General features: G+C 50.1%; 223 protein-coding genes, 1 tRNA gene, 1 other RNA gene and 1 pseudogene (2 of these 226 running past the window's edge). 167 read left to right on the top strand and 59 right to left on the bottom strand.

From position 1 onward, the window contains the following. Nucleotides 1–655 carry the start of an alpha-L-fucosidase gene (locus tag ACOZB4_RS06370; protein WP_379406295.1) on the bottom strand. 695 nt of this gene lie to the left of the window's left edge, so 655 of the gene's 1,350 nt are visible here — the first part of the coding sequence; it begins with the start codon at nt 653–655; its stop codon lies off the left edge, out of view. A gap of 119 nt (nt 656–774) precedes the next feature. Here ACOZB4_RS06370 and ACOZB4_RS06365 point away from each other — a divergent pair, with 119 nt between their 5' ends. After that, nucleotides 775–1,602, top strand: coding sequence for an AraC family transcriptional regulator (locus ACOZB4_RS06365; protein ID WP_379406296.1), 828 nt, complete (start codon nt 775–777; stop codon nt 1,600–1,602). Nucleotides 1,603–1,667: 65 nt separating this feature from the next. Here ACOZB4_RS06365 and ACOZB4_RS06360 read toward each other — a convergent pair whose 3' ends face one another. The 3 genes from ACOZB4_RS06360 to ACOZB4_RS06350 all read right to left on the bottom strand — a co-directional run bounded on the left by ACOZB4_RS06360 (nt 1,668) and on the right by ACOZB4_RS06350 (nt 3,530). Next, the gene (locus ACOZB4_RS06360) at nt 1,668–1,970 is read right to left on the bottom strand and encodes a putative quinol monooxygenase (RefSeq protein WP_379406297.1); all 303 of its coding nucleotides are present in this window, start codon (nt 1,968–1,970) and stop codon (nt 1,668–1,670) included. A gap of 5 nt (nt 1,971–1,975) precedes the next feature. Further along, on the bottom strand, nt 1,976–2,968 hold the full coding sequence (locus tag ACOZB4_RS06355) for a helix-turn-helix transcriptional regulator (RefSeq protein WP_379406298.1): 993 nt from the start codon (nt 2,966–2,968) through the stop codon (nt 1,976–1,978). A 64-nt stretch (nt 2,969–3,032) separates the two neighbouring features. Continuing rightward, complete coding sequence (locus tag ACOZB4_RS06350; protein WP_379406299.1) at nt 3,033–3,530, bottom strand: DinB family protein; 498 nt, start codon at nt 3,528–3,530, stop codon at nt 3,033–3,035. Nucleotides 3,531–3,743: 213 nt separating this feature from the next. Between ACOZB4_RS06350 and ACOZB4_RS06345 the strand changes: the two genes are divergently transcribed. Beyond that, nucleotides 3,744–4,664 (top strand): aminoglycoside phosphotransferase family protein, encoded by a 921-nt coding sequence (locus ACOZB4_RS06345; protein WP_379406300.1) that lies wholly within the window; start codon nt 3,744–3,746, stop codon nt 4,662–4,664. Nucleotides 4,665–4,754: 90 nt separating this feature from the next. Beyond that, nucleotides 4,755–5,126, top strand: a complete 372-nt coding sequence (locus ACOZB4_RS06340; protein WP_339266998.1) for a hypothetical protein — start codon at nt 4,755–4,757, stop codon at nt 5,124–5,126. A 240-nt stretch (nt 5,127–5,366) separates the two neighbouring features. Here the strand turns inward: ACOZB4_RS06340 and ACOZB4_RS06335 are convergent, their stop codons facing one another. From ACOZB4_RS06335 to ACOZB4_RS06325, 3 genes are all read right to left on the bottom strand, one after another. Next, nucleotides 5,367–6,506, bottom strand: coding sequence for a zinc-dependent alcohol dehydrogenase (locus ACOZB4_RS06335; protein WP_379406301.1), 1,140 nt, complete (start codon nt 6,504–6,506; stop codon nt 5,367–5,369). A 789-nt stretch (nt 6,507–7,295) separates the two neighbouring features. Next, entirely contained in the window at nt 7,296–8,657 is a 1,362-nt protein-coding gene (locus ACOZB4_RS06330) for a dipeptidase (protein WP_379406302.1), read from the bottom strand. Nucleotides 8,658–8,754: 97 nt separating this feature from the next. Next, on the bottom strand, nt 8,755–9,684 hold the full coding sequence (locus tag ACOZB4_RS06325; RefSeq protein ID WP_379406303.1) for a LysR family transcriptional regulator: 930 nt from the start codon (nt 9,682–9,684) through the stop codon (nt 8,755–8,757). 162 nt (nt 9,685–9,846) lie between these two features. On the opposite strand from ACOZB4_RS06325, the gene ACOZB4_RS06320 reads away from it, so the two are divergent. Genes ACOZB4_RS06320 through ACOZB4_RS06305 form a run of 4 tightly spaced genes read left to right on the top strand, consistent with a single transcriptional unit; the run spans nt 9,847 to nt 14,477 of the window. After that, nucleotides 9,847–10,971: an extracellular solute-binding protein gene (locus tag ACOZB4_RS06320; RefSeq protein ID WP_379406304.1), complete on the top strand. Its 1,125-nt coding sequence runs from the start codon at nt 9,847–9,849 to the stop codon at nt 10,969–10,971. Nucleotides 10,972–10,980: 9 nt separating this feature from the next. Further along, nucleotides 10,981–12,693, top strand: a complete 1,713-nt coding sequence (locus tag ACOZB4_RS06315) for an ABC transporter permease (protein ID WP_379406305.1) — start codon at nt 10,981–10,983, stop codon at nt 12,691–12,693. Between the two features lie 54 nt (nt 12,694–12,747). Then, nucleotides 12,748–13,827 (top strand): ABC transporter ATP-binding protein, encoded by a 1,080-nt coding sequence (locus ACOZB4_RS06310; protein WP_379406306.1) that lies wholly within the window; start codon nt 12,748–12,750, stop codon nt 13,825–13,827. Then, nucleotides 13,824–14,477, top strand: a complete 654-nt coding sequence (locus ACOZB4_RS06305) for a metallophosphoesterase (RefSeq protein ID WP_379406307.1) — start codon at nt 13,824–13,826, stop codon at nt 14,475–14,477. Before ACOZB4_RS06310 ends, ACOZB4_RS06305 begins: the two co-directional genes overlap by 4 nt. Before the next feature lie 92 nt (nt 14,478–14,569). On the opposite strand, the gene ACOZB4_RS06300 is transcribed toward ACOZB4_RS06305, so the two are convergent. Both ACOZB4_RS06300 and ACOZB4_RS06295 read right to left on the bottom strand, forming a co-directional pair. Further along, nucleotides 14,570–15,478, bottom strand: a complete 909-nt coding sequence (locus ACOZB4_RS06300; RefSeq protein WP_379406308.1) for a cupin domain-containing protein — start codon at nt 15,476–15,478, stop codon at nt 14,570–14,572. Nucleotides 15,479–15,637: 159 nt separating this feature from the next. Next, the gene (locus ACOZB4_RS06295) at nt 15,638–16,807 is read right to left on the bottom strand and encodes an MFS transporter (RefSeq protein ID WP_379406309.1); all 1,170 of its coding nucleotides are present in this window, start codon (nt 16,805–16,807) and stop codon (nt 15,638–15,640) included. 200 nt (nt 16,808–17,007) lie between these two features. Here ACOZB4_RS06295 and ACOZB4_RS06290 point away from each other — a divergent pair, with 200 nt between their 5' ends. From ACOZB4_RS06290 to ACOZB4_RS06260, 7 genes are all read left to right on the top strand, one after another. Beyond that, nucleotides 17,008–17,352 carry a winged helix-turn-helix transcriptional regulator gene (locus ACOZB4_RS06290; RefSeq protein WP_379406310.1) on the top strand — a complete coding sequence of 115 codons (345 nt, stop codon included), beginning with the start codon at nt 17,008–17,010 and terminating at the stop codon, nt 17,350–17,352. A 153-nt stretch (nt 17,353–17,505) separates the two neighbouring features. After that, the gene (locus ACOZB4_RS06285) at nt 17,506–19,779 is read left to right on the top strand and encodes a helix-turn-helix domain-containing protein (RefSeq protein WP_379406311.1); all 2,274 of its coding nucleotides are present in this window, start codon (nt 17,506–17,508) and stop codon (nt 19,777–19,779) included. Between the two features lie 330 nt (nt 19,780–20,109). Beyond that, the gene (locus tag ACOZB4_RS06280) at nt 20,110–21,726 is read left to right on the top strand and encodes an ABC transporter substrate-binding protein (protein WP_379406312.1); all 1,617 of its coding nucleotides are present in this window, start codon (nt 20,110–20,112) and stop codon (nt 21,724–21,726) included. Between the two features lie 10 nt (nt 21,727–21,736). After that, nucleotides 21,737–22,648: an ABC transporter permease gene (locus tag ACOZB4_RS06275; RefSeq protein ID WP_076324132.1), complete on the top strand. Its 912-nt coding sequence runs from the start codon at nt 21,737–21,739 to the stop codon at nt 22,646–22,648. Beyond that, nucleotides 22,648–23,577 (top strand): carbohydrate ABC transporter permease, encoded by a 930-nt coding sequence (locus ACOZB4_RS06270; RefSeq protein WP_076324131.1) that lies wholly within the window; start codon nt 22,648–22,650, stop codon nt 23,575–23,577. The genes ACOZB4_RS06275 and ACOZB4_RS06270 overlap by 1 nt, the downstream gene beginning before the upstream one ends. A 103-nt stretch (nt 23,578–23,680) precedes the next feature. Then, a complete protein-coding gene (locus ACOZB4_RS06265) occupies nt 23,681–23,824 on the top strand; it encodes a hypothetical protein (protein WP_379406313.1) in 144 nt (47 codons plus the stop codon). 66 nt (nt 23,825–23,890) lie between these two features. After that, entirely contained in the window at nt 23,891–25,144 is a 1,254-nt protein-coding gene (locus ACOZB4_RS06260) for a right-handed parallel beta-helix repeat-containing protein (protein ID WP_379406398.1), read from the top strand. On the opposite strand, the gene ACOZB4_RS06255 is transcribed toward ACOZB4_RS06260, so the two are convergent. After that, a complete protein-coding gene (locus tag ACOZB4_RS06255; protein WP_379406314.1) occupies nt 25,138–26,022 on the bottom strand; it encodes a LysR family transcriptional regulator in 885 nt (294 codons plus the stop codon). The two genes, ACOZB4_RS06260 and ACOZB4_RS06255, sit on opposite strands and share 7 nt — an antisense overlap. 130 nt (nt 26,023–26,152) lie before the next feature. Between ACOZB4_RS06255 and ACOZB4_RS06250 the strand changes: the two genes are divergently transcribed. After that, nucleotides 26,153–26,833, top strand: coding sequence for an O-methyltransferase (locus tag ACOZB4_RS06250; RefSeq protein WP_379406315.1), 681 nt, complete (start codon nt 26,153–26,155; stop codon nt 26,831–26,833). Between the two features lie 176 nt (nt 26,834–27,009). Here the strand turns inward: ACOZB4_RS06250 and ACOZB4_RS06245 are convergent, their stop codons facing one another. From ACOZB4_RS06245 to ACOZB4_RS06220, 6 genes are all read right to left on the bottom strand, one after another. Continuing rightward, nucleotides 27,010–30,081 (bottom strand): hybrid sensor histidine kinase/response regulator, encoded by a 3,072-nt coding sequence (locus tag ACOZB4_RS06245; protein WP_379406316.1) that lies wholly within the window; start codon nt 30,079–30,081, stop codon nt 27,010–27,012. Nucleotides 30,082–30,408: 327 nt separating this feature from the next. After that, on the bottom strand, nt 30,409–33,579 hold the full coding sequence (locus ACOZB4_RS06240) for an MMPL family transporter (RefSeq protein WP_379406317.1): 3,171 nt from the start codon (nt 33,577–33,579) through the stop codon (nt 30,409–30,411). Further along, entirely contained in the window at nt 33,576–34,028 is a 453-nt protein-coding gene (locus tag ACOZB4_RS06235; protein ID WP_213643791.1) for a MarR family winged helix-turn-helix transcriptional regulator, read from the bottom strand. Before ACOZB4_RS06235 ends, ACOZB4_RS06240 begins: the two co-directional genes overlap by 4 nt. A gap of 191 nt (nt 34,029–34,219) precedes the next feature. Continuing rightward, nucleotides 34,220–35,413: an oxalate decarboxylase family bicupin gene (locus tag ACOZB4_RS06230; RefSeq protein WP_379406318.1), complete on the bottom strand. Its 1,194-nt coding sequence runs from the start codon at nt 35,411–35,413 to the stop codon at nt 34,220–34,222. Nucleotides 35,414–35,555: 142 nt separating this feature from the next. Beyond that, complete coding sequence (locus tag ACOZB4_RS06225; protein WP_422759505.1) at nt 35,556–36,110, bottom strand: HXXEE domain-containing protein; 555 nt, start codon at nt 36,108–36,110, stop codon at nt 35,556–35,558. Nucleotides 36,111–36,269: 159 nt separating this feature from the next. Next, the gene (locus ACOZB4_RS06220) at nt 36,270–36,872 is read right to left on the bottom strand and encodes a TetR/AcrR family transcriptional regulator (protein ID WP_379406320.1); all 603 of its coding nucleotides are present in this window, start codon (nt 36,870–36,872) and stop codon (nt 36,270–36,272) included. A 318-nt stretch (nt 36,873–37,190) separates the two neighbouring features. Here ACOZB4_RS06220 and ACOZB4_RS06215 point away from each other — a divergent pair, with 318 nt between their 5' ends. The 7 genes from ACOZB4_RS06215 to ACOZB4_RS06185 all read left to right on the top strand — a co-directional run bounded on the left by ACOZB4_RS06215 (nt 37,191) and on the right by ACOZB4_RS06185 (nt 44,900). After that, entirely contained in the window at nt 37,191–38,123 is a 933-nt protein-coding gene (locus ACOZB4_RS06215; RefSeq protein WP_379406321.1) for a carbohydrate ABC transporter permease, read from the top strand. After that, complete coding sequence (locus tag ACOZB4_RS06210; protein ID WP_339266962.1) at nt 38,120–38,944, top strand: carbohydrate ABC transporter permease; 825 nt, start codon at nt 38,120–38,122, stop codon at nt 38,942–38,944. Before ACOZB4_RS06215 ends, ACOZB4_RS06210 begins: the two co-directional genes overlap by 4 nt. A 71-nt stretch (nt 38,945–39,015) precedes the next feature. Beyond that, nucleotides 39,016–40,377 carry an ABC transporter substrate-binding protein gene (locus ACOZB4_RS06205; protein ID WP_379406322.1) on the top strand — a complete coding sequence of 454 codons (1,362 nt, stop codon included), beginning with the start codon at nt 39,016–39,018 and terminating at the stop codon, nt 40,375–40,377. A 454-nt stretch (nt 40,378–40,831) separates the two neighbouring features. Then, complete coding sequence (locus ACOZB4_RS06200; protein ID WP_379406323.1) at nt 40,832–42,016, top strand: sugar diacid recognition domain-containing protein; 1,185 nt, start codon at nt 40,832–40,834, stop codon at nt 42,014–42,016. A gap of 131 nt (nt 42,017–42,147) precedes the next feature. Then, nucleotides 42,148–43,416, top strand: coding sequence for a GntP family permease (locus ACOZB4_RS06195; RefSeq protein ID WP_339291378.1), 1,269 nt, complete (start codon nt 42,148–42,150; stop codon nt 43,414–43,416). Between the two features lie 60 nt (nt 43,417–43,476). Beyond that, on the top strand, nt 43,477–44,619 hold the full coding sequence (locus tag ACOZB4_RS06190) for a glycerate kinase (RefSeq protein ID WP_379406324.1): 1,143 nt from the start codon (nt 43,477–43,479) through the stop codon (nt 44,617–44,619). A gap of 119 nt (nt 44,620–44,738) precedes the next feature. Then, on the top strand, nt 44,739–44,900 hold the full coding sequence (locus ACOZB4_RS06185; protein ID WP_379406325.1) for a hypothetical protein: 162 nt from the start codon (nt 44,739–44,741) through the stop codon (nt 44,898–44,900). A 217-nt stretch (nt 44,901–45,117) separates the two neighbouring features. Here ACOZB4_RS06185 and ACOZB4_RS06180 read toward each other — a convergent pair whose 3' ends face one another. Next, nucleotides 45,118–45,993 carry a LysR family transcriptional regulator gene (locus ACOZB4_RS06180; protein WP_379406326.1) on the bottom strand — a complete coding sequence of 292 codons (876 nt, stop codon included), beginning with the start codon at nt 45,991–45,993 and terminating at the stop codon, nt 45,118–45,120. Nucleotides 45,994–46,127: 134 nt separating this feature from the next. Here ACOZB4_RS06180 and ACOZB4_RS06175 point away from each other — a divergent pair, with 134 nt between their 5' ends. Both ACOZB4_RS06175 and ACOZB4_RS06170 read left to right on the top strand, forming a co-directional pair. Continuing rightward, entirely contained in the window at nt 46,128–47,051 is a 924-nt protein-coding gene (locus ACOZB4_RS06175; RefSeq protein WP_379406399.1) for an NADP-dependent oxidoreductase, read from the top strand. A gap of 145 nt (nt 47,052–47,196) precedes the next feature. Further along, entirely contained in the window at nt 47,197–48,090 is an 894-nt protein-coding gene (locus ACOZB4_RS06170) for a DUF4097 family beta strand repeat-containing protein (protein ID WP_379406327.1), read from the top strand. 185 nt (nt 48,091–48,275) lie between these two features. Here the strand turns inward: ACOZB4_RS06170 and ACOZB4_RS06165 are convergent, their stop codons facing one another. Together ACOZB4_RS06165 and ACOZB4_RS06160 are read right to left on the bottom strand one after the other, a co-directional pair. Further along, nucleotides 48,276–48,977, bottom strand: coding sequence for a MerR family transcriptional regulator (locus ACOZB4_RS06165; protein WP_379406328.1), 702 nt, complete (start codon nt 48,975–48,977; stop codon nt 48,276–48,278). A 203-nt stretch (nt 48,978–49,180) separates the two neighbouring features. Then, nucleotides 49,181–49,807 carry a CGNR zinc finger domain-containing protein gene (locus ACOZB4_RS06160; RefSeq protein WP_379406329.1) on the bottom strand — a complete coding sequence of 209 codons (627 nt, stop codon included), beginning with the start codon at nt 49,805–49,807 and terminating at the stop codon, nt 49,181–49,183. A gap of 317 nt (nt 49,808–50,124) precedes the next feature. Here ACOZB4_RS06160 and uvrA point away from each other — a divergent pair, with 317 nt between their 5' ends. The 4 genes from uvrA to ACOZB4_RS06140 all read left to right on the top strand — a co-directional run bounded on the left by uvrA (nt 50,125) and on the right by ACOZB4_RS06140 (nt 56,248). Beyond that, on the top strand, nt 50,125–52,626 hold the full coding sequence (gene uvrA, locus ACOZB4_RS06155; RefSeq protein ID WP_379406330.1) for an excinuclease ABC subunit UvrA: 2,502 nt from the start codon (nt 50,125–50,127) through the stop codon (nt 52,624–52,626). Between the two features lie 30 nt (nt 52,627–52,656). Next, the gene (locus tag ACOZB4_RS06150; RefSeq protein WP_379406331.1) at nt 52,657–54,420 is read left to right on the top strand and encodes an ABC transporter ATP-binding protein; all 1,764 of its coding nucleotides are present in this window, start codon (nt 52,657–52,659) and stop codon (nt 54,418–54,420) included. Between the two features lie 95 nt (nt 54,421–54,515). Further along, on the top strand, nt 54,516–54,905 hold the full coding sequence (locus tag ACOZB4_RS06145) for a tautomerase family protein (protein WP_379406332.1): 390 nt from the start codon (nt 54,516–54,518) through the stop codon (nt 54,903–54,905). A gap of 440 nt (nt 54,906–55,345) precedes the next feature. Continuing rightward, on the top strand, nt 55,346–56,248 hold the full coding sequence (locus ACOZB4_RS06140) for a LysR family transcriptional regulator (protein ID WP_076324109.1): 903 nt from the start codon (nt 55,346–55,348) through the stop codon (nt 56,246–56,248). A gap of 137 nt (nt 56,249–56,385) precedes the next feature. Here ACOZB4_RS06140 and ACOZB4_RS06135 read toward each other — a convergent pair whose 3' ends face one another. Then, nucleotides 56,386–57,219: an AraC family transcriptional regulator gene (locus tag ACOZB4_RS06135; RefSeq protein WP_379406333.1), complete on the bottom strand. Its 834-nt coding sequence runs from the start codon at nt 57,217–57,219 to the stop codon at nt 56,386–56,388. Between the two features lie 197 nt (nt 57,220–57,416). Here ACOZB4_RS06135 and ACOZB4_RS06130 point away from each other — a divergent pair, with 197 nt between their 5' ends. The 14 genes from ACOZB4_RS06130 to ACOZB4_RS06065 all read left to right on the top strand — a co-directional run bounded on the left by ACOZB4_RS06130 (nt 57,417) and on the right by ACOZB4_RS06065 (nt 78,995). Further along, nucleotides 57,417–59,918, top strand: coding sequence for a M60 family metallopeptidase (locus tag ACOZB4_RS06130; protein WP_379406334.1), 2,502 nt, complete (start codon nt 57,417–57,419; stop codon nt 59,916–59,918). Between the two features lie 165 nt (nt 59,919–60,083). Next, nucleotides 60,084–61,274 carry a glycine C-acetyltransferase gene (locus tag ACOZB4_RS06125; protein WP_379406335.1) on the top strand — a complete coding sequence of 397 codons (1,191 nt, stop codon included), beginning with the start codon at nt 60,084–60,086 and terminating at the stop codon, nt 61,272–61,274. A gap of 16 nt (nt 61,275–61,290) precedes the next feature. Beyond that, a complete protein-coding gene (locus tag ACOZB4_RS06120; protein WP_379406336.1) occupies nt 61,291–62,259 on the top strand; it encodes an NAD-dependent epimerase/dehydratase family protein in 969 nt (322 codons plus the stop codon). A 33-nt stretch (nt 62,260–62,292) separates the two neighbouring features. Further along, nucleotides 62,293–62,862 (top strand): helix-turn-helix domain-containing protein, encoded by a 570-nt coding sequence (locus ACOZB4_RS06115; RefSeq protein WP_036660138.1) that lies wholly within the window; start codon nt 62,293–62,295, stop codon nt 62,860–62,862. Nucleotides 62,863–63,093: 231 nt separating this feature from the next. Then, on the top strand, nt 63,094–66,330 hold the full coding sequence (locus ACOZB4_RS06110) for a M60 family metallopeptidase (RefSeq protein WP_379406400.1): 3,237 nt from the start codon (nt 63,094–63,096) through the stop codon (nt 66,328–66,330). A 231-nt stretch (nt 66,331–66,561) separates the two neighbouring features. After that, the gene (locus tag ACOZB4_RS06105) at nt 66,562–68,166 is read left to right on the top strand and encodes an ABC transporter substrate-binding protein (RefSeq protein WP_379406337.1); all 1,605 of its coding nucleotides are present in this window, start codon (nt 66,562–66,564) and stop codon (nt 68,164–68,166) included. 88 nt (nt 68,167–68,254) lie between these two features. Continuing rightward, entirely contained in the window at nt 68,255–69,202 is a 948-nt protein-coding gene (locus ACOZB4_RS06100; protein ID WP_379406338.1) for an ABC transporter permease, read from the top strand. A gap of 14 nt (nt 69,203–69,216) precedes the next feature. Continuing rightward, on the top strand, nt 69,217–70,095 hold the full coding sequence (locus ACOZB4_RS06095; protein WP_076324101.1) for a carbohydrate ABC transporter permease: 879 nt from the start codon (nt 69,217–69,219) through the stop codon (nt 70,093–70,095). 10 nt (nt 70,096–70,105) lie between these two features. After that, nucleotides 70,106–71,809 (top strand): alpha-L-fucosidase, encoded by a 1,704-nt coding sequence (locus ACOZB4_RS06090; protein ID WP_379406339.1) that lies wholly within the window; start codon nt 70,106–70,108, stop codon nt 71,807–71,809. A gap of 147 nt (nt 71,810–71,956) precedes the next feature. Beyond that, entirely contained in the window at nt 71,957–74,326 is a 2,370-nt protein-coding gene (locus tag ACOZB4_RS06085; protein ID WP_379406340.1) for a helix-turn-helix domain-containing protein, read from the top strand. 32 nt (nt 74,327–74,358) lie between these two features. Next, nucleotides 74,359–75,531, top strand: coding sequence for a glycoside hydrolase family 88 protein (locus tag ACOZB4_RS06080; RefSeq protein ID WP_379406341.1), 1,173 nt, complete (start codon nt 74,359–74,361; stop codon nt 75,529–75,531). A gap of 173 nt (nt 75,532–75,704) precedes the next feature. Further along, a complete protein-coding gene (locus tag ACOZB4_RS06075) occupies nt 75,705–76,346 on the top strand; it encodes a TetR/AcrR family transcriptional regulator (RefSeq protein WP_379406342.1) in 642 nt (213 codons plus the stop codon). Between the two features lie 6 nt (nt 76,347–76,352). Further along, the gene (locus ACOZB4_RS06070) at nt 76,353–76,862 is read left to right on the top strand and encodes a DUF4188 domain-containing protein (RefSeq protein WP_379406343.1); all 510 of its coding nucleotides are present in this window, start codon (nt 76,353–76,355) and stop codon (nt 76,860–76,862) included. Nucleotides 76,863–77,330: 468 nt separating this feature from the next. Then, nucleotides 77,331–78,995 (top strand): DUF4091 domain-containing protein, encoded by a 1,665-nt coding sequence (locus tag ACOZB4_RS06065; RefSeq protein ID WP_379406344.1) that lies wholly within the window; start codon nt 77,331–77,333, stop codon nt 78,993–78,995. 92 nt (nt 78,996–79,087) lie between these two features. Here the strand turns inward: ACOZB4_RS06065 and ACOZB4_RS06060 are convergent, their stop codons facing one another. Then, entirely contained in the window at nt 79,088–79,408 is a 321-nt protein-coding gene (locus ACOZB4_RS06060) for an acyl-CoA thioester hydrolase/BAAT C-terminal domain-containing protein (protein WP_422759504.1), read from the bottom strand. Between the two features lie 207 nt (nt 79,409–79,615). Here ACOZB4_RS06060 and ACOZB4_RS06055 point away from each other — a divergent pair, with 207 nt between their 5' ends. From ACOZB4_RS06055 to ACOZB4_RS06045, 3 genes are all read left to right on the top strand, one after another. Continuing rightward, a complete protein-coding gene (locus tag ACOZB4_RS06055; protein WP_379406346.1) occupies nt 79,616–81,070 on the top strand; it encodes a PLP-dependent aminotransferase family protein in 1,455 nt (484 codons plus the stop codon). A gap of 603 nt (nt 81,071–81,673) precedes the next feature. Next, nucleotides 81,674–82,591, top strand: coding sequence for a D-alanine--D-alanine ligase (locus ACOZB4_RS06050; RefSeq protein WP_379406347.1), 918 nt, complete (start codon nt 81,674–81,676; stop codon nt 82,589–82,591). A gap of 6 nt (nt 82,592–82,597) precedes the next feature. Continuing rightward, nucleotides 82,598–83,803, top strand: coding sequence for an aminotransferase class I/II-fold pyridoxal phosphate-dependent enzyme (locus tag ACOZB4_RS06045; protein ID WP_379406348.1), 1,206 nt, complete (start codon nt 82,598–82,600; stop codon nt 83,801–83,803). Here the strand turns inward: ACOZB4_RS06045 and ACOZB4_RS06040 are convergent. Further along, nucleotides 83,789–84,694: an AraC family transcriptional regulator gene (locus ACOZB4_RS06040; protein ID WP_422759503.1), complete on the bottom strand. Its 906-nt coding sequence runs from the start codon at nt 84,692–84,694 to the stop codon at nt 83,789–83,791. The two genes, ACOZB4_RS06045 and ACOZB4_RS06040, sit on opposite strands and share 15 nt — an antisense overlap. 219 nt (nt 84,695–84,913) lie before the next feature. On the opposite strand from ACOZB4_RS06040, the gene ACOZB4_RS06035 reads away from it, so the two are divergent. Beyond that, nucleotides 84,914–85,801: a sugar phosphate isomerase/epimerase family protein gene (locus tag ACOZB4_RS06035; protein ID WP_076325661.1), complete on the top strand. Its 888-nt coding sequence runs from the start codon at nt 84,914–84,916 to the stop codon at nt 85,799–85,801. A 23-nt stretch (nt 85,802–85,824) separates the two neighbouring features. After that, nucleotides 85,825–86,856: a Gfo/Idh/MocA family protein gene (locus ACOZB4_RS06030; RefSeq protein ID WP_379406350.1), complete on the top strand. Its 1,032-nt coding sequence runs from the start codon at nt 85,825–85,827 to the stop codon at nt 86,854–86,856. A 156-nt stretch (nt 86,857–87,012) separates the two neighbouring features. Here ACOZB4_RS06030 and ACOZB4_RS06025 read toward each other — a convergent pair whose 3' ends face one another. The 3 genes from ACOZB4_RS06025 to ACOZB4_RS06015 are packed head-to-tail and all read right to left on the bottom strand — an operon-like array spanning nt 87,013 to nt 89,866. After that, nucleotides 87,013–87,909, bottom strand: a complete 897-nt coding sequence (locus tag ACOZB4_RS06025) for a sugar phosphate isomerase/epimerase family protein (RefSeq protein WP_076325663.1) — start codon at nt 87,907–87,909, stop codon at nt 87,013–87,015. 44 nt (nt 87,910–87,953) lie between these two features. Then, a complete protein-coding gene (locus tag ACOZB4_RS06020) occupies nt 87,954–88,811 on the bottom strand; it encodes a sugar phosphate isomerase/epimerase family protein (protein WP_379406351.1) in 858 nt (285 codons plus the stop codon). Then, nucleotides 88,808–89,866 carry a Gfo/Idh/MocA family protein gene (locus tag ACOZB4_RS06015; RefSeq protein WP_076325665.1) on the bottom strand — a complete coding sequence of 353 codons (1,059 nt, stop codon included), beginning with the start codon at nt 89,864–89,866 and terminating at the stop codon, nt 88,808–88,810. The genes ACOZB4_RS06020 and ACOZB4_RS06015 overlap by 4 nt, the downstream gene beginning before the upstream one ends. A gap of 126 nt (nt 89,867–89,992) precedes the next feature. Here ACOZB4_RS06015 and ACOZB4_RS06010 point away from each other — a divergent pair, with 126 nt between their 5' ends. From ACOZB4_RS06010 to ACOZB4_RS05990, 5 genes are all read left to right on the top strand, one after another. Then, entirely contained in the window at nt 89,993–90,850 is an 858-nt protein-coding gene (locus ACOZB4_RS06010; protein WP_213643828.1) for an AraC family transcriptional regulator, read from the top strand. A gap of 328 nt (nt 90,851–91,178) precedes the next feature. Next, nucleotides 91,179–92,942: a glycerol-3-phosphate dehydrogenase/oxidase gene (locus ACOZB4_RS06005; protein WP_379406352.1), complete on the top strand. Its 1,764-nt coding sequence runs from the start codon at nt 91,179–91,181 to the stop codon at nt 92,940–92,942. A 335-nt stretch (nt 92,943–93,277) separates the two neighbouring features. Beyond that, on the top strand, nt 93,278–94,090 hold the full coding sequence (locus ACOZB4_RS06000; RefSeq protein ID WP_379406353.1) for an HAD-IIA family hydrolase: 813 nt from the start codon (nt 93,278–93,280) through the stop codon (nt 94,088–94,090). Between the two features lie 67 nt (nt 94,091–94,157). Beyond that, nucleotides 94,158–94,763 (top strand): glycerol-3-phosphate responsive antiterminator, encoded by a 606-nt coding sequence (locus ACOZB4_RS05995; RefSeq protein ID WP_076325856.1) that lies wholly within the window; start codon nt 94,158–94,160, stop codon nt 94,761–94,763. A gap of 43 nt (nt 94,764–94,806) precedes the next feature. Continuing rightward, on the top strand, nt 94,807–95,520 hold the full coding sequence (locus ACOZB4_RS05990; RefSeq protein WP_098748124.1) for an MgtC/SapB family protein: 714 nt from the start codon (nt 94,807–94,809) through the stop codon (nt 95,518–95,520). Nucleotides 95,521–95,635: 115 nt separating this feature from the next. Here ACOZB4_RS05990 and ACOZB4_RS05985 read toward each other — a convergent pair whose 3' ends face one another. Then, nucleotides 95,636–96,319, bottom strand: a complete 684-nt coding sequence (locus tag ACOZB4_RS05985) for a lysoplasmalogenase (protein WP_379406354.1) — start codon at nt 96,317–96,319, stop codon at nt 95,636–95,638. A gap of 296 nt (nt 96,320–96,615) precedes the next feature. Here ACOZB4_RS05985 and ACOZB4_RS05980 point away from each other — a divergent pair, with 296 nt between their 5' ends. Both ACOZB4_RS05980 and ACOZB4_RS05975 read left to right on the top strand, forming a co-directional pair. Continuing rightward, nucleotides 96,616–96,822 carry a hypothetical protein gene (locus tag ACOZB4_RS05980; protein WP_379406355.1) on the top strand — a complete coding sequence of 69 codons (207 nt, stop codon included), beginning with the start codon at nt 96,616–96,618 and terminating at the stop codon, nt 96,820–96,822. 135 nt (nt 96,823–96,957) lie between these two features. After that, nucleotides 96,958–97,044, top strand: a tRNA-Leu gene (locus ACOZB4_RS05975). 88 nt (nt 97,045–97,132) lie between these two features. Here the strand turns inward: ACOZB4_RS05975 and ACOZB4_RS05970 are convergent. Further along, nucleotides 97,133–97,276, bottom strand: coding sequence for a hypothetical protein (locus ACOZB4_RS05970; protein ID WP_379406356.1), 144 nt, complete (start codon nt 97,274–97,276; stop codon nt 97,133–97,135). 508 nt (nt 97,277–97,784) lie between these two features. Further along, entirely contained in the window at nt 97,785–98,024 is a 240-nt protein-coding gene (locus tag ACOZB4_RS05965) for a hypothetical protein (protein WP_379406401.1), read from the bottom strand. Nucleotides 98,025–98,313: 289 nt separating this feature from the next. On the opposite strand from ACOZB4_RS05965, the gene ACOZB4_RS05960 reads away from it, so the two are divergent. The 27 genes from ACOZB4_RS05960 (at nt 98,314) to ACOZB4_RS05830 (ending at nt 120,445) form a co-directional block, all read left to right on the top strand. Further along, on the top strand, nt 98,314–99,246 hold the full coding sequence (locus ACOZB4_RS05960; protein WP_379406357.1) for an ABC transporter ATP-binding protein: 933 nt from the start codon (nt 98,314–98,316) through the stop codon (nt 99,244–99,246). Between the two features lie 23 nt (nt 99,247–99,269). Further along, complete coding sequence (locus tag ACOZB4_RS05955; RefSeq protein WP_379406358.1) at nt 99,270–100,382, top strand: ABC transporter permease; 1,113 nt, start codon at nt 99,270–99,272, stop codon at nt 100,380–100,382. Further along, nucleotides 100,379–101,470: an ABC transporter permease gene (locus tag ACOZB4_RS05950; RefSeq protein WP_379406359.1), complete on the top strand. Its 1,092-nt coding sequence runs from the start codon at nt 100,379–100,381 to the stop codon at nt 101,468–101,470. Before ACOZB4_RS05955 ends, ACOZB4_RS05950 begins: the two co-directional genes overlap by 4 nt. Before the next feature lie 33 nt (nt 101,471–101,503). Continuing rightward, entirely contained in the window at nt 101,504–102,619 is a 1,116-nt protein-coding gene (locus tag ACOZB4_RS05945) for a sensor histidine kinase (RefSeq protein ID WP_379406360.1), read from the top strand. Next, complete coding sequence (locus ACOZB4_RS05940) at nt 102,594–103,217, top strand: response regulator (RefSeq protein WP_379406361.1); 624 nt, start codon at nt 102,594–102,596, stop codon at nt 103,215–103,217. Before ACOZB4_RS05945 ends, ACOZB4_RS05940 begins: the two co-directional genes overlap by 26 nt. A 31-nt stretch (nt 103,218–103,248) precedes the next feature. Next, nucleotides 103,249–103,461 carry an MFS transporter gene (locus ACOZB4_RS05935; RefSeq protein ID WP_379406362.1) on the top strand — a complete coding sequence of 71 codons (213 nt, stop codon included), beginning with the start codon at nt 103,249–103,251 and terminating at the stop codon, nt 103,459–103,461. Between the two features lie 406 nt (nt 103,462–103,867). Continuing rightward, nucleotides 103,868–104,266 carry a VOC family protein gene (locus ACOZB4_RS05930; protein WP_379406363.1) on the top strand — a complete coding sequence of 133 codons (399 nt, stop codon included), beginning with the start codon at nt 103,868–103,870 and terminating at the stop codon, nt 104,264–104,266. 52 nt (nt 104,267–104,318) lie between these two features. Continuing rightward, the gene (locus ACOZB4_RS05925) at nt 104,319–104,651 is read left to right on the top strand and encodes an MFS transporter (protein WP_379406364.1); all 333 of its coding nucleotides are present in this window, start codon (nt 104,319–104,321) and stop codon (nt 104,649–104,651) included. 86 nt (nt 104,652–104,737) lie between these two features. After that, nucleotides 104,738–105,055 carry a hypothetical protein gene (locus ACOZB4_RS05920; RefSeq protein WP_422759502.1) on the top strand — a complete coding sequence of 106 codons (318 nt, stop codon included), beginning with the start codon at nt 104,738–104,740 and terminating at the stop codon, nt 105,053–105,055. A 36-nt stretch (nt 105,056–105,091) separates the two neighbouring features. After that, nucleotides 105,092–106,012, top strand: a complete 921-nt coding sequence (locus tag ACOZB4_RS05915; RefSeq protein WP_379406366.1) for a DMT family transporter — start codon at nt 105,092–105,094, stop codon at nt 106,010–106,012. Between the two features lie 118 nt (nt 106,013–106,130). After that, nucleotides 106,131–106,829 (top strand): SDR family NAD(P)-dependent oxidoreductase, encoded by a 699-nt coding sequence (locus ACOZB4_RS05910; RefSeq protein ID WP_379406367.1) that lies wholly within the window; start codon nt 106,131–106,133, stop codon nt 106,827–106,829. Between the two features lie 247 nt (nt 106,830–107,076). Further along, nucleotides 107,077–107,907 (top strand): SDR family NAD(P)-dependent oxidoreductase, encoded by an 831-nt coding sequence (locus tag ACOZB4_RS05905; RefSeq protein ID WP_379406368.1) that lies wholly within the window; start codon nt 107,077–107,079, stop codon nt 107,905–107,907. A 27-nt stretch (nt 107,908–107,934) separates the two neighbouring features. After that, entirely contained in the window at nt 107,935–108,513 is a 579-nt protein-coding gene (locus ACOZB4_RS05900; RefSeq protein ID WP_379406369.1) for a TetR/AcrR family transcriptional regulator, read from the top strand. A gap of 71 nt (nt 108,514–108,584) precedes the next feature. After that, on the top strand, nt 108,585–109,748 hold the full coding sequence (locus ACOZB4_RS05895; protein WP_379406370.1) for an MFS transporter: 1,164 nt from the start codon (nt 108,585–108,587) through the stop codon (nt 109,746–109,748). Nucleotides 109,749–109,969: 221 nt separating this feature from the next. After that, entirely contained in the window at nt 109,970–110,581 is a 612-nt protein-coding gene (locus tag ACOZB4_RS05890) for a dihydrofolate reductase family protein (protein WP_379406371.1), read from the top strand. Nucleotides 110,582–110,884: 303 nt separating this feature from the next. Further along, a complete protein-coding gene (locus ACOZB4_RS05885; protein ID WP_379406373.1) occupies nt 110,885–111,697 on the top strand; it encodes an alpha/beta fold hydrolase in 813 nt (270 codons plus the stop codon). Nucleotides 111,698–111,789: 92 nt separating this feature from the next. Next, nucleotides 111,790–112,443, top strand: a complete 654-nt coding sequence (locus ACOZB4_RS05880; RefSeq protein ID WP_379406374.1) for a DUF998 domain-containing protein — start codon at nt 111,790–111,792, stop codon at nt 112,441–112,443. A gap of 123 nt (nt 112,444–112,566) precedes the next feature. Continuing rightward, nucleotides 112,567–113,001: a YciI family protein gene (locus ACOZB4_RS05875; RefSeq protein WP_379406375.1), complete on the top strand. Its 435-nt coding sequence runs from the start codon at nt 112,567–112,569 to the stop codon at nt 112,999–113,001. After that, nucleotides 112,998–114,263 carry an RNA polymerase sigma factor gene (locus tag ACOZB4_RS05870; RefSeq protein WP_379406376.1) on the top strand — a complete coding sequence of 422 codons (1,266 nt, stop codon included), beginning with the start codon at nt 112,998–113,000 and terminating at the stop codon, nt 114,261–114,263. The genes ACOZB4_RS05875 and ACOZB4_RS05870 overlap by 4 nt, the downstream gene beginning before the upstream one ends. Nucleotides 114,264–114,384: 121 nt before the next feature. Then, nucleotides 114,385–114,807: a YciI family protein gene (locus ACOZB4_RS05865; RefSeq protein ID WP_379406402.1), complete on the top strand. Its 423-nt coding sequence runs from the start codon at nt 114,385–114,387 to the stop codon at nt 114,805–114,807. Between the two features lie 37 nt (nt 114,808–114,844). Next, entirely contained in the window at nt 114,845–115,186 is a 342-nt protein-coding gene (locus ACOZB4_RS05860) for a DUF1801 domain-containing protein (RefSeq protein WP_379406377.1), read from the top strand. Between the two features lie 172 nt (nt 115,187–115,358). Next, complete coding sequence (locus ACOZB4_RS05855; RefSeq protein WP_379406378.1) at nt 115,359–115,757, top strand: VOC family protein; 399 nt, start codon at nt 115,359–115,361, stop codon at nt 115,755–115,757. 602 nt (nt 115,758–116,359) lie between these two features. After that, on the top strand, nt 116,360–117,187 hold the full coding sequence (locus ACOZB4_RS05850; protein ID WP_379406379.1) for an HAD-IIA family hydrolase: 828 nt from the start codon (nt 116,360–116,362) through the stop codon (nt 117,185–117,187). A 4-nt stretch (nt 117,188–117,191) separates the two neighbouring features. Beyond that, nucleotides 117,192–118,067, top strand: a complete 876-nt coding sequence (locus ACOZB4_RS05845) for a metallophosphoesterase family protein (RefSeq protein ID WP_379406380.1) — start codon at nt 117,192–117,194, stop codon at nt 118,065–118,067. 20 nt (nt 118,068–118,087) lie between these two features. Next, complete coding sequence (locus tag ACOZB4_RS05840; RefSeq protein WP_379406381.1) at nt 118,088–118,636, top strand: glycerol-3-phosphate responsive antiterminator; 549 nt, start codon at nt 118,088–118,090, stop codon at nt 118,634–118,636. 389 nt (nt 118,637–119,025) lie between these two features. Then, a complete protein-coding gene (locus ACOZB4_RS05835; protein WP_422759501.1) occupies nt 119,026–119,202 on the top strand; it encodes a hypothetical protein in 177 nt (58 codons plus the stop codon). Next, complete coding sequence (locus tag ACOZB4_RS05830) at nt 119,162–120,445, top strand: MFS transporter (protein WP_379406383.1); 1,284 nt, start codon at nt 119,162–119,164, stop codon at nt 120,443–120,445. Before ACOZB4_RS05835 ends, ACOZB4_RS05830 begins: the two co-directional genes overlap by 41 nt. Nucleotides 120,446–120,816: 371 nt before the next feature. On the opposite strand, the gene ACOZB4_RS05825 is transcribed toward ACOZB4_RS05830, so the two are convergent. Next, nucleotides 120,817–121,029, bottom strand: coding sequence for a hypothetical protein (locus ACOZB4_RS05825; RefSeq protein ID WP_379406384.1), 213 nt, complete (start codon nt 121,027–121,029; stop codon nt 120,817–120,819). Continuing rightward, nucleotides 121,026–121,265 (bottom strand): hypothetical protein, encoded by a 240-nt coding sequence (locus ACOZB4_RS05820; RefSeq protein ID WP_422759522.1) that lies wholly within the window; start codon nt 121,263–121,265, stop codon nt 121,026–121,028. The genes ACOZB4_RS05825 and ACOZB4_RS05820 overlap by 4 nt, the downstream gene beginning before the upstream one ends. A 111-nt stretch (nt 121,266–121,376) precedes the next feature. On the opposite strand from ACOZB4_RS05820, the gene ACOZB4_RS05815 reads away from it, so the two are divergent. The 3 genes from ACOZB4_RS05815 (at nt 121,377) to ACOZB4_RS05805 (ending at nt 122,949) form a co-directional block, all read left to right on the top strand. Next, complete coding sequence (locus tag ACOZB4_RS05815; RefSeq protein ID WP_379414162.1) at nt 121,377–121,946, top strand: GNAT family N-acetyltransferase; 570 nt, start codon at nt 121,377–121,379, stop codon at nt 121,944–121,946. 245 nt (nt 121,947–122,191) lie between these two features. Further along, a complete protein-coding gene (locus ACOZB4_RS05810; RefSeq protein WP_379414166.1) occupies nt 122,192–122,749 on the top strand; it encodes a GNAT family N-acetyltransferase in 558 nt (185 codons plus the stop codon). After that, entirely contained in the window at nt 122,710–122,949 is a 240-nt protein-coding gene (locus ACOZB4_RS05805) for a hypothetical protein (RefSeq protein ID WP_422759524.1), read from the top strand. Before ACOZB4_RS05810 ends, ACOZB4_RS05805 begins: the two co-directional genes overlap by 40 nt. Before the next feature lie 173 nt (nt 122,950–123,122). Here ACOZB4_RS05805 and ACOZB4_RS05800 read toward each other — a convergent pair whose 3' ends face one another. Then, complete coding sequence (locus ACOZB4_RS05800) at nt 123,123–123,494, bottom strand: GNAT family N-acetyltransferase (RefSeq protein ID WP_379414169.1); 372 nt, start codon at nt 123,492–123,494, stop codon at nt 123,123–123,125. 323 nt (nt 123,495–123,817) lie between these two features. Here ACOZB4_RS05800 and ACOZB4_RS05795 point away from each other — a divergent pair, with 323 nt between their 5' ends. From ACOZB4_RS05795 to ACOZB4_RS05735, 13 genes are all read left to right on the top strand, one after another. Then, on the top strand, nt 123,818–124,174 hold the full coding sequence (locus ACOZB4_RS05795) for a site-specific integrase (RefSeq protein ID WP_379414172.1): 357 nt from the start codon (nt 123,818–123,820) through the stop codon (nt 124,172–124,174). Nucleotides 124,175–124,201: 27 nt separating this feature from the next. Beyond that, on the top strand, nt 124,202–124,345 hold the full coding sequence (locus tag ACOZB4_RS05790; RefSeq protein ID WP_422759500.1) for a tyrosine-type recombinase/integrase: 144 nt from the start codon (nt 124,202–124,204) through the stop codon (nt 124,343–124,345). Nucleotides 124,346–124,546: 201 nt separating this feature from the next. After that, a complete protein-coding gene (locus ACOZB4_RS05785) occupies nt 124,547–124,654 on the top strand; it encodes a hypothetical protein (RefSeq protein WP_379414179.1) in 108 nt (35 codons plus the stop codon). A gap of 144 nt (nt 124,655–124,798) precedes the next feature. Beyond that, nucleotides 124,799–125,086 (top strand): SDR family oxidoreductase, encoded by a 288-nt coding sequence (locus ACOZB4_RS05780; protein WP_379414326.1) that lies wholly within the window; start codon nt 124,799–124,801, stop codon nt 125,084–125,086. Nucleotides 125,087–125,564: 478 nt separating this feature from the next. Continuing rightward, nucleotides 125,565–126,149, top strand: a complete 585-nt coding sequence (locus tag ACOZB4_RS05775; protein ID WP_379414182.1) for a TetR/AcrR family transcriptional regulator — start codon at nt 125,565–125,567, stop codon at nt 126,147–126,149. Between the two features lie 7 nt (nt 126,150–126,156). Then, entirely contained in the window at nt 126,157–126,783 is a 627-nt protein-coding gene (locus ACOZB4_RS05770) for a type I methionyl aminopeptidase (RefSeq protein ID WP_379414186.1), read from the top strand. 1,109 nt (nt 126,784–127,892) lie between these two features. Continuing rightward, a complete protein-coding gene (locus ACOZB4_RS05765) occupies nt 127,893–128,210 on the top strand; it encodes a hypothetical protein (RefSeq protein WP_379414191.1) in 318 nt (105 codons plus the stop codon). Between the two features lie 318 nt (nt 128,211–128,528). Next, complete coding sequence (locus ACOZB4_RS05760; protein WP_379414197.1) at nt 128,529–128,669, top strand: hypothetical protein; 141 nt, start codon at nt 128,529–128,531, stop codon at nt 128,667–128,669. A 126-nt stretch (nt 128,670–128,795) separates the two neighbouring features. Continuing rightward, complete coding sequence (locus ACOZB4_RS05755; RefSeq protein WP_422759521.1) at nt 128,796–129,635, top strand: MerR family transcriptional regulator; 840 nt, start codon at nt 128,796–128,798, stop codon at nt 129,633–129,635. A 6-nt stretch (nt 129,636–129,641) separates the two neighbouring features. Next, complete coding sequence (locus ACOZB4_RS05750; protein WP_379414199.1) at nt 129,642–130,004, top strand: DMT family transporter; 363 nt, start codon at nt 129,642–129,644, stop codon at nt 130,002–130,004. Further along, entirely contained in the window at nt 130,004–130,318 is a 315-nt protein-coding gene (locus ACOZB4_RS05745) for a DMT family transporter (RefSeq protein ID WP_379414202.1), read from the top strand. Before ACOZB4_RS05750 ends, ACOZB4_RS05745 begins: the two co-directional genes overlap by 1 nt. 46 nt (nt 130,319–130,364) lie before the next feature. Then, entirely contained in the window at nt 130,365–130,907 is a 543-nt protein-coding gene (locus tag ACOZB4_RS05740; RefSeq protein WP_379414207.1) for a phosphotransferase-like protein, read from the top strand. Nucleotides 130,908–131,093: 186 nt separating this feature from the next. Then, nucleotides 131,094–132,521: a VWA domain-containing protein gene (locus tag ACOZB4_RS05735; protein ID WP_379414214.1), complete on the top strand. Its 1,428-nt coding sequence runs from the start codon at nt 131,094–131,096 to the stop codon at nt 132,519–132,521. A gap of 277 nt (nt 132,522–132,798) precedes the next feature. On the opposite strand, the gene ACOZB4_RS05730 is transcribed toward ACOZB4_RS05735, so the two are convergent. The 3 genes from ACOZB4_RS05730 to ACOZB4_RS05720 all read right to left on the bottom strand — a co-directional run bounded on the left by ACOZB4_RS05730 (nt 132,799) and on the right by ACOZB4_RS05720 (nt 134,183). Then, nucleotides 132,799–133,026: a ParA family protein gene (locus ACOZB4_RS05730; RefSeq protein ID WP_379414228.1), complete on the bottom strand. Its 228-nt coding sequence runs from the start codon at nt 133,024–133,026 to the stop codon at nt 132,799–132,801. Between the two features lie 698 nt (nt 133,027–133,724). Beyond that, a complete protein-coding gene (locus tag ACOZB4_RS05725; protein WP_144023516.1) occupies nt 133,725–133,934 on the bottom strand; it encodes a hypothetical protein in 210 nt (69 codons plus the stop codon). 117 nt (nt 133,935–134,051) lie between these two features. Next, complete coding sequence (locus ACOZB4_RS05720; RefSeq protein ID WP_379414231.1) at nt 134,052–134,183, bottom strand: hypothetical protein; 132 nt, start codon at nt 134,181–134,183, stop codon at nt 134,052–134,054. Between the two features lie 357 nt (nt 134,184–134,540). On the opposite strand from ACOZB4_RS05720, the gene ACOZB4_RS05715 reads away from it, so the two are divergent. From ACOZB4_RS05715 to ACOZB4_RS05635, 17 genes are all read left to right on the top strand, one after another. After that, complete coding sequence (locus ACOZB4_RS05715; RefSeq protein WP_379414234.1) at nt 134,541–136,349, top strand: cache domain-containing sensor histidine kinase; 1,809 nt, start codon at nt 134,541–134,543, stop codon at nt 136,347–136,349. A gap of 3 nt (nt 136,350–136,352) precedes the next feature. Next, nucleotides 136,353–137,984 (top strand): response regulator, encoded by a 1,632-nt coding sequence (locus ACOZB4_RS05710; RefSeq protein ID WP_379414239.1) that lies wholly within the window; start codon nt 136,353–136,355, stop codon nt 137,982–137,984. Nucleotides 137,985–138,156: 172 nt separating this feature from the next. Continuing rightward, entirely contained in the window at nt 138,157–139,545 is a 1,389-nt protein-coding gene (locus tag ACOZB4_RS05705; RefSeq protein WP_076325679.1) for an ABC transporter substrate-binding protein, read from the top strand. A 106-nt stretch (nt 139,546–139,651) separates the two neighbouring features. Then, the gene (locus ACOZB4_RS05700) at nt 139,652–140,554 is read left to right on the top strand and encodes a carbohydrate ABC transporter permease (RefSeq protein ID WP_018751892.1); all 903 of its coding nucleotides are present in this window, start codon (nt 139,652–139,654) and stop codon (nt 140,552–140,554) included. Nucleotides 140,555–140,568: 14 nt separating this feature from the next. Next, nucleotides 140,569–141,405 carry a carbohydrate ABC transporter permease gene (locus tag ACOZB4_RS05695; RefSeq protein ID WP_018751893.1) on the top strand — a complete coding sequence of 279 codons (837 nt, stop codon included), beginning with the start codon at nt 140,569–140,571 and terminating at the stop codon, nt 141,403–141,405. 56 nt (nt 141,406–141,461) lie between these two features. Next, nucleotides 141,462–142,472: a glycoside hydrolase family 130 protein gene (locus ACOZB4_RS05690; protein WP_144023517.1), complete on the top strand. Its 1,011-nt coding sequence runs from the start codon at nt 141,462–141,464 to the stop codon at nt 142,470–142,472. A 383-nt stretch (nt 142,473–142,855) separates the two neighbouring features. Then, entirely contained in the window at nt 142,856–144,814 is a 1,959-nt protein-coding gene (locus ACOZB4_RS05685; protein ID WP_379414264.1) for a carbohydrate-binding protein, read from the top strand. A gap of 802 nt (nt 144,815–145,616) precedes the next feature. Continuing rightward, complete coding sequence (locus ACOZB4_RS05680; RefSeq protein WP_379414267.1) at nt 145,617–146,633, top strand: LacI family DNA-binding transcriptional regulator; 1,017 nt, start codon at nt 145,617–145,619, stop codon at nt 146,631–146,633. Nucleotides 146,634–146,649: 16 nt separating this feature from the next. Then, on the top strand, nt 146,650–147,558 hold the full coding sequence (locus ACOZB4_RS05675; protein ID WP_098748096.1) for a ribokinase: 909 nt from the start codon (nt 146,650–146,652) through the stop codon (nt 147,556–147,558). A 157-nt stretch (nt 147,559–147,715) separates the two neighbouring features. Next, complete coding sequence (locus ACOZB4_RS05670; RefSeq protein WP_076325686.1) at nt 147,716–149,227, top strand: sugar ABC transporter ATP-binding protein; 1,512 nt, start codon at nt 147,716–147,718, stop codon at nt 149,225–149,227. Next, nucleotides 149,224–150,186: an ABC transporter permease gene (locus ACOZB4_RS05665; RefSeq protein ID WP_098748090.1), complete on the top strand. Its 963-nt coding sequence runs from the start codon at nt 149,224–149,226 to the stop codon at nt 150,184–150,186. Before ACOZB4_RS05670 ends, ACOZB4_RS05665 begins: the two co-directional genes overlap by 4 nt. Continuing rightward, a complete protein-coding gene (locus tag ACOZB4_RS05660; RefSeq protein WP_076325688.1) occupies nt 150,183–151,127 on the top strand; it encodes an ABC transporter permease in 945 nt (314 codons plus the stop codon). The genes ACOZB4_RS05665 and ACOZB4_RS05660 overlap by 4 nt, the downstream gene beginning before the upstream one ends. A gap of 5 nt (nt 151,128–151,132) precedes the next feature. Beyond that, nucleotides 151,133–152,164, top strand: coding sequence for an autoinducer 2 ABC transporter substrate-binding protein (locus ACOZB4_RS05655; RefSeq protein WP_379414275.1), 1,032 nt, complete (start codon nt 151,133–151,135; stop codon nt 152,162–152,164). A gap of 24 nt (nt 152,165–152,188) precedes the next feature. Then, the gene (locus ACOZB4_RS05650; RefSeq protein ID WP_076325690.1) at nt 152,189–152,698 is read left to right on the top strand and encodes an ureidoglycolate lyase; all 510 of its coding nucleotides are present in this window, start codon (nt 152,189–152,191) and stop codon (nt 152,696–152,698) included. Between the two features lie 86 nt (nt 152,699–152,784). Further along, nucleotides 152,785–154,095 carry an ArgE/DapE family deacylase gene (locus ACOZB4_RS05645; RefSeq protein WP_379414280.1) on the top strand — a complete coding sequence of 437 codons (1,311 nt, stop codon included), beginning with the start codon at nt 152,785–152,787 and terminating at the stop codon, nt 154,093–154,095. 36 nt (nt 154,096–154,131) lie between these two features. Next, nucleotides 154,132–154,893, top strand: a complete 762-nt coding sequence (locus tag ACOZB4_RS05640) for a glutamine amidotransferase (RefSeq protein ID WP_379414281.1) — start codon at nt 154,132–154,134, stop codon at nt 154,891–154,893. A 243-nt stretch (nt 154,894–155,136) separates the two neighbouring features. Next, nucleotides 155,137–155,865 carry a WD40/YVTN/BNR-like repeat-containing protein gene (locus tag ACOZB4_RS05635; RefSeq protein ID WP_379414282.1) on the top strand — a complete coding sequence of 243 codons (729 nt, stop codon included), beginning with the start codon at nt 155,137–155,139 and terminating at the stop codon, nt 155,863–155,865. A 99-nt stretch (nt 155,866–155,964) separates the two neighbouring features. Here ACOZB4_RS05635 and ACOZB4_RS05630 read toward each other — a convergent pair whose 3' ends face one another. Next, nucleotides 155,965–156,156, bottom strand: a complete 192-nt coding sequence (locus ACOZB4_RS05630; protein WP_339291320.1) for a hypothetical protein — start codon at nt 156,154–156,156, stop codon at nt 155,965–155,967. Nucleotides 156,157–156,323: 167 nt separating this feature from the next. After that, nucleotides 156,324–156,920 carry a helix-turn-helix domain-containing protein gene (locus ACOZB4_RS05625; protein ID WP_339266869.1) on the bottom strand — a complete coding sequence of 199 codons (597 nt, stop codon included), beginning with the start codon at nt 156,918–156,920 and terminating at the stop codon, nt 156,324–156,326. 428 nt (nt 156,921–157,348) lie between these two features. On the opposite strand from ACOZB4_RS05625, the pseudogene ACOZB4_RS05620 reads away from it, so the two are divergent. From ACOZB4_RS05620 to ACOZB4_RS05590, 7 genes and pseudogenes are all read left to right on the top strand, one after another. Then, nucleotides 157,349–157,570 (top strand): annotated as a pseudogene (locus ACOZB4_RS05620) (NAD(P)-binding protein); the annotation flags it as partial. A 166-nt stretch (nt 157,571–157,736) separates the two neighbouring features. Further along, the gene (gene tnpA / locus ACOZB4_RS05615; protein ID WP_379414283.1) at nt 157,737–158,135 is read left to right on the top strand and encodes an IS200/IS605 family transposase; all 399 of its coding nucleotides are present in this window, start codon (nt 157,737–157,739) and stop codon (nt 158,133–158,135) included. Between the two features lie 4 nt (nt 158,136–158,139). Further along, nucleotides 158,140–159,195, top strand: coding sequence for an RNA-guided endonuclease InsQ/TnpB family protein (locus ACOZB4_RS05610; RefSeq protein WP_379414284.1), 1,056 nt, complete (start codon nt 158,140–158,142; stop codon nt 159,193–159,195). Nucleotides 159,196–159,615: 420 nt separating this feature from the next. Next, nucleotides 159,616–159,903 carry a Dabb family protein gene (locus ACOZB4_RS05605; protein ID WP_076325696.1) on the top strand — a complete coding sequence of 96 codons (288 nt, stop codon included), beginning with the start codon at nt 159,616–159,618 and terminating at the stop codon, nt 159,901–159,903. Between the two features lie 44 nt (nt 159,904–159,947). Then, on the top strand, nt 159,948–160,370 hold the full coding sequence (locus ACOZB4_RS05600) for a DUF86 domain-containing protein (protein WP_339291315.1): 423 nt from the start codon (nt 159,948–159,950) through the stop codon (nt 160,368–160,370). A gap of 277 nt (nt 160,371–160,647) precedes the next feature. Next, nucleotides 160,648–161,100 carry a DUF948 domain-containing protein gene (locus ACOZB4_RS05595; RefSeq protein ID WP_379414285.1) on the top strand — a complete coding sequence of 151 codons (453 nt, stop codon included), beginning with the start codon at nt 160,648–160,650 and terminating at the stop codon, nt 161,098–161,100. A 15-nt stretch (nt 161,101–161,115) separates the two neighbouring features. Beyond that, nucleotides 161,116–161,478 carry a YtxH domain-containing protein gene (locus ACOZB4_RS05590; protein WP_379414286.1) on the top strand — a complete coding sequence of 121 codons (363 nt, stop codon included), beginning with the start codon at nt 161,116–161,118 and terminating at the stop codon, nt 161,476–161,478. 126 nt (nt 161,479–161,604) lie between these two features. On the opposite strand, the gene ACOZB4_RS05585 is transcribed toward ACOZB4_RS05590, so the two are convergent. Then, complete coding sequence (locus tag ACOZB4_RS05585; protein WP_379414328.1) at nt 161,605–162,672, bottom strand: nitric oxide synthase oxygenase; 1,068 nt, start codon at nt 162,670–162,672, stop codon at nt 161,605–161,607. Nucleotides 162,673–162,933: 261 nt separating this feature from the next. Between ACOZB4_RS05585 and racE the strand changes: the two genes are divergently transcribed. The 7 genes from racE (at nt 162,934) to ACOZB4_RS05550 (ending at nt 167,148) form a co-directional block, all read left to right on the top strand. Further along, complete coding sequence (gene racE, locus ACOZB4_RS05580) at nt 162,934–163,740, top strand: glutamate racemase (protein WP_339291311.1); 807 nt, start codon at nt 162,934–162,936, stop codon at nt 163,738–163,740. 231 nt (nt 163,741–163,971) lie between these two features. Further along, a complete protein-coding gene (locus ACOZB4_RS05575) occupies nt 163,972–165,174 on the top strand; it encodes a M14 family metallopeptidase (protein ID WP_379414287.1) in 1,203 nt (400 codons plus the stop codon). Between the two features lie 197 nt (nt 165,175–165,371). Next, a complete protein-coding gene (locus ACOZB4_RS05570; RefSeq protein WP_215158683.1) occupies nt 165,372–165,647 on the top strand; it encodes a hypothetical protein in 276 nt (91 codons plus the stop codon). A 102-nt stretch (nt 165,648–165,749) separates the two neighbouring features. Continuing rightward, nucleotides 165,750–166,052 carry a heme biosynthesis protein HemY gene (locus ACOZB4_RS05565; RefSeq protein ID WP_076325703.1) on the top strand — a complete coding sequence of 101 codons (303 nt, stop codon included), beginning with the start codon at nt 165,750–165,752 and terminating at the stop codon, nt 166,050–166,052. 30 nt (nt 166,053–166,082) lie between these two features. Then, nucleotides 166,083–166,304, top strand: a complete 222-nt coding sequence (locus ACOZB4_RS05560; protein WP_076325704.1) for a DUF1450 domain-containing protein — start codon at nt 166,083–166,085, stop codon at nt 166,302–166,304. Nucleotides 166,305–166,437: 133 nt separating this feature from the next. Beyond that, complete coding sequence (locus ACOZB4_RS05555) at nt 166,438–166,704, top strand: hypothetical protein (protein WP_379414288.1); 267 nt, start codon at nt 166,438–166,440, stop codon at nt 166,702–166,704. Nucleotides 166,705–166,938: 234 nt separating this feature from the next. Further along, the gene (locus ACOZB4_RS05550) at nt 166,939–167,148 is read left to right on the top strand and encodes a hypothetical protein (RefSeq protein ID WP_379414289.1); all 210 of its coding nucleotides are present in this window, start codon (nt 166,939–166,941) and stop codon (nt 167,146–167,148) included. A gap of 192 nt (nt 167,149–167,340) precedes the next feature. On the opposite strand, the gene ACOZB4_RS05545 is transcribed toward ACOZB4_RS05550, so the two are convergent. Together ACOZB4_RS05545 and ACOZB4_RS05540 are read right to left on the bottom strand one after the other, a co-directional pair. After that, complete coding sequence (locus ACOZB4_RS05545; protein ID WP_379414290.1) at nt 167,341–169,326, bottom strand: LTA synthase family protein; 1,986 nt, start codon at nt 169,324–169,326, stop codon at nt 167,341–167,343. 105 nt (nt 169,327–169,431) lie between these two features. Further along, entirely contained in the window at nt 169,432–170,580 is a 1,149-nt protein-coding gene (locus ACOZB4_RS05540; RefSeq protein ID WP_379414291.1) for a THUMP domain-containing class I SAM-dependent RNA methyltransferase, read from the bottom strand. A gap of 162 nt (nt 170,581–170,742) precedes the next feature. Between ACOZB4_RS05540 and ACOZB4_RS05535 the strand changes: the two genes are divergently transcribed. Continuing rightward, complete coding sequence (locus tag ACOZB4_RS05535) at nt 170,743–171,378, top strand: O-methyltransferase (RefSeq protein WP_379414292.1); 636 nt, start codon at nt 170,743–170,745, stop codon at nt 171,376–171,378. Between the two features lie 234 nt (nt 171,379–171,612). On the opposite strand, the gene ACOZB4_RS05530 is transcribed toward ACOZB4_RS05535, so the two are convergent. Further along, nucleotides 171,613–172,824, bottom strand: a complete 1,212-nt coding sequence (locus tag ACOZB4_RS05530) for an MFS transporter (protein WP_076325712.1) — start codon at nt 172,822–172,824, stop codon at nt 171,613–171,615. A 237-nt stretch (nt 172,825–173,061) separates the two neighbouring features. Here ACOZB4_RS05530 and hemE point away from each other — a divergent pair, with 237 nt between their 5' ends. The 7 genes from hemE (at nt 173,062) to taeA (ending at nt 180,839) form a co-directional block, all read left to right on the top strand. Further along, nucleotides 173,062–174,120: a uroporphyrinogen decarboxylase gene (hemE, locus tag ACOZB4_RS05525; protein WP_379414293.1), complete on the top strand. Its 1,059-nt coding sequence runs from the start codon at nt 173,062–173,064 to the stop codon at nt 174,118–174,120. A gap of 35 nt (nt 174,121–174,155) precedes the next feature. Beyond that, nucleotides 174,156–175,097: a ferrochelatase gene (gene hemH, locus ACOZB4_RS05520; protein WP_379414294.1), complete on the top strand. Its 942-nt coding sequence runs from the start codon at nt 174,156–174,158 to the stop codon at nt 175,095–175,097. 141 nt (nt 175,098–175,238) lie between these two features. Beyond that, nucleotides 175,239–176,555 (top strand): CapA family protein, encoded by a 1,317-nt coding sequence (locus ACOZB4_RS05515; RefSeq protein WP_379414295.1) that lies wholly within the window; start codon nt 175,239–175,241, stop codon nt 176,553–176,555. A gap of 32 nt (nt 176,556–176,587) precedes the next feature. Then, on the top strand, nt 176,588–177,361 hold the full coding sequence (locus tag ACOZB4_RS05510) for a glycerophosphodiester phosphodiesterase (RefSeq protein WP_076325716.1): 774 nt from the start codon (nt 176,588–176,590) through the stop codon (nt 177,359–177,361). 3 nt (nt 177,362–177,364) lie between these two features. Further along, the gene (locus tag ACOZB4_RS05505; RefSeq protein WP_339266842.1) at nt 177,365–177,988 is read left to right on the top strand and encodes a fumarylacetoacetate hydrolase family protein; all 624 of its coding nucleotides are present in this window, start codon (nt 177,365–177,367) and stop codon (nt 177,986–177,988) included. A gap of 32 nt (nt 177,989–178,020) precedes the next feature. Continuing rightward, nucleotides 178,021–178,827: a DUF92 domain-containing protein gene (locus tag ACOZB4_RS05500; RefSeq protein ID WP_339266840.1), complete on the top strand. Its 807-nt coding sequence runs from the start codon at nt 178,021–178,023 to the stop codon at nt 178,825–178,827. A 65-nt stretch (nt 178,828–178,892) separates the two neighbouring features. Beyond that, nucleotides 178,893–180,839: an ABC-F type ribosomal protection protein TaeA gene (gene taeA, locus ACOZB4_RS05495; protein ID WP_379414296.1), complete on the top strand. Its 1,947-nt coding sequence runs from the start codon at nt 178,893–178,895 to the stop codon at nt 180,837–180,839. A 185-nt stretch (nt 180,840–181,024) separates the two neighbouring features. Here the strand turns inward: taeA and ACOZB4_RS05490 are convergent, their stop codons facing one another. From ACOZB4_RS05490 to ACOZB4_RS05470, 5 genes are all read right to left on the bottom strand, one after another. Then, nucleotides 181,025–182,059: a M42 family metallopeptidase gene (locus tag ACOZB4_RS05490; RefSeq protein WP_076325720.1), complete on the bottom strand. Its 1,035-nt coding sequence runs from the start codon at nt 182,057–182,059 to the stop codon at nt 181,025–181,027. Nucleotides 182,060–182,098: 39 nt separating this feature from the next. Beyond that, nucleotides 182,099–182,428, bottom strand: a complete 330-nt coding sequence (locus ACOZB4_RS05485; protein ID WP_076325721.1) for a LapA family protein — start codon at nt 182,426–182,428, stop codon at nt 182,099–182,101. A gap of 109 nt (nt 182,429–182,537) precedes the next feature. After that, complete coding sequence (pepF, locus tag ACOZB4_RS05480) at nt 182,538–184,328, bottom strand: oligoendopeptidase F (RefSeq protein ID WP_379414297.1); 1,791 nt, start codon at nt 184,326–184,328, stop codon at nt 182,538–182,540. 200 nt (nt 184,329–184,528) lie between these two features. After that, complete coding sequence (locus ACOZB4_RS05475) at nt 184,529–184,711, bottom strand: hypothetical protein (protein WP_076325723.1); 183 nt, start codon at nt 184,709–184,711, stop codon at nt 184,529–184,531. Between the two features lie 3 nt (nt 184,712–184,714). Beyond that, nucleotides 184,715–184,948: a hypothetical protein gene (locus tag ACOZB4_RS05470; protein WP_076325724.1), complete on the bottom strand. Its 234-nt coding sequence runs from the start codon at nt 184,946–184,948 to the stop codon at nt 184,715–184,717. 195 nt (nt 184,949–185,143) lie between these two features. On the opposite strand from ACOZB4_RS05470, the gene ACOZB4_RS05465 reads away from it, so the two are divergent. Next, complete coding sequence (locus ACOZB4_RS05465; RefSeq protein WP_006211711.1) at nt 185,144–185,341, top strand: cold shock domain-containing protein; 198 nt, start codon at nt 185,144–185,146, stop codon at nt 185,339–185,341. A gap of 194 nt (nt 185,342–185,535) precedes the next feature. Here ACOZB4_RS05465 and ACOZB4_RS05460 read toward each other — a convergent pair whose 3' ends face one another. Then, nucleotides 185,536–186,726 carry an MFS transporter gene (locus ACOZB4_RS05460; protein ID WP_379414298.1) on the bottom strand — a complete coding sequence of 397 codons (1,191 nt, stop codon included), beginning with the start codon at nt 186,724–186,726 and terminating at the stop codon, nt 185,536–185,538. 243 nt (nt 186,727–186,969) lie between these two features. Between ACOZB4_RS05460 and ACOZB4_RS05455 the strand changes: the two genes are divergently transcribed. After that, a complete protein-coding gene (locus ACOZB4_RS05455; RefSeq protein ID WP_076325726.1) occupies nt 186,970–188,049 on the top strand; it encodes a tetraprenyl-beta-curcumene synthase family protein in 1,080 nt (359 codons plus the stop codon). 25 nt (nt 188,050–188,074) lie between these two features. Next, a complete protein-coding gene (gene pfkA, locus ACOZB4_RS05450; RefSeq protein ID WP_076325727.1) occupies nt 188,075–189,046 on the top strand; it encodes a 6-phosphofructokinase in 972 nt (323 codons plus the stop codon). Between the two features lie 107 nt (nt 189,047–189,153). Here the strand turns inward: pfkA and ACOZB4_RS05445 are convergent, their stop codons facing one another. The 4 genes from ACOZB4_RS05445 to ACOZB4_RS05430 all read right to left on the bottom strand — a co-directional run bounded on the left by ACOZB4_RS05445 (nt 189,154) and on the right by ACOZB4_RS05430 (nt 193,554). Continuing rightward, nucleotides 189,154–190,530, bottom strand: a complete 1,377-nt coding sequence (locus tag ACOZB4_RS05445; protein WP_379414299.1) for an MATE family efflux transporter — start codon at nt 190,528–190,530, stop codon at nt 189,154–189,156. Nucleotides 190,531–190,799: 269 nt separating this feature from the next. Next, nucleotides 190,800–191,987: a putative glycoside hydrolase gene (locus tag ACOZB4_RS05440; protein ID WP_379414300.1), complete on the bottom strand. Its 1,188-nt coding sequence runs from the start codon at nt 191,985–191,987 to the stop codon at nt 190,800–190,802. A gap of 386 nt (nt 191,988–192,373) precedes the next feature. Next, nucleotides 192,374–192,568: a hypothetical protein gene (locus ACOZB4_RS05435; RefSeq protein ID WP_076325730.1), complete on the bottom strand. Its 195-nt coding sequence runs from the start codon at nt 192,566–192,568 to the stop codon at nt 192,374–192,376. 164 nt (nt 192,569–192,732) lie between these two features. Continuing rightward, on the bottom strand, nt 192,733–193,554 hold the full coding sequence (locus tag ACOZB4_RS05430) for a YitT family protein (protein WP_213643867.1): 822 nt from the start codon (nt 193,552–193,554) through the stop codon (nt 192,733–192,735). 286 nt (nt 193,555–193,840) lie between these two features. Between ACOZB4_RS05430 and ACOZB4_RS05425 the strand changes: the two genes are divergently transcribed. After that, nucleotides 193,841–195,448, top strand: a complete 1,608-nt coding sequence (locus ACOZB4_RS05425) for a DEAD/DEAH box helicase (RefSeq protein WP_076325732.1) — start codon at nt 193,841–193,843, stop codon at nt 195,446–195,448. A gap of 189 nt (nt 195,449–195,637) precedes the next feature. Here the strand turns inward: ACOZB4_RS05425 and ACOZB4_RS05420 are convergent, their stop codons facing one another. After that, complete coding sequence (locus tag ACOZB4_RS05420; RefSeq protein ID WP_213643868.1) at nt 195,638–195,739, bottom strand: YjcZ family sporulation protein; 102 nt, start codon at nt 195,737–195,739, stop codon at nt 195,638–195,640. 188 nt (nt 195,740–195,927) lie between these two features. Here ACOZB4_RS05420 and ACOZB4_RS05415 point away from each other — a divergent pair, with 188 nt between their 5' ends. From ACOZB4_RS05415 to ACOZB4_RS05405, 3 genes are all read left to right on the top strand, one after another. Further along, nucleotides 195,928–196,731 (top strand): YesL family protein, encoded by an 804-nt coding sequence (locus tag ACOZB4_RS05415; RefSeq protein ID WP_076325733.1) that lies wholly within the window; start codon nt 195,928–195,930, stop codon nt 196,729–196,731. Between the two features lie 43 nt (nt 196,732–196,774). Further along, a non-coding RNA gene (gene ssrS, locus ACOZB4_RS05410) (6S RNA) lies at nt 196,775–196,966 on the top strand. A gap of 143 nt (nt 196,967–197,109) precedes the next feature. Continuing rightward, nucleotides 197,110–197,502, top strand: coding sequence for a DUF1499 domain-containing protein (locus tag ACOZB4_RS05405; RefSeq protein WP_006211699.1), 393 nt, complete (start codon nt 197,110–197,112; stop codon nt 197,500–197,502). A 72-nt stretch (nt 197,503–197,574) separates the two neighbouring features. Here ACOZB4_RS05405 and tpx read toward each other — a convergent pair whose 3' ends face one another. Beyond that, nucleotides 197,575–198,093: a thiol peroxidase gene (gene tpx / locus ACOZB4_RS05400; protein WP_379414301.1), complete on the bottom strand. Its 519-nt coding sequence runs from the start codon at nt 198,091–198,093 to the stop codon at nt 197,575–197,577. A 122-nt stretch (nt 198,094–198,215) separates the two neighbouring features. On the opposite strand from tpx, the gene ACOZB4_RS05395 reads away from it, so the two are divergent. Next, a complete protein-coding gene (locus ACOZB4_RS05395; protein WP_379414302.1) occupies nt 198,216–198,830 on the top strand; it encodes a rhomboid family intramembrane serine protease in 615 nt (204 codons plus the stop codon). Nucleotides 198,831–198,921: 91 nt separating this feature from the next. Further along, complete coding sequence (locus ACOZB4_RS05390) at nt 198,922–199,857, top strand: LysR family transcriptional regulator (RefSeq protein WP_076325736.1); 936 nt, start codon at nt 198,922–198,924, stop codon at nt 199,855–199,857. Nucleotides 199,858–199,960: 103 nt separating this feature from the next. Here the strand turns inward: ACOZB4_RS05390 and ACOZB4_RS05385 are convergent, their stop codons facing one another. Together ACOZB4_RS05385 and ACOZB4_RS05380 are read right to left on the bottom strand one after the other, a co-directional pair. After that, a complete protein-coding gene (locus ACOZB4_RS05385) occupies nt 199,961–200,641 on the bottom strand; it encodes a zinc metallopeptidase (RefSeq protein ID WP_076325737.1) in 681 nt (226 codons plus the stop codon). 42 nt (nt 200,642–200,683) lie between these two features. Further along, entirely contained in the window at nt 200,684–201,133 is a 450-nt protein-coding gene (locus tag ACOZB4_RS05380; RefSeq protein ID WP_076325738.1) for a MerR family transcriptional regulator, read from the bottom strand. Between the two features lie 319 nt (nt 201,134–201,452). Here ACOZB4_RS05380 and ACOZB4_RS05375 point away from each other — a divergent pair, with 319 nt between their 5' ends. From ACOZB4_RS05375 to ACOZB4_RS05365, 3 genes are read left to right on the top strand one after another with little or no spacing between them, the layout of a single operon-like run. Beyond that, entirely contained in the window at nt 201,453–202,892 is a 1,440-nt protein-coding gene (locus tag ACOZB4_RS05375; RefSeq protein WP_379414303.1) for an ammonium transporter, read from the top strand. Between the two features lie 48 nt (nt 202,893–202,940). Further along, on the top strand, nt 202,941–204,020 hold the full coding sequence (locus tag ACOZB4_RS05370) for a DUF294 nucleotidyltransferase-like domain-containing protein (protein WP_379414304.1): 1,080 nt from the start codon (nt 202,941–202,943) through the stop codon (nt 204,018–204,020). Continuing rightward, on the top strand, nt 204,017–204,757 hold the full coding sequence (locus ACOZB4_RS05365) for a 3'-5' exonuclease (RefSeq protein ID WP_379414305.1): 741 nt from the start codon (nt 204,017–204,019) through the stop codon (nt 204,755–204,757). Before ACOZB4_RS05370 ends, ACOZB4_RS05365 begins: the two co-directional genes overlap by 4 nt. 36 nt (nt 204,758–204,793) lie before the next feature. On the opposite strand, the gene ACOZB4_RS05360 is transcribed toward ACOZB4_RS05365, so the two are convergent. Continuing rightward, nucleotides 204,794–205,321 carry a M67 family metallopeptidase gene (locus ACOZB4_RS05360; RefSeq protein WP_379414306.1) on the bottom strand — a complete coding sequence of 176 codons (528 nt, stop codon included), beginning with the start codon at nt 205,319–205,321 and terminating at the stop codon, nt 204,794–204,796. A 440-nt stretch (nt 205,322–205,761) separates the two neighbouring features. Between ACOZB4_RS05360 and ACOZB4_RS05355 the strand changes: the two genes are divergently transcribed. After that, nucleotides 205,762–206,313 (top strand): TlpA family protein disulfide reductase, encoded by a 552-nt coding sequence (locus ACOZB4_RS05355; protein WP_379414307.1) that lies wholly within the window; start codon nt 205,762–205,764, stop codon nt 206,311–206,313. A 92-nt stretch (nt 206,314–206,405) separates the two neighbouring features. Here ACOZB4_RS05355 and cimA read toward each other — a convergent pair whose 3' ends face one another. Next, nucleotides 206,406–208,022 carry a citramalate synthase gene (gene cimA, locus ACOZB4_RS05350; protein ID WP_098747981.1) on the bottom strand — a complete coding sequence of 539 codons (1,617 nt, stop codon included), beginning with the start codon at nt 208,020–208,022 and terminating at the stop codon, nt 206,406–206,408. A 240-nt stretch (nt 208,023–208,262) separates the two neighbouring features. Between cimA and ACOZB4_RS05345 the strand changes: the two genes are divergently transcribed. The 4 genes from ACOZB4_RS05345 (at nt 208,263) to ACOZB4_RS05330 (ending at nt 212,468) form a co-directional block, all read left to right on the top strand. Beyond that, nucleotides 208,263–209,099, top strand: a complete 837-nt coding sequence (locus tag ACOZB4_RS05345; protein ID WP_379414308.1) for an MBL fold metallo-hydrolase — start codon at nt 208,263–208,265, stop codon at nt 209,097–209,099. Nucleotides 209,100–209,132: 33 nt separating this feature from the next. Next, nucleotides 209,133–210,464, top strand: coding sequence for a DNA polymerase IV (locus ACOZB4_RS05340; protein WP_339291265.1), 1,332 nt, complete (start codon nt 209,133–209,135; stop codon nt 210,462–210,464). 186 nt (nt 210,465–210,650) lie between these two features. After that, nucleotides 210,651–210,890 carry a ferredoxin gene (locus tag ACOZB4_RS05335; RefSeq protein WP_009594795.1) on the top strand — a complete coding sequence of 80 codons (240 nt, stop codon included), beginning with the start codon at nt 210,651–210,653 and terminating at the stop codon, nt 210,888–210,890. Between the two features lie 168 nt (nt 210,891–211,058). After that, a complete protein-coding gene (locus ACOZB4_RS05330; protein WP_379414309.1) occupies nt 211,059–212,468 on the top strand; it encodes a L,D-transpeptidase in 1,410 nt (469 codons plus the stop codon). On the opposite strand, the gene ACOZB4_RS05325 is transcribed toward ACOZB4_RS05330, so the two are convergent. Beyond that, nucleotides 212,465–212,602 carry a hypothetical protein gene (locus ACOZB4_RS05325; protein ID WP_015736685.1) on the bottom strand — a complete coding sequence of 46 codons (138 nt, stop codon included), beginning with the start codon at nt 212,600–212,602 and terminating at the stop codon, nt 212,465–212,467. The genes ACOZB4_RS05330 and ACOZB4_RS05325 overlap by 4 nt on opposite strands. A 197-nt stretch (nt 212,603–212,799) precedes the next feature. Between ACOZB4_RS05325 and ACOZB4_RS05320 the strand changes: the two genes are divergently transcribed. Genes ACOZB4_RS05320 through ACOZB4_RS05310 form a run of 3 tightly spaced genes read left to right on the top strand, consistent with a single transcriptional unit; the run spans nt 212,800 to nt 215,164 of the window. Next, nucleotides 212,800–213,894: a quinone-dependent dihydroorotate dehydrogenase gene (locus ACOZB4_RS05320; protein WP_201259441.1), complete on the top strand. Its 1,095-nt coding sequence runs from the start codon at nt 212,800–212,802 to the stop codon at nt 213,892–213,894. 24 nt (nt 213,895–213,918) lie between these two features. Further along, nucleotides 213,919–214,731, top strand: a complete 813-nt coding sequence (locus tag ACOZB4_RS05315) for a GTP pyrophosphokinase (RefSeq protein ID WP_076325749.1) — start codon at nt 213,919–213,921, stop codon at nt 214,729–214,731. Further along, on the top strand, nt 214,721–215,164 hold the full coding sequence (locus ACOZB4_RS05310; protein WP_379414310.1) for a DUF309 domain-containing protein: 444 nt from the start codon (nt 214,721–214,723) through the stop codon (nt 215,162–215,164). The genes ACOZB4_RS05315 and ACOZB4_RS05310 overlap by 11 nt, the downstream gene beginning before the upstream one ends. Before the next feature lie 83 nt (nt 215,165–215,247). On the opposite strand, the gene ACOZB4_RS05305 is transcribed toward ACOZB4_RS05310, so the two are convergent. Together ACOZB4_RS05305 and ACOZB4_RS05300 are read right to left on the bottom strand one after the other, a co-directional pair. Then, nucleotides 215,248–215,703: a PCYCGC motif-containing (lipo)protein gene (locus tag ACOZB4_RS05305; RefSeq protein ID WP_379414311.1), complete on the bottom strand. Its 456-nt coding sequence runs from the start codon at nt 215,701–215,703 to the stop codon at nt 215,248–215,250. After that, a complete protein-coding gene (locus ACOZB4_RS05300) occupies nt 215,700–216,227 on the bottom strand; it encodes a thioredoxin family protein (protein WP_379414312.1) in 528 nt (175 codons plus the stop codon). The genes ACOZB4_RS05305 and ACOZB4_RS05300 overlap by 4 nt, the downstream gene beginning before the upstream one ends. Nucleotides 216,228–216,387: 160 nt before the next feature. On the opposite strand from ACOZB4_RS05300, the gene ACOZB4_RS05295 reads away from it, so the two are divergent. The 11 genes from ACOZB4_RS05295 to ACOZB4_RS05245 all read left to right on the top strand — a co-directional run. Further along, nucleotides 216,388–217,986, top strand: coding sequence for an RsmB/NOP family class I SAM-dependent RNA methyltransferase (locus ACOZB4_RS05295; RefSeq protein ID WP_379414313.1), 1,599 nt, complete (start codon nt 216,388–216,390; stop codon nt 217,984–217,986). Continuing rightward, complete coding sequence (locus ACOZB4_RS05290; protein WP_379414314.1) at nt 217,983–218,735, top strand: pseudouridine synthase; 753 nt, start codon at nt 217,983–217,985, stop codon at nt 218,733–218,735. The genes ACOZB4_RS05295 and ACOZB4_RS05290 overlap by 4 nt, the downstream gene beginning before the upstream one ends. A gap of 38 nt (nt 218,736–218,773) precedes the next feature. Then, nucleotides 218,774–219,574 carry a Cof-type HAD-IIB family hydrolase gene (locus tag ACOZB4_RS05285; RefSeq protein ID WP_098747957.1) on the top strand — a complete coding sequence of 267 codons (801 nt, stop codon included), beginning with the start codon at nt 218,774–218,776 and terminating at the stop codon, nt 219,572–219,574. Nucleotides 219,575–219,833: 259 nt separating this feature from the next. Further along, entirely contained in the window at nt 219,834–221,048 is a 1,215-nt protein-coding gene (locus ACOZB4_RS05280; protein WP_379414315.1) for a helix-turn-helix domain-containing protein, read from the top strand. Nucleotides 221,049–221,096: 48 nt separating this feature from the next. Then, a complete protein-coding gene (locus ACOZB4_RS05275) occupies nt 221,097–222,167 on the top strand; it encodes an ABC transporter substrate-binding protein (protein ID WP_379414316.1) in 1,071 nt (356 codons plus the stop codon). An 11-nt stretch (nt 222,168–222,178) separates the two neighbouring features. Then, nucleotides 222,179–223,021 (top strand): alpha/beta hydrolase, encoded by an 843-nt coding sequence (locus ACOZB4_RS05270; RefSeq protein WP_379414317.1) that lies wholly within the window; start codon nt 222,179–222,181, stop codon nt 223,019–223,021. Between the two features lie 13 nt (nt 223,022–223,034). After that, nucleotides 223,035–223,820, top strand: a complete 786-nt coding sequence (locus ACOZB4_RS05265) for a 2,3-dihydro-2,3-dihydroxybenzoate dehydrogenase (RefSeq protein ID WP_379414318.1) — start codon at nt 223,035–223,037, stop codon at nt 223,818–223,820. Nucleotides 223,821–223,889: 69 nt separating this feature from the next. Further along, complete coding sequence (gene dhbC / locus ACOZB4_RS05260) at nt 223,890–225,134, top strand: isochorismate synthase DhbC (RefSeq protein ID WP_379414319.1); 1,245 nt, start codon at nt 223,890–223,892, stop codon at nt 225,132–225,134. After that, complete coding sequence (locus tag ACOZB4_RS05255) at nt 225,131–226,771, top strand: (2,3-dihydroxybenzoyl)adenylate synthase (protein ID WP_379414320.1); 1,641 nt, start codon at nt 225,131–225,133, stop codon at nt 226,769–226,771. The genes dhbC and ACOZB4_RS05255 overlap by 4 nt, the downstream gene beginning before the upstream one ends. A 45-nt stretch (nt 226,772–226,816) precedes the next feature. Continuing rightward, on the top strand, nt 226,817–227,791 hold the full coding sequence (locus ACOZB4_RS05250; protein ID WP_379414329.1) for an isochorismatase family protein: 975 nt from the start codon (nt 226,817–226,819) through the stop codon (nt 227,789–227,791). Between the two features lie 12 nt (nt 227,792–227,803). Next, nucleotides 227,804–230,686, top strand: partial view of an amino acid adenylation domain-containing protein gene (locus ACOZB4_RS05245; protein WP_379414321.1) — the beginning only. Its footprint extends 4,359 nt past the window's final position; only the first 2,883 of its 7,242 coding nucleotides appear in the window; it begins with the start codon at nt 227,804–227,806; its stop codon lies off the right edge, out of view.

Here is a 230,686-nt window from a genome sequence, read left to right as displayed (position 1 = left end):
GCAGCTCGCGGATCATCTTCATCAGCTCGGTGGCGCGCCACACTTCGCCGCGCATGTTACCATAGGAGAAGTCAAACCACATAATATCGAGCTTGCCGTAGCCTGTCAGCAGCTCTCGAACCTGCCCGTGCATGTAATCCAGGTATCGGTCGAAGTTTTTCGGATCGCGCTTGAAGGCTTCGTTGGCGCGCATCGGGTGAATGCGGTCCCCATAGGCCGGATAGTCCTCATGGTACCAATCGATCAGCGAGAAGTAGAGGCCGACTTTAAGGCCTTCTTCACGGAAAGCTTCCAGAAACTCCTGCACGAGGTCCCGCCCGGCTTTGGTATTCGTTGATTTATATTCCGTCAGCTTGCTGTCGAACAAACAGAATCCGTCATGGTGCTTGGCCGTCAGCACCGCATATTTCATGCCTGCTTTTTTGGCCGCTTTGGCCCACTCCCGCGGATTATAGTCAACGGGATCAAATTCATCGAAATAGGTCTGATAGTCTTCGATGCTCATCTGTTCCGAGCTTCGGAGCCATTCGCCTCTGGCTGGGATCGAGTAGAGCCCCCAGTGGATGAACATGCCGAAACGGTCGTTCTGGAACCATTGCACACGCTGGTTTCGTTCCTGGATGACTTGATTGGTTGGAGTGGTAGTTGTTGTCATGGATTCAAACCTCCGATTCTTGGAATTGTCGAGTTTGATTTTAACAAGAATGTGTTAGTATGAATAGATAATTACTTAACTCTGACGGGTATTATAATAACTTTAGAGGATAATCGAAGATGAAGAATGAACGAAATGAACATGAAGCCATTCAGCAGATGCTCCTGAACATGCAGGTTCAGATCTGGGAGGCCGAAAGAACGCAGTGCTGGCCGGAGTGGAAGGAATTCGACTACACCGTGTCTTACAACAAGCTCTATTTTATCCTGGATGGGGAAGGATGGGTGAAAATCGGCGATGAGGAGCTGTATCCCGTTCCGGGTCAATTGGTTCTGATGCCGGCACGGACCAGGCAATCCTACTCTGTCATCAGCGGCCGCCCCTATCTTAAATATTGGTCGCACTTCTCGGCGACCGTAGGCGATTCCGATGTATTTTCCTGGCTGAATGTTCCCTATTGCTATGATTTATCGGAGAACGCAGAGATGCCGGCATTATTCCAGCAGCTGGTCGATGCGCATCGCTCCGGTACCATCGCCGCGCGGTTAAAGGAAAAGTCGGTGATGCTGGACATCCTGTCCCGAGTGTTCGAGCACCAGCACCCGCAGATTCATACGGACAAAATGGAAGATATGGGCAGGCTCCACAAAGTGCAGCAGTACATTAAGAATCACCTGCATGAGGAAATTACGCTGGAGCAGATGGCGGGGACGCTGCATTTGCATCCGAATTATTTTATTAAGTACTTTAAACGCCATTTTGGGATCACGCCGCAGAAATATTTAAGCCTCAAACGAATGGAGCAGGCCAAACTCATGCTGAGAACGACCCCTCTGAGCATCAAAGAAATTGCGGACGCAACTGGCTTTGAATCGGCGAACTATTTCTCGAAGACGTTTCGTAAAGAGGTTGGTTACAGCCCCTCGGAATACCGGAACAATATATAGCAAAAAAAGAGGCTGTCCCTGAATTTCGATTCGGGGACAGCCTCTATTCTTCTGATCAGGTTTACCTATAAACCTTTTCCTCCAAGCGGTTTAAGCTTGAGCGGCTCCGCGCCGGCGATCAGCGGCCGTCCGCGCTGGAGCAGCTCGGACGTATCGGCTCCCTGCAATGAAGCGGCATGCGCGTCTTGGCTGCTCCACAATTCCGTGACCCAGACGGCATTCGGATCGCTGTCTGAAACGTTGACGATATAGAGTTCACAATCTTTGTTATCGCTAAGCATCGCTGCTGCTTCGAGCAGGATCTCTGCAAGTTCATCCCGTTTGCCGGGATGGGCAATCAGCTTTCCGTACACCGCGAATTTCTCCATCGGGTTCACCCTTCCTTTTTGGTCATGTCGCTTAACATGCGTTCGTAATGGAGCGCCATGCTTGTCGTGATTTCTGACAGTTTCAGAACAAGAGAAGCGGGCTCCAGAATGGTTAAAGATTTGCCATATGGGAGAAGAAAATAGGGAACATAAGACGTCAGCGAAGACGTATCCAGTCGGAAATGAGCTTCTCCATCACAGCGTTTCACAAGCGTATGTCCAAATAACCAATGCTGACTTAATTCATTCAGAACATGCTCGTGGCCTTGGATGACGACATTGACCAGCGGTTCATGGCTGCCTTGATCGGGCAGCAGACTGCCAAGCAGTACATCCTTGGCCGAAAAATCAGCGGGCCGTTCAAATCCATGCTCTGTCAGCTCCAACTCGATGATCCGATCCACGCGGAAATTGCGAATCTCTTGACGCAGATGGCAGAAGCCGGCGGCATACCATTGACCCTTCCAGTGGATGATGCCGTAGGGATCGAAGTCTCGGGTAACGCTGGCGCCTTCCCTGCCCTTCGAATACATCATCTTCAGGGTTTGTCCTTGCGCCGCGGCACGTTCAAGTGTCTGAAGCAGCGGTCGCAGTCCCTTATGAGTAGGAGGCTGCAAAACCGAGATGCCGCTGCTGTGCCGTTCGATCTGATGAAGCTGCTCCTCGTTTGTATAAAGCTTCAGCTTGTCGATCGCCCGCTGCAGTGCGTCCGTGAACGGATAGCCGCTTTCTTTGGCAAAGATCGAGGCATGCACCAATGCCTTCTGCTCTTCTGCATCAAACATCAGCGGGGATTCGGCAAACTGTCCGAGGATCCGAAAGCCGCCGTTCGGCCCGGAATCGGCGATGATGGGCGCGCCGCTGGCACATAACGAATCGATGCAGCGGTACACCGTTCGAACATGGATTTCCAGCTCATCGGCGATTTGCTGCGCGGTCATCTTCTTGCCCGAGCGGAGCATCCACAGGATCGACAGCATATTATCCGCTTTGGACATCTAGATTCGCTCCTTCCAGATGGGATGATCCCGAATGTTTGCTTTTAAGTAGATTGTATCTTTTCTACACGAGCGGGTCCATTCCCTTGTCGATCCAGGAATCGTAAGTCGGACCGTAGAGCTCGGGAATCCGCAGTCCGGCTTGTCTCATCAGCACCGTCATCTGTCCGCGGTGATGGGCTTGATGAACCAGGGTAAAATGCAGGAATGCCGCATTTGCCCAAGGCTCTCCGTCGAAATCACGGGTAGCGCGAAGATCCTCCTCGCTCCACTGCGACTGCACCGCATCCAGAAAGGCATGCCGGATCCGGCGGTAGCTGCTCTGAATCTCGGCGGCGGAACCCGGGATTTCCTGCTCGCGAGATGGGGCCTCAAATTGCAAACCGAGCATGGTCATGTACTGAATCGACATCACCAAATGCCATGCCAGCTGACCGAGCGTGCGATGCTGATCCGTCATGGCGGTTTTGAGCGAATCGTCGGTTAATGCGTCCATGACTTGTTCCGTAATCCGTGCCTCTTTTAACCATTCTGTCGTAAAATCCTCTAAACTCATGTTCATGTGTAAACCCTCGCTTTATATTAGGATGGATGCTGTAAAACGAGTATATAACAACATTCCTGACAGTTACGGTCAGTGATTATGGGGCGCAACGAATTTATTTATTCCAGTGCTTAGCCGGAGATTGATCTGCATGGTCTAATGAACCCTCTTCCTTTATAATGTATGAGATATAAAGATCATGCAGGTTATCGAATATAGGGGGTGTGCAGCATGCAGGACGCGATTCGCGAAATCCCGGGGGCAGATAAATGGATGACCGTTCAAACGGTTGACAAGGGCTGGTCGGCAGATCGTAAATACTATGTTCAGGATACGGAAGGCCAGGAGTGGCTTCTCCGATTATCCGACATCTCTCAATATGAGCGAAAGCGGTGGGAGTTTGAAGCGGTAAAAAAACTTGATTCTATCGAAATGCGTACGTCTCGCCCGATTGATTTTGGCGTATGCCATGATGGCAGGCAAGTATTTTCCCTGTTTACATGGGTTCCGGGAGAAGATGCAAGGGATGCGATTCCATTGCTGGATTCTCAGGAGCAGTACCGGCTTGGCGTTCAGGCAGGCCATTATTTGAGCGAAATGCATCGCATTCCGGCTGAAAGCAGCTTTGATACATGGGCAGATTATTATAATTCCAAAATGGATAGGTACATCAAAAATTATAAGAACTGTGGCATCCAGCTCGCAGGTGCTGAGAACATCATTCGTTTTATGGAGGAGCATCGCTATTTACTTGATGAGCGGCCCCGTGCTTTTCAGCATGGGGATTATCATGTCGGCAATATGGTGGTTACTCCTGAAGGTGAGCTGGGCATCATCGATTTCAACCGGGCGGATTATGGTGACCCTTGGGAGGAGTTTAATCGGATTACGTGGGATGCCGCGATTAGCCCGTGGTTCGCTTCCGGTCGTATTCACGGATATTTTCAAGGACGTGAGGTACCGGATTCATTTTTCAGATTAATGGCACTTTATATCGCGAGCAATCAGATTTCCTCAATTCATTGGGCGATTCCATTCGGAGAGCAGGAAGTGGAGGTTATGGTGAATCAGGCTCAAGAGGTGCTGAACTGGTATGAGGGGTTCCAGACGCATATGCCTAACTGGTATAAACCAATGCCGAGGTCGTCTTAAACCAACGCTGCTAGGATAGCAATCCAGAAGAATTTTTCGGGGATGCTGCATGATACAATGACATCAAATCCCAAAAGGAGGTTTGTACTCATGTCATCAGCGGATATTCAGTTTGTCGGCGGAAACAATATTGCCCTTAAAATTCCGAAGTACAAATATGAGGAAACCGTGCATTTTTACAAAGAGGTTTTGCGGCTGCCTTATTTAGGCTTCAAGGATGGTTCACACCTCTTTCAGCACGGCCCGAACAATTTATGGCTGGATTGCATGACTCACTATGCTCAGCAGGATGTCTGGTTAGAGGTCACTACGGATCATCCCGAGACCGCCGCTTCATATTTGAGAGAACATCAGGTGGATCGCAGGGATGAGGTGGAGGTTTACGAGAACTCGCGAGGCTACTGGATATCCGATCCGTGCGGAACGATCATCCGGGTGAATCCCAGAAAAGCGAATGAATAGACAGCCTACCCGGCGAATATGTTAGCCGTTGACGACACGCATCCCTTGAGACTTGAGGTCATATCGAAGCGTCCAACACTCATCCGGGAAGATTTTAACCTCACTCACTAAGTTTCATGAACCGGGACACAAAATCACTAATTTCCATGAAACGGGACACAAAAAACCAAGCACTTCCTATCCAATCCAAAGGTTGCGACAGGGGAATGCTTGGTTAATTCTTTTCGCTGCGAAATTACGCTACGGCTTCAGAACCACTTTGGTGCAGTCTTCTTCATGATCGCTAAATATCCGATAGGCATCGCTTGCATGTTCCAGTGGAAGCCGGTGGGATACAATTTCGGTTGGATCGAATTCCCCGGCGGTGATCTTCCTGAACAGCTCCGGCATATAATGGATGACAGGGGCTTGTCCCATGGTAAGGGTAATGTTTCGTTCAAAAATATGGCCCAGCGGGAACATGTTGTACAATGAACCGTACACGCCGGTCAGCTGAACGGTGCCGAATTTGCGAACGGCATCGAAGGCAATATCCATTGCGCTTAACGTTCCGCCTTGGAGCTTCAGCTTTTGACCAATGGCTTCCATGGTTGACTTCTTCCCGTCCATGCCAACGCAGTCGATCACAATATCCGTGCCGCCCTTAGTGATCTCGCGGATGTACGCGCCCATATCATCATAGTCTTCAAAATTGTAGATCTCAACATTGTTCATCCGCTTTGCTTTTTGCAGCCGGTAGGGAAGGCGGTCCACGGCGATTACCCGTTTAGCCCCCTTCATCCAGGCGAATTTTTGGGTCATCAGACCGACCGGTCCACAGCCGAGCACCGTCACGGTATCGCCCGGCTTAACGCCGGCATTTTCCACGCTCCAATAGGCAGTAGGCAGAACGTCAGACAAGAAGAGAAGCGCCTCATCCTCCAGTTCGCAAGATTCGGGGATGACAAACGGCATAAAGTTCCCGTACGGCACGCGCAGATATTCAGCCTGCCCTCCAGGATAGTTACCATAGCGTTCGGTGTAACCCAGGTATCCACCGGTATGGACATCCGGGTTGCCATTGGAATTGTCGCATTGACTTTCCATATCATGATTGCAATAGTAGCAGTGGCCGCAAGAAACATTGAACGGAAGAACGACGCGGTCGCCTTTTTTTACGCGGGTTACGTTAGCACCGATCTCTTCTACGATCCCCATGGGCTCATGGCCGATCACGAAATCTTTAGACGTGGGCATAGTCCCGAGGTATATATGAAGATCGGAACCGCAAATGGCTGTAGAGGTGATGCGGACGATAATATCATCCTGTGTCTGAAGGGATGGATCCTGCACGTCTTTGACCTGAATGTCTTTTGCGCCTTGAAATGTGACCGCTTTCATTTGTTCCCTCCTCATGCGATGTACATATGTTCTCTTTTCAATACCCGATATGCACTTTTATTAACATCCCCATCGCTATTTATGCATATGCGCTGCTACGCGCAAAAACATAGTTTGTTTGAAGAACGGTCAATGCAAAACAGAGTAAATTCACGGTGTTAACCGAGCCCGATGGCAAGCGTGTTAAATGTATACTTTCGGGCTTACCGGACATAGGACGGTGATAACTGCTGGTTCGATAAGTGGATACTTTCGGATTCTAACGGACACAGGATCCGTTATTTGATCCGATAAGAGCTAAACTGGGATTCTAGCGGACATGAGGTACGTTATTTGCATAAAAAGTCCGTTTTCCCGCGGCGAAAGGGATGAATAACGGACTTGGTGTCCGTTAGGATAAGAAAATCGTCTGAATCGTGCAAATAGCGGATCTGTGGTCCGTAAGATGCGGCTTATTGTGATAGTGTGGCTTGTTGGTGATAGCAGCGGCTTGTTGGTGATGAAATTACCTGTTTGGGGATAGCAGCCAGTAATAAGTTTTTGTAGGACACACCCCATGGCCGATTTTCTTCGGTAAACCGAAGCCGCAGTCCGATGGTCGGTATGTGGATAGCATAAGGGACTTTTCTTGAAAAACAAAGAACGCGTATTGGCAGGGATTCGGTTATCCCGCCATACGCGTTCTTTTTTAGGATCTTTACGATTACTCTTTGGGCTTTTCTTCCCGCGTGAAGGTCGCGGTGTCCAGGTGATGTTGGCATCTACGCTTTGGCCGTTGGCGGCAAAAGTTTACACGAGCTTCAAATACTCAACGATCGTCAGCAAACCTTTATCGAAATTCTCCAAATTCAAATGCTCGTTCGGAGCATGCAGATTCTCGTCCGGCAAGCCAAAGCCCATCATGACGGCAGGTGCATCGAGCGTGCTGGACAGCTTCTCCACGATCGGGATGGATCCGCCATCCTTTGTAAAGAGGGCACGCGTGCCGTAGACATGTTCGAAGGCGTCCGCGGCTTTTTGCAGCATTGGATGGGACGGATCGATGTTGAAGGCGAATGCCTTTTCCTTCGGTTTAAACGTAATCTTCGAACCGACTGGAGTGTGGGCATGCAAGTGGGCTTCAATCGCGTCGAGGACAGCTTGCGGATCCTGGTCTGCTACCAGACGGCACGTAATTTTGGCATGGGCTTCCTTCGGAATAACCGTCTTGCTGCCCTCACCCTGGAATCCGCCGTATACGCCGTTCAGCTCAAGGGTCGGACGCGCTCCCACGCGTTCAACGAAGGAGAACCCTTCCTCACCGTACAGGGAATCGAGGCCGAGATCCTGCTTCAGCTTATCCTCGTCAAATTCCTGCTTGGCAAATTCCTCGCGCATTTCAGGCGACAGCTCGAGCACGCCGTCATAGAAGCCTTTTACGGCGACACGGCCTTGCTCGTCATGAAGCGAAATGAGCAGGGAGACGAGGGCATGCAAGGCGTTAGGTACGCCGCCGCCATATGTACCGGAATGAAGGTCGGTATTGGCTGTTTCCAGAGACAACTCTAGGGAGCACAATCCGCGAAGGCCTGTGGAAATGGCCGGTTTGCCAGGTGCGAGCAGGGATGTATCCGAGATCACGATGGCGTCTGCGGCCAGCTTGTCCTTGTTGTTGTCAAGATAGAGCGGGAGGTTCGGGCTGGACACCTCTTCTTCGCCTTCAATGCAGAATTTGATGTTGACCGGAAGCTCTTTCTCTTGCTTCAAAATGGCTTCAACGGCTTTAACATGCAGGAAAAGCTGGCCTTTATCGTCCGTTGCTCCGCGTGCATACAATTTTCCGTTACGGATAGCCGGCTCGAAGGGCGGCGTTTCCCACAGATGAAGCGGGTCTACAGGCTGTACGTCATAGTGACCGTATACGAGCACGGTTGGTTTGCCTTCGGCATGCAGATAGTCTGCCGTAATAATAGGATGTCCTGCCGTTTGATGAACTTCCACATGCTCAAGGCCTGCTTCCGTCAGCTTGCCTGCGAGCCACTCGGCAGCCTTTGCCACATCGCCTTTGTGCTCGGACAGGGCCGAAATGCTCGGAATGGACAACCATTCCTTCAACTCATTCAGATGGGTTTCGCGGTGTTCAGCGAAATACGCTTTATAATCAACGCTCATGTTATAGGGATCCTCCTTCAAAATTCTCATTGGCATTCGATGGATGCCGTACCTTACTATTCTAACCGTTTTTCGAGGAATACGAAATATAGCGGGATTAATCTTGAATCGTGTCATGACTCTCTTCTGGCTGTTGTGATGCAAAATTGTCCAAAAGGTTTCTCCAGAACATCCGCAGCGCGGGACTGATCAGCTTATTACGGTGGCGAACGGCATAAATCCGGCGCTCGGGCAGCCAGGACGGAATAGGTCGTGATTGGAGTTTCCCCTCTGCCAGTTCTTCTTGTATGGCAGCTTCTGCGATCATGCCATACCCCAGACGGTGCCGAACGGCTGCTTTCAGTGCTTCGGTTCCCGAGATTTCCAATGATATTTGAAGGTGGATATGATGTTTGTCAGCCCAGCGGTCAATAAGCTGTCTGCTGATGGAGCCTGGTTCATGCGAAACAAAGGGATGTTCGACCAGATCGCTCGGAATTAAATCTCTTATGCTGGCAAAGGGATGATCCGGGGCGAATATAAGCACCAGATCATCATGGATCAGCGGCTGTACGATGAATTCAGGCTCATCTACTTGCGTGTTCGATATGATGCCTACATCGAGCTCGTATTTTTTGACTTTCTCGATAATATAGGCAGCCGGTCGGACATCCAACTGGATGGACAATCCCGGATAATTAAGTTTCAACTGTTGCAGAAACGGCGGTAACAGGTAGGTAGCGGGAGTATGGGTGCTGCCAATGGCGAGTACTCCTGCAGCGGTTCCGCGGAAGACATCCATAGTTGATGAAGCTTCCTCAGACAGGGAATGGATCTGCGATGCGTAATGATAAAAGGCTTGACCGGCTTCCGTAAGCTTGATGACATGGTAGGACTTGGTGTGAAACAGGGCAAGGCCAAGCTCTTCCTGCAGCTTATTTAAATGGAAGGTGACGGTTGGCTGGGTAATGCTCAGCTTCTGAGCCACAAGGTACAACTTCCTCAGCTCCACGGTAAGCACAAATACTTTTAATTGCTGTAAGTTCATGTTGCTATCCTCTCTTTCTATTTCATCATTGATAATATTAATCTTATCTAACATTTGATAGATATTATTTAACTCTTTGTTAACGCAGCGATAATTTTTAATTGAATTTGGCGCGTTATGCTGAAATGGAACCAAGAAGGAAATCAGAAACAGGAGGGTGACATGAACAAAAAAAGAGGCTTTAAACATGGGATATTCATTGCATTAACTGCGCTGATGTTGTTGTTGTCGGCTTGCGCGCAATCGGATGGACAGCAAACGGTTCGATCTAAGGAAACGACCGGACCCATTACCAGCGGAAGCGGAAGTACCGCCGGACAGTCGGACGTATCCTTGACCAGCGACAACGCAGAGGATACCGGGGAAACGATCTACTTATACGGAAATGATTTTGTAGATTTCATTGCTCCGAAGTTTATGGAAGAGACAGGCTTCAAGATAGAAGCCGTGCATTACGGCGGGGGAGAAGCATTGGCCAAAATAGAAGCCGAGCAGGGTAACCCGCAGTGGGACGTCCTGATGATGGATGGGCACGGTTCGGTGCGCAATTTGGCAGATCGCGATTTCCTGCTGACAGACTGGGGGCCTGAGAATCTGGGAAATCTGTCCGAAAACGGAAGGAGTTATGTTCCCGAAGATTTCGCCTACTTTCCTATAGGCATTCATGCGGCCGGGGTCATCGCTTATAACACAACGCTGGTAACGCCAGAGAAGGCACCGACGACCTGGGAGCAATTTTTTGCCTATGACGGTCCTGTGGGTCATGCCGATCCGGCCGTAGCAGCGCCTGCCTATCCGCTCGTATCTGCTTTTTATGAGCAATGGGGTGTCGAAGCGGCAGAGCAGAAATATGAGCAGCGTTTTAAGAAGGGGCTGCATGTCTACCCCAAGAATGGTCCGGTCGGAAAAGCATTGTTAAGCGGAGAAATCGAGGTTGCGGCACTCCAGGAGCACAATGCTTATGAACTGAAGCTTGCAGGTGAGCCTATTGAGGTGATATGGCCGCGCGAGGGTGCGCCAGGCAGCTTGCGTGTTGTAGCGATCAGCAAACATACCAAGAACCCGGCAGCGGCCAAGGCATTTGTGGAATATATGCTAAAACCCGAGACACAGCAGATGTTAACCAGTCAGGATTCCACGGATAGTTTCTTTACGCCGCTCGCTGAAGGTGTGTCAGCGCGAAGTGAACGTGAACCGAACGGAGCCTTTATGCTGCCTTCTGCGAAGTGGGCCTCAGAGCATGAGGTTGAGATCAAGACTTGGTTTGCGGATCAAAACGTAAGGTAGGCACATAACATGAATACTTCGGAAGCTCGCTATGGAGGCGGGGTAACCCTCCTCCTGTTTGTTTTTATTTTTCTGCCGCTGCTTGCCGTGCTAATCAACGTGATTTTCCCTGGACTCTTTTTCGGGCAGATCCAGTCCAGCAGCTTGGGTTTGATCGGAGACATATTTCACCGACCTCTGTGGAAACAATCCCTCCTGAATTCAGTCACATTAGCGCTGGGGACGGCTACGTTCGGTACGATCATTGGAGGCGTACTTGCAACCATCCGGGCAAGATGGAACTTTGCAACAGCAAGATTGCTGGATATGACGGCGTGGGTTCTGCTGATCGCGCCATCGTTCATGATTGCACAGGGCTGGGTATTGTTTGCCAGTGCGGATGGACTGGTTCATCAGTGGCTGGGGCTGACGTGGGTCACTTCATTTATTTTTCAACCTGCCGGACTTGTGTTTGTCATGTCCCTAAGCAAATTCCCGTTAGCTTACTTGGCTATTATGGCAGCTTCGGAGTGGAATATAAGGCAGTTCGGTTATGCAGCCAGGCTGAACGGCGCGAGGCCTTTCACCGTATGGAGAACCGTCGAATTGCCACTGGCACTCCCTTCTTATGTTGCGGGCTGGACACTGGTCTTTATGGATTCGATCGGCGATTTTGGGCTGCCTGCCGCATTGGCAACTGTGTATAAATTCCCGACGCTGACCTACTCCATTTACTCGGCCATTTACCAGTCACCTGTACGTTTTGATATGGCGGGAGTGCTGGCATTCTACTTGGTATTGATACTGGTGCTGGCGATGACCTTGCTGATGGTGACCCTCCGTAAATCCAGATTCGACTTTCTGAATGCGAGAGCAGTCAAAATGGAGAAGGTTAAGCCGCGGTTTGCCTGGATGTACAATCTGTCAATTACGGTTTTTCTTTTCCTGAGTCTCGGGATTCCGATTGGGACGAGTGCAGCGGTATCTCTGCTGAAACAGGCAGGCGGAGGCCTGAATCCGGGCAATTTTACGCTGGAGCATTATCGTGAATTATTTGCAGGACAGGCTGGGGATCACCGGCTGCTCGGTTATCTGGAAGGAATGTATCATTCACTCGCAATTGCAGCCGCAGCCGCATTGTTTAGCATGCTGATCGGGTTTGTTGTTGCCTACATGCTGACCTTCACGGAGTCTAGGCTAAAGCCCATGCTTCAGCTGTTCTCCATCATATCCCTAGCGGTCCCCGGCGTTGTGCTCGGGATCGGCTATATTTTCATATGGAATCAGAAATGGCTGGAGCCTTTAGGACTCCATTTATACGGAACCCCCTCGCTGCTCGTGATTGCGGGTATAGCCGGTGCCATCCCCTACGCAGTCAGGGTCCAGCTTGGAGCGTTCGGCAATTTGTCCGGCACGATGCTGAAGGCAGCCGCTATCCAAGGCGCGAGCATATTCGAACGGATGCGGGATATCGTACTGCCCATGGTACGTCAGTCTTTGCTTATCGCGATCCTAGCTTCGTTTGGAACCAGCGTGTTTGATTTGGCCCTGGCCTCGATGCTGAATCCGGCTAATTATTCACTGATGCCACTGGTTATCGACAGAGCTTTTGAATTCTCGCGCTACGGCTATGCTACGGCTGCTACCGTTGTAAGCTGCGGTACCGTGGTGCTCATCATCGTACTGCTTCAAGCTGCGGGACGCCTTGTATTTCGATGGCTGGATGGCAATAGAAAGTGGTAGACGGAAATGGCTGTCGATAGAGCGTGATCCAACTTAGAAAGGATGGAGAGTGGAATGATCCTAAAGGTAAAGGGCGTATCGAAATCATTCGGCTCGCAGCAAGTCTTGAAGCCGATCACGTTTGAAGTGAGGGAAGGGGAACGCATTTGCATTCTCGGTCCATCGGGCTGCGGAAAATCGACGCTGCTGCAGATGGTTGCCGGACTTCAGCGCATAGATTCAGGCGAGGTAGAGATGTCGGGGGTCACAGTTGAACGGGGGAGACACTATATTCCCCCAGAGAACCGGCCCATTAATATGGTGTTTCAAGATTATGCCCTTTGGCCGCATATGACGGTGAAACAAAATATGGAGTATGGGATGAAACGCCGAAAGTTAGACACTAAAGACAGAGCGAATACATTGGATCGACTCCAGTCGCTTCTGAAGCTGGAAGGCTTATTGGACCGCCTGCCGGCCCAACTGTCTGGCGGTCAGCAGCAGCGAGTAGGCATAGCGAGAGCGTTGGCAACAGAGCCAAAGTTGATATTAATGGATGAACCGTTGTCTAATCTGGATGTCAAACTTAGAACGGATATGCGCGGTGAATTGGCCAGATTGCTCGGTGAATTATCCATCGCTACCCTGTATGTGACGCATGATCGTATGGAGGCATTTACGGTCGCTGATCGAATCCTGATTTTACGGGATGGAGGAATTGACCAATTCGGGGAGCCGAGGGCGTTGTTTGAGAGACCGGCAAGCCCTTGGGTTGCGCAGCTCATGGGCTATCATAATCAGTTGGAAGCCAAACTGACCCAGGATGGACAGCCAATAGCCATGCTTGCCGGGAGTCCGATAACCGGACTCCGCATCGGCGTGGATAAGGGAGACGGCAGGGCCGTGATGATGGTCCATCCTGAATCCATCCGGATTTGGCGCGGCGAAGCTTCGCAGGAAGGGAGCCTGCTGAAGGTGACGGTGGTGCAGACGGTGTACGAAGGAACAAGATGGAGAGTCATTGTGGAAACGGCAGATCAGCAGCCCATTCATTTATTCCATGATTGCAGCGTGGATGCCGGAAGCGAATTGTTGATACGACTGTCTCCGGATCAAACCATGATATATGCAGACAGCAGTATGTTAGCCCCATGAGTCAGGTGTACGCGGTTTCGGATGTTCATGGCTACGGTTATCTGCTTGAAACTCTCCTGCGGCATGTACATTATGATCCGAAGGTGGACCGCTTGTTCTTGCTTGGGGATTATGTAAATAAGGGACCGGATTCAGCAGGGACACTGGATTATGTGGAGGAACTGCGAGATTCCGGTGCTATTGCGCTGCTGGGTAATAACGAACGCAAATGGCTGCATCACCGACCGGAACAAGCAGGGCTCGCGGCTCCCAGGCTCATGAAGTATCAGCAGTTCATAGCAACAATGCCGCTATGGACCGAGTATAATCAATACTTGTTTGTGCATGCAGGCATTCGGCCCGGAATTCCGCTTCATGCTCAGAGCCCGGAAGAATTAACGGAAATTCGCGAGCCGTTTTTTCTGTCCCCTCGATGGTTGGATAAGATGATTGTGTTTGGTCATACTTCTACGTTTCGTTTGGGTGTACCGCCAGAGGAGCTCTGGTATGGCGACGGTAAGCTGGGTATTGATACCGGCGCAGGACACGGATATTACTTAAGTCTGGTTAATCTGACCTCGGGTATACAGTGGTCCATATCGGTTACGCGGCCTGAGAACATTACGTGCCGGAAGATGAAAATAACGGGAGCATCCGGTCTTCCTAAATAATATAATTCCATATAAAAAAGAAATACGCAGCATCGCTGGCGAATCGTGATGCTGCGTATTTCTATGGAGGATCTCTATCACCAAAGGGGTGATCAGAATTGATCCCAGCCATTTCCAATCAGCTGGCGCTGTAAGAATGGCAGCTGCCGCTGCTGTTGGATGAATTGCTGACGCTGTTGTTCTTGTAATTGCTGTTGTGAACGGAATTGCTCTTGTGATGGACCTGATGTTCGCTGCGGTTCAGCAGCATATGCTCCATGCTGCGGTTGATCCTGAGCTTGAAATTGCTGCTGGAACATCGGTTGCTGTTGCTGCTGCTGAAATTGCAGCTGCTGTTGTTGATATTGCTGCTGCTGAAGAAGCTCATAGTCTCGACGATTACCAGATGTTTCTTGATGATAATAGTGCTGATTATGATGTGACAAATGCTGAGGATGTTTCATCTGCCCTTGCACTTGCTCTTGCAGCGAGCAGTCGTTGGGCGGGCCGATGATAACCGTATCGGTAATCGGAGCGAGAGTATCCTTGACTTTGGCTTCATCCAGGCAGTAGGTGTGAGCGAACACGCTGGCCGGCGTCAATCTCAAAAGATCCGAGCCTCCAATAAACTCAGGCACCGGTGCGTCAAAAATCGCGATCAGGTGGGTGTTGTCAACCGTCGCCATTTCATAATGCCACCAGCCTTGGGGCACGAGTACAACCTGACCGGGCGTTAACGTGAAGTTTAGCAGCTCCTTCGTAAATGGATTGACGATAGAGACGATGACTGCACCAGAAATGACATACACCAATTCCGATGCATTCTGATGGATATGCGGCTCTATCACGTTTCCGGTGCTGAGGTATATATCCAGCAGGGAAGCGTTGCCGAGCGTGTTCAATTCTTTTACTGAGAGAGAATTAATGTAATTTTGACTATCTTTTTTGAAAAAAGGGTTATTGCTCATATCGTAAGTATACCGAACGGAGGGTGAGGTGAAATCCATATAAGAGACCGCCACTATTGATTCCTGCCCTTCATAATGTAATAGGCGTTGACCCATAACACACGTTATGCCCATGGGCAAACATCCGTGAGCCCATTTTCAGAACCAGCAGCATGCAAGCCACCCGTTGGCAGGGTGGCTTGGACAAAATTTCATATGAGGGAGCGGGTGAGGTCAAGCCGATTTTGGAACCCATGTCTTTCGACCGGCCGAGAAGCTGACCAGTCCTGCAGCCAGGCCTAGTGCGAGCACGAATCCACCGAGCCATGGATGATATTGAAGCGTGGATATCGTATTGACCATGAAGCCTCCTGAACCCGCGCCTGCGGCTAACCCGAGGTGCACAATGGAGGTGTTTAAGCTGAGAATCAGATTGGAGGAGCCCGGTGCCTTCTGTATAAAATAACTCTGAACGGCCGGACCCGCCGCAAACATGGACAGCACCATGATTCCCATCAGCCCGAGTCCTATAATCGATTGGCCTGCGAGCAGTGGAAGAAGCGCGAATATTGCGATATGAATGAGCGTGCTGAGGGTAATCACTTTCGCTGGCCCAAACCGGTCGACCCCATATCCGCCGAGTCTGGAGCCGATCGCTCCAAATAGTCCAAAGCCGAGCATAATGATACTGATGCCTGACGGAGCGATATGGAAGATATCCTGGATAAATGGCGTAACATACGTGAACAGTACCGAGTTGCCGGATTCCCGGAAGAACGTAAGCAGCAGGGCGCTGACGATGACGAGACTCCCCAGCACTTTGAATTGCTGGTGAAAGGGAACAGGAGCGTCCCCTTCAACATCTGGCAGGAGTTTGATCAGGATAAAGGCGACCAGCAGACTGAGCAGAGCCAGCAGCAGAAAGATCGATTGCCAGTTCAGCAGATTCGTGATCCATATTCCGATCGGTACGCCCAGCACCATGGCGCTGCTGAAACCCAGCACGATGGTGCCGATGGCACGGCCTAATGTATCCGGTGATACCAGCTTGGCTGCTGTCCCCATTGCGGCAACGAGATACACTCCTGAGCTTACCCCCATGATGATGCGGGAACCCATGAGCATCCAGACTTCAGTGCTGAAATAGGAAACGAGACTGCCGGCAATAAACAGCAGAAGAGAGCCGAGTAGCACTTTTTTACGGTTGAACCGAGCGGTGAGCGAGACCAGAATCGGTGTTCCAATCGCAAAAGCAAGCGAATAAGCGGTAATCAGCTGGCCGGCAAAGGCCAAGGAAATATGAAGATCGTCTGCGATTGCATACAGAATACCGGAGACGACCAGTTCCGAGGTGGCAGTAAGAAAAACCCCAAGCGCCAATAAATATATCGTAAATCGATTCATATTTAATTCATCCCTTCGTTAGGAGATCACTACCCTCTGCGATCATGGCTAGCACATGCCGCAAGCGAGTTGGATTAACTTGAAATCTCTTTGTGTTTGTATTATAAGTAAGACGCATATATTATGTAAGAAGGCAAAGTATTTGGATATTATCCAATCATTTTGACTAACTTACGATTAGTTAGTAATGGGGTGAGGCAGTGGAACCGGTTAAAGAAGACTTTCAGGAAACGCCGGCGTTCAATCATATCTGCTCAGTGCTGCAAATTCTTGGAGCCAAATGGGCGTTTCTTGTCATCGCGCAATTAGCTCAAGGAGCGAAACGTTTTAATCAGCTTCACCGGGATGCAGCTATTATCAAGACGCAATCCTTAACGGATGTGTTGCGGCATTTGGAAGGAAACGGTATCGTAAGACGTGAGGTATTCCCTACCGTTCCGATATCCGTTGAGTATTCATTGACCGAGAAGGGGCTGGACTTCCTGGATTCTTTGAAGGAGATGGAGAAGTGGGCCGAAAAATGGGGAGTGGAACAATCCTTTTGACTGCTGCCACATGCCACTAAAATAGTACACATATCAAAAAACTCATTTCCAAAGGTTTATAACAGGAAATGAGTTTTCTTTTTTTTGAAAATTACGTATTCTTATAGATAACATTTTCAGATTGGGTATGAAGGATAGGGAGGTGGCCGCCGCTTGCGAATCCATAAGATTAACCTGCTGACAAAATTATTGATTTCCTATTTGCTTGTGCTGATGTTTCCCGTGATCGTCATTCTGTGCTATTACTATCCTTATTCGGCAGAAGTGGTGAAAGAGAAGGAAATGGACTGGAATGCGCATATTACGGAGCAGTTTATGACATCGATGGATACGTTTACAAGGTATGTGTACAATCTGCCGTTTGAGCTGGTGCAGAACCGGGAATTCAAAATGTATAAGGCGGAGGAAAGCGACTACCAGCGGGTGCTTATTGCCAATGAGATGAAAAAATACAATGCAACCGATGCTTTTATTTACAACACCTTGCTGTATGTGAAGAACATCGGTTATTTGTTTTCCAAAACTGGAAGCGCATACAGTCTGGATGATCTCTCCATTCCGGGTGTCGGTTACTATTATGAAAACTGGGCGCATGAAGATATGATCCAGACCCTAAATGATCTTAATGCTCCTATCGTCAGGCCTGTGGAGAATGTGATTGTGCCCGGCAATAACCGGGTCAGAATGCTGACCTTCGTTCAGCCGCTGCCGGTAGGGGGCTCGAATTCCCCCGGAGCCGTCATGATCATGGTCAGGGAGGATACGATTGTCCGGATGATGAAGTCCGTTTCGGAAACCTATAGCGGCGATTTTTTTGTGTTAGACGGCCAGGGAAGGCGATTGGTATCCTCCAATGACACGTCATACCAATCCTCAGATGATTTCAAGAAGCTTGTGCATGACTTAGGGGAAGAGTCAGTTTCCTCTTCGGGTATTCATACAATCAGCGGATCGGACTATCTGGTATCGTCCTCGGTTTCGGAGAAGATTGGATGGAAATATGTGAGTTTGCTGCCGGTATCTAAGTCCCTGCAGGGCATTCGGACGATTCAGCTGAATACAGCCATCCTTGTCGGGCTGATTCTGCTGCTTGAAGTGTTCATCATCTACGTATCCATCCGGAAGAACTACCAGCCAATTCGACGTCTGGTTGATCTGGCCGTACATGTGTTTGAACCGCAGGAGCGAAAACCGATGAATGAGATTGATACGATCAAGTATACGTTGGAGCAGCTTTCGCAGGCTAACAGCAAGCTGGATGAGCATGTGAGAGGATCTTTGCCGATTATGCGGGATAACCTGCTGTTTGAGCTGGTGGGTGGGCATATTCCAGACTGGGAGAACTTTGAACAGGAAGCCCGCAGGGTCGGCATCCGGTTTCATCATGATAACTTCACGGTTGCCGTATTATGCTGTGAAGCGGATGGAGCAGGGATGGACAAGATATTGGCTTGCTGCCGGGAATATGAGAGCCTGCTGCCTGATGATGCCCAGGGTTACTTCTTCAAGAGCATCTATCAGCAGGAATTGATTCTGGCGTGCTCCCATACAGATGATTTCCCTATCAAATCCTGGCTAGATTGGCTTCAGGAAGAAATATTGGAGCATACGGGCCGACAGACGGTGATTGGCATCGGCAAGCCTGGCGCAGCCCAATCGCCGGTGGACCTCCATCACTCCTACCTGCAGGCGCTCCGCACAGCGGAGTTTCTGCGCATCCGGAAGACCGGGACCGTGCTGGTCTTTGACAACCTCGAGGTCCCCCAAACCGGAGCCGTCTCCTATTTTGCCGAAATCCTGCAATCCCTCGAGCTTGCGATCCTCAAGAACGATGCGGCCATGCTGGCCTCTTTGGCGGAGCGAATGATCGGTTACTTAAGCAATGACAGCCTGCCGCCGCATATGATACGGAGCGTGTACCTCAATACGGTTACCGTCATCTTCAACGGCCTCCAGCGGTTCCGTCATGACGACCAGAGCCTGCTTCGGCTAACCGAGGCGGCATTTAACCACCGTTATACACTGGAGCAGATGATCGGAATTATCAGGGAGAGTTATGCCAAGCTATGCGATATGATCAGCGAAACGCTCCCCGTGTCCCGTACGGCAACGCAGGAAGAGATTCTGTCCCTTATTGCGGAGAAAGGAATGGATCCAAACTGCTCGCTGCAGATGATGGCCGATTATTTTGATATGTCGGTCTCCAACTTCAGCCATCACTTCAAGAAAACGATGGGGCAAAATTTCAAAGAGTATATCGATCAGCTTCGCATCCAGAAATCCATACAGCTTCTGCGGGACAGCGAGGAGACCCTCGAATCCATTTCCCAACAGGTCGGATACACCAACACCTCGAGTTTTATCCGTTCCTTCAAAAAGCTGGTGGGCACGACACCTGGTCAATATCGAAATACGCATAAAGCATAAAACGAAGACCGCTGATGCCGAATAAGGCAGCTTACAGCGGTCTTTTGTAAACTTTTTTCGTTATACGCTTCTTTGCCGGCGCTTTCTTAAAGCCGAGCAGCTTCAATTTTTGAACATATACAATATTTGAATTCCCTGTAGCGATCCGGACTGGTCGCACTTTCACCTCTTTAATTATAAGCGCTTTCAAAAAATGAGGATGCTTAAAAAACTGTTCGTTTACGGGGCTCTTCCCCTCCGTTTAGAGTGAAATATGTCCCAAGGCAAGGCCAAAACATGGCCACATTCCCCCATGGACCAGACCAACAAACCAAATCAGGAGGTAATGGAATGAAGAAAAGGGTAAACGTTTTCATCTCGCTTATCGTCGTCTCTGCATTATTATTAGCAGGATGCAGCGGGGGCGGAGGTGACGCTAACGAATCGGCCGAAACACCCGGAGATCAAACAGGCAAAAAAGTAAAACTCACTGCCATCATTACCAAGCATCCGCTTACAAAGCCGCTGGCTGAAATGGAATGGCTGCAAAAGGCTGAGGAGACGGCGGGCGTGGACATCGAATGGCAGGAGATTACCGCAGATTGGGGACAGAAGAAAGGGACGATGCTAGCCAGCGGGGATATACCGGATCTGTTTATCGGACCGAACGTGATTACGGATGCCGACTTTGCGCAGTTCCAGGGGCTCTTCCATGATCTGTCCGGCATGCTTGATCAAGCACCCAACGTACAGAACATGTTTAATGAAAAACCGGATACGAAAGTGATTGCAACGCAGTCGGACGGCAAAATATACGGTCTACCGAAATATCAGCGGTTCTGGCCGGCTTCCGCCAGCAGGCAATTCATTAACCAGCAGTGGCTGGATCACCTCGGACTGAGCATGCCGACGACATGGGATGAGCTGTATGAAGTGCTCGTTGCCTTCAAAGAGAACGATGCCAACGGCAACGGCGATCCCCGTGACGAGATTCCGATGGATTGGCCGGGAGGCATCGGCGGATATTTTAACCCTGCGGTACTCTTGGGCAGCATGGGCATTACGCTGACAGATGGCAGCGGGCAGGGCTATTTTGTGGAGGACGGACAGGTGAAGAACTTCCTGACGGATGAACGGTACAAAACGATGGTTATATTCCTGAACAAGCTGTACAAGGCGGGGCTGATTAACCCGGAAGTGTTCACCCATGATTATACGAAATATCAATCCATTGCGCGCGGCGAAGGGGACACGGCGAAGGTCGGCTTCACCTGGGGATGGGTGGCTTCCGACCGTTTCGGTGAGCAGTTGGCACCGCAGTATGCTTCCATGCCGCCGATGAAAGTATCTGCAGATTATGCAGGGAAGCTGTCCTGGAGCTATGATCATTACTCGCTGAACTATGGACCCAACCATATTGTCATGTCCGCCAAGACCAAGAACAAGGAAGCGGCCATGAAATTCATCAACGAGCTCTATGCGCCCGAGGTGGGTATGCAAGTGCTGTTCGGATCCATCGGTCCGAATATTAAAGATAACGGTGACGGTACATATGCCGTTCTGCCTCCTTCCGATGACAAGATGGATCCGGGAACATGGAAATGGACCTCAACGATGGCGGACAACGGCGCCTTTTATATCCCCGATTCCTTGAAGCTGACGCTCGGCACCGATATGCAGGAGGTGCTGGGACAATCGGAGCCTCTGGAGGCTGCTTTAGAAGTGGATCCCGACAAGGACGTGTTTCCTGGCATGTTTATTAAATATTCCACCATGGACAATAACGCCATGAGCCTGAACAACACCAATGTGATGAATCTGGCGGAATCCAGCTTTGCCAAATGGGTGACCAAGGGCGGAGTGGAATCCGAATGGGACTCGTACATCAAGGAAAGCGAGAAAGCAGGCCTGAAGCAGAACTTGGAAATTATGCAAAAATATTATGACGACTACATGAATCAAAACTAGGAGGGAGGATATGGAATCCCGTAAAAGACAGAACACCTTCAGACGAGATTATCAGCTGTGGATTATGATTTTTCCGGCTATTATCGTCATCCTGTTGTTTAACTATATCCCGATGTACGGCATCCAGCTTGCTTTTCGGGATTACGATTTCAGCAAAGGCTTGACTGGCGGCGAGTGGCGAGGGCTTGCCTACTTTCAGCAATTCATCGACAGTTATCTGTTCACGGATTTAATGCGTAACACATTTCTGATCAGTTTGGCCACGATCGTGCTTGGCTTTCCGGCTCCGATCATATTGGCCCTCATTCTTAACCAGATCCGCAGAAAAAGAATGAAGCAGCTGATGCAGACCACTGTATACCTCCCCCATTTCATATCCATCATCGTGCTGGTCGGCATGCTGAATGTGCTGCTATCCTCCGAAACCGGAGTTGTCGGTCACTTTATGAAGGCGGTGGGGCTGGGGCATATCAATCTGTTAGCCTCCACCTCGACATTTATCCCGGTGTATGTGCTTTCCGACATATGGCAGCATTGCGGCTGGAACAGCATTATCTATCTTGCAGCCTTGTCCACCGTTGATCCCCAGCTGTATGATGCTGCCAAAATCGATGGGGCCAGCCGATGGCAGACGATCCGGTATGTCGATATTCCCGCTCTCATCCCGACCATCATCATCCTGTTTATTCTCAGCATGGGGAATATCCTCGGGACCGGCTTCGAGAAAATATTCTTGATGCAGAATTCGCTGAACCTTCCCGTCTCGGAGGTCATTGCCACCTACGTATATAAAATCGGGATCATCTCCAATCAATTCAGCTTGGCTTCGGCTATCGGTTTGTTTAACACGCTCATCAATTTCGTATTCTTGTATGCGATGAACACGATATCGAAGAGAATGTCGGAAACGAGCCTATTCTAATGATCGGGGAAGGAGAAACGGTTGTGGAACATGAACATAGTAGAACGCGCATCAACGGTAAGGAGATAGCGTTTAAGATCATATTGGGTTTTCTGAGCGGTTTGATTTTTCTGCTGATCGCCTATCCGCTGTACTTTATCATCATTGCTTCGTTCAGCGACTCAACGCTCGTATCGACGGGGAAGGTCATGTTTATCCCTAAAAACATCAGCTTTTTCGGTTACCAGGAGATTTTCAAGGATATGCGAATTTGGACCGGGTACCGAAATACGCTGTTTTACACAGTGTTTGGAACCTTGGTTAACATGCTGTTCACGCTTCCGGCGGCTTACGTGCTGTCCAGAAAGGAATTTCGCGCCAGACGAATCATCATGTTCATTTTCGTGATCACGATGTTTTTCAATGGGGGGCTGATTCCCACCTATTTGTTGATGAAGGGGCTTGGACTGACCAACACCATCTGGGTGTTCATTCTCCCGTTCTCCGTGAATGTGTTCTATTTGATCATTGCGCGGACGTTTTTTGAAAACTCGCTGCCGCAGGAGCTACATGAGGCGGCCGTCATGGACGGCTGCTCCCACTTCACCTTTTTCTTCAAAGTGGCCTTGCCGCTGTCCAAAGCCTTGGTATCCGTCATCGGACTTTATTATTTGGTGGGGCATTGGAATGATTTCTTCACCGCGCTGATCTATATCCGGGACACGAAGCTCCAGCCGCTGCAAATCGTTCTGAGGGATATTCTGCTGTCGAACCAGGTGTTCTCAAGCGGTGCCGGAACAGGTGGGGATGCAGGAGGATATGCCCAGCGGTATGCCGATCAGATCAAGTACGGGGTCATTATCGTATCAACGCTTCCGATTCTACTCATTTATCCGTTTATGCAAAAATATTTTGAGAAAGGCGTCATGATTGGCTCCATTAAAGGTTAACGCGTTCGGCGAATTTAATAATCAAGCTTAAGAAAAGTAGACAAAAAAGGGGTGCCCCAAAAGATCCTGGATCTGGCGGGACGCGAAAAAGAAATTTTACGGCTTGCTTCGGGATGACGTTACGCTTCGGATGATGGACCGAATGGAGGCCGTTGCCGACGCCGCGCCTCCCGAGCGCCGGCTTAAATCGGCCCTTTATGAGAGCGGTGTTGAATCGATTATTAACCGCATGAATGGAATGTTTTGATTCTCCTTCACATTAATATGGTAACGATGCATATCAAGATCAATTTGAAGGAGGATGGCATGTTTGATGAGAAATACGGGAACGAACCGCGGCCTGATCAAACCGATATTAGTCATTTTGACGCTGCTGTTATTGACGTCTACATGGGTTAGATCGGACTACGCTAATGCCGAGTCGTCAGTGGTATCCGGTGGAAAGGATATATTAAGCAGAAAGGGTACGGCTCTTGCCGAATGCACGAATATTCCCTGGAATGTTGGCAGCGCTTACAAGAGCGAAGCTGAAGTATCACATCTCGGGAAACGGTTGAAGGCGAAATGGTGGACGACTGGCGAAGAGCCGGGAACCACTGGCCTTTGGGGCGTGTGGCAGGATAAAGGACCATGCAATTCCGAAAACGGCGGCGGGGGCACGCCGAACCCTGATCCATCGGATCTTATCGCTTGTTCCACAACGTCATGTTTGCAGAGCGCATTGAAGAACGTGGTATCCGGGAAGCGAATTGTCCTGGCACCCGGGACATACACGGGAAGTTTCTCCACGGATGTCGAGGGAACTGCCCTGAAGCCTATCGTCATCGAGAGTCAGAACCCGGCTGAACCAGCCATTATTTCCGGGTATTCCGCAGGTTCTGGTTACAGTTTACGCGTTCGGGGCGACTACTGGATCATACGCAATCTAAAGTTTACCAATGCGCAAAAGGGAATCATCCTGGACAATTCCAACTTTACCCGCATCACGGATGTGGAGGTTTACCATATCGGTTACGAAGCGGTGCATTTCCGGGATGGCACATCCTATAGCTCCATTGAGAACTCCCGTATTCATAATACGGGCAAGACGGGAGCGGGCTTTGGGGAAGGGGTCTATGTAGGTTCTGCAGAGGGAGCGAGCTACAACCAGAATACCCACTACAATACGATACGTAATGTTATTTTTGGTCCGAATATAACGGCAGAGCACATCGATTTCAAGGAACGGTCGATGGGAACGCTCGTTGAGAACTGCATCTTCTATGGCGAGGGAATTAGCGGTGCGAATTATGCTGACAGCTTTATCGATGTGAAAGGCAATGGGGCTATCATACGGAATAATACGGCTTATCAGAACGGGAACAGCATCATTGTGGATGCGTTTCAGCTCCACGAGATCGTGCCGGGGTGGGGAATCGATAACGAGTTCTCCAACAATACGCTTTACCTGACAGACCCTTCCGCGTATGTGATCGGGGCTTATAACAATGCATCAGCAACGGCATATCAGAATACGAGAAGCCCGGCAGGAAATATGTATAGGGGAAATGTAACGGTAACTTACTGATTCCGGATCATATCCACGAAGTTCATGGCGGCAGCGGATAACGGTTCATGCTTGCGGGTGCAGACTGCTATGATATTTTGCAGCTCGATTCCATCAACATAGACCCGGCCCAGCTCGCCGCGTTCCACATACTCCCGCACGACGAGTGAAGACACAAAGTTTGCACCGTATCCGGCAATGACGGCTGTGATTGCTTCGTGCAGACCATTGAATTGCAGCGTGATCCGCGGGGAAGGTGCGCTATGGGTACGGCATAAGGCAAATAACCGTTCCCGCGTTGAACTGCCTTCCTCCCGCATAACAAAAGGCTCTCTCATCATCTCATCCAGAGAGATACGCTGATTGGCATAACGGTGATCGGGGGATACGACAAACCATAACTCATCCCGGAACAGCTCCTCGGTCTGTATCGTATTCGGAGATTCCTCTGGCAGGCCGCCGTATATCGCAAGCTCGACATCCATATTTAACAGCTGCTTAAGCGCATCGCTTGAATTCGTGGTGGTTATGCTCATTTCCACTTCTTCGTACCGCTGCTTGTATTTTGCAAGCCAGGCCGGCAGGAGAAAATGGGAAGGTAGATAGGTTGCCGCCAAGCGGATCTGTCCCCTCGAACCGCTGCGGTAATCCAGACAGAATTGTTCAATCTGCTGTTCGACAGAGAAGAGTCTTTTGGCAAGCGGGACGAGCTCGGCTCCGGCCTCCGTCAATCCGATGCCCCTGCCTTGCGGTTTAAAGAGAGTAAGGGAGAGTTCCTTCTCGAATTTTTTAATCTGGGCTGTTATGGCGGGTTGGCTTATATTTAACAATTCAGCAGCACGGGTAACACTGCCCGTTGTGGCGATGACGTGAAAGAGACGTAATGCGTGTAAATTCATGAGAGCCGCACTCCTATCCAATCATATATTTAAGTTATATAAGTATTTTAAATATATATTATATCTATAACATTAAATCACATACAATGATTTTGTAAGATCCAGATGGAGAATAAGGGAGGAAACGGACATGAAAAAGAAGGATGCTGCAGCTGCAACTTGGGAAAAAGTGGATGATTACATCGCAGAACACTTGATTCCTTATGATGAGGTGCTGGAGAAGGTGTTAGCTGCAAATCGAGAGGCCGGATTGCCGGAAATTGATGTATCCAAGGCTCAAGGTAAGCTGCTGAACGTCATCGTTCAGATCAAAGGCGCGAAACGAATTTTGGAGATCGGTACGCTGGGAGGTTACAGTACGATTTGGATGGCTAAGGCGATTGGGGCTGAGGGGCAACTAATTTCACTGGAGCTCGATCCGCATCATGCCGAGGTTGCCAAATCCAACGTGGTATTGGCCGGACTACAGGATAGAGTGGAAATCCGGGTAGGCGATGCCCTGCTGCAGTTGGAGCAGTTGGCCAAAGAGAAGGTGAAGCCGTTTGACCTGATCTTTATCGATGCCGATAAACCCAACAATCCAAATTATTTGAAGTGGGCGTTACAGTTCTCACGGCCAGGCACCGTCATTATTAGCGATAATGTGATCCGTGATGGAGAAGTTATCGATCATCACAGCACAGACCCTCGGGTGCACGGTATCCGCAAATTCATGGATATGCTGTCCGCCCACTCCGCCATTTCCGGCACAGCTATTCAAACGGTGGGAAGTAAGGGGTATGACGGGTTTTATATCGGAGTTGTATCGTGAGCTGCTAGACTGGAGCATCTTTTTCGTTTGCGGCGATCCTGATCAAGTTAATGGCAGAAGGAACAAGAACCCGAAGCAATCGGATCCGTCTATATTTGAAAAAAAGGAGGGTGTCCCAAAGATTTTAGATCGATCTTAGATCTGACGGGACCCCCTCCTTTTTCTGTTAAGAGATGCTATTCCTCCGGATCAGGGATGACAAAAGATACGCTTGTCCCCTCACGGACCTCGCTTTGAATGGAAAGACCGCTCCCATACGTCTGAATCAGTCTGCGATTTGTGTTATACAGACCGATCCCTCTTTTGTCCTTGCGCGGAGCATCCAGCAACTCCTGTACTTTTTCTTTATTCATTCCCATGCCGTTATCCTTGACCTGAATTAGCGTGGACTGCTCCTGACGGATTATATGGATTTCGACGGTGCCGCCTTTAGCTATTGGGATAATACCGTGCTGTACCGCATTCTCGACCAGAGGCTGAATCGTTAAGGGAGGAAGCAGGAGGTTTGCGTCCTGATCCAGGTTCCATATGACATGGAGCCGGTTACCATGTCGCTCCTTCTCAACATACAAGTAAGCGCGTACGAGTTCGAGTTCTTCCGATAGTGAGACAAATTTGCCGGAGTTTTGATATTGAAAACTGATTTGCAGGTATGAACTAAAAGCCTCATTAAGTTTTCGCATTCTTTCCACATCAATTTCACTCAAAGCGTGGATGGAATTCAAGGTGTTAAACAAAAAATGCGGATGGATTTGCGCTTGCAGATAAGCGGCCTCCATACGAAGACGCTCGTTTACGGACTGTTTTAATGTAATTAATGACTGGATACGGTATTTAAGCTCCATTGGGTCCACCGGTTTCGTGACATAATCGTTAGCACCTGCCCGAAATCCCGCATACATGTCGGAGGGCTCGCTGCGCGCCGTCAGCAGAAGCACAGGGAGTTCGGAAGAGGAGTAACGCTCTCTTATCATCCGTGTCAGCTTGTAGCCTGAAATCTGCGGCATCATCACGTCTGCGATAACCAAATCCCATGGTTTCGTTCCGAGCAATTCCAGCGCTTCTCCGGCCGAAGTTGCTAATTGCAGGTGATAAGGTTCAGTCATCAGTATGCTGGCAAGCACTCTTAAATTTACAAGATTGTCGTCAACCGCCAGGATATTCATCTGCTCTTCCATGGACGTCGCTTCTACGGTTAGGAGCGGCTGGCCGTTGAGGTCGTTCCGGCTTGCTGCCATTTCTTCATAGGCTCCGAGCCGCTCGGTCAATATGCTCGGAGAAATCTCTATATCCGTCGAATCAGCCAAAGGAAGGGTGAAGGTAAACGTTGAACCCTTTCCGACTTCGGAGTGAACCGTCATGCTACCGCCATGAAGTTCTACCAGCTCTCTGCTGATGCTAAGGCCCAAACCGATGCCGTTGGTGTCGCCGTATCCGGGATCGCCTTGTTCGTATGGCAGAAATACACGCTGCTGTGTTTCCTGATCCATTCCTGTTCCCGTGTCCGTTACCTCGATGATCATTTGCCCGTTCTTGGCGATGGCCGATACGGCAATGATTCCTTCCTCGGTATGTTTGATGGCATTATGCAGTACATTCATGAGGATTTGCACAAGCCTCTTTTCATCAGCCATAACGAGAGGGAGGGCTTCGGATATGTCTAAGTTCATTTTCAACTCTACGGCTTTTCCTTCGACCAAATACTTCAAGATATCGATAACGCCATTTACGACAGAGGGCAAGGACAGCGGCTCGGCATGCAGTATGATTCGCTTTTCCCTCAGCCTTACTGCGTCCAGGAGATCATTCAGCAGATGCGACATCTGACGTCCAACCTTAATAAGGAGATTCATATCCTCTGCACTTCGACTGTCCATATGATGCTGCTCCCTGTCCGTCACACTCTGGGCGATATTCATGATCCCGTGCAGCGGCGTTCGCAGCTCATGTGACGTCTGGGCTAGAAACCGGTCTTTCATTTTGTCCGCTTTCTGTAATTGGCGGTTGAGCTTGCTGATTTTATCGGCATTGCGGAAATAACGCTTAAACCAATAGGCCGAGAAACCGATGATGGCCGAGATGACATCAACGGGGTAGTATACGGTTGGAAGCTCCTGATATTTGTTAAGCGCTCCCCAGATCACGCTGGAGAAAATGCCGCTGGCTGCCAGGAGCAGAAAGATCGCGTCATCCCGGCTTGCAGCCACCATTCTCCCGAACATATAGATAGAGATGACAACCGGCAATATATAATAAATGCTAAAAACTTTATATTCTACCGTCCAGAAAACAAGGGAAGCAGGTGCGATTGCAATAAATCCGGAATATAGAAGCAGGGAAATGCCATAACCGATAAACCATCGGCTGCGAGTCTTTATGGTGAAACTTCTGGTCATTTTCAATATGAAAAAAGATAGCCAAGAATAAGACAAAATGGAGATTTTAAGATCCCAAGTGTAATTGATGGACAGCCATTTCAGCAGTAAATCGTCATCTGACACTACAATCGTCACGGATGCGGTGAGAAGCAGCAGGAAAAAATCAAGCAGCGTCCATTCCTTCGGATTAAATAAAAATAGGATGCAGGAATACAGACCGTGAAGGATGAGCACGACGAATGTAATGAGTTGAAGATCGATGGAAAGTCCGCGTTCATCGTGGATGGCTTCGCTGGATCCCAGCTTGATGGAATTTACAATTCCGCCTTTGAGCGGATGCTCAAAGTTGGCCACGCGTACAAGCAAATCGATTTCTTGCGTATGTTCAGCGGGAGTGTAATCGACTACGAAGGGACTTCGAGCCGGTGAATAGGTGTTATTGCCATCTTCTCCGGTCTTGCCCATCTCCCCTACTTTAATGCCGTTTATCTCCACGCTGGCCGAAGCCTGAATTTGTTGGATCCAGAAGGAAAGGGGGGCGGTTAAGGCTGGATCAATCAGAATACGAAGCCGATAGGTGCCGGTACCATAGGCGGATTCGGATTCCTTCGTTTGGCTTCCCCGCCAATTTCCTGGAACCTGCACATAGCGATGCTGCGGATGGGTTTGCTCCAGCTCCTGTTTTGTGGCGAGTTTGTCAGGGTAGAACGCCCATTCCCCGTCCAATGTTATGGATTTGGAATGAATGAAGTCCCAGCTGCGCAAGTCGAGCACCCCTTGGGAGGCTTTCGGGTGGTGGGGAGGAACGAAGGCTTCGATCCAATACCAGCGAATGCTGAGGAGCACGGACAGAAAAACAGTAATTGCCAATATATACTGAACAATCTTTTTACTTCCAATGTGATATGTATTTTTTGCAGATCGCGTCGGCACGGTTCACGTTCCTTCTAGGTTTTATATGGGTTGTTGTGAAATTCGAGATTCTTCTTCTTAATATACGAGAAAATGTGACGGTCGTATAGTTATTCCCCTGCAAAAAGCATTTGTTCAGTTCTTTGGAGGCAGTTCCAAGTACGAACAAGGTTTCCGTTCATTTTTAATGATATGGCGTATAAAAAACCGCCTTTTTACCTGTCATCAATCAGGAAAAAGGCGGTTATTGTAAATATTGTTAGGTTTGGGTCATCTTTATAATGGTTACATTCCTACGTCATGTCCGGACGGGCTGCTCTTTGTGTCCTGCTCCTTGGGGGTGAACGGCCACCAGTTAGCCCGGCCAAAGATACGGACCATCACCGGTACGAAGAATGGCAGGAACAGGAGTGCATAGAGCACAAGTCCAACCAGGACAACCGTTGCGATCTGCATCATGGACAGTACGCCGGATGGATACATCGCCGCAAAGGTACCGCCAAGAATGACCACCGCGGACAGGATCACGGTTCCCATGTTGCGCATGGCATGCAGAATGGCATCCTGAACATTCCAGGACTTGTTCTCGTTGAAGCGCGCCATGAGGAAGATGCTGTAATCCACCCCAAGCGCGATCAGCATGACAAAGCTGAAGAACGGCGTGGCCCAGGTGATGCCGGAATACCCGAAGCCGTGCACGAAGATCATCTCCGTAACGCCGACAGCCGTAAAGTATGTGATGACCAGAGAGACAATTAGATAGATCGGCATCACGATGGAGCGCAGCAGCACGACCAGGATAATGAAGATTCCGCTCAGCATGAGAATGACGGTTCGCGAATAGTCTTCGTTGGATATGTTCTGCAAATCGTTATTTGTGCTGGTAATGCCGCTGATGGCAGCTTCGGCGTTCTCCAATTTCGTGTCTTTTACTGCACGGTCTACCGCAGCTTGAATTTGTTCAACACTGCCCAGAGCTTCTTCGCTGTACGGATTGGTTGCCAGAACTACATCCAGCGTCATCACTTTGCGGTCCTTGCTGAGATAGGTATCGAATACCGTCTGGAATTCTTTATTCTCCAGGGCTTCCTGTGGAATGAAGAAACCACTGAGCTCTTCATCCTGAACGTCCTGGATCTGCTGCAGATAATCCTGAGCGGAATGCAGTCCGTCCGAAATTTGCTTCAATCCGTCCGCGCTGGAGTTCAGTCCTGCCGTCAGCTCTCCGATCTGGCCGGTTAGATCACCAAAGCCGTCGGCAAGCTGCTTCTGCCCGCCCTGCAGCTGGTCCAGACCACCCGTAATGGAAGGAATTTGGTTCACGATCTGTCCTTGCCCGTTAGCTGCCTGCGAAAGGCCGGATTGCAGCTCGGCGATACCGGTCACGAGCTGCTGAAGACCGTCGGCAAGCGCCGTTTGCCCGGCGGCTGCCTTAGCGTAGCCGGCGTTTGCTTCCGATAAGCCGGCAGACGCACCTTTAAGCTGCTCGGAGATCTGTCCTAACCCTGCCGCCAGTTCGGCTGTGCCTACAGCTGTTTGCGTAACGGTACCCTTAATGGTTTGGTAGTCGGTATCTTGAATGAGTTCCGGGTAATTGCTCTCCAATCCCGTGAAGGAGCCTTCAAGTCCACTCAGTGCGGTCGCCACGCCGCCCAGTTGCTCTTTAAGTTCGGCAACGCCGCCGTCAAGAGCTGCTAATCCGGTATCAAGCTGTTTATAACCTTGAAGAAGCTGGGCATGGGCTGCAGCTAACTCTTTCGCGCTTTTCGCAGCTTGGGCAAGCCCGGTTTTGAGTTCGCCTGCGCCTGCGCTTCCGCTTTGGATTCCTTTTTGAATGGCGCTGATGCCTTGGCCAAGCTCCGTAATGCCGTCCTTGAGGTCGGCGGTTCCCTTGGTCAGCTCTTTGGCTCCCGCTGCGGCTTCATTCAGCTTCGGCGTATTCTCGCTGAGCTGCTTGCCTGCTTCGGATAGTCCATTCTGGATTTGGGTCAGTCCGTCTTTGGACTCTCCCAATCCTTCATTTAACGTTTTCACTTGCGTTGGAATGAGGAAATCGTTGATCTGCTCACCGGTTGGACGGGAGAGCCCGCGTACGCTGGATACGCCATCAACCTTTTCCACTTCCCGGCTGATTTTTTCCGCGAGTCCCATGTATTCTGCCGTATCCATCCGGTCATCGTTCTTGATCACGATGGTGGAAGGCAGCGATTGTCCGGGACCGAAGCTGTCCGAAATAATGTTAAAGCCCTTGACTGAAGCGTAACTTGGCCCGATTTCCTCCAGGCTGTTAAATGACAGTTTGCCGCTGTATGTAGCCAAGAAAGGGGCCACGATCACAGCGACGACAAGCAATGCCGCCCAAGGGCGCTTAAGAGAGAAGGAACCTGCCGCTCCCCAAAGCTTATTCTCGCTATGCTCCAGCTTGCCGCGTGATGGCCAGAAGAGCTTCTTGCCCAGCACCGCCATGAAGAATGGAACGACTGTAACCAATGCTAGAAGCATAACGGCAATGCCAATTGCAACCGCAACTGCGGATTTGTACAGAATGAATTTGGATAACCCGATGGCTGCAAAACCTACAAATACGGCAAGCCCGGAATAAAGCACGGTGCCGCCGGCTTTTCGGTAAGTCTCGATGATGGCCGATTTGGTATCCTCCGACGTGGTGAGTTCTTCCTTAAACCGGCTGATCAGCAGGATGCAGTAATCGGTTCCGATCCCGAACATGACGGCCACCATAAAGATCTGGGTGAAGGTAGATATCGGGAAGTTGAATTGGTCCACGAGAAAAGAAACGACTGACTGTGACACGATATAACTGAGACCTACGGTCAACAGCGGTACGAATGGTGCTACGAAGGAACGGAATACAACGAATAGAATGAGGAGAATAAAGACAACCGTAATATATTCCGTTTTCTTCAGGCCTTCCTCCGAGCTGACGATAGTATCTTCATTGATGAGACCTTCGCTTGTCAGGTAATGATCAGCTTGAACGCCATCCAGCACCTGATCAACCTTCTGGGGTAGAGCTTTCACGGCTTCCTGGCCGCCGCTGACCTGAAGCGCGACCATGATGGTCTTACCGTCTTTGGCAATCAGCGTGTCTTCCAGCTCCGTTTGCGTGAACGGTTCATTGATGGAATCAATATGGAGGCTTTCTTTATTGTTGTTTAAAGCTTGAACGCCCTCCCGGATACTCTCCTTATCCGTTTCGCTTAACCCATCGGGTTTATTGAAGACGAGCGCAACCTGGTGCAGGGTTTCCCCACCCTCGCCGCCGGAGGCCTCCTTGAGAATTTCAGCAGCGCGTGAAGAGGTATAACCATCCGGTACGGATAATTGCCCTTTCTCCCGCACCAAGTCCGACATGGATGGCGCGAACAAAAACAGCACGACTGCGGCTGCCAGCCACAGAATGATAATGGCCCATCTTGCTTTCAGTATGGCTTTCAATTCTTTCTCCCCCCTGATTCAAGCATCAATTGCCCCAGCTTCTCGAACATTGAGATAAACATTTCGATATCTTTTTCTTCAAAATGCTCCATATAAGGAGAGACGATCTCCCTCATCTGTTCCTGGGCAGATTCAAAAATCGTATGTCCGTATTCCGTTAAAGTCAGATAAACCAGCCTGCGATCTGCTTTGTCCCGGGTTCTGTCGATAATGCCGGCATCCACGAGACGGTTGACGATAGCGGTAATCGAGCTCTTGCCGACGGCAAGCGTTTCCGCCAGATGGGATGAAGTACAGTGATCCATGCTGTTGATGATGCGCACAACCTGAAACTGGTCATTGGTCAGATCTTCACCGAGATGTTCCCGAATCTGGGCGTTAATCCGCCGGGTGACCAGCAGGTAGACATCCACATATCGGTCGATCCATTGCTTTGCCTTGTCGTTCAACAATAGTTCTCCTTTCGAATAGTTCACGTATGAAATAGTTTCATTAATGAACTATATGGCAGGAGGAAAGAAAAGTCAAATGTCCGCATGACGGCAAAGGCAGACGGCCTTGGAATAAAATCCTCTTGGCCGGTCTGCACGAATTTTTAATCGAACAGGCAATGTGCTCAATCAAAGGGGGAGGCTAGAACTTACCTCGGGTAATACGAATATCCCGGATATTTCACGACAGGCCACTTTTCCTTGCGCAAAGCATCGGTGACTTCGGTTCCGACTCTCAGGTTATCCTGGACCAGGTCCCGAGGGGTCAAGGCCATCCATTGATTCAAGGAAACATCCTCGAACCGGTCGCTTCTGAACATTTCGAGAAACCATAAGGATTCCGTGCCCGTGTTCTGTATGTAGTGGCCGAAGGCAAAGGGGACATAGCCCACATCACCGGCTCTGTAATCAAAGGTTCGCGCCGCTCCATTGCCGGCAAACACGGTCATTCGTCCTTGTCCGGCCAGGTAATACTGCCATTCATCCTGATTCGGATGCCAATGAAGCTCCCTCATGGCGCCCGGTTTGATCTCAACGAGCGCGGCTGCAACGGTTTTGGAGATCGGAAAATTGCTGGAATCCACGATTCTTACGCTTCCGCCGGGGGTTATGATCGGTTCTTGCGCCAGCAGCCGGTGCTTGAAACTCAGCAGCACTGTTCCGTAAGGGGATTGGATCTCCTGGCTTTCGAGCGAACCTGGCACCTGATCCTGAAAAATATAAACCTGTTCCTTCGGGATATGGTTAAGAGCGTTCTCCGGAACGCCGAAGTTGGCGGACAGCACATCCTTTGGCGTATGGGCAAACCAGTCGGAGATTGATAAGGTGTTCAGGTCTGAGAAGTGGCCGTCGTCAAAAACCAGCAGGAATTCACAGCCTTCCTCGAGTCCCTGGATCGAGTGGGGGAGACCGGCAGGAAAATACCACAGATCGCCGGGTCCCACATCCGCGATGAAATTTCTACCGCTTGCATCCATGGCCGTAATTCTTGCGCTGCCCCAGATCATATAGGCCCACTCCGCCTGCTGATGCCAATGCAGCTCCCGAACGCCGCCGGGCGTGAGGCTCATATTGACGCCGGCCAGCGTAGTCGCAATCGGCAGGTCCCGTACCGTAATTTCCCGCGACCAGCCGCCATGATTCAGCTGCATATGCGTGTCGGAGAACGACACTTTCAGATTGGGCATCAAGCCCGCATCCGTAATCGGAGGCACTAGCATGTCGGGATTCTCGATATCCCTCACCACATCCCGCGGACCATAGTCTGGCCCGCCTGCTCCGTCGCTGCGTATCGGCTGTGGGACACGGTCATGATTTCCTCTGTTCCGGTTCTGATCCTCCATTAATCTGTATCTCCCTCTCTAGGCTTTTTCCGTAAAATATCCTGTTAAACGGCTATCCATAATGGTTATGAGCCATCGCTTGGCTAATATGTAAGGGAATGCAAGGCCAGTCAAAGATGGTTTTCGCAATGATAGGAATGCCCTATATGTCGTGGCGGAAGGGGGCAATCCGTTTTCCTAGCGTCAGACCTGTCCATACAAGCAGCAGGGTGATCGGCAGGGCGATGATGGTTCCGAGGGCGAATGAAGCTATATTTATGATGTCTGCGTGAAAGAGGCGATAGAGCGCATAAATCCCGTAAGGAATTTCAAGGATAGCTGCTGTAATGACACCCGGGGTGTATGCCCATAGAGCGATCGAGGCTCCCACATGTTTCACGCCATCCAGCAGGAACACCGTGACAAAGCCAGCGAACAGCGCGTTGAATGGGCTGCCGATCTCGAAGTTAAGAGCCGTAATGGCCGTTACGCTGGTGAGAATGAAGCCGATCAGCAGGACGGCAAATGTAAATTGCAGGGTGATATTTTTATCCCACGGAGTGGAGATAGGCGAGATTTTGGAAAGCACAGGGTTATTCTTGTTCTTCCTAAGCCACCATTCCATCGTGGCAATCTCTTCTCCATCGTGAATGAAAAATACAACCGGCAGCAGCCACAACATCATGGCGAAACTCCAATCTGGCATGATTGACAGCATGATCCTCATTTCTCCCTTCCTTCTAACACTATTAGCAATATTTATAGAAACTGAGTGTACACTCAAATTGAGCCGATAAAAGAAGCTGATGCAGAGAGGTTATTTCTGTTCTGCTATCAGCTTTTCTATTCTATCCTTACTGGGATGAACATCGGCGCCTTAGGATCCTTCATTAAAACCATGCATCAGCAGCCGGACGAGCTCGCGAATATAGGATTCGTCCCCGAGCGGGAGGGCTTCCTGTCCGAAGCGGGAATGGAGCATGCAGTAGACCAGAATGGAGGAGGTCATCATCGTCATCGCGACCTGAACCGTATGTTCCGGTTGATGCTTCGATCCCGCGGCCTGTTTGAGTATGCTGCTGCCTGCTGTCCCAAAACCTCCGATCAGTCGTGACACCTCATTGGATACCTCGGCATCCCTTATGAGTTCAGGTGACCAAATGAGCATCAGATAATCCATGTTCGTCCTGAGGAACCCAAGGTACGCCAAGCCGTATTGAAACAGGGCTTCCTCCGCAGGCAGCTTCGACAGTTCATCCGCATCCTCTTGGAGCTGCGTAACAAAGGAAAAATTGTTCACAATGTAGAGCAGCAGCTTCCGCTTATCTCCGAAGTGGTAGAAGATCAGCCCTTCGGCAACGCCGCTTTCGGCGGCAATCTCTTTGGTTGTCGTCGCATGAAATCCCTGCTGCGAGAACAGCTTCAGAGCGGCGTTCAATATCCGTTCCTTCTTGGCATTTCGATTGTTTGTTGTAGGCATAGGCAGATGGCTTCCTTTTTTGATTAAATGACGAATCCCATATACTGAGTGTTTACTCAAGAATATTGTCATTTCCAGCTATTGTCAAGGCTCGAAATATCAAGGCATGGAATGTTCTAAATTTTCAATGTTATTGATAATAATGAAGGGAGGATTGTATAGAGCATGCTGCATATGTGATGGAGAAGAGGAGAATCACATGAATTGCTTGTCTGTTTTTCGGCATGCAGTTTATGTGTTTTTTTGTTCTCTTTTTTTGCGAATCCTTGCATCTTTTCGAAAGGCAGAGAGAAATTTTCGAAGAGAGGGGAATGTCGGTTGTCTAGTAATGAAAGCGTTTCACACGGCAAGAAACCTAAAAGTGCAGCGACAAGAAAAAGGCTCTGGGGTGAGCATGCTTTAGCCTATGGATTTCTGGCACCCTCCATCATCTTGTTTATGATGTTCTTGTTCTACCCGATGCTGAAATCGGTTTATCTCAGCATGACGATAACGGATCCGCGGGGTCAGGTTGTTGAATTTGTATGGTTGGAGAATTTTATCCGGCTTTTATCATCAGGATCATTCTATAAGAATCTTGGCGTAACGCTGATGTTTATTTTGTTTACCGTGCCCACCTCCTTGATATGGTCGCTGTTTCTTGCCGCCATTACCCACAACAAGCTGCGAGGGATGAAGATGTTTCAGTTTGTTTTCTCATTGCCGATTGTCATTTCCGTCGGGACCGGCTCGATTATATGGTTTTTGTTGTTTCATCCTACGGCGGGCATGCTGAACTATTTTCTAAGCTTCGTTCATCTCGGGCCGATCCCTTGGTTAACCGATCCTTCCTGGGCTCTGATCTCGATCTCGATCATGACGATCTGGATGAACATGGGGTTTCTGTTTATTGTGCTGTCCAGCGGTTTACAGGGAGTTCCGGAGGAGATATACGAGAGCGCCAAAATGGACGGCTCCGGGCCGATCCGGACCTTTATCCAAATCGTACTGCCACTGCTGTCACCTACGATTTTCTTTGCTTTGATTGTATCGGTTATCGGTGCATTTCAAGCATTCGGGCAAATTCACATTCTGACCAAGGGAGGTCCGATCAACTCCACCAATGTCATGGTTTACTCCATTTATCAGGATGCCTTCGTCAATTTCCGGTTTGGCATCGGCAGCGCACAGGCTCTGATCCTGTTTGCGATTATTCTGCTCCTTACGCTGTTGCAGTTTAAAGTTCTGGAAAAGAAGGTGCATTACCAATGACCCTGCGCGGAATTACGTCCCTGTTTACCTATCTGCTGCTCATCCTCCTGTCTTTGATTGTGTTATATCCGCTCATCTTTACGGTGTTCTCAGCCTTTATGACCGAGAAGGAGGTAGCTAATTTCCCACCACCGCTGTTCCCGTCGAGCTTCTATTTGGGCAATTTTACGGAGGCCATCTCCGGCTTCCCGATTATTCGCTTTATTCTGAACAGCTTCATTGTCTCGTCGGCCATCATGATCAGTCAGGTCATTACATCAAGTCTGGCCGCATATGCGTTTGCATTTCTTAATTTTAAGGGTAAGGCACTACTGTTCGGACTCTTCTTGTCAACGATGATGATTCCTTGGGAAGTCACGATTATTCCGAATTATCTGACCATTAAGGATTGGGGCTGGATGGACAGCTACCAGGGATTGATCGTGCCGTTTATGGCAGGGGCCTTTGGCGTGTTTCTGCTGCGCCAGTTTTTTCTGCAGCTCCCGCGTGAGCTGTTTGATGCGGCCAAAATCGACGGGTGCGGTCATATCCGAAGTTTTCTGTCCATGGTGCTGCCGTTGTCCCGGTCTTCCATTGCTACCTTGGCGGTGTACACCTTCCTCACGCACTGGAATCACTTCTTGTGGCCGCTTTTGATCACAAACCAGGCCTCGATGCGAACCGTACAGATCGGGGTGGCTATGCTGCAGCATGCTGAAGTGATGTCATGGAATCTGATTCTGGCCGGCGTGACCATCGTGCTGGTTCCTTCCTTTGTACTGCTGGCTTTTGGCGTCAAACAATTGGTGCGCGGAATTACCGCTGGTGCGTTGAAAGGTTAGTACGGTGGTTGGCCTGTCATATGCAGGTTTGTCATAGGAAGCATTTTACGAACGAAGGGGGAGAATCACGGATGAAAAGAAGAACGAGATTGGTAAGTATCGTGTTAGCTGCGATCATGCTGCTGCTAAGCGCGTGTAACATTAACATGGGTGAGGAGCCTGATAAGGGGACGGATTCCGTACCAAAAACCGATGTTGGTGTTCAAAAAGTGGTGTTCTGGCATGCGATGGGAGGAGCTAATACCAAGGTGGTTGATCAATTAGTCGCCAACTTTAACGCTTCACAGGACAAGGTGCAGGTAGAAGCGGTGTATCAGGGAACCTATGATGACCTGTTAAGTAAACTGAAGGCGTCGATGGGAACAAACGAGGGGCCCTCCGTGGTCCAGATGTACGAGATCGGCAGCCGGTTTATGATCGATTCCAAACTAATTACACCCATGCAGGGGTTCATTGATGCGGATCAGTGGGATGTGTCGCAGCTAGAGCCTAACATCAGCGGGTATTATACATTTGAGGATAAGCTGTATTCCATGCCTTTCAACTCCTCTAATCCGATACTGTATTACAATAAAGACCTGTTCAAGGATGCAGGGCTCGATCCGGAAAGTCCGCCTAAGACGTTTGAAGAACTGAAAATCGCGGCAGACACGATATCGAAAAAAGGGAAGGCGGTTGGAGCGAATTTTGCTATATACGGCTGGTTTATGGAGCAGTTGTTTGCCAATCAGGGTGCGGAGTATGTGAACAACGGCAACGGCCGAGACGATCTGGCGACCGAGTCACTAGTCAATTCCGAGCCTGGCGTAAAGGTGCTGACTTGGTGGAAGGATCTGATCGATTCCAAGGCAGCCAATAACCTGGGACGTAAAACCGATGATTCCAAGAAGGCATTCTCGGCCGGTCAGGTCGCCATGATTCTGGACTCAACCGCAGCTTTGAAGGGACTTGTGGATAGCTCGGAAGGCAAGTTTGAAGTAGGCACAGGCTTCCTTCCGAAGCCGGAAGGAGCGGAAGAAGGCGGTGTTATCGTGGGCGGAGCAAGCCTGTGGATGATGAACAGTCGTCCTGAAGCAGAACAAAAAGCCGCATGGGAGTTCATTAAATTCCTGACCTCTCCATCGGAGCAGGCATACTGGCATATCAATACCGGGTACTTCCCGATTACCACGAAGGCGTATGAGGAAGAAAGCGTGAAGGAGAATCTGAAGAAATTCCCGCAATTCCAGACAGCCATTGATCAGCTGCACCAGACGAAGCTGGTTAAAGCGACCCAGGGTGCCGTGATGGGCGTATTCCCCGAGGCAAGACAGATTGTGGAAGGGGCGATTGAAGAGGTGCTGAACAATAAAAAGTCACCGCAGCAGGCACTGGACGACGCAGCGAAAGAAATTACGACCAAGATTCAGGATTATAACCGTACCGTGAAGTAGCATAGAGGGGAGCCTCAAACTCAGGAGAGACAGGGAGTAACAAGCCGATCCATCAGAATCGGCTTGTTGGTTCGTGGCATGAATGCAGCCAATAAACGATTCACCGGGAAGTTTCGCTTAAGCGATACATTCTTAGAAAGAAATCCACCTCAACCGCAAGCGACGGAATCATGAGTACCTGCGTTCTCTTGAGGCTATACTGGTGGTGTTTGAGTTTACAAAAGAAACGCGAAAGCGTATACTCAGACAAAATAATTGTTAATTATAGTAACTCACCGAATAACAGCCACTTCGGGAGGAAATTCCCTTCCTCGTGTTAACACTCACATTTAGGGCGTATAATAACGTTATTCGAAGCTGAATGCCCCTATCCCGGAAGAATGCGATTAATCGCGCTTATCGGATGGAGGGCGTTTTTTCATATCATGGCGGACATAGACAGGGGATAGACAAGATGAGCAGATTGACTAAGGAATTGGCGCAAGAAATTGTAACGCGGACGATGCAAGTGATTCATTATAATGTGAACGTCATGGATGAACGGGGGCGGATTATCGGTTCTGGCGACCGCTCGCGCTTATATCAGAAGCATGAAGGGGCGCTCATTGCGATTGAGAGGAAGGGTCGCTTCGAGATTGACGAGGAAAGCGCGCGCAAGCTGCAAGGGGTGCTGCCCGGAACGAATCTGGCCATTCACTTCCAGGGCGAAGTTGTTGGGGTCATCGGTATTACCGGCGATCCGAACGAGGTGACCAAGTACGGCGAGCTGGTGAAAATGACGGCGGAAATGTACTTGGAGCAAGCAGATCTGCTGGAAAAAGCCCAATGGGATAAGCGGATGAAGGAGGATTTTCTTCAGTCCATCATTCATGCGGACGGCAAGGATAACGCCATGCTGCGCCTCCAGGCGGAACGGATTGGCTTCCATCCGGATAAAGCGCGGGTTGCATGCATTATGGAGCTGATCGGTGCGCAGGACGCGAATTCATTGTCTACGCTCAAGCAGGTGGTTGAAATATTGGAGGGTCGGCCCGCCATCGATCTGATCGCCATTCACAATACGCGCCAAATCGTGTTGTATAAGCCCCATCTCCACCCGCGGAAGCCGAACGCCGATATATGCGAAGGCATCCGTCACATTCGCAGGCTGCTGGAGGAGAAGCGGATTGCGCCTCTCCGCATTGCGGTTGGCAAGGCGTATTCCGGCATCGACGGCTTAATCGCGTCTTACCGTTCCGCGCAAGATACGATGCGGGCGGGCCAGGCGATATTCCCGGAGCAGACGGTATACTACGGCGAAGATATGCCGAATGAGACCGTGGCAGCGAACGTTACGCCCTCGTGGGTGGCGGAAGAGCTGCAGCGGCTATGGCGGCGGTTTGCGCAGGAGGATAAGAGCGGGGAACTTCAGCAGACGCTGGAGGCCTATTATGATGAGAACGGCGAGCAGCAGCGCATCGCCGAGCGGCTGTCGATTCACCGGAATACGCTTCGCTACCGACTGCAGCGCATTCATGAGGTGACCGGCAAAGACCCGAAGCATTTTCGCGATTTATATACGCTAATGACGGCCCGCTGGCTAAGCGCGCTGAAAGAGAGGAAGCCGGAGAGTGACGGTGTCTGGAAGGAACATGCATGATTTGTGCATTTGAACAAAAAACACGCTCAATAAAGCGCTTTATTTCATTTTTATGCATGATGAAGCGCTTTCACATTACAGGTACAGTAATAGTATAACGAATTGAGACAACACATTAGGGGGTCTTGACTATGGACGTATCTGTAACTGTACTTGGTGCTTTGACGGCATTGGTTGTGGCGATTGTGCTTATATTGCGTAAAGTCCCTCCTGCCTATGGCATGATGATTGGGGCACTTGCCGGAGGGGTCGTCGGCGGAATCGGGCTGGTTGATTCGGTGAATTTGATGATGGATGGCGCGAAGGGCATGATTCCGGCCGTGCTGCGCATCCTGGCAGCCGGCGTGCTTGCCGGCGTCTTGATTGAATCGGGCGGCGCGAAGACGATTGCCGAAACGTTGATCCGCAAGGTCGGCGAGACGCGTGCGCTGTTTGCGCTGGCGTTCGCGACGATGGTACTGACGGCGGTCGGCGTATTTATCGACGTCGCGGTCATTACGGTGGCGCCGATTGCGATCGCGATTGCGCAGCGCGCCGACTTGTCCCGCATGGCGATATTGCTTGCCATGATCGGCGGCGGGAAGGCCGGCAACATTATGTCGCCGAATCCGAACGCCATCTCGGCGGCGGAGGCATTCAACATTCCACTGACATCGATGATGATGGCAGGAATCATACCGGCTGTCCTTGGGCTTTTTGCCACTTATCTGATCGCGAAGCGCCTGTCCAAAAAGGGAACGAAGATCACGGGCCAGGAAAGCGTAGACGACGGCGCTCAGCAGCTTCCGGGCTTCCTGGCAGCGATGATGGCTCCGATCACGGCGATTGTGCTGTTGGCGCTGCGCCCGATTGCCGGCATCGTCATCGATCCGGTTATCGCGCTGCCGGTCGGCGGGCTCGTTGGCGCCTTGTGCATGGGCCGCATCAAGCAGATCAATCAATTTGCGGTATCGGGCTTGGGCAAAATGTCGGGCGTGGCTGTCATGCTGCTTGGCACAGGGACGTTGGCCGGCATTATATCGAATTCGCAATTGAAGGATGTCATCATCGACAGTCTGGCCTCCTCCGGCTTGCCGGCTTACTTGCTTGCGCCGATAAGCGGCGCGTTCATGTCCTTAGCCACCGCTTCGACAACAGCAGGTACCGCAGTCGCCAGCTCGGTGTTCGGCTCGACGATTATGGGGCTTGGCGTTGCTTCCCTGGGCGCTGCGGCGATGATTCACGCCGGGGCGACTGTCTTCGACCATATGCCGCACGGCAGCTTCTTCCATGCAACGGGCGGAAGCGTTAATATGGCGATGAAGGAGCGGCTGCGCCTTATTCCGTATGAGACCGCAATCGGTCTCGTCCTGGCCGTTGTATCGACATTGGTGTTCGGCGTGTTCGGCTGGTTCTTGTAATCTGCGGCAAAATGATTGTTCAGGCAGTTGGTTAAGACTGATGGAGAGGGAGTGGAGAGAATGAAGATTGTAATTGCTCCAGACTCATTTAAAGAGAGTTTATCCGCATTAGAGGCATGTCATGCCATAGAGAAGGGAATACGGACCGTGTATCCCGAAGCGGATATCGTCAATGTGCCGATGGCTGACGGCGGGGAGGGCACGGTGCAGTCTTTGGTGGATGCGACAGGTGGACGATTGGTTCACCGCGAAGTGACGGGACCGCTTGGCACCCCCGTGACCGCGTTCTACGGCATACTTGGTGACGGGAAGACCGCGATTATCGAAATGGCGGCCGCCTCGGGACTAGCGCTTGTGCCGCCGGAGCAGCGCAATCCGCTCGCCACGACGACGCGCGGCACCGGCGAGCTTATTACGTCGGCGCTGAACGAAGGCGTCAGCACGATTATTCTCGGCTTGGGCGGCAGCGCCACGAACGACGGCGGTGCCGGCATGGCGCAGGCGATCGGGGTGCGGCTGCTTGACGCCGATGGCTCGGAAATAGGCCATGGCGGTGGAGAGTTGCATCGCATTGCCCGCATCGATACGGGCGGAGCCGATCCGCGGCTGAAGCAGGTTGCCTTCGTGGCCGCGTGCGATGTGGACAACCCGCTGACCGGAGAGCGCGGCGCCTCGGCCGTATTTGGCCCCCAAAAAGGCGCCGATCCAGCCATGGTACAGCAGCTTGACGGCAATCTCGACCATTATGCGGCGATGATTAAGGCATGCTTGGGCCGCGACGTGGCCCAGATTCCCGGCGCTGGCGCAGCCGGAGGGCTTGGCGCCGGTATGCTCGCTTTTTTGGACGCTGAGTTGAAGCGGGGCGTGGATATCGTTATCGAAGCGACGGGGCTGGCTTCGCAAGTGAAGGATGCGGATCTCGTCATTACGGGAGAAGGCCGCATCGACGGCCAGACGATTTACGGCAAAACGCCGATGGGCGTGGCCAAGACGGCCAAGCGGTACGGAGTGCCGGTCATCGGCATCGCGGGCTCGCTTGCGGACGGGCATGAAGCGGTGCTTGAGCATGGCATCGATATCGTGTTCACGATTGTGCCCGGCGTATGCAGCCTGGACGATGCGATAAGACAAGCCGCCGCCAATATGGAGCGTACAGCGCGCAATATGGCGATGACGTTAAAATGCGGTAGCAAGTTGGCTTGAATAAGATGACGATTAGAGGCGGGCATGATGGAATTCGAGTATAGGATTTGATTGGCAATCCTGTTGCTAAGGGTTCGTCCCATCAGTAAGTATGCTTACTCGATGAGACGGCTCAATTGATGAAAAAACAGCAAAAAATAAAGGAATGGCGGTTCCAGGGAGGTCAGCCCTGTACCGCCATTTCTGTCTTTGACGAGGGATATCTTCCTCCAAATCCATTAATGGTTTGGACAGCACCTCCATTTTACCGAAAAACGGTTTCTTTGCGTTTAAAAAAGTAAGAAATCTGCATGGCGTAGCGGAGAGGACGAAACGATTCCGGACAAGCATCAGCGCTCGCCATTGTCCCCACATTTCGTCTTTACCCAGAACCATTCCAAGAAATGTGGGGGCAGCAGCGATGGTAGGAATGATTCGTACACGGAGTGTTCTTCTAACAGCAAGAAGGGGGCCTCCCGCAAGATCTAAGATCTTTTGGGACAGCCCCTTGTGGTCGGCTTACCGTGATTCCGCGTAATATTCCACGAGGAAATCACGGAAGGCAATCGCGGCCTTGGACAAGTACCTGGATTCCAGCCATGCAATTTGGAATATGCGACGAGTCTGAGGCTCTCGAATGCTTAGCTTCGTCAGCTTTAACTCCTCGCCGCTTCTGCATTCACCGATTAAAGCTACGCCAAATCCAGAACGGACCAGATCGGCTATGGTTCCGGGGTCTTCCACCTCGCAGACGACCTTCGGCTGAAAACCGGCTTGTTTGCAAAACTCATTATTCATCTTCTGATACGGATGGCCTTCTTTATAACCGACATATGATTCTCCTGCAGCCTCGCTTAAGTGAATTTGATTTTTTTCGGCTAAACGGTGGGTGGGGGGAACGGCCAAGAACACCTCTTCGACGAGCAAAGGCAAGCTGCGTACATCCGGGTGCCGGATGGGCATGGAAGTGAGAAAGAAATCAACCTCATTATGTTCAATGGTCTGAACCATATCCTCCATCGAAGACTGGATGATATGAAAGTTGACTTTCGGATGTTTGCTTAGAAACAATCTTAAAGGCTCTCTGAGTTGCTCCATGTTGGATAAGGCCATATGAATGCGCCCATGCTCCAGTCCCGCCAGGTCCTCGACTTCCCTCCGTCCTTCTTCCAGCAGCTGCAGGGCTGCTTTGGCTTTTGCCAAAAATGCTTTGCCATACGGATTGAGACGGATTTGCCGGCCTTGGCGTTCAAATAACGGAGCGCCGAGATTCTCTTCGAGTCTGGAAATGGTCTTGCTGAGCGCCGGCTGAGCAATATGGAGCTCCTCTGCGGCTTTGGTCATATGTTCAAGTCTTGCTACGGTTACAAAATACTTCAGCTGTAACATTTCCATTACGGTTCACCCCCCCCTTGCTTATATACTCCAGTATATATATACATAGACAATTTTGTATTTTTTATTATCTATTGATGATTATAGAATGATCTCAGAAACAAGATCAAGGAATTCATGAAAGGATGATCGATATGAAAGCCGCTGCGTTTAGTACGATTGGACCGCCGGATGTCCTGCGTGTCTTGGAATTTGAAGATCCTCAGGCCGGTAACGGCCAGATAAGGGTTAAAGTCAAGGCTGCAGGCGTGCAACCGGCCGACTGCGGGATCAGGGGGAGCGGCTGGGCGCCGCCCGGCGTGACATTGCGGATGCCGCAAATCCTTGGTAACGAGTTCGCCGGAACGATAGATCAGGTAGGTGAGGGGGTCACCGGCTTTGAGGTTGGAGAGGACGTCATTGGCTGGTCTTTACTCGCCTGCTACGCTGAGTATGTGGTGGTCAGCACAGATCAAGTTGTACGCAAACCGGATTCCATGCCTTGGGAAGAAGCCGGAGTCTTGACCGCATCGGGGCAAACCGCTCATACGGCACTTGGGACGTTAGGGGTTGGTCACGGGGATACGGTCTTGATTCATGCGGCAGCAGGTGGCGTCGGTTCTTTTGCCGTCCAGATCGCTCGTGCCAGGGGAGCCCGGGTCATCGGAACGGCGAGCGAGCGAAATCATGATTATCTTCGTTCACTGGGCGCTGTTCCTGTTGTTTATGGCCCAGGTCTTGTAGACCGGGTCAAGGCGGCAGCCCCCGAGGGAGTGAGTGCTGCGCTTGATGCAGCTGGCGAAGAAGCGCTGCGAGCCTCGGTGGAGCTTGTCGGAGACCGGAGCCGCATCGGCACGATTGTAGCCTTTGATCAGGTAGAAGAACTGGGAGTTTGCGCGATCCGCAGTCAGCTATCCAAGGATCGATTGGCCGAACTGGTTCAATTATATGAACAAGGGAAATTGAAGATCCATGTGTCCCGGACATTTTCGCTGAGCGAAGTAGCAGAAGCGCATCGCGCCGTGGAGTCCGGCCATGTTCGGGGGAAGGTCGTGCTGCGGATAGCGATGGAGGAATGATTCGTACGCGCAGCGTCATACAAAAGACGGAGGGGCGTCCCAGACTAAGGTCCAGGAAGAAACTGGTCCGTGGCAGCGTGTTAACTTTTTTTCCTTCACGATATAATGGACATATACATACACAGGAATGGACGTGGAGGATTTTATGAGAAAACATAGCATGATGGCAGTGAAAATTTCATCGCTGTTGATATTTGCCGTGCTGGTCGGATGCGACGTCGCCCAAAATGCGGATGAAGCGGTAAATCGGGAGCTTGATAAATTAGCGCAAGTCGGGAATATGGCCGGCGATTCAGCACTTGCTATCAGTGATCATGTAAAGCGGGAAGGGAAAGAGTTCGAGTTGACGACGGCTCAGGAAGTCGGCACAGCCGAGGGACTGGCCATCGACCATGCCGTAGGCAATGTGGAGCTCATCGCTGCACCCGGTGATGAGATCAAAGTGAAAACGACCGTGTGGTTTAACGAAGGCTTCTTCAAGAATGACAACATTCGTACCCAGGTTACGGAGCAGGCCGCTACTTCCTTTACGCTCAAGGACGACATCCTGGAATTAAGAACGCACCCTATGGAGGACTCCAGCAAGAGTTTATGGGATTGGTCGCAGAAGCAATTTGGCGACTCCGGATTCATGATAGATTATGTGATCGAAGTACCGGAAGACCTGCAGCATATCCGCATCAAGAATGATGTTGGGAAGATTTGGGTGAACGAATTGAAGGGGGATTTTGACCTTCAGTTGGGAGCCGGGGAAATTCAGCTCGCCAAAACGGAAATCACGGGCAATTCCAAGATCGTATCCGAAGCGGGCAGTGTTAAGCTGGACCTTGAGCAGATCGATAAGGACAGCACGCTGACGGCCAACACATCGGCAGGCAGCATCACGGCCATGTTTGCGCCGTCCATGAAATACACGCTGGATACCGAAACCGAGCTTGGACAGATTACTGGAGCAAGCCGGGGTCAGAGTGACATAAACGGCGGCGGAGCGAAAATATCTCTGACGACCGCCCTTGGTTCCATCAAAGTTAATCCATAAGCGGCACATGATAGCTAAGAGCACATGCCAATTTCCATAACGAGATAACCTCTTAGATAATCGGTGAAACTCTTTGAGTCTCCCTAATATATGGTGATTAAGGATCAGAAAAACAATCACGGATGATCTACATCCGTGATTGTTTTTTTTGTATGTTAAACCACAGTGTGAATGGGGAATGGGCCTTACATTAATTTCAGCACTTGGCACAGCTGATATAGATAGTGAACGCCGCGTATTTGGTTATGGTTGCGGTAGTTGAGGTATACCAGCGTGTCCTTGAGCACTCGTCTGGCGTTATCGACTTGATGATGCTCGAGTTCTTGCAGTACATCCTTGATGACCTCCAGCGGGTAATTCGCTGAGCGGAGAATCCGAATGATCATGATCTGCCGGATCTGGGCGCCATCGAACTTCCGATAGCCGTTTTCCCGATCCCGAGGCAGATTAAGGACGCCTTCCTTCTCCCAGTGGCGGATGGCCGAGGTGGGGACGCCGGTCTCGGCCGCAACCTCCCCGATGGTCAGCTCTCTTTTGCGGCCACGGGTATCGACCACGTCAAGCTGCTCGGTTTCCAGAATGCGGATGGTCCGCTCCGCGAGAATTTTATCCTGCTGGAGATTGGCTTGGACCTCATTTACGATCCAGAGCGCTTCATCCAGCTCGCTCTCCTGCAGTTTGACCATCACTTGCTTCGTAAAGTCTACACCGAAACCAGGAAACATGGCTCGGATGCACTCAAAGTAAGCGGCATGCTCCTCGGTATATATCCGGTATCCGTTCGGGGCACGCTTCGCGGGAGGAACAATCCCCCATTGCTCATAGTGCTTGAGCGCACTTGTGGTAATCCCCAGTTTCTTGGCGATATCAATCGGTCTGATACCCATGATGGTCCCCCTTGCCTCATGCGGCTCTGCCTGAATCCTTTTTTCTGGGGGATTGTATCATGAAGCATGGCTCAATGAAAAGTCTGCTGGGAAAATAGCGGTATCATCGTCTTGATCTATGTCATGATGATTGCCGTTCCAAAAATGTTTTAACCTGTAAAGTATTATTTTGGGTATTAAAAAAGGAATCTTAGATGGTTTATCTAAGATTCCTTTGTTTGCTGCTGTTTCTGACGCTCCAGATAAGCCGCGACCTTCATGCGGATTCCGCATGTTTTGGGGCTGCACCAGCGCTTTGCGCCGTTTTTACTATTGTCGTAAAAGCGAAGCACGCATGCCGGATTTTCGCATTTTTTCACCAGTTTTAAGTCATGGGTAGTTAAAAAATCAACGGCAGATGCGGCGATCGGGGTTAACAGATCCAGCGGCTTGCGAAACAGCATCCGGCTTTTGCGACTGTACGTGCTGCCTTCTGCCACAAGCGTTGTGCGAATGATTTGCTCCTGCAGCAGCCCATTGACAAACTGTAGACTTGCCTCCGTTGAGGTTTCGTTCACACTGCCCGGCTGAATCAGATTAAAGAGGTGATCGCGGAGCAATCTGGCGGCTTCCACGATCCCGGCTTCCTCCTCGGAGCCAGTCCATACCGCCTTGCGCAAGTTTCGCTCTACCTCGGTCAGCAGGTTAGCCTTGACCTGCCAATCCAGTAAAGCCTCGAAGTCATGCAGCAAATCCAGCGGCTGACCGTTGACAGCAATTTTGGTATTGACGAAATCCAGTACGGGATGGTTGCCAATAAAATAAAACTCGGGTGCGATTTTTTTCGGCATAGGTACCGCTCTCCTCAGAACATACGATAAGTACTTATTTGTAGCCCATTATATAGTCCATGCTGTGTTTACACAAATGAAACGGCACCAAACATTATACATAAACCTTAAAGCTCCGTGACGGCTTTTGATATCGAAAGCGGCGATAGATCAACCTTTTTATGTTTGGGATTTTGTACTTGCATCAATGTTGTAAGATGGGTTTGTAAAATGAAGTATTGGAGCTAAGGTTCCAAAATGAAAGAGTATTCGAAGCGAGTTTTATGGCGAAGGTTCTCAATGAAGCTCAGCTCCACAAAACTTTAGGAGGTTTGGAAATGGAAGGAACGATTAAGATTCGCGGTGCCCGGGAGAACAATCTGAAGAATGTTTCGCTTGAAATCCCGAAGTACAAATTGGTTGTCATGACAGGGCCGTCCGGCTCGGGCAAGTCCACGCTCGCGATGGATACGCTGCAGCGGGAGTGTCAGCGGCAGTACATGGAATCCATGGGCATGGTGTCGGACTCGGTCAGCAAGCCGAAGGTGGATTCGATTGAAGGACTCTCCCCGTCGATCAGCGTGGGACAGCACATTACGAACCGGAACCCAAGATCCACCATCGGAACGGTGACGGATATCTACACGCTGCTTCGAATTCTGTTTGCCAAGCTTGGTGAACGTACTTGTCCGTCCTGTGGCGATACGGTGATGCCTCATGTGGATGGAGAAGTCTATCACGGGCTAGCGGATGAGGAAGAGATCAGCGATTCTCACGAGACGGTTCATTGTAGGCGATGCGGCCATGGTCTCGAAAAATTGACGATGTCGCATTTTTCCTTTAACAAGCCGGAAGGCGCATGCGAAACATGCAGCGGACTCGGTCAAACGGTGAGTCTGAACATGGATGCCGTGTTCCGTCCGGAATTAAGCCTAAGAGACGGCGGGGTGGCAACGTGGTACAGCGCTCTTACCGATTATAACACCAGCATTCTGAAAGCGGCAGCCAAGTATTACGGGTTCACATTCGATGAGTTCATGCCGCTTCGGGATTATGACGATGTTCAGCGTGATCTCCTGTATTTCGGTGTAGAGAGCGAGCAGTTCAGCCGGCATTTTCCTGAGATGAAGCCGCCGAAGTCCGTAGGACAAGGCAAGTACGAGGGTGTAGTCACCGGGATCTGGAGAAGGTACCGGGAGAAGGGGAGCGAGTCCGGTGAAGCATCCCTGTTTCATGAGCATGTCTGTCCGGATTGTCACGGAACGAAGCTCAAGGAGAACAGCCGCCGCGTCCGAGTAGAGGAAGTCTCCATTAACGAAGTCAACGCCTGGTCGATCGGGGAATCCTTGAATTGGATGGAGGCACTGCTGAAGAAGCTGACGGAGGACCAATTAACGATTGTGGAACCGCTCATTCATGATTCCGTCGTGAGACTAAAGCGCATTATGGATGTGGGGCTGGGTTACATGTCCATGGAGAGGCAGGTCGTCACGATGTCGGGCGGAGAAGCCCAGAGGCTTCGGCTCGCATCGATTCTGGGATCAGGCCTCACGGGGGTGCTTTACATTTTGGACGAACCGACAACGGGACTGCATCCCAAAGATACCAGGGGACTCATCCAGGTTCTGAAACAACTGAGGGATCTGGGCAACACGGTCCTCGTCATCGAGCATGACGAAGAAGTGATGCGGGCCGCTGACCATATCATTGATATCGGACCGGGTGCGGGAACGATGGGCGGTACGGTTGTCGGTCAAGGAACGCTGGAGGAATTGATCCAAAATCCCAAGTCTGTGACCGGATCCTATTTCCGGGATAACACGATGCTCACGGCACCGAGTCAGCGCAGGGCTGGAAACGGAAGGCTGCTGACGATCGAGGATGCACATTTAAGAAATCTGAAACATATCACGACCTCTTTCCCGCTCGGCTGTCTCATATCGGTGACAGGTGTATCGGGATCCGGTAAATCCACGCTTTTGTTTGATCTTCTGGCGGAATCCGGAAGCGATCAATCAACTCCAATCGGCTGCAAGGCCATCACGGGTTGGGAATCGGTAGGGCAGCTGATTACGGTTGACCAATCGCCGGTATCCCGAATGCAGCGCTCCAACATTGCTACGTATACCGATGTTTATACCCATATCAGAAACTGGTACGCCAGCTTGCCGGAAGCCAAGGAAAGTCAATTGACGGCCAAGCACTTTTCCTTTAACACGCAAGGTGGACGATGCGAGACATGCCAAGGCCTTGGCGTGGTGTCCGTGCATATGCACTTCCTTCCGGAGCTGGAAGTACGTTGTTCGGATTGCAAGGGCAAACGGTTTAAGGAAGAGGTTCTGCGCGTGACCTATAACGGTTATACCATCTCCGACATTTTGGATATGACCATTGAGGAAAGTCTGTCGATTCTGGAGGATCGACCGAAAATAATGGAATTGACAAAGCTGCTCTGCGATGTCGGACTTGGGTATTTGAAGTGGGGGCAATCGGTGAGTACCTTATCCGGCGGTGAGGGGCAGCGGATTAAATTGGCCAAGGAACTGAGCAAAAAAACTAAAAATCACACGCTGTATTTGCTGGATGAACCTTCAACCGGGCTTCACCCAGGAGATGTCCGGCAGCTGCTCGTTCTGCTCAACCGCTTGGTGAACGCGGGGAACACTGTGATTTTGGTTGAACACAATCTGGACTTGATCTGGAAATCGGATTGGATCATCGATATCGGACCTGGTGGAGGAGCTGCCGGCGGGTCTGTGGTGGCGACAGGAACGCCTGAAGACGTGGCGGCTGTGGAAACCTCGTTTACCGGCCGTTTTATCAAAGAAATCTATATGTGACGGATGGATGCGAAAAGGGAGGAATTCCATGTGGAGCAAACCGTAGAAGAAAAGGGTAAGGTTACAAAAACCACGATTCGATATTTTTTGAAGCTTCTGCGTTCTTCGGGTATCCCGAAGCTGGTACTCTTTCTGGCCATCGTGCTCAGTTTGGTTGGTGCGGTGACGGGACTGGTCGTCCCGCTCATCACCGGCCAATTAATCGATAACTTTGCGGCAGATTCGTTTAATATTCGCACGGTCGGCTTTCTGGCCGTTCTGTTCCTGCTGGAAGCTGTGGCGAGCGGACTTTCCTATTATATGCTTGCCTATGTCGGGAACCAGACGGTCAACAAAATTCGGAAACGGCTCTGGACGAAGGTGCTGGCTTTGCCGGTTCGGTTCTTTGACAAGCATCGCTCGGCAGAAACGATGAGTCGGGTGACCAATGATACAAACGAAGTGAAAACGCTGATCACGGATCATTTGATTGCTTTTTGTTCGAATCTATTGACCGTTTTGGGGGCCGTTGCCATATTGTTTTACTTGGATTGGCGGATGACCCTCATCATCCTGATTGCCGTTCCGGTAGGGTTCGGCATATTAATGCCCATTGGCGGGAAGATGTACAAAATCTCCATCAGTATGTATGGACAGCTGGCACAGCTGTCCGCCATGCTGACCCAGGTGATCGGCGAGATTCGCCTGGTGAAAGCCTCCAATGCAGAGCGGAGGGAGGAGAAAAGCGGGTATGACGATATGGACAGTCTGTACCGATTCGGCATGAAGGAAGCCAAGATCAATTCAGTCCTGATTCCGTTGATGTCGATGGTCATGGTTGTGCTGCTGGTGGTCATCATCGGATACGGCGGCGTTCGCGTCTCTTCAGGGGCACTCAGTGCAGGCGAACTGGTATCGTTTATTCTGCTGCTGTTCCAGATCATGTTTCCTTTCAGCCAGTTTGCCACTTTCTATTCTCAGCTCCAGAAGGTGATGGCGGCAACCGAGAGATTGCGACTTATCCTCGAATATGAGCCGGAGAGCGACGATCGTGCGGTGCGCATGGCACCGGAAGGGCATCGGGACGTTGAATTTAAAGAGGTGACGTTTGCTTATCATGAAGGCGAGACCATTCTGTCCGAGGTATCCTTTGCGATTCCTGCCAAGAAGGTCACCGCTCTGGTAGGACCCAGCGGCAGCGGCAAAACCACGGTGTTCTCCTTGATTGAGCGATTCTACGCGGCATCCGACGGGGAAATCTATTTTGGCTCGGAAGAGATCCGCGATTATACTTTGGAGTCCTGGCGGCGGAAGCTCGGGTATGTGTCCCAAGACAGCCCGCTGATGACCGGAACGATTCGGGACAATATCGTCTATGGACGGGAGGAGCCGGTCTCCGACGAGGAAATTGCTGAAGCAGCGAAATTGGCCTATGCGGAAGGATTTATCGAGGCATTGCCGAGAGGATATGAGACGGAGGTTGGGGAGCGAGGCATCCAGTTATCCGGAGGTCAGCGTCAACGCGTGGCGATTGCAAGGGCGCTGCTGAGGAAGCCAGACATCCTGCTTCTGGATGAAGCGACGGCAAGCCTGGACAGCGACTCCGAGCATGAAGTGCAGAAGGCGCTGAACAATCTGATGGTCGAGCGTACGACCGTGGTCATCGCGCACCGGTTATCGACTGTCGTCGAGGCGGACCAGATCATTGTGCTTGAAAAAGGACAAATTACAGGAAGCGGGACGCATGAGGAATTGATCCGTAACCATCCATCCTATGTGGAGTGGGCGAAGAAGCAGTTCCAGACCGGGGAGTAGGACCATACAGGAAGGTTTTTATACTGCTCGAATCGAATAGAAATATTAGAAAACATAGCCTGAGCTTAGATGAGAATAGAGGAGATGAGCAGAGCATGGCGCAGATCAAAATTTACGGCGTCCGGGATCGGTTGAACCCAGTCAAAGAGCAATTATCGGAAGTGATACACGCATGCGTGGTCGAAGCGTTTCAACTTCCGACGGATAAGAAATTCCATCGATTTTTCCCCATGAACCGGGATGATTTCTACTTTCCTAACGGTAGAACGGATCGCTACTCCGTGATCGAGATTAGCATATTTGAAGGCCGTACTGTGGAGGCCAAGAAACATCTGATTCGATTGTTATTCGAACGGATTCAGAATACGCTGCATATCGCACCACAGGATGTGGAGATTACGATATTTGAGACACCGCAGCATAACTGGGGAATCCGGGGGCTTCCGGGGGATGAACTGGCTCTAGGGTATAAGGTGAATATTTAGAGACTTAGTTAGTCTTTACGAATGCAAACAAGCGCTTAATTACCAATAACTTCGAAGAAGCCTGGTGATTGGCGCTTGTTTTTTTGTTCATCGTGTCTATTGACGGTGGCACTCCCGATTTCGTAATGCGTAACCCCCCTCATGTATGAGAAACATCGACAGTCCAGCCGCGTTTGTTGGATCTGATATAGATGTTCCACCAGATCACTTCTTATGATGGAAACGGGTTATAATGGTTCTAAAGTTGATACAGCAGTTTCCAAACCGATTGGTGCTTTCGATTGCTAGCCGGATTCCATCTGCTCACGGTGATCCATCCAAGTACAAAGCGAACCTTGGCAGGGTCGGTGTTTCCGTATTTCTGCCTCTGAAGCATGAATAGCAGTAGATATGATGCACGAGTGTTTTTTGAACATGAAATATAAAAGGGGGGCTCGTCTTTGACCTTACAACAATTAAAATACGCCATTGAGGTAGCCAATCGAGGCTCGATGAATGAGGCGGCCAAACGATTATTTATTTCCCAGCCCAGTCTGTCCAATGCAATCAAGGATCTGGAAGAGGAGCTTCGCATTACGATATTCGAGCGGACCAACAAAGGCATATCCTTATCCAAGGAGGGCGCGGAGTTTCTAGGCTATGCACGACAGGTGGTGGAGCAGGCAGAGCTACTGGAGGGACGTTATCTGAATGCAAAGCCTTCTCCGCAGCATTTTTCAGTATCCACACAGCACTATGCTTTTGCGGTCAATGCCTTCGTGAATCTGGTTCAGGAATACGGACAGGACGAATATGAGTTGGCACTGCGGGAGACGAAGACTTACGAAATCATCCAGGATGTCAAAACTCTGCGCAGCGAGATCGGCATTCTATACCTCAATGAATTCAATGCCAAAGTGATCAACAAGCTATTGAAGGATGCAGGGCTTCAGTTTACCAGCTTGTTTACGGCGAGGCCGCATATTTTTATCAGCATCAAAAATCCGCTGGCGAAGCAGTCCATCGTGACCATTGACGAGCTTCAGAATTATCCGTATTTATCCTTTGAGCAGGGGGAATACAATTCGTTCCACTTCTCCGAGGAAATCCTCAGCACGTTATCCCATAAAAAAAGCATTCGGGTCAATGACCGTGCAACCCTGTTTAATCTGCTGATTGGTCTGAACGGTTACACCATTTCGACCGGGGTGCTGAGCGCCGACCTGAACGGGAACGAGATTATTCCGGTTCCACTCGCATGTGATGAGACGATCAACGTCGGATGGATCAGTCATAAGAATGCGACTCTGTCCAAGCTTGCTGCCGCTTATGTCGAGGCGCTGCATGAAGCGATATCCACCTGATTTTGATGGGTAGCAACTATCATTCATTAAGGAGATTGCGGACGAGATTTGGAATTCGTAATCAAATAGTCGCCCATCATATCCCCCTTGGGAGGTATCGGAGAAGGATTCCGATAACCCTCTCAGGGGGATTTTTATTAGCGGTTGGACATAATCTGGTTACGGAATTCCCCCGGCGACATGTTGGTGAACTGCTTGAATACCCGGCATAAATAATGGACCTCCATTCCCACCTTCCTCCCGATTTCCTCCAGCGTCAAATCCGTGGTCATCAATAGACCTTTTGTCTTCTCGATCCTGACTTTAATAATATACTGCACAGGTGTCATCTTCATTTTGGATTTGAAGAAGCGGATAAAATAGTTGGGATTATAATGGATAAGTCCCGCCAATTGTTCCACGCTTACGTTACCGCTGATATGCTCCTCGATATACTGGAATACCGTGTTCAGCTTCTGCATATCAGGCAGCATGGACAGCGAGATTTGGCGATCGGGAACGATGTCAAGATAATGTCGGACAAGCTTCATCAGTATTTCGTTCCTTTGCAGTGGGGCGGTCCAAGCGCTGCTCCCATATGCATCGATCAACTCCTTAAATAACTGCTCCATAAATGACTCGTCCGGCACATCCAGCACGTGGGGAAGATGAATCAGCTGAAACAAGTTCAGCGTGTCCACCTTGGCGGTAAAATGGCACCAGAACTTCCTGTAGGTGTTGTCGTTAACGACAGAGATGGAATGAAGCGATCCGGCTGGCATGAGCACGATTTGCCCGGGGGAGGGATGATATTCTTGTTCGTCGATCTTAATCCAGCCTTCCCCTTCCCTTATAAAATAAAGGGCGTTATAGGACGGCCTCATATTAAAGAAGCGCCAGTTTTGGGACACTTTATCAACCTTGGCAATGGATAAGCGAAGATTCGCGTTAGCCAGGTAGTTCTGAATCAACTTCAGGTGGTTAATATCCATTGGCTGCCCCCTACCGGTTGTGTATTTTGGATACATTGATGTGTTTTTTATGCATTTCAAATCTGAGCGGCATTCATTAAGCTAAATGAGAAATCGCATTCCATGACATATCAAGGGGGAGGAAATGAATTCAAAGCTTATGGCTATCTGCCATTCCATCAGGATATCAAAGGAAATCGAGGAGGAATCGTTAAGGAATGATGATGAAACGGATTAAGAAATACGCAGTAATCGGGTCCGCGATATTATTAATGACCGCATCCATTGCAGCTGCCGAACCTGCGGAGAACAGTAAACGGACGGTGACGGATCCTGCTATGGCAAATACCACCGGGATGCCCGAACTTGAATCATCCAGAGCGACTGATTCCGCTTGGTTGGCAGGAACGCCACTGGACGTACTTAAGAACGATTTCAGCATATTTTATAAGGATTTGCAAGCGATTCCATATTTCGCTGGCGGCGGCGTTGCTGCAGTAGGGGACGCTGCATTCAATATCAACGTCCCCGATTATTATATTCCAGCCATCTCGGCAGCCCGTTACGGCAAAGGGCGTATCGTTGTCGCCGGGAGCAAGGAGTATTTCAATCTGTCCGGGTCGGCGGGTGATCCCGCGGGTAAGCTTGCCCGGAATATTTTATGGTGGCTGACGGACGATGCCTCTACGAATCAAGGTCAAGGAAATGATCATACGAACCGCTATGAGGATGCATTAAGGAAGCCGGGAAAGAAAATTCGATTAATAACTACCTCTGCCGCTCTCACGGTAAATTCGGATTTACCCATTGAATTGGTGAAAATCGACAGTTGGGCTTCCGTAAACCTGAATCCGCAAAAATATGCGGCAGCCTATGTAGACCATACGATGAAGGATAAGGATCTGGAAGCGCTGGATCAATATCTACGGTTAGGCGGCGGCATCGTCGTGGCGGATAACCTGAGCGGCATCGAGGGAATAACACGTGATACCCCTGAGGAAATCGTGCTTCAGGTCGGCAATCTGAGGGGAGCCAGACTCAGCCGTGATTTTGCGATTCAAAAGCTGCTTAACCGGGCTGGACTGACGCTGATGAATAGAGGCTCAGAGTCCAATGTGGGCGAATCGGCATTGACCTATGAGCAAGCCAACGATCATCATATCAAGACACGGCTTGCTCAAGGCAAGGAAGTGGAAGAGGGAACGATCACTTACGATCAAATCAATATCGGTCCGCCGGGCACACCCACTAACAAAAAACAGGAGCGGCTCTACAATATACTAAACGAGACGCTCGAAACGTTATCCAGCGAATCCCCGCTGTACGCTTGGGCAGATACAGAGGCCGACAGCCTGCCGCCCGCCGAGTTCCCGATCCAAAAATTTCAGCAGCCCTATACGAATGCGCTGCATAACTTCCGTTTCAGTCATTTTACCTTGGATAAGGCCAACGAGAAATCTCCGTATGCCGACGCATTTCCGGGAGTAGTTTCGGAGGAAGCGGCCATCGTTAACGACCGTGAAGTCGAGGTCGACTTTGATTTCCCCAATACGATGTACACGCACGCCCTTCCGTCGAAAAATTGGATCAGTACCGGATTGTATGCACCCCCCGGTAAAGTCATTACCCTTGAAGTACCGGAAGGCGTGGAGCATTTAACGGTTCAAATCGGTTCGCATGATGACGATTTGAGAGGATCCGGCAAGTGGGGACGAGTTCCGCTTATCGTAAACCACCAGAAGCTGACCCCGGGCATCCATCAAGTCAACAGCCCATATGGTGGCTTCATATATCTCATTCCCCTAAAAGCGAAGGATGATTTTCGGGCAACCGTCAAGATCAGCGGGGCGGCGGAAGCACCGCATTACGTGCTCGGCAAGACTACGCTTGAGGAATGGGATAGATTTCGCACGGGGCCGGTTGCCGTCCCTTTTGCGGAGCTTCAAGGCGAAAGAATGATCCTGACGGTCCCCTCGGATTTGATTCGCCAAGTAACCGACCCGGAGGAGTTGATGCGGACCTGGGACGAAATTTACGACAGTTATGATGAACTGGTAGGCCTTGATCCGGACAGGGCGATGCCTCATACCGCCCATCAATTGAACCGCCGTTACGTCGCCGACGGACAGATCTCTTCCGGGGCGATGCATGCGGGATATCCGATCATGATGCCGTTCAGTTATGCGGCCAACCTGCTGGATGTCCATTATGTAAAAACAAGCGCTTGGGGATTCTGGCATGAACTTGGGCATGAATACCAGCAGCGGACATGGACCTGGAGCGATGTAGGGGAAGTGACCGTTAACCTATTCTCACTGTACACCCAAGAGAAGTATGGGAATGCCTCCGAACTATTGAAAATCGGGAATGACGGCAAGAATTACTATGACCGGGGAATCGAATTTGTAGAAAACCATGATCCGGCAAAAAAATACGGCCAAATCGGCAATTATGAAAGACTGGTGATGTTCAAGCAGCTTCAGCTTGCTTACGGCTGGGAATTCTATACCCGGATATTCGAGAAATACCGCGAATTATCTCGCGACGAAATTCAAGGTACGGTGGATACTTTTGCCGTCATAGCTTCTCAAACGGCTGGGGAAGACCTGACTGAATTTTTCGACAAATGGGCAATAGGCCTGACGGAAGACGGAAGAGGAAGGATTGCCTCAGTGAATTTGCCTAAACCGCAAACCGATATTTGGACGTTAAGAGAATAACCATGAAAAAGCCATGCTTTCTCGATTGAGGAAGCATGGCTTTTTTGTTTATGCAATATAACATATTTTTGTACAGGATATTGCATGCGTGTGACTTTTTGCATACAATGGAATGGTAAATGATATGTACGTTAAGATACTTCGGATCCACGGGAGGAATTTCAAATGTCCAGTCAATCGTTAAGCGCTTTCTTACAGGATAATCTAACGGAACTCAAGCAGCAAGGGCTTTATAATACCATCCAGCCTCTTGAAAGTCCGAACGGTCCGCTCATAACCATTCAGGGTCGTGAATTCGTGAATTTATCTTCCAACAACTATCTCGGACTGGCAAATGATGAGCGACTGAAAGAAGCAGCCATCCGGGCTACGACCGATTTCGGAACCGGAAGCGGCGCTGTTCGCTCCATTAACGGAACGCTTATGCTGCATGTTGAGCTTGAGGAGAAGCTTGCCCAGTTCAAGGGAACGGAAGCGGTACTTACGTATCAATCCGGATTTAACTGCAATATGGCGGCGATTTCGGCCGTGATGGGAGCGGGGGACGCCATCCTGTCAGATGAATTAAACCATGCCTCCATTATTGACGGCTGCCGCCTGACCAAAGCCAAAGTCATTCGGTTTAACCATTCGGACATGGACGATTTGCGTTCGAAAGCACAAGAAGCGAGAGAATCCGGTTTATATAACAAAATTATGGTCATTACCGATGGCGTGTTCTCGATGGATGGCGATATTGCGAAGCTCCCCGAAATCGTGGAGATCGCCGAAACCTATGATCTGATTACTTATGTGGATGACGCTCATGGATCTGGCGTTCTTGGCGGCGGTGCAGGTACGGTGAAACATTTCGGGTTGTCGGAGCGGGTAGATATTCAGATCGGCACGCTGTCCAAGGCGGTTGGCGTTGTCGGCGGGTATGTTGCTGGATCACGGGATCTGGTGGATTGGCTCAAGGTCCGCAGCCGGCCGTTCCTGTTCTCCACGGCGCTGCCTCCAGGCACCATAGCCGCTTGTATTACCGCTATCGATATCCTGCAGAACAGCAAAGATCTGCAAATGAAGCTGTGGGAGAACACCCGTTATCTGCAGGAAGGACTTAAGCGTCTTGGCTATTCTGTCGGTCGTACCGAAACTCCGATTACGCCGTGCATTATTGGAGATGAAACAACCACCCAGAAATTCAGCACCAGATTGTACGAAGAAGGCGTGTATGTCAAATCGATCGTGTTCCCGACGGTACCAAAAGGCACGGGAAGAGTTCGGAATATGCCAACCGCCATTCATACGAAGGAGATGCTGGATCGCGCACTTTCCGCATATGAAACCATCGGACGCGAGTTGGGTCTGATCTAATAAGGGGGCACAAGTGATGAAACGAATTATGGTAACCGGTGCGCTCGGTCAGATTGGCTCAGACCTGGTGGCGAAATTGCGGCAAATATACGGTGAAGAAGCTGTTCTCGCAACGGACATTCGCCAAATCCATCATGAAACGGTCCAATCAGGACCATTCAGAATACTGGATGTAACCGACCACCACGCATTCCACGAAGCGGCTAAAGAACACCGGGCGGATGCGATTATCCACCTTGCAGCCCTGTTGTCCGCCAAGGCAGAATCCAATCCGGCACTGGCGTGGAACCTGAACATGGGCGGTTTGTTAAGTGCCCTCGAGACGGCACGGGCATTATCCTGCCAGTTCTTTACGCCGAGCTCCATCGCGGCATTCGGGGCGGATACCCCGAAAAAAGCAACGCCGCAAGACACGGTGCAACGCCCGTTAACGATGTATGGAGTCAGCAAGGTCTCGGGCGAGCTGTTGTGTGACTACTATTACCATAAATTCGGAGTGGATGCCCGCGGATTGCGCTTTCCAGGGCTGATCTCCCACTCCGCGCCTCCGGGCGGGGGAACGACGGATTATGCGGTTGAGATGTATGTAGAGGCCATCCGCAATGGATGCTACACTTCCTATATTGATAAAGGCACTTATCTTGACATGATGTACATGCCGGATGCGATTTCCGCCATCATGACATTGATGGAAGCTGATCCGTCCAAGCTGAAGCACCGTAACGCCTTTAATGTCACGGCGATGAGTGTCGATCCTGAGGGGATTGCGGCTAGCATCCGCCGGCATATACCGGATTTCAGCCTCGACTATGACGTGGATCCTGTCCGTCAGGCGATTGCGAACGAATGGCCGGATTCCATCGATGCAACTGCAGCACGCGAAGAATGGGGATTTGATGTACAATATGATTTGAACCATATGACCGATGATATGGTGTCAAAGCTTATGGAGAAGCCGCAAGCGGATCAGAGCAAGATCAGTTAACGGCTTAGTTTCAGAAGGAGGATATGGTTACACTTGGAACCCATTCATAAAAAGGTAGGGAGAAATCTGCAAGCCATCCGCAAATCACGGGGCCTCAGCCTCGATAACGTAGCCGAGTTGACCGGTGTAAGCAAAGCCATGCTGGGACAGATCGAGCGGGGGGATTCCAATCCGACGATCTCTGTATTGTGGCGCATCGTTAGCGGCCTCGGTATTTCATTCACCACGCTCATCGAAGAGGCGGAAACCGAAGTAACCGTGGTATCACCGGAGGACGTGGAGCCTTTTCACGAGGCCGAAGGCGCGTACCGGGTATACCCTTTGTTTTCCTACAACCTGCGCACCAAATTTGAGTCCTACATGGTTATAATGGATCCGGGCTGCGATCACGGATCTGAAGCTCATAATGATGGCGTTGAGGAGTATATTTTTGTGCATCAGGGGGAGCTGGAGCTCTGGCGGGAAGACGAAAGCTACACCGTGCCTGCCGGAAGCTCCGTGCATTTTTCAGCTAACCGGCCCCATCGGTACGTGAATCCTGGTAATGAAACAACGAAATTTTACACGATTATCTTCTATGCGGATGCCGCAGCCAGAGGCTGATCATTAGAAACAGGTACACCGCTTGATTACCGTCAACCGAATATTAAAAAAAGGCAGAGCCGTCCGGAAAAAATACAGTCCGATCTTAAAAATCGACTGTATGGTGTTCCGGGCGGCCGTTTTATATTTAGGACGTGGGGAGAAAGGGACCGCAGGGGGAGGTGGAATTGAAGTTATTCGTTTCTGATTGTTAATAACGAAATCATCGACAAAGGAGTTGAACGGTTGACTATGGGTTTCCACACCAAAAAGTGGTTGAAGCTGCTATTGGCAGTTGCGTGCGCGCTTGTGGCCGTTCCGCCAGCAGGAAAGACACTGATGGCGGCCGATGGTATGACAGAGCAGGCTGATGTTCATTTATTAGACTCGAACACCGCCGCGAATATGGCGACTCAACAGGATCTTGATGTTATTTACAAGGGTTTGTCCGGTTATCCGACGGTATCGGCCACGTATAACGGGGGAGTAGCTGCCATCGGAGATCAAGCCTTTGTCCTGGCGGTGAACCCCGATACGACGCCGATTCTCGCGGCTGCCCGTTACGGAAAAGGCAAAGTCGTTGTTGCAGGTGACGATTCCTATTTCAAGTTTACCTCTGATATTACCGATGAGCGGAAGACGGTGGCCCGTAACATCCTCCTGTGGCTGACCGAGGATTCCGAGACGTTGACCTATCAGGAGGCATTGGAAGGCAAGGGCCGATTGCCCATTTTGTCGGCAACGTGGAAAAATTATACCATCGAAACCGATGTGCCGATCGATCTGGTCCGGTTGGAGCAATTCACGCCTGAGCACTTGGATCCGTCCCGCTACCCCGTAGCTTATGTTGACGGCACCTTGAAGGATAGTGAGGTCGACGTCCTCGAGGACTACGTCGCGCAAGGCGGTCATGTCGTTGTTCCCTTAAAGGGCTGGGTGATGGAGCAGTATCCGCATGTCTTTCTCGGGAATGCATATGAAGGCCGGTCGGGTAGGCTCAGTGAGGATTTCCCGGTACAGCGTCTTTTGAACCGGATGGGCCTCGGCTTAATGAACAATACGGCATCGACCCGAACGGAAACCCTGCCTAAACTGACGACGGAGCAATCCGCCAATTATCATTCGCTAAAGCTTCTGGAGCAGGCCGAAGCGATTGAGGCAGGAACGCTGTCACCGGATCAGGTGAACGTCGGGCGGCCTGGCGCCGGCGCGGATAAGAAGCTGCAGGTCATCGCTTCGGTGACAGGTGGAACCGTCAGCAGCATCACCCCTCAAAGTCCGCTGTATGCCGTGATCGAGCAGGATGCCAGCGATTTGGAGTCCCAGCTTACGTTTCCGCTGGACCGTTCCAAGGCGCCCTATACCAGTGCATTGTTAGCATTTCAATTGGGGCGGATCGGCAATGATCTGACGGCCCCCAAATCCCCTTATGCCGATCAATTTCCTGGAGCTGTTCCGGCGGACACCCCGCGAGTGACGGGACAATCCGTTCACGTGAATTTTGATTATTCAACCTTTGACTATTTACGTCAAGGGACGGTTCCGAAGAATTGGATCAGCACGGGGCTGTACGCGCCGGCCGGAGATTGGGTAACGGTTCAGGTCCCTGAAGGCACGCAGCATCTGGATGTGCAGATTGGGGCACACACGGACAATTTGACAAGTAAAACGGAATGGGAACGACCTCCGGTCATAACGCAGCGAAAGCCGCTCCTTCCGGGTGAAAATCGGATTCGCAGCCCTTATGGCGGTCTGATTTACCTGATTCCGACCAAGCTGCAGCCTGGCGTTGAGAAGAATATTGAAATCAGCGGGGGAGTTCGTGCTCCGTATTATATCCTTGGTGAGACCTCTTCTGTCGAATGGGAAGATGCGATTCGATATTATCCTTCTCCATGGTCAGAACTTCAAGGACGCAGAGTGATCTTGACGCTTCCGTCCGAGTATATCAGGCAGCTTGGAGATCCGCAGCAATTATTGGAGAAGTGGGACGCGATCGTGGACTACACAGAGGAAGTCGCAGGACTCTCCCCAAATCAACCGCTGCCGCATAAGAGTATAGACCTTCCGTTCCGTTACGTTGCGGATCGTCAAATTAGTGCGGGTTATATGCATGCCGGCTATCCGATCATGTTCCACATCGATCCTTCAGCGGGCCATGCCGTGGACATATCCCGAGTTACTCAGGGAGGATGGGGCTTCTGGCACGAGACCGGCCACGAATATCAGCAAGGAGCCTGGAACTGGAACGTAACGGGTGAAATCACGGTAAATATTTACTCCTTATACGTCCAAGAGAAATTCGGCAACAGCAGCAACTTATTGATTCGCAATGCCGATGGGAAAGATTTCTATGACTTAGCGTTTGAATATATCGAAAGCGATCTTCCGGGCAGGTCGTTCGGCGCCTCAGGCCAGCTGGATCTATTCGGCTATCTCGTGATGTTCCGCCAGCTTTCCCTGGCTTATGGATGGGATTTTTACGCCGAGCTTCACAAGGCCTACCGGGAGCTGCCGACGTCGCAGCTGCCTGCGACGAACCAAGAGGAGATCGATACGTTTGTGGTCATGGCATCCACAATCGCAGGCGAGAATCTGACGGAATTCTTTGACAAATGGGCCCTGCCGTATTCCAAAGATGAGGTTCGTTCCCGCGTTGACGCCCTGAATCTGCCGATGCCTTCGCAGGAAGTATGGCGGCTGCGGGAGACGCGTACGCTGAACGCTCCTCCCGAGATTAAGGCCGACATGGACACCGAGTGGAACCGTGAATCGGTGAAGGTCACCGTTGCCATGACAGCTGATGCTGAAGCGGCGGGCATGCGAAGCCAATACAAGATCGGATCCGAAGGCAAATGGACGGATTACACGGCTCCCATACTTGTAGAAGCGGAAGGCCAGACAACGATACATGCCCGCGCGGCCGCTATGTCGGGCGTGACAAGCGACGAAGCTTCCAAGACGGTGAAGATCGACCGGACCGGGCCGGAAATCACGGCAAACGTGACCCAGTCCGTATACCAAACCGAGCATATCACCATTTCGCCTCAAATCTCGGACACATTAAGTGGTGTATCCAATATCGCCTTGGAGCTGGATGGTAAGGAAGCTCCTGATACGCTGGTTGTAGAAGCGTTAACGCTAACGGCCGGACCACACACCCTTCGGATATCGGCAGAAGATGCAGCAGGTAATATCACGGTTCGCGAGTATCCTTTCGAAGTTGTTGTGAATCAGGAACAGCTCGACGATATCGTGAGAGCAGGTGAAGAGAAGGGATGGATCGATAATCGTGGTATCTCCCAAAGCTTATTGGCTAAAATCTCGGATCTCCAGCGGCATCTGGCCCGAAGCGAAGCCATCGAAGATGCGCTGACTTCACTGGAGAATGCCATCAAAGCGCAGCAAGGCAAGCATATCGATTCCGGCTTCGCGGAGCTTCTTCTTGGAGACATAGACTACATCCGAAGCCGCAGCTCGGCTTCCTAGCAGCTTATATTGATGAAAAGGGCGGCCGTTTAGGCCGCCCTTGAACTCTTTAATGACCATCTATCGTTAAATAAATCAGTCCAAGATTAAATATAGACAATGTACTGCCTTAAAAATATACTGCACAATTAGAAAACACGGCAGTGTTCAATCGCCAGAATGTTCAGTAAGGTGGTGCTTAACAAACCAGAAGTTCACACAACATGCAAATGAAAAGGGAGGCAAATGATAATGAAGGTCAACAGGTTTAAAGTATTCTGGATGGTTTTGCTTGCCGCCACCATCGCCATAACAGCAGGCTGCGGCGGCTCTGCCAAGGAACAACCGGAGGCAGCGTTGGACCCTGAATCCCCTCCGGTTCTATCGGAACTGACGTATTGGGTGCAAATCGTTAGCCAAGTGTCCGCTACGATGAAGAGTTATAACGAAATCGAGGCTTATAAGGAACTGGAGAGGATAACCGGGGTGAACGTGGATTTTCAGCATCCTCCGCAGGGCCAGCAGGCTACGGAGCAGTTCAACCTCATGATGACCTCGGATAAGCTCCCGGACGTGATCGAGTATTCATGGGCCGGTTACCCGGGGGGACCGGAGAAGGCGATCAAGGACGGCAAAATCATCAAACTCAATGATTTGATCGACCAATACGCCCCGAACTTTAAAAAGGTGCTTGAGGAGCATCCGGAGTGGAAGAAGGAAATTACGACCGATGACGGCAGCATATATGTGTTCCCGTTCCTGCGCACCGACGACAAGCTTAAGGTATTTCTCGGACCGACGGTCCGGCAGGATTGGTTAGATAAGCTGGGGCTTTCGATGCCGACAACGATTGATGAATGGTACAACGTGTTGAAGGCTTTTAAGGAACAAGATCCGAATGGCAATGGCAAGGCGGATGAGATTCCCTTGTATCTGACGAAAGGAGATGTCGATACAACGACCGCTTTTCTCGGGGCATGGGGAATTAATGCCGGATTTTACCAAGAGGAAGGACAGGTTAAATACGGCCCGACGGACCCGAGGTTTAAGGAATTCCTGACGCTCATGAACCAGTGGTACAAAGAAGGCTTACTTGATCAGGACTTTGCGACGACCGATGAGAAAATGCTGGAGGCCAAGATTACGGGCGGGCAAATCGGATCAGCGATTCTATACACCGGCAGCGGGATTGGCAAGTATGGAACGCTGATGAAGGATAAAGATCCGAACTTCAGATTGGTGGCAGCCCCCTATCCTGTAATGAACCAAGGCGATAAGCAGATTTGGGGATATAAGGACTATGCATTTAACGGAATCGGGGCAGCCGTTACCACCAGCAACAAAAATCCGATTGAAACGGTTAAGTGGCTGGATTACGGCTATTCCGAGGAAGGCGCCCTGTTGTTTAATTTCGGAAAAGAGGGCGTCAGCTACGCGATGGAGGACGGCAAGCCGATATTTAAGCCCGAAGTATTGAAAGATCCTTCCGGACTGCCATTGATCCAATCCATGTCCAAGCATAACCGCGCAACCTTCAGCGGACCGTTCATGCTTGATATACGATTCGATCAACAATACACGACCGAGCCGGATCAGCTGGAGTCCAAGATCATCTGGGCAGAGCCGACCATGGAAAAGAAAATGCCGCGCACAACGCCGACCCAATCCGAGAGCAGCCGCTATGCTTCAATCATGACGGACATCAACACATACAAGGACGAGATGTATTTGAAGTTCGTCATGGGCGCCGAGCCTTTGGATCAGTTTGACAAGTATGTGAAAACCATTGAATCCATGGGTCTTGCCGAAGCTCTGGAAATACAGCAAAAAGCCTTGGAGCGTTACGGTAAACGGTAAACGGTTAAACGTCCTGAAGCGGCGGAAATCTGCAGTCTCCGCCGCTCTTGGCGCTGCAATATAAATTGATTTGGAGGGAGGGATTCGTTTGTCTGCAACCCAGGATAATCCCTTCGAGCATCGCAAAGGGAAATGGACAACGATTGCGAACGATTTGAGAAGGAATAAATTCGTTTATATACTGGCGCTTCCCGTCATTCTATACTATGCCATCTTCCACTACGGACCCATGTACGGTCTCTTGATGGCTTTCAAAGATTTCAGCATTGCCGATGGCATCTGGGGAAGCGAGTGGATCGGATTTGAGCATTTTCGCAATTTCTTTAACAGCTATTATTTCGAACGCCTTCTGCGCAATACGGTGCTGATCAATGTCTATGAGCTTATCTTCGCGTTTCCGGCACCGATTATTCTTGCCCTGCTGCTGAACGAAATCCGCAGCCGGCTTTTTAAGCGTACGGTTCAGACGATATCATATTTGCCGCATTTCGTATCCATCGTCGTGGTGACAGGGATCATGTTCGATTTTCTTGCAAGAGATGGCTTGGTGAATCAGATTCTGGGCTTTTTCGGCATCGAATCGATTCCGTTCATGAGCGAGGCCAGCTGGTTCCGTACGATATATGTCGGCTCCGGCATTTGGCAAGGCGTAGGCTGGGGTTCGATCATTTATCTTGCCGCCATCGCCACCATTGACCCGACCCTTTACGAAGCTGCCAAGATGGACGGGGCTGGCCGGTGGAAACAAATGCTGCACATCACGCTGCCTGGCATGCTGCCAACGATCATCATCATTTTTATTCTCAATATGGGCTCCATGCTTAGTGTTGGAAGTGAAAAAGTATTGCTGATGTACAGCCCGCTTACTTATGAAACGGCAGACGTGATCTCGACCTTTGTCTACCGTAGAGGGGTTCTGGAGACGGATTACGGTTTCACGACCGCCGTTGGATTATTTAATTCGGTCGTCAGCTTCATCCTGCTTGTACTCGCGAACTCGATCAGCAAGCGGGTCAGCGAACATAAACTGTGGTAGAGAGGAGGGCGTTCATGGCTAACAAACGATCCGCAGGAGAGTTAACCTTCGTCTGTTTGAACGCGTTGATCCTGACGGGCCTCTGCTTCGTCACCTTATATCCGTTCGTGTATGTTGCCTTCGCTTCGTTCAGCGATCCCGCTTCATTGGCCCAACACCGGGGGCTGCTGTTCGCTCCGCTTGACATTAACTTCGAAGCCTATAAGGCGGTGTTTAACAATCCGATGATTACGACGGGATATCGGAACACGCTGATCTACGTCGCGGCGGGTACAGCCATCAATCTGGTGGCCACGGCGATCGGTGCTTACGTACTGTCCCGCAGAAACCTGTACTTCAAAAATCTCTTGATGATGCTGATCGTCATCACCATGTTTTTCGGCGGCGGCCTGATTCCGACTTATCTGCTGATCAATAACCTGGGGATGCTGAACACGATCTGGGCGATGCTGATCCCCGGGATGATTGGCACGTTCAATATGATCATTATGCGGACCGCCTTTCAGTCCGTCCCGATTAGTCTTGAGGAGTCGGCGAAAATCGACGGTGCGAACGATCTGATCATTCTGTTCCGGATCATTATTCCGCTGTCCATGCCCGTTATCGCCGTCATGATTTTATGGTATGCCGTGGGGCACTGGAATTCATATTTCGGGGCGCTCATCTATCTAAGGGACCGGGAGCTATTCCCGCTCCAGCTCGTGCTACGGGAAATTCTCATAACCAATACAACGGACAGCATGATGACGGAAGCCTCGGGAGACCGGATGGCGATCGCGGACACCATTAAATATGCAACGATTATCGTATCCACATTGCCGATCCTGCTTCTGTATCCGTTTTTGCAAAAATATTTCGTCAAAGGCGTTTTGATCGGCGCCATTAAGGAATAGGAGGAGAACGATGGCTGACTCATTAGAGATCGTAACGGAAAGGAAGAACCGGATGCAGTGGTGGAAGGATGCCAAATTCGGCATGTTCATCCACTGGGGGGTATATTCGCTGCTCGGCAAAGGGGAGTGGGTCATGTATGCCAACAAAATACCGGTAAAGGAATATGAGAAACTTGCCGAGGAATTCAATCCGACACAGTTTGATGCCAAAGCTTGGGTGAATTGCGCCAAAAGGGCAGGCATGAAATATATCGTCATTACAGCCAAACATCACGATGGCTTCGCCATGTACCATTCACGGACGGACCCGTTCAATATCGTGGATGCTTCTCCATTCGGCCGGGATGCGTTGAAGGAATTATCCGAGGCCTGCAGGGAGGAAGGAATCCGCCTCTGCTTTTACTATTCGCATGTCATTGATTGGCACCATCCGCATGCGCTCCATGATACGTTTAACAATCTGTGGGACTACGAGCTGGAGAAGAAGGCGTTCTTCAGTTACTGGAACCATAAAGCGAAGGGACAAGTACGCGAGCTGCTGACGGAATACGGTCCGGTCGGCCTGCTCTGGTTCGACACATCCGGCGGATTGTCGAAGAAGGAGAGCGAAACGATGGTGAACATGATCCGAGATCTTCAGCCCGAATGCCTGATTAACAGCAGGGTAAGCCATTGGCCTGATTTCGGAGACTACCAATCCAAGGGTGATAACGAAATCCCGATGCATGGCGAGGAAACAAGGGAATGGGAGACGCCGATGACCCTAAATCAATCGTGGGGGTACAGCACGAAGGATCAAGTATGGAAATCGACGGATGCTTTGGTCCGAAAATTGGTGTACATCGTAAGCAAGGGAGGAAATCTGCTGCTCAATGTCGGCCCTACGGAAACAGGAATAATTCCGGAAAAATCCGCTCTACGCCTGGAGGAAGTTGGCGGTTGGCTGGCGCGAAATGGAGAGGCGGTCTACGGCACAAGCGCAAGCCCGTTCCCTTACGAGCTGGAATGGGGGGCGATCACGGTGAAAGGAAATACGCTCTTCCTCCATGTGTACAATCGCTATTGGCCAACGGAAGAACTGTTATTGAACGGGGTGAGAAATACGGTTAAAAAAGCTTATCTGCTCACAGACCCGAGTACAGGCAGTCTTCCCGTGCAACAGAGCTATCGGCCGGAAACGGACCATCACGCGATGCGGATCCGATTGCCGGAGCTTCCTCCGGAAGATCACGTATCAGTTATTGCATTGGAAGTCGAGGGCAGAATCGATGTAGATCGGAGTTTTATCCAACAGGCGGAAGGCGCCATTCATTTGGATCTTGTACTGTCGGACATAACGACAGGCAACGGGATGAACGAGGCCCGGTGGACCTTTAAGGCGTCGTCGTCCGGCATTTATGAAGTCAAACTCGTCAACTTTAAAAGATCCGATGCCGTTTGGGAAAAGGAATATGATCATGAAGTCACCGTACAGGCAGCAGAGCAGACGATTGCGTGTGTTCCTCAAGAGGATAAGGTCGTCAGCGACTCCATATCCTGCCAGCATCCGTATACCGAGGTTCAGTCATCGATCGGGCGAATCGTCATTGACAATCCAGGTACGTATGCATTGACCTTATCGACCAAGCTTGCGAAGCCGAAACCTTTCGGACCGGAAATTTGGCAGGCGGCTGCCGTGAAGCTTCGTTCGGTACGATTAGTTCAGGTGTTTTAATACCCCGTACCCAAAATTTAAGCATCCCTTTTAACGGGGGGTGGCGTCTCTCTTGGGGTGACCGAAATTATTAAAGGGTTTGCTAGTCCGTTTGGCGAAGGATTCAAGAAATAGGTTTTTCCATACATTTTCTTGGAGGAATGCGTCATGATCTCGATACCAGGCCTTCTTCCCGGCAAGCGAAAGAGCAGTCGGGGACGCGTCTTGAAAACCATGATCGTTTCGTATTTGCTCATCCTTTTATTGCCTATGACCGTAGGGCTTTTTCTATATGGACGGGTGGAAAACGTGATGGAAAACAATGCGGAGCGTTCAAATTCGGCGATGCTGGAGCAGCTGCGGCTTTCCATGGACAGCAAGCTTAAAGAAGTGGATATTTTGGCCAAGCAAATTATGTTTAACCCCAAACTGGCTTATTTGCTGAATTTTGATCGGCATGATCAAGGGGGGGCGTACCGCCAGGTAGAATTCGTCCGCGATTACTTAAATCGTTATCAATCTTTTGTAAGCGGATTCGTGAAGGACTACTATGTTCATCTGCAGGCCGGAGACGTCATTTTGAAGCCTGGATTGCGGACGGATGCAAGAACCTTTTACGACAAGTATTACCGGTTTGGGCATATGGACTTTGATACATGGAAGCGGACGTTGCTTGGCAGCTATCATAACAAGGCATTTCTGCCCTCCGATGTGCTGCTTCAGGACCCGAACCAAGGAAATGGCAACCCGGCGAATGTGATCACTTATGCGCAATCCCTTCCGCTTCATGAAGTGTCTAATATCCGCGGAATGCTGGTTATCATGATCGATGGGCAGCAGCTTCAAGAAATGTTCCGGCAAATCGAGTCCGCCAACGACAGCGAGATTTATATCCTCGATAAGGAACGGGGCGTGATCGCAAGTTCCTCGGACTCGGAGCTGTCCGTGCAGGTGACGGAAAGACTAGCCGGACCATCGGGATTGTTCAAGACAGCATTAAATGGCACGGACAGCATGATCACTTTTACGGAATCCAAGGAGGCCGGCTGGCAGTATGTATCCGTCATGCCGATGGACAGTGTCATGGAACGAGTAGCACAACTGAAGAGAATGGCGCTGACGGTGTTTGTCGTTTCGCTTGTCGCAGGAGCAGCCGTTGCTTGTTGGTTTGCATACCGACAATACAGTCCCGTCAAACGGGTGGTTGATGCCATTCTTCAAGGAAAGCCGATTCAGGATAAGCCGGCCGCGAACGAATATGATTTCATTTTGCAAACGATCGAAGGCTCGCTCGTTGAGCAGCGGCATCTGAGAGAGCGACTGTTCAGGCAAACGCCCGTCATCCGCGCTGATTTTCTGTCAAGGCTCATTCGGGGGTACATCGATCCGGATCATGCGGAGAATCAAGGAGGGCCGTCATTAGTGGGCATGGGCATCCACTTCAGGTCCGATATGTTTGCAGTCATCATCGTTCAGGCAGTGGATATTACAAGGCTGTCGCCGGAACCATCGGAGCAAGATTGGACGCAAATCCGCTTTATTGTCTCCAATATCGGCACGGACATTGCGAATTCGGGTCACCAGGGATTCGCCGTCGATATGGAACGCGACCGGGTAGCGTTCCTGGTCAATTTCCATCCGGTTGAGGAGGCGGATGCCGAGCTCTTCCTTCATGAGATTGCAGAGCGATTGCTCCGTATACTGGAGGACCGTTTCCACATTTCCGTGACGATTGCCGTCAGCAGCGTACACACAGGAAACGGAACCATCGGCAGCGCTTATCTCGAAGCCATGGCCGCTCTGGATTACCGCATGTTCAGCGGAAGAAATTCCATCATTCACTTCGGTCATGTACGGGACATTAAGCATCATTATTACTATCCGATCGAATTCGAGACGCAGCTTGTCAATCATGTCAGAGGCGGAGATACGGAAAACGTCGCTAAGCTGCTGGACAATATTTATACGATGAATTTTAATTCGGCGGGCATGACCCCTGAACTGGGCAGATGCCTGTTCTTCAATATCATAAGCACATTTCTGAAAATACTGAATTTGACGAACACGGATCATGAAAGCCTGCTGGGCCCGAACTTTGACCCTGTAAAGCATATATTCGGTTGTGCCACAAGCGATGAAATGCAGGCTGAGACCAAGCGGTTGTATGAAAAGCTGACCCGTCTCTTTCATACGGAGCACAGCGATCACAGCATCCAGCTGCAGCAGGATATGATGGCATTCATTGACCGGAATTTAACCGATTATAATTTAGGACTCGGTATGATCGCCGATCATTTCGGGATGACGCCGCAATATATTTCGAGTTTCTTTAAGAAGATGAATCGATGCAATATCACCGACTATATTACCCGAGCGAGAATTGAGAAAGCGAAGACATTGATGGAGCAATCGGAACTGACCAATGCGCAGCTGGCCCAACTGGTCGGCTATACCAATGATGTCGTGTTCATCCGGGCATTCAAGAAATTGGAGGGGGTCACCCCCGGCAAATATCGGGTGAGCGCAAGCGGACAATAACGTTGAACGCAGAGAGGAGTGGCCAATCAGAAATGGAAGCGATTCAGGAACCTTTAAAATACGGTGAGGTAACGACATGGACGCAGCAAAGGACCGAAGCCGCCATCGAATTCGTTCTTCATCGGATCGATCAGAATTTAGACACGTTCTCCAATTGTTTTCCGTCTCCTGCCAGCCGCGATAATATCTACGAGGCAATCGGCAATACGGAATGGACCTCGTCATTCTGGACCGGGATGCTGTGGCTTGCTTATGAGGTCACGGGGGATGCCAAGTACCGGTCGACTGCGGAGCTTCAGCTCCACAGCTACAAGGAGCGCGTGGAGCAGCGCATCGCCACGGAGACGCATGATCTGGGATTTTTGTATTCCTTGTCCTGCGTTGCCGCCTATAAGCTGACCGGGAATGAGGAAGCAAGACGGATTGCCTTGGCCGCAGCAGACCTGTTGATGGAGCGGTATTTCGAGAAAGCCGGGATCATTCAGGCTTGGGGCAAGCTGGACCAGCCTTCACAGCGCGGCAGAATGATCATCGACTGCTGCATGAATTTGCCTTTGCTCTATTGGGCGACAGAGGAAACCCGCGAACCGGAGTATCGGCGCGCCGCTATAAGCCATGCGCAGCAATCCTCCCGTTATTTGATCCGCGAGGATTCCTCAACGTATCACACGTATTATATGGATGTCGAGAGCGGAGAACCAAGGTTTGGGCAAACGTCCCAAGGATATGCGAATCATTCATGCTGGTCACGCGGTCAGGCTTGGGCCATTTACGGTATGCCGCTCAGTTACGCATATACGAAGGATGAATCGCTGCTGCATGATGCCGAGCGGGTCACGAATTACTTTTTGAATCGGCTGCCAGAGGATTATGTGTGCTATTGGGATTTGATATTCACCAAAGGGCAGGAAGAGAGGGACAGCTCGGCAGCCGCTATTTCGGTATGCGGAATGCTGGAACTGGCAAAGCACTTGCCGCTCTCGTATCCGCAGCGTCGTACGTACGAGAACGCGGCACTGCGTGTCCTTGAGTCTTTAAGCGATAGATATACTACGGTATCGCTCCCAGGATCCAACGGTATTCTGCAGCATGCGGTGTACGGAAAGCCGCTCGGCAACGGAATCGACGAATGCTGCATTTGGGGGGACTATTTCTATTTTGAAGCTTTGGTAAGGGTCTATAAAGATTGGGATATGTACTGGTAAATGAAGAGGACCCGTATTCAAAAGACAGAGTGAATGTATGCCGTACCCCTAACATCAGCGTGCCTGATGTTAGGGGTATTTTGTCTGTCTGCTATTTGATATGGTTGTGTTGACAAAATAAATTAACTCGTGTTAATTTATTTACATAAGTTAACTTTAAGGGGGCTGTCACAATGGATCCGGATATCCCATTAAGGGAGTTAAAAAAAGCCAAGAACAAAATCGCGCTGTATGAAGCGGCATTATCCTTGATGAGCGATCGGATGTTCAGCCAGGTTATGGTGGAGGACATCTGCAGGCGAGCCGAAATCTCAAAAGTCACTTTTTTTAAGTTCTATCAACGCAAAGAGGATCTCCTGATTTATTTTATGCGGGTATGGCTGACCGAGCGGGTTATCGAGATCGATACGGAAGGGAAAAAGGGATTTCAGGCTTTCCGGCATCTGTTGTCCCAAGTGGCTAATGAGCATCAAGTGAGGCCAGGCATGATGCCAAGCCTGATCTCCTTTCTCGCGGAGCAGAACATGCAGCCCTGCATGCCGGAGCTCAGCTCTGCGGAAGTATCGCTGCTCTTTCCCGGACACGAGGAAGCGGGAAGCAAGTCACCTAACATGTACGATTTGTTCCAGCAGTTCATGAAGGAAGAGGAGCAAGCCGGAAGGCTGAACAAAGCTTTTACCTTGGAGCAAGCTGTGCAGATTTGTTTCACCATTTTTTATGGCGCGTTTCTGACGGCGCAATTGTATAATTCAACCGAAATCAGTCGCTTTTACGAAACGCATCTTGGTCTGCTAGAAATAAAGGAAGTGGAGTGAACAGGTATGAGCAAAGTCATTCCAGGTCGATATACCGCACACATGGAAGGATCCTTCGTTGTATTCGTGATCGGGTTTCGGATTAACAAGTGGTGGGCGGTCCATAAGTGGCTGCCTGTCATGAATGCCATGTCCCCGATGCTTCAGGAGCTGTACCGGAACAAGGATCAGCTCGGTTTCATGGGCGGTACCTATCATTTTTCCGGCAAGGGGCTTACTCTTATTCAATATTGGAGGAGTTTCGAACACCTGGAGCATTATGCCCGTCACGGAGCCAATCACCTGAAGGCATGGCGGGATTTCAACCGCAAGATTGGAACGGGAGGGGACGTAGGGATATTCCACGAAACCTATTTGGTTCCGGAAGGACAATATGAATGTCTGTACAACAATATGCCGAGGTTCGGTTTGGCAAAAGCGGGGGCCCATGTCCCCGCGACGGGACGCAGGGAAACGGCAAGCCGGCGGCTTGGCCGCGAGGGAGAACCAGCAGTGCCGACTCCTCCAAATCCGTAGTTTCGGTCTATAGTCGGTTGATCTCCCTCTGTTGCCGCAGCTTAAGACAAGGATAATTACCATAGCTTAAGGGCGGTGTAAATGCTATGGAAGTCGTGATGCTTTAGACTTGTTTTTCTTCCGTACTCCAAAAAAGTGGTTGGTAATCCCCGTTCATTCTTCTATGTCGGGCGCAAACGCATTTGCCGCTTTCCCGCTGTACGGGCTCAATATATCAGGCTTACCATTTTGGAATCGAGATGGTGTCCGCGTCTGTCCGGCTTTGAAGTATGCCGTAGCTCGCAGGATTGATGGGAGAATTCTAGCATCTTCGCGGAATTCCGGTATGGAGCCATAATAAGGCGGCCACCGCAAAGGAGCGGTGGCTCCTTTTTTTTCGAAAACGCAAAATTCACCTTCCGTTTCATCCAGATTAGTGTAAGATGTACGTGAAAGTATCCCATTTCATTGTAGAGAGGTGTAACCTGCATGAGTCATTCCGTATCATTTGAGACCCGGCTGTTGAGCTCTTTGTCCAAAGTATTTGCCGATGAAGAACTATCCCAAGCCTCGTATGACAGAGGGTCGTCGTTTGGCAATGAGACGTACTCGTTTCAAGTTGCTTACCGTTCCAATCGCTTGTTGAAAAACATCCGGGTTCATCTGCAATCTGAGTTGATCGAGCAGATTACCGTCCGTTCTGTAGGCCTGGTTCCATCGGAGATGCCTACATATTATGATCATGACGAGTTTATCTTAAGAGCTACGCCCGGGCTGTATCCGGACCCGCTGCTGCCTCTGACATCAGAGCCTGTGATAACCGGATGCCCGAATCAGTGGAGAAGTCTATGGATTACGGTACAGCCTGAGGGTGAGATCAAGGGCGGTACATATGAAATCCGGGTCTGTTTTGAAGAAGAGTCAGGGGAGTCGCTTGGAGAAGAGGTGTTCACGCTCGAAGTGATTCCGGCAATCTTGCCGGACCAGACGCTGATTCATACGGAATGGTTCCATGCCGATTGCTTGGCGAACTACTACGAGGTGGAGATATTTAGTGAACGGCACTGGACGTTGATCGGTCAGTTTATGCGGACCGCCGCTCAGCATGGCATCAATATGATCCTGACGCCATTGTTTACGCCTCCGCTGGATACGGAAGTGGGCGGAGAACGGCCAACGGTGCAGCTGGTTGACGTTGTTGTAAACAAGGATGGAACATATGCATTTGGGTTTGATAAGCTGGACCGCTGGGCAGACCTGTGTGATTCTAATGGGATTCAGTATCTGGAATTCTCGCATCTTTTCACCCAGTGGGGAGCCGGGCATGCGCCGAAGATTATGGCTAACGTGAAGGGAAAGCCTGAGAAGCTGTTCGGATGGGAGACGGATGCAACCGGAGAAGAGTATCATGCCTTCATCAGACAATTCATACCGGCCCTCACCGGTTGGATTGAAAGCCGGGGACTTGAGCAGCGCTGTTATTTCCATGTATCCGATGAGCCATCCGAGTCCCATCTGGAGGCCTACGGTCATGCAAGCCGGTTGATGAACGAGCTGCTGCCGGATTACCCGATCATTGACGCGCTCTCCGATATTTCGTTCTATGAGCAGGGGCTTGTGAAGCGTCCGATTCCGGCCAGCAATCACATTGAGCCTTTTCTGGATCAACAGGTAACGCCACTGTGGACCTATTATTGCTGTTCCCAGTACAAGGAAGTGTCCAACCGTTTCTTCAATTTGCCTTCGGCAAGAAACCGGATTATCGGGATTCAGCTGTATAAGTTTAATATCGAGGGATTTCTCCATTGGGGATATAACTTTTGGAATTCTCAATACTCGAAACGCGCCATTGATCCGTTCAAGGTGACGGATGCGGATTGCGGTTTTCCTTCCGGGGATGCTTTTGTGGTATACCCTGGTGAAGAAGGACCGATTGAATCCATTAGGCTGAAGGTATTTCAGGAAGCGCTTCAGGATTTGAGAGCGCTTCAGCTGCTGGAGACGCAGATCGGCAGAGAGGCTGTGCTGCAGGCGCTGGAGGAAGGGCTCGAAGAGCCAATCACCTTTAAGACGTATCCGAGGGAGCAGGAATGGCTGCTGTCGAAGCGGCAGTGGATCAACGATAAGATCAAGGAAAGTTTGGTTGTGAAGTAAGCGGGCTGGTGAGTACAAACTAAATCTTGGCGGCATTGAACTCTGTATAAGAAGGTCTCGCATTCCCGTTATAGGAATGTGAGACCTTTATTTTATTTACATAATACGCGCTTGAAGAAACGAATGGTTTCTTTCCATGATTCTACGCTTGCTTGTGCAAGAGCCTGTTGGTTTCCCTGATCGGAGGACACCGCTCGCAGATAAGGTATACCAATGTAATGTCCTGCCCCATCATAGATCAGATGTTTGGATGCGTCTTTGCGGAAAGTTGTCTTTCGTTTGAAACCTTGCTCCGAGAGATAAGCGGAATTCCAGCTCTCATCAGCCAATCCCGATATCATGAGGAGCTCGCCGTTCATCCTTTCTAGAGGAATGGTAAGATTGCTGATTACAATTCTTGGAAGGTTCACCATCATAATCTCCTTTGCATTCGTGTCAAGATGGTATAGTTCTGTTAATGGACACTTAAATCCTGTTAAATCCAAAGAATTGGCCAAGGTTGTTTGATATAAAAAGTCGGCCTGTCACCGGGCAAACCACGCCCGAGGCGAAAGAGGCCTGCTGTGGTTCTAGTGGTACCGCCGAATTTATGCCATCATAAGAGCAAGGGGGTAAGAACGATGTATTTGGATTTCAAGTTGGCGGATGATCGTCCGGCGTACATTCAAGTTAAAGATTACATGAAGCGCTTGATGACGACCGGGGCGCTGCAAGCCGATCAGAAGCTCCCCTCCACGCGCGAGCTAAGCGCGCTGTTTCGGGTAGGCCGTAATACGGTCCTGAGTGCTTACTCGGATTTGGAGGATGAAGGTTATATCTACGCGGTTAAAGGGCAAGGGCACTTTGTTGTCCCTTCGATCAGCGGGGCATCCATGCAGCCCGAAGGCAAACGGCTGGACTGGGGTCCTCGTCTGAACGAATACGCCAGGCTTGCGGAAGAGAATGATCTGATGAAACACGGCATCCGCGCTGAGAAGGGCTCCATATCTTTTACAAGCATCGCTCCCGATGAGAAGCTGTTCGATCTGCAAAATGTCAAACGGGCATTCCTCGACCGGATGTCGCTTGAAGGTGATGTACTTCTAAACTACGGTTACGCCAAAGGCTATAAACCGCTTATTGATTACCTCCTCCGTTATATGGAGAACAAGGGCGTGAACATTCAGGGTAAGGATATGCTGATTACCAGCGGTTTTACGGAAGGATTAAGTCTGGTGCTATCCGCCTTGAACAAAGGGCATGGCCGCATTCTATGCGAGAATCCTACCCATCATACAGCTATTAAAAATTTTAAAATGCACGGGTACGCCATTACCGGCGTCGAGATGGAGCAAGACGGCATCAGCCTGACGGGGCTTGCACGCGAGCTGTCGGAGCGGACGTACGACATGGCGTACCTTGTGCCTTCCTATCATAATCCTACAGGAATCGTGATGTCTCACCAGAAGAGGCTGGAAGCGCTCCGGCTGCTGAATGAGTACGAAATTCCCGTTATCGAAGATGGTTTCAACGAAGAGCTCCGCTATTCGGGCTCGCACATCGCGCCTCTCGTTGCATGTGCAGGCGGAGAGAACAACAGCGTGATCTATTTGGGCAGCTTCTCCAAAATCCTATTTCCTGGCCTGCGAGTCGGTTGGGTGCTTGCCGACAAGACCTTGATTCATTATCTGGAGAGCGTGAAGCGCGCCCGCAGCATTCATACGTCGACCCTGGATCAATCCCTGCTCTTTCAATATTTGTACAACGGCAACTTCGAGAAATATTTAAAGAGGGCGAAGGCCGAGTACAAGCGGAAATATGAGCTGGCGATCCGCTGCTGCGAGGAGTGGATTCCGATGGAGCGGTTGTCCGGCGACGGCGGGCTTCACCTGTTTGTTGAATTCGGTCCCGACTTCCGGACCCGGGAACTGCTGGAAGCCTGCTCAGCCCAGGGCGTGGTGTTCACGCCGGGCGACATTTTCTATACCGATGGCGGCGGCCATCACACCATGCGTCTCGGATTCTCCCGCGTCTCCGACGAGAACATTGAGAAGGGAATCCGTATCATCGGCGAGGCGGCCAGAAAGCTGGTGTAGTAAAGCTACAACGGAGAAGGCGGAATGATTCTGTAGAAGCGGAGCGCTCTCCTTTGCCGTCGGATTTCAACAAAAGAATATTCAATCAGTGGAAATCTGAGGGCAACAGAGATCGGAAGAATAATCCGCATGCGTAGTGGTGATCAGCTTGCAAGGAAGTCGGTCTGAGAAAAAGAACTTTTGACTGCAACGGAGAAGGCGGAATTATTGTGTAGAAGCGCAGCGTTCTCCTTTGCCGTCGGATTTCAACCATGAATATTCAAATCAGTAGAAATCTGAGGGCAACAGAGATCGGAAGAATAATCCGCATGCGGAGTGATGATCAGCTTGCAAGGAAGTTGGTCTGAGAAAAAGAACTTTTGACTTCAACGGAGAAGGCGGAATGATTGTGTAGAAGCGCAGCGTTCTCCTTTGCCGTCGGATTTCAACAAATGAATATTCAATCAGTAGAAATCTGAGGGCAACAGAGATCGGAAGAATAATCCGCATGCGTAGTGATGATCAGCTTACAAGGAAGTTGGTCTGAGAAAAAGAACTTTTGACTTCAACGGTGAAGGCGGAGCATGCGGAGAGGTGTCACAAAACTTTTAGGAGGTCTACATCATGAAGGTTGGCGTCATCATGGGAGGCGTATCATCCGAGCGGGAAGTTTCAATAATGAGTGGCAAAGAGATGATCGCTCATCTGGATAAAAGCCGCTACGAGGTTTATCCGATCGAGATTAACAATAAACGCGAGCTGATCAGCAAAACGAAAGGCATCGATATTGCTTTGCTCGCCCTGCACGGGCAATACGGGGAAGACGGGACGGTGCAAGGCACACTCGACTCCCTGGGCATTCCGTATACAGGCAGCGGCGTTCTCTCCAGCAGCGTTTGCATGGATAAAGACCTGAGCAAGAAGCTACTGCGGTACGAGGGATTGATTACAGCCGATTGGATCATGGTCAGCAGTATGGAGGAGTTGGCCGCCGCTGACGTGGAGGGACTCGGATTTCCTGTCGTGGTGAAGCCGAATGCAGGCGGGTCCAGCGTGGGCACTCGGATCGTGCGTGATTCGGCAGCCCTTGCTTCTGCCGTCGAAGAGGCATTGCGGTGGGACCGCTCGGTGATGATCGAGCAACTGATCGAGGGAGAAGAGATTACATGCCCGGTCTTGAACGGCGAGATGCTCCCGATTGTGTCCATCAAGCCGAACTCCGAGTTTTTCGATTATACATCCAAATACGAAGAAGGCGAAGCGGATGAGCAAGTAATTGAGCTTCCTGCCGAACTTCAGCAGCGGGTGCGCGCAGCTGCGCTTCAATGCTATAAGGCGCTGAAGTGCAGTGTGTATGCCCGGATCGATATCATCCTGAAGGAAGAGACTCCTTATATTTTAGAGGTCAACACGCTTCCGGGTTTAACGAAGAACAGTTTGCTGCCAAGAAGCGCGGAAGCGGCGGGCTATTCGTTCAGCGGGCTTTTGGATGCCATCATTGAAACTTCATTATCGGAACGAAAAAGCGAAGGCAAGGAGTAGAGGCATATGAATACAACGAGCAGCTTTCTAACGTCAACGGTGCAAGTCATGCCGCCTTCCGGCATCCGGCAATTTTTTAATGCGGCGGAAGCGGATGATGATGTCATTTCTCTCGGCGTGGGGGAACCGGATTTTGTGACGCCATCGTGTGCGATCGAGGCCTGCAAACGAGCTCTGGAGCATGGCCGCACGATGTATACGCCGAATGAAGGGCTAATGGAGCTAAGGGAAGGGATTGCGGAATATCTGGATACCGGATTCCAGCTGCAATACGAACCGACGAGAGAGATACTGGTCACGGTTGGCGGCAGTGAAGCGATTGATCTTACGCTGCGGGCGCTCATTTCGCCGGGAGATGAAATTATTATTCCCGTGCCGGGATATGTCGCTTATGCCCCTCTTGTGCAATTGAACGGAGGAACTGTCGTTGAACTGGAGCTCTCAGCAGAGCATAACTTCAAATTGACTGCGGATGCGCTGCAGAAGGCGATTACCCCTCGGACGAAAGCGATCGTTGTTAACTTTCCAAGCAATCCGACAGGCGCCGTGATGACCTATGAGGATTGGCTGCCGATTGCGCACCTTGCGGTTACGCACAATTTGGTGGTGATTTCAGACGAGATGTATGCCGAGCTTACCTATGGCCGCACGCATACCAGTATTGCTTCGCTGCCTCGGATGCGGGAGCGCACCATCGTCATCGGTGGATTTTCCAAAGCCTTTGCCATGACGGGCTGGCGGGTCGGTTACCTCTGCGGCGATTCCCACTTGGTGAGCGCTATGGTCAAGATTCATCAGTATACTGCGCTCTGTGCACCCATCATGGGGCAGATTGCGGCTCTCGAATGTTTAAGGAATGGACTCGGGGATCGGGACGTAATGAAGCGGGCTTATGATGAACGCAGAAAGATGTTTGTGCAAGGTCTGACCGATATCGGCCTAAGCTGCCGCGATCCTCAGGGTGCTTTCTACGCGTTCCCCAGCATAACCGGAACGGGTCTGGGCTCGCAGCAGTTTGCGGAGCGATTGCTTCGGGAGGCAAAGGTCGCCGTTGTACCCGGTCATGTGTTTGGCGCCGGGGGCGAAGGCTTTATTCGCTGCTCGTATGCAACTTCGTCCGATCAATTGACCGAAGCACTCGACCGAATGGAGCGCTGGCTTCGAACGCATGCAAGTGCTGACCGTGGTCTGCCCACCTTACAGAATTCTTGAGAGTTTACGGTAATCGGTAGCGGTAATTCCCTCCAGTCTGCGGAAGATTCGGCTAAAATAATGAATGTCCGGGTATCCGACCCCTTCGCCAACCATCTCGATCGAGATGTCGGATTCCCGGAGAAGCCGGCGCGCTTCGCGATGACGAACGGTTTGCACGAATTCACTTGGCGGCATCCCGGCAAAGCGTTTAAACAATTTGGCGGTATGATCCGGGCTTAACATCAAATGCTCCGCAATCACTTTGTTGCTCCAGTCTTTGGCTGGAGTTTTTTCGATTTGAGACATCAGTTCAATCAGTTTGGCATCGTGCGGTGACGTTTCCGACAAGGCCTGGGAAGGATGCGTCCGAAGCAATTGAACGAGCACATCCAGCATCAGCCCTTTGCAGGCAAGCTCATAGCCGGCTGGACGCAGGGTGAATTCCTCCACGATTCGTTCCATCATCTGAACGCAAGGCAATGGGGGCGTGTAGATGACACGGGAAGAAAGTGGGGGAAAAGCCGAGGACACCGCTTCATGCGCGAACTTATCCGTATCCAGCACGGCTTCGTTCACGATCATATCCGCTTCGGTCTGTATGTCCAGCTCATCAAAGAAATCAAAATGAATCCCTAGAAACCGCGCGTCAGGATGGGAAACTACCTCATTCTGATGGTAAACACCTGACGGCAGAAAGATCAACTGACCCGCTTCGATGCGATAGCGGTTTCCGTACATCGTTGTAGCGGCTTCCCCTTGGTATACATAGAGCAGTTCAAAATCGTATAACCTGCGCTGCGGGAGTGATCCCATCGCCATGCGTTGAAACTGCGCATAGTGAATGCAGGGTGACCATTCCCTAAAAGGCGCTTCGCGTTTTATCGGAAAATTGAGATCCATATCGGCCATTGTAAACTCACTCCAAAATGTTATTAAGAGATGATAAATAGAACGGAATTGTCCAAATAATCACTTTTCTATCTAAATCATTTGGTGGAATATTTATTTATTATATAAGTATTATTACATCCGAATGGTTTATTTACAACTTGACGGAAAAAGTCAAATGATGTGTTTCAGAAAACGAGTGTTACAACATCAACCTATTGATTTTAGGAGGGATTCACGATGAAGAAAGGGATTAATATCTGGTCGTTCCCGGGAGATGCTTCCATCTCCGACTGCATCCGATTGGCAAAAGAGGCAGGGTTTGAAGGAATCGAATTGTCATTAAACCAAACAGGGGAGCTCGGACTTCAGGCTGGCGACAAGGAAGTACAGGCCATAGCGGCACAGCTGAAAGAAGCGGACCTGGAAATCGCGGGTTTGGCAACAGGTTTGTATTGGGAATACCCGATGACAAGTGATGACCCGGCTGTCCGTGAGAAGGCCATGGATATTTGCAAGAAGCAGCTGGAACTCGCGTCCGCTTTTGGAGTGGATGCCATACTTGTGATCCCAGGGGCGGTCGGGGTCGATTTCGTTCCCGGTTCAGCAGTCATTGACTACGAATATGCCTACGAGCGGGCTCAAGAATCCATTCGTAAGCTGGTTCCTTATGCGGAAAGCGCCGGCGTTGCCATCGCGCTCGAGAATGTATGGAATAAATTCCTGCTGTCACCGCTGGAATTGAGGAATTTCATCGACGAGATCGGTTCCGAATATGTCGGCTCCTATTTCGATGTAGGCAATGTTGTGCATAACGGTTATCCGGAGCACTGGATTCGGATTTTGGGTGAGCGGATCAAAAAAGTCCATTTCAAAGATTACCGCAGACAGGCAGGCGGATTGCACGGTTTTGTCGACCTGTTGGCAGGGGACGTTAATTATCCGGCCGTTGTTGAAGCGCTGCGCTTGATCGGCTATGACAACTATGTCACGGCAGAGATGATCCCGGCGTATACCCACTATTCGGAGCAGATCATATTTAATACATCCAATGCAATGGATGCGATTCTTGGACGTACGCCATCTTTGCGCAAGCCGGATGCACGCCAGCATCAAGGCCAATCATAATAAGGGATACGGAGGGAAAGAGAATGCTGAAAATCGGAATATTGGGATTTGGTTTCATGGGGCGCATGCATTTCGATAATTATGTTCGACTAGCCGAAGAGGGTGCGGACATCCAACTGGTGGCGATTTGCGATCTGCGTATTGATGAGCTTAAGGACAGCAAAGCCAACGGCAATATGGCGACCGAGCGGGATGTATACGACCTGGAGCCCTATCATCTTTATGACCATGTGGACAAAATGATGGAGAATGAAGAGCTGGATATAGTGGATGTATGCCTGCCGACATATTTGCATGCGGACATGTCCTGCATGCTGCTGGAGAAGGGCATTCACGTCATGTGCGAGAAACCTGTCGCAGGCAGCTCGGAAGAAGCCTGGCGCATGGTGAAAACAGCGGAGCGCACAGGAAAAACGCTCATGATCGGACAATGCCTGCGTTTCTGGCCAGCCTATGAATATTTGAAAGAATGTGTGGAGGACGGCCGTTATGGAAGCATCGTTGCAGGCGAATTCTTCCGGGGATCGGAGCCGCCTAAAGGCTGGTTCCTGGAAGGAGACAAGAGTGGTGGCTGCATTACGGACATGCATGTGCATGACGTGGATATGATCCACTATCTTATGGGCAAACCGGAGCGGGTATCGACATTCGCCAAAACGATTATTAAAGGAAGCTCGTACGATATCGTATCCACCCACTACAGTTTCCCGGATGGCAAAGTGATTAACGCGCATGCGGATTGGACACTGCACGGCGAACACGGTTTCTATATGGGATATCGGGTAAATCTGGAAGAGGCTACGCTGGTGTTTGAGAATAATGAACTGACGGTGTACCCTGAAAACGCTCCAGGCTTTACGGCTGAGCTGTCCGAGGATTCCGGCTATTACCGTGAACTCCGGTATTTCATTGAGCATGTTGCGCAAGGAAAGCCGGTAACGGTATGTACACCAGAAAGCGCTGCCGGATCGCTGGAAATTATTGAAGCCGAGATTCGTTCCGCGAGAGCGAACGGCGCTTTGGAGACGGTATCTGGGAAACAGGTAGTATCCTAATTTTACTTACTATAGGGTAGAACAATATAAACAAGGCCAATCAGGGAATAACCTGATTGGCCTTGTTTAGTTATTTGGTTAATGAGCTCATTGCAGACGACCAAAGCAATAGCGCCTGACATCCCACAGCAAGAACACTAAATAATCGTGTAAATGTTAAGCTCTGAATGTTTTCAAGAAGTCCACGGCGAGCTTGATATCCGCTTCCGGATTGGCTTTCACTTCACGTTCGATTGTCAGATACCCCGTATAGCCAATATCCTTGAGAGCTTGCAAGTAAGCATTCCAGTTAACGCCGCCTTCTCCAAGAGGTACCTCACGGAACTTCTCGCCGGATTCAGCCATATCGGCAATTTTGTCATGGTCAAGCGCAGGTGCTTCGTATCCGAAATCACCGTATACATCGCGAGGATCGATATAGTCAGCCAGCTTGATTCCGTCCTTCGCGTGTGTATGAACGATATAATCCTTCAGATTGTACACACCCTGTACCGGATCGTCTCCAGTGACCATGACCATATTGGCAGGATCAAAGTTAACGGATACACCGTTGGAACCGAGACCATCCAGGAATGATTTCAAATGAGCAGAAGGCTCCGGACCTGTCTCGATGGCAAAGAAGGCGTCCATCGACTTCGCGAATGTGCTAAGCTCCAGACAAGCTTTATGCATCGTTTCATATACGCGGCTGTTATGATCTTGCGGCACGATACCGATATGCGTGGTGATGATATTGGTTCCCAGCTCCAAGCCGAGCTCCATGATTCGTTTGGATTTCTCGATTTTAGCCGCATTTTCGGCAGGGTCCTGGAAACCGTGTCCGCCAAGGTCACCAACGAGAGCGGAGATTTCAAGTCCCAGTGAATCGATGTAATCCTTCAATTCTTTACGGGCCGAAGCAGAGAGGTTGGCCGGATCCATTTCGCCATGAACGGCATAGATCTGAACGCCGTCTGCTCCGACATCCCGGGCTTTAAGAAGGCCGTCTCTTACTCCAACTCGAAAGCTGTCAACAATAACGCCAATTTTGTTAGGCATGATAGGCTTCGACATCCTAATATCCCCCTTGTATCATCCTTGTTCATCCATCGACTAACTTAAACTTCATTCCAGGCTTTACGGACATATTCCAATCCAAACTTAGCTCCCGTGCGGCAATCTTCCAGCCCCTCGAATTCAATCGAGATGTAGCCGTCATAACCGGATTCCTTCACGATACGAACGACTTCGGGCATATCGATATCGCCTTGGCCGACAATCGCGCCACGCAGCCAGTTGCCGCTGGAGGTATTAAACCAACCGGATCCAGGTGCGCGGTGAGCCGGGCGATAATAGAAGTCCTTGAAGTGAACCATCGAGGCCAAGCCGATGTTATTCTTGACAGCCACAGTGGACACCTCATCTGCACAGAGGAAGTTTCCGATATCCAGGGTTGTTTTAAAGTTAGGGTGATTCACGGTCTGAACCAGCGCTTTTACACGGTCGCTATGTTGAATGAAATAGCCATGGTTCTCCACGCTTGTCGTAATGCCACGTTCAGCCGCATAATCGGCAATGATCCGGCATGCATTGGCGAGGCGGGGAAGCTCCTCCAGGAAATGCGTGATGGACAAGTCTTTGGAAGAGGCTACGTCATGACGCATCAGGCTAACGCCAAGTGCGGCTGCAATGTCCACTTCACCTTTAACTCGTTCAATCTCCGCTTCATATGCAGCGTCATCCAATTCCGCAAAATTGGCGCCGATGGCATAGTTGGAAATTTCAAGCCCTTTGGAAGCGGCATGGGATTTAATTGTATCGATCAACTCCGGTGTTTCCTTCAGGTTAAAGCCGAGCGGAACGATCTCGATATGCTCTCCACCGATTTCTGCAACGTAGTCGATGACATCGGTAATGGTCATTTCGCCTTTGTTCATGGCCTGGTACAGGCTGTACGAGCTTATTCCAAGTTTCATAGTAGAACTTCAACCCCTTTTTCGGCGGATTCATAGATCCCGCATAGAATCTTCATGATCTCAACGCCGTCTTCTACTGGGCTGAGAGGTGACGTGCCGTTCTCGATGCTGGAAATGAAATGATCGACTTCGCTTTGGAAAGCCGCGTCGAAAGCGAATCCTGTGCTGTCTGTCTGAGGCTGAATGTTGATAATGGTATCGTGTTTCTCCGTGACGATGACCACTTCAGGATCAATCTCAAAGCCGCCCTTGTCTCCATATAATTTAACGGATTGCAGATTTTCCTTAGCGTGCAGCGTGAAGCTGACGTCCACCAGTATAGAGGCGCCGTTTTCAAAACGGATCATCGCATTCGCCATATCCTCAACCGTGTTCTTCTCCGCGTCATAGTCAGCCGCTTTGTAGAAGGAGAGGTTGCGAACGTTAGAGCGATTGCCCAGCTTCCGGTATGTATTGGCGCTTACAGAAACTGGTTTAGGGCGACCCATCATGTACCAGCACAGATCAATGACATGCACGCCGATATCGATGAGAGGTCCGCCGCCGGAACGCTCAATGTCAGAGAACCAGCCGCCTGGATTGCCGAGGCGGCGAACGGAGGAAGCCTTCGCGAAATAGATTTCCCCGAATTCACCCTTGTCTGCAAACTCGCGGAGCATTTGAGCGTTAGGATCGTAACGTCTTACGAAGCCGACCTGAAGCAGCTTGCCGGAAGATTTAACGGCTTCTTGAACTTGAAGCGCTTCCTCAACGGTACGGCAGAGAGGTTTTTCAACCAGAACGTGTTTGCCCGCATTCAGTGCCGCAATACTGATTTCGGCATGTGTATTGTTCCAGGTACAGATGCTTACAGCATCGATTTCCGGATCAGCCAGAAGTTCGTTATAATCGGTGTAGACTTTGGTAGCACCGTATTTTTCAGCTGCACGCTGTGCTCTTTCTTCATTTAAATCGCACACGGCGAGCAAATTCGCGTTCGCATGTTTTTGATATGATTGCAAATGCATAGCAGAGATCGATCCCGTGCCAATGACGCCAATATTAATAGATTTCATGAGTTCACTCCTCTGAATTTACTGCATTACACTTTCGTATTATAATGCTTTTAGAGGAAGACACCATGATAAACCGTGCTGTTTGTTTGTACAATTGTGCTGTCTTACTGGAAGGAGATCAGAACATTGGACAAAACACTTCAAGAACCGATGACAATGCCGGATCCTCAGTTTCCGATTAAGGTCCATCGTTGCGAGTTTGACGGCCGGGGACAGGTTTTGTTTAACCATCATTGGCATGAGCATCTTGAAATTCTATATATTGTATCTGGGGAAGCGAGTCTGGAGTGCGGCTCGTCCACCTTCACGGTCAAGGAAGGCGATATGATCGTCATTAACCGGAATGAGCTGCATTACGGCCTTAGCCTATCGGATCATTTGTTTTATTATGCGTTAATCGCGGACTTTTCGCTGCTTCAGAGCCATTCGCTGGATGCAACCGAGATGAAATTCATCACACCCATCACCCAGAACCGGCTAATCTTCGAGAATCGAATTAGCGGGGATGATGCGCTAGCCTCCATGTTGTCCATCATTCATGAGCTGGAACAGCGGGAATTCGGTTATGAGCTGGCGGTCAAATCAGAACTGTATCGGCTGCTTACGCTGCTTGTACGAGGTTATGTAGCGACGGTCCTTACACTGGATGAATACGCCCGGCGGATGAAGAATGTAGAGCGCTTTGCCCCGATATTCAAGTATATCGAGGAGCATTACCGGGAGGATTTGTCAGTGGAGTTCCTATCAAGCATGGCTGGTCTCAGCCGTTTTCATTTCAGCCGCTTGTTCAAGGAGATCAGCGGTCGGACCGTGACAGAGTATGTGAATGAGACGAGGCTCAACCGGGCGGATTATCTCCTTCGGGAAAGTCCGCTTACGGTGTCCGAAATCGCGGCTGCAACCGGATTTAATGATATTTATTATTTCAGTCGAACCTTCAAGGAATATAAAAGTATGGCTCCATCGGCTTTACGAAAAAAGTGAGAATCGGCTTTAACGGTTCTGAATGGGCTCTATGTAGACATAAGTATAAAAGCAACCTATAATGAATAATCATATTTATTGCATAAAGTGGCGGAGATAACGGAGAACCCTTTTGCTTAAATGCGTACTGTATTCGGTATGTATTCTTAGCAGAAGCGGTTCTTTTTTTGAAGAGATAAGAAAGTATAAACATCCGAGGCTCGGCATCCTTATCTCGCAAGAAAAACTTCCGCTAAATGCGGTCTGTCTTCAGATAAAGTACGTCGATACACGTTATTCTTATTATGGAATAGGTTCTTTATTATATTTTTAGAGAGGAGAATGTCAGGTGGACACAAGCTTATCCGCCAAGATGCGGACCCAATATTTGCAGGACATGTCGGCCAAAAAGCTGGATGTGCTGGTGATTGGCGGCGGTATCACGGGTGCGGGAATTGCTTGGGACGCCAGCTGTAGAGGGATGAGCGTCGGATTGGTGGAAATGAATGATTTTGCTTCGGGAACGAGTTGCAGATCAACGAAGCTGATTCATGGCGGTCTTCGGTATTTGAAGCAAGGAGAGATCGGCTTGGTACGCGAGGTAGGTTCTGAACGGGCACTGCTTCACCGGAGCGCCCCGCATCTGGTGGAGCCCATTCCCATGCTGCTCCCTATTTATAAAAAGGGTACTTATGGTTATCTTGCCAGCGCGATCGGGTTGTATCTGTACGACTGGTTGGCAAGGGTCAAACGAAGTGAACGGCGAAAGATGTTCCGGCGCGAGAGTACCCTGACCCTTGAACCGCTCTTTCGAAAGGAGGGATTGAAAGGTTCCGGTTATTATTATGAATACCGAACCGATGATGCGCGATTAACGGTTGAAGTGATGAAGTCTGCAAGGGCCAAAGGAGCTCTTATCGCGAATTATGCCAAAGTCCAGGAATTCGTGTATCGAGGAGGAAAAGTAGTAGGAGTTCACGTAGAAGACCAAGTGAGTGATAAGACCTATACGATATGCGCCAAAAAAATCATCAATGCGGCCGGGCCATGGGTGGATCAGGTCAGGCTCAAGGATAATTCGCTCAAGGGAAAGCGGCTGCTCTTAACGAAAGGCGTTCACCTGGTGGTGGATCATGCCAAGCTTCCCATACGCCAGGCTGCTTATTTCGATGTGCCGGGTGGGAGAATGATTTTTGTCATTCCAAGAGAGGGCAAGACCTACATCGGAACGACCGATACCCTTTATGAGGGTGCGATTGAGAAGCCCGGTATTACCGAGGAGGATCGGCGGTATCTTATCGATGCGGTGAATCATGCTTTTCCGGAATCAAGGCTGAAGCTGAACGATATTGAATCCGGATGGTCGGGGTTACGGCCACTCGTCCGCGAGGAAGGAAAGGATCCTTCGGAAATATCAAGGAAAGATGAGATGTTTATATCCGATTCCGGATTGATCACCATTGCAGGCGGAAAGCTGACCGGATTTCGGAAAATGGCTGAAAAGGTCGTGAATCTTGCAGCCAGACAGCTTCAAGACGGCGATGGCACCATCTATCCTCCTTGTACGACGGATCGTGTTCCCATCAGCGGTGGCGACCTGAATGGCCTCACCTATGAGGAGGTTCAGAAGAAGTTAATCAAGCAGGGTGAATCCCTCGGCATCAGACCCGAAGACATTGTGAGCCTCATGAACAGGTACGGCTCCAATACGATGGAACTGATGAACCGGATCGGTGCTTCTTCGCAGGAAGCAGACACGGTCGAGCTTCGATTGTTACGCGCGGAAATCGAGTATTCCATCGAATATGAGATGACGATGACCGCAGTGGATTTTCTATTAAGAAGAACAGGCTGGATATTATTCGACCGGCAAAAAACCGAGCGAACCCTTGCTTCCGTGATGAGAATAATGCGTGAATATTTAGAATGGAATCATGTGGAAGTCAACAGGCAATGGGAGCTGCTGCAGGATCAATTGCAATTGGCATGGGGAATGGTGGAAGACTACAGGATGGAACGGTTTACGGATCTGCCGGATCGGGAAGACGTCACGGGACCGCGCTCCGACGAGGAAGCCGAGCATTCCTCCGCCGTTTCAGCGATGAATCGATAGGAATCTTATTTATCAGGAGCATCTTGTCAAATGTAAAATGTGGATGTAGTATAACCATATAAAGTTATAGAGCTGGGCAGAGATGATGAGAAGCCCTTTGCATAACGAGAATCTTTCATTTGTCATGAATGAAGGCTTTTTCAATGCAAAGTGCTTCTCATTTTTTTGTATCCGCGTGGAACCGCCTGTCCAAGGACTAAAGGGCATGACGTTGTCATATGTATACTTTACGGATGGGGACTGTGGGTCCATAACAGAACTGATCTGGCCAGAACATGTCCAATTTACGTTTACGGGCGAAATTACAGATTGAACATGCAGAGGAGAACGAAATTATGGATCATTATTCAGGGTATATTTTTGATTTGGACGGCACGATTTATCTTGGGGCTGAGGCCATTGATGGTGCGGTGGAGACCATTCATTATTTGCAGGGACTAGGTAAGAGGCTATTGTTTTTGACCAACAAAACGATAGATTCCAGGGAAAACTATTTGAAAAAATTAAGGAAGCTTGGCATTCAAGTTGAACTGAATAATATATTGAATCCTGCACTCGTTACGATTCATTATCTTCAAAAACATCATCCAGGCGCAAACGTGTATGTCATTGGCGAAGATATATTGAAGAATGAGCTGCTGGACAATGGAATACGATTCGCCTCATCGCCGGAGGTAACCGATGTTGTGGTTGTATCTTGGGATCGGGATTTTCACTACCGTCATCTGGATTTTGCATATCAGGCGATTAAACGGGGCGCTGAAGTGATTGCCACCCACCCGGATCGAACATGTCCAATGCCTGGCGGCGATGTGCCGGATTGCGGCGGTATGATCGGTGCCATCGAAGGCACTGCCGGTATAACAATCACGACCGTCATGGGCAAACCCTCCGTCTTGACGGCATTGACGGCTCTTGATATTTTGGGAGTGCAGGCTGAAGATTGTCTGATGTCAGGGGATCGGCTGGAGACGGATATCAAGATGGGAAATCAGGCAGGGATGAGTACGGCAATGGTGCTGACAGGCGTATCAACCAGGGACGATCTGATGAACAGCAGCGTGAAGCCCACCTATGTACTGAATTCCGTCTACGATATTTATCTCAGCGGTACTGCCGTGAAGCAGGCAGACGAAGCCAAGTCATGAGTATTTACAAAAATAAGCCGGGGCAACGGGAGAATTGGAGATGCTGCTGCGGCAACGAGGTGAAGACATGAAAACCAGTGTTGAAGGTGCACAACGAATTTCGTATTGCTTGAAGCGTAAGCCCATTATTACTTCATTAATGAATGCCGATGAACTCCCCAATGTACTAGCAACCGAATCGAATATCGTGTTTATTCTTAAGACCGATATTTTTATCATCGAATCGATTGTTGAGCAGATTCGGGAGGCGGGCAAGCTCTCGTTTGTGCATTTTGATCTGATTGAAGGGATCGGCAAAGACAAGACGGGGGTTAAGTATTTAGCAGAAAAGGTTGGCATCGATGGTATTGTTACGACAAAAAACACCGCGATTGTTGAAGCGAAGAAACTGGGCTTGTTAACGGTTCAGCGACTGTTTGTATTCGATTCTGTTTCCCTGGACAACGGGATCAAGATGATTAAGGCCTCTAATCCGGATGCCATTGAAGTGCTGCCGGGCATGGTGTGTCAGCGGATTATGGAACGGATTCGTGCAGAGGTGGACGTGCCCGTCATCGCAGGAGGACTCATGATCGACTTGGAGGATTTTGATACAGCTTTGAAGAGCGGTGTAATTGGCATATCCACCTCCAGCAAAGAGCTATGGCGCTGGCAGGATGAACATATGGTATAGCGAAGAGCCTCCGTAAATGACAAAGATGGGTGGAGATTAGGGAATGGATGTGTTTCAACTGGATACGGAGACCATGCTAATGCGGCTGCTATTGGCTGCATTGCTTGGCGGTTTAATCGGTTGGGAGCGGGAACGCAGAAACAAGCAGGCCGGTTTAAAAACCCATCTCTTGGTGGCTGTCGGATCAACACTGATTATGCTGACTTCCATTTACGGTTTTGATTCTGCACTGATCAATCATCCTAATGCGAGGGTTGATCCTGCCCGGCTGGCGGCACAAGTTGTAAGCGGTATCGGTTTCCTTGGTGCCGGGGCAATATTGCGGCGTTCCAATCATATCATTTCAGGTCTTACCACGGCGGCAACCCTATGGGTAGCAGCGGCTATCGGTTTAAGTGTCGGTTCCGGATTTTACTGGCCCGCGATCATAACGACGGCGATCGTTCTGGTCAGCACGCTGGTGTTGAATAAATTGGAATCAAAATTTCTCTTTATCAAAAAGTCAGGCAGTTTGAAGATCATCATTGAGGCTGGAGATCGTCCAGTTCATGTAAGTACCATTACGGAATTGCTGCAAAAGGCAAATATGACGGTGGAAGGCATGATCGTGAATAATGACACGACGGAAGACGACTCGACCAAGGTGACGATGGAATTCCGGGTCTATTCTTTTAACAGCAAGGGAATTAACGGATTGTTTGAGCAATTGTGGCAGGTAGAGGGGATTAAGCAAGTTCGCATGAACTGGCGGGATTAAGCGTTTATCGGATTTGCTTGATGCCCGAATGGTTATAAGGCCAGATCCTATGATTGGGCTAAATATGCTGTACAGGGCTGAGCCCGGGTGGACCCGGGCTCAGCTTTTTTGTCTTCTATGGGGCTGCAGATGTATTCAAGGACGAGCTTCCTAAAGCCTGTACTCGAGGTCTATCAAAAGCCGAGATGCTTCTGGCAATCAGAAATTGGGCGGCATAATAAGTAGTCATGATCCATATGTCCGAATAGAGGATATCGGCAACAAACATGTTCCAGGACAAGATCGAGTCAGAGATGACAAAGAGCAGGCTTCCAACCATCGCATATCCATTTCCGGTCATGATGGCTGTCCAGAGCATGAACGAAATGACAGCAATATAGGCGATGACAGGAATAATCAAAGCCTGTTCTCCGTTTGATTTGAGAGAAGACACCAATTGGATACCCATCCATACCGAATAAGCTGCAATCGGAACGATGCTGAGGAGGCGGGGAGCTGAATAATGCCACTGTCCCAAGAAGCCGGCCGTATAGAACAGATGCCCGATCAGAAAAGCAGAGAGACCGACAACAAACCAGATGAGCGTCCCGTCACCGATCATACAGAAGAATTGTCCTGCTAACAGTAGATAGTGAATCCTGGATCTATGGGGCGGGAATTGCCGATAGGCAAACAGGATGATGAGCCACATCGGAATGAGCTTGAACAGCAGTTTGACAGCTAGGGGCTCGGATGGAATCAGGAAAATATAAAGCAGACTCATGATCAGGATGATCAATGGCAGCCCGTAACGTTTCAAATGAGAATCCTCCCAACGAATGTGATTTTCATGTTTAGACAATTCTTCGCTCGGCGTCCTGATTCCTCTTTTCCTGTCCGCATGAACTAGGAATGTAAAACATCAATAGAAATACATTAAATCTGCTGAATATTGCTCGGGAAATATATTTCGTGATTTTATATCTTAGTTATCTTAGTATAAGGGGGGACATACCATGGAGGATGAGTATTCGGAACCAGTGAGCGTGAACCGAGGTTTAAAGCGGAACCGTATCGTCATTTATTTACACAAGCGATTTTGCCGCTGCGCCTTGGGTGGGTTACAACCAATCCAAAAGCGAAGGAAACACGTTGAACAATGCGACCAGCCAGTATAAAGGGGCAGTCATCGTTGAGTATTACTTCGATGGGGTTCATCCTGATTATGCTGGCATGGACTGGGAAAGCCTGCGTCTTGTGTTTCAGCAGGAAGGGAATACATGGGTCTTATCCGGAATTATTCATGATCAGTGGACGATCTGATGTTGCCATGAATGGTCGAAATCACGCGGAATATATGGTTTCGACCATTTTTTTAAAAAAATGCTTGCTTTTTAACTATGGGCGTAATATACTCTTAATTACGGTGATCAACACGATACCGACTTTACATAATATGCGGTCGTGGCGGAATTGGCAGACGCGCACGGTTCAGGTCCGTGTGGGCTAACCCCCGTGGAGGTTCGAGTCCTCTCGACCGCACCACTTCAATTATAATAGGTTTCTGATCTGCTTTTTTTGGCAGAGCAGGAACTTTTTTTATTTAAAATATTGAGGCTAGTGCTCATTACTTTCAGTAATTTGTAAGCTGTTTTTTGGTGCTGATGCCGCCAAGCATTTCACACATCCGCTCTACCGTAACGACATCCGGATAATTCAGAAATATAAGGGCATAAGGATCAGGGATGATAGTCGGCTCTGAGTTAATGTCTGCCATGGCTTATCTCCTTTCGTCTATATTAAGGTATGTAAAGAAGTTCGGGGAGGTATAACGGATCGAGAGCGGTAGAAAAGAGGAGGGTAGTCCCCAAAGGAATCCAACCTCCTTTTGTTGAAAAATCTGTTTCAAGCTGCTGCGGGCAAACGGCATCATAACTTCGGTTTATCGAAGTTCCCCCTCATCTGAGCGGGCTGCCCCCAATGCAGTGACGCTGGCCAGGCAGAAGTATCATAATCCCACTTGTCGCACCCTGGATCGCATTTATCGTAGGCATTCATTTTATTGGACTGACAAAAGTGTTTGATGATAGCAACCTCTATATTTTAGCCGCACTGCTTGTTGCCGTTTCTGTCCTGTCATTATGGATATCGCCGAGATTACAAGTAGCAAATAGTGCGGTCACTGGTATTGGCGCCGGTACAGTGTTGTTCATCTTCGCCTTATTAGGATTCATTCGATATTTATCTGTATAAATGAAACAAGAATCGCCGCCCCTTCTACTTTTTCAATGGGAAGCCTGCTTTTCATTTCCTCTTTTGAAATTCCCCGTTATCTTCGCCATCACAAGCTGTTCCTCTTTGTGATTACTTGCTTGATCCATCTTGACCAGGAACTTCTCAGCTTCTTTCCCCTTAAGAATGGTCACTTGCTTTCCATACCAGTCGATAAAAACCGTATTGTTTTTCGTTACCCGGTAACTGAAAACCTCTTCATCCAATCGATTTTTTTTATCGATATTCTCCAGATTAATCACACCTTTGCGATAGTTTGTTTTCAGACTTCCTCGAGAAAAGATGGTTAGTGTATACGAGTCAATCGGTTGCTGTCCATACTGCTCATTATAGTATAAAAAAAACTCGTGACAGGCAAGGAACCGGCCGAGCATTTCGAAGTGTCGCTGCGCGCGAAAGTAGTCGGGAGAATGTGGCACATGACATTTGTCATGTGCTTTCATGCTTCTGATCACTATGAGCGCGGGTTTGAACAAAGTATGATAATTCCAGAATAAAAAAATAAAAAGAGGAGCATTCGAAATGATAGTGGAGATTAGAAACCTGATCAAGCGATATAACGATTTCCTGGCACTGGATCATATCAGTCTCTCCATTCAAGAAGGGGAGATATTCGGTTTGCTTGGCCCGAATGGCGCCGGCAAATCGACGACCATGGGGATTCTTTCAGGACTTACGGAGTACGATGGCGGAGAAGTGCTTTTTCTGGGGAAGCCGGTCGGCCGCAAACAGATGGAGTCCAAGCGGGAGCTTGGGATTGTGCCGCAGGACATCGCGTTGTTCGAGGATTTGTCAGCGCAAGAAAACCTTGACTATTTCGGCAGGTTGTATGGACTAAGAGGCAGCTTGCTTAAGGAGAGAATCCAGGAGGCTCTGGCCTTTACAGGACTTACGGAGCGAAAAAACGATAAGCCCAAGGGCTATTCAGGCGGGATGAAGCGAAGATTGAATATTGCCTGCGCGATCATACACCATCCCAAGCTGATCATTATGGATGAGCCGACAGTCGGAATTGATCCCCAGTCGCGGAACCATATTATGCAATCGATCAAAGAACTGAATCGAATGGGTTCGACGATTATTTACACCACGCATTATATGGAGGAAGTGGAGGAAATCTGCTCGAAAATTGCCATTGTAGACAAAGGCAGAGTCATTGCTCAAGGCACGAAGGAAGAGCTGAAATCGCTTGTTTCCTCTGAAGAGAAGCTGATCATCGAGTTGTCATCGGTCAATTTTACGATGGTCGAAGCCATTAAGAAAATTCATGGCATTAGCGAATGCGTCGTAAATGGAAACCTGCTGGAAATCATCGGTAAGAAGGGCGAACACAATGTTAGCCGTATTATCCAGGTCATATCCGAGGTGGATGGGGAGATTTTGGCGTTGAACGTGGAGAAGCCCAGTCTTGAGGCGGTCTTCCTGACGCTTACGGGCAGATCGCTTCGGGATTAAACCTGAGAGAGGAGAAAATGGACGTGTCACTATGTACAATTGCTTACTATACAGCTTTGCGGCATCTTCGAGATGTCAAGGCAATGGTTGCATTTCTGCTGCTGCCGCTGGTGATGATGCTGCTGCTGGGCACGATGCAGAGCAATAAATTTACGCCAACGACAATCGAAAAAATTAAAATAGGCTTTCTGAATGAAGATAGTGGTAATATAGGTACCTCCTTGGATCGTTATTTGAGCTCCGAGTCGATGAAGGGACTAATCGAACGAGTAGAGGTTCACGACGTCGAGCAGGGCAATGAACTTCTTAAATCAGATAAAATCACAAGTTTCATTCATGTGCCGCCGGAAATATCCAGTGAACTGCAGTCAGGGAACGAGGGACAAGTCGGATTCTACAGCAAGGAGGAACACCCTTACCTTCGGCCCTTTGTGGAAGGTTATATACGTACGCTCAATCAGCGCATGACCGGGTCTCATGAGAATCTGGAAGCGGTTGATGCGTTGAATGCAAGCATTAACAGCGTGGAAATAACCACAGCAGGTGAAATCCCGACTGGCATTGATTATTATGCGGTCACGACGATGTTTCAATTTTTACTGCTTGGTGCGCTTTTCGGCGCGTTTGCCGTAACCAAGGATATCGGCAACTATACGTATTCAAGACTGCTGGCAGCGCCCATACCTAAAAGACGGGTCACGCTGGGCAAGCTTCTCGGGAGCGTTGTTACGCTGTACGGCGTCTCCATCTTTCTGTTCCTGGTATCCAAATACGTCTTCGGGGCGAACTGGGGAGGCAGCTTACCCGTCATTTTGCTGGTCCTATTCCTGTTCGCAACCATATCAATCGCGCTTGGAATGATGATGGCTTACTTGACCAAGAGCACGATGGTTTCCTCGATCACCCTTTTTATCCTTTCGGTTGCGCTTACGATGGTATCTGGCGGTATTCAACCCGTTGAGGGAGCCATATTCGATTTTTTAGGCCGGCTTGCACCTAATGCATATGGCCAAAAAGTAATGTTCGACAATATTTATGAGGGAACCATTGCCGGGTCTGCCTTGTCAGGATTGATCGCGTATACGTTAATCATGATCCTGATTGCCATGATTTCCGGAAGGAGGAGAATGGCATGAGTATTTTCAGACACACGGTCAAACGAATTTTCAAGCATAAACTTCAGCTGCTGTTCATCGTTCTGTTTCCGCTGATCTACATGTCGCTTGGTTTGGTTGACGACAAAGTCACCATGAAAGCTGCTGTTATTGATCATGATCAGACGGAATTGACGAAAAGCTTGACAGCCAGGATGGAATCAATGGCCGAGATCCGAACGGTGAAGGAGGATCAGATCAAACAAGAGCTAAAGGAGCTTAAGGTTGATTATGTGCTCGTCATTGATAAGGGATTTACTGATCGTCTCCTTCAGGGTGGGAAGGAAGGGCTAACCGAATATTCAATCCGGGAATCCAATTTGTCCAACCCGCTCAGCTCTTACTTACAGATGTGGGTAGGCCGAGCCGAGTCCATTGCGGCAGAAACCGGGAATCAGCCTGAACACTTCTACACCGCATATGAGCAATACGATAAGCACGGTTCCTTGCGGTTAGAACATAACTCTGTCCAGGATCAGACCAAATCGCATAAGGTGCTTGGCTTTCTTATAACTCCGATGTTGTATACGTCGCTAATTGCAGGCATCCAGATTATCTCGAATCGAAATAATCGCACCCTTTACCGAACACTGATTGCACCGGTGCGCATCAGCAGTTATATGTTCCAAATGATTGTCAGCTTCATCTTCGTAGCGATCATCCAGCTTACCTTCGCTATGCTCGTACTGAAATGGGGCTACGGCATCGATATGGAGCATTCAGAATGGAGTTTGTATGCCTTCCTGATTCTATTCTCGGTCGTGGCGGTTTCATTCGGGGTTGCGATCAGTTCGATTTCCAAATCGGCCCTTCAAGCCTGTCTGATCGGCATCTGCCTATATGAGCCGATCTCCATGCTGGGCGGTTCATACGGTCCTCTGGATTGGGCGCCGGATGTCGTCAAGACGATCAGTCAATTTACTCCGGTGTACTGGGTGATGAGGGGGATCGATCAACTGCTGCATGGACAAACGCTCCTGACGCTTGGCAAAGAAGCGCTCATGCTCTTCCTGTTCGCCGTCATTTTCTTCCTTCTAAGCACCATAAAGAAAGTAGATATCGCAAAATGATGCGATTTCGATATAATAAGTTCAAATGATGTTATGGAAGGAACTGGTATGAATGCCATTGTCAAAATAATCATTTTCGGTTATCTCATCATCGAACTGATCCTAAGAGGAGATATCCCGTACGGGCAAATGCTCGTTGTGATGATCTCAATCATTATCCAGCTGGTTAAGGAACGATACTACGATTCGTCCTGGTTGACCATCGCAATGCTCCTGCTCGCGTGTGCAGGCGTTGCGATGGATTTTCAATTTGCCGTATTATTTGCGCTTGCTGCTTACGATTTTATGCTCAAGAGGGCATGGGTCGGCCTTGGCGCGGTTTCTGCATGCACGCTTTTTTTCCTGGCCAAGACGCCGCAAATTCATTCGTTTATCGTCTGGATTGCTCTTTGTACTCTCCTCGCATACGTGATACGGAAGGGCAGCGAGGAGGCAAGCCGGTTCACGTTTACGCTGGATAATGAACGGCGCTTGCGTTATGAGCTGGAACAGGCGAAAGCCCAACTTCTGCATGCATCCAAGGAAATTGCCGGAATTACAGAGGTGAAAGAACGCAACCGGATCGCACGGGAAATTCACGATAGCGTGGGGCATAATTTGGCGGGAACTTTAATCCAACTGCAGGCTGCTTATAAAATACATGGCAAAGATACTGAAAAAGCCATGTCCATGATCAGCAAATCCATAGAGGGGTTAGCTCATGCGGTGGAGCTGCTTCGAGACACTGTCCATAATATTAAACCTCGGGAAAGTCTTGGCGCGGATTATTTTCGCTCCATGATTGGGAATTACCGGTTTTGCCCCGTCGACCTTAAGCTGAGCGGAGACTTCAACACGATACCTCCAGCTCATTTGGAGCTGCTCAGCGCCACGATTAAAGAAGCTCTAACCAATACAGCCCGGTACTCCTTCGCGACAAAGGTTAATGTCACAATCGACGCTAACGAGAATTTTACGAGATTGTACGTTAAGGATAACGGGAGAGGCTGTGAGAATATCAAAGAAGGCTTGGGGCTCAGCGGGATGAAGGAGAGAGCTCGGAATTTAGGAGGAAACCTCTCCATTCATGCGACCGACGGGTTTATGATTGTATGTGTCATTCCGAGACAGGAAGGCGGGGAGATTGTTGAGATTGCTAATCGTGGATGACGACGCTTTAATTCGGGAAGGGCTTAGCATTCTGATTGGAATGGAAGACGACTTTGAGGTAATCGGCACGGCTGCCAACGGGCAGGAAGCCTTTGAAATGTGTCGGTTGAAGCAGCCTGATCTCGTGCTCATGGACATTCGTATGCCCGTTATGGACGGTGTCCTGGGCACACAGCTGATCAAACGTCATTTTTCGGATATGAAGGTTGTTCTGCTGACGACGTTCAAGGATGAAGAGTACATTAAAGAGGCTGTTAAATCGGGAGCGGAGGGTTATATTCTGAAAAACCAACCCCCCGACAGCATCATGGAAAGCCTGCGAGCAGTGGGGAACGGCAATACCGTCTTCGAAAAAGAAGTGGCGCAAACCATATCCGGCATGCTGAAAGATCAGAAGAAAACACCGCTGCCGATGGATGTGAATCCTCGTGAACGGGAAATCCTGGCGCTTGTAGCGGATGGGTTGTCGAATAAGGAGATTGCGAGTCGCCTCTTTCTAAGCGAAGGAACCGTCCGCAATTATGTGACAGCACTCTTGGAGAAGCTTCAGCTCCGCGACAGGACTCAATTGGCTATTTTTTATTTGAATCATTATTGAGATCACATGCAGTGTATCGTTGAGGAAGGATATGAAACAGCTAGTAACTAACTCTGTATTTATTAAGCTTACCATTTCAAGTATATTGAAATCCGCTGGGGTATGGATCCGAAATATGACATTGCTGCTTTTTGTGATGGATCTGACAGGCGGCAATCCGTTGGCCGTTTCTATGCTAACCGTTGTGCAGTATGCACCAATTTTTATTTTTTCCATTGTGGGTGGAGTGCTGGCGGATCGCTGACGTCCCAAGGCGACGATGATTTACGGGGAATTGTTCATTTTTTTATCTATTCTCCTGATCATGGCAGGTATCCATACGGGATATTGGCAAGCCGTTTTTGTGACGGGGGCCATATCCTCTATTGTCTCGCAATTTTCTCAGCCTTCTGCGGCAAAAATCATCAAGCAGCACGTTCCCGAGAAGCTATTTCTACGCAAAGGGGAGACGTTTGATTCAGAACAATTAGTATCACTGCTAAGTCAGGCTTCTAGCTCAAAGTCCCGATAGACATCGGAAATTGACATATTCTTTTGCAGACATGTCGATTTTCTTTTCCTGCGTTCGTTGTACTTATAGAGGCTGGATTTCAGAGTGAATAAATCAACTGTAATCCTGGCACAAATCAAACCATGAGAGGAAGATTCCTATGAATGCAAAGTTAACTCCGTACATCGTTTCGACAAACGCAAGAGCACAAGCCGAGTTTTACATCCAGGCATTGGGTGGCGAGGTCCAATCCGTGATGACACACGGTCAACTGCCTGGCGCCGCTGAGGAGATCAAGGACAAAGTGATGCACATGGTGCTATCGGTAGCCGGAGGGAATGTGCTGTTCCTGTCCGATGCCTTCGATCGGCTCAACGCAGAAGGCAGTATCGCCTTTGGACTGACCTTCAGTGATCTGGAAGCGGCAAGCCAAGCTTATGCCAATCTCGCGGAGGGCGGTACGCAGAAGCATCCGTTTGAAATGGGGCCTTGGGGAGCGCACTATGGCGAGGTCGAAGATAAGTATGGGATCAAATGGATGATCTCGCAGGAAGGTTAATCTAATTTCAACACTGCCATTCTCGATCTACAAGAAGTTTTTTCTTTTTCCAATGCATGGACTGAGGAAGCGGCGCTGGTCGAACTGGACCGTTTCGCGACTGGCATGTATCCCGGCAGATCTTGGGATTACGACATCCGCAGCGGGAACGCTCGTCACAGCGTTCCCCCTTGCCGCAGCAATTGGCTCCCCCGTCGTGATCGCTACAACCATCAGAGTGGAACGAAGAAAAATACTGCTTATGATGCTCGGTATTATTATTTTAAGCAGCATCCTGGTCTATTTTAGTTCTTCGTTTGAGAAGATGCTAATGACTCGAATAATCCAGGGGCCTCCACTACTGATCAGAGAGCTATTACGCTCGGATTGCAGCTGTCGATTTTGAAAGATAAAAAGATTGTGCTTGCGGTTCTCATTATGCTTTTCTATATAGAAGGATACACTGCACTGTTTACGTATATATCACCCTTCTTGCAATCGAATGCGGAACTGTCTGCGGCGGCTCTTTCTTGCATTTTGCTGCTTTCAGGGATTTGCAGTTTTGCCGGCTCCAAAATCGGAGGCGTCGCAGATGATACAAAAGGGTCCAAGTTCACAATTTATGCCGAACTGTCGTTCCAAGCTGGAACGCTACTATTGCTGAGCTGGTCAGACGACTTGATCTATGTTGTCACCCCGTTAATCATGATGTGGATGGCCGCCACATGGATGACCTCCCCGGCACAGCAGTTATATTTAGTTACCTTGGTGCCCCATATCAAATTTCGGCTCTATGTTCCCCGAACATAGATGATTCTATTTGTTTGAAGGAGTGGAACTTGCTAGTTGAATTCATCTGGATTGAAATTTGCTTATCTCTGCGCGGTTATTAATGCTATGATCATAGGACTTTCATTTTTATTCACTAAAATCGCGCTTGAATTCGCTGAGCCCCTGGATACGCTGACATTCCGGTTTGCCGCATCCTTCGCCGTTATGTCCATTCCCGTCCTGCTGGGTCGGTTTCGTTTAAACTACCGCGGGAAGAAGATTTACAAGGTGCTGCTCTTGGCCACTCTGTATCCGCTGGCATTTTTCACGCTCCAATCCTATGGCCTGCAGCATGCCACATCCAGCGAAGGTGGCATTCTGTTTGCTTTCACACCGGTTTTAACGGTGCTGCTGGCGTTCCTGTTTCTGAAGGAAACGACCACCCTCCTGCAAAAGCTATCCATCTGTCTGTCGGTCAGCGGAGTCTTGCTCATCTTTATCATGAAGGGCAGCGGCATCGATTGGTTCAACATGACGGGGATTGTTCTCTTGTTCGTGTCTTGCTTGGCAGTGGCAGGGTATAACGTGCTCGCGAGGACGCTTCTCAAATCGTTCAGTCCTGCGGAGATTACGTATGTCATGCTGGGCATTGCCTTTCTTTGCTTCCTTTCCGTGTCACTTGTCGGGCATGCAGCCGCAGGAACGCTCGATCAATTGTTCTCTCCGCTTACCAGCGGTAAGTTTGTCGTGGCCATCCTCTATCTTGGCATTTTGTCCACATTGGTTACGGCGCTTAGTTCAAACTATGCCTTGTCCAGAATCGAAGCATCCAAAATGAGCGTGTTCTCCAATCTATCGACGATAGTGTCTATCGCTGCCGGAGCGCTTTTGCTTGGGGAGGAAGTCAGAATGTACCATATCTTCGGTTCTGCGCTTATTATTGCGGGTGTCATGGGAACCAATCTCCTCGGGAAGAAAAGCGAGAGGCAAAATTAAATATTCCTTGACAGGGATATTACATAGTTCTTCTCCAGTGCCGATCAAATCAAGGAGTTGTTTACCGACAAACTGGGTACCCCGGTCGCTTGGCCGGCGCAAATTCTACTTCCAAGTCATGCAACAGTTAGATTTACCGCTTGGAAAAACGCATCTACATCAACTTGCCTATGAAAGGTATCACCCAGACGAAGATGCAGCAGCAAAGACGGTTTCTGCGATCGAAGCAGCAGGTGGCACAGCTTTCGCCGTCGGCGCTGAGTTGGATTCTCTGGAAGGAGTCAACCGGCTTCTTCAGGCCTTGGATGAGGAGCTTACTCGTAGAACGGGCATCAACCAATTCGATATCTTAGTCAACAATGCCGGCATCGGCACATCCCCGTCATTTGAAGAGACATGCGAAGAGGACTTTGATCGTCTGATCGCAGTCAACGTCAAGGCGCCGTTCTTCCTCGTCCAACAATCGCTCGGACGTCTTCGAGACGGAGGCCGCATTATCAATATCTCATCCGGAGTGACACGAATTGCCTTTCCACATATCATGGCCTACAATCTAACCAAAGGCGCACTAAATACATTCACCCTACACCTAGCTCAGCTACTGGGTCCACGGGGGATTACTGTGAATGCAGTCATGCCCGGCATAATCGATACTGACGTAAACGCTTCATGGCTGCACACACCCGATGGGCGCAAGTCTGCCATAGAGATGTCGGCGCTTGGACGCATCGGCGAGCCTTCGGATATCGCGGATATCTCGCCTTCACGATGGGTAACGGGACAACTAATCGATGGAACTGGCGGATCGCATTTGTAAGATTACAAACAGTCCGGCCCCTGAAAATAATCGATCGACTCTGCATTAGGATGGAATCAGGTGAACTTCAGATCATTAATTCAACTTATATAGAACGAGAATTAAATAGTGTGAGCTAAAAATAATGACAATCGTTCACGTATGATTTGGTGCTTTTTGCGCTACTTGCTCTTTGATGAACTTTTTCTTATTGATTATTGAATGTTCATTAAAAAATTGGTAAACTACTTGGTAAAGGAGGTGCCAAGTGAAGAATATTGTGATTTCAGGTGGAACCGACGGGATAGGTAAGGCGCTCGCGCTTAAATATCTGATCCAAGGGGATAACATCATCGTCATCGGCCGTAATAAGGAGAAGGGAAGGGCGTTCATCGAAGCTGCCAACGAAATTGACGCTGGCGCGAGGTTTTTCTTCATTCAAGCAGATCTGAGTCTGGTCAGCGAGAACAAGAGGGTTATCGAGGAGATCAAGTCGAAATTCTCTGTGGTGGACGCGCTCGTACTGTGCGCGCGGCATTATCGTACGACACGGTTGGAAACGGCGGAAGGGTTCGAGGACAATTTCGCGTTGTTCTACCTGAGCCGATTTCTCCTCAGTCACGGTCTGGTCGAGTCGTTGGAGAAGGCCGACAACCCGATTATCATGAATGTGGCCGGGCCTGGCGCCCACCTATCCGTGATCCATTGGAACGATCTCGGGCTTGAGCAGGGCTACAACGGAGGCACGGCGTTGACGCAAGGCGGCAAGTTGAACGACCTGCTCGGTGTCGCCTTCGCTAGCAAGCATGGAGCAGGCCGAATCCGTTACGTTCTATTCCACCCGGGCACAACGTCTACCAGTTTCTCCGGCGAGTACGATGAGCCAACGGCGGCTCACATCGTGGCGATGAAGAAATTGGGGAAGCCAGTGGTGGAGAGCATCGAACCGATTGTCGTTATTATCAACGCCCCGCCGGCCGAGCCGATGAGCGCTTTCGTGGAAGGCAAGCGGATCAGCGTGGAGCACAAGTCCTTCGACAAGGACGCCGCAAAGCGGCTCTATGACTTCACCCGGGAATTGCTTGTCACATTGACTTAAAGTTGTTTGTAAGAGGAGGGAAACATAGTGGCCAGACCCAGAGAGTTCGATACGACAGAGGTTCTTTCCAAAGCTATGGATTATTTCTGGAAGTATGGTTATGAAGGTGCGTCCATGCAAGAATTGGTGAATCATGTGGGAATCAAGGCGCAAAGTCTTTACAATACTTTTGGGGGCAAACGCGACTTGTTCTTCGCGGCGCTCAAGCATTATGTCAATCAAAGTACGGTGGTTCATACACTCGAACATACGCCTTCGGGAAAAGAAGCCATCACTCAAGTGTTCCGTGAATTGCTGGCAGATCTTGCCCGTTCGGATCGAACGAGGGGATGCTTCATAAACAATACATGCGTGGAACTCGCACCGCATGACTCCGAGATTGCCGATTTTATAGAAAAGGAAAGAATCCGTCTTGAACGAGCTTATTACCTTGCATTGACCCGAGCCAAGGAACAGGGAGAAATCAATGAGCGCTATCAGGATCTTATGGCGCTTGCGCGATATTTGAACAATGCGCAAGGGGGATTGATGGTTACCGCCAAGACAGTAACGGATATGACTGTTCTGGAGGACATCGTTGAGGTCACTCTTTCGATATTCGATTGAAGGACGCCCCCTTTTTTTCTTTGATTTTTTAATGATTGTTCAATAATGTGATGGATAAAGGGAGATTGAACATGAACAAGAACTTGGTCCTTTATTTACTTGCTTTTTGCGTATTCGTCATGGCATCTGCCGAAATTGTTGTAGCGGGTATTCTGGGAATGATTGCACAGGATACGAATGTGTCCGTAGGTATGGCCGGACAATTGGTGACCGTCTATGCCATTGTCATTGCGGCTGGATCTCCCATTTTGGTATCACTAACTTCAAGGATGGAAAGGAAAAACCTTCTTCTTCTTACCTTTTTTATTTTCTTCATCGGTAATTTGCTTGCCTTCTTCAGCCCTAATTTCACCATTCTCATGGTTTCCAGAATTGTTCAGGCGGCGAGTGCTGGTGTGTTTACAGTAGTCGCTTTGACTGTAGGCGCAAGTATGGCAGCGCCTGAGAGGCGGGGCAGTGCTATCAGCATCATTATCATGGGTGCAAGCACTGCCTTGGTCGTCGGCGTTCCGCTTGGGACTTTAATAGGTGAATTTTGGGGATGGCGTTTAGTCTTTATGTTTATCAATATTTTAGCCCTATTTTCAATCATCGGGATTGCTGCATCCGTTCCCAAAATGGAAAGTCGGGAATCGGTTTCGTTAAAAACTCAGCTAGCGGTATTGCGGAATCGCCGAATCATTAGCGGATTGTTCATTACGTTTTTTTGGGTCATAGGGTATCAATTACTATTTACCTATATATCCCCCTTTCTACAGGAGGTTGCAAGCCTCAATACGACACAGATCAGCGCAGCTCTATTCATATGCGGAATATTTGCAGTAATAGGTTCGCGTATCGGGGGATACGGCGCTGACCGATGGGGGATTTATCGGACTCTGCTTGTCAGTCTGCTGCTCCACGCTGTGTCGCTAGCGGCACTTCCTTGGGTGGGAACAACATTTATATGGGCTATCATGATCCTTGCCGTTTGGATAGGATCTGCCTATATGACAACGCCTGCACAGCAGTACTACCTTGTGTCGCTTTCTCCGAACTCCTCCGATTTGGTACTCAGCTTGAACAATTCCGTACTTCAACTTGGAATAGCTGTTGGAGCCGGTGCAGGCGGATGGGTGGTAAACCAAACATCAGTCATGAGTCTGGGCTGGATTGGAGCAATTAGTATTGTGATCGGTATGTTTGCGGTATTTTACTCGTTTTCATTAAAAAGTAAACCACTAAAAGAAGCCTAATGCAGCCTCATAAACCGGTTCCCTGTAAGCTAGCAGCGGTACCTCATGTCGGGATGGACGAAGAGACGATTCGCAATATCCTTCGATACTAAGTTAATCGTTCAAGATTGCCACAAAAAGAATGGCAGGGATGTCGATTTGCCCTTCTCTCGTTCGTAGTCTTTATAGCGGCGAAGTTCAGCTGACCTTGGATGAAGGACATTCGGGAGATACGCAGCGTTTTGGAATCGACCGCACGACACGAAAGGACGGATATAACAATGGGAAAAATCATCATGCAGCAATTCATTACGTTGGATGGAGTCATGCAGGCGCCTGGCGATCTCTATGAATTTGAGTATGGGGGCTGGCAGCGGTCATATGTTGGCGAGGAGCACCTGGAACTCATTGTCGAGCAGGCCCACGCGGTTGAAGCGCTTCTTCTGGGGCGTAAAACTTACGAGAGCTTCGCGGCAACATGGCCGTCAGCGACCGGCATGCGGGGGTTGGCCGATCGGATGAACGGTATGTCGAAGTTCGTGGCTTCGAGAACCCTGAACCATGCGGATTGGAATACCACTATCATCCATGGCGACGCGGCCGAAGAAGCAGCGAAGCTCAAGCAGGAGTTCAGAGGAGACTTGCTGGTCGTAGGAAGCGGCGATCTTGCACAAACGCTGATGAGTCATCATCTCATCGACGAATACCGCCTCTGGGTCCACCCTGTGATCTTAGGTCGCGGACATCGGCTGTTCAGAGAGGGAAGCGAGAAGGCTGCTATGCGCCTCATGGACGCCAAAACGCTAAGATCAGGTGTCGCGATTCACATCTACCAGCCCGAGATAGGCAATTAACAACAAAGCCATCTGAATTCATCCAATCTAAGACGTCTCCATCATCGTTGCGTAAGTGGAGATGGAGACGTCTTTTTGCCCATTCAGAAGAGGATCATGGCTCGACACATTGGTTGATCCAGTAATATCATTCGCAATGACTGCTAAGGAGAATACGCGTGCATACGGTTCCATAAAAAAGTTTGCGAGTGTGTCGATTTTGTCGTAATCAGTTCGTCGTCTAAATAGAGGCTCAAATATCTGCCCGCGAGGGCAGGGAAGAATATCAAAATAAAATCAGGTTTAACTGAAAGGAGACCTACGATGCACACAGTAACTTCGAAGGACGGTACAAAGATTGCCTATGATAAAGTTGGCCAGGGACCGTCACTTATTCTGGTTGCGGGCGCGTTCAGCTATCGCAAATTCCCTGGACAAGTGCAGTTGGCTCATCTGTTGTCAGAGTATTTCACGGTCTACAATTACGACCGCCGCGGCCGAGGCGATAGCGGAGATTCACCGTCTTATACCATCGAACGTGAGATGGAAGATCTTCAGGCCATGATTGATGAAGCCGGTGGCTCGGCCTATGTTTGGGGATTGTCATCTGGCGCGGTTCTGGCTCTGCAGACAGCGGCGGCAGGGGCTAATATTAAGAAACTCGCTTTGCATGAACCGCCTTTAGTAGTCGATGATGCGGGTCACAAGCCGCCAGAAGATTTCGTCAAGCGGGTTTCAGTGCTTATATCTGCGAATCGCCGGGGTGAGGCCATCAAGTATTTTATGACCAAGGGGATGGGTGCGCCTTCATTTGTGGTCAGTTTGATGCGCGTGATGCCAGGCGTATGGTCCAGGCTCATGGCTGTTGCCCATACGCTTCCTTACGACGCGGCCTTGCTCGATGGATATATGGATGGAAAGGCATTGCCTGAAAAATTGTGGGATGCGGTTACGATGCTAACCCTTGTGATCGAAGGAACGGAGAGTCCGGTTTCGTTGCGTCATGGTGCCCATGCACTGGCGGGAAACCTTCCAAATGCAAGGCTGCTGAGTAAAAAGGGACTCGGTCATACCAAAAAACTCGATACCAAAAAGATCTCATCGGAGCTTGCAGCATTCTTTATGGGCAATCGCTAAGCTGCGACATGTAAAGGGCTATTTAAACCTTACTTCTAACGACCGGACATAATAGATAATAAATTGGACAATGAGAAGGGAAGAAGATTATTATGTTTACAAACAAGCGGAATACAAGGGCGATTCGTCTGCTTCTGATGGGCGGGGTTGTTTCAACGCCGCTGTTCTACGTAGTAGCTATTATTCAATCGTTTACACGTACAGGATTCGATATCAGGCGACACGCCATTAGTACCCTTACGTTAGGGGATATGGGATGGATTCAAAGCGCTAATTTCTTCCTTACAGGATTGCTTGCTGTATGTGCAGCGATTGGAGTGCGACGTTTACTTCGAGGGCGTATGGGAGGCACGTGGGGTTCGTTGCTCATTGGAATCTATGGGATTGGCATGATCATGGCAGGTCTGTTTCGCCCGGATCCTGGCCTCAGCTTTCCCTCAGGTGCCCCTGCGGAAATGCCGACATCGATGAGCGGCCATGCAGCACTTCATTCCGTGGCGTTCTTTACAGCATTTATTTGTCTAATTGCAGCAAGCATTGTCTTTGCACGTCGGTTTGCTACACAAGGCGAACGTGGTTGGAGTATCTATTGTATTGCATCTTGTATTCTTGCGCCTGTGCTTATCGTTATTGGCTCGAGTATCGCTAGTTGGATTGGCGTTATCATGGGGTGCGCCGGAATTGTTGCTTTCGGTTGGGTTTCGGTTCTTGCCGCTAGATTACGTGCTGAAGCTCTTCAGGTTTAGGTTCACCAAGAATAAAGAGTGAATTTTGCTACTTGATACATAACATGGTGAGATCGATCTGCATTTGGTTATGCGCCTAACATCGCGGCAGGAAATCGCCATAAAATTAGGAGGGACAGATCTATGAGATTTATGTTAATTGTCAAAGCAACAACCGATTCAGAGGCGGGAGTCATGCCTAGCCAGGAGTTGATCGATGCCATGCAGAAGTATAACGAAGAATTGGTCAAGGCCGGCGTGCTGTTGGCGGCGGATGGATTGCAGCCTAGTTCAAACGCAATCCGGATTTCTTATCCGGAGCCCGGGGGCAAGCCTAAAATGATGGATGGTCCGTTTACGGAGGCAAAAGAGCTGATTGCCGGATATACGCTGATTGAGGTCAAATCGAGGGAAGAAGCGATCGAATGGGCACTGCGCATGCCGGATCCGCATGGATTTGGGCAGGGTGAGATTGAGCTCAGACAGGTGTTCGAAGCGCAGGACCTCATGGAGAATCCCGAAACGCTGGCCAAGGAAACGGCCCTTCGCAAGCAAGTCAATGAGCAGAAAAAAGCATGAATTCGTTCCAGACACATCGAACCATTGATGCAATATGGCGAATGGAATCGGCGAAGCTTATCGCGGGACTGACGCGAATGGTAAGGGACGTGGGTCTCGCGGAAGATCTGGCCCAGGATGCCTTGGTGATTGCCCTTGAACGATGGCCGGAGACCGGCATTCCGGACAATCCGGGTGCCTGGCTGATGACAACGGCGAAGCGGCGCGCGATCGATTTTATGCGAAGGAGCAAGCTGCGCGATCAGAAGTATGTAGAAGTTGCCCACACGATGGATTTGTATACGGGGGATGACGAGAACCTTACTTTAGACGGAGAGATCGGCGACGATCTCCTTCGTCTCATCTTTATGACCTGCCATCCGGCGTTATCGCAGGAGGCTCGCGTAGCGTTGACCCTTCGCTTGTTGTGCGGACTTACTACGGACGAAATCGCACGTTCTTTCCTCACTGCTGAATCCACGGTCGCCCAGCGGATTGTCCGGGCAAAGAGAGTTCTCAATGCCGAGAAGGTCGCTTTTGAGGTGCCTGCGGGGGAGGAACTTAAAGACCGCATGTCTGCAGTACTCGAGGTCATTTACCTGATGTTCAACGAAGGGTATTCAGCAACTTCCGGGGATCAATGGGTTCGGCCGCTGTTATGTCAGGAAGCACTTAGGCTGGGACGCACTCTCGCTGAAATCGTGCCTCAAGAACCGGAAGTCCACGGCCTGGTTGCTCTCATGGAGATTCAAGCATCGCGGTTGAAAACTCGCGTTAACGCGAGCGGAGATCCCGTCCTTCTCATGGATCAGAACCGTGCGAAGTGGGATCAATTGCTGATCCGCCGCGGATTGGCGGCGCTGGAGCGCAGCCGGAAGCTGGGACAGTTGCTTGGGCCGTACTCGCTTCAGGCTGCGATTTCCGCTTGTCATGCCCAGGCGCGTTCCGAAGCCGAGACCGATTGGATCCGCATTGCGGCCCTTTACGAAGCACTTGCGAGGAAGGCGCCTTCGCTCATCGTTGAATTAAACCGTGCGGTTGCCATATCCATGGCTTTCGGCCCGGCCTTCGGGCTGCAGATCGTCGAGGCGTTGAATACCGAACCTTCTTTAAAGGGATACCACTTGCTTCCAAGCATTCGCGGCGATCTTCTTGCGAAACTGGGGCGGTACGATGAAGCCCGAACAGAATTTGAAAGGGCTTCATCGATGACCCGAAATACCCGCGAGCGGGAGCTTTTGCTTCAACGGGCAACTGAATGTGAGTTGGGCACATCCAAATAATTTTTCTCCTTATGTCGATAACGGGGTTTCCCGTTCGTCGTGTTAGTAGGGAAGAGGATAGCAGCTGCGGGCTGCTGTTCAAGTCAGCTTCCCACGGAAGGAGGAAATCCAATTGCGATTTATGTTGATCGTCAAGGCGACCGGGTACTCGGAGGCTGGGGTCAATCAAAGTCAGGAACACGTTGTTGCGATGATGACGTACAAGAAGTCTTTGGCCAGAGTCGGTGCGCTTCTAGCCGCCGAAGAGCTTCGCCCCAGCTCCAGCGGATTAAGGATATGTTATTCGTTGGCTGGCGGGGAGCCGGAGATACAGGCCGGCCCTTTTCCGGCAGATCAGGAACTAATTGCGGAATACACGGTGATTGATGTAAGGTCAGAGAACGAGGCTCTGAAATGGGCACTTCGGATGCCGGTTCCAGCGGGCCGCGAGTGTACGATTGAAATACGAGGGCTGGAAGAGAATGCGAATTCCCTGTCGGAATCTGGTATGCAGATCATGGAAGCTGATTTGCAAGATCATCTCGACATGCTAAGAAGATTATAGTGATTACAACTTTCAATTTTAAAGGAGCGCATGAAGATTGAATCAGGATGTAACCGATTTTATCGAGGCGTTAAAAGAACCGTGGCACAAGGAATTTGCCGTCAGTCTGCGTGAAGTGGCCCACCAAGCGATTCCCAATGTACACGAAAGAATTCAGTATAATAAGCCTCACTTTTTGAAAAATGGAAAATATGCTGCGGTTATCTCGACAGCGAAAGAAGCTGTTAGTTTTACCATTTTTAATTGTTCAGAGTTAACGTTCCCGGAGGGCGCTTTCGAGGGTCCTCCGGAAAGAAAAACATTGAAGCTGCGCAAAGGGGAGACGTTTGATTCAGAACAATTGGTATCGCTGCTCAGTCAGGCTTCTAGCTCGCTTTAGTTGTAAAGGCGGCCGCGGGCAAAGTTGCGATAGACATCGGAAATTGACTTATCTTTTGGCATGCATGTCGATTTTCATGTCCTGCGTTCGTCGTCCTTATAGAGGCCGGATCTCGGAATAAATAAATCATCTGTAATTCTGGCACAAACCAAACCATGAGAGGAAGATTCCTATGAATGCAAAGTTAACTCCGTACATCGTTTCGACAAACGCAAGAACACAAGCCGAGTTTTACATCCAGGCATTGGGCGGCGAGGTCCAATCCGTGATGACACACGGCCAACTGCCTGGTGCTGCTGAGGAGATCAAGGACAAAGTTATGCACATGGTGCTGTCGGTAGCCGGGGGGAACGTGCTGTTTCTGTCCGAAGCCTTCGGTCAGGTCGACACGGAGGGCAGTATCGCCTTTGGTCTGACCTTCAGTGATCTGGAAGCGGCAAGCCATGCTTATGCCAATCTCGCGGAAGGCGGTACGCAGAAGCATCCGTTTGAAATGGGGCCTTGGGGAGCGCACTATGGCGAGGTCGTAGACAAGTATGGGATCAAATGGATGATCTCGCAGGAAGGTTAATCTAATTTCAACACTGCCATTCTCGATCTACAAGAAGACTGTTTGGAACAAGAGGTGCTTCCCCAGGGAGCACGGCCGTATTGGGACACGAACCTGTTATGTGACGGAAGAGATCGACTGGATGCCAGACAAAACGCAGTGGCACAATCTTGCCGGTATCGGGCATGATCATCCCGGAACGGCAAATAGGCGACCAACCCAAGACGGTGCATTGGGTCTTGGACACCGTGATGCGTGAAGATGAGAGTCGGGCGCGTCGGGCAGGTGCCGAAAATCTGAATAGGCGCTTAACCTTGTGAAACAAGAGACATCTCGTAAGGGAAGCATGAGAACCAAACTCAAATTCTGCGCACTGGATCCCAATTATTTACTCAAAGTTCTCTTCAAATACCATCAGATCCGTAAGCGATTGCCCTGCTCTCGCGCTGGCCCCATTGCCAAGCTCCGCATCTTATGCCATAATGAGGGTGATTGTTTAGGGTGAAGGACGAGAGAAAGCTCTAGACGGCAAACGGAACGCGATCCGAATCGCGGCTCTATTTGCCGTTCGGGGCTTTTTTTGCGTGAAGCCCTCAGTTGAAGGGGAGGGAGGGAACGGGCGGTTGCGGTCAAAAAACGAAACGGTGGAGGAACTGCTGAGGTGGGCCGACGCCTGGTTCTTCGACCTGGACGGCAGCATTCACTTCGGCGACGCCGTCGCGCCGGGGGCGCGGGAAGTCGTGGCGCGGCTGCGAGCCGCGGGCAAGCGGGTGGCGTACGTCACCAACAATTCCCGGCATTCTGCGGCCGAGATCGCCGCGAAGCTGCGCGGGCTGGGCCTTGCGGCGGAAGCGGAAGACGTCGTGGCGGCGACCGAAGGCGTCGGACGGTATGCGCGGGAGCGCTACGGCGCGCTGCGGGTCAAGGCGGCGGGAAGCGATGCGCTTCGCGCCGCCCTGGCGGCTGCAGGACACGAAGTTGTTGGCATCGACGACGAGGCTTGCCCCGAGGCGGTCGTCGTCGGCCTGGACCGGGCGTTCGCGTATGCGAAGCTGGCTCGGCTGGTCCGCGACATTGAGCGGGGAGCGAAGCTGATCGCCGCTAACGCCGACCGATCCCATCCCGGGTCGGGCGGGTCGAGCGTGCCTGAGACCGGCGCGCTTGTGGCGGCGATCGAAGCGGCCGTCGGTGCGCGCGCGGAATTCGCGGGCAAGCCGGAACCCCATCTGTTTCGGTACGCGCTTGAGCTAGGCGGTTGGCAGGCCGGCAACTGCGTCATGGTTGGGGACAATTACGGCACCGACATCGTCGGGGGCAAGCGGGCCGGCATGCTTACGGCGTGGCTTAGCGGGCTGGACGAATCGGCAGCCGCATCTTCGGCAAGCTCGCATCCGGACGCGGACCTGATCGTTCGGCATTTGCCGGACATCCATCACTTATTAGGAGGCTGAGGCAATGAAGTTCAATCATCTTCTCGTTTCAAGCGACATGCAGGCGATCATCGAAGTGGAGGGGCTGGCGCGTCCGCTGACGATTTTTCACCTGACGGACTGCCATATGAACGAGACGGACGATCGGGAAGGTGCGGGCGCGCTTGTCGAGTCGATTCGCGCATACGGCCTCGACGCGCTCGATACCCGGCACCGTTTCGAACGGACGCTCGCATACGCCGATGAGTATGCGGTCGATTGCGTCACGTTGACCGGCGACGCGGTGAATGGCGCCACGCAGGGGAACCTGGATTACTTGACCGGACGTCTTGAGGCGCTTCAGGCCCCATACCTGTATACGCCGGGCAACCATGACTGGGAATATCCGTTCGAGCCCTGGAGCGAGGAGACCCGCAAGGCCCAGTACTCGAAGTTTGACCGGCTGACGGAGGGCAATCCGGCTTTTCGGGCGCTGACGCTTCAAGGGGTCGATCTGCTCGCGGTCGACAACAGTACGTACCAGATCACGGACGAGCAACTGTCGTTCGTGGAGAAGCGGCTGGCCTGCGGCGCTCCCACTTTACTGTTCATGCATATCCCGATTTACGTTCCGAGCTTGCTCGGCGATGTGATGAAAGATTGGAACGCGCCGATCATGATGGCGGCTGAAGGCTGGGATCCCGAGCTGCAGGCGCAATGGATGGTGGCTGACGCAACCCCCGCCACCCGGGCTTTTTACGACTTGCTCATGGCCAATCCGCACGGTAACTTGATGGGGGTGTTCTGCGGGCACGTTCATTTCGCCCACACGGACGCGTTCGGCCGGGGTTCGTGTCAATATGTCACGCAGGCCGGCTTCGCAGGCGGATACCGGATCGTTCGCCTCGTTCCGCTGCGTTGAAGCGAAAGGAGCATCCCGCGATGTCGCTGCTGTATCAAATCGGGCAACGTCCCGTCATCGCCGCGCTGCGGTCGGTCGATCGCCTGGACGACGCCTTGGAAAGCGGAGCGGACCATTTGTTTTTCATGGGCGGAAGCGTGAACGAACTGGTTCCCGCCGTGCGCGCGGCGAAGGAACGGGGCAAGGGCGCGTTCGTCCACCTCGATCTCGTTCGCGGGCTGTCAAGCACCGACAAGGAGAGCGTCGACTTTATCCGCAGCTTCGTCGGCGCCGACGGCATCGTAACGCCGAAGAGTCATTTGATCAAGGAGGCGAAGCGGGCGGGCTTGTACGCGATCCTGCACTTGTTCGCGCTCGATTCGCTCGCGCTCGACAATGGCCGGAAGCTGGCGCAGCCGGACGCGGTCGAGCTAATGCCCGGAGTCATTCCGAAAGCGATCGCGGCGCTGGCCGACGCGCTCCCCGACATCCCGATCATCGCCAGCGGCCTCATTCAAACGCAACAGGAGGCGGCGGCCGCCGTTTTCGTTCCGTGGAGGAAGACGCCATCCTGGCGGCGAGCGGCCTAACTTCCGGCGGCGGTTGGTTATATAATTGCGGAAAGATCGCATAGGAAGAAGGGGGCGCACCGCCTTGAAAATCGTCGATATCCGGCGCTCTACGACGGAATGCCGATCTATCCTGGCGACAAAGGTCAATCGCTTGTTTTCCTTTCTCATGGACATTCCTGATTTGAAGTAATACCCTTCTTTTGCTTCTGGCTTGATCTTACGAGATCTTCGGAGCAGCGCGATGCCGATGTAGCAATAGACAGAAGATTGTCACAGAAATAATGGCAGGGATGTCGATTTGCCCTTCTCTCGTTCGTAGCCTTTATAGCGGCGAAATTTAGCTGAACTTGGATGAAGGGAATTCGGGGGTACGCAGCGTTTTGGAACCGACCGCACGACACGAGAGGATGGATATAAAAATGGGAAAAATCATCATGCAGCAATTCGTTACGTTGGATGGCGTCATGCAGGCACCGGGCGATCTTCATGAATTCGAGCATGGGGGTTGGCAGCGACTCAAGTCTAGAGAATGGGGAAAAACGTATGGAAAAGAAAAGTACGCTTGGAGTATTTCGAAACGATAATTACCGCAGGCTATTTTCGGCGACGTTGACTTCGCAAATGGGCAGGGAGATCGGCATGAGTGCCTTCGCTTTTTACTTGCTTGAGCGCTTCGGGGCACAACCGATTTATACGACGTTAACACAAATGATGTATTCGCTGCCGACGCTGTTTGTCTTTTTTATTGTCGGAGTGGTCGCTGACCGGATGGACCGGCAGAAGATTGCAGCGAACAGCGACTGGATCAGTGCTGCGCTTTCATTAACGTTTTTGGGTGCCGTTACACTGGGTTGGATGCCGCTCATTTTTGCCATCTTATTTTTACGGAGTGCGGTCGCCAATTTCTTCAATCCGGCCGAAGCGGCGATGGTGCAAGGGGTTTTGCAAAAAGATGAGTATACGACTGCAGCGGGATTAAACCAGATGGTCATGAGCGTTTTTATGCTGTTCGGTACGGCTTTGGGTTTGTTTTTCTATCGTTTTGTCGGTATACAGGGAGCCATATTGGTTGATGCGCTGGCCTTTATGATTTCAGGCTGGTTTATCCGCACCTGCAAAATGAGTGAACAAGTACGTTGCCCGAATGGAAAAACAACATGGCGGGAGCTTAACTTCGGCAGTGTCCTCAACGATTTTAAAGCCGGGATCATCTATATTTTGCAAAATAAACTGCTGTTGTCGATCATCTTAGGTTTTTTCCTGTTTGGTATTGTGAATGGAGGTTTCTCGGTACTGTTTATGTATGTGACCAAATATAAGCTCGACCCGATCAACTATGAGAATAGCATGGTTGTGCTATCTATGTTGTTCGGTATTTCGATCATGGCGGGAAGTGTGTTTGCGACGTTTTTGGCTAAGAAGGTCAAGTTGTACCAAATGTTAATCGGCGGTATTCTGCTTGCTGGTGCTCTGATCGTATTCGCCGGATTTACTCCATCGAAATTCACCCTTTATATACTAGTTTTTTGCATCGGTTTAACCTTGGGTCCAATTAATGTAGCGATCGGCGGATGGATGCCTCAAATCGTTGATCCGAAACTGATGGGACGGGTGCAAGGTTGGATTCATCCGCTGATGATGCTGGCTCAAACCGCGACATTAGGCATAATCGCAGTTGCGTTCCCACGGTTTATCAACGTGGATATGATCTTCTACGGAATGGGAACCGTAATGTTGATCGTCGCCGTCTTTTATATTAGCGCCTTGCCGAAGCTGGAGACGAAACGCCAGCAGCAGTTGGAACATTCGGAGGCTGTTTCGGGGTGACCTCGTCAATGAATTGCAAGGCTTTTCAGGTTTGAAAACAACCTAAATCTGACTGTACTGGACAGCAGATTTAGGTTGTTTTATTATTCAAACGTAAACAAAGGATAGCGCAAATATTTACCCTGGTTGGTGGAGTAGCGCGGCTCATTGAATGCAAACAATGCTAGCTCGCCTTCAGTGACAGAATCGGTTAGCCAGAAGCCGTCCACTTCGTATCTACACAATGACTTGGTACTCAGATCAAGCGATATGATTTCTGTAGAGCGTCTATGCGATGAATTTTCCTCATAATATTTCTTCAATATCAGATTGCAAGGTGAAGTACAGCTTGTCATGGGATGGACTCACGGAAAAAACGAGAAAAAAAGCGATCACCAATAACTTGTCCGGTTCGACCTTTTTAAATACCATAGCGAGTTCGGAAGGCTCCATGGGCTGAAGCTCGATGCCCTCTGCTGTAGTGCTTGCTTCATTTGTTCCAAGGAGATGATTCGATTAGCGGCGGTTTCAGGAACTTCGGATCCACGTTGAGCAAACCATCCTGGCAGCACCATAAGAAGCGCCAAAACCAAGCCTATTTTCAATGGGAAGCCTCCTTTTCATTCCCTCTTTTGAAATTCCCCGTTACCTTAGCCATCACAAGTTGTTTCTCTTTGTGATTACTTGCTTGATCCATCTTGACCAGGAACTTCTCAGCTTCTTTCCCCCTAAGAATGGTCACTTGCTTTCCATACCAGTCGATAAAAACCGTATTGTTTTTCGTTACCTGGTAACTGAAAACCTCTTCATCCAATCGATTTTTTTTATCGATATTCTCCAGATCAATCACACCTTTGCGATAGTTTGTTTTCAGACTTCCTCGACGATCCAACATCTTTGCTGATCTATGTTATTCTATGAATGAAACGGATGATTGAAAGCGTCAAACTACTTGTTTAACGCGTTTTTTCTAAAAATAGCGGCATCCCACTTTCAGAATTTTGTTGAAAAATGGTATATCATGGTAATGAGGAATTTATTATTTTATAATGAAATATTGGAGGTCACTATGGAATTTATAACTGCAACTGTAAACCATCTTCCCGCAATTGTCCGTCTATTAGCGGATGATGAATTGGGTGCTACCCGTGAGCGTTTTGAACACCCACTGCCAAAAGCATACATTGATGCTTTTGCAAAAATTGAACAGCAGATTGGGAATTCCATAATAGTTGCTTTGGATAACAACGAAGTTATTGGTTGTCTTCAGCTTACCATTATTCCGGGGATTGCAAGATTAGGAATGACACGTGGTCAAATTGAGGGTGTTCGTATTGACAGTGATTATCGAGGCAAAGGAGTTGGAGAAGCCTTATTTCGTTATGCTATTCATGAAGCTAGAGCAATGGGTTGCGGGATGATTCAACTGACAACTGATAAAAAACGTAAAGATGCCCATCGGTTCTACGAACGACTTGGATTTGTTGCTAGTCATGATGGTATGAAACTTTTACTCGATTAGTTATTACTATCGGGTTCATTAGTTGAACTTTGTACAGCTGCGATTTACGAAAAGCGATCCCTTTGTAGAGAAAGAGAGAGCTCACTTTTTATGCAACGAATTGCTTAGCGTATGTTTTCCGCGTTTTGTCGGCGGTACCCCAATATTAAAGAAATTATCTTAGGTGGTCTCAAGGAGGATTACATGAATGATATATGTTGTCAGACATGGACAAACAGAATTAAATAGAGAAGGGAGATTACACCATGTCGGATGAGATTACAGTGCACCCCGTCGCCTGGCCACCTGCCCCGATCAAGACCGAGCGGCTCGTGCTCCGCCGGTCCGAGGCCCGGGACCGTGCGACGCTGATCGACCTGTTCGCCTCACCAGAGGTGGGCACCTACGTCGGCGGCTCCCGACCGCGTGACGAGCTCGAGCGCGCGCTGCCCGAGGTGCCCGGGCAGCGCTTCGGCTTCTTCGTGGTCGAGCTCAACGGAACAATGATCGGCATGATCACGCTCGATCGGCGCGACCCGGAGCGTAAGGGTCACATTCGTCCAGAGGGCGGGGAGCCCGATCTCGGCTACATGTTCCTGAGGCAGGCGTGGGGACGCGGGTACGCCACCGAGGCGTGCACAGCGGCGCTCGACTGGTTCGCCGACGAGCATCCCGGCGAGCAGGTGGTGCTCTCCACCCAGACCGCCAACGAGGCCTCGATGCGCGTCGCGGCGAAGCTGGGGTTCACCGAGGTGGAGCGATTCGAGGACTACGGCGCCGAGCAGTGGCTCGGCGTGTGGTACCCGGGCACGCCGTCCGATTGAGCTCATGCCCGACAGCGCGACGGATCCACGAGGCCACCGATCGGCCGTCGGCCTCGGCGAGCCGCTTGCGCCAGTGCTTCCCAACTTCGGTGACAACCGTCCCGACTTCGCTGTCACCAGCCGCGCTCCCGTCTTGCCCTGATCGAATGGCTAGCGTGGAGCTGCCGCAAGGACAGCTCCTATTTGATGTATTGAAGTAAAGGGCATAAATTTAGGCATCACCATCACCTAATATCATATTCACAACGGGCAACGATAGCTAAATAAAAACGTACGACGCGGCTGCCAGCATCTATCGGCAACCGCGTTACGCTAACGGGCAGCATTGTCCATTATCAACACAACATGTACAAAAGACGATGCAAATTTAATTTTATTCATTTTTTACTTCGGAACGCAAAATGGCGTATAGAAATGAATCGTGCCACTTTCCTTTGAAGAATCGATTTTCTCGTAAGTGACCTTCTCTACGCATGCCGATTTTCTCCAAAACCCGAAAAGAGCCTACATTGTTTGGTCTACAAGTTGCATAGATACGATGAAGTTTCAGTTCCTTAAATCCTAAGTTGAGCATTGCTTTAGCAGACTCCGTAGCAAAACCAAAACCCCAATAGTCACGATTTATTTTATAACCAATTTCCGCTTGAGATCCGTTCCTAATTAAATTACAGGCTCCGATTAATACATTAGTTTCTTTAACAACAATCGCAAGAGTAAATTGATTTCTTGGATTACTGCCCTGCACTTTAACAACTTCTTCGATGAACGCTTTTGTGTCTTCGAGTTTGTTTGGTCCCCAGTCGGAGATCTACAAACCTCAACATCGGAAGCATATTTGTGAACCTCTTGAAAATCTCCAGGATTAAATTCACGTAAAATTAAGCGATCCGTCTCTATAATCAAGCCTTACACCTACCTTACGTATTTTATAAACAGTATACATAATGAGAAGTTTTTATTAAACTACCGGGTACGATAGCTTAATGTTGTGAGAAGAAATTATACAGATTAAACTCTCCCAATGCACTGTAAAGCTAGAGTTAATACGTGAATTGGGAGGGAATCGTAATGAAATTAAATGAGCTATGGTCGTTGTATGAAGTGGATAAACGTATTCTTGGATTCAGCCCGTATACATTGAAGGCTTACTCTCTTCAGCTAAGGATGTTGATCCGTGAAATAGGCGATCTTGAAATCGAAAAAGTTACTTTAAACTTGCTTAAGGACTATTTGGCCAAGCAGTCAGCCCGATTAAAGCCAAGCAGTTTGGGACATCGAGTTCGCTTCGTGCGCTCCCTTTTCCGTTTTGCTTTTGAAGAAGGACATATCTCACGTAATCCTTCTCTAAAGTTAAGAGAACCAAAGTCGGATAAAAGAATCCCCAAATTTCTGATCGAAGAGGATGTCATTCTTCTTAAGATTTAATGTTAATCCCCTCGTGATCATGCACTCTTGGAGTTCTTGTACTGTACTGGCTGCCGTGTTGGAGAAGTTCATAAGTTGAATATTGAAGATATCAACCGGGAAAATCGCTCGGCCATTGTTAATGGAAAGGGCTCTAAACAAGTTTATTTTACCGCCGAATGCAAGGTATGATTAAAAAGATACCTTGAGAAACGTAAGGATTCCTGTAAAGCGTTGTTTGTCACCGAATGTTATCCTGTCCGTCGGATGGTTATTACAACGATCCGATATTCATTAAAAGCGTTGGCTACACGCGGCAATGTTGTTGTAAATGTATACCCGCACCGGTTCCGGTAAACCTATGCATGCCAGTTATTAGATAATGGTGCTCCCTTGGACTTTATCCAGGGGATGCTTGGACACGAAAAAGCATCCACCACTCAAATATATGCCCAGCTACGAGGTGAGCGGCGCAGGGAATTGTATCGCCGATATTTCTAGGAATTACGAATAAGATGTTGGGTTGGCACTTGATGACAGCTTCGCTGGTACTACCCCTTAGAGTAAGAAAAAATGCCAAGCTAGGCGCAATTCGGGCTTAGCGTATATTTTCGTTAAAATGTTGGCGGGACCCCTAATTCCAACATTCACAGCTATTATGCAGACTTTTCGTCATTGTTTGAAGTGAAAGAAATGGCCGATCAAATCAAACGCGATTATGGACATCTTAATGTGTTGATAAATAATGCAGGTGTAGGTGAAGGTGACCTAGAAGAAACGACCCGCGATCTTAGCAAGGATGGTTACGAATTGCGACTGGCCGTGAACTATTTGGCCCCGTTTCTGCTTACGAATGAACTGCTGCCTCTTCTGACCAATGCTCCTTCAAGAACCGTAAATGTCGCATCTATCGGGCAAGTTCTATTGATTTAACGAATCTCATGCTGAAAGATGAATACTCTCGTTTACATGCTTATTGAATATTTCGGTGGGCAGAGCCACTTGGTTAATTAGTGAGAGCCATGATGTTAACGAAATAGAGCCAGCAAGTTAATAAGGAGAGTCATCAGAATATGAGGGCTTTCCCATTTACAATGTTCAACTATCGTCTCCGTAATGCTGCTACCGCCGCGCATCCCACCTCCACCGTTTTACTATGTATATCCTTTTCTTGTGATAAAACATAACCCGCGGTGATTCTAGATCACCACGAATCACCACTCCCAGAATCCGCCGCCTCCGAAACTACCTGCCTGGAGGTCTGTCTTTGTTCAATTCACTAAAGAACTTTATTTCAATTAAATAACTTTATTTTCTTTCGTCAACAGATAATTTGCATATTCCCGACCCATGCGCTACGATATTTATATCGACAAATTTGCAGGTCTATACAAAGGAGGTTCGCACGCCCATGTGCCCCCGTACCAAAGAACAAAATGAGCTCATCCGCATGCAGCGTAGAGAACAGATCCTGGACGCCTCCGCACGGGCCTACTTCCGCACGGGCGGCAGTTTTGATATTCGCGACGTCGCCCGTGAGGCCGAGCTCGGTTACGGCACGGTATACCATTATTACCCGAACCGGCATTTATTAATAGAAGATGTGCTGGGCAGCGGCTTCCAGCGATGCGAGCAAGCCCTGGCAGAATGGGCAAACATCTGCGGTGGCAGCCCGGATGACAGGCAGCTGTTGACATATTGCAAAGCGCTGCTCCGGCTGTGGCAGTCGGACGCCCGCGCCTATCTCGTCTACAAAATGGCGGCGGAACATTATGCAGGCTTGCCTGAGAAGGATCGGCACCCCACCAAGAGACGATTCATGGAACAGCTGTACGTTCCGCTCCAATCGATCGCCCAGCGCGAAGACGACAGCGTCGACCATATGCTTGCCGTGTTGGTCGGCTGCTACGGGCTGCACTATTATGCGGGCAATTCCGACCTGGACGTCAATCGAATCGCTCAACTCGCTATGCAAGCTATTACGAAGGAGTCCTGATACGAACATGGTCATCTTAAAAAGCAAGCATGAAATCGAGGCCATCCGCAAGGCATGCCAAGTGGTGGCCGAATGCCATCGTACAATCGCCCCGCTCATCAAACCGGGTATCACGACGAACGAAATTGAGCGCATATTCGAGGTCATTATTTTGAAGCATGGCGCAAAGCCATACGAGAAGGGCTACAAGGGCTATCAATATGCGACCTGTGCCTCCGTCAACGACGTGATCGCGCATGGTTTTCCTAGCGATAAGCCACTTGAGGAAGGCGATATCGTGACGATCGACACGGTGGCGGAGCTCGACGGCTGGCTCGGCGACGTGACGAGCGCGATTCAGCAGCATGCGGAATCGCACGGCTTCGGCGTCGTGCGCGACCTTCTCGCCCATGGCATCGGCCGGGGCCTGCACGAGGAGCCGACTTATATGCATGTCGGCAAGCCCGGCAAAGGCCTCCGCATCAAGGAAGGTATGGTGTTCACGATCGAGCCCATGATCACCGAAGGCACCTACTACATGACAATCGATCCGGATGGCTGGACCGCGCGGACGCTGGACCGCAAGCTCGCCGCCCAATACGAGCATACGGTCGCCATCACAGCTGAAGGTCCACAAATCCTGACCGCGCAATAGAATAATTAGAGGCCGACCACGAGATGGTCGGCTTCTTTTGTGCGCTTGGCAGCGCATCGTACTAAAGGGTGAAAGTCCCGAGCGCACCGCGAGGTGACGGAAGCGCATAGCTGACCCATAGTGCTCTGTCCGTGAGGAAGGGTGCGGAGGATGGGAAGGCAAACACCGGAACAGGCGGCATACGCCATGATGGCTGGCGAAGCCGGATAACCCTGCAAGAGAAGGGAACGTCCAATACCACCAAAGGCTTCGAAAGTTAGGAGGGCTGGATTCGGGGGAAAGACGATGACGTGACCCAAGGAGGTCTCATCGTTTCCGCAACGCGGTAAGCTGTTGGACAAATCCGCTATGGATAAGACAACGGTTATGGATGGTGAGAAGTCATACGAAGGGATAGTAGCGAAGAAGCTCGCAGGAAAAGCCGCAATGGCGAGTGAATCGGCGCAGTAGAAAATAACACGTGAATTTTCTACGGTATGGACTCCCGCAACAATTCTGCTTCAGGAGGCAATTGATGAACATCATCCCCAATGGGGATAATCACGGAGGAACCGGATGCGAGGATCCGCACGTCCTGGTTCTGTGAGAGGCCCATGATTTTTCATGGGCCTACTCGATTTACGTATTCGGCATAGCATCTCTCTTCATCCGAAACATGCGCCTCATCCGCTCTCTTATAGAGCTCAAAGGCATTTTCCGGTTAATGGCTGGCTCCGATATTAGGTAGTCGATAGCTCGTTCCCGTCTTCAAGCCGAAGCAGGTTCGCGGACAGCGAATCCTCAAGGATCGTGATGAGGCTGCTCGCCTGGGCGCGATCACATCCCAGTACGACGAATTCATCTCCGGCAACCGCGCGACAAAATCGAAAACGCCGGCTGACTCGGACAATAACCGTGCCAGATGACGCAATGTAAGGTCTCCCAATCGAGCAATTCTGTCCTTTATTTCAACTACGGTCCCATTTCATTATTCTGCCCGCTAGTTTAGTCCCATACTGGCTCTCGCGATTAACGTAGTGGCTCTATTTTATTAACAGGGTGGCTCTCATTCATTAACTCATTGGCGCTGTGGCACCGAAATATTCACTTATACACGCAATAAACTCGCGGTGATTGTCTGGACATTCGAGTTAGCCGAACGATATGGAACCAAACAAGTGACCTTTAATGCATTTCATCCTGGGTCCCAGCTTAATACGAAGATGGTCCAACAAAGCGGATTCGAACCATTCGGGAATGTGCAGTCAGGGGCCGATTCCATCTTCCATCTCGCTATATCCTCGGAGGTAGACGGGACGAATGGGAATTACTTTAATGAGAAGCAGCCGGATCAGGCAAAAGAGCAAGCCAATGATCGTGATTTCCGCTTAAAGCTTTGGGAGGCTAGCGAGACTTTAATCCGCAAAATCGTAACCATGAGCAAATAGTCTTGTTTCGATTTTGCTGATGGAGGCATGGTCACGCCGAGACAGGCTCATTTCTTACATCGATCGGATCGTCGATACGTATTTGGCTGCGAAGGATCGGGAGGAGGACAAGGATGGAGACGAAAAAGAGGAGTAGTCCAGGAAAAGCATGGGCTTATGTCATCACGGGAGGGCCCCAGAAGAAGCGCTTCAACCGCGTGGGCCTGCTCGACAATGAGTGCCAGGTGCTCCTCACGGGTGCATACGGTACCATAAAAAAATTGCGAGTGTGTCGAATTCGCCGTTATCTGTTCGTCGTCTGAATAGGGGCTCAAATATTTGCCTGGCAGGTATGTTTCGCTCGGATCCTGGCTATGGCCGGAGCCAGGCATTCCTGACAATCCGGGTACCTGGCTGATGACAACGGAAGCGGCGCGCAATCGATTGGGCAAATCGACATCCCTGCCATTATTTCTGTGACGATCTTGAATATCGTGATATAAACGACCTCAACCATGTAGCCTTGTAGCACACTTGCTACATTTATTGAAATGATAAGAAATTCATCTATACCTCTTGACTCTCACCCTTACGTAAGGGTTTAAAATAGACTTAGTTCGTAGCAAGAGGAGGTGTGAAAAAATTTATAAAATTGGGCAACTGGCCGACAAAGCCGGTATATCTATTCGGACGCTGCGCTATTATGATGAACTGGAAATTCTAAAACCCTCCTATGTGTCGGAAGCTGGTTATCGGTACTATAACCATGAAGACATCATGAAGCTGCATCATATTGCTATGTTGAAGCAGCTTGGCTTCACGCTGCCGCAAATTCGCACCCTGTTTGAAGAAGAGGCCGGATGGTCTCGTGCAGAACGCTGGACGCACGAAATTCGTTTGCAGCTAAACATGATTGATAAGGAGAAGAAAAAGCTCGCCATGCTCGAACGCATGCTCCATACAACGCTTCGCACGATCGAACTACGGGAGGATATTCCGGCAGAAGAGCTGCTCCTCTTCATCCACTCGCTTCAAATGGCGGATGGCGAGAACGCAGCGAATTCTGTTCAGCGTGAAAACCGCCGCCAACAGTTTAATTCCGATGAGCTACCGATCATCGAAGCGCTGCCGCGACTCGATTCGGACGATCACAGGGCAGATGAATGGATTCACTTGCTACGGGACATTCGCGATCACCTCGGGGAGCCGCCGAATTCGCCGAAATCGAGGCAGTTGGCGAAGCGGGTACTTGAATTAGGAGAACAGTGGTTCCAAGGGCGGGAGGATGTACAGGAGAAGTATTGGGATTGGATTCGTCCCGAGCCTGGCGGCGAGGAGAAGGTTCTTGGCTTGGATGAAGCTACCATGGCGTACATGGACAGGATCGTCGATGAATATTTGCGGGAGGATCAGACTGCCCCGTCGGATAAACATGAAAGGAAGTGAGTGTAGTTGAACGAGCAAGTCGCTTGGAAGAAAAACCGCAAGCCAATCACGAAAAACAAGGCATGGGCTTATGTCGTAATTGGAGGCGCTCTTGAAATTGTCTGGGCCTCTGGATTCAAATATGAAGAGATTCCTTCTATTATTGTGCTGATTGCGCTATTAACAAGCTTCGACCTTGTGATTGAGGCAACCAAGATTTTGCCTGTGGGCACAACCTACGCCGTCTTTGCCGGCATCGGTACAGTCGGCACAATCGGCGTAGAAGCCTTTTTCACCGGCGAGCTGAGCCTGCTTAGAATAGGCATTATTTTGCTGCTACTCCTGTTTATCTTCGGGTTGAAGATGACAAGCGGAGAGGAGCGATACTGATGAATTGGACGTTGCTCATCTTCGCCGGATTGCTAGAGGTTGTCGGTGTCATTGGAATTAAGCGCGTATCCGTTCGCAGCAATTGGATCAATAACCTCATCCTGATCTGCGGATTTCTCGCCAGCTTCCTGCTGCTGCTCAAGGCTCTGGAGACCATTCCGCTGTCAACCGCTTACGCCGTCTGGACTGGAATTGGAACCGTCGGTGCAACCATCTTGGGCATGTTGTTTTTCAAAGAATCCAAAAACCCGCTTCGCCTTTTGTGCATCCTAGGTGTCATCGGCTGCATTATCGGGCTTCGGCTAGTCGAATAATTGAAGGAGCCGGGGAGGAATCTGACCAAAGAAAGGTGAGATAGCTATGCTTACACAGGAAAAAAGAGGGATTTTTGTGATCACTGGGGTTATGGCCTCGGGAAAGTCGACGGTCGCTCAACTGCTTGCTGAAAAATTTGATAAAGGCGTTCATTTGCGCGGAGATACATTCCGAAGGATGATCGTGAGCGGAAGAGAGGAAATGTTGCCGGACTCGGAAGGAGAGGCGATCAATCAGCTTCGCTTGCGTCACCAAATTACCGCTGCTGCCGCAGATGCTTACTTTGAAGCGGGGTTTAACGTCGTGATACAGGATGTTATTATGGGTTCCATGCTTCAGGAAACCGTAGCGTTTCTTCGAAATCGTCCGTTGTACGTTGTTGTGCTGACGCCAAATCAGGAAGTGATAGCAAACAGGGAAGCAGCTCGACCGAAAAAAGGGTACGGTTTGTGGACGGTAGCTGAGCTTGACCGCAGATTGCGCGAAGAAACGCCTAAGATCGGTATGTGGCTTGACTCTTCCGATCAATCCGCCGGTGAAACCGTGGAGCAGATTTGGCAGAAAGTATGGTCGGAAGCTATTGTTTGAATATAAATGACCCTGCGCGGCGATGCGTTGATCAAACACATTCTTTGCGGGCGCTTTTAGAATTTGAACTATTAGTATTAGTATTAGAATTCTCTTGTGTAAATATAAATATGAAATTCCGCTAAAGGAGGTAAAACTGCAAATAGGATAGCCTCTCATATTCTGATGGCAATCGGAGGTAAGTTAATGTTAAGAAATTCAATATTTATCGTTTTAACCATGATCGTATTCCTTGTCGGTTGCAGTAATGAACCTCAAAAGAATACTGCAAACACTCAGAACCCGTCGGATCTGGAGCAGAGTAACGAATCGGCCAAAAATATTCCAAACACTCAGAAGCCGTCAGAGTCCGGACAGAATAGCGAATCGGAAGAGAATAGTTCAACCATTCCGAACACCCCGGATTCAAAACAAAGCAAACCTCCAATTGAATTAACGGATGAACAAATATTAATGAAACCTCCGGGACGTCTTACCGGTACCGACTATGATGAACAGAATGTTCAGGAGGCTTTGGACAAATTGCCAACTGATCTGACAGCCGATCAATATATGGAAGAACTACTCCTCTTGTTGGCTGAAGACTATCGCCCCTATGTGTCCACTTTCATTAATTTTGAATCTGATATTACTGTGAATAATCAGCGGCCTAATGCAAAAATTACTTTGCCCACCAGTAGGAAGCTGCATATTTCAATTTTGCTGGATGCAAGCGGCAGCATGAATGCAAAGATTAATGGTAAATCAAAAATGGATTCCGCAAAAGAAGCCATTCAGAGCTTCGGGGGTAAGCTGCCCAAAAATGCAGAGGTATCGTTGCGGGTTTATGGGCATAAGGGAACAGGAAGTAATGAAGATAAACCACTATCATGCAGCAGTACTGAAGAAATTTTTCATGGTCAAGGCGTACAGACAGACCAAATAAAAAACGCGCTTGAAGATGTGAACCCTGCCGGATGGACGCCTATTGCGAATGCGCTGGAATCTGTAAAGCAGGATATAGATCCCGAGACGACCGATTCGGTCGTATATGTGGTAAGTGATGGAATTGAGACATGCGGAGGCGATCCCGTACAGGTTGCCAAAGAGCTCCATCAATCCAAGGTGAAGACCGTTGTTAATATTATTGGCTTTGATGTGGATAATGAAGGTCAAAAAATCCTCCGGCAGGTTGCTGCATCCGGCGGCGGAGAGTTTACTTCCATCGATAATGACGAAGCGCTGAAAAATTATTTGAACAAGGCGTATGAAAAATTGCGCGGCGAGTGGACGCGTTGGATAGAAAAGGGAGCAGGGCAGGCCAATATTCAAAAAGAAAAGAAACAGGGTGAGCTCAATAGGACACGGGAAACGATGCAGCGTCTGGCGAACCAAGAAAATTCGAATTTGCAGGAAGCCCTCAAATACCTGAAAACGAAGAAAGAAAGTGATTTCTCCTGGAATGATATCTACAAAAAAATTAACGAACGCAAAAGTTTTGCATGGGGTTACGCAGATAAAACGGGCAGGCGTTTATATAACGAAGTTTCCCAAAACGGTAAGCAGGTGTATGACGACATCAAGGATGAAGGAAATAAGAATATCGATGATTTGACGGATAAAATAAAAAATTAGCAGCGCACGCTTTGAGGGATTTTTTTGCAGATGCGCTGCAGGAAAAGTTATGGTAGCGGAAAGGGATATTTGTCTTCCATAGTCAAGATCATTGAGGGCACCTCTTCTAAATGGTAGTGGAAGCTCGAAGATGATTAAGGGCTATCGACAACGCATTCGATTCCGATGTTTTAATGCTAAACGAAACGGATGCTACACGTCAAGCAGAGGGCTGGCGTCGCTAGTGACGCTAAACCCTCTGCTTTTTATTATTCAAGAAAAAGAAATTGTAATGAGCTTACTCAAGTTTGTAAAAACTTGTCGCACAATTAATGCTGACGGACAGTTCGTCCGGTTGCTTGATACCGAAGCATAAGGTCAGATTGCCTTGCGGATCGAAATCGACCAGTAATACTTTTTTTCCTTCATGAGATAAGGCATGAGCAAGATTATAAGCGGTAGTGGTTTTGCCCGTACCGCCTTTCTGATTAGCAATGGTAATCGTCGTCGCTTGGGTTGTTGTCATTAGAAACCCTCCCTGGAGTCAAAGCTCCGCTTTAATTGTCAATGGTAGGGAGCGGGCTGGGTTCTTGAATCGTTCTCTCCGAGTTCTCGCAAACGTCCAAATTCTGCGACTTTTTCGCCTCATTTCAGAATTCCTTATGGTGCTTGGGATTCAACAAAAAAACCGCCAACAACCTTGATTTTACAAGGCTTTTGACGGGTTCTAAATTCCTCATCCTTGACTTAGATTCCGCTTGTGTTACAATGACGTAGAAGTTTCAGGTCCGTGTGGGCTAACCCCCGTGGAGGTTCGAGTCCTCTCGCCGGTATTACTTTACTAAGAGCAGTTCATTAGATTAAAAATCTAGTGGACTGTTTTTATTTTTATTACTTCATTCATTCGGTTTGCGGAAGTGACCTTGGAACTGAATTCCAAGTGAGTATAGATGTTGGCTGTGGTGGAATAGACACTGTGACCCAGCCATTCTTGTACTTCTTTCATGCTAACGCCAATTGCTATGGCACGAACCCTACTGGTCATAGCCTATAGCATGCTGAAAAACAAAGAAGCTTACCTAGAAGGCCGACCCCAAAAACGAGCAAGTTAATTAGTGCTACCAACCCATAGATCGTCTAAACATGGACTCATGGAAATGGAGATCCCGGGCATTGTATTGCCCAAAAACAGAAATTCGTCCATTCATCTGGTTACCCTTATTTTCACAGAAAAACTGTCTGTAGGCCGCGAATAAGTTGTCCCGAGGCAGCTCCGACAAAACCGGCCTGCTCCAGTGAAATATTAAGGTTCGGTACTAATAGCGCTTCCATTGCTAATTCATCTTCAATGGAATGAAGAACAGGATGGCTGTCTACCAGCACCAAGTCTACAACCTCCAGTCCCTGGCTCCAACAAACGACCAACTGTTTCAACCGCGATCAGTCCTCCCATGCGCTCTACATCCGCAATCGTAATGCCAACAACTGGTCCCAGCCCTTGTTCATCCAGGTGTCGAAGCAGCAAATGGAAGCAGTTTATTGTTCCCAGACCTATACATGGAATACCACATGAAGCGGACCAGATTCCCCGCCGCCATAATAAGTGAACACTGCGTTGCTGCCAGTATTCAGTTGGGGCAGGACTTCGCTCAACGTTCCCCCCATCTCTGTTTCATGCTTCATAGAATCGCCCTTGAAACCGTCAGTTTGGCTAATTGTATTATTTTTTACATTATGAGGAAAGAAAATCAGTGAGCTCTGCTACTGTTGGATCGTTCAACATTTGCCGCAGAAAGGCATCAAACGGAATGGACTGACCGTCACAAGCATAATTACTCAATCGCGCAGCTTCCCGTCAACCTGAGCCATGATTAGTGAATTCGCACCATGTTATGCGGAGGGCCCCCTGCCTATTGATAATAAGGGACGGAATCCGCTAAATAATCATGCCTTGTCTTGACGCCGGGCCGGAGCAGCCGTATGGTACAAGTGACAAGAACTGACAATCGTAGGGAGATAGATGCTCAAGAAGGGGGAAATATGAATACATTCACAGCCTATGGCCGGCAGCTCCGGCGGCAGATCGCCGGCAGGTATTACCGGATATCCATCAAACAGAGGATTCTGTTCTCGTTCATCGTGCTGATTACGCTGTCCATCACTGCAATGGGCACCTTCTCGTATTGGATTGCCGCGCAGGAGATCGAGGATAATGCCTACGCCGGCAGTCGGGAGACCGTAAGCAAAACTGCCCAGCTTCTGGATTCTCGCCTGAATGATGTGGCGCTGTCCGTGCAGTCCCTGATGCTGAGCGATGCGTACCGCAAGATGATGCTCGATGTGTTCAGCCATGATGTGTCGAATTACTACGTACATCTGTCCGATCTGCAGTATGTCCTCTCGCAGGCAATGTTCAATCAGCCGATCATTGAGAATGTGCTGATCGTTACCCCGATTGGCGATTTCTATCCCACTACGCAGATCCGGGCGCAGGACAATTCGTTCTACGGCTCGGAATTATATGATCTGAGCAAGGAGCAGCCGGGCGGCTACTGGGCCAAAGGACATTATGACCGGTTGTTCACAGGCAGCCAGCGGGTGGTCTCCTTCGTAGTCCGGGGAATTTATGAATACCCTTACACGCCGATCAGCAATGTATTTATTGTGGTCAATATCAGGGAGAGCCGGATAGATGAGCTGTTGAATACAGGCGGAGAACAAGCAGGGAGAAATTATTATCTGGTGAACGGGGAAGGAGAGGCGGTGGTGGAGTCCCGCTGGCCGTTCCGGGGCAGGTTCCCCTGGAAGCCGGTGCTTGCAGAAGCCGGAAAAGCAGCCGATCCGCAGGATCACTACTACAGCTATGGCGGCAAGGAATATCTGGTGAATTATACAAGCTCAGCCGTATCACCCGACTGGATCATCTCAGGTATGCAGTCGCGGGACCAGTTGCTGGGTAAGCTGCAGCGGGTGCAGCGCATTACCCTCTATGTAATCGTTGTCTTCCTGCTGGCGACCTGGCTGATTTCCAATAAGCTAACATCTGTACTGCTGAAGCCCCTGTTCAAGCTGCGGCGACTGATGCGCAGAGTCGAAGAGAACCAGCTCAGTGTGGTGTATGAGAGCCGTTATGAGGACGAGATTGCCCAGGTCGGCTTTCAGTTCAACCGGATGATGTCGGAGATTAAGACGCTGATCTCGGATGTGAAGGCGAAGGAGAAGGACAAGCGTCATGCAGAGATCCGTGCCCTTACGGCGCAGATGGAGCCGCACTTTCTGTACAATACGTTGAATACCATCTATTGCAAATCGGTCATGGGCGAGAATGACGATGTGAATGAGATGATCCTGTCGTTGTCGCAGATGTTCCAGATCGGGCTCAGCGGCGGCAAGGATCTGATTACCCTTGCGGATGAGCTTTCCCACATGCGGCAGTATTTCGCCATTCAGCAGAAATGCTATGAAGGACTGTTTGAATACACGGTGACGGTAGAGGACGAGGCCCTGCTGTCCTGCCTGCTGCCGAAGATCATCCTGCAGCCGGTGGTGGAGAACAGCATTCAGCATGGATTCAGCGACATGACAATAGGAGGCAGGATAGACATCACGGTCAGCCGGGAGCAGGGGCTGCTGCATATTTGCATTACCGACAACGGACGGGGGCTTGATGCTGCAAGGGTCAAGCAGGGGATGGTCAGGGCACCGCAGTCGAGGAAAGGTTATGCCCTGTTCAACATCAGGCACCGGCTGGCCTTGTATTACGGGAACGAAGCCCGTATGGACGTTAGCGGCGAACCATGTAAGGGATCACGGACGGATCTGTGGATTCCCGCAGAGGAGGAGAGTTGAAGGATGGACCAAAAGCTGGAGCCGGAAAGGTTCAAATTATGTGTAATCGACGATATCAAAAGTGTGGTGGAGATGGTCTCGCGCAAGCCGCCGTGGCAGGAGCACGGTATTGAGGTAACAGGTACGGCGCTTAACGGCGAAGCGGGACTGCAGATCATCCGCAAGACCCGGCCGGACATTGTGCTGACGGATATCCGGATGCCAAGAATGGACGGCCTACAGATGACCCGGGCGATTCTGGAGGTGCTGCCGGACTGCAAGATTATTATCCTCAGCGCCTACTCGGAGTTCTCTTATGCCCAGGAAGCCATCCGGCTGGGGGCGCTTGATTTCGTGAAGAAGCCCTTTTCCCTGGAGGAGATTGTGAATGCAGTGCTGAAGGCCAGGGAGCTGTGCCGGGAGGAGCGTCAGGAGACCGCCAGACTTGCTGTGATGGAGGCCAAAATCAAGGAAAGTCTGCCTATCCTCCGCCAGGAATATCTCACCTTCCTGCTGCACCACCAGACGACAGAAGCGGATGCCCGTTCCCGCTGGGCCTATCTTGATATCCCGCTGGACCAGCATGATTTCTTCGTGTTTGTCGCCGAAATCGATCATTTTGCGGAGAAGCTGAGCGGCCAGCCTGTGCAGGAGGTCGAGCTGCTAAGGTTCAGCCTGCACAATATTCTCGAAGAGACGATTTCCGCCCTGACCCGCGGCGTTATTATCCGGGAGGCGACAGACCGGTACGTCTGTATCATGAACGGCTCAGACCCGGAGACCGCCGCGCTGATTACGGAGGCCTGCTGCATGAATGTAAGCCGCTTCTCGCGTCATACCATTTCTATTGGCGTGGGCCTGGGCACAGCGGCGATTCAGGAGCTGGGCACGGCGTACAGGCAGGCGCTTAGCGCGCTGGGGTATCATTTCTATACCGGGGGCAACGGGGTATATCATTATAGCAATATCGAGAATAAACCTCTCTCGCTCCACAGCTATTCCGCCGCCGCCGAGCAGGAGCTGCTGTTCGCCCTGCGTTCCGGCAATTCCGCCAAAAGCCTGCAGGTGCTGGACCAGCTGTTCGCGGAGCTGCTGGACAGCGGGCTTTTGCCTGAGCCGCGTTATGTTGAAAGTGTCGGCTATGAGCTGAGCTCCAGGATCTGCCGGGTCCTGCTGGAGCAGTTCCCTTATGGGCAGGTGGAGCCGCTGGAACTCAGAATTGCTGCCATGAAGAACCAGGTGCATCCTTCCCTTCAAGATATACGGGACCTGCTGTCCTGGCTCTGCCGGGAGGCCTGTGCGCTGGTGGAGCAAGCCCGTTCTCTGGAGTCCACGCGGATTATCCGTCAGGCCGTCGAATATATCCATAGTCATCTGGACACGGGGCTGTCGCTGGAGCAGATGGCGAAGCAGATTAACCTTAGCCAGGGGTATTTCTCCAATCTGTTCAAGAAGGTTCAGGGAATTTCGTTTCAGCAGTATGTGATGCATGAGAAGATGGAGAAGGCCAAGGCGATGCTGATCAGCGGCCGACAGGTTCAGGAGATCGCCCAGGATCTCGGGTATGAGCACAGGCGCTATTTCAGCGAGGTGTTCAAGAAATATACCGGCATGACCCCGTCCGAGTTCAAATTGTATTATCTTGGAAAAGAATAGGAATCAGCAGGGGAGGGATTTCCGCAGGGCGGAGATTACCTCCCTTGTCTGTATCCAACTCCTGCAGAAATCTGCCCTTAATGTGGGCTTACCCGCCTTATCTGGATGCGCCTATCGAACTATAATCAGGTTGTAAGCGAATACAGCAGGGATATATAAGGGGGCACTACCAATGATGAAGCGTATGCTAATGACATCTCTGAGCCTGGTCCTGGCACTTGGCTTGGCAGCCTGCGGCAACGGTAACAGCAACGGCGGCAATGCTGCTGAAGGCACGGGAAACGGGGCGACAGCCGGCTCGGGGGGGAAAACTAAAATCAGCTACTGGACAGGCGACCGCCACGATGCGGATTTCGTGAAGGAGAAGGTAGCCGAGTTCAACGCAACCAATACTGACGGGATTGAGGTGGAGCTGGTCGTCAAGGGCGACGACTTCGATACCGCGCTCGATCTGTCCTTCCAGACCTCCGATGCACCGGATGTGATCCGGGTGAAGGAGAATACCATCCAGACCTTCTACAAAAAAGGCTTTCTCGCTCCTATTGACGAGTTCCTGAACGATGAGCTGAAGGCGAAATTCCCGGCCATGCCGGATCTGAATGAATTCGACGGCAAGCGTTACAGTCTGCCGAACTATGGAACGACCATGCGTCTGGTGTACAACAAGGATCTGTTCGCCAAAGCGGGTATTGAACATCCGCCGACTACCCTGCAGGAGCTGGTGGATACAGCCAAGAAATTGACAGAAGCCGGCAAAGCGGACGGCGCTTACGGCTTCGCCCTTAACTTCAAGAGCCCCGGCAGTGCGTTCGCACGTTCGGCACGGGTGGTTGCGGAGATGAGCGGCTATGGCGGCTTCGGGTATGATTTCAAGACAGCCCGCTACGACTTCAGCGGCTTCGAGCCGATCATCAATGCCTTTAAGCAGATCAGGGACGACGGCAGCATGCTGCCGGGTGTAGAATCGCTGGATATTGATCCGCTGCGGGCGCAGTTTGCGGAAGGCAAGATCGGAATGTATATGTCCTACTCCTCAGAGCCTGGCGTCTACAAGAATCAGTTCCCGGCCAAGATTGACTGGGCGGCCGCTCCGGTTCCTACCATCGACGGCACCGTGAAGGGGGCTTCCGGCTTCCTCGGGGGCCAATGGCTGGCGCTGAGCTCGAAATCAGAGCATAAAGAAGCAGCCTGGAAGTTCATGGAGTTCATGTACGGCGATCAGGTGCTGACGGATTATCAGGAAAAAGGCTTCGGCATCTCCATGGTTCCATCCATTAGCGCAGCAGCCAAGACACCGGATGTGAACGGCATTGAAGGCTTCCTGCCGAACAAGCACGATGGGGTGTGGCCGGTCTATCCGTCTGTAGCACCGGAAGGAATGAAATCGGATGACGCCTTCTTCAAATATATGCTGAACGGCGGCGACCTGAAGGCGGTTATCGCTGATCTGAACAAACGCTATAACGCTGCACTGGACAGTGTGATTGCGAATGACGGCATAAAGGCTGAGCCGGATACCGGCTTTGATCCCGCCGCTCTGGGCGGCAAGTTCGCCAAGTAGACAGAAGGTTAGGGATAGAGATGTAGGCCGGGATAGCGGGGGATGAGGGAGCAACTCCCTCATCCCTCTGCTCTGGTCGTAAAGGAAAGGAGCCGGAAGAAACCAGATGAACAAAACGAAACATGCCTTATTTTCATACAGTTTTATCTTTCCAAGTGCCTTGCTCACGTTGGTTCTCGGGATTTACCCGATTGCCTGGGCGTTCCGCTATATGTTCTATGATTACAAAGGGTTCGGAACGGCGCGGTTTACCGGTCTGGCCAATTTCAGCCGCATTCTGAAGGACACCCAGTTCTGGGATTCGGTGGTGAATACATTTGTCTATGCTGGCGGCAAGCTGCTGATCACCATTCCGCTGGCCCTGCTGCTGGCAGTCATATTGAACCGGGGGCTGCGGGGCAGACAACTGCTGCGGGGGATTTTCTTCATGCCGACCGTCATCAGTACCGCTGTAATGGCCGTAGTCTTCTTCACGATTTTCAACTCATATAACGGGATTCTCAACCAGTTTCTGATCCGCCTGGGCCTCTCCGATTCCGGTGTGGACTGGCTGGGGCCGAAATATGCCATGCTCACCGTCATTCTGGTTGCGGCCTGGGGGGCGGTCGGCAATTATATGCTGCTCTTCCTCGCCGGTCTGCAGAATATTCCGGAGGATGTGTATGAGGCGTCTTCCCTGGACGGGGCAGGCAGAATCCAGCAGTTCCGCTATGTCACCCTGCCGATGCTCGGACCTGTGATGCAGATGGTTATTATGCTGGCGATCATTACAGCCCTGAAGGGTTACGAGAGCATCATGGTTCTGACTGAAGGAGGTCCTGTAGGCAAGACAGAGGTCATGTTCCTGTATTTGTACAAATTATTTTTCCCTGTCGGCGGGAGCAGCGCGGCGGTTCAGGTCCAGGAGTTCGGATACGGCAGTGCGGTCGCCTTTGTGTCTGCGGTCATTGTAGGGATGATATCACTCATTTATTTCTACGCATCCAGACGCATGAATCAGACCGATTGAGGAGAGAGGCTATTATGAGACTAAGAACCATACTGGGCAATATCATCCTGTGGATTTTTTTGCTGGCTGTTGCTTTTATTACGCTGATTCCGGTCGTTATCACCATCCTGGGCTCCTTCAAGACTAATGCTGAGCTTACTGCGGGAGCGACCTTCCTGCCGGCGAGCTGGCACTTCTCGAACTATGCCGAAGCCTGGGCGCAGGCCAATTTCTCCAGGTATACCCTGAACAGCCTGATTGTCTCCCTGGCGGCGGTGGTCGGCACGCTGCTGGTATCATCCATGGCGGCTTATGTGGTGGACCGGATGGATTTTGCCGGCAAAAAATTGTATATCGGACTGCAATCCTTCACCATGTTCGTGGCTGTAGGGGCGGTCGTGCTGCGTCCGCAGTTCGATCTGATGGTTAAGCTTCATCTGCACAGCAGCCTGTGGGGCGTTATATTGATTCTGATCTCCGCCCATGCTTCGATCTTCTTCATTCTCTCCAGCTTCATGAAGGGGATTCCCCGCGAGCTGGACGAGGCGGCGCTGATGGATGGCAGCTCTCCCGGCCGGACCTTCTGGCGGATCATTCTGCCGCTGCTCGGACCCGGACTTGGCGTAGGTGCCCTGTTCACCTTCCGCGGCGCGTGGAATGAATATCTGCTGCCGCTCGTGTTCACGATGACGAAGCCGGAGCTGCAGACGCTGACCGTCGGGCTGGCGAACCTGAAATACGGGATTTCGGCCGCTTCTCAGACCCACTATATGATGGCGGGCGCCTGCTTGTCCATTCTGCCGATTCTCGTGGCCTATCTGTTCGCCAACAAATCCTTCATGCAGATGACGGCCGGTTCCCTCAAAGGGTAGCGGTCCGACCCTGCGCAACCCATATTCCATATTTAACATTCAAGGAGGTACACCCCATGACTCAACACGCTCCGGCAATTCTGCAATCTGCCCCGTTCATCCGGCGGTATCCGGGCAATCCGGTGCTGGATGCAACGAAGGTTCCTTACCCCACCGCACTGGTATTCAATGCCGGTGTAACGAAATTTAACGGCAAGTATGTGATGATCTTCCGTAATGATTACGGCTCACTGGTCGATCAGACGCTTGAGCCGCACCACACCACGGATCTCGGCATTGCTTACAGTGACGACGGGCTGAGCTGGACCGCCGGCCCGAAGCCAGTGTTCAAAATGCATGACGAGGAAATTATCCGCGCCTACGACCCGCGCCTGACCGTGATCGGCGGCCGTTGTTATATGTGTTTTGCCGTGGATACGCACCATGGCATCCGCGGCGGAATTGCCGTTACCGATGATCTGGAACACTTCGAGGTGCTCAGCCTGTCTACACCGGACCTGCGCAATATGGTACTGTTTCCCGAGTTGATCGGCGGCAAGTATGTCCGGCTGGAGCGTCCCTTCACGGTATACAGCCGCGGCGGCCGGGACCGCTTCGATGCCTGGATCTCCGAGTCGCCGGACCTGAAGCATTGGGGCAACTCCAGCCTACTGCTCGCCGTTGAGCAGGTGCCGTTTGCCAATGACAAGGTCGGCCCGGCCGCACCTCCGGTCCGGACGGATAAGGGCTGGCTGACCACCTTCCATGCGGTGGATGTGGACCCGGCCAGAGGCAAGCACGGTTGGGAGGACACCTGGAAGAAGCGCTATACCGCCGGAATTATGCTGCTGGATCTGGAGGACCCCCGCAAGGTGATCGGCATGAGCAGGCAGCCGCTGCTGGCACCGGAGACAGATTATGAGATTGGCGGGGGCTTCCGCAATCATGTGATTTTTCCGGGAGGGATGATTCTGGAGGATGACGGCGAGGTCAAGATCTATTACGGCTCTGCGGATACGGTGGAATGTCTGGCAACGGCCCATGTGGACGATCTGCTCCGGCTCTGTCTGGAGCCGGAGCATAGATAAGATTGGAAGCAGGCTGAGGGCGGAAATGCGGAGTAACAGTGGGGCCATGTGCCATGATTGGAGCGGCTTGCGCGGAGATTGTGCATGAAGTGCAACAATGCTAGATCAATAGCAGCGACCGTGGGGAGATTGTGCATAAAATGCAACAATACAGCTCAGTAGTAGCGACCAACGCAGAAATCCTGCACAAGGTGCAACAAAACCGGGGCTGCACTTTAAAAGGAAACTTTGCTGATGCAGAAAAGGTTAGTATTACTCTGCCACTTCCGAAGCTGAACAGGAATATGTCGACTTTATGAAAAGAGTAATAGAGCATCACTGGTGAAATCATTATTCACTGATGACAGAGTATTTTCTAAAAAATATGAAAGAGGTGTTTATTTATGTTAAAACGGTTAAAGTTTTTAAGTTTAATTGTTTGTATGCTCGCCAGTCTTGTAGCTGTCGTTCCTTTGTCAGCAAGTGCGGCGGGTACAATTGTAAGCTATCCATTACCGTCGATCTATACCACGACCAGTCAATACACGGTAACAGCTGACTCTACCAATATACCGGTAATCGACACTTCGGAGGTATTTGTAAACTATAATTATTGTAATTTCTCTTTTTCAGGTACGACTACAATCACAATAACAGCAAGCGAGCCAATCAATACCTATAATATTTCTCCCAAAGCTCTGGGAATCACTGCAACAAAGAGCGGAAATACACTTACATTTACACTTTCAGCACCAACCTATCTTATCGTTAAAATCAATAACCTGAAAGATCTGGTTATTGCGGCAGATGCTCTTGAAACCAATGTTCCGGCTTCATCCGGTACAGGGATATACAATGTTAAAACTCAATACGGTGCCGACAGTACCGGTGCCACTTTGGCTACAACTGCAATACAAAACGCCATCAATGCGGCTAACGCAGCAGGTGGCGGTATCGTATACGTTCCAGCCGGAGTGTACAAGAGCGGAAACCTTGTTTTAAAAAGCAATGTTTCGGTTTATCTGGAGGGTGGTTCTGTTATAAGGGGTTCAGGAAATCCAAGCGATTACACTACCCATTTCCATAAGAATTCTCTGAATAAGGATGGGACATGGTTTATTTATACCGAAACCAATGCAAACAATATTAAGATATACGGCAGAGGGACTATTGACGGCAATGGCCATTATATGAGAAATACAAACAATTATTTGAACAATATTCTTGTACCCTTGCAGTGCAGCAACTTCACGGTTGACGGCATAACCATAAGAGACAGCGGTGGCTGGGCTACAATCGTTACAAGATCTAATAACGTAACATTCCAGAATACAAAGCACTTCAACAACAATGAACTTGATTATGAAAATGATGCTATAGACATTCAAGAGAGCCAGAATGTACTCATAAAGCACACGGTAGCAGTATCAGAGGATGACACCTACTCATTTAAGACCTGGGATGTAGCCACTACGGATATAGCTGCAAACTGGCCGGGAACTCCTGAAAACCAGTCAAATGTAGTTGTGGATGATGCTTTGGCTTGGAGCAGATGTGGAGCATTCAAGGTTGGAGATGGAGTGAAACAGCTTCAGGATGGCATCGTTGTTAAAAACTCTTATGTATACAGATGCTGGCGCGCTTTAGCGGTAGGTCATCTTTATGGGACTCCAGCAGCACAAAACATCATATTTGACAATATAGATGTAGAAGGCTTCTGGCCAAGATCCGGTGTTCACTCCAGGTGGTTTGATCTTTCTGCAAAAAGCGGTCCGATAAAAAATGTGGTCTATAATAATATCAATTTACGCGCTTTAGGTGAAGTTTCAATAATGAAGGGTTGGAGTGACACATCTACTGTCTCCGGAGTTACATTAAACAATGTTCGCGTCGGTGGAGTTGCGGCAACTACACTCGCAGAATTGAAAATAACAGATACTAACAGCTATGCTGCAGCTCCCAAATTCAACACATTGAAATTTGAAGCGGAAGGTTATAACCTTAGTTCAGGTGTTATATCCTATGAGGCAAGCACTGATGGTGGGCTGGATGTTGGTGGAGGGAGTAATGGCGACTATATAGCATTTAAAAATGTAGACTTTGGTAGTACAGCTAAAACAAGCATTGATTTGAAGGTTGCATCCGCTAATTCCGGCGGAAGGATCGAATTCCACTTGGATAGTCCTACAGGCACTATGCTGGGTTATTGGACGGCAGAAAGCACAGGCGGATGGCAGACATGGTCAGTCAAGAATATCCCGCTTAATGCCGGGACAGCTGTAGGAACCCATACGGTATATGTTACTTTTGTTAAGTCAGATTCAACCACAGTTGCAAATTTAACTTGGTTCCAGTTCAAATAGAATGGAAATTGTTTGATTTAATTGCAATAGATGGATAAAGGGGTATATCACCGGCACCAAATGCATTTATCAGTAGTTCATTAGATCAATAGATCATGTGTCTAATTCGGCGTTTTTAGCGTTTGAGTGAGCTACCAGGTAATATGTTCGATACTGTAATTACATCCTACACTTTCCGTCCTAAGGTCTTGTAAAATAGATCTAGCCAATTGCTCTTGGGAACAGCAATCTCCTGAGAACTATCATGCATCCTTAAGTAAGAGGCAGCAAGCCGGGTGGCATTCAGGTTTTTATTCCTGATTCCTCCAGGCTTTTTGTTTTACATTATCAATGCGCATTTCCAAATAAATTGCGTAAACGTTTTAACAAAGAATTGGTTAAAAAAGGAGGTTTTAAATAAGGGAAACAACGGGTTAACGTTTCTAGTTTTTTTTGAGGAGTGGCTGACAGGTTAGATTCTAATAAAAATTGTATGATTTTTCCTGAGATTTACTCGATACCAATGAAAGACTTGATTTAATGTTATAATATATGCCACAAATACAAAGTTATATTAAAATTTAAGTTAAATACCAAACAAATACCTAACATAAAAATGTTAGATATTAAAAATGTAACCGTTTTATTTTTTGATTTTTCGAAAAAAAACCTATTGTAATCTGATTGATCATGAACTACAATAAAATCAGAAATTGCGTAAACGTTTACATTTTTAGAGTGGGAAATGAACTCATATCGTTTATTATCAAAGGGAAATATTGAGAAAACGTTATGACTTTAAACTAAAGGAAGGGGGGTGGCTATGACGAACAAGGAAATTACAATTAAGGACGTAGCCAAGCAAGCAAATGTATCTGTAGCTACAGTATCCCGAGTGATGAATGGACGAGATCGCGTAAGTGAAGCCACTCGCAAGAAAATACTCAAAATAATCGAAGAGATGAACTTCGTTCCGAATACGATGGCTGCATCGATGGTCAATAAAAAAACCAACATGCTGTCCGTCGTGGTGCCGGAGATTCAGAATCCCTTCTACACCGCAGTCATTGGCGGTATGGTAGAGGTGGCCAAGAAGGAAGGCTTCTTTACTCTAGTAGTCTCCACGAATAGCGATGAGGCAGAGGAGGAAGAATTTTTTGAAAGCTTCCTAGGGAAAAATGTGGATGGAATCATCTTAATCGGTACGCATAAGGATGCAGAGTTTTACCGGAACATTCGCAAGCCTACCATCCTTGTCGACCGTTATATCAACGATTGCGGCCACGATGGTGTCTTAATCGACAACTTCCGCGGCGCGTACGAAGCGACCAAGCATTTCGTGGACTATGGTCATGAACGCATTGCCATTATAGATGGGGCGCATGATTTTAACGATGGCAAGGACCGTTATTGGGGATATCGTCAAGCTATGCATGAGAGCGGCCTGACACCCGATCCTGCCTATCACAAGCAGGGGAATTGGCTGGAAGAGGACGGCTACCGATTTACGACGGAGCTTATGCAATCCGAGCAGCCACCGACAGCTATATTTGCGGCTAACAACGTCATCTGTACGGGTGCGATTAAAGCGATACGCGATTTGAATCTCCAAATCGGAGAGGATATTTCTTTAATTGGCTTTGATGATAACGAGCTTGCCCAGTTCGTGCAGCCAAGAGTGACCGTGGTCAGCAGACCGACAAGAGAGATGGGAATTCAAGCGGCGGAAATGCTCATTCAAAAAATCAAGGGAGAGCCTAAAGAACGGACGAAGCTGAAAAAAATGATATTGGATGTTGAATTGAAGAAATTCGGCTCAGTCAAAAGACTGAAGGAGTAATACTGGGGGGAGAGCTATGGCGAAAATCTTGGTAGTGGGCAGCATGAATATGGACATTGTCACACAGGTTGAGCGTCACCCCATTCCCGGCGAAACGATACAGGGCAACGAGACCCGTTTCTTTATTGGGGGCAAGGGGGCTAACCAGGCGGTTGCCGCGTCTCGCTCCGGAGCTTCGGTCGCTATGGCGGGTGCACTGGGCTCGGATTCCTTTGGGATCGACATACGCAGGGAATTGGCGGAGGCTAGGATTGATCTTGATCATGTTATCGAGAAGCCGTGTATGACGGGGCTTGCTTTGATTACAATCGATGGAGCAGGCGAGAACAACATTATTTTATCCTCAGGCGCTAATGGAAGGTATGGTGCAGACGAGGTAGATAAATTGGACCTCTCTGGTTTCGACGTCATTTTGCTGCAAAATGAAATATCATCGGCAGCCAATCAAAGGGTGCTGGATAAAGCGGCAGAGCAACGTATTCCGGTATTTATGAATCCAGCTCCAATTGACGGGTTTGACCAGAGCCAACTGAGCAAGGTCACTTTCCTCATTCTGAATGAGGTCGAGGCGGAGGAGCTGAGCGGCATCCGTATTGAAGGAAGCAGCCAGGCTCTGGAGGCCGGAAAGAAACTGCTTAATGACGGCATTCCTCATCTCATTATTACTTTGGGAAGCAAAGGCTCTATCTATATGGACCAATCCGGAAGGCAAATCACATTAACCGCATTTTCGGTTGACGTAGTGGATACGACAGCGGCCGGAGACACCTTCATCGGAGCGTTCGCAGCGAAATATGTAACGGGAGCGGAGCTGCGCGATTGTCTGTGCTACGCGACAGCGGCATCGGCGCTGGCTGTATCTGAACCAGGTGCCCAAAGCTCGATTCCGACAGAAGAACAGGTACAATCGTTTCTTACGGTGTAGAACAATAGGTTAATAAGACCGTTATAAAAAAAAGGTAATATACGGGGTTTCTTTCCTGGAAAGGGACACCTGTATTCTCAGACTTTGGTGATTTAACGCTTAGTCTTGTTAAAGTTATCCAAAAAGCAGCTCAGTAAGGTGAATAGGAGGTCGAACGATGAGGCATCCGGTTTTGAAAATGGAAGGCATCAGCAAGGAATTCCCAGGGGTCAAAGCGTTATCCGATGTTAGCTTTGAGCTCTATCCGGGCGAAGTCCATGCGCTTATGGGGGAGAACGGAGCAGGGAAATCCACGCTGATGAAAATTTTGTCCGGCGTATATTCACCGACGCAAGGAACGATCAGACTGAAGGGCAAAGAAGTGACATTCGGCAACCCGCTTGACGCCCAGCGGCAAGGAGTGTCCATTATCCATCAGGAATTCAATTTGTTTTCTAATTTGACAGCCGCGGAAAATATATTTATCGACCGTCCGGAAATGGTGGGCAAATTCGGCCGGATACAGTGGTCCAAAATGTATGACGAGGCGCAGCGTTTGGTTGATTCCATAGGGGGAGGTGAAATTGATGTCCGCCAGGAGGTCCGGCATCTTGGCGTTCACAGCCAGCAAGTAATCGAAATTGCGAAAGCGCTGTCTTTTCAGGCGGATGTGCTCATTATGGATGAACCGTCAGCGGCGCTTCCGGAAAACGAAGTGAAAAAAATGTTTGATGTGGTCAACCGGCTCCGGGCGCAGGGCGTAGCCATCGTGTATGTCTCTCACCGCATGAAGGAAATATTTGAAATTGCGGATAAGGTAACGGTGCTGCGGGATGGAGCCAAGATTGATACCCGTGGAATCGAAGAGGTTACCGAACAGAGCTTGATTCAAATGATGGTGGGCAAAGAGGTTGGCCAGCTATATCCGGTAAGGGAGAAGAAGCACGATCAAGAGGTTGTGCTGAAGGTCGAGCAGTTGTCGCTCGATTCCGCACACTGTGTATCTTTTGAGCTGCGAAAAGGAGAGATATTAGGGCTGTTCGGCGTTCCGGGTTCGGGCACGCACACGATTGCCGAGCGTTTATTCGGTCTAAAGCGGGGAACGGGTGAAATCACTATTCGTGGCGCAGCGGTGAAAATCAATAATCCGAGCCAGGCCAAAGCAAAGAAGATTGCTTATGTTCCGCCGGATCGTCACCGTCAAGGCATCATTAAACCGATGTCAATTCGGCAAAATCTGTCCATTCCGATGCTGCCGCAGCTTTCAAAGTATACGGTGCTGGACGAGGCGCGGATTAAAGAGATGAGCAAGGAGTATATGGAGAAGCTTCGAATAAAAGCGCCCAACGATGGCCAAAGCGTAGACTTTCTGAGTGGCGGCAACCAGCAAAAGGTTGTGATTGGCAAATGGCTTGCAGCGAATCCCGATATTCTTATTCTGGAGGAGCCGACCCGGGGAGTTGACGTCGGAGCGAAGGCGGAGATCTACAATATTATTCATCAACTGGCCCAGGAAGGCTTGAGCATCCTGCTGATTTCGTCCGAAATGCCGGAGGTGATTGGACTCTGTGATCGGATCCTGGTGCTATACAAAGGCACGATCGTGCATGAATTTGCACATGGCGAGGCTGATCAGGAACAATTGCTGCAGCGTGCTTCACATCCGCTTTCAGAAGGAGGCCGCATATGAAACGCCTACTAAATGTGCATGAAGCGCCTATTATTTTATTTACCATTCTCGTTACGCTGTTGTTTTCCATTATATCTCCTGACTTCTTGCAATTCGAAAATATAAGGCTGATTCTGGATCAGAACATCTCCATGTTCATCGTGGCGATCGGGATGACGATGGTCATTCTGCTGGGGGGCATGGATTTATCCGTCGGCTCCGTGCTGGCAGTGACAGCGACTTCTGTCGGATTGTTTCTCAGCCATGGCATCCATCCATGGATTGCAGCCGCTATGGGGATATGCATCGGGGTTCTATGCGGCATGGTCAATGGTTATTTCATTGCGGTTAGGAAAATACCGGACATCATCGTCACCTTGGCCACCATGTATATCTTCAGAGGCATTGCGGTAGGGATCAGCGGAGGAACCTGGATGACGAACTTTCCGGGAGGATTTCGATTCTTCGGACAAGGGTATTTGCTCGGCATTTCCTTCCCGCTGCTAATAGCCGTCATTCTTATCGCGGTCTTCATTTATTTAATGAAATTCGCCCGTGAGGGCCGAAGAATCTACTCCATTGGCGGGAATGGACCAGCAGCCAAGCTGGCGGGAATCAGCGTAGCCCGAACCAAGTTTAAGGTCTATGTATTAACCGGCTTGCTAGTCGGGATCGCCTCGGTTATTTTCGCAGCAAAGGTAGGCAGTGTGCAAGCCTCGACAGCAGGCAGCGGTTTAGCGTTTGAAGTCATGGCAGCCGTTCTTATCGGCGGGGGAAGCATCTTTGGAGGAGTCGGCACCATAGCCGGAACGATGCTGGGTGTGCTCTTTATGGGCATTGTCAAAAACGGGCTCATTATATCCAAGGTTTCACCGTTCTGGGTTGATGCTGCAACCGGTTTTCTGATTATTCTGGCAATTGTCATTAATACGCTGCAGCGTATAAGGCAAAACAAAGGAAAAGAGGGGGATTTGGTATGAGTACATGGACAAGCCGGTTCCCGCTTAGGGGAAATAAGCTGATCGTTCAAATGCTGCTGCTGCTCGTCATTATCGTGCTGTTCAGCTTCTTGTCTCCCTATTTCCTGACCGTCACTAACTTTATGAATGTGCTGAACCAGATGGTTGAAGTAGGGCTGATCGCCATACCGATGACCATGATCATCATATCCGGTGCCATGGATCTTTCGGTAGGCTCAATTCTCGCTTTCTCCGCTGTAAGTATGGGAGTTGCCTTTGAGCGGGGCCTCGATATATGGATCAGCGTGATCATTGGGCTGCTGGCTGGCTTGCTGTGCGGGGCGGTTAACGGCTATCTGATCGCAAGGCACCGAATGCAGGCGATCGTCGTCACCATTGGCATGCTCGTGATGCTGCGGGGTCTGGTCTACGTAATCAATCAGGGCAGACCCATTAGCGGCTTTCCGGATGCATTCTACTTTATGGGCCAGCAGTATGTCGGCGGCATTCCGGTTAATGCGATTTTCCTAGTGGTGATGTTCCTTCTGGCCAGCTTTGTCATGAAGAAAACAAGATTCAGCACTTATGTGTACGGCATTGGCAACAATGAAGAGGTTGTCCGCTACTCAGGTATCTCGGTCGTACGCATCCGGTTTATCCTCTTTATGCTTAGCGGATTGTTTTCGGCCTTGGCGGGTATATTTCTGGTGTCGCGTCTGGCAAGCGCAGAGGCGACATCGGGTACCAATATAGAGCTCGATGTCATTACAGCGACTCTGATAGGGGGCACACATATTTTTGGAGGAAGGGGGAGTCTTTCAGGCACATTTGTCGGGCTGCTAATCATCGTGTTTTTGCGTAATGGATTGAATCTGTTAGGTGTATCCGTGCTTTACCAGGCAGTCATATTAGGGGCATTGCTTCTGCTTGCTGTAGGAAACAAAAAATTCAATGGAGAGTGAAATCTATGAAAAAGCTGGCATTGACGTTACTGACGGGCGTATTGGCTTTGAATTTGGCAGCATGCGGAAGTACAGGCGGGAATCAAACGGATAACGGAGGCAAAACGAACCAGGGAGCTTCGGGATCCAGAACTTACTTTATGAATCCAAAGTCCATAGGCCCTGCTTATTGGGCGGCGGCTGAGAAGGGCGCGAAGAAGGCGGAGGCCGATTTGAAGGTAAAGGTTCTGTTCAATGCGCCGACAGAGGCGGATTCCTCCAAGCAAATTAATATGATTCAGGATATGCTGACCCGCAAAGTAAGCGGTATCGGCGTATCGCCCAATGATGCGAAAGCGGTAGGCCCTGTGTTCAAGAAGGCGGCAGGCCAAGGCGTCAATATTGTGACCTGGGACAGTGACGCGCCGGACACAGACCGCCAATATTATGTAGCTCCGGCTACAGACCAAGAAATCGGGGAGCTTCTGGCCAAAACGATCGGAGAGGAAATCAGCGGCAAAGGACAGGTCGCGTTCATGGTAGCCGGTCTGGGCTCGCAAAACCAGATTGCCAAATCCAATGCGGCTAAAGCTTATTTTGCAGCCAACTATCCGGAGATTGAGGTCGTAACGACTGTCGCGAGCGACGACGATCAACAGAAGGCGTATGCCAATGCGCAAAACCTGCTTCAAACCTACCCTGATCTGAAAGGCATAATCGGATTTGCAGGCGGCGAACCTCCTGCAGCCGCGGAGGTCGTGGAGCAAGCTGTAAAGGCAGGCACTTTGGAGAAGAACCAAGTGGCCATTACAGGCATTGCCGTGCCGAGCGTCGTGAAAAATTACATCAAGAACGGCACGATCAAAACAGATATTATTTGGGATCCGGGCAAGCTGGCTTACGTAACGGTCTATATTATGGATCAACTGGCTCAAGGCAAGGAAATCAAAGACGGCATGGAGATTCCGACGATTGGAACAGTGAAGGTAGACGGACAAAGCGTCTTTATTGGCACGCTTGAAGTTACGAACGATAATGTGGACAGCTTTGATTTCTAATAACACCCTTAGGAGGCGGCCTTAATGGAGTATAAGGTGCAGATAGAAGATTTAACGGAGGAGGCTTTTGCTCCCTATGGCAAAGTGGTGGATGTGCCGGCGATTGACCCTTCCAAATCCGGTGACGGGTGGGATTGCTGGAGCTATGTTCAAATGCTGGACGTATGGGAGCCCATCGGATTTGGACTTGTCGACACCAAGCGGCGCGAATTTGTCGTCACAGCCATGGAGAGGCATGTCAGCCGCGAAGAGCTTCTGCTTACCTTTGATCGTGAGATTGTGCAGCCTGTAGCATTGTGCATGGATATTGACAATCCGGATGAAAGCCCTGATGCTTCCACCGTCAAGTGCTTCCGAATCAAGCCCGGACAAGCTATCGTCATCCATCGGGGGGTCTGGCATAGCCCGGCCTACCCGGCTGTGGACGACGCCCGTTATATGTTCGGCATCGAGAAGAAAAAGGATAAATTCGGGGATGAGATGATCAATCCGTGGGTTGATTTTATGAACGGAAGCACTGTTCGATTCGAATAAGGGAGCAGGCACGGCTCCTGATACTCTTACGGCAGCTGCGGATTCATGCGGTATCAGGAGAGTGCTGCCACAAAGGAGAGAGAGAGATGAACCAAGAACAAAGAGTGATGGATTGGATCGAGAATCATCAAGATGAAATTATTCAATTTTTACAGCAGCTTATTCAAATTCCGAGCGTGAACCCCTGGTTCTTCGAGGAGCCAGGGCCATCGAAAGAGAAGGACCTGCAACAATTTATTGCCGGCAAGCTGGAGAAACTGGGTGCGGACATCGAGATTTGGGAGCCCGTCGCTGATGAACTGAAGCAATATGAAGGCATGGCGGGCTATTATCCGGGAAGAGATTTTACGGGCAGACCCAATCTGGCGGCTACGTTTGGCAAAGGAACGGAAGGCAAGTCCTTGCTCTTGTTTGGCCATATTGATGTCGTCATGGCAGGCTCAAAGTGGACGGTCGATCCGTTCGAGGGCAAAGTGATTGACGGGAAGATGTACGGCCGCGGCACCGTTGATATGAAGGGCGGAGTCGCAGCCATGATTATGGCCGTCGAAGCGATTCTTCGCAGCGGGTTTAAGCTTAAAGGTCCGGTTGTTGTCGGCACGGTCGTCGATGAAGAAGCGGGAGGCATGGGGGCGCTTGATTTCATCCACCATGGCTATCGAGCAGATGCATGCATTTTGACAGAACCGACCTCGCTAACGATCGCCCCGCTGTGCCGTGGGATTTTATGGGGGAAGATCAAAATCCAAGGCCGCAGCGGCCATATTGAGATGCCGCAAGCGGATTGGCAGGACGGCGGCGCAGTGGATGCGATTAAGAAAGCGAGATATATTCTGGAGCATTTGGACCGCTTGAATGAGCAATGGGCTGTCAGCAAGACTCATCCCTACTTGGCGATCCCTTGTCAGGTGCATGTCGCGCAATTAAACGCTGGGGAATATCCGACCTCCTTCGCCAATGAGGCGGAAATCGTATTTAACGCGCAATACTTGCCATCGGAGCGTGACGAGAAGCTTGTAGGCGGCAACGTAAAGAAGGAATTGACGGACTTTCTGCGCGAGGTATCGGAATCAGATCCTTGGCTGCGTGAGCATATGCCGGAAATCGAATGGCTGGTGGATGCCGATTGTGCAGAAACGGATGTGTCTCATCCCTTTGTTCAGACCTGTGTACAATCCTTGAAGGCTATTGGAGAGGAAGGGAAGATCGAAGGACTGGGCTTCCATACCGATATGGGCTGGCCGGTGAACGTCGGCATTCCGACCGTTAACTTTGGACCAGGCGACCCAAGCCTTGCCCATCATAGCGACGAATTTACACCTGTCGATGAAGTGATTCAGGCGGTCAAGATGATTGCCAAAACGATTGTGGACTGGTGTGAAATCGCGGAAGCGTAAAAACGGGATCAAGACGGCCTGTAGGTATAGGGCCTGGTGATATACAATACGGAGGTGCTTGAACTGATGAAAATCTTATTTGTTGGCGAATCTTGGGTTGTGCATATGATTCATACGAAAGGTTATGACAGCTTTACCTCGACCAAGTACGAGGAGGGAGCAACCTATTTGCTCTCCTGTCTGCGTCAGGAGGGAATTGACGTCACCTATATGCCTGCGCATGAAGTACAGGTGCGCTTCCCTCAATCGTTGGAAGAGCTAAAGGCCTATGATGCGATTGTACTTAGTGACGTAGGGGCCAACACATTCCTGCTCCAAAATCCAACCTTCTATCAAATGCAAATTATTCCGAACGCCCTTGAGCTAATGAAGCAGTATGTCGCTGAAGGGGGCGGCCTGCTGATGGTTGGCGGTTACCTGACCTTCATGGGAATCGAAGGGAAAGCCAATTATAGAAATACGATATTGGCCGATGTGCTGCCGGTAGTCATGATGGACAAAGATGATCGGGTAGAGATGCCAAGCGGCTTCTCGCCTGTCGTATCGCAGCCGCATCCACTGGTAAATGATTTGGGAGAATGGCCTAGGCTGCTGGGTTATAATAAACTGTCAGCCAAGCCGGGGGCAGAGGAATTGCTAAGCCATGAAGGCGATGCCATTCTGACGGTCGGAACCTACGGAGCCGGCAAGACGGCAGCCTTTGCAAGCGATTGTTCGCCGCACTGGGGATCGTTGGAGTTTATGAACTGGGAGCACTATTCGGCCTTTTGGTCCAAGCTTATCAAGTATTTGGATTAGCAGGCTAAACCTCGTGGAGGTTCGAGTCCTCTCGACCGCATCTATGAAGCAAAGCTGTTTTTCAAGTGGAAATTTAACTTGGAGAACAGCTTTTTTTCGTTCCTCTTCATGCAGAACTCGCGTTATACTAAACAGGAGGAACCGTTCAGCTTTAAGGTGAATTCAATGGAGTTGGATTTATAATATAAGACCTGTTAGCGGAAGTTACGGGCGAGTTATTTTGAATACAAGGGGTGTGATCCTGTGATAAAACCTCGAATAGGGTTTAGCTTTATGTTGTCGATGCTCGTTGTTGTGAGTTTGTCTGTTGGATGTCAACCAACGGATGAGGGGAATGTGGCTCAGCATCCGGTACCTGAGCAATCGGTGATTTCTTCGAATGAGAATACCCCGGAGACAGAGCTCCCTTCCGGCTCAGCTTCAGGAGGTGATGACACCGCGGGAAGCAGTGTCGTTGCAGTAGAGGATACGGACGTATCGCCCGATCATCAGACCGCTGAACCCGATGTGGATTTAGCGGATGTGACGGCGGTCCGGCTTATTAATCATAGCTCGGGCTGGATTGGCGGGGAAGGCTGGATTGCTTTTAGTGATAACGGTGGTACGGAATGGGAGGTTCAGGCTCAGCCGAAAGGCACGGTACGCCAAATCTTTGCGCTGAATGGCAAACAGGCCTGGACCGTGATGGAGAATAACGATCTGTATCGCACCACGGATGGCGGGGAGACGTGGATTTGGATTGGAAGCACGCCGAATGCCGGATTTCTCCATTTCATCTCGCCTGAAACGGGATTCAGCGGTCAAGCCAAAACCGAGGACGGAGGTAAAACCTGGAGCGACCAGGATATACCGGAAACGACCGCCAGCAGCCCTGCCACGGGAGCTATCACCGATGGAGCTGCTGAAGCTCCCAAGAACGTAGGCGCTGTGTCTGGACCATTGTATGTTGTTAATACAAGGACCCATAACTAATGCATAACAAAGAAGACCGGAAACCTCCGGTCTTCTTTGTGTGGTTATGCCTCCATTCTCAGCGAGGAAGAGGCAGAACGATGAATATCATATCATTCATTAAGGGAGCTCTTTGAATATCATTCGGGAGCCTAGCCAAATACCAGCCGCAACTCCGAATAAGCCGAAGAGGGCCACCAGGACGATCAAATTAAAGGAGTGCCAGCCGAGCAGGAATCCAATGCCGCTTCCCATGGTTGTTCCGGTGAGCAATCCCAGTGCAGCGCCAATTTGTTTATGGCGTAACGTCATATGTCTGTCACCTCAAAGTTAAGTATTGCGGTCTGAATGTTACTTGTATTCCCTGATCGTCTCGAAATATGCCTTAACAGAAAATAAGCCCGGCTTAGCCGGAGCGATCCGACAAGCTGAGCATGGGTTGAAATATAAGTATGGTTATGATATTACGGCTACTTCGATTAGGAATTTTGCTTTAATGCGCAATCTGCGAATAGAACAGATTTAGGGATACGGAAGAACTGCTCCGCTTTTTCCTGGAACGCTGGGGATGGTACGGTGCCCTGGTGCAGCCATTTGCGGAATGTGCCAGGATGCACGCCGATCCAGCGGCTGACATCGCTTACCGACAAATCATGAACCATGCACAGACCTGTCAGAATCCGGTTGCTAACCGGTGAGCGTGTCAGGGTGCGTTTCATGAAGCGGGAAGGTGCCGGCTGACAGATTAAAGGTGACTTGTCCAGCAGTTCCTCTCTGAAGAGTATGTGGCGGGGATAACCCAAGTAGTCACAAGCCTTCTCTAGGTTGTTTTTTCCGGGAACGCGTCCCTCATATACCCAGGCGCTGACACTACGGGAGGATACTCCCAGTTCCTCGGCCAATTGCGACAACTTGATATCGTTGGCCATAAGTACGGCTAGTAGGACGCGGTTGCGAATTTGGCAGCGGGTCGGCCGGCGAAAGCGCTTGACTCGCACACCTTTCCCCAAATATTTACGATTGATCAGGGACCACGCCTCAATGGAGTGTTTTTCTTGCTGCAGTTTTGTAGGCATAATTCCTCCGATTTTTTTAACACAATACTACAATATTCGACACTCACTTTTCAATAGCCAAACATAAAACAATTGTTTCCATTTCGTTGTTACATGATTTATAAGTCGGACGTAATGGTCCGACAGACCTACTCGCTTATTTAATTATTATAATGTATCGTTCGCCTTTTGGTGTTTTAGATCGGGGTGAATCGCATGTACAACCAGAATATAAGAGGATAAACACGAATAATAAACATGATTCAACTTGACTCATTCGTGAATTCGTTTTATATTAACTACGGTTGATAAAGAAAAAAGATGCTTATTCGTATATCCCAATTCCTGACTACGAATAGGATGCGCAAGCATACCTATTCGGAGCAGGATTTTTTTTGTGCCCGGAAGTGGTGTGCGCAAAGCGACAGTCAAACACACAGGGGGATATGATGAGCAAATATGATGTTATCGTTGTTGGTGCCGGTCCGGCTGGCATTTTCGCTTGTTATGAACTGACATTGAAGTCACCAGGAAGCAAGGTGCTGCTGGTTGACAAGGGACATGATATTTACCGGAGAAGCTGCCCGATCCTGGAGGAGAAGATTAAGCTCTGTCCACCGGCAGTAGGACGCAAGGAATTTGCCGGTTGTTTGCCGGCTTGTTCGATTACAGTGATTGCCGACTGAAAGCCCACGGTTTTAATCGTGGGATGAAAGACGGCTTTGCCAGAACATCCCTTCATGGGATGGGAAGGGCAAACACATAGCACGTGTGCGTGTATGCTTTTCTTTTTGTTTAATCGTTGCAGTTGTGTGGTTAAACTGATACAATTGTTTTATGGGACAAGAATATAGACGTACAGCTACAACAGTATCTCTCATTAACTATCATTTTGTTTTCTGCCCTCGTTATCGAAGAAAAGTGTTAGTAAAACAAGTGGAAATTCGATTCAAGGAGCTATTAGCTGAAATATGCCATCAGAATAACTGGATTATTGTGGCGATGGAAGTTATGCCCGATCATGTCCATCTGTTCCTGAACTGTCTTCCCACCGATTCTCCATCAGACATTATGGCAAAAGTGAAAGGAGTAACCTCTCGAATATTAAGGCAGGAGTTTGAGCATCTTGCTCATTTGCCTAGTCTGTGGACACGTTCTTTTTTCGTTAGTACAGCTGGAAACGTATCAAGCGAAACCGTAAAGCGTTATGTTGAAGAACAAAAGAAAAGGGGGTGAACACATGCAAGTTTTAACCGTTAAGATACGCATATTTCCTGATCAACCAGCCATTCTAGGTCAATTGGGAAATGAGTACATTCGGGTAGTCAATCAACTAACCGAACGGGCTGAACAACTGGGGGCATTTTCGAAAATGACTACAAAAGATGTAGAAACAATTCTTCCGTCTGCCGTTTGTAATCAAGCGATTCGTGATGCCAAAAGTGTTTTCAGTAAAATCAAGAAACTTGGTGTTCGTCCAATTCTTAAAAAACCTGTATATTTCGTTAACAATCAAAACTACACGGTATCCGAAAGTACAGTTGCTTTCCCTATCGTTGTAGATAAAAAGACGAAGAAAACAACGTTTCGTGCTACAGCGACTAGTAGAGATATGGAGCTGTTAAGAAAAGCCAAACTTGGATTGATGCGTATCATTGAAAAGTCAGGGAAATGGTACGCTCAAATTTCGGTAGAAGTGCCAACAAGTGTAACAAGCAACGAAAACATCATGGGAATTGATCTTGGTTTAAAAGTTCCTGCTGTTTCTGTAACTTCTACAGGTAAAACCCGATTCTTTGGAAACGGCAGACAAAACAAGTACATACGAAGAAAGCATGAGCAACGTAGGCGTAAATTAGGAAAACTCAAAAAATTGTCTGCCATTCGTAAGCTAGGTAATAAAGAGCAACGTTGGATGAAAGATCAAAACCATAAGATTAGTCGGCAAATTGTCGATACAGCCATTGAGGAAGGTGTGTCAATCATCAAGCTTGAACGACTAGAGAATATTCGCAAGACGGCAAGAACAAGCCGCAAAAACGCAAAGAATCTGCATAGCTGGACATTCTATCAGCTTGGGCAATTCATCTTCTACAAAGCAAAGCTTGTCGGCATTAAGGTTGTGGAGGTAGATCCTGCCTACACTTCGCAATCTTGTCCTGCCTGTGGGGAGAAGAACAAAGCAAAAGACAGAAGGTACGAATGCTCATGCGGATTCCACGCTCATCGTGATCGGGTTGGAGCGATCAATATTATGAATCAACCTGTGGCAGATGGTAACAGTCTGTCAGCCTAAGATGCTATATGCACTGTCTTAGGACGGGCTGATGAGACAGCCCTGAACTTGGGGGAACTACGGTTAGCAGAAATGCACGACCGACTACCACCCAAGAATCCCAATGATACCGAAGGTGTCAGCTTGTGGCTTTAGCCGTGGGAGTCTCAACAGGGGGCTTGCTCAGGCAGGAGCCGCCGGCGTCTGGATTGCCCAGAACATGCTGAACCAATTAGGTTCGTGATTTTAGCGGTTGTTCCCTTAAATAGAATTCGATCTCAGGAGCGCGTTCTGGCGTAAGTCAGACGGTGCTCCTATTTGGCTAGATCTGGCGCAGCTGATATGTCCGATATGTTGGTGGTAGCGATTTCTTTTTCCGGACGAACGGGGTATGATAGATACGAAAGATTTACATAAATGCTAGAGATGGAGGAACGGACGATGATTAAACATATTGTTTTTTTCAAATTGAAGGATTCATCCGCCGAGAATATTGAGAAGACGGTGCAGGTGCTGCGTGATATGGATGGCAAGATTCCGATGCTAAGATCCCTTGAGGCGGGTGCCGATGTTATTCGCTCCGAGCGCTCTTATGATTTGGCTTTGATCGTTGAAGTGGACAATCTTGAAGATTTACAAGCATATGCCGTTCATCCTGTTCACCAGGAAGTGATCCAATACATCAATACGGTGAAAGATCATACGCTTAGTGTTGATTTTGAAGTGTAGGCAATGATATAGACTTTACAACAACAGGCTGGAGGAGATTTGCGGTGTATTATGTGAATCAAGAACAAATTGAACGGCGTCTGAGCGCGATTCCCGAAATCGCGGAAGGATTGCGTGCTGCGGCACAATCATGGGACGGAGGCCTGGTGCTGGGCTTGGTTCAGGAGCGTGCGCTTCATCTGGCGATCGAAGTCGTAACGGATGTGGGCAGCTACTTGATTGACGGATTTATTATGCGGGATGCCAGCAGTTATGAAGATATCATGGATATTAATCATGAGGAAAAGGTGTTCCCTGAAGAGGTTCATAAGGTGCTGCTGGAGCTGGTTCGATTGCGTAAACCGCTCGTGCAGGACTACTATGATTGGGACAGGCATGCGCTTCATTCTTTAACCCCGATTCTGCCTGATGTGCTGGAGCAGTTTGCGGGAAATGTCCGTGAGTATTTAAAGAACGAGATGTACTGAGGCTTGTATAGTTTTAAAAAAGAGGTATCCATGACGCGCCATGGGCTCTTCCATACGATTCATCCATAACAGACCGTTCAGGTAATCCCTGAACGGTCTGTTTTTTTGTTGTCTTTATCTCAAGCGGCTGGGATGTTCCGAAGTTGTAGGGGATACTCGTGGTTTTTCTCTGCTGGAATAAAAAAATCGCCGATGTTGTGTCAAGACAAGCCCATACTGCTTATAATGCATCAAGCGACTAGGCATTCGCCCGGTCGGACGAAAGGAGGAGTTCCCGATGACAGAATGGAGTGCGCTGGCCGCTGCTATCGGCATCGTTCTGATCGCGATTGCGGCGGTGATCATGATGGTGTCGGTTAAAAAGCTGATCGGGCGGGCCGAGACCATGCTGGGCAGGCTTGAGGAAGACAGTAGCCGATTGAGTCAAGAAGCCTCGCAGGTGCTGGAGCAGGCATCGGTCTCGTTAGAGATGATTCAGCGTCAGCTGGCAGCGAGCGAAGCTATTGCCGCTTCCATGTCCGATGCTGCGTCAGCGGTAGCCAAGACGGCCGATGCGGTTCATGCTGTAGGGAAAAAAGCTTCCATAACTGCCATTGAGCATCTGGAACGTGCTCGCCTCGATAATGAACGGCAGATCGGGGAGGTGTTCCGGTGGGTTGATGCCGGAATGACGCTTTGGCATTCATGGAACAAATACACCTCCAAGTCCGACGAAGGGCAAGCCAAATAGAAGGAGAGATGGAATATGAAAGAGAAGAGCAAAGGGCTCCTCTGGGGAGTATTGATCGGCAGTGTTGCAGGTTCTGTTACCGCACTTCTTCTGGCTCCAAAATCCGGCAAAGAGCTTCGGAATGACATTGCCGACGGCGCCCGCGGCATCGGCACCAAGGTGCAGGAGGCAGCAGAGAAGGTAGGAGAACAGGGCGTTAACCTGATCGGCATTATGACGGATCGGGCAGAGAATGTGATCTCCGACATTCAGTCCTGGCGCAACCGGCAAGAAAGCTGGATGGCAGATGAGGAAATTGCGCAGGTCTCCTCGTTTGACGAGGATTTTGAAGAAGAGGTTTATGTGTCCACTGCTGCCGAAGTGAAGGTCAACGATTAATCCGGGATCAGCTGACCGCTTCAGCACTCATTTACGAGGATAAGGATCATATCAAAATACATGAAGGCCGGGGCGGCAAAGAGCCCCGGCTTTGTTGTGTATAAACGATTCGAAATAAAGCCCCGATTACTGCCCTTTGCTCCTGTAATGGAAATTCGGCGAACGGATGTCGTTATGATAAGAGGTGTGGAAAATATGGGTTGTAGCCGGCGAGACCGGAGGAATCAACCAACTCCAATCCCCTGTGAGCTCCCGCCCGGCTTGCTGTTCGCGCTGTTCAAACAAACCGAATTGGGCTGCTGCCGAATGATGGTCCACTATGCTGACGCCCGCTTTTTTGTAGGAATAGAGCACGGCAGCATTGAGTTCAACCAATGCGCGATCCCTCCATAAGGTAGTTTCGCTGGAAGTATCCTGCCCCATCAGCTTGGCAATAAGCGGAAGCTTGTTGTAGCGCCCTTCATCTGCAAGGTTACGGGCTCCGATTTCGGTTCCCATATACCAGCCGTTGAACGGTGCGGCCGTATACATAATGCCGCCGATTTCAAGCAGCATGTCTGAGATGAGAGGCACCCCATACCATTTTATCCCTTCCGCTTTAAGAGCAGGAAGTTCGGGATGCTCCAAAGGGACTTCCAGCACGTAGGATTTCGGTATCGCAAGCCACTCCGGCGGCTCATTCCCCTGCTGCACAACCAGCGGCAGCACATCATAGTCGGTCAAGTCTCCCTGCCACCCCAGCTCCATGCATTCCTTCGTGAAGGATAGAGAAGCCGGGTCGCCAATCGTCCCGTCCGCCGTTTCGTAACCGGCATACCGAATCAACTGGTGGTTTTTGATAATAAGTGGGGCTTCTCCTGGACGTACAGCCCTGAAAATCGTAATTGTTGGCATGATTTTTCCGCCATTGGTGGCACTCTCGATATGGTGGAGGAGTGCTGAGAAAATGTCAGAGGTTTCCGTTAAGTGCCTGGCATCGAATACCTTGAGGCGATCCCAAAACAGTCTGCCGATACAGCGGTTGCTGTTTCGCCAAGCCATTTTGGCTCCATGCGTCAGTTCCTCAAGCGTATGCTCATATGTACCTGTCAGCTCGATCTGTGAGCGGATGTTCATGAGCCGGTCCTCGGCTTCTTCCGGGCTGCGGTTTAATTCTGCATAACAAAGCTCGATAAACGGCTTCGCAGCTTCCATAAGGTCGTTATGATGTATGTTGTCATTCACGTAGAATTCTCCTTTACTATACGCGCGCTTATTATAGTATAAACTACCTACGGTCAGCGACCGGCGCAAGAGTCTACAATTACTTGAACAATTAAACAACGGTCTTTTGGGAGCGGCGCCCTTGTTGAAGATAGGGGGGAATTGGGGTAAGATTTAAGGTACATTTCGATCCGAAATGACATATGGTATCACTGTAAACCATGAATTTGACAAGAAGGAAGCGGTGGGTTCGTGCAGCAAGCAATCGCAATACTAGACTCGGGTGTCGGCGGGCTGACTGTCGCTAAAGAAGTGATGAGACAGCTCCCGAGAGAGAAAATTATTTATTTCGGAGATACAGCCCGCGCACCCTACGGACCCCGTACGCCGGAAGAAGTCCGTTTATTTACGGAGCAAATTGTAGATTATTTAATTCAGTATGATCCTAAAATGATTGTGATCGCCTGTAATACGGCTACGGCGGCGGCGCTTGATTATATTTCGTCCAAAGTGCCTGTACCGGTCATCGGTGTCATTCACCCAGGGGCGCGTGCCGCCATAAGCGCAACAAAGACCGGTAACGTCGGCGTGATCGGTACTGTCGGAACCATTGGCAGCGGAGCATATACAGCGGCTCTGAAACAGCTCTCGCCTTACGTCGAGGTGGAAAGTCAAGCCTGTCCCGAACTGGTACCGCTCGTCGAACACGGATTGTTCCGATCCAAGGATGCCTTGCAGGTGGTGCAAGAATCTTTGAGAGGCATCAAGGATACCTCCATTGATTGCCTGATCCTGGGCTGTACTCACTATCCGTTCCTGATGAATACGATCCAGAAGGTTATGGGGCCGTCCGTGAAATTGATCAGCTCCGCCGATGAGACGGCTCGCGAGGTCAGCACGATTCTGTACGATAAAGGCCAGCTCGCGAGCAGCATGGAGAGCCCGGTGCATCAATTTTTCTGTACAGGAGATCCGGTCATTTTTCAGAGCATTGCGACCGAATGGCTCGGAGAGTATATCAAGCGGACGCCTGTTGTCTGGCAAATTACGAAGCTATAATTCACATTCATACCTTAGAGCTTATCAAGAATGAATAAGAGCAAGCAAGCGCAGGCAGGACAAGGGATTACACCTTGCCTGCCTTTATTATTTCTCGTGCCATGGTTCGAAAAGGATGGGATTATCTGCTCCTTTTTCGATCTTTTGCATCATACATGTTGGACAACCGGCCGCTCATATACATGGAATGGACGCTAATTGAAGCGGCTTTGCCGCGGAAAGGAATCCATTATGCAGCAATATGTCGTACAGAAGGGCGACACGCTAAGACGCGTGGCTGCCAGATATAGTCTGGCGTATGAACAGCTGATTACGGCGAATCCATGGGCGGCGCAGCAGCCGTATCTCCAGCAGGGGCAAATGCTCTATCTTCCTGCATCGTTGCGCCGAAGGTATGTCATTCAGGAACATGATACCTTTGATAGTATTGCCAGTACGTTCCGGTTTCGGAAGGAAGCCTTGGAAGAACTGAATCCCGGATTATCAGCTCATCATCTGCCACAGGGAAAAACGATCGTTCTGCCGGGTACCACGCATAGGCGCATGATACGATTAACCGGCGAATACGGACCGGGGGATCTGGAACGTAATATACAAGAGATGCAGCTTCGCTACCCTGTTATCGAGTGGAGTGTCATCGGCCGAAGTGTGCTCGGCAAACCCATTTATGCGGCCAAAATCGGCAAAGGCCCTAAGAACCTTCACATCAATGCAGCACTGCATGCCAATGAATGGATCACAACCCCTTGTCTGATGCGATTCATGGAGGAATATAGCAAGGCTTTATCGCAAGAGTCACCGGTTTATTTTCAGGATCCGCATGCGTGGTACCGGAACTATACGTTATGGATCGTGCCGATGGCGAACCCGGATGGGGTAGAGCTTGTCCAAGAAGGCGTTACCCCTTCTCATCCATATTATGAGCGTCTGCTCGAATGGAATGGCGGGCGCGAGGACTTTCGCCGCTGGAAGGCTAATATTAACGGCGTGGATTTGGGGGATCAATTCCCTGCGCATTGGAATGAGGAAGTCGCGCGGAGGGGCAAGATCCATCCGTCGCCGCAGGATTATGCGGGGACAAAGCCGCTAAGTGAGCCAGAAGCCGAGGCCGTCTATCAGCATACGTTATCGATATCTCCGGAACGGGCCATTTCCCTGCACAGCCAAGGCAGGGAAATCTATTGGAATTATAGAGACTACGAACCTCCGGAGAGTGAGGACATGGCCCGAAGATTAGGTCAGGCCGGCGGTTACAGGCCGGTGAAGCTGCAGGGCAGCGATGCAGGATACAAGGATTGGTTCATTCAGCATTACCGGAGGCCGGGCTTTACCGTGGAGATTGGTTATGGGATGAATCCGCTGCCGCTTGAGGATTTCGAGGATCTGTGCGTCGAGGTGGGTTCTATTCTAGCTGCGTTTATGTCTTTGGAATAAGATCGTTTGAAACGAATAGGTCTATTCAACGTATAAAATATAGAAGAATACGGCCGCTGCTTTAATGGATCACAAGGCAGTGGCCTCTTTTCGCGCTTTTATTGCTGCAGCCACCGAATACCGTGTTTCCGGGATTTCTTAGAGATTTGCTAATTGGGTAATGATATAGACATGCTGCCTGGAATGGAGGGAACAATATGAAGTGGAGAAGATTATGGTCGCTTCGGCGCTGGTCGCATGTATTCCAGCGGATATTCGGGTATTTAGCCTCTTCCCGGGTTGCACTCGGGGACAAGCTGTTATTTCTGGTCCCCGTTGTGCTGTACTGGGTGCTGCCGGACTTTATGCCTTTGCTGCCGATCGATGACATCGGAGTCACGATGCTGCTGATGAACTGGTTTGTATCCCGGGTTGAACGGAAATATCCAGGTCTGATCGGTGAGGACCAGGGCCCCGCCAAGCGTGTGAGGTAAATGAGCTTCGGGCGGTAACAATACGGATCGGACCTTGCGAAAAAGTTGGCAGGGGTCTACAATAACATATTGAATGAAACATCCGTGAGGAGATGAATATACGTGAAATGTAAAATTACCCGTAATGCCGCCAAGGTGTTAAAGCGAGAGCTGGACAAGGAAGAGAACAAGGATAAGAAACTCCGCGTGCTGGTTACCCATGCGCATGGCGATCATGCCCACTACGGCCTGGATCTGGACACGCCTAAGGAAAATGATGTCATTGTATCCACAGATAAAGAGATCGACGTCATTTTGGAGGCAGGACAACCTTTCCTGGACGGCGTCAAAATCGACTATCTTTATTTTCCTGAGGAAGGCTTTGTAATTACGAATCCGTCCCAGGGCAATCACGGCGACCACTAGGTTACTTCAGAATAAAGAAGGTAATGTACAATGGCTAATGATATTCGAGTCTGCGAGAAGTGCAGACATACGAAGTTGAAGACAATGATCCCGAAAATTAAGAAAATGGTACCGGATGCCGACATTAAGATCGGCTGTAAATCCTATTGCGGTCCTTGCGGCAAACGAGCATTTATGTATATCAATGGCCGTTATGTCAGCGCGCCTACAGAGGATGAAGTGCTGGCAAAGGCGCTGCCTTTTGTGAAATAACAAACAAACAGGCTGTTTAACACATCTGCATTGAAGTTAAAGTGGAATTCCCATTCTACGGGTATAGTTCCTGGCTCAGCCATCCATGCTAAGAGGGCAACGGGAACAACAACTTTAGAAGGGAGCATCCGTCATGAACAGTCACGATTCCAGTCTACACTCCAACAGTCCCAGCAACAGCGCGCTAGATTCCGTGGAGAAGCTGCACCGTGCCGTATCCTCGGCAATGTCCCATCCGACGGAACAGCTGATTCAGCAAGCGGAGAATTCGTTATCCCATACGGAGCAAGCGGTTTCCCAGGTAATTGAGCAGGGAAATCGAAACACGGTGGAATTGGCGGAAGAGTTGTTAGGCGATGAGAAGGAACGTCTGTCCAAGCTTCGTTCAGCTAAAAAGTAGTTTATGATCCTGTGCAGTCCGTTCAATAGCTTTCGAGCTAATGAACGGGCTTTTTTACATATTGATATACGCATTTGAATTATATACTTGATTCCGAAACCTCCTTCCGCTGGAGTCCATCCGATGATTTGGGGATTGGCGGGAACTTTGTTCATCCTGCTCGCTATTCTGATATGGTTGCTGCTAAGAATGAAGAAACGCAACTTGAAGTGATATCTCACGCTTCCGCTGAGTTTGGTTCTATTTGCGATGTCAGCTGGCATCATTCCGCTCTTCACGCGTCTGACAAGCTCCCCTTGGAATTCCATACGACTCTTTGCACCTGACATTGCCTATATGACGTTGGGGATTGTAGCTAGCCTGGCATGGATGGGGCTTGTGCTGATGTACGGAACGCTTGTCAATCGGAGAAAACATCTTGAGTCGGTTACCCGCCAGGCTTGATATAAGAAATGTTACCAGTAAAAAGATGATTCTTCATAAATGCAGCTAGGCGTGCCTCTTCGGACACGCCTAGCTCAAAAAACCAACCAGGCTGATGGATATGATCAGCCTGGTTGGTTTGGTTTAAAGCAGCCCCAGTCAACAGCGATCAGAGGCTGAACAAAATTTGAAATTTACTAATGTTAGGCCCGGTTATCGGGCATTCGCTTCGCCCTGTGATTTAAATAACTTCAGCAGGTCATACGTGATCACTTGATCGGAAATACGCAGCTGCTCCTGTGTTTTATCATAACCTTCACGGCAGGCCTGAATATCGGTAGGCTGACGCGTCGCAAGATCGTAGCAGGTTCCGCCTTCAAGTCCGGCTGTTTCGGTAGGCAGGTAGAACACCTTCTCATCGGAGAATGCGCCGCTGCGCAGCGGAATTAGACGCGGCTTGTCATCAAACAGATGGCTTCCGATCCAGTAATACGGTTCTTTTGGCACGCCGAGAAGATGAAGAATACTTGGTGTCACGTTCATCATGCCAGCGGCTTCAGGATATACTCCGGCTTGCTTCCCATCAGGCAGGCGGATGAGCAGGGGAACCTGATTCATGATTTGCTCCATGTCGAGTGCATTCAGTTCTCGTCCCAGGAATTTCTCATAGTCCGCTTTTTCTTTGATCGAATTGTCGTGATCCCCATAGATGATCAATATGGTGTTATCCCACAGTCCTTGCTGTTTCATCTGCTCGACAAACTGGCCGAATGCTTCGTCAACATAGTGGATCGACTGCAAATAGTTCCCGAATATTGAGCCTTCAAAAGCCCCTGTATCCAGCTTCACCCCATCCTTGGGGACATAATACGGATGATGGCTCGTTAACGTAATCAGGAAGGAATAGAAGGGCTCTTTGATGCCTTTCATCGCATCCAGCGATTGCGCGAAGAACGCTTTGTCGCTCAATGACCATCCCTGCACATCGTTCATTTCAAAATCTTTCTTGCTGTAAAACCGGTCATAATTCATTTCTCGGTACATTGTGGTACGGTTCCAGAAGCTGCTGTCATAGGCATGGAACACGTTTGCGCCATAGCCCTGTTCTTTCAGAATCTCCGGAAGGGTATCGTACTCGCGATCAGCATATCGCGTGAATACGGAACCTGTAGGTAGCGGAAGCAAGGAGCTGTGCGTGACAAAGTCCGCGTCGGACGTTCGCCCTTGACCGGTTTGATGATAAAAATTGCTGAAATACATACTGTCCTTCATCAAACGGTTGAAGTTTGGGGTGATTTCCTGCCCCCCGATCGACTGGCCGATGACAAAATTCATGAAGGCCTCCGTCTGAATCATGATGACATTGCTGCCTTTATACTTGCCGAACAAGGCGTCCGTATCGGACGGCTCCATACGTTTAGCATCAAACCATGCCTTGATCTGATTGATTTCCTCTTCCGGAAGCTTGGGCTGCCCCACGAGATGATCTCGTCCATAACGGTAGATATCATAACCGTGAAAGCCGATCAGTCCTGTCACATTATATAGCGTAATATTCCACCAATTGCCTTCAAAGAGGCCAACGGCCCATGTATTGGACGCTTTTTTGATCGGAATGAAAGTCATGACCATGCCGAGGATGAACACAAGTGTGCCTGTTACCAAACGGCGAATGATCCGGTTCCGCCGATGCTGGCGATATTCACCCGGGAGTGCGTAGGTTCCAAAGGTGGATCTCCGTTTGCGGAACACCATCACGGCAGTAAATGGGACGATCATAAGCCAATCGATAAAAAAGAACAGATCGGACGCATGAATCAGGGAACGAATGCTATCCCCGAGGGAACCGACTTGTCCGGCCTGCATAAGTACCGGCACTGTAATGAAATCATCGAAGTAGCGATAATAGATCAAATCGGCGTACAGAATCCCCGTCCATAAGAGATTTAATAAAGTTAAGGCCGCAAGCCGGCCTCTTGCCGGAAGCCACAAGGTCCAGAAGGAGATCAGCAGGAGCGAGCCGACAGCGATCACATAGTCTGCCTGATCCAGCTTCATGTTGGTAATATGGAGATGATGATCAAGCATGATCAGCTTGTACATCATGAGGATAAGGAATAATAAATATGCGGTGTATCGGTAATGCAGCCCTTTGGAGACCCGGCTTCGGATATCGCTCCATGATGGGGATGAGAGCACGTGGGTATCCTCCTTTTTTCAAAAACATCCTTTTATTATAGCTTGGCCCGGATGACCGAGCAAAAAAGCCGCCCAAGGGCGGCGATTGCAGGAAGCGTCATTTCGTTATTCCGCCGATTTGTTACGCGGCGGCAAGGGGCCCAGGTATTGATAATACTGGCATTCGATCCGGCCATTGAACAGCTTGCGGCGCTTGTCCGCCTTGCGGCCGAAGTAATGCTCAAATTGCTTGGTCGGGCTAAGTGCGAAGAAGGACCAGGTCGGGAGTGAATGCGATACGGATCCGAGCTGGCGGATGAGACGTTCAACCTCCTCTTTCTCGCTTAACCGCTCGCCATAGGGTGGATTGGTGATAAAACAACCATATTCACCTTCAGGTATGGCTTTGGCTGCAGGGAGCACTCTAAAGTCGATTTCGCCAGCAAGTCCCGCACTTTTGGCGGCAGCTTTGGCTACTTCGATCGCTTTCGGGTCGATATCGCTTCCGGCGATATGCAGCGGAAAATCGTCCTTCACAGCGTCAAAAGCCTCCTCGCGCGCATCTTCCCAGAGGTCATTTCCGATGATATCCCAATGCTCGGACGGGAACGAGCGGCGCAGGCCGGGCGCAATATTCCAGGCCATCATCGCGGCTTCGATCAGAATGGTGCCTGAACCGCAGCACGGGTCATACAACGGACGATGCGGGCCCCAGCGGCTTAATTGCAGCAGAGCGGAAGCCATGGTTTCCTTCAGCGGAGCTTCCGTAACCAGCTTTCGGTAGCCACGTTTATGAAGGGCTGGCCCTGTAGTATCAAGGGTCAGTATGGCTCGATCCTTCAAGAGAGAAACCTCGACTACATAACGGGGGCCGTCCTCGGGGAACCATTCCGTACGGTGCGAGAGCTTCAGCTTCTCCACGATTGCTTTTTTCACGATGCCCTGACAGGCGGGAACGCTGCTAAGCTGCGATTTATGGGAACGCCCTTCCACAGGAAATTCGCCATCCGCCGGAATCCACTCTTCCCATGGAAGAGCTTTGGTTCCTTCAAAGAGTTCGTCGAAGGTAAAGGCTTTAAACTCACCCATCTTGACGAGAATACGGTCCGACGTCCGGAGCCACAGATTGCAGCGGCAAATATCAATCAGGTCACCTGAAAAGGTAACTCTACCATTCTCTACTTCCATGTCGGTGTACCCGAGCTCTTTCAACTCGCGGGCAACGACAGCTTCCAGCCCCATCGGGGCCGTCGCGATCAATTGTAATCGAGGCATTAACGATGTCAACTCCATTTAACATGTGTACGGCGATAGTCGCCGCCGGTTCAATCTATATAGTATAGGCGATTGCATTGACTAAGACAATTATCATATGATAGTTCTCGTTAGGTTTAACGGGAAACAACGCATCTTATTAAGACAAAGGAGGCGTCTTCATTGCTTACGACCCCTGATGATTATGTTAACCAATTATACCCTGAAGATGAAGAGCTTCAGTTCGTCATAGAGGCCATCCGCGAGCATGGGATGCCGGAGGTTTCGGTGGCACCGGCATATGGCCGACTCCTGACCATGCTGGTACAGACGGCCGGCGCTAGAAATATTCTCGAAATCGGTGCCCTTGGCGGTTATAGCGGCATCTGTCTGTGCCGAGGGCTTCCTGCGGACGGCAAACTCACCTCACTCGAGCTGAAGGAAGAATATGCGCAACTTGCAGGCAGGCATCTGGAGAAGGCCGGATTCAAGGATCAGGTGGAGTACCGCATCGGTCCGGCGGCGGATAGTCTGGAAGCTTTGAAGCAGGAAGGGCGGACATTCGATTTTTTCTTTATTGATGCGGATAAGGAGAACTATCCTCGGTACTTGGAATATGCCTTGGAGCTTGCGAATCCGGGTGCGCTTATAGCGGGGGATAACTGCTTTTTGCGCGGCAGAACGCTGAACTCGGAGAAGAACGGTCCTTCGGTTCAAGCGGTACGCCGGTTTAATGAAATCATCGCGACGGACAAGAGGGTGGTTAGCACGCTGCTGCCAGCTTATGACGGGCTGATCCTTGCACGAGTTAAAGGATGAAACAATCAATAGCGAGATGTGCTGGACGATCAGATAACCATTGGAAGGAGTGCACCCGGGTCATTTTGTAGCTTGCCGCCTGGTATAATCCGGCGCATGGCCCATGGATGTAGGTGATTTCACGGGTACATGAATATAGTAAAGGGCTGTCCTCGGGTCGATGTAGACCACGGGACAGCCCTTTGTTGTTTGGTTTGGGAGACTAGCTCCATCTTAGATGACAGACTCCTGGGATCAACGATATTTGGGCGAAGGCTTTTGCGAGAACAGCTTTCGTCTCACCCACATCATATTGATGATCAACAGGCAGCCGGAAGTAATAAACAATCCTTCGATTCCGATGAAACCGGATAAGAATCCGCCGATCACCGCGCCCAGCATGTTGCCAAGCGCAAGCGAGCTTGTATTGAAACCAAAGGAGCGGCTTTCCATGCCGTCCGGCGTGTAAGAGCGAATCAGCGCGTTGACACTCGGCAGCAGCCCGCCCATGAAGACGCCCATCATGAATCGTACAATAATCAACTGCCACACCGATTGAACGAAGGCTTGCGGGATCAGCGTAAGTCCCGTACCGATCAAGGCGTAGGTCAAAATGCGGTGCGCACCGACCTTGTCGCTGAGCTTGCCGAGAATCGGGGAGGCGATCATGTTTGACAGCCCCGTTACGGCTACAACGAACCCGGCCCATATCGCAATATCCACCGCGGTTCCATGCAGCTTCTGAACGTACAGCGGGAGCAGTGCCATGGGACTAATCATGGCGAATTGCAGCAGGAACGTGACGGCGAACAACGCCGGCAGCTGCGGAATGTGGCTCAGCTCTTTAAGCCCGGCAATAACCGAGGGCTGCGGCGCCTTGGCTGCCTGCTCGCGGTTGAAGTTTTCTTTAACCAGGAACAAGGCAAGCATCGAAGCGGCAAAGATCAGTCCGCCGGTGATATAGAAGATTGGACGGAATCCGACCCAGCTGGCCATGAGTCCGCCGATCAACGGACCGAGAATGGTGCCTGCAACTTGTCCGGACTGCATGATGCCCATCGCAAATCCCATTCGATTCTTGGGCGTCGTGCTTGATACGAGCGATATCGCCGCAGGATTAAATCCCGATATGGTACCGTTCAGCAAACGCAGAACCAGCAGATGCCATGGATGGGTAGCAAAGCCCATGCAGGCAATGACCAGCGCCATGCCGAAGCCGGAGCGCAGCAGCATGATTTTGCGTCCGTATTTATCGGCGACTTTTCCCCAGATCGGTTGAAAAATGAATGATGTCAGGAAGTTGGCGGCGAATATCAATCCTGCCCATAGTCCTATTTCCCGGTCTCCAACAACATTCAGGTCTTGCGCCAGGTATAAAGTCAGGAACGGGGTGATCATTGTCATCCCGGAGTTGACCAAAAACTGTCCGAACCAAAGCACAATGAGATTGATTTTCCAATTGGTCAATGTGCCCTTCACTTCCTTTCTAAGCTGTCGAGCCCGGAATGACCGGGCGAATTGCGGGAGTACCCTAAAAATGCCGTTCTTTCAGTATAACATATTTAAAAAGTGCCAAAAGCTAACAATGTCATAAGATTGTCATGTGATTTTCATAGGATGTCCATGTAAGACGGTTGTTACTTACTTTTAAAAAGGGCATAATGAAATTTAGGAAACTTTATACACATTGATGGGGGCCTAATCATGACCTATAACGATCAATTCATTCGCGCTTGCCGTAAGCAGGAAGTGAATCATGTTCCTGTGTGGTACATGCGTCAAGCGGGACGCTACGACCCGGAGTATCGAAAGATTAAAGAAAAGTACTCCTTACTGGAAATATGCAGTCAACCGGAGCTGGCGGCAGAGGTAACCTTGATGCCCGTACGGAAGCTTGGTGTAGACGCGGCTATTTTATATTCCGATATTATGAATCCCGTTGCCTCAATCGGGGTAGACTTCGATATCGTGAAAAATATCGGCCCGGTGATTGATAATCCGATCCGATCTGCGGCAGATGTAGAGAAACTACGCCCGATTGATGTCGAGGGGGATCTTGGACATATCCTGGAGACGATCCGTATCCTGGATAAGGAGCTGGAAGTGCCGCTAATCACGTTTGCCGGTGCTCCGTTCACGATTGCCAGCTATCTGATCGAAGGCAGACCATCCAAAAATTATCTTCGCACGAAAGAGCTCATGTACAGTGAGCCGAAGGTATGGTTCTTGCTGATGGACAAACTTGGGGATATGGTGATCGCTTATTTGCGTGCCCACGTCGCTAACGGAGGGAAAGCGTTTCAATTGTTCGACAGCTGGGTGGGGGCATTGTCTCCACAGGATTTCCAAACGTTTGTCCTACCAACCATTACGCGTATTTTTGCGGAGCTTCAGGACCTGAGTGTTCCGAAAATTTATTTTCCAGGCGTGAGCTCGGGTGAGCTGCTCCCTACGCTTACGCATCTCAGCACGGATGTCATCGGTCTCGACTGGCGAGTGTCCATTGCAGAAGGACGCAGCCGTTTAGAGCATAAGTATGCTGTTCAGGGCAATCTGGACCCGACCGTTCTGACCGGACCGATGCCGGTCATCCAGCAGTATGCGAAGGAGATTATCGATCAAGGGATTCAGGAGCCCGGCTTTGTGTTTAATCTAGGGCACGGTTTATTCCCGGAGGCTTCGCTAGAGAAACTGCGTGAGTTGACATCGTATATTCACGAATACTCCGCTCAGGCACTGCACGCAGGTGCACAACGCTCTTAAATGTTGAATATTTTAATAGTCAGAGGTGAGTTGGTATGAAGAACAAGATTGGCGTGTTGGTTATGTCCTACGGTACTCCGGAGAACATGGAAGGAATCGAGAGTTATTATACCCACATTCGTCGCGGGAACAAGCCGTCGGAGGAGCAGCTCAAGGAGCTTACTGACCGCTATGAGGCGATTGTTGGGGGGGTCTTTCCACTCCGGGAGAATACGGACCGACAGGTACGCACGCTGGAGGATACATTAAATGCGGATCCTCGCGCGATCGATCTTGAGTTTGTATGCTATCAGGGACTGAAGCACGCAGCTCCGTACATTGAAGATGGTGTTGAGCAAATGGTGCGGGACGACATTAAGGAAGCCGTCGGCATCGTGCTGGCTCCTCATTACTCCACGATGAGCATCGGATCCTACGTGAAGCGCGCTCAAGCCAAAGCGGATGAGTTGGGACTTGAGATCTCGTTTGTGGAGAGCTATCACATGCATCCGAAGCTGATCGAGGCCTTTGCAGACCGGCTGTCCGCCAAGCTGAACCAGTTCGAGGAAGCAGGGGCTGACCGGGACAGCGTGAGAGTGCTGTTCAGTGCTCACAGCCTCCCGGAACGCATTTTGTCCATCGGAGATCCTTATCAGGAGCAGCTGCTTGAGACATCCAAAGCCGTAGCCGAACAGGCCGGCGTCAAGAAGTGGCAGTTCACATGGCAAAGTGCTGGTCGGACGGCGGAGCCTTGGCTCGGTCCTGACATTCTGGATACGCTGCAAACGCTGAATAAAGAAGAGCAGGTCGAGGATGTACTGGTTGCACCGGTCGGTTTCGTCTCGGATCATCTTGAGGTCCTGTACGATCTGGATATTGAAGCCAAAAGCATTGCCAAGGAAATGGATATGCGGCTTGAGCGCATCGGCTCCTTGAACAGTGACCCGCTTTACATGGAAGCGCTCAGCGATTCCGTGATCACCTTGATAGGTCTGTAAATCCGTTATTACCGGAAATTCGAATAGAAGCTTAGATATGGAACTCCCCGGTGACGGGGGGTTCTATTCTTTATATGGAAGCTGGTATAATGGGGGAAGCGACTTATAACGCGAGCTCATAAGTGAATAAAGGAGTGACCTATGCATCTGTCACGATCAGAGAAAAGCAAGGCCGAGAAGAAGGCCCGTAAGCAGCGAACCGGACAGGTTTGGATCATGCTTAACTTATGTTTGATTTTTATGATCGCTGCTTTGCTTGTCTATCATTTTAAATTTAAGGAAGATCCTGTTCAGCAAACGGCTTATCCGCCTGGTATGCCGGACTTTGGCATGGAAGGGGCTCAGGCGGATAGCCCCGGCTCCGGACAACAAGCTGACGGGGAGGGGGCGGATTCAAAGCCTCCGAAGACGACGGAGACTGGCGAACCCCCAGGTTCCGATAGGACCGAGCCAGAAGGCAGCGCAACAGATGATCCTACCGATTCCGCGATGGCAAAGCGGGTGGTTATGCATTTTGCAGGGGATACCTTGTTCTCGGGCAAGGTGGAGGCTGAGCTGAAGAAGCACGGATATGATTATCCCTACAAGCATCTGGGCACCGCATTCCTGGAGGACGATCTAACCGTGCTTAATCTGGAAACGCCGGTTACGACCGGAGGCGTTGGCGCGGCCAATAAGAAATTCGTATTCAAGTCCTCACCGGACGTATTGCCGGCTCTCCGAGATGCAGGAGTAGAGGCCGTTAATCTGGCTAACAATCACATCCTGGATCAAGGCCAAGAAGGACTTTTGGATACCTTGAAGCACTTGAAGGACCAGGATATCCGTTATGTGGGAGCGGGAAGGAATGAGGAAGAAGCCTTCGCGGCCCAGTATTTCGAGCTTCAGGGCATGAAGGTTGCATTGCTTGGATTCAGCCGTGTGCTCCCGGAAACGACCTGGTACGCGCTGGAGAACAGGCCTGGGGTGGCCGGGGCGTATGACCATGTGCTGCCCAAGGCGGTTGAAGCGATCCAGACAGCGCGTTCTAAGGCCGATCTGGTGGTCGTGATTGCCCATTGGGGCGAGGAGCTTCATAAGACGCCGAATGTCCATCAGATCAATCTCTCACGCGCGTTCATTGACGGCGGGGCTGACCTGATTATCGGCGGGCACTCCCATGTGCTGCAGGGATTGGAGCAGTACAAAGGCAAGTGGATTGCGTATAGTACCGGCAATTTTATATTTACTAAATCGTCGAATGAAGATACGTGGAAAACAGCCGTATTTCAGGCGTCATGCAGCAAGCAAGGAGACTGTGACTTGAAGCTGACGCCTTACCGAACGGAGATCGGACAGGTCATCCCGCTTGAAGGCAAAGAAGCTGAATCCTTGCTGAAAGAGGTGGAGAAGCGATCCGTCGGCGGCGTCAAAATAGCGCTTGATGGTGAAGTTATAGCAGGCAAGGCTGTGGAATAATTCGTTAAACGTTACATCAAGGAGGTCCCACCATGAACAATTTATGTGTGGCTCACCGGGGGTTTTCCGGTAAAGCACCTGAAAATACGCGCGCAGCCATTCAGATGGCGATGGATGAGCCCTTCGTGCATTGGATGGAAATTGATGTGCAATTGACTCAGGACGGGGTCCCTGTAGTGATACATGACTTCAGCGTGGATCGTACGACGACCGGGAAGGGCAAGGTGAAGGATCTGACCTGGCAGCAAATCCGGAGGATGGACGCCGGAGAATGGAAGGGACGCCAATTCAGGGGAGAGCAGGTTCCATCGCTCGATGAAGTCCTGCAGCTTGTCAAAGGCCGATTGAAACTTAATATCGAACTTAAAACAAGCGGAGATATGTATCCTGGCCTTGAGAAGGCCGTTCTGGAACGGATTCATGCCCACCGGATGCTTCCGGATGTGGTGCTCACTTCCTTTGAGCCGAAAGCCTTGATGAAAGCGAAGGAATTGGAACCTAATGTGAGAACCGGACTTATTATTGATGCGCATCCTCGCAATTTGGTAGCACGCCTGAAGCAAATGAAATGCTCCTTTTTATCTATCGGCTACTCCCATCTGGATGCGGCCTTCGCGTCGGATTTGGTGAAGAATGGCATTACGCCGATGGCCTGGACGGTGGATGATGCGAAGAGCATGAGATCGCTGGCCAGAATGAATCCTGCCATCATGATCTGTACGAACCGCCCCGATACATGGGGGCAGATTTTTATCCATAAAATTGCACCTAAAGTTCCATTCTGGCGAAGAAAATGGAGGTTTTAATGTATGTGTGCCCTAGTGAATAACGTTTACTGTGTAGGTCGTAATTATCAATTGCATGCGGCGGAGCTCGGCAATGCCGTACCGGAAGAGCCGATGATTTTTCTTAAACCCTCGCATGCCGTCGTTCCGCTGGATGGCAGCGTGTTGAAGCTGCCGATGGACCGCGGCAGTCTTCATTTTGAAGGTGAGTTTGTTATACAGCTCGCAGAGGATTACGCGCCAGGCAAAAGTGTTGACGAGCTTGTAAAAACGATGGCTCTTGGCATCGACTTCACGCTGCGTGATGTACAGTCGGTCATTAAGGAGAAGGGACATCCTTGGACCGCGGCAAAAGCGTTTAAATCTTCTGCACCGCTTACGCCATCCATTGCGTTTCCCGGAACCGCGAAGCTGGCGGATATTGATTTTATCGTAAGGAAGAACGGCGAAGAGGTACAGCGCGGGAATGTGAAGGATATGATCTTCTCCCTTCAGCGCATCATCGATTACATCGGCGAACATTATGGCCTTGGTCAAGGTGATTTAATCTTTACGGGTACACCGGCTGGCGTAGGTCCGACGGAATCCGGTGACGTATTCGAATTGTTCTGGGGAGATGTCCGTCTGGGCCGCTGCGAAATCGGGTAATCTGATATGCTTTATCATGGGAGGGGTCACAGATGGATTGGCTGATCGGAGCGGCAGGTGCCCTTATCGTGGCAGGAGCCGCATACAGGAAACGATCGCTATCGGAATCCGGAGCCGCGGCCGCTATTCTGATGGGTACCATATATTACGGAGCAGGGAACGTGTTTTGGTTCGGAACCCTGCTTCTTTTTTTCATAACGTCTACACTTCTCTCCCGGTACGGGAAACAGCGGAAGGCAGACTTGGAGAAATCCTATGCCAAGACAGGCCGGCGGGATGCAGGCCAGGTATTCGCCAATGGCGGCATCGGTATGGTGCTGTGTCTGATAAACGCATGGTTCCCGTCCGATCTGTGGGTATTCCTGTTTATAGGTGTTATGGCTACCGTAACGGCGGATACCTGGGCCACGGAGTTAGGCAGCCTTAGCCGGAAGCCTCCGCGTTCCGTGCTGAACGGCAAGGTACTGACCGCCGGCGAATCCGGCGGCGTCTCCTGGGTCGGCTCCACGGCTGCAGCGGTAGGGAGCATACTGATTGGGGCAGGCGGATGGTTACTTGCTGGATGGAGCGGCATGGATGCAGAGATATGGCCGTATGTCCTGGCAGCCCTTGCGGGCGGATTGGTTGGAGCTTTTGCCGATTCGTACCTCGGAGCGACTTTACAGGTGATGTATCGGTGCCGTGCGTGCGGCAAATCAGTGGAAGTATCTCAACACTGCGGCCAAGATACGGTGCGCATGCGCGGATATGCTTGGATGTCCAATGATGCAGTTAATCTGGTCAGTTCACTTCTCGGCGGCGCGGCAGCTTATGGGATTGCAGTGCTGATTGCGTTATAATGTATCCATCTTACCGATGAAACAACGCTCAACGAAATCTATAGATGTAAGTAGGGATCATAACAATGAATATTTTGACCGTCGAACAGGTAACAAAAAGCTATGGGGATAAAATTCTGTTTCAAGATGCGTCCTTCGGAATGGAGGATCAGGATAAAGTCGGCATTATCGGCGTTAATGGCACAGGGAAATCCACGTTTATGCGCGTCATCGCAGGGCTCGAGCCGCCCGACTCCGGTAAAATATCGATGGGCAATCGCATCCGGGTGCGTTACCTGGCACAGAACCCGGAGTTTGATCCGGACAAAACCGTCCTCCAGCAGGTGTTTGAGGGCGATCTTCCGGAGATGAAGGCGGTGCGGGAGTACACCGAAACGATGGAGCTGCTGGAGCTGCATCCGAGTCATGAGGAGCTGCAGCAGAAACTGCTGAAGCTCAATCAGACGCTGGATACACTGCAGGCGTGGCAGCTTGAAAGCGATGCGAAAACCATCCTGTCCAAGCTGGGGATTCGGAATTATGAAGCGAAGATGGGTACGCTGTCGGGCGGCCAGCGTAAGCGAGTGGCATTAGCCGCCGCTCTGATTCAGCCTTCCGATTTGCTCATTTTGGACGAGCCGACAAACCATATTGATAATGAATCCGTCGCCTGGCTGGAGCAGTATTTGCAGAAGCGCCGCGGTGCGCTGCTCATGATTACGCATGACCGGTATTTTCTGGACCGGGTGGCGAATGTCATGCTGGAGCTGGATCATGGACGGTTGTTCCGATATGAGGCGAATTACAGCCGTTTTCTGGAGCTGAAGGCAGAACGCGAGGAGCGCGAGGCTGCTTCCGAGCAAAAGCGTCAGAATTTGCTGCGGAGCGAACTTGCCTGGATTCGCAGAGGTGCCAAGGCCCGTACGACCAAGCAGAAGGCGAGAATTGAGCGCTTTGAGAAACTCAAGGATCAGGAAATGGTGCACAGCTCTGGTGAGCTTGACGTCTCAGTCGCTTCCACCCGCTTGGGACGCAAAATTCTGGAGATCGAAGGTCTCCGGAAGAAGATCGACGACAAAACGTTAATTCAGGACCTTTCCTACATCGCAGTTCCCGAAGATCGAATTGGCATCGTAGGCCCCAACGGCAGCGGCAAATCCACGCTGCTCAATCTGATTGCCGGGCTGATTCAGCCAGATGGCGGGGAAGTCGTGCTGGGACCGACGGTCAAGCTCGGTTATTTTACGCAGGAGCATCAGGAGATGGATGGTAGTCAGCGCGTGATTGAGTATATCAAGGATGAAGCAGAGGTTATCCGCATGGCGGACGGCTCGGCGATTACCGCGGCCCAGATGCTGGAGCGGTTCCTGTTCCCGCCCGCGCTGCAGTGGACGCCGATTGCGAAGCTGTCCGGAGGCGAGAAGCGACGGTTGTATCTGCTTCGGGTGCTGATGAGCGCACCGAATGTGCTGCTGCTGGATGAACCGACGAATGATTTGGACATCCAGACATTGTCCGTCTTGGAGCAGTATTTGGATGAGTTCCCGGGCGTCTGTATCGTGGTATCCCATGATCGCTTTTTCCTGGATCGAACGGTAGACAAGATAATGGCGTTTGAGGGCAACGGAGAGATCCGTGTCCATGTCGGCTCCTACAGCGAATATGCGGAATGGATGCAGCGCCATGGTGGTGAAGCTGCCGCGAGTAAAATGGAAGCATCCAGTTCCAAGTCTGCTTCGGGGAGCAATGATGGCACGGATAGCGATTCAGCTAAAGAAGCACCGCGAGAGCGCTTGAAATTCAGTTACAAAGAACAGCGGGAGTATGAGCAGATTGACGGCCTCATTGAAGCAGCAGAGAGCAAGCTGGCATCCATTCAATCGGAGATGGAGACCGCCGGCAGCGATGCAGCCAGACTTCAGGAGCTGATGAAGGCTCAAGAGGAAACGGAACGTGAGTTGGAGCATCTGATGGAACGCTGGACCTATTTGAACGAACTCGCGGAGAAGATTGAACAGAGCAAGAAATCGTAATAATTTTAAGCGATCCATATCAATAACAAAGGGGCGTCCCCAGGCATAATGCCTTGGCGGGACGCCCCTTTGTTAGATTAAGGTTTCAGCGAAGCGGAAACCTTGTTAGATTCGTAAGAACAACATCCTCTAAACGTGGACGGTCCTCTATGAAAGTACGTAAATAGACGTTGTTTATGAATGATTTACCTGACGTAGGCTGCCAGCAGCTTAACGGTGTTAAGAACGGCTTGTTTATGTGTTCTTTCCATGGCGTGGGATGCATGAACGCCGGGACCGATCAGCGCGGCCTTGATGTTGCTGCCCGCGGAAAGCGCCGCAGAGGCGTCAGAGCCGTAATGAGGGTAGACATCCACTGCATAAGCAATGCCTTCGCTCTCGGCCAGCTGGATCAAACGGCTGGTCATGTCATAGTCATAGGGACCGGATGAATCCTTCGCGCAGATGGATACATCGGTTTCCTTGCAGCTCAGGTCATCGCCGATGCAGCCCATATCAACCGCAATCATTTCATTGATGTCGGCAGGAATGTAGGCTGCGCCATGTCCCACTTCTTCATAGTTCGAGATGAGAAGCTTCACATTGTGTTTAGGTTTCCAGTTATCCCGCTTCATGCTTTCGAGCAAGCCGAAGAGGGCGGCAACGCTGGCTTTGTCATCCAGATGGCGCGATTTGATGTACCCGCTTGGTGTAATCACCGGACGAGCATCAAAGGAAACAAAATCGCCAACCCCAATGCCGAGTTTCTTCACATCATCGGCTGACTCCACCAGCTCGTCGATCCGGACCTCCATATGGGCTTCCTGGCGCTTGAAATCACGAGCATCGCTGTACACGTGAACGGAAGGATGCGTGGACAGGATGGTGCCTGTATATTTCTTGCCGCTGCGCGTGTGGATGATACAGTATTCATTCTCAATGCTGTTCATCATGTATCCGCCAACGGAGGTAAGCCGGAGTGTGCCCTCTGATTTTACGGCACGAACCATCGCGCCAAGCGTGTCCACATGAGCGCTCAGTCCAACTGTACGGCTGCCGTCTTGTCCAGGAACGGACAGGATGGCACCGCCTTTTTCATTCCATTCCAGCGAGACATTCAGCGAAGCGGCTTCCTGTTCGATCCGCTTCATAATGTCTTGGGTATATCCGGTAGGGCTCGGTGTATCGAGCAGTTCTTTTAGCAGGTCCAGCACATAAGTTTCATTCGGTTGTATCGACACGAATTGTTAAGCCTCCTTGTTTCAAACGAACCGCCCTCCCTATTCAGCAGCGGGGGCGTCCTTCTCTTCTTTCTTGCTTTCCTCTTCGGCAGCTTGTACTTCAGGGGTGTATCCCGTTACTTCACGGATATGTATAAGTTGCTCCGCTAACGAACGGATTTCTTTCTGCATTTGATATTGACGGTAAATGCCGAACGTGCCGACAATCAGTCCCCCGATCAGTGAGCACCCGATAATCAGCAGAATCAGCGGTACATTGACTGTGCCGAATAACAGATTCACTTCAACCGGATTGACGTTGATGACGGCGAATACAGCCGTAATCAGGGCAAATAATAAGGCTGCGATTAGCGACCATTGAATTTTCATGGGGAACACCTCCTTCCTCCAAACAGTATAAAATCCCTTGCCTGTAAAGGGCAAGGGATTTTATTCCACTGGTCAATTTAAGAATCGCTCATCCTGCTATAGAGGCTGCTTATTTCGTCAATTGCTCCATTTGGCTGATGATGTCTTCAAACACGCTCATCGCCTCACGAATCGGCTCTGGTGAGGACATATCCACGCCGGCCTTCTTGAGAATGTTAATGGAGTAATCGCTGCCGCCGCTCTTCAGGAAGCCGAGGTAGCGGTCAACGGCAGGCTGGCCTTCTTCAAGGATTTGCTTGGAGAAGCTGGTCGCAGCCGAGAAGCCAGTGGCGTATTTGTACACATAGAAGCTGTTGTAGAAATGAGGAATCCGTGCCCATTCCATGCCGATCTCCTTATCCACCTGCATGCCCTTGCCGTGATATTTCACGTTCAGCTCGTAGTAGATGTCGGATAGGTCTTGAGGGGTCAGGGATTCGCCGCTCTCCGCGCGTTCGTGCACAATCTTCTCGAACTCGGCAAACATCGTTTGACGGAATACCGTGGTCCGGAATTGATCGGCATAGTAGGTGAGCAGGTACATTTTTTGCTTCGGATCTTTGGCGTTTTTCAGCAAGTAATCCATCAACAACGCTTCGTTCGTAGTGGATGCCACTTCAGCTAGGAAGATGGTGTACTGGGCATCACGGTATTTCAGGGCGTTGTCGGAATAGTAAGAGTGAAGCGCATGACCCATCTCATGAGCAAGGGTAAACATGCTGTTCAGGTTATCTTTATGATTCAGCAGCACATAAGGATGGGTGCCGTAAGCGCCCCAGCTGTATGCGCCAGTCCGTTTGTTCTCATTCTCATATACATCGATCCAGCCGTTGTCATATCCGGCTTGCAGGCTGCTGAGATAATCTTCACCAAGCGGCGTAAGGCCTTCCTTGGTCATTTTTTTTGCTTCTTCGTAAGTGATGTCCCACTTGTACTCTTCTACGAGCGGTGCGAACAAATCGTACATGTGAAGTTCATCCACGCCCAGCAGCTTCTTGCGGAGCTCCATGTACCGGTGGAGGAGCGGCAGGCTCTCGTGAATGGTGTCGATCAGGTTGGTGTAGACTTCCTTCGGAATGTTATCGCCATAGAGCGCCATTTCCAGAACGGAAGGGTACTTGCGTACGCGGGAATAGAACATATTTTTGTTTACATTGGCGTTCAGCGTAGCCGCAATCGTGTTTTTCTGCTTACCATAGGTTTCGTATACGGCTTTGAAAGCACGCTCACGAACTTCGCGGTTCGGGCTCTCCAAGAATTGAATATAGTTGCCGTGCGTGAGCTCGACTTCCTTGCCGTCCTCGTTTTTGATTTTCGGGAATTTCATATCCGCATTGTTAAGCATACCGAAAATGGTCTGCGGCGCAGAGGAGAGGTTGCCGACTTGAGCCAGCAGCGCTTCTTCGGTCTTGGACAGAACATGCGCTTTCTCCCGTTTCATCTCGGACAGCGTAAATTTGAATTCCTTGAGGGAAGGGTCTTCAATGAGTTTGTCAAGCTCCGCTTCGGACAAGGACAGAATTTCCGGCGTAATGAAAGAGAGGGCTTCTCCGGCTTCGACATTCAATTTTTTGGCTTTGGCAGATAGCGCCTGATATGTAGGGTTTGCTGTATCCTCATCATGATGCATATGAGCATAAACATATAAACGTTCGGCATGATATGAGATTTCGTCTTCAAGCTCAAAGCATTCCTTGATGGAAGCCGCGTTGGTTAACTTGCCTTGATAATCGGCTGTGCGTTTCAGAAGATTCTTCAGCTCCGCAAAGCTCGCATCCCATGCCTTCTGGTCAGCGAATAAATCTTCAAGCTTCCATTGATGCTCTTTAGGGACATCAGCGCGTTTTAACAATTGTTCCATGGAAATCCTCCTTGAATGATATGTATTAGTTGGAGTCCGGGTTCCTTCAGATAAGACTTCGTTGCGGGTAGTTAGAGCGATCAGGCAGATTGCAATTGTCATGCTGAGCACCTTGGCGCCTCTCATGGCATAATACCTCCTCGAAATTGAAGCATCCGAGCGATAGTATGCCGCGTACCCGCCAATTTCATCCTATAAATTTACGAGGAACCTGGATTCAAGAAACTGTATACAATAAGGTAAAAGGCAAACAAGATGAAGGCGACGGCAATCAGGGCCATCCCCTTCCTCAGTCTTGGCGGTATCTTATCCCGGTACATGATCATGACGGCACCGAGACTGAACGCAAGAATAATGAAGATGACAATATTTGTATAATCCATGCTCTACACCTGCTTAAAAGCAGCCATCATTTCTCTCCACTCATCTTCCCGGCCTTCAAAATCTGCTTTGGGGAAACGGTTTTGAGCCCAGTGCATCAAGGCTGGCCGACTCATAAAGGTATGGGTCTCTTCGCCCCACTGGTCAGAAATTTCGCGTAGAACGATGTACCGGCCCTGAACTTCAACCGTCATCATGTTCCACTTGTCTTTTTTGTATATTTCATGTTTTTTGATCATATGCATTCTCCGTTTGCTACTTAGGCTTTTGGGTAAATGATAACGCACTCGTGGGCGTAAAAGCAAATAATCTTCTGTTAAATAGTGGTTCAAAAAAAGCCCCTTAGGGCGAATTGACGGATTGCATTGTCAGAAAACATGGGATATAATATGGATATTCGCCATAGATGGCGGTATTTTTAGGAGGTTGTTCATTTGAAAGGTACAGTTAAATGGTTTAACGCAGAAAAAGGTTACGGCTTCATTTCCGTTGAAGGTGGCGAGGATGTATTCGTACACTTCTCCGCAATTCAAGAAGAAGGCTTCAAGAGTTTGGAAGAAGGTCAAGCGGTTGAGTTCGACATCACTGAAGGTAACCGTGGTCCTCAAGCAGCCAACGTAACAAAACTGTAAGTTAGCTCCTAATACGGAGATCTTATAGAATTACCAAGGCATGAAGCACAGTTCTCGGTTTTGAGAACTGTGCTTTTTTGTATTCTGCTGGGTCAAGCCAGTGTCATTAGAAAGCAAAGGCAAGTACGGATGATTTTTGCTCCGTACTTGCCTTTATTGTTTTGGAGCAAGCGAGGGATATCCAAGCGGATCCTCTAAGCGCTGATTCCGCCGACATTCATATCCTCCGGCTTGGCAAAGAGGTGCCGGTAAAGAAACCCGAGACCAGCGATTAAGGCCAGGAGGGCTGCAAGCTGGTAGAAGGCCGGTCTTCCTGCCGCTTCGAACAGCAAACCGCCGAAGGCTCCGCTGAGAAGTCCTGAAACGCTTGACCAGAAGATAATGAATAGAGCCATGCCGGTCGCGCGGTACTGCCAAGGAATGATCCTTGTAATATAACGCACGGCGGTTACATAGAACACGCCGAAAGTAATGCTGTGAAGCGACTGAACCGCGAGCACGGACAACGGATCAGCTGCCAGGGCCATGAGCAGGAAACGGAGCGCAAACATTAGGCTTGCAAAGGTCAGCAGCGGCAGCTCCTTTATCTTGTCGCCATACTTGCTCAGCAGGAAGAAAATCGGGATCTCGCTGCCAGCCGAGACCATTAAGGACCAGCCGATGAGTCCTTCGCCCGCACCGAGCTCGGATAAAGTAAGCGTAAGAAAGGCTTCATTCATACGGTGGGCGATGGCAAGGCAGAACGTGCAGCCGAAGAACCATAATATTTCTTTGGAACGCAATATTTTGAGGAGGGCTCCCAGCTTAACAGGCTCTGACTTGACAGCAACTCCGTCGCGGAGAAGAAACGAGCAGAGCAGTGTGAACACGCCGATTCCAATGCCGATCGCCAGTGTGGCCGATGCGCCTGCAGCACCGATGGCATATCCAATGGCAAGCGCGAAGAACGCATAGCCGAGTGAGCCGAATACGCGAATGACGGTAAAGCTGCGTCCATACCTCTGTGCCGTTTGGATGGCCATCGTATCCGCCAGGGGATAGACCGGATAGTAGAAAAAATAAAACAGACTGATGGTGAACAATACAACGCCGAAGCTTGCAACCTGCCACAACACAAGCATCGTGACGAGCTGTCCGATAATCAGAATGTTCATAATACGTTTGATAGTCTGGTATTTGTCGCTGGTGTAACTCCAAATCATATTGGAGAACATGGATATAAGCGGGCCGATGGCATACAGATAACCGATCTGCGCGCTGCTGAAGCCGATTTCTTTGAAATATAACGGGAAATAGGAAATGACGAGGGCTGTCGTGCCAAAAATCGTAAACATAAAGGCGCGCAGCCAATTCTGATCCGGTCTGGGCGTAGCGGGAAGTTTCATGCTGGGGATCTCCGTTCTTTTCATGAGCCCGTATAGATAACGCTATTTATGAGGTTCATGGTCTGTTATTCAGCTCCGACTAGTATATAACATATCGCATAATGGAGATAGATGGATTATAGGACGCGTCCAACTACCGTACGCCGTCAATGATTTGTGTTATTTGTGCAAAATGAACGATCATATTATAATAGGTTTGATTTGGATAGGTATAAAAAGACAACCATGTGGAGGCAGAGTTCATTGAATAATCAAGAGCTAAGCCGCAAAGTTCCGCGCAGTCCGGTTGGGCTGATGAGCCGGGTGTATAAATTCATACTTCCGGAAGTGCGGATCGAATTGGAGAAGTGGCGCCGGGAGGCTGAGCAAATTCCGGATGAGGAGCTACGAAAGCAGGCACTGGCCAGTATAGATAACAAAAGATTTCACTGCCAGGGCGGAGCGGTGTATGCCGCAGCCAATCTGCCGGAGAAGCATATTCTCATTCCATTGATTGTAGCTTACCAGACAATTAGCGATTATCTCGATAATTTATGTGACCGTAGTACTTCGCTGGATCCAGCGGATTTCAGACAGCTCCATCAGTCGATGTTGGATGCCGTTACGCCTGAGACTGAGCCGGCCGATTATTACGCTCTCCGGACCGAAAGGGAGGATGGAGGTTACCTTCTCCGTCTTGTGCAGAAATGCCGGGATTGCATCGGTCAATTATCAGGATATGAAGCGGCAAAGCCCTACATAAGGGATTTGGCTGGGCTGTATACCGATTTGCAGGTACACAAGCACATCCATCCGGATAAGAGAGAAGCGGCATTGCTTGAATGGTGGTCCCAGCATGCTCATCGGACACCGCATCTGCGGTGGAACGAGTTTGCGGCTGCAACGGGATCAACCTTGGGTGTGTTCATGCTATTCTTGGCTGCAACTGATCCGTTTCTGGATGACGAGGATGCATCGTCCATTCATGCGTCTTATTTTCCGAATGTATGCAGTCTCCACATTATGCTGGATTATCTTATTGATCAAGACGAAGACAGGCTGGGTGGCGATCTGAACTTTTGTAATTATTACGAAGATGCCGATACGATGCTGAACCGTATAGCTTCCATAGTTGAGTGGGCCCGGAAGGATGTCAGAACAATTCCCTCGACCCCTTTTCATCGTATGATCATTGAGGGGTTACTGGCGTTATATTTATCCGATCCAAAAGTCAGCGAGCAGCAGCTGGTTCGCTCCGTATCCAAACGTTTGATGAAGAAGAGTCCGATGACCCGGATCTTTTTCTACGTCAACAGCCGATGGATTCGTAAGCATAAAGCATGAGTGACATTGAAGGAGGAAACGAAACATGGCAGAGGTTAAAAAAATTGCAGTTCTTACAAGTGGTGGCGATTCCCAAGGGATGAACGCAGCGCTTCGCGCCGTTGTACGCAGCGGTATGTATTATGGTCTTGAAGTATATGGGATTCAGCGCGGTTACCAAGGACTTCTCGAGAACGATATTATTAAAATGGATCTTCGCAGCGTAGGGGATATCATCCAGCGTGGAGGCACAATCCTTCGTTCCGCCCGCTGTGAAGAATTCAAGACGGCGGAAGGGCAGCAGAAGGGTGCCGACATTCTGAATCAGCATGGCATCGACGGATTGGTCGTTATCGGAGGAGACGGCTCTTACCATGGGGCGAACAAGCTCAGTAAACTCGGAATCAAAACGATGGGCCTTCCAGGAACGATTGATAACGATATTTCATTTACCGATTATACGATCGGCTTTGATACAGCCGTTAGCGTCGTTGTAGACGCCGTTAATAAACTGCGCGACACAATGTCTTCCCATGCTCGCTCGTCCGTTGTAGAGGTTATGGGACGCCACTGCGGCGACATTGCGCTCCATGCAGGTCTTGCATCAGGCGCAGAAACCATTCTGGTGCCGGAAGTAGAGTATAACCTTGATGAAGTGGCAACCCGCTTGCGCGAGAATTTTGCAAAAGGCAAACGTCACAGTATCATCATCGTAGCGGAAGGCGTTGGACGTGGCGAGGACATCGTATGTGATCTTAAAGAGTGCCATGCCTCAATCGATGCACGAGTAACGGTGCTTGGACATATCCAGCGCGGTGGAGCTCCGACTCCGTTTGACCGCAACCTGGCCAGCCGTCTTGGCGATTTTGCGGTTCGCAGTCTGATTGACGGCCAATCCGATAAAGGATGCGGCATCATCAAGGGTGAGCTGGTCCTCACGGATATTGACAAGGTCGTTAACACGAAGAAAGAATTTAACCGTGAGCTTTACGATTTGGCATTGCGATTGTCCCAATAAATTAGGCCGCTGCCTAATTTTTGATGATAAGCAAAAAGACCGTCTCTCATTGCAGAACGCATTCTGCATGGAGGCGGTCTTTTTTAAGAAGGCACGTCGATAGACGTTTAGGATACGGATCGAGATGAAGCATCGACCTGTCGTGTGTACTTGCGTTGAACTTTGACCAGACGCATAAGCATCAGGGCAGCGCCGACGGCAAGGCCTGTGATTAATCCGATCCAGTAGCCGAAGGCTTCCCAATCGGTGTAGTTGGCGAGCACATATCCTACAGGCAGGCCAATGACCCAGAAAGACAGAAAAGCGAGCATGAAAGCGACATTCACGTCTTTATAGCCTCGCAGCGCCCCTTGAGTCGGCGTGGCGATCGCGTCCGAGATCTGGAAGAAAATCGCGAACAGCAGGAACTGCTGGATCAGCGCCACGACTGCAGGCTCGTTAGAATATAATCCGGCGACTTGTCTGCCGGCCATAAATAGGATGACAGCCGTGATCAGCGATAGGATAACGGCTGTGCTAATGCCAAGTTTAGCGTACTTCCAGGCATCCTTCATGCGTCCAGAGCCGGCCTCGAAGCCAACCAGGATCGTCAGACTCATGCATATGCTTAATGGAAGCATATACAGTGTCGTAGCGAAATTCAGGGCCGCTTGGTGTGCGGCAATGGTCGCCGTATCAAAGCTGCTCATAAGCAGCGTCACCGCTGCGAAGACGGCGGTCTCGAGGAAGATGGAGAACCCGATCGGCACGCCGATGTTTAACAGGCTTTTCCATGCGCTCAAGGAAACACCTTGAAGCTGCCTGAAGATGCTGAATGAAGAGAAGGGCTGATTTTTATGGATGATTACGATCGCGATGATGAGAACGGTCCAGTATGTAATCGCGGAAGCGATGCCGGCACCTACGCCTCCCATTCTTGGAAAGCCCCAGAATCCATAAATGAAGAGAGCGTTCAAGCCTACGTTCACCGGCAGGGTAATCAGCGTGATCACCATGGAAATTTTAGTTTGCCCAAGGGCATCGATAAAGCTGCGGAGCACGGTATATGCGAACAGCGGGATGATGCCAATCGATATGGCGGCGAGAAACTGGGAAGCAATCCGCCGAACTTCCGGCTCCAGGCTCATGGCTCCGAGAATGCCCGGTACAACGGCATACCCGATCGCAAGTACGACGATGGCGAGTAAGATGGACAGCCAGAGCGCCTGGTTCACTTGGTAAGCGACTTTATTTTCCTGTCGCCCGCCAACGAGCTGCGAAACGATGGGGGTTATCCCCATTAGAATTCCGCTAAGGCCGGTTTGGACCGGGATCCAAATGCTTGTAGCGATAGCTACGCCTGCCAAGTCGGCCGAGCTGAATTTTCCGGACATGTTGGTGTCAAAAAAAGTAATGGCCGATAAGGCTAGCTGCGTAATCAGAATGGGGATCAGAATGATCGCGAATTGCTTCAGCTTTCCCCGTGTTGTTGTGGTCGGTTGCATGTGCGTTTGTGCCTTTCTTATTGTAGTTTTTATGACGCTGTCCCCATATTGTAGGGTCCTGCTATGGCTGGGAACAATAACTGGCTTATTGAGCGGCGAGCCAGAACTCAACCAGCGGTTGAATTGGAGTACGTCAATTTCAAAGATTGGGGGGGGAACCAGTCATATCCATCATCATAGCATCTGCTGTCAAGAGAGTTCACCGAACGGTTTGAACGCAGAAAGGGCCGGCCCTGTTGTTGGCCGACCCTTTGCGACTGATAATTGAATTATTTATGAGTGACGCCTTCCGTATAACGGTTGGAAGCATTCCAGAGTAAATACTCATCGACGTTTGTATCTTTGAGGGCGCGAATCTGCTCCTCGATTTCCTTTTTGCCGTACTTGGCATAATTTCCGCTTCCGAGCCAACTCGCAGTAAAGTCCTGAATCCAAGGCCGAATGATCGGTTTTTGATCCCCCAGCTCATCCAGCTTTTTGTGGGTAGCTTCCATGGAGCCTTTGATGGTCTGGTAAGGAGCCTTATCCGGTACAGGAGAGCCGAACCAGCCTGCCGTGTAATGGCTAGGGTATACCATCGGACTGATGATGTCGACGTTCTTGGAAATTTTGATGAAGTCTTGGCCGATCCCTTCTGCCGCGGGTACCGAAGCAGCATACCCGAAGATGTCAACGGATACGCGTATGCCGAGCGGTGCTAGTTCTTCCCGGGCATATTGTACAAAGTCGGATACCACGTCCACGCGTGATTGATCCGTCTTGGTATATTTCAGGGAATCGGCGCGTTTCTCGAAGCCCTCCGGAAAACGGACATAATCAAACTGGATTTCCTTGAATCCAAGTTTTGCAGCTTCCTTGGCGATTTCGATGTTGTAATCCCAAACCTCTTTACTGTACGGGTTCACGAAGCTGTCGCCCCCGCCATTGGTCCAGACGCTGCCGTCTCCTTTACGGAAGGAAAGCTCCGGGTTTTTCTTGGCAAGAATCGTGTCCTTGAACACGACAATTCTGGCGATCGGATAAATATCGTGTTTCTCCAGCCGCTTCATCAATTGCTTGATGTCTTTGATAAAAGGCTGAGATTTACCGAGTTCCTTCAGCTTCGGATTCTCGGTTTTATACGTTATGTATCCTTCATCGTCCTTGATGTCAATGACCATGGCATTGAGATCGGTCTTGTCCATAAGATCTACGAGTTGATTCATTCTGGAGCCGCCTGCGCTATAAGCCGTTACATAAATGCCCTTGACTTTAGGCGCTTCAATCTGCGGATCGATCTCTGTTGTGTTTGATTTGATGCCGCTGTGGCCCTGACCTTGGTTGTTGTTTTGGTGCAAGCCCTGAATCATAGCGGTATTTAATGAAGCCTGAAGTTTGGCGGTAAGGCTGTTATCTTGCGGACTGGAACCGCCGAAGCCCGCGGACGCTAAGATGAATAAAGCCAAGATGATATTCATAATTACTCTCTCCCTTGTGTACATTCACATCATGATTATAAAGGAACGGATGCCTTCAAAAAGAACAGGATTGTTACAATCGACAATAAATTGGAAACGGGGGTGAGCGTACCTAGTTCATTAAACGGGTCAAGGGCGTTTTAAACGCTAAATATCGACATTTCTCGGCGCTGGCCGTGAACAACTTGTGAACATGGGGAGTGACAAGCATCGGAAATAATGAGCATAAGAAGGTGATAGCGTTTACTTACAGCTTGATCTGCATGGTGGGGAAAGACGTGCTTATAGAATTTACATTTCTCCATAAAAAAATGCCGTTATTCACCGGTGAATTTTACCGGTGAATAACGGCACTTGTCGTGCGATATTCACGTGTTGCATTAAAATTAATGAAGCGGCGTTTGATTCTGATGCTCGCAAATGCTGAACTGAATGATTTCAAGAGCATCCTCCTGCTCCAGAATACTCAGCCCGTCCCTTAGTACGATCATGGAATTTAGTTCCTTCTGTCTAAAGAACGGTATCATTTCCGGGAACCACTTCATGACGATTTGTGACAATTTTACCGTTTCCATTTCCATAAAAATCACCCTTTCCTTCCAAATTGGTTAGGCAGGACGTTCTTTTGTAAAACGGAAAAACAATTAAAATTGGGCCAAAGCGATGCCCGATCTCATGAATATTGTAGGAACCGCGCACAAATATTATACCACATATTTACCACCCCCTCACAGGTGGTAAATATTTAGTTCTTGCGGAATTGACCCATGACAGCCGTGGTTTCCACGATATTAACAAAGGCCAGAGGGTCTGTTTCTGTAATAATTTGTTTTAGCTCAGCCAGCTCATATCGCGTCGTGACGGTCATAAGCATATCCTTTTCTTTATGACTGAAGGCTCCCTCAGTTTTGATCTTGGTTATGCCGCGTGGGCGCTTGAGCAGTTTCTCCAGCAGGGCTTCCGTCTGGTTCGTGACAATAAAGACGGTAACCTTGATATGACTGACGTGGAGCATATCCACCATTTTTCCGGCAACATAGATGGAAGCCATCGAGGCGAGGGCCAGATTCCAGTCGTCTTCCAAATAAGCAACCGCCATAATGACGATAGCGTTCAGCGTTACGAGTACACTTCCAACGGGGAAGTCCCGATATTTCGTAACGAGAGAGCCGATGATGTCAAAGCCCCCGGTAGAACCGCCAACCCGAAAGGAGAGGCCGGTGCCGAATCCGACAAGCACGCCGCCGAAAACGGAGGAGAGCAGCATATCGGTTGCAACCGGAGTAACTGGAATGAGCTCAAGGAACAGGGTAGTAACAATAACCGAGATCACGCTGAGACCAACGAATCTTTTGCCAAGCTTGAACCAACCGGTTATAAGAATCGGGATATTAAGCACAAAATACATGATGCTGATATTTAGCGGTGTGAAATAGCCGATAATCAGAGCTACGCCGGAAACGCCACCGCTAAGCAGATGATGGGGAATCAGAAATAAATTAAATCCGCCGGCGATAATGATGCCGCCGAATACGATCGCGAAATAGGTCCATAGACGCTTCAACATAGGAATCACCTCCCGGTTATTATGACTTCTTTAAGCTTGCTGGTATTCCAGAAATGTTTTGTGATATAATGTATTGGATATTCTTGAGTAGTCCGTTACATTGATAACTTTGCAAGCTTATCAGGATGATTATACATTATCCAGTCAACATACTGGTGATAAGAGAAATATACCGGTTCACCTCGTGCAGAAAATCCTGCTGGCCGGGAAAGCCTATAAACGTTACCGCTACTTAAGAATACAGAGAAGAAAGTGGAAGTCCACAGATAGAAGGAGTATGAACCTATTGAAAAATTTCGCAGATTTTGGCTTGGAGCCGCGCGTGCTGCAAGCAATTACTGAACTTGGCTTTGAGGAAGCCACACCGATCCAATCCCAATCGATTCCGATTGCTCTTACCGGCAAGGATATGATTGGACAAGCACAGACGGGTACGGGTAAGACAGCAGCATTCGGCCTTCCTCTTATTCACAAGATCGCCAAGGAAGAGGAGCGTATCGTCGCTCTCATTATGACACCAACCCGTGAACTTGCCATCCAGGTTGCTGAAGAAATCGGTAAACTGTCCCGTTTTAAAGGAATCCGTTCCTTGGCTATTTATGGTGGACAAGATATCGGGCGTCAGATTCGCGCTTTGAAAAAGAAGCCTCAAATTATTATCGGCACACCAGGTCGACTACTTGACCACATCAACAGAAAAACCATCCGACTTGATGATGTCCAAACCGTTGTATTGGATGAAGCGGATGAAATGCTGGACATGGGCTTTATGGAAGACATCCAGTCGATCCTTAAGCTTGTTCCTGAAGAGCGTCAAACCTTGCTGTTCTCCGCAACTATGCCGGCTAACATTCAGAAGCTGGCATCCCAGTTCCTTAAAGAACCTGAGCATGTATCCGTTATTCCTAAGCACGTTAGTGCACCTCTGATCGATCAAGCATATATCGAAGTTCCTGAGCGTCAAAAATTCGAAGCCTTGAGCCGCCTTCTGGATATGGAGTCACCTGAGCTTGCGATTGTCTTCGGACGTACCAAGCGCCGTGTTGACGAATTGGCAGAAGCATTGCAAAAACGTGGATACTCGGCAGATGGCCTTCATGGTGACCTGTCCCAGCACCAACGGGATACCGTTATGCGTAAATTCCGTGACGGAAGCATCGATGTCCTTGTGGCAACCGATGTGGCAGCACGCGGTCTCGACGTATCGGGCGTTACCCATGTTGTAAACTTTGACTTGCCGCAAGATCCGGAAAGTTATGTACACCGTATCGGACGTACAGGCCGCGCTGGTAAGGAAGGTACGGCTTGGTCCTTCGTGACGCCGCGTGAAATGGATCATCTGTATTTCATCGAGCGTGTGACTCGTCACCGAATTCCACGCAAGCCGTTGCCAACGATTGCCGAAGCGATTGAAGGCAAACAACGTATCATCGCTGAGCGTGTGCTTGAAATCATTGACCAAGGTGAATTGACCGAATACAAAGGTCTCGCGATTCAATTGCTGGAGCAGTACGATTCTGTACAGTTGCTGGCAGCTGCAATGAAAATCCTGACAGGCGACAAGAAGGAAGCATCCGATATTCATCTTACGCCTGAAGATCCAATCCGTGCAAAACGCCGGAAGCCGGACATTCGCAATGGCCGTAAGCCAAGCGGTGGCTATGGTGGCCGCAGCAGCGGCGGTGGATATCGCCGTGATGGCGGAAGCGGCAGCGGTAGCGGTGGTAACCGTGGCGGCTACTCCAAAGGCGGATACAACCGTGATGGCGGCGGCAGCAGTTATGGCAACCGCGATGGCGGTGGCTACAACCGTGACCGCAACAATAGCGGTGACCGTAAACCGCGTTCCTACAGCGGCGGCGAACGTCGTCCTAACCGGAGCGGAGACGAATAGTATTTACGGTTAACTTTATCTGACTGAAGTAACCGAGCACAAAAGACGAAGCAGTTGCCCACGCTAAGTGAAGCCTGCTTCGTCTTTTGTTTATGTTTAAAGGGGATGCACCCAGGGTGCATCCCCTTTAAACTTGCAGTTTTAGATCAATAACAGCTGATCTGTTTCACTGAATGATTCAAGGAGTCATTAGATATAGAATGTGCCGAGAATAATTACAAGGAGAATGAACAGAACCAGGACAATACCGACATTTGATCCGTAGCCGTACCCGCCACCTTCACAAGACATACATAATCCCTCCTCTTTTAATTTGGAAATTCAAGCTTGTTGAACGGATTACGAGATATCGTATGGAAAAACGATGGCGCTGGATTGGACATTCACCCAGGTGCGTATAAATTAGGCTCTGGCAATGCATGTACAAAATAAGGTATATTAATAGATACATGCATGATTTGAGTGAGGAGGAAACGGATTTGGAAATGAAAGGAGCCATGGGTGGCTTATACAAGCTCACCGAGTGGATTACCCGTATTGCTTTTTCGAACATCTTGTGGGTTATTTGTACATCGCCTTTCCTGTTTATTGTTCTAACTAAATTCCTGATGGCCGTTCAGACACCGGATGCGCATAATGAGCAGCTGCTGTCCAACTGGGTTCTCGGAATATTATCACCGTTTGTTCTGTTTCCGGCTACGGCGGCTTTATTTACCGTTGTACGTAAGTGGGTCATGGGCAATCCGGATGTGTCCGTATTCAAAACGTTCTTTAAGGGTTATAAGGAAAATTACAAGCAGAGCATGATCGGCGGCATTTTTTATACGCTGCTGTTCGTGATTATGTATGTGGATTACACGGTTTATATGACGCAGCTTGATGGTTTCCAACTTGTCGGCATTGTGATGCTCGTGCTGCTTATCGTGCTGTTTGTTTCCCTGTTTAATTTCTTCTCCATGACTGTCCATTATGAGATGAAAACGATGCAGCTGTTGAAAAATGCCGTACTGCTGACATTGATTCGCCCGTTCCGGGTATTTTCGACGTTGATCGGAAGCGCTGTCTTGGCATATATCGGCACGCAGATGCCGGTGCTGTTCGTGTTCTTCCTGTTTTGCCTGATGGCATTGTTCGCGTTCTTTAACTTCTATGCTACCTTTACCAAAATGCAGGAACAGCAGGAGAAGATGAAGAAAGCCGAGGAAGAGGAGTCTGAAACCGAACAAGCTCTTCTGGAAAGCATGGATGCTGCCCAAAAGGGAGATAATGGATCGAAACCTTAATATGCTAGGTTTACTTTTCCGGCAAAACCCCCTATAATAAGACTACATCCTGCGATGTTCGTTTCGGTTTTCCGTTGTTTTGAACCAATGACGATGTCTAGGGAGATCTATACGTAATCGTGGCTGAAATGCCCTGTCTATATGACAAGGGGAATTCATAAGCGGTTCTGCGGTCACCCACCTGCTAATGCAGGTTCGAAGACAATGTTTACCGGACGGCATAGGCGGGTTTCGTTAAACCAATGAAGGGCACCTCTTTCATTTCGAATTTGAAGTGAAAGAGGTGCCTTTTTGCTATATATAAAGGTTTGCTGAAAGCATAAACAATGTTAAACTAGAGTATGGATGGAACGGTCATTTATAAAGGAGGAACGGTCTTTGTCATTAAAACGAGTTCTAATTGGTATCGTGCGCAGCTATGACGGCACAAGCGACCGTGCTAAAGATCCCAAGCTGAAGACGCGTTATTACAATCTTTCAAAAGAAAAGTGTTTTGAAGAGGTTTCCTCGACACTAAAAAAAATTCCGGGTTACAAAGTTCTGCATGAGGTTAAATCCGTGGGAGAAATTACGCTCGAGAAAAGAACCTCGTTTGGACGTACACTGGACATTACCGTATCCGTGCTTGGCATCAGTCCGGTTCGCAGCGCAGTTGATATGTATTCGGCGTCCCGCGGTTCTCTAGGGGATCTGGGAGCGAACTACCGGGTTATCTTGAACCTGTACGCTGTTCTGGATAAGAAACTGAGCAAGTATAAAGTGGATGCTTAGTAGAATAAGAAAAAGCGGGAGAGCTGCTCTCCCGCTTTTTAAAAGTGTGCAGTGTATGTAGCCTTTGGCGTGTTACCGCAAAGATTTTACTGCATCGATCGCGGCTTCGTAATTCGGGTGCTCCGTCATCTCACCAAGGTATTCTACATAGGTGATGGTATCGTTAGTATCCACGACGAAGATCGAACGCATGTCGAGCTGGAATTCCTTGATGAGCACGCCATACGCTTCACCGAAAGAACGCGATTTATAGTCGGACAGCGTAATGACCCGGTCAACGCCTGCAGCTCCGCACCAGCGAGCTTGGGCGAACGGAAGGTCGGCACTGACCGTAAGGATCACCACATCATCGCCTAGACCGGCGGCTTCTTCATTGAAACGGCGAGTCTGTGCGTCGCATACCCCGGTGTCGAGGGAAGGAACGACACTGATTAGCTTGATTTTACCGGCATAATCCTTAAGAGATGCGTCTTCGAGCAGGTTTTTGCTCACTGTAAAATCCGGCGCGGCATCACCAGCCTTGAGCTGTGGTCCGATGAGTGTAATAGGATTGCCTTTGAAAGTGGCAGCTCCTGAACGTTCTTGAGCCATGAGAAATCTCCTCCTTGGATATCAAAGTTTGGTGATCAGGTTCATGGTACATTATAATCTTTTTAAAAAGGGAATGTCCACTAAGGGGCATCCCTGGCCTGATTTAGGATGAGGAGGATGCTATGATATTCGTACGTTATGAGAATTGGAGAAAATACCTGCGTTATTACCCGGTTACATCGCTGCTGATTGTGATTAACCTGGTGATGTTCGTCCTGACGTCGATTGACGGCGGATCGAGAAATCCATTGACCCTGATGAAATACGGGGCTTTATCGGATTTGCCGCAGTTTGTTGATGAAGCTTGGCGATATTTTACCGCGATGTTTCTCCATAATGGATTTGATCATTTGTTGTTTAATAGCTTTGCACTACTGGTGTTTGTTCCCCCGCTGGAGAGAATCATGGGGAGTTGGAAATTTGCGATCCTGTATTTGCTCAGTGGTCTGCTCGGCAATATCATCGGATTGGCATATTATGAGCGCATGGAGGGTTACCACTTCCTTGTCGGCGCTTCTGGAGCCATATACGGTGCATATGGCGCTTATCTGTATATTGCCCTGTTCCAGCGGCATGTCATTGATGAGTCGTCCCGCAAGACGCTGTTCACCCTGCTTATTTTGGGGATTCTGTTCTCGTTTACCCCAGGGGTCAGCCTTGTAGCACATGTCGGCGGATTGGTAGGCGGATTTTTCCTCTACGGTCTCATGATTCGATTATTTAAACGTCGAACATAATCGGACCTTAGAGGGGTCTGTTATAATAGAATTGGATGATTTGATAAAGTCTTCAAGTCTTCTAGGGAATAAGAATGGAGCGATAAAAGGCGTGGAATTACGACAGTTGCAATACTTTGTAAAGGTTGCGCAAAAGGAACACGTTACCCAAGCGGCAGAAGAACTTCATGTGGCTCAGTCAGCCGTCAGCCGTCAAATACATCAGTTGGAAGAAGAGCTTGGTGTTAATTTGTTCATGCAAAAAGGCCGGAATCTGCAGTTAACCCCGGTAGGTCAGCTTTTTTGCAAACGGGTGGAGAGCATTATGAAGGACTTGGACCGTGCGGTCGTCGAGATACATGAATTTCTGGACCCGGAGCAGGGGGAGATCCGCATCGGATTCCCGCACAGCCTGGGCATCCATTTGATTCCGTCCATTGTGGCTGAATTCCGGAAGAAATACCCGAACGTGAAGTTCCGGTTCAAGCAGGGGATGTTCCCGACTTTGATCCGGGACGTGGTTGGGGCTGAAGTGGATTTGGCATTTGTGTCGCCGTTTCCGGATCGTCATGACCAAGTGGACGGAGATATCGTCTTGACAGAGGAGTTGTTTGCGATCCTGCCGCCGAATCACCCGCTTGCGGGGGAGCAGTCCATCAAGCTGGAGCAGTTGAAAGAGGAGCGCTTTGTGCTGTTCAGCAAAGGCTACTCCTTGCGTCCGATTGTGTGGCATGCCTGCCTGGAAGCCGGGTTCACGCCGAAAATTGCTTTCGAAGGCGAGGAAACGGATACGATCCGCGGGCTGGTTGCGGCCGGTATGGGGGTCAGCTTGCTTCCTGAAATGGCGCTATTCCAGACGAATCCGCTGCAGCCGGCACGCGTCCGGATCTCGGAGCCGAAGGTAACGCGTTCCATCGGTCTGATTCACCGCGCGGACGAGAAGCTGCCACCGGTTGCGCAAGCTTTCCGTGCGTTTCTGCTTCAATATTTTGGTATTGATCCGTCACCGAAAAAGGAAGGGAAAGCGGATTCCACAACAACTCCCTAACCTGGCTTCATTCATCAAGAATAACCTAATACAAAAAGAGGGCTTTCCTTCTCCGCCAAACCATGGTAGAGAGGAAAGCCCTTTGTTGTTACGCTTTATTAAATTATTCCCGGTTGCTTGTAAAGATCATGATATAACGGATCAGCTCAAGCAGAGAGATCAAAGCGGCAGCGACATAGGTCAGAGCTGCGGCGTTCAATACTTTAGCCACTCCGCGCTCTTCGTCATTGGCGATATAGCCTTCTTGAACCATCAGCTGACGGGCACGATTACTTGCGTTAAACTCGACCGGCAGGGTGACAAGCTGGAAGGCAACGGCGCAAGAGAAGAAGAGAATGCCGAGACCGACCAGATTCATGGCTTGGAACAGGAATCCCGCAATCAAGAGAAACGGAGCGATACCCGATGCGAAATTTACGACAGGGAACATCTTGTGCCGGGCGACAAGCATCGGATAGTGTTCCGCATGCTGGATCGCATGGCCGACCTCGTGACAAGCAACAGAGACAGCCGAGATGGAACGTTCATAATAAACGGGCTCGGACAAACGCACAACGCGCTTAGTCGGATCATAGTGGTCGGAGAGTGTGCCTGGCACCGGTTCAATCGGAACATCGTGGAGACCGCTCGCATCCAGCATGTGCCGGGCAGCATCGTATCCGGTCATGCCTGTGCTGTTCTCAACCTTGGCCCATTTATTAAATGTGCCTTTGACCCGGAACTGAGCCCAGAGCGAGAATATAAAAGCGATAATAATGAGAATGAACATCCAGTCAGAATACATATATCATACCCCCATACAAAGTTGTCGTTTGGTTTTTCACCATTACATCGAAGTGAACTGGTTCAACAAAATTTGAATCGACTCGATACAGGCAGCTCCTTTAGGAAGGATGTTAGCAAGTACTTCCCGGGCTTGACTTGGTTTTAATTCACGCAGAAGCGGGTTGAGTTCCTTCACATCCCGTTCCAGCTGTCTCATCTGTATTTCGAGCTTGGTTAGCTTCTCCGTCATTTCGGAATCATCGGGTACCGACTTCCAGCGATCCAGTCTCTCCTTAATCTCATCGAGAGTATATTTCTCTTGCTTTAACTGATTAATACGTTCGAGAGTGCTTAAGGTTTCAGAACTGTACAACCGGTAATTTTTTAACGTCCGTTTCTCAGGGGAGATTAAACCCAGCTTCGTATAATAGTCAATGGTTCTTTCGCTGATTCCAGCAACCTTGGCCAGCTCACCGATACGGAAAAGGTTTCCTCTCGTGATCCCCATCATTCATCACCTCACAAGCTTTCATTGAATTGGACATTAATGAATGCATTTATATTTTCATTTTAATAGAAATATGATACATGATCATGAACCATACAGTCAAACGTCATAGTTGTGACAAAAAAACATGGATGTTTAGTCGTCTTTTTTAACTCTACATAATGTTAGACGATTTGCACTGAATGCACTTAATGTTAGATTATATTACACAAATGGTGTTTATCATGAAAAAAATCGTTGCAGATATTCATTCACCCCCCTATAATGACAATATGAATTCAAGTTTATGTTATATTAGTTTACATTAAGGGGAGTGTAAAACATGAACAAAAGATGGCTAGGTTTAATAGCGGGAGCAATCGCATTGCTTGCATTCCCGGCGAGCGCGTTCGCCGCTGATGGAGGAGCCACAAATGTTGAATTAACGGCTGGTTTGAACTCCGTGTTCGTATTCTTGGCAGCATTGCTCGTATTCTTCATGCAAGCAGGGTTCGCACTGCTGGAAGCCGGATCGGTTCGTATGAAGAATGCAGGCCACGTTGCCGGTAAAACATTCCTGACCTTCGGCATTTCGATCGTGGCCTTCTGGGCGCTAGGATTTGGCCTGGCATTTGGTAACGGGAACAGCTTTTTCGGATTTGAAGGTTTTTTCTTAAGCGGTGACAATGCATCAGGCTCATTTGATTCCTTGTCCGCTTACGATGTGCCAACGACCATTATGTTTCTGTTCCATTTATCCTTTGCAGCCGTCTCCTTGGCTATCGCTTGCGGCGGTATGGCCGAACGTGCGAAGCTTAGCGTTTATATCGTGTTCGGATTGCTGTTCACCATCGTGATTTACCCGATTGTTGCTCACTGGGTGTGGGGCGGCGGCTGGCTTGGGGCTCTGGGTATGCAGGACTTTGCCGGATCGACGGTCGTTCACTTGACAGGTGCTACAGCGGCGCTGGTGGCTACCGTTCTTCTGAAACCCCGACTTGGCAAATATAATAAGGACGGGAAGCCTAACAGCATCCCAGGTCACAACCAGGTATTATCGGTACTCGGCGTGTTCATCATCTGGATTGGTTGGTTCGGATTTAATCCGGGGAGCACCATCTCCGCACTCACGGACGGCTTCTTCGGGTTTGTGGCTTTAAATACGAATATCGCAGCAGCGGCAGGTGCGCTTGCAGCGTTGTTGATCTCTTGGGCGGTTCTGGGCAAAGCGGATATACCCAGCATGCTGAACGGTATCCTCGCTGCATTTGTTGCCATCACAGGGGCTTGCGCATTCGTGGAACCTTGGGCGGCTGTTGTTATCGGTGCAGTAGCCGGTACGATTACCTTCTTTACGGCTCAGTGGTTTGACCGCAAAGGCATTGATGATCCTGTATATGCATTCTCCGTACATGGTATTGCCGGTATGTGGGGTGCCGTATCCACCGGTTTGTTCGCAGCACCGAGACTTGTTGAAATTACAGGCGTAGGCAAAGAAGGTTTGTTCTACGGCGGGGGCTTCGGTCAGCTTGGCGTTCAGCTTCTGGGTCTGATCGGAACGTTTGCATTCGTTCTCGTGATCTCTTTCATCATTCTGTATATCATGAAAGTCACGATGGGTATTCGCGTAACGGAGGAAGAAGAATTGATGGGCCTTGATATCAGTGAACACGGAACTTACGGATATCCGGAGCAAATGAAACTTCTGGCGGAATCGGAAGGGAACTCCCCTGAGTTTCGTTCCGGAGGCAAAGCGTTACCTGGAAGCGACACCGCATTATAAATAATAAACTCGAAATGGTTAATGAATATGCAATAAGGAGGCCGCGGCATGAAACCTCTGAAATCCGTCAATCTGTTTCCGGTATTCTCGGAAATTCAGACAGCAGCAACAGCCCAGCAATTACGAGATGAACGGATCGCTTGTCAGAACCATCTGATCGAGATGCGTCATGACATGGAGCTGAGAGAGTGGATCGCATCCGTCAATACGATGCACGATCTGATTGGACAGCGTGCCGCGGCAATCTGTGAGCAGGACATGTGGGAGGCTGGCTTGGGCCGGCCTCCTGCGCGTTATGCGTTTGTTGCTTTTGGCAGCAGCGGAAGGCAGGAAGCTACGTTGTGGAGTGATCAGGACAATGGACTGATCATTGGTGACGAGCTGGAGGAGGATCAGCTCCCTTTTTTTCGGGAATTTGGCCTTCGGCTGGCGAATCTGCTGGAGGATGCAGGCTATCCCAAATGTTCGGGAAAGGTAATGTGTTCGGAACCATTATGGAGCAAAAAGCTTGGCGATTGGAAAAATCAGATCAGCGAGTGGTGTGAAGACCAGCAGTGGGAGCCGATTCGCAATTTCATCATCGCCTCGGATCTCCGTCATGTAGCAGGAGATGGCAAACTATCGGAGGAATGGATTGACCATTTCCGAAGCTCTGTCGAGCTGCACCCGAGCATCGGCAATGCCGTGCTGCGAAACACGGTCAAGCATAAGGCAACGCTAAATGTCATGGGACGAATTGTGACGGAGCGGTTTGGTGAGCATGCCGGTGAATTTGACGTGAAGTATGGCGTCTATATTCCGCTTGTGAACAGCATTCGCACGATGGCGCTGCAAAGAGGCATCATCGAAACCTCAACGCAAAAGCGCATGGAGAAGGTGATGCTGCTTGAGGGCGGCAACCTCCTGCTGGAAAGCGTGCAGCGTGCTTTCTTGACGGCGCTTCGGCTGAGAAATAACACGCCCCATAGGCTGGAGAACGGGCTGATCATCAGCAGCGGGTATATCCCGCAGGAGCAGCTCAAGAACAAAACCATGCAGTACGAGCTCCGCGATACGCTTGGTGTGGTCAGACGGATACACCGGTCATTGCAGCGAGAGCACCGTTTTGCGGAGAGGAGGAACCCATGACTGAACCGGGACAATCGAACGGTGGGTTCTGGAGATCACTCCGCTTGGGTGACTTTAATTCCGCCATCGCCTCCATGCGCGGCGCACAGACAGCGCAGCAGCTGGCCTTCATCCGATCCCAGATGAAGGATAACCGGAGGCCGGAGGTTCTGGGTACCCCGCTGGACGAGTTGGAGGTTGTCGTATTTGATCTGGAGTCGACGGGGTTCAATCACCAGCACGGTGATGAAATTTTGTCATTCGGTGCAATCAAGGTCATCGGCGAGCAAGTGATCGAGAACGAAACCTTTCATATGATCGTTAACAGCGGTGCTCCTGTTCCTCCATTCATTGCTGAGCTGACGGGAATTACGCAGCATATGGTTGATGCAGCCCCGCCTTTAATGGAGGGGCTGCATGATTTCATGGCATTTATCGGAGGCAGGGTGCTTGTTGCCCATGCCGCTGCGCATGACCGTGGATTCCTGAACGCAGCCTTGTGGAAGACATCGAAGGTCCGATTAACCCATCGGCTCCTCGATACGATGATGCTCGCACAGAGATTATATCCTGAGCAGAAGGACTACAGTCTGGATGAGCTGCTGCGGAGCAGCGGCATCCCGGTGGAGGGCCGGCATCATGCTCTGTCCGACGCGCGCATGACTGCCCGGTTGTGGGCGGATTATATGAAAGAAATTCAAGCGCGCGGCCATGCAATCACCCTGGGAGATTTGTATGTCTATCTAAGCGGGGCATAACCTCAAACATGATGGATGCAGCAATAGCCTATTACCCTATTTGATCTGGCAAGGAATCGGGGTGAGGGAATAGAACTCCGCTGCCGGACGAACCCAGGAATTTGACGGTAGATCGCTGTCTAATTCGGCGGTTTCTTTTTCCCGCATAATTTTGTAGGCATAAAGCTGTAATGGTTTCAAGCCGGGAGCGTTTGGAGCTGCAGGAGATCCGATGGCATACACCTGAAGCAATCCGCCGAAGGATGGGAGCTGCAGCAGATCCTCGCCGGACGGCTCAGGGGATGTGTGCGGGTGACTGTGAAACAAACCGATGATTCCTTTTTCAGTTAACACCAAGCGGGTCCATTGAACAGGGTCCAGATGAAAAGAATGCAGCGGAAACTCCGCTGTATTTTTTACGGGGATAAATTGCGTAACAGTTACCGATCGGCTTATTGCGCTAGAGTGCCCGATAAGGACGCCACAGGCTTCCTCTGGCAGACAATCGTACGTATAGTCCGATATATGCTGTTGTACTGCCGCGTGCAGCAGAAGCTGCTCCAGGGCCATGTCAGACGGGTTCATCTTTTTCCCTCCCGGGCTATAATTGAAGTTGATCGCGTGTTTGAAAGATCAGGGTTTCAGGGTACAATAGGGACTATAAGTGCGTGTTCAAAAAGGTTGATTTTCAGCACCGAAGCTTATGCTTCCGATGTGCGTTTTTTCAAAACGCTTCAGTTGGATGAAGCTAGGGAGTGAGGAGCGGAGCGTACGTTTTGGGTACGTGAGCACCGGAAGGCCCGGCTGAATTCAAGATTCGATGCCGAGCTGCTTCCTGATTCGCTTCGTGTTAGATATAGAATTTATGAATTATCAGTGGAACTGATGAAATTCTATATCGCAAGAAAACCTACCTATCCATCGCGGTCGCTCATCCTTGAAGTGGCCTCGATAGAGGTTTTCTTATCAAAAGCGGACTTTTTGAACAACCTCTATAACTAAGTTTAGCAAAGGAACCTATACCTATGAAACGAAATATCATCATTCTCGTCCTGCTTGTTGTTGTGGCAGGCGCTGTAATCTATAACCAAGCCGGCGACAACATTCAAGCTGTCTTCACGCAGGAGAAGCCGCTCCCGACGGAGACAGGCGCCAAGGCTGGACTGCTTGCCCCCACCTTCACCTTGAAGGGGATGGACGACAAGATCTATGCCGGCGGCGGAGCGCGCGATAAAGCAATGGTCGTCAATTTTTGGGCATCATGGTGTGAACCGTGCAAGCAAGAAGCCCCGGAACTCGACAAGTTGGCGGCGGAATATGCAGATGAGCTGGAAATCTACGGCGTGAACGTGTCCAAGTATGACAATGAGAAGAAAGCGCGTCAATTCGTTAAGGATTTTGAACTTCGGTATCCGATCCTTCTCGATCCCAAAGGAGAAGTGTTCGAGGAGTTGTATAAAGGCCAGGTCTTCCCAACGAATGTGCTGATTGATCGAAACGGCGTGATCCAGGAAATCATTCTGGGAGCTCCGGATCCCAAGGATCTTCGCAAGAAGGTAACCAAGCTGTTGAATTAGCTGTGAAGCGAAAGGCGGCGGAAACACCAAAAAAGCGCGGCCACCATGTTCATGACATGGCGGATACGCGCTTTTTATATTTGGATACAGTCTTAGTGATTAACCAACCCTTGTCTAGTCGCGGACTCATGCACCTGTTCCGGTGAGATTTGGCCGAGTAGCGCATAGCGCATACTGTCCACCAGGGCTTCCCAGCTCGCCTCAATGACGTTGCTGGAGACCCCGACGGTGTTCCAGGAATTCTCAAAGTTCTTGGACTCGATCAGCACCCGTACTTTGGCTGCCGTCGCATCCTTGTCATCGAGCACCCGTACCTTATAGTCAGCGAGATGCATTTCCTTGAGTGTCGGGAAGTATTGGACCAGCGCTTTACGCAGCGCGTTGTCAAGCGCATTGACCGGACCGTTGCCTTCTGCCGCAGTGTAGATGCTCTCACCGGCAACGTTGACTTTAACGAAGGCTTCGGAGACAACCGGTTGCCCGGCTGATTTCTCTACCAGCATTTTGAAGGATTCGAAGGTAAACAGCTCCTTAAGCTCTCCGTTCGCTTCCCGAAGAAGCAGCTCCAGGGAGGCGTCCGCGCCTTCGAATTGATATCCTTCATGCTCAAGATCCTTGATTTTTCCGATAATATGCTTGGATTGTTCACTAGCCGGATCAAAGTCAAGACCCATGTCTTGCGCCTTCGATACGATGTTGCTCTGTCCTGCAAGCTCGGACACAAGCACGCGCTGCTTGTTTCCGACTTTCTCCGGTTCGATATGCTCGTACGTTCTGGAATCGCGCAGGATCGCCGAAACATGGATGCCTCCCTTATGGGCAAAGGCAGCGTTGCCCACATACGGCTGGTTAACCGGCATATTGACGTTGGCGATTTCACTGATATACCGTGCGGTATTTGTCAGCGTGCGTAGGTTATCGTCTCCGATGCACTCATAGCCCAGCTTCAACTGCAGATTCGGGATGATGGAGCAGAGGTTGGCATTCCCGCAACGTTCCCCATAACCGTTCATCGTTCCCTGCACATGCTGGACACCAGCCTGTACGGCACTCAGGGTGTTGGCAACGGCAAGCTCGCAATCGTTGTGGGTGTGAATGCCGAGTGGAGCGCCGGGCAATGGACCCGCTAAAGATGTAACAATGTTCGAGATCTCGTGCGGGAGACTGCCGCCGTTCGTATCGCACATGACAAGCCAATCAGCGCCTGCCTCTCGTGCTTTGGACAATACGGCAACAGCATATTCGGGATTATTCTTATAGCCGTCAAAAAAGTGCTCGGCATCAAAAATCACTTCGAGGCCTTTTTGCTTCAGGAAAGCGATGGAATCATAGATCATCGCCAGATTCTCTTCGAGTGTCGTCTGAAGCGCCGTATGGACGTGGAAATCCCATGACTTCCCGACCAAAGTGGCGGCAGAAACGCCGGATTCCAAAATCCGAAGCAGATTGGCATCCTGGTCGGCGATGGAGCCTTTGCGGCGAGTGCTGCCAAACGCGGTTACTTTTGAGGTTAAGCCGAGATCCTGGACTCTTTTGAAAAATTCGATGTCCTTGCTGTTGCTTCCCGGGATACCGCCTTCAATATAATGAACACCAAGAGCATCGAGTTTCTTGGCGATTTTGACCTTGTCGTCCGCCGACAAGCTGATTCCTTCGCCTTGGGTTCCGTCGCGAAGTGTCGTATCAAAGATGGAAATGGACTTAGACATGATGTCCTCCTTTGGGTGTCCGGGATTGGACCGTATTGTTTATAATTTTGTATTATAACATTTCTTTGCGGGAAAGTAACAGAGTAAAAAACAAGCCTTACCCACAGAGGCTTATTCTTGACCCGTGTTAAGGGTAACGATATGCTGGAGGCGTTGGTGAAGCCTTCATGATTCCTCATGGATAATGACATGAAGACACTTCATTGACTAAAGAAGATATAATGGAACGGAGTTTATGACATGATTCAATATTCTAATGATCAGGTGACGATTTTTCAAAGTGCGTTATTTCAGACCACATCAACGGTAATCCAGCTGGATGAGAGTATCATTATCATCGATCCGACCTGGTTGCCGCACGAAATCGATGAGATTCGAGAACATGTTAACGCGGTTCGGGGAAACAGGGAATGTTATCTCATCTTCACGCATGGGGACTACGACCACATTATCGGATATAAGGCTTTCCCGGACGCCAAGACGATTGGGAGTGCCGGACTCAGAGATGACCCGGAAAAAGGGGATAAACTGAAATCAATTCGTGATTTTGATGCTTCCCACTATATTACTCGCGATTATCCCATAGAATTCCCGGTACTTGATATGGTTATCGAGGAAGATGGACAACAGCTCGCAATGGGCTCCACAACGCTTACGTTCTATAGAGCACCGGGACATACGGCCGACGGCTTGTTTACTGTGATTGATTCCGTGGGCGTATTTGCAGCCGGTGACTATTTATCTGATTTTGAGCTTCCATTTATCTTCCAAAGTGCGAGGGACTATGAAGGAACGATTCGCCAAGCTGCAAGGATCCTGAAGGAGCATCCGGTTGCTTTGCTCATCCCTGGGCATGGCCGGCATACGACAAGCCGATCTGAGATGAATCGAAGAGTGGAGGCAGCCCGGAGCTATCTGGAACGACTGCGTCAGGCTGTTATGGATGGCGATGATACGGCTCTTGACCAGCTGAGGCAGGAGCACGGATTTGTCTCCGAATTCACGGCGAAGTGCCATAAGGAAAACGTGAGAATCATTCAAAATGAACTTCAAGATGAGGGCAGCAATAAGACTTAAGTAGAACCGTGCCGAAGAAAGAAGGAATTCTGCGTGGGACATATCGACCATTATTATCCGGCCAGTGGCCGCGTTATACTTCATGTGGATATGAATGCTTTTTACTGTTCTGTACACGAAGCGGAGGAGCCGGAACTTTACCGGGGCAAGCCCACGGCTGTCGCGGGCAGCATCGAGCTGCGAAAAGGCGTCATCGTCACCTGCTCCTATGCTGCACGGTCACTCGGGATCCGCACAGGAATGAACGTGAGACAGGCGCTGCGGATCTACCCTGACCTGATGATCATCCAGCCGGATTTTCATCTGTACCGCAAGTATTCCAATGCATTTATGAATATAGCTTATGCCTATACGCCGCTGCTCGAAGCAACTTCGATTGACGAATGTTACCTGGATATAACGGGATCAAAGCAGTTCGGAACCCCCCTGGATATCGCCCGGGAGATCCAGGAGCGCATTCGCGAGGAGTTGTCGCTGCCTTGCTCCGTCGGCATTGCTCCGAATAAATTGCTGGCCAAGATGGCCTCGGACATGAAAAAGCCCAACGGGCTATCCGTGCTGCGGATACGGGATGTCCCGCAGGTACTCTGGAACAGACCCTGCGCAGAGCTGTTTGGCATCGGGAGCAAGACAGCCGACAAGCTGCGTAAGTTGAACATCCAGACGATCGGACAGCTGGCCGCTGCCGATGAAGGCCTGCTGACCTCGACTTTTGGCGTAATGGGGTCATGGATGAAAAGGGCAGCCAGCGGCATCGACCATGCTCCTGTCGTTGCAGAGCGGGAACAGAGCAAATCGATCGGACACACGACCACGCTCCCGCAGGATGTTACTTCGGCGGAGGAGGCGCGAAGGGTGCTGCTGAATCTGAGCGATCAGGTAGCGCGCCGGCTCCGCAGGCAGGGTCTAATGACCAGCGGCATTCAGATCACGCTGCGTACACCGGATATGAAGACCATCACCCGGTCGAGGCATCTGGCCATTCCGACGGAAAATACCGAGGATATCTACCGGGAAGCGTGCGAGCTGTATCACCGGCACTGGAAGCAGGACAAGCCGCTTCGTCTGCTTGGCGTTACGCTGCAGCAGCTTATCGCGAAGGAGGAATCCGCCATTCAGCTGGATTTGTTCGATTACGAGAAACAGCCAAAGAAAGAATCGCTGACCCGGGTCATGGACGAGCTGCGCAATAAATTCGGCGAGAGTGCGGTGCTGACCGCCGGCATGCTGGGAGATGACCCGTCGTCCTTAATCCGCAATCATAAGCGGAGAGGTACATCTTTACAGATGGATTTTGTAAGGGATCTGGGGAACGATAATAAAAATGCCGTTCAGCCGCCCGCGAAGGACCCGGACCGCGATTAGCCTTTTTTTTGATAGTTGAAGCTCCTTCATTTCCTTTGAAAATAACAAATTATTGTCGGAAAATGTTAGGAAATATATTTGTATTCCTAAAAAAATTGTATTAATATATGTAGATGGTGGCGGGAGACCGTCAGCTTATACTATGTTTATAGAGATGTTTATAGATATACAGGAGGAAGAGAGACTATGGCGAAGTTTACTTGGGTAGATAAAGATACCTGCATTGCTTGCGGCGCATGCGGAGCAACGGCACCCGATATTTACGATTACGACGACGAAGGCTTGGCAGAAGTTATTTTTGACGGAGACAACAACCGCGGGGTAACTGAAATTCCGGAAGATATGCATGATGATATGCTGGATGCCTGCGATGGCTGCCCAACAGATTCAATTCGGATTGCTGACGAGCCGTTTAACGCAGAATAACCAATACCGCTTTAAGCCCTGATATTCCATCTTGAACTTATACCGACGCCCTCTGCCCGACAAAGGCAGGGGGCGTTTTTTCGTATCCGACGATTCATACATAATTGGAGCATTTATTCCGATATACAGGATAATAGAGGCAAAAATGTCATAAAAGGAGGCTCCCGAATGAACAATTCGCTGTACCTCAAAAGGTATGTGGAGACGCATCCTGATAATAAAATGGCCTGGTACCTGCTGGGGAAGGAATATGAGCAGGCCGGCGAACAGGGCAAGGCAAATTACTGCTACAACAAGGCAGAAGGGGTCTATGAAGCCTTCGAGCTTAGTCAGGTCCCGTCCGATATATGGAAAAATTACGAACAGCGTTTATTGGAGATGGAGAGGGACAAGGACCGCAGGCGAAAAAGAACCCGGCGTTTGCTTGCTGCGCTGGTGTTATTGCTGCTGGTATTCCTTCCTCCAGCCCAGGCACCGGGCTCCGTTCCGGGGGATTTTGCATCAGATGTGTTTCCGCCAAATGAGCCGGTATCCGCCACGGCCGTTAACAAAGAGAAGCGGGATTCGCGTAAAGAACCGCTGTATACCGCCGTTTCTTCCGGTCAGGGGAAGGATTCCGCCGGAGCCCTGTCCTCATTGCTTCGGCATCCGCAGGCATTGCCGAATTGGTCGGTTGCGCTGGGGATGAAGCAATCGGGCAAGTGGCAGTTATGGAGCAAGGACATGGAACGTTTATACGGATTGCATCGGGATGCTAAAGGCGCCATTGCGATCCAGCCATATGAAGGAGCGGCATTGGAGTGTGATTGCGAGCCTGCGGATAGTTCGCAGCTTAAGCGGAGCGCGGGGCAATGGGCGGATCTGCAAGTCGAGACGGCCGTGCTGCAGGAAGCGGCCAACCAGTATAAGGCTCGTCATGGACGTCTGCCTAAAGGCTTGAATGAACTGACGCAGCCGTATCCGAATAATTGGCTGTCCGGCCGTTCGAAAGCAATGGAGGAGATGTTCGGAGCATTAATGAAGCATAAGTCCCAAGGAACTGGCGGCCCTAAGGACCAGCCGGGGCAGCAGCCTGGGAACGACCCGGAGGAGATTGGATATTGGGGGACTTCGCCGAACGGGGAACCTTTTTTTGAGCAGCCGCTTCAGGTCATCATTGACCGGAAACATCATCGGCTTGCTGTTGTCAGCGGCACCGTCATGCTGCGCAATTATGCGGTGGGGCTTGGAGGAGCGAAAACGCCGCTGGGTGATTTTCATATTAATGACAAGGTTGTTAATCCGAACAGGACCACGAAGGGCCCCTATGGGACGCGGGGAATGCAGCTGTCCGATACGCAATACGCGATACACGGGACGCTAGATGTGGACAGTATCGGAGCGAATGAATCTGAGGGCTGCATCCGTATGCTTAAAGAGGATGTGGAGGAGTTGTTTGATCTGGTTCCGATGGGAACCGTCGTGAAAATTCGGGAAGGGGTTCTGCCCGAGGACCTGTGGACGCCGAAAGAGCGTTTTAAGCTCAAGCTTGCCCAGGGGCAGACCAACCCCAATAAGGTGTATCACTGGCTGGATTAAGGCTGGGCGATCACAATCAGAACGATAATCAGGATAATAAGAAGAGCGATGCCGGAGCTTATCCATAGTATGGCCTTCTTATTAACCTCTTCTTTTTTCTGCTGCAAGGTCGGAGGCTTACGTTTGGCTGACATGTCTTTCCCCTCTTTCTCTTCATGATCATGAAAATGATTTGTACAATCCTCCTTTATTGTAAGGGGTTTGTCCCGAAATTGCCATATCGCTTTCTCGTCAGGACGATCGCCCGGTTTATGCTGAAGAACTTTCTTTTTGAGGCAGAAACGGATAAACTGAAGGATAGAGAAATAACTGGATGAGAGGAAGAGTGGATGTGCTGTACCGCAACATAGGCAAACCTATATTTTTTAAACTCGATCCCGAGAAAGCTCACCACCTTGTGGTTGGCGGCCTTGGACGTGCCTCCGGCGTGGTCGGCGCAGACGCTGTCATGCGAGGGATGTACGGTGTTAGCGAAACACCGGATTTGGCGGTGGACCTGTTCGGGCTTCATTTCCCGACACCGGTCGGACTTGCCGCCGGGTTAGATAAAAATGCCCAGGCCGTCAAAGGTTTCTCCTCCATAGGCTTCGGATTTATGGAAGTAGGAACGGTGACCCCGAAGGGACAACCGGGCAATGAACAGCCGCGATTGTTCCGGCTTCCTCCGGATGAGGCACTCATCAACCGGATGGGTTTCAACAACGAAGGGGCCGAGGCGATGGCAAAAAGGCTGTCCGCACTCAAGGAACGCCGTATTCCGGTTGCCGTCAACATCGGAAAGAACAAGGCGACTCCGAACGAGAAAGCCAACGGTGATTACGAAGCTTGCATTCAAGCTTTATTTCCGTATGGCGACTTTTTTGTTGTCAACATCAGTTCCCCGAATACGCCGGACTTGCGCAGCCTTCAGCATGGGAGCGAATTGTCATCCTTGCTGGAAGCCGTGAAGAACGAAATGTCCCGCCAAGCCAAGATCCATGGAGGCGAGAAGGCCGTCCTGGTGAAGATTGCGCCGGATGTGAGTGATGAGGAACTGGAATTCATGGTGGATACGATTAGTGCAAGCGGCGTTTCCGGCATTATCGCCACGAACACGACGCTTTCCCGGGATGGCCTGACGCACAGTAACGCCAAAGAAACCGGCGGCCTTAGCGGCAAACCGCTGCGTAACCGATCGACGGAGATCGTATCCCGGATTTACAAGCAGACCGGCGGTGCGCTTCCGATTATCGGGTCTGGCGGAATTTTTACGGCAAGTGATGCTTATGACAAAATACGCGCGGGCGCAAGCCTGGTGGAAATTTATACAGCACTTATCTATGAAGGGCCTGAGGTGAACCGCAAGCTTCATTCCGGTCTCCGGGAGCTGCTTGCACGGGATGGCTTCAGCCATATTTCCGAAGCCGTCGGGGCTAATCATCGGTAAAGGGTAAAGACAGGAGGCAAGGCGATGGACGTTAGAGACTGGGGGACATTTTTGCTTCCGTATGAGCAGACCGTTGAGGAATTGAAGGTTAAATTCAAGACGATGCGTTCCGAACTGAAAAAACGGGAGGAATACGCACCGATCGAATTCGTAACGGGTCGGGTCAAACGGATCTCGAGCATACTGGACAAGGCGAAACGCCTCGATGTGCCGATGGACGAGTTGGAAACCGGGATTGAGGATATCGCAGGCATTCGGATTATGTGTCAGTTCGTGGAGGATATCCGGCGGGTAGCCGAATATATCCGGGCACGGAAAGACCTGACTGTATTATACGAGAAGGACTACATTACCAATTTCAAAGAGAGCGGCTATCGGAGCTTTCATATGATTATCGAATATCCGGTGCAAACGGCTTTGGGGCAAAAGAAGGTGCTTGCCGAAATTCAGATCCGCACGCTGGCTATGAATTTCTGGGCTACGATTGAGCATTCCCTTAGCTACAAGTACCGGGAAAGCCTTCCGGATGACATTCGGGCACGGCTGAAGAAGGCCGGAGAAGCGGCGAATACGCTGGATACGGAAATGTCGAGCATCCGGGAGGATATATTGGAGGCGCAGCGGCAGTTCGAGGACGATTCCAATATTACGACACAGGTGCTGAACGCGATTCACAAGCTGTATTTCTTCCATCTGGTCAATGAGGCAATTGCTTTTCAGAGCCGGTTTAACGCGATATTTCAGGATCATGACATGGATGCGATGAAGGTGCTTCTGGATGAGGTGAAGGAGCTGCTGGCCGAAGCCAAGAAGAAAGTAAACGAGCATGAGCTATGAACCGCTGTATGTCGCTTACCTCGTTTACTTTAACCGTGATCGGGACTACTTCGAATGTCATGAAGTGTTAGAGGAACTGTGGCTCGCGCGGGATCGTGATCCAAGGTATAAGGGACTTCTGCAAGTGGCTGTCGGGCTTTTTCATTTCCGGAACAACAACGTAAGAGGAGCATTTAAAATGTTCACAAGCGCTGTATCCCGACTCGGGAGTTATCCCGGGGATGAGCTGGGGATCTCGATGGGGAGGCTGGTAAGCGAAGTACGTGACTATGCCAAGCAGCTGGCGTCGTATGACGTTCGTCCATTTCCCTATAGGGATTTGACGATCGAAATTGGGGATACTGAGCTTAAGCAGGCAGTTCGGTTGGCATCGGAGCGCATCATGCCGAACATTCCGCAGCGGCGAAAGCCGGAGCGGGCACATTCCAAGTAACTTTAGGAACAAGTGAAAAAAGAGCTGCCCGTCTGTAGAGGGATCTACTTTTGGGCAGCTCTTTTTTATATGACCATTTAGGATTAAGATTCGGTACCTTTGTATTTATCATCGATGAACTGTTTGATTTCCTCGACGGATTTTCCTTCGTCATGAAGCCGTTTGGCATCCTGCAGCTCGGTCAGGCAGATGCCGCATTGAGCGCCATGGTCCGTCCATTTGACTTCGCCGTCCTGGTTCTCGGCAATGAAGCAGCGATGAAGGGAATCGTGATAGCCGTTCTCCTCGTCCATGCAGCCGCAATAACATTTGATTTCCTTCATGATGTCTTCTAATTCTCCGACCGTGGCATAGGTTGCTTGCGTATTGTCGGTATAGCTCGACAAGAACTTCGGCATAACTGTCATGCTGGCTGTTGTCTCATATCGTTCAGAATCGGCGCCGTGCTGATGCCCGGCAGCGGATTCTTTACCGCCGCATGCGGTCAGCAGCATGCCCGAAATGATAAAGGTAAAGAGGATGGCGCGAGTGCGGTTCATTTCGTCACGCTCCCTTTATATTTATCCAGGATTTGCTTGAATTCATCGATGGAATAGCCTTCACTGGAACCTTCCGGTTTCAATCCGCCGACCATGCGTTCTTTCTCTACACCGTTCTCGAAGTAGACCAGCGTCGGGGTGAACTCAATGTTGTACTCTCTCCAGCCTTCCTGATACTCGCGAAGGTTGTACTGGTGCATGGTAATTCCAGCATCATCCGCCAAAGGCATCAGTTCCGGGGTCGTCGCACGGCAGTGCGGACAGTCGGATGCAAAGAAGTACACGAAGAAGTTCTCTTTGTTGTCAACCTTGTTCTTCAGCTGATCCGGCAAAATGATTTGCTGGTAGTTCGGATCATTAAGGAGTTCTTGCGTAGCCGGGTTCAGGCTGGAGACCTTCTTGCCCCCGTACAATTCGCTTGCTTCTCCTTGACCGTTCAAGAAAATGAGTGCAGCAATCAATAAGACGAAGACTCCGCCGAAGGCGTATAATGCGGTGTATTTATTCTTTTTTTTGCGGTTCATGGATCCACCCCCTAATGATTAATAATAAATAAGGACTTGTCCTTTTTAATGTAGTTTATTATACAATATTAAAAGTCGGAGCGGAACATGCGAATGTTTGCTTCAGCACGGTGAAAATATACTTTCAAACGATACGATACAGAACAGGTAGGTACCATGTATGGCATTACAACTGCCCTCGCCGTTTCTGGCGAAGATGAAATCGCTGCTTGGCGAAAACTATGACAATTTTATGAAGTCTTATGAACAAACCCCGAATGCCGGCATTCGGGTGAATACGCTGAAGATCAGCAGAGAGGAATTCATGAAGTTGTCTCCCTTTGACCTTGTGCCCATCCCCTGGTGTTCCACCGGTTATTATACTCAGGCTGGAGAGCGTCCGGGACGGCATCCTTACTATCATGCGGGGTTATATTATATTCAGGAACCAAGCGCGATGGCGCCGGTTGAACTGCTCGGCGTAACGCCGGGGGATCTGGTGCTGGACCTGTGCGCGGCTCCCGGCGGCAAATCTACGCAGATTGCAGCAAAGCTGAGTGGGCAGGGGGTGTTGGTTAGCAATGATCTTCATCCGGACCGCACCAAAGCGCTTGCCAAAAACTTGGAGATGTACGGCGTGCGGAACGCCGTGGTGCTGAATGAGGATCCGGAGCGGATCGCGGGTGCTTTCCCCGGATTTTTCTCCAAAATATTGATCGATGCCCCATGCTCCGGCGAAGGGATGTTCCGCAAAGACGAATCCATGCTGAAGTACTGGGAAGCGTCGTCTCCGCTGAAGTTTGCGGAGATGCAGCGGGATATTTTGAAATCGGCAGCAGCCATGCTCCGTCCGGGAGGTCGGCTGGTGTATTCTACCTGTACCTTCTCTCCAGAGGAGAACGAAGGGATGATTGCGGAGTTTCTGAATGAGCATCCGGATTTTTGCGTGGTCCCGGTGGATCATTCGGAATTTTATTCTCCGGGTGAAACGGCCTGGATGCCGGGACAGGAAAAGGTGAAGGACGATGTACTGAAGCAGCTTTCCGGGACCGCCAGACTGTGGCCGCATAAGGTCAGAGGCGAAGGACACTTCATGGCCGTGCTTCAGCGGGAGGGCGAGCTGAACATGCGTGAGGCTGAACGGGAACAAGCTCCATTATTCAAGCCTGGCGGCTTGGTCAACGAGTCGCTTGCTATATCCTCCCGGACAGAGCAATCCCGTGAACGTAAAGGTAAAACTGCTCTTCGGGAGGAGAGATCAGGTAAACCAGGGAAATACGATAAAGGTGCAACGCGCCAGCAGGCATCCCCCCGGAGCGTTACGGATTCTCAATCGGGTTCGATTCATCTATTACAAGCCTTTATTCGCGAGCAGTTGGATATGGAGCTGACGGGATATCCCGTAATCTACGGGAACCATGTGTATGTATCGCCCCTGCCAGAAGAGCGGCTGAAGCAGCTCAAAGTGATTCGTCCCGGATGGTATATGGGACAGTTGAAGAATGAACGGTTTGTACCTGGACATCCCTTGGCTACAGCACTTCGAGCGGATGAGGCTGTTCGCTATGTCAGCCTGTCCTCCGAGGACGGGGAAGCGGTCCGGTATTTGAAAGGGGAAACCTTATCGATTCCGGAAGAGCGCGTGATCTGTCGATCGGGTGCTGAAGCGAAGGGTTATGTGTTAGTGTGTATAGACGGATACTCAGCCGGTTGGGGCAAATGGCAGGCAGGAATATTGAAGAATGAGTATCCGGCAGGGTGGAGGTGGACATCGATATGAGTGCTAAAGGCAGAACAACGCAAAGATTGGACAAGGTGTTATCTAATCTGGGATTCGGCTCGCGGGCCGAATTGAAGAAAAAAGCCAAACAAGGGAGCATCGTGGTCAACGGAACGGTGATGAAGGACTCTGGCAAACATGTTGATCCTTATACGGATATCATTGAGTTTGAAGGAGAGACCGTTCAATACCGGGAATTTGTGTATCTCATGCTGCACAAACCTCCGGGCGTCATTTCGGCGACCGAGGATCTTCGTGATCGTACGGTGCTGGATCTCCTGGATGAGGAATACCTGATCTTCGAGCCGTTTCCGGTGGGCCGATTAGATAAGGACACGGAAGGACTGCTGCTGCTTACAAATGACGGTAAATTGGCCCATGAGCTGCTGTCGCCCCGGAAGCATATCCCGAAAACCTATGAAGCGATAGTAGAGGGCAGGGTGGACGATGAGGATGTGCGGTTGTTTGCTGCGGGAATTACCTTAGATGACGGATACGTAACGTTGCCCGGAGAGCTGGTAATCCATTCCCATGAGGAACGAGGCGACGGGGCCCAGCTGTCCCGCATCTCGCTAACGATCCATGAAGGTAAATTTCATCAGGTCAAGCGGATGTTTGAGGCGGTAGGCAAAAAAGTCGTTTATCTCAAAAGAGTCAGCATGGGCGAACTTCAATTGGATGAAAAGCTCGAGATCGGGGCGTACCGGGAGCTGACCGAGCAAGAATTGTCTTTGATCGGAAGGGCATAATCACGATAGAGAAATAGAGACTAAAGGATGGATGGAGAATGGCATACAAATTGGTAGCACTTGATGTTGATGGAACGCTGTTGAATGATGATCATGAAATTACGGAGAAAACGAGGAACACCGTAATGGAAGCCGCAAAACAAGGGGTGGAAATTGTACTGTGCACAGGCAGAGGACCGCTGAATTCGATTCCTTTTATGAAAAGCATGGGTCTTGGCGGTTATGTCATCAGTCATAATGGTGCGGCAACGGTAGAAGTGGAGACCCAAAAAATTGTGCATCAGTTCGGCATGGACCCGCTTCAGCTTGAGCCTTTCATGAAATACTGCCGTGAGCACGGGGTGCATTTTGACGTGAATACCGCCTTTGAGATGTATGTGGACCAGGTGGAGGAGCTTGCCGGTCCGGTTCGTTCGATGTACGAGAACTATTTAATGCTGCCAAGCAACCTGCCGTCATGGGAGGAGCTGTCAGACCCGGTCGTCAAATTCACAACCTTTGGCGAATCCGCCGATATCGACCGCGTCTACGCAGATTGGAGCCAGTGGACCCTTCCTTTTAACATGCTGCGAAGCGGAGAGTACTTCATCGATCTTATGCATAGTGAAGCATCCAAGGGAAGCGCGCTTCAGCAGCTGGCAGCAAGAAGAGGTTATGAGCCGGACGAGGTGCTGGCCATCGGCAATTACTTCAACGATATTACGATGCTGACCTATGCAGGGATGGGGATTGCGATGGATAACTCTCCGGTCGAGGTCAAGGCTGCAGCCAATGCGGTGACAACTTCGAACAATGAGGACGGCGTACACGAGGCATTGGTGAAATACTGTTTGTCGTAAATCGACTATTTTATAAAAGAGAACCCGCCACAGGACACTTGGGAAAGTGCCTAATGGCGGGTTTTTTGCGTAGTTTGAAACCTGTTAACAGGTTTCATTCAGAGTATAGGGACAAGCATTTCTTTCCAAATTTGGATTGACACGTTGCTAATGGCATGCTATTTTTATCAATGAAAATGATAATCATTATCAATTATTGAGGCTGATAAACATGCCTGCATAGCCTGCATCTCGTTTTATCGGAAAAAGGAGGCAACTCATGCGTACGGAAGAAGAGCTGAAAATAGATAGCCTATCGGATTCGGATCGTAGCGGGAGAACCAGTCTGGTTGAGATTAAGGAGTTTATCGATTGCCACTATGAAGAGGCGTTATCTATTGGCCAATTGGCCAGGATGGCTAATATTTGTCCTAAGTATTTTGTGGATTTATTTAAAAAGACATTCGGCCAAACCACGATCGACTACCTAACCCACGTTCGTATGAATCATGCGAAGCGTTATTTGGCCGAATCGGACGATCGGCTTCGAGACATTGCACAGCGAGTCGGTTACAAGGATGAGTTCTATTTCAGCCGTATTTTTAAAAAGAAGGTGGGCATGTCGCCGTCCGAATATGCCCGAAATTCAAGGCAGCTTATTGCGGCCTGCTCTTCCTCTATCATCGGGCAGCTGGTAGCGTTGAATGTCGTCCCTGCCGCTGCGCCTCTTGACGCGAAGTGGACCCCGTATTACTACAATGCCTATCATTCGCAGATCAAGTCGCGCTTAAAGCTGACGTCCCCTTATCCGGACAGCCGTTTCGAGGAGAATATCGAGCAGCTGTTCCGCGCAAAACCTGACGTTATTATCGGCATGGACTATCTCGGTCCAGAGGAAGTCACCAAGCTGGAGCATATTGCCCCTACCTTGATTGTTCCGTCCCATGCAGGGTGGAGGAAGCAGTTGGAGAGTATCGCAACGTTTTTGAATAAAGAAGAGCAGGCACAATTATGGATAGAACAGTATGAACGTCGAGTGCAGTACGCACGCTCACGAATGCGGCAAGTAATGGGAAGCGAGAGTATCGTTGCGCTGCGAATATATGGACAGAGCCTCTATGCATACGGTAACCGGGGACTTAAGGAAGTGCTATACCAGGATTTACAGCTCAAGGAAGCTTGCGGTCTGGATACCATGCGTAATCAACAGATCACGCTGGATGATTTGCAACGGATCAATCCGGACCGGATCCTGATCGCGGTATGCCCTGAAGCCACATCACGCCGCTATTGGCTTGCGCTTTTGCATTCTGCGAATTGGCAGACACTCCGAGCTGTCGTTCTAAGCAGCGTCTACATGATCTCGTCCGATCCGTGGTTCGAATATTCCGCTCTTGCCGTGACGAGAATGCTGGACGAGGCATTGCTGCTGTTTACAGGAGATAGTCCAAACGGAGTTCTGGATAAAAGCCATGGTGAATCGTTTGTTACGTAATATATACTCGACTTAATTGAGAATCATTATCACAGGAGGAGATATATTGTGGCAGAACGTTTTAACCGTGGAAAGAGAAGTTGGAGGATCAAAATATCAGCACTGGCGTGCTGTGTTATCGTCATAGGCTTGTTGTCAGGCTGTGGGGACAAGGTGGATTCCGAAGCAGCGGGCGGCGATCAACCTGCAGTGAAGAAGGCAGCGGTTGAGACGTCCAGTAAGGTGGAGGGCAGCCAATCGTCGACGGAAGAAACAGGGACGAACAGTGAGGAGACGTCACCCAAGGAGGAGCGTACGGTAACGGATGAGCTTGGGCATGAAGTGAAGATTCCGGCTGAGGTGAACAAAGTGTTTGCACCGAACATGGAGGATTCTTTGCTGAAGCTCGGCGTGAAGCCTGTTGCACAATGGGCCAACGGCAAGATGGGACACACCTATTTGCAGCAGGAGCTGGACGGCGTCCCCTTGATTGATTTTTCAGGAGGCTTACCTTCACCAGAAGCCCTGATGTCCTATGAACCAGATCTCATCGTGCTCCATACCGAAACCTATGCTGCGGACGGTACATATGAAAAATACGCCAAAATCGCGCCAACATACGTGTTCAAAAATGCTTCCGGTAATGTTGAGAAATCGCTGACCACCTTGGGGGATCTGCTTGGGAAAGCAACGGAGGCCGAGACCGCTCTGAAGGATTACGAGCAAAAAGCAAGCGAAGCGAAGGCTAAGCTGAGTTCCGTGGTGGGGGACAGGAACGTTGCCATCATTCGTTTTGCACCTAGAGGCGTCAGTTTGATGGGCGGAAATTATCTCTGCGGCTTTGTGCTCCATCAAGACCTGGGACTGGGCAAGTCCAAGCTGGTCGAGAACGAGAATGCAGCTAACATCTCGCTGGAGATACTGCCGCAGCTGGATGCAGATTATATTTTTGTCATTAACGCCTACGATCAGGGAACCGAGCGTTTGAAGGAAATCACGGAAAGCCCGATTTGGAAGGGCATGCCGGCCGTTAAGAACGGGCATGTCTATGAAGCGAATAACGAATACTGGCTGGGAAGCGGCCTTATTGCCTACGAGAAAATCGTGGATGATGTCGTTCGCTCCATCACGGGTCAATAGGGAGGCACTGCATGAGCCATCATACGCCTTACGTTGATATGATGCGGCGCAGCGTGGAGCTGCCCCATGCGGAGCATTGGGTGATGCGCTCGAGGGCAGGGCAGCGCCGCTACCGAATCATTGCGGCACAGCCGATGGGACCGGCCCCGCCGTCTGGATATCCGGTCATCTATTTACTGGACGGCAACAGCGTGTTTCACACGATGGTCGAAACGCTGCGCCTGCAGTGCCACAGGCCGGACAAAACAGGGGTATTGCCGGCGGTCATAGTCGGTATCGGTTACGAGACGGAGGGGCAGTATGCCCCGAATCGGTTCTATGATTACACGCCCTACCCCAACATGAAGTTCAAAAACAAGCTGGATGGGGGTTCCGTACCGGAACAGGGAGGAGCGGCTGAGTTCCTGCAATTCATCGAGGAGGAACTGAAACCGCAGATCGAGAGCGAATTTAACATCGACCGCCGTCGTCAGACGATCTTCGGTCATTCTCTTGGCGGGCTGTTCACGCTCTATACCATGTTCAGCAAACCGCAGGCATTCTCGTGTTATATCGCGGGCAGCCCATCTATTCACTGGAATCAGGAATATTTACATGAGCTGGAGCAGCGCTTTGTCGAACGCATCAAGAAAGAGCCTTGCCATGTTCGGCTGCTGCTTGGTGCAGGAGAGCACGAGAGGTCCCATGTCACCGGCAATTGCATCAGCGCATCCGAACTCGCCGACCGTCTGGCTGCTGTGTCTATGTATGGCATCTCAGCCGAATTCAAAGAGTTTGAGGACGAGGGGCATCTTTCCGTACTGCCTGTCCTCATCAGCAGAGCATTACGGCATGCACTTTATCCTCACGACTAAGGAGTTGATCGCCTTGGAGATTACAGGTATTAACGGGAAAGTAGCCCTCGTGACCGGTGCCGCCCAAGGGATAGGCGAAGCGGTGGCACGAGCCCTCGCCCGGGAAGGAGCTGTCGTCGCGGCTTGCGATCAGAAGGAGGCCGAGCTGATCAGCCTTACGGCCGATCTATGCGGCTCAGGTGTGCAGGCTGCGGCTTACAAGACGGATGTCAGCTGCAGTGCCGAGGTTGAAGCGATGATCGAGCGGATTGAAGAGGAACTCGGTCCGATCGAGATTCTCGTTAACGTTGCCGGAGTGCTGCGAATCGGAGGGGTTGAGTCGCTTGGCGACGAGGATTGGCAGGCGCATTTCAACGTCAACACCAACGGCGTATTCTACACGTCGCGCTCCGTCGTCCGAAGGATGGCGAGCCGTAATTCCGGATCTATCGTGACAGTGAGTTCGAATGCATCCAGAGTTCCACGGGCCCAAATGTCGGCTTATGCTGCTTCCAAGGCAGCGTCCACGATGTTCACGAAGTGTTTGGGGCTCGAATATGCCCGTCATCACATCCGCTGTAATGTGGTTTCCCCGGGTTCTACGGATACTGGGATGCAGCGTTTGCTCTGGAAGGATGATCAAGGCGCAGGGTCCATCATCGAGGGGGCGCTGGACTCTTACCGTGTCGGCATACCGCTTGGTCGAATCGCGCTCCCTTCCGATATTGCGGATGCCGTCATTTTTCTCGTATCCGATCGGGCCCGGCACATGACCATGCAGGATGTATGCGTGGATGGCGGCGCGACGTTGGGCTGCTGAGGATTCTCGTGTTTTATTCTTTTTGCAAATTCGATAAAAGGTAGGCTCATAAGCAGAGAGGAGACTGAAATGTTACAGTACGATGCTCCAACCGCAGCCGAGGCTGTGCAACTTATGGAACAATACCGGGTCGGTTCGTCCTTCTTCTTCTCATCCCCGCGCAAGACGTTGTTAACGTATGGAGAGTATTCAAGACTTTCGATTCCCTCAGGGAACGATCATAGTTCACTGCCGGAACGCGCCTGGGAACTGCTGGACCTCGCCAAGCAAGCGGGACGGTCGGATGCCGTTGTTGTAGGCGCCATCCCTTTTGACATATTGAAGCCGGCGAACCTGTTTATTCCGCTTACGGCTCAGTGGTATGATTCCCTTCTATTCTCTACAGGCCAAGCCCCGGATAGGCCCCGGATTTCCAGTTATAACGTGCTGTCCGTTCCTGAACCGGCGGCGTTCAAGGAAGGCGTGAACCGGTTGCTGGATCTGATTAGTCAAGAAACACTCCATAAAGCGGTGCTATCCCGAACACTGGAGATCACGCTTCCTCATGCCTTGTCCATTCCTCATATATTGAATCACTTAGCTTATCATCACTCCCATGGCTATACGTTTGCCGTTCCGTTGGCACCCGAGTTACCCCACGCTTCCAGTCCGGATGCCGTTGCATCTACAAGGACTCTATTTGGGGCAAGCCCAGAGCTGCTCGTAACGAAGAAGGGGCTTCGAATCAAGGGGAATCCTTTGGCCGGTTCCGCCGCGCGGAGTACCGATCTCGTTGAAGATAAGCGGCGGGCGACAGCCCTGCTGTCATCCGCCAAGGACCGATATGAGCATGCCCTCGTAATTGATGCTGTGGCGTCGGCTTTGCAGCCTTTTTGCAGCAAGTTGGAAGTTCCCGCCGAACCTACCCTCATCCACACGAATGCCATGTGGCATCTGTCTACCGAAATCAACGGCGTCCTGAAGGATGATTCCGTAACGTCGTTGGATCTTGCTCTGGCGATGCACCCGACACCGGCGATCTGCGGCACGCCGACCGATGCGGCCAGGGATGTCATACGAGCGATCGAACCGTTTGATCGCGGATTCTATTCGGGGGCCGTTGGTTGGTCGGATGCTAACGGAGACGGCGAGTGGGCCGTAACGATTCGCTGCGCGGAAACGGAAGGAACCTTACTGCGGGTGTTTGCGGGAGCCGGAATCGTATCAGGCTCCAATGCGGAAGCCGAGCTGGCCGAGACGTCAGCCAAATTCCGCACGATTCTTGCAACCATGGGCTTGAATGAGCAGCAGACAACGCTTTTGGAGGAGGAATGAGGATGTTGGAATTGGCAGGTTGTAAGGCTTGGCCGGAGGAGTTTGCAGCCCGTTATCGGGAGGAAGGATGCTGGCAGGGCGAAACGTTTGGAGCGCTGCTGCGGAAGCGTGCGGCAGCGCATGGGGAGCGGACTGTGATCGTGAGTGGCCATCAGCGTACAAGTTATGCTGAGCTGGACAACCGGGTGGACCGCCTAGCAGCTGGATTTCTTAAGCTCGGGATTAAAGCGCAGGAACGGGTTATCGTTCAGCTGCCGAATATCGCGCCATTTTTCGATACGATATTTGCGCTGTTCCGCATCGGGGCAATTCCTGTCTTCGCCCTGCCCGTCCACCGCCGGAGCGAAATCGTATATCTATGCGGATTCAGCGAAGCTGCCGCTTATATTATACCGGATCAGGATTCGGGATATGATTACCGGGACTTGGCAGCTCAAGTTCAAGCATCGGTTCCTTCGCTGCGCCATGTCATCGTTGCAGGCGACCCGGGCTCGGGTTCATTTCTATCCCTGGATGACCTGTATCTCGATGATTCGGGCAGTCCTTCAAGCGAATTAGACGAGGAAGGCCCCGATCCCGGCGATGTTGCGTTCCTGCAGCTGTCCGGCGGGACGACCGGACTGCCGAAGCTCATTCCGCGCACGCATGACGACTATATTTACAGCTTGCGCATGAGCGCCGAAATCTGCTCGCTGGATAAGGATAGCGTTTATTTGGCGGTACTGCCCGCTGCCCATAACTTTCCGCTTAGCTCGCCGGGCGTACTGGGGACGCTGTATGCGGGAGGGAGAGTTGTCCTTGCCAGGTCCGCGAGTCCGGAGGTGGCGTTTCCGCTGATCGCCTCCGAGGCCGTAACAATAACGGCGGTCGTCCCGCCTCTGGCCTTAATCTGGCTTGAGGCCGCACAATCCCGCTCGGATGATCTATCCCACCTACAGGTGCTGCAGGTGGGCGGGGCCAAGTTCAGTGCAGAGGCAGCCAAGCGGGTAAAAACGGTGCTGGGATGTACGCTGCAGCAAGTATACGGGATGGCGGAAGGCTTGGTGAACTATACCAGGCTGGATGACCCGGAAGAGATAACGGTGCATACGCAGGGGCGTCCGATGTCCCCGTATGATGAAGTGCGGCTGGTCGATGAGGATGACGTGGAGGTGGCTCCCGGTGAAGTGGGGGAACTGCTGACACGGGGACCCTATACGATTCGCGGCTACTATAAAGCGGACAAGTTTAACGAAAAGGCTTTTACCACAGACGGCTTCTATCGAACGGGGGATCTGGCGAGTATGACGACCTCAGGATACCTGGTGATCGAAGGCCGTTCCAAGGATCAGATTAACCGCGGGGGTGACAAAATCGCGGCCGAGGAGGTCGAGAATCATCTGCTTGCCCATCCGAGCGTGCACGATGCAGCCGTGGTCGCCATGCCGGACGAGTATCTGGGCGAGCGGACCTGTGCATTCGTTATCGTCCATGATGCTGCGGTTAGCGGCAATGAACTGAAGGCTTTTCTCAGAAATAGGGGGCTCGCTGCATACAAAATCCCGGATCGGGTGGAGTTTATGGATTCCTTCCCGCACACGGGTGTCGGTAAAGTAAGCAAAAAGAGTCTGCGTGAACTAGCGATACAAACATCATGACGCTCGGGTGAATATATCCAATTCATTTAGAAATGAGGAGATATGATGGCACTTCCTAAGATTTTACCTTATCCCATGCCTGGGGAGGCGGATCTGCCCAAGAATAAGGTGGCATGGACGGCAGATCACAGCCGTGCCGTGCTGCTCATCCACGATATGCAGCAATATTTCATCGACGCGTTCACTCCGGATCAATCGCCTGTCGTGGAGCTGATCGCCCATATTCAGAACCTTCGCTCTTGTTGTGCTGAGCTTGGCATTCCCGTGATCTATTCGGCACAACCTGGCGGACAAGCACCGGAGCAGCGTGGTCTGCTGCAGGATTTCTGGGGGTCCGGCATCAATGACGGTCCTTACCAGAAGAGATTCGTGGATGAGGTGGCGCCAACAGAGCGGGATCTGCTGTTAACCAAATGGAGATACAGCGCCTTTCAGAAAACCAATTTGCATGAAATGATGCGCGAGCAAGGCCGCGACCAGCTGATGATCTGCGGGATTTACGCCCATATCGGTTGTTTGCTGACCGCAACCGAAGCTTTTATGAAAGACATACAGCCATTCTTCATTGCGGATGCCCTTGCCGATTTCTCGGAAGAGAAGCATCGTCTGGCACTGACTTATGCTGCCGAACGCTGCGCTGTTACGCTGACTACGGAACGTTTGGTTGCTTCGTTAACCCAAGGGCAGCATACTACGGTCTCGGAGCATTCTGTAGCTCCAAGCGGGGAGGGGGAGAGTTCTGCGGACGCACTACCGCTGTTGACGCTGCAAACGTTGCGAGAGAACGTAGCAGATTTGCTGCAGGAGCAGTCGTCTAATATTGGCGAAGATGACCATCTGATTGAGTACTGGGGGCTGGATTCCATTCGGATCATGAGTTTGGCCGAGCGTTTGCGGCGTGGAGGCATCGAAATCAGCTTTGTGGAATTGGCCGAGCGACCTACACTGGCGGGTTGGTGGGAATTGTTGTCGGATAAGCTGTGCTTGTCGCGGCCTAATTATGATTACTATACGGTGTAAGGAGGGATGGATATGCTTGAGCGGGAGAAGGAGCGCTGGTCTCTGTCCGGAGCGCAGCTGGGGATTTGGTACGCCCAGCAGCTTGACCCGGTCAATCCAATATTCAACACGGCGGAATGCATTGAAATACGAGGACCTATAGACCCGGTTCTGTTCGAGAGGGCCTTACGTCAAGTGGTCGTGGAGGCGGATGCATTGCATGTTCGCTTCGGCGAAGATGTGGACGGGCCTTGGCAGTCGATCGATCCATCTCCGGACTGGGTCCTCCATGTGCTGGATGTCAGCGGGGAGAAGGATCCCCATCATGCTGCCCAAAGCTGGATGGAACATGATCTTGCCCAAGCGGTCGATCTGAGCCGAGGGCCGCTGTTTACGGAGGCGCTGTTCAAGATCGCTGCCGATCGCTACTATTGGTACCAACGCATTCATCATATCGTAATCGATGGGTTCGGCGTATCGCTTCTGCTGCAAAAAGTTTCCCAAGTCTACACGGAATTGGCGGGCGGAGTATCTTCCGGCATAGGAGCGTTCGGCAGGTTTCGTACGATCCTGGAAGAAGATACGTCATACCGCATGTCGCAGCAGCTCAACTCGGATCGTGAATTCTGGCTGCGGCGCTTTGTCGATGAGCCGGAGGTCGTCAGCTTAGGCGGTCAGGCACAGCGTTCGGCACGCAGCTTCCTGCGCCGATCGGTGCAGCTTCCCGAATCTTCGATCCATCGCTTTCAGGAGGTTGCACAAGCATCAGGGACAAGCTGGCCGGATGTAATTGCGGCTGCAATGGCCTTATATATACACCGTATAACAGGCGCTGAGGATGTTGTGCTTGGATTGCCGGTGATGGGTCGCCTAGGTTCGGCCTCCATCCGTATACCAGGGATGGTCATGAATGTGCTGCCGCTCCGGGCGCACATAAGGCCCGATATGAGTCTGATCAACCTGCTGCAGCAGGTCGCACGGGAGGTTCGCGAGATCAAGCGGCATCAGCGCTACAGGCATCAGGACATCCGGCGCGATCTCAAGCTGCTCGCCGATAACCGCAGGTTATTTGGACCACTCGTGAATGTGATGCCCTTTGCTTCGGAATTGAACTTTGGCGGTTTCGGCGGCAGCGTTCGTAACCTGGCTTCCGGACCGGTGGATGACTTGACCTTGAACGTATATGGAAGTTTGGATAGTTCGGATGGGAACGGGCTGAGAGTCGATATGGACGCCAATCCCTTAATCTATAACCTGGAGGAGTTAGAGTCCCATTTACAACGCTATTTGTATTTGCTGGACAACTTGGCCGAAGCGGAGCCGGCCCATTCTGTAGGAAGCGTGGCCTTTATCTTGCCGGAAGAACGCGACAAGGTGCTTTTTCAATGGAATGATACGGCTCGTCCCTTACCACAGTTAAGCATACCGGAATTATTCGAGGAGCAGGTGACACGCACCCCGCAGGCGGAGGCGGTGGTATGCGAAGGGCTAACCCTTCGTTACGAGGAGCTAAACAGACGAGCGAACCGCCTGGCCCGCTTACTTATTGCCCGTGGAGTAGGTCCTGAACGAATCGTTGCCCTTTCCCTGCCCCGTTCGGCGGACATGATTGTTGCGATCCTGGCCGTACATAAGGCTGGAGCGGCTTACTTGCCGTTAGATCCGGATTATCCGGATGAACGGATCGCCTATATGCTTGAAGATGCGAAGCCGGCGTGTTTGATCACAACACAGGAACTGGCTGGAAAATTCGCAGCTGTCATGAAAGACAAAGACGTGATTGTGCTGGATGCGCCGGCTACCCACAAGCAATTGGAGCAGCAGGCGTTTCATAATCCTGTCGATGCTGATCGCATACGTCCGCTGCTGCCGCTTCACCCGTCCTATGTTATCTATACGTCCGGATCCACAGGACGGCCCAAGGGCGTCCTGCTCACGTGCGAAGGACTTGCCAATCTGCTGTCGGATATGCGCGAGCGATTGGAGATCGGGGAGCGGGATCGCTGGTTGTCGGTTACCACGATGTCATTCGACATCTCGGTCATGGAGGTGCTGCTGCCGTTGGTCTGCGGTTCGACGCTCGACATCGTGATGCGGGATACCATTCTCGATGCAGAGGCGCTCATAGGCAGAATTCGGGAAACACGGGCGACCATCATGCAGGCGACCCCGACGTTATGGCAGTCCATTGTCGCTTGCCGTCCAGAAAAGTTTGAGCGTCTGAAAGTCATCACCGGGGGCGAGGCGCTGCCTGTCGGTCTTAAGCTTGCGCTGCAAGATCTAAACTGTGAAGTGAATAATCAATATGGACCGACGGAGACAACGATTTATTCGACGGCGGCGAAGCTCGATCATGAACGGGACAAGCCATCCATTGGGGGACCGGTGTGGAATACGAGACTGTATGTGCTCGATTCTTCACTCTCGCCGGTTCCGCCAGGCGTAACAGGTGAGCTGTATATTGCAGGTTCGGGGCTTGGCCGGGGGTATCTGGGAAGACCCGACTTGACGGCGGAACGATTTGTAGCGGATCCCTTTGGTCCGTCCGGATCCCGGATGTACCGAACAGGCGACCTTGCCCGCTGGCTGGAGAATGGTTGGATTGATTATTTGGGGCGTGCCGATCATCAGATCAAGCTGCGCGGCTTCCGTATCGAGACGGGAGAGATTGAGTCCGTGCTTGTGGCTTATCACCAGGTGGAGCAGGCCTGTGTCATCATCCGTGAGGATCGGGCCGGTGATCGACGCCTCGTTGCTTATATCGTACCGTCTCCATCTGCTTCAAGCCTCATCAATATGGCAGAGTTACGGGATTATGCCGCAGAGAAACTGGCCGAGTACATGGTGCCGTCTGTTATCGTGGCACTCGACGCGCTGCCGTTAACGCCGAACAAAAAGGTGGATCGCAAGGCGCTG

It is taken from the genome of Paenibacillus sp. NPDC058898 (assembly GCF_049316025.1).
GTDB lineage: Bacteria > Bacillota > Bacilli > Paenibacillales > Paenibacillaceae > Paenibacillus_AQ.
This window is presented reverse-complemented; position numbering and strand designations above follow the sequence as displayed.

Coding starts and splice junctions, on each gene's coding strand:
- ACOZB4_RS06365 (WP_379406296.1), top strand. CDS start 775: ATGAAGAATGAACGAAATGAACATGAAGCCATTCAGCAGATGCTCCTG.
- ACOZB4_RS06360 (WP_379406297.1), bottom strand. CDS start 1,970: ATGGAGAAATTCGCGGTGTACGGAAAGCTGATTGCCCATCCCGGCAAA.
- ACOZB4_RS06355 (WP_379406298.1), bottom strand. CDS start 2,968: ATGTCCAAAGCGGATAATATGCTGTCGATCCTGTGGATGCTCCGCTCG.
- ACOZB4_RS06350 (WP_379406299.1), bottom strand. CDS start 3,530: ATGAACATGAGTTTAGAGGATTTTACGACAGAATGGTTAAAAGAGGCA.
- ACOZB4_RS06345 (WP_379406300.1), top strand. CDS start 3,744: ATGCAGGACGCGATTCGCGAAATCCCGGGGGCAGATAAATGGATGACC.
- ACOZB4_RS06340 (WP_339266998.1), top strand. CDS start 4,755: ATGTCATCAGCGGATATTCAGTTTGTCGGCGGAAACAATATTGCCCTT.
- ACOZB4_RS06335 (WP_379406301.1), bottom strand. CDS start 6,506: ATGAAAGCGGTCACATTTCAAGGCGCAAAAGACATTCAGGTCAAAGAC.
- ACOZB4_RS06330 (WP_379406302.1), bottom strand. CDS start 8,657: ATGAGCGTTGATTATAAAGCGTATTTCGCTGAACACCGCGAAACCCAT.
- ACOZB4_RS06325 (WP_379406303.1), bottom strand. CDS start 9,684: ATGAACTTACAGCAATTAAAAGTATTTGTGCTTACCGTGGAGCTGAGG.
- ACOZB4_RS06320 (WP_379406304.1), top strand. CDS start 9,847: ATGAACAAAAAAAGAGGCTTTAAACATGGGATATTCATTGCATTAACT.
- ACOZB4_RS06315 (WP_379406305.1), top strand. CDS start 10,981: ATGAATACTTCGGAAGCTCGCTATGGAGGCGGGGTAACCCTCCTCCTG.
- ACOZB4_RS06310 (WP_379406306.1), top strand. CDS start 12,748: ATGATCCTAAAGGTAAAGGGCGTATCGAAATCATTCGGCTCGCAGCAA.
- ACOZB4_RS06305 (WP_379406307.1), top strand. CDS start 13,824: ATGAGTCAGGTGTACGCGGTTTCGGATGTTCATGGCTACGGTTATCTG.
- ACOZB4_RS06295 (WP_379406309.1), bottom strand. CDS start 16,807: ATGAATCGATTTACGATATATTTATTGGCGCTTGGGGTTTTTCTTACT.
- ACOZB4_RS06280 (WP_379406312.1), top strand. CDS start 20,110: ATGAAGAAAAGGGTAAACGTTTTCATCTCGCTTATCGTCGTCTCTGCA.
- ACOZB4_RS06275 (WP_076324132.1), top strand. CDS start 21,737: ATGGAATCCCGTAAAAGACAGAACACCTTCAGACGAGATTATCAGCTG.
- ACOZB4_RS06270 (WP_076324131.1), top strand. CDS start 22,648: ATGATCGGGGAAGGAGAAACGGTTGTGGAACATGAACATAGTAGAACG.
- ACOZB4_RS06260 (WP_379406398.1), top strand. CDS start 23,891: ATGAGAAATACGGGAACGAACCGCGGCCTGATCAAACCGATATTAGTC.
- ACOZB4_RS06255 (WP_379406314.1), bottom strand. CDS start 26,022: ATGAATTTACACGCATTACGTCTCTTTCACGTCATCGCCACAACGGGC.
- ACOZB4_RS06250 (WP_379406315.1), top strand. CDS start 26,153: ATGAAAAAGAAGGATGCTGCAGCTGCAACTTGGGAAAAAGTGGATGAT.
- ACOZB4_RS06230 (WP_379406318.1), bottom strand. CDS start 35,413: ATGGAGGATCAGAACCGGAACAGAGGAAATCATGACCGTGTCCCACAG.
- ACOZB4_RS06225 (WP_422759505.1), bottom strand. CDS start 36,110: ATGCTGTCAATCATGCCAGATTGGAGTTTCGCCATGATGTTGTGGCTG.
- ACOZB4_RS06220 (WP_379406320.1), bottom strand. CDS start 36,872: ATGCCTACAACAAACAATCGAAATGCCAAGAAGGAACGGATATTGAAC.
- ACOZB4_RS06210 (WP_339266962.1), top strand. CDS start 38,120: ATGACCCTGCGCGGAATTACGTCCCTGTTTACCTATCTGCTGCTCATC.
- ACOZB4_RS06205 (WP_379406322.1), top strand. CDS start 39,016: ATGAAAAGAAGAACGAGATTGGTAAGTATCGTGTTAGCTGCGATCATG.
- ACOZB4_RS06200 (WP_379406323.1), top strand. CDS start 40,832: ATGAGCAGATTGACTAAGGAATTGGCGCAAGAAATTGTAACGCGGACG.
- ACOZB4_RS06195 (WP_339291378.1), top strand. CDS start 42,148: ATGGACGTATCTGTAACTGTACTTGGTGCTTTGACGGCATTGGTTGTG.
- ACOZB4_RS06190 (WP_379406324.1), top strand. CDS start 43,477: ATGAAGATTGTAATTGCTCCAGACTCATTTAAAGAGAGTTTATCCGCA.
- ACOZB4_RS06185 (WP_379406325.1), top strand. CDS start 44,739: ATGAAAAAACAGCAAAAAATAAAGGAATGGCGGTTCCAGGGAGGTCAG.
- ACOZB4_RS06180 (WP_379406326.1), bottom strand. CDS start 45,993: ATGGAAATGTTACAGCTGAAGTATTTTGTAACCGTAGCAAGACTTGAA.
- ACOZB4_RS06175 (WP_379406399.1), top strand. CDS start 46,128: ATGAAAGCCGCTGCGTTTAGTACGATTGGACCGCCGGATGTCCTGCGT.
- ACOZB4_RS06170 (WP_379406327.1), top strand. CDS start 47,197: ATGAGAAAACATAGCATGATGGCAGTGAAAATTTCATCGCTGTTGATA.
- ACOZB4_RS06165 (WP_379406328.1), bottom strand. CDS start 48,977: ATGGGTATCAGACCGATTGATATCGCCAAGAAACTGGGGATTACCACA.
- ACOZB4_RS06160 (WP_379406329.1), bottom strand. CDS start 49,807: ATGCCGAAAAAAATCGCACCCGAGTTTTATTTTATTGGCAACCATCCC.
- uvrA (WP_379406330.1), top strand. CDS start 50,125: ATGGAAGGAACGATTAAGATTCGCGGTGCCCGGGAGAACAATCTGAAG.
- ACOZB4_RS06145 (WP_379406332.1), top strand. CDS start 54,516: ATGGCGCAGATCAAAATTTACGGCGTCCGGGATCGGTTGAACCCAGTC.
- ACOZB4_RS06135 (WP_379406333.1), bottom strand. CDS start 57,219: ATGGATATTAACCACCTGAAGTTGATTCAGAACTACCTGGCTAACGCG.
- ACOZB4_RS06130 (WP_379406334.1), top strand. CDS start 57,417: ATGATGATGAAACGGATTAAGAAATACGCAGTAATCGGGTCCGCGATA.
- ACOZB4_RS06125 (WP_379406335.1), top strand. CDS start 60,084: ATGTCCAGTCAATCGTTAAGCGCTTTCTTACAGGATAATCTAACGGAA.
- ACOZB4_RS06120 (WP_379406336.1), top strand. CDS start 61,291: ATGAAACGAATTATGGTAACCGGTGCGCTCGGTCAGATTGGCTCAGAC.
- ACOZB4_RS06110 (WP_379406400.1), top strand. CDS start 63,094: ATGGGTTTCCACACCAAAAAGTGGTTGAAGCTGCTATTGGCAGTTGCG.
- ACOZB4_RS06105 (WP_379406337.1), top strand. CDS start 66,562: ATGAAGGTCAACAGGTTTAAAGTATTCTGGATGGTTTTGCTTGCCGCC.
- ACOZB4_RS06095 (WP_076324101.1), top strand. CDS start 69,217: ATGGCTAACAAACGATCCGCAGGAGAGTTAACCTTCGTCTGTTTGAAC.
- ACOZB4_RS06090 (WP_379406339.1), top strand. CDS start 70,106: ATGGCTGACTCATTAGAGATCGTAACGGAAAGGAAGAACCGGATGCAG.
- ACOZB4_RS06085 (WP_379406340.1), top strand. CDS start 71,957: ATGATCTCGATACCAGGCCTTCTTCCCGGCAAGCGAAAGAGCAGTCGG.
- ACOZB4_RS06080 (WP_379406341.1), top strand. CDS start 74,359: ATGGAAGCGATTCAGGAACCTTTAAAATACGGTGAGGTAACGACATGG.
- ACOZB4_RS06075 (WP_379406342.1), top strand. CDS start 75,705: ATGGATCCGGATATCCCATTAAGGGAGTTAAAAAAAGCCAAGAACAAA.
- ACOZB4_RS06070 (WP_379406343.1), top strand. CDS start 76,353: ATGAGCAAAGTCATTCCAGGTCGATATACCGCACACATGGAAGGATCC.
- ACOZB4_RS06065 (WP_379406344.1), top strand. CDS start 77,331: ATGAGTCATTCCGTATCATTTGAGACCCGGCTGTTGAGCTCTTTGTCC.
- ACOZB4_RS06060 (WP_422759504.1), bottom strand. CDS start 79,408: ATGGTGAACCTTCCAAGAATTGTAATCAGCAATCTTACCATTCCTCTA.
- ACOZB4_RS06055 (WP_379406346.1), top strand. CDS start 79,616: ATGTATTTGGATTTCAAGTTGGCGGATGATCGTCCGGCGTACATTCAA.
- ACOZB4_RS06050 (WP_379406347.1), top strand. CDS start 81,674: ATGAAGGTTGGCGTCATCATGGGAGGCGTATCATCCGAGCGGGAAGTT.
- ACOZB4_RS06045 (WP_379406348.1), top strand. CDS start 82,598: ATGAATACAACGAGCAGCTTTCTAACGTCAACGGTGCAAGTCATGCCG.
- ACOZB4_RS06040 (WP_422759503.1), bottom strand. CDS start 84,694: ATGGCCGATATGGATCTCAATTTTCCGATAAAACGCGAAGCGCCTTTT.
- ACOZB4_RS06035 (WP_076325661.1), top strand. CDS start 84,914: ATGAAGAAAGGGATTAATATCTGGTCGTTCCCGGGAGATGCTTCCATC.
- ACOZB4_RS06030 (WP_379406350.1), top strand. CDS start 85,825: ATGCTGAAAATCGGAATATTGGGATTTGGTTTCATGGGGCGCATGCAT.
- ACOZB4_RS06025 (WP_076325663.1), bottom strand. CDS start 87,909: ATGTCGAAGCCTATCATGCCTAACAAAATTGGCGTTATTGTTGACAGC.
- ACOZB4_RS06020 (WP_379406351.1), bottom strand. CDS start 88,811: ATGAAACTTGGAATAAGCTCGTACAGCCTGTACCAGGCCATGAACAAA.
- ACOZB4_RS06015 (WP_076325665.1), bottom strand. CDS start 89,866: ATGAAATCTATTAATATTGGCGTCATTGGCACGGGATCGATCTCTGCT.
- ACOZB4_RS06000 (WP_379406353.1), top strand. CDS start 93,278: ATGGATCATTATTCAGGGTATATTTTTGATTTGGACGGCACGATTTAT.
- ACOZB4_RS05995 (WP_076325856.1), top strand. CDS start 94,158: ATGAAAACCAGTGTTGAAGGTGCACAACGAATTTCGTATTGCTTGAAG.
- ACOZB4_RS05990 (WP_098748124.1), top strand. CDS start 94,807: ATGGATGTGTTTCAACTGGATACGGAGACCATGCTAATGCGGCTGCTA.
- ACOZB4_RS05970 (WP_379406356.1), bottom strand. CDS start 97,276: ATGGCAGACATTAACTCAGAGCCGACTATCATCCCTGATCCTTATGCC.
- ACOZB4_RS05960 (WP_379406357.1), top strand. CDS start 98,314: ATGATAGTGGAGATTAGAAACCTGATCAAGCGATATAACGATTTCCTG.
- ACOZB4_RS05950 (WP_379406359.1), top strand. CDS start 100,379: ATGAGTATTTTCAGACACACGGTCAAACGAATTTTCAAGCATAAACTT.
- ACOZB4_RS05945 (WP_379406360.1), top strand. CDS start 101,504: ATGGAAGGAACTGGTATGAATGCCATTGTCAAAATAATCATTTTCGGT.
- ACOZB4_RS05935 (WP_379406362.1), top strand. CDS start 103,249: ATGAAACAGCTAGTAACTAACTCTGTATTTATTAAGCTTACCATTTCA.
- ACOZB4_RS05930 (WP_379406363.1), top strand. CDS start 103,868: ATGAATGCAAAGTTAACTCCGTACATCGTTTCGACAAACGCAAGAGCA.
- ACOZB4_RS05925 (WP_379406364.1), top strand. CDS start 104,319: ATGCATGGACTGAGGAAGCGGCGCTGGTCGAACTGGACCGTTTCGCGA.
- ACOZB4_RS05910 (WP_379406367.1), top strand. CDS start 106,131: ATGCAACAGTTAGATTTACCGCTTGGAAAAACGCATCTACATCAACTT.
- ACOZB4_RS05895 (WP_379406370.1), top strand. CDS start 108,585: ATGAACAAGAACTTGGTCCTTTATTTACTTGCTTTTTGCGTATTCGTC.
- ACOZB4_RS05885 (WP_379406373.1), top strand. CDS start 110,885: ATGCACACAGTAACTTCGAAGGACGGTACAAAGATTGCCTATGATAAA.
- ACOZB4_RS05880 (WP_379406374.1), top strand. CDS start 111,790: ATGTTTACAAACAAGCGGAATACAAGGGCGATTCGTCTGCTTCTGATG.
- ACOZB4_RS05875 (WP_379406375.1), top strand. CDS start 112,567: ATGAGATTTATGTTAATTGTCAAAGCAACAACCGATTCAGAGGCGGGA.
- ACOZB4_RS05870 (WP_379406376.1), top strand. CDS start 112,998: ATGAATTCGTTCCAGACACATCGAACCATTGATGCAATATGGCGAATG.
- ACOZB4_RS05865 (WP_379406402.1), top strand. CDS start 114,385: ATGTTGATCGTCAAGGCGACCGGGTACTCGGAGGCTGGGGTCAATCAA.
- ACOZB4_RS05855 (WP_379406378.1), top strand. CDS start 115,359: ATGAATGCAAAGTTAACTCCGTACATCGTTTCGACAAACGCAAGAACA.
- ACOZB4_RS05845 (WP_379406380.1), top strand. CDS start 117,192: ATGAAGTTCAATCATCTTCTCGTTTCAAGCGACATGCAGGCGATCATC.
- ACOZB4_RS05840 (WP_379406381.1), top strand. CDS start 118,088: ATGTCGCTGCTGTATCAAATCGGGCAACGTCCCGTCATCGCCGCGCTG.
- ACOZB4_RS05835 (WP_422759501.1), top strand. CDS start 119,026: ATGGATATAAAAATGGGAAAAATCATCATGCAGCAATTCGTTACGTTG.
- ACOZB4_RS05830 (WP_379406383.1), top strand. CDS start 119,162: ATGGAAAAGAAAAGTACGCTTGGAGTATTTCGAAACGATAATTACCGC.
- ACOZB4_RS05810 (WP_379414166.1), top strand. CDS start 122,192: ATGTCGGATGAGATTACAGTGCACCCCGTCGCCTGGCCACCTGCCCCG.
- ACOZB4_RS05795 (WP_379414172.1), top strand. CDS start 123,818: ATGAAATTAAATGAGCTATGGTCGTTGTATGAAGTGGATAAACGTATT.
- ACOZB4_RS05775 (WP_379414182.1), top strand. CDS start 125,565: ATGTGCCCCCGTACCAAAGAACAAAATGAGCTCATCCGCATGCAGCGT.
- ACOZB4_RS05770 (WP_379414186.1), top strand. CDS start 126,157: ATGGTCATCTTAAAAAGCAAGCATGAAATCGAGGCCATCCGCAAGGCA.
- ACOZB4_RS05745 (WP_379414202.1), top strand. CDS start 130,004: ATGAATTGGACGTTGCTCATCTTCGCCGGATTGCTAGAGGTTGTCGGT.
- ACOZB4_RS05740 (WP_379414207.1), top strand. CDS start 130,365: ATGCTTACACAGGAAAAAAGAGGGATTTTTGTGATCACTGGGGTTATG.
- ACOZB4_RS05735 (WP_379414214.1), top strand. CDS start 131,094: ATGTTAAGAAATTCAATATTTATCGTTTTAACCATGATCGTATTCCTT.
- ACOZB4_RS05730 (WP_379414228.1), bottom strand. CDS start 133,026: ATGACAACAACCCAAGCGACGACGATTACCATTGCTAATCAGAAAGGC.
- ACOZB4_RS05720 (WP_379414231.1), bottom strand. CDS start 134,183: ATGAAGCATGAAACAGAGATGGGGGGAACGTTGAGCGAAGTCCTGCCC.
- ACOZB4_RS05715 (WP_379414234.1), top strand. CDS start 134,541: ATGAATACATTCACAGCCTATGGCCGGCAGCTCCGGCGGCAGATCGCC.
- ACOZB4_RS05710 (WP_379414239.1), top strand. CDS start 136,353: ATGGACCAAAAGCTGGAGCCGGAAAGGTTCAAATTATGTGTAATCGAC.
- ACOZB4_RS05705 (WP_076325679.1), top strand. CDS start 138,157: ATGATGAAGCGTATGCTAATGACATCTCTGAGCCTGGTCCTGGCACTT.
- ACOZB4_RS05700 (WP_018751892.1), top strand. CDS start 139,652: ATGAACAAAACGAAACATGCCTTATTTTCATACAGTTTTATCTTTCCA.
- ACOZB4_RS05695 (WP_018751893.1), top strand. CDS start 140,569: ATGAGACTAAGAACCATACTGGGCAATATCATCCTGTGGATTTTTTTG.
- ACOZB4_RS05690 (WP_144023517.1), top strand. CDS start 141,462: ATGACTCAACACGCTCCGGCAATTCTGCAATCTGCCCCGTTCATCCGG.
- ACOZB4_RS05685 (WP_379414264.1), top strand. CDS start 142,856: ATGTTAAAACGGTTAAAGTTTTTAAGTTTAATTGTTTGTATGCTCGCC.
- ACOZB4_RS05680 (WP_379414267.1), top strand. CDS start 145,617: ATGACGAACAAGGAAATTACAATTAAGGACGTAGCCAAGCAAGCAAAT.
- ACOZB4_RS05675 (WP_098748096.1), top strand. CDS start 146,650: ATGGCGAAAATCTTGGTAGTGGGCAGCATGAATATGGACATTGTCACA.
- ACOZB4_RS05670 (WP_076325686.1), top strand. CDS start 147,716: ATGAGGCATCCGGTTTTGAAAATGGAAGGCATCAGCAAGGAATTCCCA.
- ACOZB4_RS05665 (WP_098748090.1), top strand. CDS start 149,224: ATGAAACGCCTACTAAATGTGCATGAAGCGCCTATTATTTTATTTACC.
- ACOZB4_RS05660 (WP_076325688.1), top strand. CDS start 150,183: ATGAGTACATGGACAAGCCGGTTCCCGCTTAGGGGAAATAAGCTGATC.
- ACOZB4_RS05655 (WP_379414275.1), top strand. CDS start 151,133: ATGAAAAAGCTGGCATTGACGTTACTGACGGGCGTATTGGCTTTGAAT.
- ACOZB4_RS05650 (WP_076325690.1), top strand. CDS start 152,189: ATGGAGTATAAGGTGCAGATAGAAGATTTAACGGAGGAGGCTTTTGCT.
- ACOZB4_RS05645 (WP_379414280.1), top strand. CDS start 152,785: ATGAACCAAGAACAAAGAGTGATGGATTGGATCGAGAATCATCAAGAT.
- ACOZB4_RS05630 (WP_339291320.1), bottom strand. CDS start 156,156: ATGACGTTACGCCATAAACAAATTGGCGCTGCACTGGGATTGCTCACC.
- ACOZB4_RS05625 (WP_339266869.1), bottom strand. CDS start 156,920: ATGCCTACAAAACTGCAGCAAGAAAAACACTCCATTGAGGCGTGGTCC.
- tnpA (WP_379414283.1), top strand. CDS start 157,737: ATGGGACAAGAATATAGACGTACAGCTACAACAGTATCTCTCATTAAC.
- ACOZB4_RS05610 (WP_379414284.1), top strand. CDS start 158,140: ATGCAAGTTTTAACCGTTAAGATACGCATATTTCCTGATCAACCAGCC.
- ACOZB4_RS05605 (WP_076325696.1), top strand. CDS start 159,616: ATGATTAAACATATTGTTTTTTTCAAATTGAAGGATTCATCCGCCGAG.
- ACOZB4_RS05595 (WP_379414285.1), top strand. CDS start 160,648: ATGACAGAATGGAGTGCGCTGGCCGCTGCTATCGGCATCGTTCTGATC.
- ACOZB4_RS05590 (WP_379414286.1), top strand. CDS start 161,116: ATGAAAGAGAAGAGCAAAGGGCTCCTCTGGGGAGTATTGATCGGCAGT.
- ACOZB4_RS05585 (WP_379414328.1), bottom strand. CDS start 162,672: ATGGAAGCTGCGAAGCCGTTTATCGAGCTTTGTTATGCAGAATTAAAC.
- ACOZB4_RS05575 (WP_379414287.1), top strand. CDS start 163,972: ATGCAGCAATATGTCGTACAGAAGGGCGACACGCTAAGACGCGTGGCT.
- ACOZB4_RS05570 (WP_215158683.1), top strand. CDS start 165,372: ATGAAGTGGAGAAGATTATGGTCGCTTCGGCGCTGGTCGCATGTATTC.
- ACOZB4_RS05560 (WP_076325704.1), top strand. CDS start 166,083: ATGGCTAATGATATTCGAGTCTGCGAGAAGTGCAGACATACGAAGTTG.
- ACOZB4_RS05555 (WP_379414288.1), top strand. CDS start 166,438: ATGAACAGTCACGATTCCAGTCTACACTCCAACAGTCCCAGCAACAGC.
- ACOZB4_RS05540 (WP_379414291.1), bottom strand. CDS start 170,580: ATGCCTCGATTACAATTGATCGCGACGGCCCCGATGGGGCTGGAAGCT.
- hemE (WP_379414293.1), top strand. CDS start 173,062: ATGACCTATAACGATCAATTCATTCGCGCTTGCCGTAAGCAGGAAGTG.
- hemH (WP_379414294.1), top strand. CDS start 174,156: ATGAAGAACAAGATTGGCGTGTTGGTTATGTCCTACGGTACTCCGGAG.
- ACOZB4_RS05515 (WP_379414295.1), top strand. CDS start 175,239: ATGCATCTGTCACGATCAGAGAAAAGCAAGGCCGAGAAGAAGGCCCGT.
- ACOZB4_RS05510 (WP_076325716.1), top strand. CDS start 176,588: ATGAACAATTTATGTGTGGCTCACCGGGGGTTTTCCGGTAAAGCACCT.
- ACOZB4_RS05505 (WP_339266842.1), top strand. CDS start 177,365: ATGTGTGCCCTAGTGAATAACGTTTACTGTGTAGGTCGTAATTATCAA.
- ACOZB4_RS05500 (WP_339266840.1), top strand. CDS start 178,021: ATGGATTGGCTGATCGGAGCGGCAGGTGCCCTTATCGTGGCAGGAGCC.
- taeA (WP_379414296.1), top strand. CDS start 178,893: ATGAATATTTTGACCGTCGAACAGGTAACAAAAAGCTATGGGGATAAA.
- ACOZB4_RS05485 (WP_076325721.1), bottom strand. CDS start 182,428: ATGAAAATTCAATGGTCGCTAATCGCAGCCTTATTATTTGCCCTGATT.
- pepF (WP_379414297.1), bottom strand. CDS start 184,328: ATGGAACAATTGTTAAAACGCGCTGATGTCCCTAAAGAGCATCAATGG.
- ACOZB4_RS05475 (WP_076325723.1), bottom strand. CDS start 184,711: ATGGATTATACAAATATTGTCATCTTCATTATTCTTGCGTTCAGTCTC.
- ACOZB4_RS05470 (WP_076325724.1), bottom strand. CDS start 184,948: ATGATCAAAAAACATGAAATATACAAAAAAGACAAGTGGAACATGATG.
- ACOZB4_RS05460 (WP_379414298.1), bottom strand. CDS start 186,726: ATGAAACTTCCCGCTACGCCCAGACCGGATCAGAATTGGCTGCGCGCC.
- pfkA (WP_076325727.1), top strand. CDS start 188,075: ATGGCAGAGGTTAAAAAAATTGCAGTTCTTACAAGTGGTGGCGATTCC.
- ACOZB4_RS05445 (WP_379414299.1), bottom strand. CDS start 190,530: ATGCAACCGACCACAACAACACGGGGAAAGCTGAAGCAATTCGCGATC.
- ACOZB4_RS05440 (WP_379414300.1), bottom strand. CDS start 191,987: ATGAATATCATCTTGGCTTTATTCATCTTAGCGTCCGCGGGCTTCGGC.
- ACOZB4_RS05435 (WP_076325730.1), bottom strand. CDS start 192,568: ATGGAAATGGAAACGGTAAAATTGTCACAAATCGTCATGAAGTGGTTC.
- ACOZB4_RS05430 (WP_213643867.1), bottom strand. CDS start 193,554: ATGTTGAAGCGTCTATGGACCTATTTCGCGATCGTATTCGGCGGCATC.
- ACOZB4_RS05420 (WP_213643868.1), bottom strand. CDS start 195,739: ATGTCTTGTGAAGGTGGCGGGTACGGCTACGGATCAAATGTCGGTATT.
- tpx (WP_379414301.1), bottom strand. CDS start 198,093: ATGGCTCAAGAACGTTCAGGAGCTGCCACTTTCAAAGGCAATCCTATT.
- ACOZB4_RS05395 (WP_379414302.1), top strand. CDS start 198,216: ATGATATTCGTACGTTATGAGAATTGGAGAAAATACCTGCGTTATTAC.
- ACOZB4_RS05385 (WP_076325737.1), bottom strand. CDS start 200,641: ATGTATTCTGACTGGATGTTCATTCTCATTATTATCGCTTTTATATTC.
- ACOZB4_RS05380 (WP_076325738.1), bottom strand. CDS start 201,133: ATGATGGGGATCACGAGAGGAAACCTTTTCCGTATCGGTGAGCTGGCC.
- ACOZB4_RS05375 (WP_379414303.1), top strand. CDS start 201,453: ATGAACAAAAGATGGCTAGGTTTAATAGCGGGAGCAATCGCATTGCTT.
- ACOZB4_RS05370 (WP_379414304.1), top strand. CDS start 202,941: ATGAAACCTCTGAAATCCGTCAATCTGTTTCCGGTATTCTCGGAAATT.
- ACOZB4_RS05365 (WP_379414305.1), top strand. CDS start 204,017: ATGACTGAACCGGGACAATCGAACGGTGGGTTCTGGAGATCACTCCGC.
- ACOZB4_RS05360 (WP_379414306.1), bottom strand. CDS start 205,321: ATGAACCCGTCTGACATGGCCCTGGAGCAGCTTCTGCTGCACGCGGCA.
- ACOZB4_RS05355 (WP_379414307.1), top strand. CDS start 205,762: ATGAAACGAAATATCATCATTCTCGTCCTGCTTGTTGTTGTGGCAGGC.
- cimA (WP_098747981.1), bottom strand. CDS start 208,022: ATGTCTAAGTCCATTTCCATCTTTGATACGACACTTCGCGACGGAACC.
- ACOZB4_RS05345 (WP_379414308.1), top strand. CDS start 208,263: ATGATTCAATATTCTAATGATCAGGTGACGATTTTTCAAAGTGCGTTA.
- ACOZB4_RS05335 (WP_009594795.1), top strand. CDS start 210,651: ATGGCGAAGTTTACTTGGGTAGATAAAGATACCTGCATTGCTTGCGGC.
- ACOZB4_RS05330 (WP_379414309.1), top strand. CDS start 211,059: ATGAACAATTCGCTGTACCTCAAAAGGTATGTGGAGACGCATCCTGAT.
- ACOZB4_RS05325 (WP_015736685.1), bottom strand. CDS start 212,602: ATGTCAGCCAAACGTAAGCCTCCGACCTTGCAGCAGAAAAAAGAAGAG.
- ACOZB4_RS05315 (WP_076325749.1), top strand. CDS start 213,919: ATGGACGTTAGAGACTGGGGGACATTTTTGCTTCCGTATGAGCAGACC.
- ACOZB4_RS05310 (WP_379414310.1), top strand. CDS start 214,721: ATGAGCTATGAACCGCTGTATGTCGCTTACCTCGTTTACTTTAACCGT.
- ACOZB4_RS05305 (WP_379414311.1), bottom strand. CDS start 215,703: ATGAACCGCACTCGCGCCATCCTCTTTACCTTTATCATTTCGGGCATG.
- ACOZB4_RS05300 (WP_379414312.1), bottom strand. CDS start 216,227: ATGAACCGCAAAAAAAAGAATAAATACACCGCATTATACGCCTTCGGC.
- ACOZB4_RS05295 (WP_379414313.1), top strand. CDS start 216,388: ATGGCATTACAACTGCCCTCGCCGTTTCTGGCGAAGATGAAATCGCTG.
- ACOZB4_RS05290 (WP_379414314.1), top strand. CDS start 217,983: ATGAGTGCTAAAGGCAGAACAACGCAAAGATTGGACAAGGTGTTATCT.
- ACOZB4_RS05285 (WP_098747957.1), top strand. CDS start 218,774: ATGGCATACAAATTGGTAGCACTTGATGTTGATGGAACGCTGTTGAAT.
- ACOZB4_RS05280 (WP_379414315.1), top strand. CDS start 219,834: ATGCGTACGGAAGAAGAGCTGAAAATAGATAGCCTATCGGATTCGGAT.
- ACOZB4_RS05270 (WP_379414317.1), top strand. CDS start 222,179: ATGAGCCATCATACGCCTTACGTTGATATGATGCGGCGCAGCGTGGAG.
- dhbC (WP_379414319.1), top strand. CDS start 223,890: ATGTTACAGTACGATGCTCCAACCGCAGCCGAGGCTGTGCAACTTATG.
- ACOZB4_RS05255 (WP_379414320.1), top strand. CDS start 225,131: ATGAGGATGTTGGAATTGGCAGGTTGTAAGGCTTGGCCGGAGGAGTTT.
- ACOZB4_RS05250 (WP_379414329.1), top strand. CDS start 226,817: ATGGCACTTCCTAAGATTTTACCTTATCCCATGCCTGGGGAGGCGGAT.